This window comes from Streptomyces sp. NPDC001980 (assembly GCF_040296885.1).
In the GTDB taxonomy this organism is placed as follows: domain Bacteria; phylum Actinomycetota; class Actinomycetes; order Streptomycetales; family Streptomycetaceae; genus Streptomyces.
Genome location: NZ_JBEOYD010000012.1, coordinates 1 through 230,686, shown reverse-complemented (window position 1 = coordinate 230,686; position 230,686 = coordinate 1). Strand labels below are relative to the sequence as shown.

Annotated in this window: 188 protein-coding genes, 4 tRNA genes, 3 pseudogenes and 1 riboswitch (1 of these 196 cut by a window edge); of the genes and pseudogenes, 118 read left to right on the top strand and 77 right to left on the bottom strand. The window is 70.8% G+C overall.

The window, feature by feature from the left end:
- Together ABT137_RS20890 and ABT137_RS20885 are read right to left on the bottom strand one after the other, a co-directional pair.
- On the bottom strand, positions 1 to 593 hold the 5' portion of the coding sequence (locus ABT137_RS20890; protein WP_351710911.1) for a tetratricopeptide repeat-containing protein. The gene continues 397 nt to the left of window position 1, outside the view; only the first 593 of its 990 coding nucleotides appear in the window; the start codon lies at positions 591 to 593; its stop codon lies beyond the left edge, outside the window.
- 350 nt (positions 594 to 943) lie between these two features.
- Positions 944 to 1,258 carry a S1 domain-containing protein gene (locus tag ABT137_RS20885; RefSeq protein WP_351710909.1) on the bottom strand — a complete coding sequence of 105 codons (315 nt, stop codon included), beginning with the start codon at positions 1,256 to 1,258 and terminating at the stop codon, positions 944 to 946.
- 302 nt (positions 1,259 to 1,560) lie between these two features.
- Between ABT137_RS20885 and ABT137_RS20880 the strand changes: the two genes are divergently transcribed.
- Both ABT137_RS20880 and ABT137_RS20875 read left to right on the top strand, forming a co-directional pair.
- A complete protein-coding gene (locus tag ABT137_RS20880) occupies positions 1,561 to 2,283 on the top strand; it encodes a hypothetical protein (RefSeq protein ID WP_351710907.1) in 723 nt (240 codons plus the stop codon).
- A gap of 121 nt (positions 2,284 to 2,404) precedes the next feature.
- Entirely contained in the window at positions 2,405 to 2,875 is a 471-nt protein-coding gene (locus tag ABT137_RS20875) for a hypothetical protein (RefSeq protein ID WP_351710905.1), read from the top strand.
- A gap of 307 nt (positions 2,876 to 3,182) precedes the next feature.
- Here the strand turns inward: ABT137_RS20875 and ABT137_RS20870 are convergent, their stop codons facing one another.
- Together ABT137_RS20870 and ABT137_RS20865 are read right to left on the bottom strand one after the other, a co-directional pair.
- Entirely contained in the window at positions 3,183 to 3,635 is a 453-nt protein-coding gene (locus ABT137_RS20870; protein WP_351710968.1) for a nuclear transport factor 2 family protein, read from the bottom strand.
- A 2-nt stretch (positions 3,636 to 3,637) separates the two neighbouring features.
- A complete protein-coding gene (locus tag ABT137_RS20865) occupies positions 3,638 to 4,492 on the bottom strand; it encodes an NmrA family NAD(P)-binding protein (RefSeq protein ID WP_351710903.1) in 855 nt (284 codons plus the stop codon).
- 112 nt (positions 4,493 to 4,604) lie between these two features.
- Between ABT137_RS20865 and ABT137_RS20860 the strand changes: the two genes are divergently transcribed.
- The 4 genes and pseudogenes from ABT137_RS20860 (at position 4,605) to ABT137_RS20845 (ending at position 7,334) form a co-directional block, all read left to right on the top strand.
- Entirely contained in the window at positions 4,605 to 5,549 is a 945-nt protein-coding gene (locus ABT137_RS20860; protein WP_351710901.1) for an AraC family transcriptional regulator, read from the top strand.
- A 240-nt stretch (positions 5,550 to 5,789) separates the two neighbouring features.
- Positions 5,790 to 5,996 (top strand): annotated as a pseudogene (locus ABT137_RS51050) (transposase); the annotation flags it as partial.
- A 108-nt stretch (positions 5,997 to 6,104) separates the two neighbouring features.
- Positions 6,105 to 6,728, top strand: coding sequence for a hypothetical protein (locus ABT137_RS20850; RefSeq protein WP_351710897.1), 624 nt, complete (start codon positions 6,105 to 6,107; stop codon positions 6,726 to 6,728).
- Between the two features lie 60 nt (positions 6,729 to 6,788).
- Positions 6,789 to 7,334, top strand: a complete 546-nt coding sequence (locus ABT137_RS20845) for a hypothetical protein (RefSeq protein ID WP_351710895.1) — start codon at positions 6,789 to 6,791, stop codon at positions 7,332 to 7,334.
- Positions 7,335 to 7,563: 229 nt separating this feature from the next.
- Here ABT137_RS20845 and ABT137_RS20840 read toward each other — a convergent pair whose 3' ends face one another.
- The 3 genes from ABT137_RS20840 to ABT137_RS20830 are packed head-to-tail and all read right to left on the bottom strand — an operon-like array spanning position 7,564 to position 10,837.
- Positions 7,564 to 8,355: an ABC transporter permease gene (locus tag ABT137_RS20840; protein ID WP_351710893.1), complete on the bottom strand. Its 792-nt coding sequence runs from the start codon at positions 8,353 to 8,355 to the stop codon at positions 7,564 to 7,566.
- The gene (locus ABT137_RS20835; protein ID WP_351710891.1) at positions 8,352 to 9,902 is read right to left on the bottom strand and encodes an ABC transporter permease subunit; all 1,551 of its coding nucleotides are present in this window, start codon (positions 9,900 to 9,902) and stop codon (positions 8,352 to 8,354) included. The genes ABT137_RS20840 and ABT137_RS20835 overlap by 4 nt, the downstream gene beginning before the upstream one ends.
- Positions 9,899 to 10,837, bottom strand: coding sequence for an ABC transporter ATP-binding protein (locus tag ABT137_RS20830; protein ID WP_351710889.1), 939 nt, complete (start codon positions 10,835 to 10,837; stop codon positions 9,899 to 9,901). The genes ABT137_RS20835 and ABT137_RS20830 overlap by 4 nt, the downstream gene beginning before the upstream one ends.
- Before the next feature lie 146 nt (positions 10,838 to 10,983).
- Here ABT137_RS20830 and ABT137_RS20825 point away from each other — a divergent pair, with 146 nt between their 5' ends.
- From ABT137_RS20825 to ABT137_RS20815, 3 genes are all read left to right on the top strand, one after another.
- Entirely contained in the window at positions 10,984 to 12,186 is a 1,203-nt protein-coding gene (locus tag ABT137_RS20825) for a sensor histidine kinase (protein ID WP_351710887.1), read from the top strand.
- Positions 12,183 to 12,851: a response regulator transcription factor gene (locus ABT137_RS20820; protein ID WP_351710885.1), complete on the top strand. Its 669-nt coding sequence runs from the start codon at positions 12,183 to 12,185 to the stop codon at positions 12,849 to 12,851. Before ABT137_RS20825 ends, ABT137_RS20820 begins: the two co-directional genes overlap by 4 nt.
- 359 nt (positions 12,852 to 13,210) lie before the next feature.
- Complete coding sequence (locus tag ABT137_RS20815; RefSeq protein ID WP_351710883.1) at positions 13,211 to 14,419, top strand: PucR family transcriptional regulator; 1,209 nt, start codon at positions 13,211 to 13,213, stop codon at positions 14,417 to 14,419.
- A 167-nt stretch (positions 14,420 to 14,586) separates the two neighbouring features.
- Here the strand turns inward: ABT137_RS20815 and ABT137_RS20810 are convergent, their stop codons facing one another.
- Entirely contained in the window at positions 14,587 to 15,138 is a 552-nt protein-coding gene (locus ABT137_RS20810) for an HdeD family acid-resistance protein (protein WP_351710881.1), read from the bottom strand.
- A 266-nt stretch (positions 15,139 to 15,404) separates the two neighbouring features.
- Between ABT137_RS20810 and ABT137_RS20805 the strand changes: the two genes are divergently transcribed.
- The 5 genes from ABT137_RS20805 (at position 15,405) to ABT137_RS20785 (ending at position 21,383) form a co-directional block, all read left to right on the top strand.
- On the top strand, positions 15,405 to 15,905 hold the full coding sequence (locus ABT137_RS20805) for a hypothetical protein (protein WP_351710879.1): 501 nt from the start codon (positions 15,405 to 15,407) through the stop codon (positions 15,903 to 15,905).
- 250 nt (positions 15,906 to 16,155) lie between these two features.
- On the top strand, positions 16,156 to 17,349 hold the full coding sequence (locus tag ABT137_RS20800) for a PucR family transcriptional regulator (RefSeq protein ID WP_351710877.1): 1,194 nt from the start codon (positions 16,156 to 16,158) through the stop codon (positions 17,347 to 17,349).
- Positions 17,350 to 17,614: 265 nt separating this feature from the next.
- A complete protein-coding gene (locus ABT137_RS20795; protein ID WP_351710875.1) occupies positions 17,615 to 18,460 on the top strand; it encodes an alpha/beta hydrolase in 846 nt (281 codons plus the stop codon).
- Positions 18,461 to 18,546: 86 nt separating this feature from the next.
- Complete coding sequence (locus ABT137_RS20790; RefSeq protein WP_351710873.1) at positions 18,547 to 20,280, top strand: thiamine pyrophosphate-dependent enzyme; 1,734 nt, start codon at positions 18,547 to 18,549, stop codon at positions 20,278 to 20,280.
- 32 nt (positions 20,281 to 20,312) lie between these two features.
- Entirely contained in the window at positions 20,313 to 21,383 is a 1,071-nt protein-coding gene (locus tag ABT137_RS20785; protein ID WP_351710871.1) for a catalase family protein, read from the top strand.
- A gap of 303 nt (positions 21,384 to 21,686) precedes the next feature.
- Here ABT137_RS20785 and fmdA read toward each other — a convergent pair whose 3' ends face one another.
- The 5 genes from fmdA to ABT137_RS20755 form a co-directional block, all read right to left on the bottom strand.
- Positions 21,687 to 22,937, bottom strand: a complete 1,251-nt coding sequence (fmdA, locus tag ABT137_RS20780; RefSeq protein ID WP_351710869.1) for a formamidase — start codon at positions 22,935 to 22,937, stop codon at positions 21,687 to 21,689.
- Between the two features lie 24 nt (positions 22,938 to 22,961).
- Positions 22,962 to 23,600: an AmiS/UreI family transporter gene (locus ABT137_RS20770; RefSeq protein WP_502984554.1), complete on the bottom strand. Its 639-nt coding sequence runs from the start codon at positions 23,598 to 23,600 to the stop codon at positions 22,962 to 22,964.
- 189 nt (positions 23,601 to 23,789) lie between these two features.
- On the bottom strand, positions 23,790 to 24,062 hold the full coding sequence (locus tag ABT137_RS20765; protein ID WP_351710867.1) for an FmdB family zinc ribbon protein: 273 nt from the start codon (positions 24,060 to 24,062) through the stop codon (positions 23,790 to 23,792).
- Positions 24,063 to 24,235: 173 nt separating this feature from the next.
- Positions 24,236 to 24,604 (bottom strand): fluoride efflux transporter CrcB, encoded by a 369-nt coding sequence (gene crcB, locus ABT137_RS20760; protein ID WP_351710865.1) that lies wholly within the window; start codon positions 24,602 to 24,604, stop codon positions 24,236 to 24,238.
- The gene (locus ABT137_RS20755; RefSeq protein ID WP_351710863.1) at positions 24,601 to 25,077 is read right to left on the bottom strand and encodes a fluoride efflux transporter FluC; all 477 of its coding nucleotides are present in this window, start codon (positions 25,075 to 25,077) and stop codon (positions 24,601 to 24,603) included. Before ABT137_RS20755 ends, crcB begins: the two co-directional genes overlap by 4 nt.
- Before the next feature lie 126 nt (positions 25,078 to 25,203).
- Here ABT137_RS20755 and ABT137_RS20750 point away from each other — a divergent pair, with 126 nt between their 5' ends.
- Together ABT137_RS20750 and ABT137_RS20745 are read left to right on the top strand one after the other, a co-directional pair.
- Positions 25,204 to 26,367, top strand: coding sequence for an NAD-dependent formate dehydrogenase (locus ABT137_RS20750; protein ID WP_351710861.1), 1,164 nt, complete (start codon positions 25,204 to 25,206; stop codon positions 26,365 to 26,367).
- A 225-nt stretch (positions 26,368 to 26,592) separates the two neighbouring features.
- Positions 26,593 to 27,015: a hypothetical protein gene (locus ABT137_RS20745; RefSeq protein WP_351710966.1), complete on the top strand. Its 423-nt coding sequence runs from the start codon at positions 26,593 to 26,595 to the stop codon at positions 27,013 to 27,015.
- A 408-nt stretch (positions 27,016 to 27,423) separates the two neighbouring features.
- On the opposite strand, the gene ABT137_RS20740 is transcribed toward ABT137_RS20745, so the two are convergent.
- On the bottom strand, positions 27,424 to 27,990 hold the full coding sequence (locus ABT137_RS20740) for a Uma2 family endonuclease (RefSeq protein ID WP_217555001.1): 567 nt from the start codon (positions 27,988 to 27,990) through the stop codon (positions 27,424 to 27,426).
- A gap of 271 nt (positions 27,991 to 28,261) precedes the next feature.
- On the opposite strand from ABT137_RS20740, the gene ABT137_RS20735 reads away from it, so the two are divergent.
- Positions 28,262 to 28,459, top strand: a complete 198-nt coding sequence (locus ABT137_RS20735) for a hypothetical protein (RefSeq protein WP_351710859.1) — start codon at positions 28,262 to 28,264, stop codon at positions 28,457 to 28,459.
- 453 nt (positions 28,460 to 28,912) lie between these two features.
- Here ABT137_RS20735 and ABT137_RS20730 read toward each other — a convergent pair whose 3' ends face one another.
- The gene (locus ABT137_RS20730; RefSeq protein ID WP_351710857.1) at positions 28,913 to 34,951 is read right to left on the bottom strand and encodes a LamG-like jellyroll fold domain-containing protein; all 6,039 of its coding nucleotides are present in this window, start codon (positions 34,949 to 34,951) and stop codon (positions 28,913 to 28,915) included.
- A gap of 586 nt (positions 34,952 to 35,537) precedes the next feature.
- Between ABT137_RS20730 and ABT137_RS20725 the strand changes: the two genes are divergently transcribed.
- Together ABT137_RS20725 and ABT137_RS20720 are read left to right on the top strand one after the other, a co-directional pair.
- Complete coding sequence (locus tag ABT137_RS20725; RefSeq protein ID WP_351710855.1) at positions 35,538 to 42,152, top strand: RHS repeat-associated core domain-containing protein; 6,615 nt, start codon at positions 35,538 to 35,540, stop codon at positions 42,150 to 42,152.
- A 37-nt stretch (positions 42,153 to 42,189) separates the two neighbouring features.
- Positions 42,190 to 42,558 carry a hypothetical protein gene (locus ABT137_RS20720; protein WP_351710853.1) on the top strand — a complete coding sequence of 123 codons (369 nt, stop codon included), beginning with the start codon at positions 42,190 to 42,192 and terminating at the stop codon, positions 42,556 to 42,558.
- 726 nt (positions 42,559 to 43,284) lie between these two features.
- On the opposite strand, the pseudogene ABT137_RS20715 reads toward ABT137_RS20720, so the two are convergent.
- Positions 43,285 to 43,464: pseudogene (locus ABT137_RS20715) on the bottom strand (APC family permease); the annotation flags it as partial.
- Between the two features lie 293 nt (positions 43,465 to 43,757).
- Complete coding sequence (locus ABT137_RS20710; protein WP_351710851.1) at positions 43,758 to 46,646, bottom strand: AfsR/SARP family transcriptional regulator; 2,889 nt, start codon at positions 46,644 to 46,646, stop codon at positions 43,758 to 43,760.
- A 139-nt stretch (positions 46,647 to 46,785) separates the two neighbouring features.
- Here ABT137_RS20710 and ABT137_RS20705 point away from each other — a divergent pair, with 139 nt between their 5' ends.
- From ABT137_RS20705 to ABT137_RS20685, 5 genes are all read left to right on the top strand, one after another.
- The gene (locus ABT137_RS20705) at positions 46,786 to 50,379 is read left to right on the top strand and encodes a protein kinase domain-containing protein (RefSeq protein WP_351710849.1); all 3,594 of its coding nucleotides are present in this window, start codon (positions 46,786 to 46,788) and stop codon (positions 50,377 to 50,379) included.
- Between the two features lie 62 nt (positions 50,380 to 50,441).
- Positions 50,442 to 51,932 (top strand): hypothetical protein, encoded by a 1,491-nt coding sequence (locus ABT137_RS20700; RefSeq protein WP_351710847.1) that lies wholly within the window; start codon positions 50,442 to 50,444, stop codon positions 51,930 to 51,932.
- 40 nt (positions 51,933 to 51,972) lie between these two features.
- A complete protein-coding gene (locus tag ABT137_RS20695; RefSeq protein WP_351710845.1) occupies positions 51,973 to 53,337 on the top strand; it encodes a protein kinase domain-containing protein in 1,365 nt (454 codons plus the stop codon).
- 775 nt (positions 53,338 to 54,112) lie between these two features.
- A complete protein-coding gene (locus tag ABT137_RS20690) occupies positions 54,113 to 57,520 on the top strand; it encodes a CHAT domain-containing protein (RefSeq protein ID WP_351710843.1) in 3,408 nt (1,135 codons plus the stop codon).
- Positions 57,517 to 58,185 carry a hypothetical protein gene (locus ABT137_RS20685; protein WP_351710841.1) on the top strand — a complete coding sequence of 223 codons (669 nt, stop codon included), beginning with the start codon at positions 57,517 to 57,519 and terminating at the stop codon, positions 58,183 to 58,185. The genes ABT137_RS20690 and ABT137_RS20685 overlap by 4 nt, the downstream gene beginning before the upstream one ends.
- 14 nt (positions 58,186 to 58,199) lie before the next feature.
- On the opposite strand, the pseudogene ABT137_RS20680 reads toward ABT137_RS20685, so the two are convergent.
- A pseudogene (locus tag ABT137_RS20680) lies at positions 58,200 to 58,455 on the bottom strand (GNAT family N-acetyltransferase); the annotation flags it as partial.
- Between ABT137_RS20680 and ABT137_RS20675 the strand changes: the two are divergent.
- From ABT137_RS20675 to ABT137_RS20660, 4 genes are all read left to right on the top strand, one after another.
- Positions 58,372 to 58,584, top strand: coding sequence for a hypothetical protein (locus ABT137_RS20675; protein ID WP_351710972.1), 213 nt, complete (start codon positions 58,372 to 58,374; stop codon positions 58,582 to 58,584). The pseudogene ABT137_RS20680 and the gene ABT137_RS20675 overlap by 84 nt on opposite strands.
- 245 nt (positions 58,585 to 58,829) lie before the next feature.
- Positions 58,830 to 59,111 carry a type II toxin-antitoxin system Phd/YefM family antitoxin gene (locus tag ABT137_RS20670; protein WP_351710839.1) on the top strand — a complete coding sequence of 94 codons (282 nt, stop codon included), beginning with the start codon at positions 58,830 to 58,832 and terminating at the stop codon, positions 59,109 to 59,111.
- A gap of 3 nt (positions 59,112 to 59,114) precedes the next feature.
- Entirely contained in the window at positions 59,115 to 59,396 is a 282-nt protein-coding gene (locus ABT137_RS20665) for a type II toxin-antitoxin system RelE family toxin (RefSeq protein ID WP_351710837.1), read from the top strand.
- Positions 59,397 to 59,891: 495 nt separating this feature from the next.
- On the top strand, positions 59,892 to 60,398 hold the full coding sequence (locus ABT137_RS20660) for a DUF4240 domain-containing protein (protein WP_351710835.1): 507 nt from the start codon (positions 59,892 to 59,894) through the stop codon (positions 60,396 to 60,398).
- Positions 60,399 to 60,490: 92 nt separating this feature from the next.
- On the opposite strand, the gene ABT137_RS20655 is transcribed toward ABT137_RS20660, so the two are convergent.
- Positions 60,491 to 60,949, bottom strand: coding sequence for a hypothetical protein (locus ABT137_RS20655; RefSeq protein ID WP_351710833.1), 459 nt, complete (start codon positions 60,947 to 60,949; stop codon positions 60,491 to 60,493).
- Between the two features lie 247 nt (positions 60,950 to 61,196).
- Between ABT137_RS20655 and ABT137_RS20650 the strand changes: the two genes are divergently transcribed.
- Positions 61,197 to 61,583, top strand: a complete 387-nt coding sequence (locus ABT137_RS20650) for a type II toxin-antitoxin system RelE/ParE family toxin (RefSeq protein ID WP_351710831.1) — start codon at positions 61,197 to 61,199, stop codon at positions 61,581 to 61,583.
- Complete coding sequence (locus tag ABT137_RS20645; RefSeq protein ID WP_351710829.1) at positions 61,580 to 61,918, top strand: XRE family transcriptional regulator; 339 nt, start codon at positions 61,580 to 61,582, stop codon at positions 61,916 to 61,918. Before ABT137_RS20650 ends, ABT137_RS20645 begins: the two co-directional genes overlap by 4 nt.
- Positions 61,919 to 62,314: 396 nt before the next feature.
- On the opposite strand, the gene ABT137_RS20640 is transcribed toward ABT137_RS20645, so the two are convergent.
- From ABT137_RS20640 to ABT137_RS20630, 3 genes are all read right to left on the bottom strand, one after another.
- Positions 62,315 to 62,387: transfer RNA gene (locus ABT137_RS20640), tRNA-Arg, on the bottom strand.
- 145 nt (positions 62,388 to 62,532) lie between these two features.
- A complete protein-coding gene (locus tag ABT137_RS20635; protein WP_351710827.1) occupies positions 62,533 to 63,429 on the bottom strand; it encodes an LmeA family phospholipid-binding protein in 897 nt (298 codons plus the stop codon).
- 10 nt (positions 63,430 to 63,439) lie between these two features.
- Positions 63,440 to 64,063 (bottom strand): TetR/AcrR family transcriptional regulator, encoded by a 624-nt coding sequence (locus tag ABT137_RS20630; protein WP_351710825.1) that lies wholly within the window; start codon positions 64,061 to 64,063, stop codon positions 63,440 to 63,442.
- A 138-nt stretch (positions 64,064 to 64,201) separates the two neighbouring features.
- On the opposite strand from ABT137_RS20630, the gene ABT137_RS20625 reads away from it, so the two are divergent.
- A complete protein-coding gene (locus ABT137_RS20625; RefSeq protein ID WP_351710823.1) occupies positions 64,202 to 65,809 on the top strand; it encodes an MFS transporter in 1,608 nt (535 codons plus the stop codon).
- Positions 65,810 to 65,931: 122 nt separating this feature from the next.
- Here ABT137_RS20625 and ABT137_RS20620 read toward each other — a convergent pair whose 3' ends face one another.
- A complete protein-coding gene (locus tag ABT137_RS20620) occupies positions 65,932 to 67,515 on the bottom strand; it encodes an IclR family transcriptional regulator domain-containing protein (RefSeq protein WP_351710821.1) in 1,584 nt (527 codons plus the stop codon).
- A 197-nt stretch (positions 67,516 to 67,712) separates the two neighbouring features.
- Positions 67,713 to 69,221, bottom strand: coding sequence for a M6 family metalloprotease domain-containing protein (locus tag ABT137_RS20615; RefSeq protein WP_502984553.1), 1,509 nt, complete (start codon positions 69,219 to 69,221; stop codon positions 67,713 to 67,715).
- Between the two features lie 257 nt (positions 69,222 to 69,478).
- On the opposite strand from ABT137_RS20615, the gene ABT137_RS20610 reads away from it, so the two are divergent.
- Positions 69,479 to 70,129: a TetR/AcrR family transcriptional regulator gene (locus tag ABT137_RS20610; protein WP_351710819.1), complete on the top strand. Its 651-nt coding sequence runs from the start codon at positions 69,479 to 69,481 to the stop codon at positions 70,127 to 70,129.
- A gap of 231 nt (positions 70,130 to 70,360) precedes the next feature.
- Entirely contained in the window at positions 70,361 to 71,899 is a 1,539-nt protein-coding gene (locus ABT137_RS20605; protein WP_351710817.1) for an MFS transporter, read from the top strand.
- Positions 71,900 to 71,971: 72 nt separating this feature from the next.
- On the opposite strand, the gene ABT137_RS20600 is transcribed toward ABT137_RS20605, so the two are convergent.
- The gene (locus tag ABT137_RS20600; protein ID WP_351710815.1) at positions 71,972 to 72,484 is read right to left on the bottom strand and encodes a MarR family winged helix-turn-helix transcriptional regulator; all 513 of its coding nucleotides are present in this window, start codon (positions 72,482 to 72,484) and stop codon (positions 71,972 to 71,974) included.
- A gap of 175 nt (positions 72,485 to 72,659) precedes the next feature.
- On the opposite strand from ABT137_RS20600, the gene ABT137_RS20595 reads away from it, so the two are divergent.
- Positions 72,660 to 73,451, top strand: coding sequence for a dioxygenase family protein (locus ABT137_RS20595; protein ID WP_351710813.1), 792 nt, complete (start codon positions 72,660 to 72,662; stop codon positions 73,449 to 73,451).
- A 19-nt stretch (positions 73,452 to 73,470) separates the two neighbouring features.
- Here the strand turns inward: ABT137_RS20595 and ABT137_RS20590 are convergent, their stop codons facing one another.
- Complete coding sequence (locus ABT137_RS20590; protein WP_351710811.1) at positions 73,471 to 73,989, bottom strand: GNAT family N-acetyltransferase; 519 nt, start codon at positions 73,987 to 73,989, stop codon at positions 73,471 to 73,473.
- 240 nt (positions 73,990 to 74,229) lie between these two features.
- Here ABT137_RS20590 and ABT137_RS20585 point away from each other — a divergent pair, with 240 nt between their 5' ends.
- Positions 74,230 to 75,246 (top strand): sigma-70 family RNA polymerase sigma factor, encoded by a 1,017-nt coding sequence (locus tag ABT137_RS20585; protein WP_351710809.1) that lies wholly within the window; start codon positions 74,230 to 74,232, stop codon positions 75,244 to 75,246.
- A 677-nt stretch (positions 75,247 to 75,923) separates the two neighbouring features.
- Entirely contained in the window at positions 75,924 to 76,517 is a 594-nt protein-coding gene (locus tag ABT137_RS20580; RefSeq protein ID WP_502984556.1) for a TetR/AcrR family transcriptional regulator, read from the top strand.
- Between the two features lie 79 nt (positions 76,518 to 76,596).
- Here ABT137_RS20580 and ABT137_RS20575 read toward each other — a convergent pair whose 3' ends face one another.
- On the bottom strand, positions 76,597 to 77,580 hold the full coding sequence (locus ABT137_RS20575) for a helix-turn-helix transcriptional regulator (RefSeq protein ID WP_351710805.1): 984 nt from the start codon (positions 77,578 to 77,580) through the stop codon (positions 76,597 to 76,599).
- 62 nt (positions 77,581 to 77,642) lie between these two features.
- Between ABT137_RS20575 and ABT137_RS20570 the strand changes: the two genes are divergently transcribed.
- The 7 genes from ABT137_RS20570 (at position 77,643) to ABT137_RS20540 (ending at position 86,518) form a co-directional block, all read left to right on the top strand.
- Positions 77,643 to 79,217, top strand: coding sequence for an MFS transporter (locus ABT137_RS20570; RefSeq protein ID WP_351710803.1), 1,575 nt, complete (start codon positions 77,643 to 77,645; stop codon positions 79,215 to 79,217).
- 1,351 nt (positions 79,218 to 80,568) lie between these two features.
- Positions 80,569 to 81,300, top strand: a complete 732-nt coding sequence (locus tag ABT137_RS20565; protein ID WP_351710801.1) for a Crp/Fnr family transcriptional regulator — start codon at positions 80,569 to 80,571, stop codon at positions 81,298 to 81,300.
- A 115-nt stretch (positions 81,301 to 81,415) separates the two neighbouring features.
- Positions 81,416 to 81,934 (top strand): hypothetical protein, encoded by a 519-nt coding sequence (locus ABT137_RS20560; protein ID WP_351710799.1) that lies wholly within the window; start codon positions 81,416 to 81,418, stop codon positions 81,932 to 81,934.
- A 154-nt stretch (positions 81,935 to 82,088) separates the two neighbouring features.
- Positions 82,089 to 82,850, top strand: a complete 762-nt coding sequence (locus tag ABT137_RS20555; protein WP_351710797.1) for a DeoR/GlpR family DNA-binding transcription regulator — start codon at positions 82,089 to 82,091, stop codon at positions 82,848 to 82,850.
- A 29-nt stretch (positions 82,851 to 82,879) separates the two neighbouring features.
- Positions 82,880 to 83,827 carry a 1-phosphofructokinase gene (pfkB, locus tag ABT137_RS20550; protein ID WP_351710962.1) on the top strand — a complete coding sequence of 316 codons (948 nt, stop codon included), beginning with the start codon at positions 82,880 to 82,882 and terminating at the stop codon, positions 83,825 to 83,827.
- Between the two features lie 256 nt (positions 83,828 to 84,083).
- Positions 84,084 to 86,150, top strand: coding sequence for a PTS fructose transporter subunit IIABC (locus ABT137_RS20545; protein WP_351710795.1), 2,067 nt, complete (start codon positions 84,084 to 84,086; stop codon positions 86,148 to 86,150).
- Positions 86,151 to 86,266: 116 nt separating this feature from the next.
- Positions 86,267 to 86,518 carry a hypothetical protein gene (locus ABT137_RS20540; protein WP_351710793.1) on the top strand — a complete coding sequence of 84 codons (252 nt, stop codon included), beginning with the start codon at positions 86,267 to 86,269 and terminating at the stop codon, positions 86,516 to 86,518.
- Positions 86,519 to 86,538: 20 nt separating this feature from the next.
- Here ABT137_RS20540 and ABT137_RS20535 read toward each other — a convergent pair whose 3' ends face one another.
- From ABT137_RS20535 to ABT137_RS20520, 4 genes are all read right to left on the bottom strand, one after another.
- Positions 86,539 to 87,285, bottom strand: coding sequence for a DUF6227 family protein (locus ABT137_RS20535; protein ID WP_351710791.1), 747 nt, complete (start codon positions 87,283 to 87,285; stop codon positions 86,539 to 86,541).
- Positions 87,286 to 87,442: 157 nt separating this feature from the next.
- A complete protein-coding gene (locus ABT137_RS20530; protein ID WP_351710789.1) occupies positions 87,443 to 88,672 on the bottom strand; it encodes a L,D-transpeptidase in 1,230 nt (409 codons plus the stop codon).
- Positions 88,673 to 88,922: 250 nt separating this feature from the next.
- Positions 88,923 to 89,948: a P1 family peptidase gene (locus tag ABT137_RS20525; protein WP_351710787.1), complete on the bottom strand. Its 1,026-nt coding sequence runs from the start codon at positions 89,946 to 89,948 to the stop codon at positions 88,923 to 88,925.
- A 50-nt stretch (positions 89,949 to 89,998) separates the two neighbouring features.
- On the bottom strand, positions 89,999 to 91,237 hold the full coding sequence (locus tag ABT137_RS20520) for a low temperature requirement protein A (protein WP_351710785.1): 1,239 nt from the start codon (positions 91,235 to 91,237) through the stop codon (positions 89,999 to 90,001).
- 149 nt (positions 91,238 to 91,386) lie between these two features.
- On the opposite strand from ABT137_RS20520, the gene ABT137_RS20515 reads away from it, so the two are divergent.
- Positions 91,387 to 91,563, top strand: coding sequence for a hypothetical protein (locus ABT137_RS20515; RefSeq protein WP_351710783.1), 177 nt, complete (start codon positions 91,387 to 91,389; stop codon positions 91,561 to 91,563).
- A 28-nt stretch (positions 91,564 to 91,591) separates the two neighbouring features.
- Here ABT137_RS20515 and mscL read toward each other — a convergent pair whose 3' ends face one another.
- From mscL to ABT137_RS20485, 6 genes are all read right to left on the bottom strand, one after another.
- Positions 91,592 to 92,068 (bottom strand): large conductance mechanosensitive channel protein MscL, encoded by a 477-nt coding sequence (gene mscL / locus ABT137_RS20510; protein ID WP_351710781.1) that lies wholly within the window; start codon positions 92,066 to 92,068, stop codon positions 91,592 to 91,594.
- A 129-nt stretch (positions 92,069 to 92,197) separates the two neighbouring features.
- The gene (locus ABT137_RS20505) at positions 92,198 to 92,794 is read right to left on the bottom strand and encodes a CpaB family protein (protein ID WP_351710779.1); all 597 of its coding nucleotides are present in this window, start codon (positions 92,792 to 92,794) and stop codon (positions 92,198 to 92,200) included.
- A gap of 194 nt (positions 92,795 to 92,988) precedes the next feature.
- The gene (locus tag ABT137_RS20500; protein ID WP_351710777.1) at positions 92,989 to 93,822 is read right to left on the bottom strand and encodes an S-methyl-5'-thioadenosine phosphorylase; all 834 of its coding nucleotides are present in this window, start codon (positions 93,820 to 93,822) and stop codon (positions 92,989 to 92,991) included.
- Between the two features lie 113 nt (positions 93,823 to 93,935).
- A complete protein-coding gene (locus ABT137_RS20495; RefSeq protein ID WP_351710775.1) occupies positions 93,936 to 94,265 on the bottom strand; it encodes an FmdB family zinc ribbon protein in 330 nt (109 codons plus the stop codon).
- A 67-nt stretch (positions 94,266 to 94,332) separates the two neighbouring features.
- On the bottom strand, positions 94,333 to 95,625 hold the full coding sequence (locus ABT137_RS20490) for an MFS transporter (protein WP_351710773.1): 1,293 nt from the start codon (positions 95,623 to 95,625) through the stop codon (positions 94,333 to 94,335).
- 277 nt (positions 95,626 to 95,902) lie between these two features.
- A complete protein-coding gene (locus ABT137_RS20485; protein ID WP_351710771.1) occupies positions 95,903 to 97,480 on the bottom strand; it encodes a potassium/proton antiporter in 1,578 nt (525 codons plus the stop codon).
- A gap of 197 nt (positions 97,481 to 97,677) precedes the next feature.
- Here ABT137_RS20485 and ABT137_RS20480 point away from each other — a divergent pair, with 197 nt between their 5' ends.
- Positions 97,678 to 100,440, top strand: a complete 2,763-nt coding sequence (locus ABT137_RS20480; RefSeq protein WP_351710769.1) for a penicillin acylase family protein — start codon at positions 97,678 to 97,680, stop codon at positions 100,438 to 100,440.
- 80 nt (positions 100,441 to 100,520) lie between these two features.
- Here ABT137_RS20480 and ABT137_RS20475 read toward each other — a convergent pair whose 3' ends face one another.
- Positions 100,521 to 101,099, bottom strand: coding sequence for a 5-formyltetrahydrofolate cyclo-ligase (locus ABT137_RS20475; RefSeq protein ID WP_502984552.1), 579 nt, complete (start codon positions 101,097 to 101,099; stop codon positions 100,521 to 100,523).
- A gap of 137 nt (positions 101,100 to 101,236) precedes the next feature.
- On the opposite strand from ABT137_RS20475, the gene galU reads away from it, so the two are divergent.
- The 7 genes from galU to ABT137_RS20440 all read left to right on the top strand — a co-directional run bounded on the left by galU (position 101,237) and on the right by ABT137_RS20440 (position 107,064).
- Positions 101,237 to 102,148, top strand: a complete 912-nt coding sequence (gene galU, locus ABT137_RS20470) for a UTP--glucose-1-phosphate uridylyltransferase GalU (protein WP_351710765.1) — start codon at positions 101,237 to 101,239, stop codon at positions 102,146 to 102,148.
- Positions 102,145 to 103,467: a molybdotransferase-like divisome protein Glp gene (glp, locus tag ABT137_RS20465; protein ID WP_351710763.1), complete on the top strand. Its 1,323-nt coding sequence runs from the start codon at positions 102,145 to 102,147 to the stop codon at positions 103,465 to 103,467. The genes galU and glp overlap by 4 nt, the downstream gene beginning before the upstream one ends.
- A 221-nt stretch (positions 103,468 to 103,688) precedes the next feature.
- A complete protein-coding gene (gene moaC / locus ABT137_RS20460; protein WP_351710761.1) occupies positions 103,689 to 104,201 on the top strand; it encodes a cyclic pyranopterin monophosphate synthase MoaC in 513 nt (170 codons plus the stop codon).
- Complete coding sequence (locus ABT137_RS20455) at positions 104,198 to 104,734, top strand: MogA/MoaB family molybdenum cofactor biosynthesis protein (RefSeq protein ID WP_351710759.1); 537 nt, start codon at positions 104,198 to 104,200, stop codon at positions 104,732 to 104,734. The genes moaC and ABT137_RS20455 overlap by 4 nt, the downstream gene beginning before the upstream one ends.
- Positions 104,735 to 104,754: 20 nt before the next feature.
- Positions 104,755 to 105,426 carry a GNAT family N-acetyltransferase gene (locus ABT137_RS20450; protein WP_351710758.1) on the top strand — a complete coding sequence of 224 codons (672 nt, stop codon included), beginning with the start codon at positions 104,755 to 104,757 and terminating at the stop codon, positions 105,424 to 105,426.
- A 185-nt stretch (positions 105,427 to 105,611) separates the two neighbouring features.
- The gene (gene sepX, locus ABT137_RS20445; RefSeq protein WP_351710756.1) at positions 105,612 to 106,886 is read left to right on the top strand and encodes a divisome protein SepX/GlpR; all 1,275 of its coding nucleotides are present in this window, start codon (positions 105,612 to 105,614) and stop codon (positions 106,884 to 106,886) included.
- Between the two features lie 104 nt (positions 106,887 to 106,990).
- A tRNA-Ala gene (locus tag ABT137_RS20440) sits at positions 106,991 to 107,064 on the top strand.
- A gap of 87 nt (positions 107,065 to 107,151) precedes the next feature.
- Here the strand turns inward: ABT137_RS20440 and ABT137_RS20435 are convergent.
- Positions 107,152 to 108,150: a LysR family transcriptional regulator gene (locus ABT137_RS20435; protein WP_351710754.1), complete on the bottom strand. Its 999-nt coding sequence runs from the start codon at positions 108,148 to 108,150 to the stop codon at positions 107,152 to 107,154.
- Positions 108,151 to 108,243: 93 nt separating this feature from the next.
- Here ABT137_RS20435 and ABT137_RS20430 point away from each other — a divergent pair, with 93 nt between their 5' ends.
- Positions 108,244 to 109,401 carry a nuclear transport factor 2 family protein gene (locus ABT137_RS20430; protein WP_351710752.1) on the top strand — a complete coding sequence of 386 codons (1,158 nt, stop codon included), beginning with the start codon at positions 108,244 to 108,246 and terminating at the stop codon, positions 109,399 to 109,401.
- A gap of 14 nt (positions 109,402 to 109,415) precedes the next feature.
- Here the strand turns inward: ABT137_RS20430 and ABT137_RS20425 are convergent, their stop codons facing one another.
- Entirely contained in the window at positions 109,416 to 109,916 is a 501-nt protein-coding gene (locus ABT137_RS20425; protein WP_351710750.1) for a GNAT family N-acetyltransferase, read from the bottom strand.
- 79 nt (positions 109,917 to 109,995) lie between these two features.
- On the opposite strand from ABT137_RS20425, the gene ABT137_RS20420 reads away from it, so the two are divergent.
- Complete coding sequence (locus ABT137_RS20420; RefSeq protein WP_351710748.1) at positions 109,996 to 110,799, top strand: exodeoxyribonuclease III; 804 nt, start codon at positions 109,996 to 109,998, stop codon at positions 110,797 to 110,799.
- A 45-nt stretch (positions 110,800 to 110,844) separates the two neighbouring features.
- Here the strand turns inward: ABT137_RS20420 and ABT137_RS20415 are convergent, their stop codons facing one another.
- Positions 110,845 to 111,465 carry a MerR family transcriptional regulator gene (locus tag ABT137_RS20415; protein ID WP_351710960.1) on the bottom strand — a complete coding sequence of 207 codons (621 nt, stop codon included), beginning with the start codon at positions 111,463 to 111,465 and terminating at the stop codon, positions 110,845 to 110,847.
- A gap of 198 nt (positions 111,466 to 111,663) precedes the next feature.
- Between ABT137_RS20415 and ABT137_RS20410 the strand changes: the two genes are divergently transcribed.
- From ABT137_RS20410 to ABT137_RS20395, 4 genes are all read left to right on the top strand, one after another.
- A complete protein-coding gene (locus tag ABT137_RS20410) occupies positions 111,664 to 113,187 on the top strand; it encodes a flavin-containing monooxygenase (protein WP_351710746.1) in 1,524 nt (507 codons plus the stop codon).
- The gene (locus tag ABT137_RS20405; protein WP_351710744.1) at positions 113,184 to 114,140 is read left to right on the top strand and encodes an alpha/beta fold hydrolase; all 957 of its coding nucleotides are present in this window, start codon (positions 113,184 to 113,186) and stop codon (positions 114,138 to 114,140) included. Before ABT137_RS20410 ends, ABT137_RS20405 begins: the two co-directional genes overlap by 4 nt.
- Entirely contained in the window at positions 114,137 to 115,021 is an 885-nt protein-coding gene (locus ABT137_RS20400) for an SDR family oxidoreductase (RefSeq protein WP_351710742.1), read from the top strand. The genes ABT137_RS20405 and ABT137_RS20400 overlap by 4 nt, the downstream gene beginning before the upstream one ends.
- An 88-nt stretch (positions 115,022 to 115,109) precedes the next feature.
- Entirely contained in the window at positions 115,110 to 115,379 is a 270-nt protein-coding gene (locus ABT137_RS20395) for a hypothetical protein (protein ID WP_351710740.1), read from the top strand.
- Between the two features lie 166 nt (positions 115,380 to 115,545).
- Here ABT137_RS20395 and ABT137_RS20390 read toward each other — a convergent pair whose 3' ends face one another.
- Positions 115,546 to 118,947, bottom strand: a complete 3,402-nt coding sequence (locus ABT137_RS20390; RefSeq protein WP_351710738.1) for a S41 family peptidase — start codon at positions 118,945 to 118,947, stop codon at positions 115,546 to 115,548.
- A 167-nt stretch (positions 118,948 to 119,114) separates the two neighbouring features.
- Here ABT137_RS20390 and ABT137_RS20385 point away from each other — a divergent pair, with 167 nt between their 5' ends.
- The 3 genes from ABT137_RS20385 to ABT137_RS20375 all read left to right on the top strand — a co-directional run bounded on the left by ABT137_RS20385 (position 119,115) and on the right by ABT137_RS20375 (position 122,726).
- Positions 119,115 to 119,717 carry a TetR/AcrR family transcriptional regulator gene (locus ABT137_RS20385; RefSeq protein ID WP_351710736.1) on the top strand — a complete coding sequence of 201 codons (603 nt, stop codon included), beginning with the start codon at positions 119,115 to 119,117 and terminating at the stop codon, positions 119,715 to 119,717.
- Positions 119,718 to 119,841: 124 nt separating this feature from the next.
- Entirely contained in the window at positions 119,842 to 122,061 is a 2,220-nt protein-coding gene (locus tag ABT137_RS20380; protein ID WP_351710734.1) for an MMPL family transporter, read from the top strand.
- Between the two features lie 143 nt (positions 122,062 to 122,204).
- The gene (locus ABT137_RS20375) at positions 122,205 to 122,726 is read left to right on the top strand and encodes a YbaK/EbsC family protein (RefSeq protein ID WP_351710732.1); all 522 of its coding nucleotides are present in this window, start codon (positions 122,205 to 122,207) and stop codon (positions 122,724 to 122,726) included.
- A 23-nt stretch (positions 122,727 to 122,749) separates the two neighbouring features.
- Here the strand turns inward: ABT137_RS20375 and ABT137_RS20370 are convergent, their stop codons facing one another.
- Positions 122,750 to 123,016, bottom strand: a complete 267-nt coding sequence (locus tag ABT137_RS20370; RefSeq protein WP_351710730.1) for a hypothetical protein — start codon at positions 123,014 to 123,016, stop codon at positions 122,750 to 122,752.
- Positions 123,017 to 123,279: 263 nt separating this feature from the next.
- Between ABT137_RS20370 and ABT137_RS20365 the strand changes: the two genes are divergently transcribed.
- The 5 genes from ABT137_RS20365 to ABT137_RS20345 all read left to right on the top strand — a co-directional run bounded on the left by ABT137_RS20365 (position 123,280) and on the right by ABT137_RS20345 (position 129,809).
- Positions 123,280 to 124,263 carry an ABC transporter ATP-binding protein gene (locus ABT137_RS20365; RefSeq protein ID WP_351710728.1) on the top strand — a complete coding sequence of 328 codons (984 nt, stop codon included), beginning with the start codon at positions 123,280 to 123,282 and terminating at the stop codon, positions 124,261 to 124,263.
- Positions 124,260 to 125,630: an ABC-2 transporter permease family protein gene (locus ABT137_RS20360; RefSeq protein WP_351710726.1), complete on the top strand. Its 1,371-nt coding sequence runs from the start codon at positions 124,260 to 124,262 to the stop codon at positions 125,628 to 125,630. Before ABT137_RS20365 ends, ABT137_RS20360 begins: the two co-directional genes overlap by 4 nt.
- Positions 125,631 to 125,644: 14 nt before the next feature.
- Positions 125,645 to 128,398, top strand: a complete 2,754-nt coding sequence (locus tag ABT137_RS20355; RefSeq protein WP_351710724.1) for a bifunctional YncE/alkaline phosphatase family protein — start codon at positions 125,645 to 125,647, stop codon at positions 128,396 to 128,398.
- 149 nt (positions 128,399 to 128,547) lie between these two features.
- Positions 128,548 to 129,429 carry an NAD(P)-dependent oxidoreductase gene (locus tag ABT137_RS20350; protein ID WP_351710722.1) on the top strand — a complete coding sequence of 294 codons (882 nt, stop codon included), beginning with the start codon at positions 128,548 to 128,550 and terminating at the stop codon, positions 129,427 to 129,429.
- Between the two features lie 104 nt (positions 129,430 to 129,533).
- Positions 129,534 to 129,809, top strand: coding sequence for a DUF1876 domain-containing protein (locus ABT137_RS20345; RefSeq protein ID WP_351710958.1), 276 nt, complete (start codon positions 129,534 to 129,536; stop codon positions 129,807 to 129,809).
- 72 nt (positions 129,810 to 129,881) lie between these two features.
- Here ABT137_RS20345 and ABT137_RS20340 read toward each other — a convergent pair whose 3' ends face one another.
- The 6 genes from ABT137_RS20340 to ABT137_RS20315 all read right to left on the bottom strand — a co-directional run bounded on the left by ABT137_RS20340 (position 129,882) and on the right by ABT137_RS20315 (position 134,827).
- Positions 129,882 to 131,051, bottom strand: a complete 1,170-nt coding sequence (locus ABT137_RS20340) for a serine hydrolase domain-containing protein (protein ID WP_351710720.1) — start codon at positions 131,049 to 131,051, stop codon at positions 129,882 to 129,884.
- Between the two features lie 101 nt (positions 131,052 to 131,152).
- A complete protein-coding gene (locus tag ABT137_RS20335) occupies positions 131,153 to 131,557 on the bottom strand; it encodes an organic hydroperoxide resistance protein (RefSeq protein WP_351710956.1) in 405 nt (134 codons plus the stop codon).
- 200 nt (positions 131,558 to 131,757) lie between these two features.
- Positions 131,758 to 132,243: a MarR family winged helix-turn-helix transcriptional regulator gene (locus tag ABT137_RS20330; RefSeq protein ID WP_351710718.1), complete on the bottom strand. Its 486-nt coding sequence runs from the start codon at positions 132,241 to 132,243 to the stop codon at positions 131,758 to 131,760.
- A gap of 10 nt (positions 132,244 to 132,253) precedes the next feature.
- Positions 132,254 to 133,006 carry an energy-coupling factor ABC transporter ATP-binding protein gene (locus ABT137_RS20325; protein WP_351710716.1) on the bottom strand — a complete coding sequence of 251 codons (753 nt, stop codon included), beginning with the start codon at positions 133,004 to 133,006 and terminating at the stop codon, positions 132,254 to 132,256.
- Entirely contained in the window at positions 132,994 to 133,791 is a 798-nt protein-coding gene (gene cbiQ, locus ABT137_RS20320; RefSeq protein WP_351710714.1) for a cobalt ECF transporter T component CbiQ, read from the bottom strand. Before cbiQ ends, ABT137_RS20325 begins: the two co-directional genes overlap by 13 nt.
- A 1-nt stretch (position 133,792) precedes the next feature.
- A complete protein-coding gene (locus tag ABT137_RS20315) occupies positions 133,793 to 134,827 on the bottom strand; it encodes an energy-coupling factor ABC transporter permease (RefSeq protein ID WP_351710712.1) in 1,035 nt (344 codons plus the stop codon).
- A 178-nt stretch (positions 134,828 to 135,005) separates the two neighbouring features.
- Between ABT137_RS20315 and ABT137_RS20310 the strand changes: the two genes are divergently transcribed.
- Positions 135,006 to 135,353: an SsgA family sporulation/cell division regulator gene (locus ABT137_RS20310; RefSeq protein WP_351710710.1), complete on the top strand. Its 348-nt coding sequence runs from the start codon at positions 135,006 to 135,008 to the stop codon at positions 135,351 to 135,353.
- A 43-nt stretch (positions 135,354 to 135,396) separates the two neighbouring features.
- Here the strand turns inward: ABT137_RS20310 and ABT137_RS20305 are convergent, their stop codons facing one another.
- Both ABT137_RS20305 and ABT137_RS20300 read right to left on the bottom strand, forming a co-directional pair.
- Positions 135,397 to 137,070, bottom strand: coding sequence for a penicillin-binding transpeptidase domain-containing protein (locus ABT137_RS20305; protein ID WP_351710708.1), 1,674 nt, complete (start codon positions 137,068 to 137,070; stop codon positions 135,397 to 135,399).
- A gap of 102 nt (positions 137,071 to 137,172) precedes the next feature.
- A complete protein-coding gene (locus ABT137_RS20300) occupies positions 137,173 to 138,783 on the bottom strand; it encodes a penicillin-binding transpeptidase domain-containing protein (RefSeq protein ID WP_351710706.1) in 1,611 nt (536 codons plus the stop codon).
- Positions 138,784 to 139,561: 778 nt separating this feature from the next.
- On the opposite strand from ABT137_RS20300, the gene ABT137_RS20295 reads away from it, so the two are divergent.
- Positions 139,562 to 140,857: a hypothetical protein gene (locus ABT137_RS20295; protein ID WP_351710704.1), complete on the top strand. Its 1,296-nt coding sequence runs from the start codon at positions 139,562 to 139,564 to the stop codon at positions 140,855 to 140,857.
- Between the two features lie 16 nt (positions 140,858 to 140,873).
- On the opposite strand, the gene ABT137_RS20290 is transcribed toward ABT137_RS20295, so the two are convergent.
- Positions 140,874 to 142,664, bottom strand: coding sequence for a dolichyl-phosphate-mannose--protein mannosyltransferase (locus ABT137_RS20290; RefSeq protein ID WP_351710702.1), 1,791 nt, complete (start codon positions 142,662 to 142,664; stop codon positions 140,874 to 140,876).
- A gap of 129 nt (positions 142,665 to 142,793) precedes the next feature.
- Here ABT137_RS20290 and rsmI point away from each other — a divergent pair, with 129 nt between their 5' ends.
- The 11 genes from rsmI to ABT137_RS20235 all read left to right on the top strand — a co-directional run bounded on the left by rsmI (position 142,794) and on the right by ABT137_RS20235 (position 156,830).
- Positions 142,794 to 143,642: a 16S rRNA (cytidine(1402)-2'-O)-methyltransferase gene (gene rsmI, locus ABT137_RS20285; protein WP_351710700.1), complete on the top strand. Its 849-nt coding sequence runs from the start codon at positions 142,794 to 142,796 to the stop codon at positions 143,640 to 143,642.
- Positions 143,643 to 144,097: 455 nt separating this feature from the next.
- Complete coding sequence (locus ABT137_RS20280) at positions 144,098 to 144,532, top strand: hypothetical protein (protein WP_351710698.1); 435 nt, start codon at positions 144,098 to 144,100, stop codon at positions 144,530 to 144,532.
- A gap of 46 nt (positions 144,533 to 144,578) precedes the next feature.
- Positions 144,579 to 145,481: a TatD family hydrolase gene (locus tag ABT137_RS20275; protein ID WP_351710696.1), complete on the top strand. Its 903-nt coding sequence runs from the start codon at positions 144,579 to 144,581 to the stop codon at positions 145,479 to 145,481.
- A 157-nt stretch (positions 145,482 to 145,638) separates the two neighbouring features.
- The gene (locus ABT137_RS20270) at positions 145,639 to 147,084 is read left to right on the top strand and encodes a resuscitation-promoting factor (protein ID WP_351710694.1); all 1,446 of its coding nucleotides are present in this window, start codon (positions 145,639 to 145,641) and stop codon (positions 147,082 to 147,084) included.
- A gap of 64 nt (positions 147,085 to 147,148) precedes the next feature.
- Positions 147,149 to 148,018, top strand: a complete 870-nt coding sequence (gene rsmA, locus ABT137_RS20265) for a 16S rRNA (adenine(1518)-N(6)/adenine(1519)-N(6))-dimethyltransferase RsmA (RefSeq protein WP_351710692.1) — start codon at positions 147,149 to 147,151, stop codon at positions 148,016 to 148,018.
- Positions 148,015 to 148,926, top strand: a complete 912-nt coding sequence (locus ABT137_RS20260) for a 4-(cytidine 5'-diphospho)-2-C-methyl-D-erythritol kinase (protein ID WP_351710690.1) — start codon at positions 148,015 to 148,017, stop codon at positions 148,924 to 148,926. The genes rsmA and ABT137_RS20260 overlap by 4 nt, the downstream gene beginning before the upstream one ends.
- Positions 148,927 to 149,040: 114 nt before the next feature.
- On the top strand, positions 149,041 to 150,297 hold the full coding sequence (locus ABT137_RS20255) for an ankyrin repeat domain-containing protein (RefSeq protein ID WP_351710688.1): 1,257 nt from the start codon (positions 149,041 to 149,043) through the stop codon (positions 150,295 to 150,297).
- A gap of 49 nt (positions 150,298 to 150,346) precedes the next feature.
- Positions 150,347 to 152,161, top strand: coding sequence for an ABC-F family ATP-binding cassette domain-containing protein (locus tag ABT137_RS20250; RefSeq protein ID WP_351710686.1), 1,815 nt, complete (start codon positions 150,347 to 150,349; stop codon positions 152,159 to 152,161).
- 262 nt (positions 152,162 to 152,423) lie between these two features.
- Positions 152,424 to 154,163 carry an outer membrane protein assembly factor BamB family protein gene (locus tag ABT137_RS20245; RefSeq protein ID WP_351710684.1) on the top strand — a complete coding sequence of 580 codons (1,740 nt, stop codon included), beginning with the start codon at positions 152,424 to 152,426 and terminating at the stop codon, positions 154,161 to 154,163.
- A 79-nt stretch (positions 154,164 to 154,242) separates the two neighbouring features.
- Entirely contained in the window at positions 154,243 to 155,934 is a 1,692-nt protein-coding gene (locus tag ABT137_RS20240; RefSeq protein WP_351710682.1) for an outer membrane protein assembly factor BamB family protein, read from the top strand.
- A 203-nt stretch (positions 155,935 to 156,137) separates the two neighbouring features.
- On the top strand, positions 156,138 to 156,830 hold the full coding sequence (locus ABT137_RS20235) for a helix-turn-helix transcriptional regulator (protein ID WP_351488141.1): 693 nt from the start codon (positions 156,138 to 156,140) through the stop codon (positions 156,828 to 156,830).
- Between the two features lie 82 nt (positions 156,831 to 156,912).
- On the opposite strand, the gene ABT137_RS20230 is transcribed toward ABT137_RS20235, so the two are convergent.
- Both ABT137_RS20230 and ABT137_RS20225 read right to left on the bottom strand, forming a co-directional pair.
- On the bottom strand, positions 156,913 to 157,227 hold the full coding sequence (locus ABT137_RS20230) for a hypothetical protein (RefSeq protein WP_351710680.1): 315 nt from the start codon (positions 157,225 to 157,227) through the stop codon (positions 156,913 to 156,915).
- 27 nt (positions 157,228 to 157,254) lie between these two features.
- Positions 157,255 to 158,979, bottom strand: a complete 1,725-nt coding sequence (locus ABT137_RS20225; protein ID WP_502984551.1) for a sodium:solute symporter family protein — start codon at positions 158,977 to 158,979, stop codon at positions 157,255 to 157,257.
- Positions 158,980 to 159,104: 125 nt separating this feature from the next.
- Here ABT137_RS20225 and galT point away from each other — a divergent pair, with 125 nt between their 5' ends.
- Genes galT through galK form a run of 3 tightly spaced genes read left to right on the top strand, consistent with a single transcriptional unit; the run spans position 159,105 to position 162,289 of the window.
- On the top strand, positions 159,105 to 160,163 hold the full coding sequence (gene galT, locus ABT137_RS20220) for a galactose-1-phosphate uridylyltransferase (protein ID WP_351710678.1): 1,059 nt from the start codon (positions 159,105 to 159,107) through the stop codon (positions 160,161 to 160,163).
- Positions 160,163 to 161,131: a UDP-glucose 4-epimerase GalE gene (galE, locus tag ABT137_RS20215; RefSeq protein WP_351710676.1), complete on the top strand. Its 969-nt coding sequence runs from the start codon at positions 160,163 to 160,165 to the stop codon at positions 161,129 to 161,131. Before galT ends, galE begins: the two co-directional genes overlap by 1 nt.
- Positions 161,132 to 162,289 (top strand): galactokinase, encoded by a 1,158-nt coding sequence (gene galK / locus ABT137_RS20210; protein ID WP_351710674.1) that lies wholly within the window; start codon positions 161,132 to 161,134, stop codon positions 162,287 to 162,289. It abuts the gene before it with no gap.
- A gap of 3 nt (positions 162,290 to 162,292) precedes the next feature.
- Here the strand turns inward: galK and ABT137_RS20205 are convergent, their stop codons facing one another.
- The gene (locus ABT137_RS20205) at positions 162,293 to 162,751 is read right to left on the bottom strand and encodes a GNAT family N-acetyltransferase (protein ID WP_351710672.1); all 459 of its coding nucleotides are present in this window, start codon (positions 162,749 to 162,751) and stop codon (positions 162,293 to 162,295) included.
- 261 nt (positions 162,752 to 163,012) lie between these two features.
- On the opposite strand from ABT137_RS20205, the gene ABT137_RS20200 reads away from it, so the two are divergent.
- Complete coding sequence (locus ABT137_RS20200) at positions 163,013 to 163,780, top strand: LuxR C-terminal-related transcriptional regulator (protein ID WP_351710670.1); 768 nt, start codon at positions 163,013 to 163,015, stop codon at positions 163,778 to 163,780.
- On the opposite strand, the gene ABT137_RS20195 is transcribed toward ABT137_RS20200, so the two are convergent.
- Positions 163,739 to 164,236, bottom strand: coding sequence for a MarR family winged helix-turn-helix transcriptional regulator (locus ABT137_RS20195; protein WP_351710668.1), 498 nt, complete (start codon positions 164,234 to 164,236; stop codon positions 163,739 to 163,741). The two genes, ABT137_RS20200 and ABT137_RS20195, sit on opposite strands and share 42 nt — an antisense overlap.
- 89 nt (positions 164,237 to 164,325) lie before the next feature.
- Between ABT137_RS20195 and ABT137_RS20190 the strand changes: the two genes are divergently transcribed.
- The 3 genes from ABT137_RS20190 (at position 164,326) to ABT137_RS20180 (ending at position 165,754) form a co-directional block, all read left to right on the top strand.
- Complete coding sequence (locus ABT137_RS20190; RefSeq protein WP_351710666.1) at positions 164,326 to 165,141, top strand: trans-aconitate 2-methyltransferase; 816 nt, start codon at positions 164,326 to 164,328, stop codon at positions 165,139 to 165,141.
- A complete protein-coding gene (locus ABT137_RS20185) occupies positions 165,141 to 165,503 on the top strand; it encodes a VOC family protein (RefSeq protein ID WP_351710664.1) in 363 nt (120 codons plus the stop codon). Before ABT137_RS20190 ends, ABT137_RS20185 begins: the two co-directional genes overlap by 1 nt.
- A 77-nt stretch (positions 165,504 to 165,580) precedes the next feature.
- On the top strand, positions 165,581 to 165,754 hold the full coding sequence (locus tag ABT137_RS20180; protein ID WP_351710662.1) for a CsbD family protein: 174 nt from the start codon (positions 165,581 to 165,583) through the stop codon (positions 165,752 to 165,754).
- Between the two features lie 27 nt (positions 165,755 to 165,781).
- Here the strand turns inward: ABT137_RS20180 and ABT137_RS20175 are convergent, their stop codons facing one another.
- Entirely contained in the window at positions 165,782 to 166,456 is a 675-nt protein-coding gene (locus ABT137_RS20175) for a TetR family transcriptional regulator (RefSeq protein ID WP_351710660.1), read from the bottom strand.
- Positions 166,453 to 167,463, bottom strand: coding sequence for an acyl-CoA desaturase (locus ABT137_RS20170; protein WP_351710658.1), 1,011 nt, complete (start codon positions 167,461 to 167,463; stop codon positions 166,453 to 166,455). Before ABT137_RS20170 ends, ABT137_RS20175 begins: the two co-directional genes overlap by 4 nt.
- A 308-nt stretch (positions 167,464 to 167,771) precedes the next feature.
- Between ABT137_RS20170 and ppc the strand changes: the two genes are divergently transcribed.
- Positions 167,772 to 170,504 (top strand): phosphoenolpyruvate carboxylase, encoded by a 2,733-nt coding sequence (ppc, locus tag ABT137_RS20165; protein WP_351710656.1) that lies wholly within the window; start codon positions 167,772 to 167,774, stop codon positions 170,502 to 170,504.
- A gap of 66 nt (positions 170,505 to 170,570) precedes the next feature.
- Here ppc and ABT137_RS20160 read toward each other — a convergent pair whose 3' ends face one another.
- The 6 genes from ABT137_RS20160 to ABT137_RS20135 form a co-directional block, all read right to left on the bottom strand.
- Positions 170,571 to 171,059: a hypothetical protein gene (locus ABT137_RS20160; RefSeq protein WP_502984550.1), complete on the bottom strand. Its 489-nt coding sequence runs from the start codon at positions 171,057 to 171,059 to the stop codon at positions 170,571 to 170,573.
- Positions 171,060 to 171,113: 54 nt separating this feature from the next.
- Positions 171,114 to 171,716, bottom strand: coding sequence for an aminoacyl-tRNA hydrolase (gene pth, locus ABT137_RS20155; protein WP_351710652.1), 603 nt, complete (start codon positions 171,714 to 171,716; stop codon positions 171,114 to 171,116).
- A gap of 104 nt (positions 171,717 to 171,820) precedes the next feature.
- Positions 171,821 to 172,417: a 50S ribosomal protein L25/general stress protein Ctc gene (locus ABT137_RS20150; RefSeq protein ID WP_351710650.1), complete on the bottom strand. Its 597-nt coding sequence runs from the start codon at positions 172,415 to 172,417 to the stop codon at positions 171,821 to 171,823.
- A 222-nt stretch (positions 172,418 to 172,639) separates the two neighbouring features.
- The gene (locus tag ABT137_RS20145) at positions 172,640 to 173,620 is read right to left on the bottom strand and encodes a ribose-phosphate diphosphokinase (protein WP_351710648.1); all 981 of its coding nucleotides are present in this window, start codon (positions 173,618 to 173,620) and stop codon (positions 172,640 to 172,642) included.
- A gap of 141 nt (positions 173,621 to 173,761) precedes the next feature.
- Positions 173,762 to 175,210 carry a bifunctional UDP-N-acetylglucosamine diphosphorylase/glucosamine-1-phosphate N-acetyltransferase GlmU gene (gene glmU, locus ABT137_RS20140; RefSeq protein WP_351710647.1) on the bottom strand — a complete coding sequence of 483 codons (1,449 nt, stop codon included), beginning with the start codon at positions 175,208 to 175,210 and terminating at the stop codon, positions 173,762 to 173,764.
- 114 nt (positions 175,211 to 175,324) lie between these two features.
- Positions 175,325 to 175,399: transfer RNA gene (locus ABT137_RS20135), tRNA-Gln, on the bottom strand.
- Positions 175,400 to 175,920: 521 nt separating this feature from the next.
- Here ABT137_RS20135 and ABT137_RS20130 point away from each other — a divergent pair.
- The gene (locus ABT137_RS20130; protein WP_351710646.1) at positions 175,921 to 177,261 is read left to right on the top strand and encodes a sensor histidine kinase; all 1,341 of its coding nucleotides are present in this window, start codon (positions 175,921 to 175,923) and stop codon (positions 177,259 to 177,261) included.
- 10 nt (positions 177,262 to 177,271) lie between these two features.
- On the opposite strand, the gene ABT137_RS20125 is transcribed toward ABT137_RS20130, so the two are convergent.
- Together ABT137_RS20125 and ABT137_RS20120 are read right to left on the bottom strand one after the other, a co-directional pair.
- Positions 177,272 to 177,769 (bottom strand): SUKH-3 domain-containing protein, encoded by a 498-nt coding sequence (locus ABT137_RS20125; RefSeq protein WP_351710644.1) that lies wholly within the window; start codon positions 177,767 to 177,769, stop codon positions 177,272 to 177,274.
- 70 nt (positions 177,770 to 177,839) lie between these two features.
- Positions 177,840 to 178,379 carry a YwqJ-related putative deaminase gene (locus tag ABT137_RS20120; protein WP_351710642.1) on the bottom strand — a complete coding sequence of 180 codons (540 nt, stop codon included), beginning with the start codon at positions 178,377 to 178,379 and terminating at the stop codon, positions 177,840 to 177,842.
- 298 nt (positions 178,380 to 178,677) lie between these two features.
- Between ABT137_RS20120 and ABT137_RS20115 the strand changes: the two genes are divergently transcribed.
- The 5 genes from ABT137_RS20115 to ABT137_RS20095 all read left to right on the top strand — a co-directional run bounded on the left by ABT137_RS20115 (position 178,678) and on the right by ABT137_RS20095 (position 185,171).
- Complete coding sequence (locus tag ABT137_RS20115; protein WP_351710640.1) at positions 178,678 to 179,673, top strand: SMI1/KNR4 family protein; 996 nt, start codon at positions 178,678 to 178,680, stop codon at positions 179,671 to 179,673.
- A gap of 8 nt (positions 179,674 to 179,681) precedes the next feature.
- On the top strand, positions 179,682 to 182,435 hold the full coding sequence (locus tag ABT137_RS20110) for an SUKH-4 family immunity protein (RefSeq protein ID WP_351710638.1): 2,754 nt from the start codon (positions 179,682 to 179,684) through the stop codon (positions 182,433 to 182,435).
- 103 nt (positions 182,436 to 182,538) lie between these two features.
- A complete protein-coding gene (locus ABT137_RS20105) occupies positions 182,539 to 183,468 on the top strand; it encodes an RNA polymerase subunit sigma-70 (RefSeq protein WP_351710636.1) in 930 nt (309 codons plus the stop codon).
- Positions 183,469 to 183,559: 91 nt separating this feature from the next.
- Positions 183,560 to 184,126, top strand: a complete 567-nt coding sequence (locus ABT137_RS20100) for a dihydrofolate reductase family protein (protein ID WP_351710634.1) — start codon at positions 183,560 to 183,562, stop codon at positions 184,124 to 184,126.
- 157 nt (positions 184,127 to 184,283) lie between these two features.
- Positions 184,284 to 185,171 (top strand): cellulose-binding protein, encoded by an 888-nt coding sequence (locus ABT137_RS20095; RefSeq protein ID WP_502984549.1) that lies wholly within the window; start codon positions 184,284 to 184,286, stop codon positions 185,169 to 185,171.
- A 76-nt stretch (positions 185,172 to 185,247) separates the two neighbouring features.
- Here ABT137_RS20095 and ABT137_RS20090 read toward each other — a convergent pair whose 3' ends face one another.
- The 3 genes from ABT137_RS20090 to ABT137_RS20080 form a co-directional block, all read right to left on the bottom strand.
- Positions 185,248 to 186,828 carry a sodium/solute symporter gene (locus ABT137_RS20090; RefSeq protein WP_351710950.1) on the bottom strand — a complete coding sequence of 527 codons (1,581 nt, stop codon included), beginning with the start codon at positions 186,826 to 186,828 and terminating at the stop codon, positions 185,248 to 185,250.
- A 26-nt stretch (positions 186,829 to 186,854) separates the two neighbouring features.
- Positions 186,855 to 187,310: a DUF485 domain-containing protein gene (locus ABT137_RS20085; protein ID WP_351710632.1), complete on the bottom strand. Its 456-nt coding sequence runs from the start codon at positions 187,308 to 187,310 to the stop codon at positions 186,855 to 186,857.
- A 189-nt stretch (positions 187,311 to 187,499) separates the two neighbouring features.
- Positions 187,500 to 189,014 carry an MFS transporter gene (locus ABT137_RS20080; RefSeq protein ID WP_502984548.1) on the bottom strand — a complete coding sequence of 505 codons (1,515 nt, stop codon included), beginning with the start codon at positions 189,012 to 189,014 and terminating at the stop codon, positions 187,500 to 187,502.
- A 478-nt stretch (positions 189,015 to 189,492) separates the two neighbouring features.
- On the opposite strand from ABT137_RS20080, the gene ABT137_RS20075 reads away from it, so the two are divergent.
- Both ABT137_RS20075 and ABT137_RS20070 read left to right on the top strand, forming a co-directional pair.
- The gene (locus ABT137_RS20075) at positions 189,493 to 190,281 is read left to right on the top strand and encodes an ABC transporter ATP-binding protein (protein WP_351710630.1); all 789 of its coding nucleotides are present in this window, start codon (positions 189,493 to 189,495) and stop codon (positions 190,279 to 190,281) included.
- Positions 190,278 to 192,857 (top strand): ABC transporter permease, encoded by a 2,580-nt coding sequence (locus ABT137_RS20070; RefSeq protein WP_351710628.1) that lies wholly within the window; start codon positions 190,278 to 190,280, stop codon positions 192,855 to 192,857. The genes ABT137_RS20075 and ABT137_RS20070 overlap by 4 nt, the downstream gene beginning before the upstream one ends.
- A 433-nt stretch (positions 192,858 to 193,290) precedes the next feature.
- Here ABT137_RS20070 and ABT137_RS20065 read toward each other — a convergent pair whose 3' ends face one another.
- A complete protein-coding gene (locus ABT137_RS20065; RefSeq protein ID WP_351710626.1) occupies positions 193,291 to 194,502 on the bottom strand; it encodes an RNA-guided endonuclease InsQ/TnpB family protein in 1,212 nt (403 codons plus the stop codon).
- A 140-nt stretch (positions 194,503 to 194,642) separates the two neighbouring features.
- Between ABT137_RS20065 and mfd the strand changes: the two genes are divergently transcribed.
- From mfd to ABT137_RS20050, 3 genes are all read left to right on the top strand, one after another.
- Entirely contained in the window at positions 194,643 to 198,176 is a 3,534-nt protein-coding gene (gene mfd, locus ABT137_RS20060) for a transcription-repair coupling factor (protein ID WP_351710624.1), read from the top strand.
- A gap of 130 nt (positions 198,177 to 198,306) precedes the next feature.
- Positions 198,307 to 199,221 carry an SCO6745 family protein gene (locus ABT137_RS20055; protein WP_351710622.1) on the top strand — a complete coding sequence of 305 codons (915 nt, stop codon included), beginning with the start codon at positions 198,307 to 198,309 and terminating at the stop codon, positions 199,219 to 199,221.
- A 220-nt stretch (positions 199,222 to 199,441) separates the two neighbouring features.
- Positions 199,442 to 200,161, top strand: coding sequence for an HNH endonuclease family protein (locus ABT137_RS20050; protein WP_351710620.1), 720 nt, complete (start codon positions 199,442 to 199,444; stop codon positions 200,159 to 200,161).
- Between the two features lie 24 nt (positions 200,162 to 200,185).
- Here the strand turns inward: ABT137_RS20050 and ABT137_RS20045 are convergent, their stop codons facing one another.
- From ABT137_RS20045 to ABT137_RS20035, 3 genes are all read right to left on the bottom strand, one after another.
- Positions 200,186 to 201,310: a hypothetical protein gene (locus ABT137_RS20045; RefSeq protein ID WP_351710618.1), complete on the bottom strand. Its 1,125-nt coding sequence runs from the start codon at positions 201,308 to 201,310 to the stop codon at positions 200,186 to 200,188.
- Complete coding sequence (locus tag ABT137_RS20040) at positions 201,307 to 203,163, bottom strand: M48 family metalloprotease (protein WP_351710616.1); 1,857 nt, start codon at positions 203,161 to 203,163, stop codon at positions 201,307 to 201,309. Before ABT137_RS20040 ends, ABT137_RS20045 begins: the two co-directional genes overlap by 4 nt.
- A 107-nt stretch (positions 203,164 to 203,270) precedes the next feature.
- On the bottom strand, positions 203,271 to 203,987 hold the full coding sequence (locus ABT137_RS20035) for a hypothetical protein (protein ID WP_351710614.1): 717 nt from the start codon (positions 203,985 to 203,987) through the stop codon (positions 203,271 to 203,273).
- A gap of 186 nt (positions 203,988 to 204,173) precedes the next feature.
- Here ABT137_RS20035 and ABT137_RS20030 point away from each other — a divergent pair, with 186 nt between their 5' ends.
- The 15 genes from ABT137_RS20030 (at position 204,174) to ABT137_RS19960 (ending at position 222,342) form a co-directional block, all read left to right on the top strand.
- Positions 204,174 to 206,375, top strand: coding sequence for an N-6 DNA methylase (locus tag ABT137_RS20030; RefSeq protein WP_351710612.1), 2,202 nt, complete (start codon positions 204,174 to 204,176; stop codon positions 206,373 to 206,375).
- Between the two features lie 178 nt (positions 206,376 to 206,553).
- Entirely contained in the window at positions 206,554 to 207,198 is a 645-nt protein-coding gene (locus ABT137_RS20025) for a hypothetical protein (RefSeq protein WP_351710610.1), read from the top strand.
- A 38-nt stretch (positions 207,199 to 207,236) separates the two neighbouring features.
- Complete coding sequence (locus ABT137_RS20020) at positions 207,237 to 208,724, top strand: serine/threonine-protein kinase (protein ID WP_351710946.1); 1,488 nt, start codon at positions 207,237 to 207,239, stop codon at positions 208,722 to 208,724.
- Positions 208,725 to 208,801: 77 nt separating this feature from the next.
- Entirely contained in the window at positions 208,802 to 209,626 is an 825-nt protein-coding gene (locus tag ABT137_RS20015) for a glycoside hydrolase domain-containing protein (RefSeq protein ID WP_351710608.1), read from the top strand.
- A gap of 170 nt (positions 209,627 to 209,796) precedes the next feature.
- Entirely contained in the window at positions 209,797 to 210,444 is a 648-nt protein-coding gene (locus tag ABT137_RS20010) for a SurA N-terminal domain-containing protein (protein WP_351710606.1), read from the top strand.
- A gap of 109 nt (positions 210,445 to 210,553) precedes the next feature.
- On the top strand, positions 210,554 to 211,567 hold the full coding sequence (locus tag ABT137_RS20005; RefSeq protein ID WP_351710604.1) for a nucleoside triphosphate pyrophosphohydrolase: 1,014 nt from the start codon (positions 210,554 to 210,556) through the stop codon (positions 211,565 to 211,567).
- Entirely contained in the window at positions 211,564 to 212,820 is a 1,257-nt protein-coding gene (locus ABT137_RS20000; protein WP_351710602.1) for a cytochrome P450 family protein, read from the top strand. Before ABT137_RS20005 ends, ABT137_RS20000 begins: the two co-directional genes overlap by 4 nt.
- A 232-nt stretch (positions 212,821 to 213,052) precedes the next feature.
- Positions 213,053 to 214,066: a transglycosylase family protein gene (locus tag ABT137_RS19995; RefSeq protein ID WP_351710600.1), complete on the top strand. Its 1,014-nt coding sequence runs from the start codon at positions 213,053 to 213,055 to the stop codon at positions 214,064 to 214,066.
- Positions 214,067 to 214,260: 194 nt separating this feature from the next.
- Positions 214,261 to 214,434: riboswitch (cyclic di-AMP (ydaO/yuaA leader) on the top strand.
- Positions 214,435 to 214,438: 4 nt separating this feature from the next.
- Positions 214,439 to 215,131 (top strand): transglycosylase family protein, encoded by a 693-nt coding sequence (locus ABT137_RS19990; protein WP_351710598.1) that lies wholly within the window; start codon positions 214,439 to 214,441, stop codon positions 215,129 to 215,131.
- Between the two features lie 408 nt (positions 215,132 to 215,539).
- Complete coding sequence (gene eno, locus ABT137_RS19985) at positions 215,540 to 216,826, top strand: phosphopyruvate hydratase (RefSeq protein ID WP_351710944.1); 1,287 nt, start codon at positions 215,540 to 215,542, stop codon at positions 216,824 to 216,826.
- A 107-nt stretch (positions 216,827 to 216,933) separates the two neighbouring features.
- Positions 216,934 to 217,410, top strand: coding sequence for an FtsB family cell division protein (locus tag ABT137_RS19980; RefSeq protein WP_351710596.1), 477 nt, complete (start codon positions 216,934 to 216,936; stop codon positions 217,408 to 217,410).
- Positions 217,411 to 217,450: 40 nt separating this feature from the next.
- Complete coding sequence (locus ABT137_RS19975) at positions 217,451 to 217,975, top strand: DUF501 domain-containing protein (protein ID WP_089102264.1); 525 nt, start codon at positions 217,451 to 217,453, stop codon at positions 217,973 to 217,975.
- Positions 217,976 to 218,082: 107 nt separating this feature from the next.
- A complete protein-coding gene (locus ABT137_RS19970; RefSeq protein WP_351710594.1) occupies positions 218,083 to 219,024 on the top strand; it encodes a Ppx/GppA phosphatase family protein in 942 nt (313 codons plus the stop codon).
- A gap of 441 nt (positions 219,025 to 219,465) precedes the next feature.
- Entirely contained in the window at positions 219,466 to 220,845 is a 1,380-nt protein-coding gene (locus ABT137_RS19965) for an NAD(P)/FAD-dependent oxidoreductase (RefSeq protein ID WP_351710592.1), read from the top strand.
- 207 nt (positions 220,846 to 221,052) lie between these two features.
- Positions 221,053 to 222,342 carry a class I SAM-dependent methyltransferase gene (locus ABT137_RS19960; protein WP_351710590.1) on the top strand — a complete coding sequence of 430 codons (1,290 nt, stop codon included), beginning with the start codon at positions 221,053 to 221,055 and terminating at the stop codon, positions 222,340 to 222,342.
- Positions 222,343 to 222,431: 89 nt separating this feature from the next.
- Here ABT137_RS19960 and ABT137_RS19955 read toward each other — a convergent pair whose 3' ends face one another.
- On the bottom strand, positions 222,432 to 224,960 hold the full coding sequence (locus ABT137_RS19955) for an ABC transporter permease (RefSeq protein ID WP_351710588.1): 2,529 nt from the start codon (positions 224,958 to 224,960) through the stop codon (positions 222,432 to 222,434).
- Positions 224,960 to 225,733, bottom strand: a complete 774-nt coding sequence (locus ABT137_RS19950; RefSeq protein WP_351710586.1) for an ABC transporter ATP-binding protein — start codon at positions 225,731 to 225,733, stop codon at positions 224,960 to 224,962. The genes ABT137_RS19955 and ABT137_RS19950 overlap by 1 nt, the downstream gene beginning before the upstream one ends.
- Before the next feature lie 412 nt (positions 225,734 to 226,145).
- On the opposite strand from ABT137_RS19950, the gene ABT137_RS19945 reads away from it, so the two are divergent.
- Positions 226,146 to 226,228, top strand: a tRNA-Leu gene (locus tag ABT137_RS19945).
- Positions 226,229 to 226,311: 83 nt separating this feature from the next.
- Here the strand turns inward: ABT137_RS19945 and ABT137_RS19940 are convergent.
- On the bottom strand, positions 226,312 to 226,572 hold the full coding sequence (locus ABT137_RS19940; protein ID WP_351710584.1) for a hypothetical protein: 261 nt from the start codon (positions 226,570 to 226,572) through the stop codon (positions 226,312 to 226,314).
- A 146-nt stretch (positions 226,573 to 226,718) separates the two neighbouring features.
- A complete protein-coding gene (locus ABT137_RS19935; protein WP_351710582.1) occupies positions 226,719 to 227,114 on the bottom strand; it encodes a helix-turn-helix domain-containing protein in 396 nt (131 codons plus the stop codon).
- A 231-nt stretch (positions 227,115 to 227,345) separates the two neighbouring features.
- Between ABT137_RS19935 and ABT137_RS19930 the strand changes: the two genes are divergently transcribed.
- From ABT137_RS19930 to ABT137_RS19915, 4 genes are all read left to right on the top strand, one after another.
- Positions 227,346 to 227,561 (top strand): hypothetical protein, encoded by a 216-nt coding sequence (locus ABT137_RS19930; protein WP_293994153.1) that lies wholly within the window; start codon positions 227,346 to 227,348, stop codon positions 227,559 to 227,561.
- Between the two features lie 75 nt (positions 227,562 to 227,636).
- Positions 227,637 to 227,855 carry a hypothetical protein gene (locus tag ABT137_RS19925; protein ID WP_351710579.1) on the top strand — a complete coding sequence of 73 codons (219 nt, stop codon included), beginning with the start codon at positions 227,637 to 227,639 and terminating at the stop codon, positions 227,853 to 227,855.
- 88 nt (positions 227,856 to 227,943) lie between these two features.
- A complete protein-coding gene (locus ABT137_RS19920; protein ID WP_351710577.1) occupies positions 227,944 to 229,854 on the top strand; it encodes a zinc metalloprotease in 1,911 nt (636 codons plus the stop codon).
- A 44-nt stretch (positions 229,855 to 229,898) separates the two neighbouring features.
- Positions 229,899 to 230,573: a hypothetical protein gene (locus tag ABT137_RS19915; protein WP_351710575.1), complete on the top strand. Its 675-nt coding sequence runs from the start codon at positions 229,899 to 229,901 to the stop codon at positions 230,571 to 230,573.
- Positions 230,574 to 230,686 lie beyond the last annotated feature (113 nt).

The following is a 230,686-nucleotide window of genomic DNA, read 5'->3' as shown; positions in this document are numbered from 1 at the left end:
AGGGCGTAGGACAGTGCGTGTGTCGCGGTCCACCGCACGAAGAGGCCGATGGGCGCGCGTGTGAACACGCTCCGCTCGATGATGGCACGCGCATCGGCTTCGGCCTCTGCGAACCGGCGCAGGTGACACAGTTCGGGGGAGCGCAGGGCCCGCACGATGAGCCACGCCGAGCTGAGCTCATCGACGTGTTCCCCGAGCTGATCGCCGACGATTTCGTACTCGCGAGCGGCTTCCTCGTGACGGCCCAGACGGGACAGGCTGGCGGCGTGCAGTCGCAGCAGGCCCGGAGTGGCCCGGTCGGTCAGGGCCTGGCCCCGGATGGTCCGAAGTCGCCGGAAACCGGCCTCCGCCTCGGCTACGAGGCTGGTGTGGAGGATGAGTGCGACGCTCAGGTGGTGCAGGGCCAGCTGCGTCGCGCGATGCCCGTCACCGAGGCGGCTCTCGGCTTCGGCCAGGCACTCACGTAGCTCGGCCCGAGCCTCTTCCGCAGTCGCGTTCGCCCCGCCTTTGGAGACGGCCCGCTCGATGCGTCGTACGAGAGCCTCTGCCTCCAGGGCCGCCGTGTCCGCGCGCCGTCGCTTGAAGATCCCCACCCTGTCCTCCCCCTGACTCTCCGAGTCGGCCCTGATCCTGCCATGCAGCCTCCCGACGACGGCCCGGCGGGCCCACACCACACGGAGAGGGCTCGACGGCTGTTTCGCTCCGCGTCCGTCCGCCGGCTCGGGACAGCAGTCGGCTACCCCACATCGGTCGCTGAACGGTGAAGGGAGCTGATCCCGCGGTGCCCTTGCGATGGCAGCCCACCGGGAGAGGGCCTGCTCGAAAATCCTGCTCTCTGCCCGCAGGCGTGACGGGCGCCTACGCGGCATGGCCCTTTCGGCTGTGCGTCATGAACGGCAGTCAACGGCAGTCCGGCAGACAGAGCTGCGGCGACCAGGGGGGATCAGCCGGGCACGTGCCATTCATCGAGGCGGATCTTCACCTGACGGTTGTGGTCCACGTGCCAGATCACCTCACCGGCGACGGTGGCGCCGAGGACAGGCAACTCCATGCCGTGAGGCATGGCCGTGATCTCGGCAAGACCGATTGCATTCGGCACGCCATCGAGGAGGAGGAAGACCCCGAACGGCTGTCGGCCGATGACCCGTCCGCTGACGTGAGATCCAAGGGGTAGTGCGGAGACTGTTGCCGGCCAGCTCCGGTCTATGACATCCGAGGCCGGCACCAGGGAGCGGTCCGGCCAACTGAACTCGGGCATTGGCCAATCATGGTCAGAGCGAGGGGCGTTGTCGACACGAGGGCGCAACACCTCATCGCGCTGCCGCGCGGGACCACCACGCTTTCCAACTGTGTTGGCGGAGTGCCGGGCTACGTGCCGGTGCGTTCACCTGGGTTCACCTGGGTTCACCTGGGTTCACGGCTGGCCGGCCCGTGGCCGGCAGCGGTCTTCTGGTCTCGGCCGTACGCCGGCGAACGACGGTGAACGAGACGGAAACCGAGACGGGGCGGCCGCCCCTCGAACCCCGAGGCGATGTCCGACCCTCGTGCCATCATCCTCACGTGCTGAAGATCCCCGGTTACGAAGGTGGCCCTCTGGTGCGGGGCACTGCTTACCTGGACGATCCGTTGTTCTGGCCCGTGCACCTCGGCTCCTGCTTGCGCGACGAGGATGCACAGCGAGCCGCGTTCGGCGCCGACTGGGACGCGGCAATGGAGCTTTATCACGTGCTGTCGGCCGAGCGGGAGTGGCCGGTGTTCAGCGTGCCTCTGTCCTCGGGGCACACGATCCATGTCGTCTACCGCAACCTCGAGGGCGACCGCGGAGTGGATTACCTGATACATCACCCGGCGTGGCCCGCAGCGGAAACCCTCGCCGTGGACGACGGTCACTTCATGGGGCCCGGCATGGCCTGGCCGGAGTTGCTGTCCACTGCCCGACAGCCGGCCACGGAAGGCGTTGACGACCCCGACGCCCGTCTCCTGCTGCTCTTCCCGACACTCGGCGACGCACGACTTCCCGACGACGCAGCCGCTGCCCTCACCACCGCCCTCACGGCACTCACCGTGATCGAAGAGACCGCCGACGTGGCGAGCATGCTTCTGGAGAACCAGGGCCAGTGGTCTCCTGCTCACTGGCGGCTGGCGGACGGCATCTGCGTCAACGACGGTGGGCACTCGTATCGCAACCCCGGCAACCCCTTCGCTCTGCCCGAGGACCGCCTCTCGGAGATCAGCCGTGTTTTGAACGGCCCGGAAGCAACGGCTCAGCGGACATCCGGCTGAAACTCCGAGCTTGGGAAGCTTGGGTGATGCAGAGGCGGGGGTCTTGCTGCATCTGGCACGGTTCTGGCACGGCACGTAACTCTGTGGCCGTAGTGCGGTGTCCCGCCTGATGATTGGTCTCATGGATGCTGTCGTTCAGCGGGTACGCACATCGTGGACGAAGAAGTCGCGCGGCGGCCCTGGAGCGGCCCGCAGAAACGCCGCACCAACGGCCTTCTCGCTGCCTCCGGGCCTGAGTGCCGCCCTTCACGAGGTTGCCATGCAGGAGTCCGATTCCTTCGAGCCCCGCATGCAGGTGCGGGATCTGTCGGCACCCGGGACCATCCTTCGCGAGGCCGACGGGCTGCTGCGCGTGGACCCGCCGGAGGTGAGCCTGTTTGCCATGCCACGACGCAATCGGCGCCCGCCTGCGGTTCGTCTTGCTCCCGGCCAATGGCTGCAATGGCAGATCAACTATCGGTTCGTCGGCAGTTGTGGCGGGGCCTGGTCCTATCGACTGGAGACGTTCAACATCGTTTACGGCTCTGCGACACCCGATGTGTTTCTGGGCGTGCCGACGCGCCGTGTGGACGAGCGTCGGGCTCTGCGCTGAACTCCGCGGCGCCGAATCCCCTGTGGCCCGACAAGGCGATCACAGCAGCTACCGCACCCACGACTCCGGCCCCAGCCCCCGCAACCTCGCGGCAGGCGGCCGCCCGCACCAGGACGGGCAGAGGTGGCAGATTCACGGGTTTCGACAGCGCCTGTTCAGCGATTCCGGAGGCGTCCGCGGAGGGCGCTGTTCGATGTTCACGAGAAGGGACAGCAGTGCCGACCTGCGGCCGCCGTCCTCGCCAGGCCCATGCCGGGCCGAGGGCGGCGGTGCGCTTGGCCACTTCGGCAGGCCGTGGTTCGCCCCGTCAGTGTGGCTCTGCCGGCCAGCCGAGGGCTTGGAAGACGGCGATGGGGTCGAGGTAGTCGCGCCAGTGCGTCACCTGGCGGTCCTTGATGGTGATCACGGAGACGAAGTGGTTGTCGTAGGCGCGTTGGGTGCGGACGGCGCGCCCGTGGACGGCGTACTCCAGGACGACCACGGACTTGTCGGTGTCGTGGTGGACTGCCAGCTCGTCCGCGTCGGCCAGGACCATCGCGTCGCCGTAGTTGCGGTACAGGTCGGCGACCGCGCGCCGTCCCTCGACTCGGCGCGGGTAGCCGGGGACGGAGACCACGTACTCGGTCACGACGTCCTCGGCCAGGATGTCGAAGAAGTGCTCCCCGTCGACCAGACCCGCCAGGCCCTCCTGGATGATCCGGAAGAACGGGTCCAGGGCCGCGAAATCCTCAAGGTTCTCGATAGGGCTCTCGCCGGACATGGTCACGCGGCCGCCGTTGCGGTCCAGGCGCGGGCGTTGCGCTGCGCGAACTCGCGGAAGGTGGTCGCCTTCTGGCCGGTGACCTTCTCGATGTCGTCGTTGGGCGTGGAGCCGTGGCCGGTGATGATGGTGCCGGTCAGCCACCGGAGCATCACCGCGTAGTCGGCGGGCACGATTCCGGCGGCGACGGCGCCGCCGATCCATGCCTCGGGGTCGAGGTCCTGGTGCGTGACGGGCTGTCCGGTCACGGCGGTGATGATGCCGGCGACCTCACCGACCGTGAGTGCCTGCGGGCCGGTGGGCGCGTAGCAGGCCCCGGCGTGGGCTTCGGGGGCGAGTAGCGTCTCGGCCGCGACGGCGGCGATGTCGGCCGCGTCCACGAAGGCTTCCGTGCCGCTTCCGGTGGGGACCGTGATCGCCCCGTTGATGACGGGCAGGTGGTCGTCGGTGAAGTTCTGCATCACCCAGGCGGGCCGCACGACCGAGTGGGTGAGGGTCGAACGGGCGGCCAGGTCGGCTTCGACGGCCTTGAGATCGATCTGCGGCGGTACGTCTTCGGCGCCGTAGGTGCTCAGGTAGGTGACGTGGCGAACGCCGGCGGCTTCGGCGAGGTCGAGGAAGGCCGCGACCTGGTCGGCATATGTGACCCGCATGGTGGGCGTGACGAGGTAGAGGTTGTCGATGCCGCGCAGGGCGTCGGCGTGGGTGGCCGGGTTGTCCCAGTCGAACGACACGTCCGTGCCGTGACGGGCCGCGGTGCGGACGTTCCGTCCGCGCTCGATGAGTCTTTTCGCCAGGAGCGAGCCGGTGCGGCCGGTGCCGCCGAGAACGAGCGTGGTCTGCAGTGATTCCGTCATGGATCCATCGTGAGAGAGGCCACAGGAGCGGATCAATGCGCGAATCGCTCGCTCTTTTACGTCAAACGCTCTGATCATTGCCCACGGCGATCGCCCTGCTGATACTGGTCGTATGGACCTACTGCGTGATCACCTCGCGCGGGCTCGCGCCGGCGGCGCGGTGTTCGCCCGTACGGTCGCCGAGCCCCCGTGGGGTCTGCGGCTGGCCGGCACGATCCAGCTGTCCGTGCACACCGTCGTCCGGGGCCGGGGATGGCTGTGGTTCGACGCCGACGCCCCGGGGCGCGCGGTGGAACTCGTGCCCGGCGAGGTGACCCTCGTACGCGGCGGCACCGACCACTACATCGGCCACGAGCCCGGCACCGACTGCCTCGAACCGGAGGATTTCCGGGCCCGGCACGCTACCGACGGGGAGTCGGACAGCCCCGGGGCGACCGTGTTCCTCTGCGGCGCATACCGGTTCTCCGGGGACATCGGCAACGGGCTGCTCAAAGCCCTGCCGCAGGTCCTGACCCTGCAAGCAGCCGTCGGCGATCCGCTGAGGGACGTGATCGCCCTGCTCTCCCACGAGCTCGCCAACCCCGAACCGGGCCAGCCCACCGTGCTCGACCGGCTCCTCGACGTCCTCCTGGTACTCGCCATCCGCAGCGACTTCCGCCGCAGCCCGAACGCACCCCGCTGGTACCGCGCCTTGGCCGACCCCCGTCTGAGCGCCGCGCTCCAGGCCATGCACGAGGACGCAGGCCACCCCTGGTCCGTCCCCGAACTCGCAGCGATCAGCGGCCTGTCCCGGGCCGCCTTCGCACGCACCTTCCACGAGGCGCTCGGCCAGACCCCCATGCAGTACCTGACGGACTGGCGCATGGCCCTCGCCCGCGACCACCTGCGCACCGGCGAACTCGGCATGGCAGGCATCGCCCGGAGCGTCGGCTACAGCTCGCCCTACGCATTCGCCGCCGCCTTCCGCCGCCATCACGGCGAACCACCCGGTGCCTGGCGACAACGAGAGGTGGCGCGCGACAGGGAACTCCAGCCAAGCGGCCCCCACATCCACTGACACCCAGAAACCTCTCCCGCGACAGCCTGGGGGCCCGCATGCCAGGACCAGTTCACCCCCACAGTGCTGTCCAGACTCCTGAACTCGAGCGGTCACCGCGCTGGCACAGCTCGACGATCTCGGCCTTGCGCTCCGGCGAGGACGAACGGTAAGCCCGAGGCGCCTCCTTCCCCAGGCTCTCCACGATGGACAGCTCTTCGAGGCAGAAGCCCTGATCTCAAGTGTCCGCCAAAGCGGATCAAGCACACCGACAACTGGCGCCGCCGCTACGGACACCGCGCCCGCGTCGAGGGCACCGTCTCCCAAGCAGTCCACGCGTTCGGCCTGGGCGGATCCCGCTACCGCAGCATCGTCAAGACCCGCCTGCAGCACCGCCTCACCGGCGGCGCCATCAACCGGGCGCGACTCGACGCCCGGCTCACCGGCCACCCCCTCGCCCGTGCACGCCTGGCCGGTTTACCACGACTGGGTGAATCCCGCAGGTAAGCGGCAACCGAACGCCATCTTCACATGTCACACATCTTGCTTTCGACAGCAGACACCTCAGGGGGACCCATGAGTAACCAGCAGCCGCAGCATCCCGGATGGGCCGGCCCGCAGCAGCCCTACGGCCAGGCCCCCCAAGGCCAGCAGCCGTACGGGCAGCCGCCGTTCCAGCCGCAGCCGCCGAAAAAGGGACCCGGCGCAGGGAAGGTCATCGGTCTCGGCTGTCTCGGCCTCGTCGGCGTGGCCGTCGTCCTCGGCATTGCCGCCGCGGCCGTCGGCGGCAGCGGCTCGAACGACGCCAGCAGCATCGCCTCGAAGCCCACGTCCACCACCACGACCGGCAACAAGACGGCTGCCGGTGCCAAGGGCGACAGCAAGAAGGCGGGTGCCCCGAAGACCGTCGTCTTCAAAGTCTGGGGGACCGCCCCGGCCGGAGCGCTCGGCGGTCTCGACATCAACTACGGCTCCGACAGCGACACCCGCAAGGGGGTGTTCAAGGACGGCAGGTTCGAGGCCACCCTGCCCCTCAAGAAGGGGGCGATGTACTACACACTCAACGCCCAGCTGCAGGGTTCGGGGGACATCAACTGCAGCGTGACCGTGGACGGGCAAACGAAGTCCGGGCATGCGTCGGGCGGCTACAACATCTGCGACGCCCAGCTCAGCAGCGACTTCATCGGGGGCTGGCAGTAAGAGCGACGGCGGATTCCCGGCCGTCCGTCCTCGAACCGAACAACCACCCCTGGGGGAACCATGACCGACGCCGGCCCACCGCCGATGCCGTCGTACAGCCCGACACCACCGGTGAAGAAGTCCCGCACCAACCTGATCATCACGGCTTCAGCCGCCGCCGTCATCGCGGCGGTCGTCGGCACCGGAATGGCCGTCGTGCATTCCGGCTACGGCAGTAAGCCGGCCGTGGCCGCCGAGCCGACGGGCAGCGCCACGGAGGCGGCCGCCACGGAGACACCGTCCCCCACGCCGTCGTACGACGAGGTGACCGCCGACAGCTTCACCATCGAGCTGAAAACCACGAAGCGGCAGTGTTTCGGGACGGCCGGGTGCAATGTGACGGTCGAGCCGGAGCTCACTTACCTGGGGGACAGCGAGGCCATCGCCCCGGACGCCGTGTACGAGATCACTTATGAGATCCATGGTGACGAGTCCGGCCCGGTCATCGCGACAGCCGAGCTGCCGGACCGGACGAGCCTGAACTACACGCCGTCCATGATCAGCACTGCTTCTGCGGGCACGAACGTGTCCGTGGAGATCACCGACGTCACAGCTCAGGGAGGATGAGGCGTCGAAGGCCGGGTGCGCAGCGGCCTTGCTTCACGGCGTGCGAGCGTTGTTCGCGTCTGAAGTGACCTGCGGTTCCCCTCTGATTGTTTAGGCGATGCTCCGTAGGTCGGCACTCGTGGTGAGGGTGCATCAACCCGTAAAGAAGATGTAGTGAGAGTGGGGGCAGCGGCCCAAGAAAAAGGCCCCGAACCCTCCCTGACCTGGGAGTTCCGGGGCCGACAGCCCTTCAGGCATCGCGGAGTCGCAGCACCGTGCCGCCGATGAGGAGCGCGCCTGCCGCCCACAGGGCCAGTACGCCGAGGCCCGCCCACGGGCCGATGGGGAGATGGCGCAGGTCCGTCGTGGTCTGGACGGTCAGTCCCGCGGGCATCGGCCCGATCTGCGCGAGGTGCCGCCGGAGGTCGGGGTCGGTGACCACGTGGCTGAGGAGGGGGAAGAGGTACAGCAGCCCCAGCACGACGCCCATCGCCACCGCCGCGTCCCGAACCGCTGTGGCGATGCCGAGGGCGAGCAGCGCGACCAGGACCAGGTAGATCACCGAGCCTGCGACTGCCCGCAGGGTCGGCCCGTCCGTGAGGGAGAGGGCGGCGTAGCCGTGGGCGGGCGTGAAGCCGTTGCCCAGCAGCAGGCTGCGTCCGGCGAGCACGGACGCCAGGACTGCGACGGTTCCCGCGGCGAAGACCGTCCCGCTCACGACGGTGGCCTTGGCGGCCAGAACGGTGGTGCGCCGAGGTACCGCCGCGAGCGTGGTGTGGATCAGGCCGGTGCCGTACTCGTGTCCGATGACCAGTACGGCCATGATCGCGGCGATCGTCTGACCCAGCGTCACGCCCGTCAAACTGATCCTGACCGGGTCCTGGCCGCAGCCACCCGCGGGGCACCGGGCGGTCGCCGCCACTGCCGCGCTCACGGACGCCGTGACGGCGACGAGGCCCAGCAGCAGCCACGCGTGACCCGTGTCGGTTCGCAGTTTGGTCCATTCGGCGTGGACCGTTTGGCGCAGGCCGGTGGCACTCATACGTCCCTCCGGCGCAGCAGCAGGGTCGCGGCCGTCAGAGCGAGGACGGTCCAGCCGGCGAGGACGGCGTAGCCACCCCAGGGCGAGAGGGGAAAGTAGCCGGCGGATGGGGTGTAGACGCTCAGTACGTGGGCGTAGTGCGGAAGTGTCTGCTGGACGGCGAAGCCCGCCGCCGGGGTGAGCCGAAGCAGCCACTGCGCCGAAGAGGCCGGCAGCACGCCGCTGACCGCGAGCAGATAGGGAAGCACCGTTGTCACCATGACCGCGGTGATCGCTGTCGCGCTGCGCCGCAGTACCGCGCCGAGCGCCAGCGCGAGGGCGGCGGTGGCGGCCAGCAGGAGCCCGGTGCCGAGCACCGCGCGCAGTTCCACGGCGTGTGGCACGGTGAACACCACGAAGTGGGTGGCGTGCGCGCGGTGCCGTCCGAGCGGGATGCTGACGGCGGCGGTGACCACGCCGACCGTGAACGCGACCGCCATGACCACGGCGGCTTTGGCGGCCAGCAGCCGCCCGCGCCGAGGGGTCGCGGCGAGGGTGCTGCCGATCAGTCCGCGGCGGTACTCGGCGGTGACGAACTGGACAGCCACGACCGTCAGGACGATCAGCCCGGCGAACGTGCCGACGAGGAAGTTCTCGATGGTGTAGGCGGGGCCGAGCGAGGGGCCGCCGACCACAGGGGCGATGTCTCCGGCACCGGTGACGGAGAAGCCGCTGCCGGTCGGTGTGTAGCCGCCCGAGGTGTTCTCCGCGTAGCTGCCGGACGTGCCGGCGTCTCCGCCCACCTGCACGCCCCGCCAGCCGCCCCGCCAGCCGTCCTGCCGGTCGCCGCGGGCCCAGGAACCACCGAGTGCCACACGGCCGAAGGTTCCGGTGGCCACGGCAGGACTGCTACCCCCTTGCGAGCCGCTCGTCTGCACGGCCGCGGGGGAGGCGGTGAAGAGGCCCACCTGCACAGTGGCGGGCAGACCCGTCAGGCGTGCGCTGCCGACCTCGGCCCAGTGCACGCCGTCCGTCGAGTCGTAGCCGGTGACGGTCGACCCGGCGCGGACCAGGCGCAGCAGGCGCGGCGAAGCCGCGGAGGGGCGGCCGGGCAGGCCGGCCCGGTCGTGGGTGAAGTCGTCCTGCATCCGCACGCCGTGCGCTCCGGTGACCATCATCGCGGCGTACTGCGAGCCTTGGCCGAGGCTCTGCTTGACGAGGATTCCGGTCTTGGCCCACGGAGTGATGCCGGGCGAGGTCCGCCCCGGTTCCTGGGCCAGTACGCCGGTCAGCGCGGTCACGGGGACGGTGATGCTGCCGTTGCCGGTCAGGGCCTGGTGCACGAAGTAGAAGCTGTCGTTGACCGCCTCGCCGCCGGGGCCGACCGGCAATGCGGCGGCGTCCTGCCGGTGCTGGTTCGACGACTGGTTTGCCGACTGGTTTGTCGACGCCGTCCCGGCCAGCAGGAGCAGCACGGACGCCAGAGCCGCGCCGAGTGTGCCGAGGACCCAGCCCCGTACGGTGCGGAACTTGGTCCACTCCGCACGCAGGACTCGAAGCCCCCTCATCGAGCGGTCTCCCCGACGCCGGCGCCGCGGTACTGCACGGCGTCCCGGGTGAGTTCGAGGTACGCCTCCTCCAGAGTGGCGCGGTGCGTGGCCAGTTCCGCGAACGGCACCCCGTCCGCGTTCAGCACGGTCACGATGGCCTCGCCTGTCAGCCCGCTGACGCCGAGTGTGTCCGCCCCCTCGGTGTGGACGGTCGCGCCGGCGCGGGCCAGTGCCTCCGTCGCCGCGACAGGTGCGGAGGTGCGCAGCGTGACGCGGCCCGCGGAGAGTGTCGCGAGCAGCTCCGACACGCCCGTGTCGGCGACCACACGGCCGCGCCCTACGACGATGAGGTGATCCGCGACATCCTGCAGCTCGCTCATCAGATGGCTGGACACCAGCACCGTTCGTCCCTGTGCCGCCAGCGAGGTCAGCAGGCTGCGGATCCACAGGATCCCTTCGGGGTCCAGGCCGTTGAAGGGCTCGTCCAGCATGAGCGCGGGCGGGTCGCCGAGGAGCGCCGCGGCGATGCCGAGCCGCTGCCGCATGCCCAGCGAGAAGCCGCCCGCCCGGCGCCGCGCCGCCTCGGCGAGCCCGACCTGTTCGAGTACCTGGTCCGTCCGGCCGGCTGGGAGGCCCTGCGAGTGGGCCAGCCACAGCAGGTGGTTGCGGGCGGTCCGGCTGGGTTGCAGGGCGCCTGCGTCCAGCAGCGAGCCCAGGTGGCGCAGCGGGCTGTCCAGAGTCCGGTACGGCCGTCCGCCGACTCGCGCGCGCCCCTGGTCGGGAGCGTCCAGGCCCAGCACCACCCGCATGGTGGTGGACTTGCCGGCGCCGTTCGGGCCCGCGAATCCGGTCACTCGCCCCGGCCGGACGGTGAAGGTCATGCCGTCGAGCGCCTGCGTCGCCCCGAAGTGTTTGCGCAGGCCCTCAACCTCAATGCCGGGATCATCCGTCATCCTCGCTGCTCCGCCCCTCGCTCGTCTTGTCCTGGCGGCCCACCACGCTGCGCCCGGTGCCGTAACGCGGGCGGAACGGTCGCTGTCATGCCGCTGTTAGGCCGGTTCGCCTAGCCTGAGCGGGCAGTGAGAGACAAGGGGGACCGATGGCAGCGGAACTGGGGATTCCCGGACGGTCGGTGCACCGCCGCAGCGTCCGCTGGCGTTTCACCACCTTGTACGCCGGACTGTTCCTGGCCTCGGCCGTCACGATGCTGGCGGTGGTCGGTCTGGTGGCGGGCGGTACCTACCGGGCGGCCCCGGCGCCGAGCAACCAGCCCGGCACGCTCTCGTCCGCTGCTCAGGCGAGGATCGGCAGTCTGGAGCATCAGCTTGCCCAGGCCCACAGCCGGCAGGTGGACCAACTGCTGCTCGGTTCGGCGGCGGGGTTGGTGGTGATGGGGCTGCTGTCGGTCGCGACGGGCTGGTACGCCGCCGGACGCGTACTGCGGCCGCTTCGCGCGATGACCGTGGCGACTCGTCGCATCTCCGCCGACAGCCTGCACGAACGACTCGCCGTCCCGGGTCCGCACGACGAACTCAGGGACCTCGGCGAAACGATCGACGCGCTGCTGGAGCGCCTTGAGCAGGCGTTCGCCGCGCAGCGGCGGTTCGTTGCCGACGCCTCGCACGAACTGCGCACCCCCTTGGCCACCATGCGGGCCTCGGTGGACGTCGCGCTGGCCAAACCGGGCCCCGTCCAGGAGCAGACGCGCACCCTCGGGCGCCGCGTCAGGACCGAGCTGGATCAACTCGACCGGCTGCTGGACGGCTTCCTCACGCTGGCCCGCGCGCAGCACGGAGTGCCCCTCCTGGACACCGAGATGGTCTCCCTGGACGGGCTCGCTGCAGATGCCCTGGCCGAGCGTGCCGCCACGGCCTCCGCGAAGCACCTCGTGGTGGAAGCCGACCGCGCCGGCAGCGGTTCCGGCGCGTGGGTGTGCGGCAGCCGGACTCTGTTGCGCAGGATGGTGGACAACCTCATCGACAACGCGATCGGGCACAACCAGCCCGGCGGCTGGATCCGCGTCGCCACCAGCGCCGGGGGCACGGACGCGCGGCTGGTCGTGGAGAACGGAGGTCCGGTGCTGACAAAGGATCAAGTCGCGCAACTGGCACGGCCGTTCCGTCGGCTCGGCGCCGAGCGGACCGGCGGTGGCATCGGCGCGGGGTCGGGCCTCGGCCTGGCCATCGTCGCGGCGGTCGCCGACGCACACGGTGGCACCCTCGTCCTGCAGGCCCGTGCCGAGGGCGGCCTCAAGGCCACGGTCACCCTCTTCCGAGCGTCCGAGGCGGAGGCCGTGGCATGAGGGTGCTCGTGGTGGAAGACGCCAAGTCGCTCGCCGACGTCCTGGTCGAGGGCCTGCGGGACCAGGGCATGGCAGTGGATGTCGCCTACGACGGCCTGGAGGCCGCGGCCAAGCTGGACACCAACGCGTACGAGGCGGTCATCCTGGACCGGGACCTGCCAGGCATCCATGGCGACACGCTCTGCCAGATGGTCACCGACCGGGACGACCGGCCCATGGTGCTGATGCTGACCGCCGCAGACGCGCCGGCCGACCGTGTCGGCGGCCTGAGCCTGGGCGCCGACGACTACCTGGTCAAACCTTTCCACTTCCCCGAACTCGTACTCCGTCTGCGGGCCCTGACCCGTCGCCGCCCGTACGCCCGCGCCCGCATACTCCGAGCCGCGGGCATCGAACTCGACCCCGTGCACCGCACGGCCACTCGCGACGGACACCACCTCGACCTCTCGGTCAAGGAGTTCGAGGTCCTGGCGGCCCTCCTGCGGGCCAGCCCGGCCCCTCTCAGCGCGGAGACGCTGTTGGAACAGGTGTGGGACGAGAACGCCGACCCGTTCACGAACACCGTCGCAGTGACCATCGGCAGGCTCCGGCGCAAGCTCGGCAGCCCGCCGGTGATCGCCACGACGCCCACGGTCGGCTACCGGATCGCCGACCCGAAAGAGTGATTGACATCGAGGGCGCCGGGCCCTTTGGGCCCGCTGGAGCATTGATGGCGCCCCGTCCGCTCACGCAAACGGCCCCGGACGAGGAGTCCGAGGCCGAACAGAACGCCTCCCTGGGGAAACACTCCTCCGTAGTTCTCACGTGTTCACGGCGCTTCCCGGCCTCATGTGTGCTGAGTCCGTGCCGGCGGGCCCTTCCCCGGCAAGTGCTTCGCGGCCAGGTCGTCGGCAGGGGAGTCGATGGCATCGTGAACCACGAACTGGTGGGGGAGCCGTTCGAGGGCGTCAGGGGCTCGACGGGTCCCGGAGTGCTCAGGTATCGAGGGACCGGACGGGCACACGGATGTGGAAGGATCGGGTCCGTGAATGCGCTTCCCCCGTCCGGTGCGGGTGCGGCAGGCAGCGGTGAACTGCGGCGTGTTCTGGAGCGCTTCGACGTCGGCGTCGTGGTGCGCCGGATGGAGGCCGGGTTCGGCCGGTTGCCGGCCTACACCGGGTTCGAGTGGCCGGTGGACCGGACGGCCGTGGTGCGCTGGAACGTCGACCTCGTACTGCGCTGGATGGTCAACGGGATCCCGCCGGACAGTTACCTCCGTTCCGAACTGCACGAGTTCCTGCGCGCCCGAGCTGCCGCCGGCCAGCCGATCGAGGACAGCATCCTGGTCTACCGCCGTGGTGCGCGGATGTTCTGGGAGGCACTGCTCGACCTGGCGGGTGACGAGGACCGGGCGGTGCTCGTCGCGGAGTGGGACACGGTCTGGGGCTGTCTGGAGGACTACCTCGACCTGGTGGTGGACGTGTTCGCGCAGGCCTACGCCGACCAGCAGGACGCGCCGTCCACGGCCGGAGACCGGCGCGCCCGAGCCTTGTTCGACCGGTTGTGCGCGCGGCTGCCGGTCACGATCGAGGACCGGGACCGGGCCGCCCGGCTCGGGTTCGATCTGACGGAACCGTACCGTCCGTTCGCCGCCCGGCTGGCCGGGGCCACGGTCGCCTCGCACGCCGATCTCGCGTCGCGGCTGCGCACGGCAGGGGCGCTCGCGTTCACCGAGGGGGTCCGGGTGACCGGGCTGACACCGCCCGGGTTCGGCTGGGGGGCGTTTCTCGACGACCCGCGGCTGATCCTGGCCCAGGACCCGCCACTCGCCCGCGACCGGCTCGGCGCGGCGGTCGACGGCCTGCGCGCGTTGCTCGCGATCGCGGACCGGTCCGGACGCCGGGGCCGGGTACGCGCCGACGACTACCTGCCCGAACTGCTGCTGGCCGACTCCCCGGAAGCCTCCGACCGGATCGTCCGGCGGGTCTTCGGTCCGCTGGAGCGGGCCGAAGCCGTGGATCTGGCGGATACTCTGCGGTGCCTCGCCGTCCACGGCTTCGACAGCACTGCGGCAGCGGCCGCGCTGCCCGTGCACCGCAACACGCTGCTGTACCGGATGGGCCGGATCGAGAAGCTGACCGGTCTGTCACTCAAGGACCAGCGGGACCGCACCCTCGTGCTGCTCGCCGTCACCTGGGAGACCGTCGCCCCGGCCCTGCAGTCGGCCTCGGGGCGGCCGGACGCCTTCGACTAGGTCCCGTCTCTCCACGGGGGACCCGTCCGGGAAGGCCGACCGGTCGAAGTGAGCCGGCCGCTGATCAGTGCGGGTTCCGGGTCGCAGAACCTGCCGTGGCGCGACCGGTTCAGGACCGCGACCGAAGTCGGAGGCCGCGCGGAGGACTGACCCCGCGGAGGACGGAGTCAGGCCGGTCGGGCGATGCCCCGGATCCGGCGTGCCAGGCCGAGCTGCATGGCGCCGAGCATGATCAGCCACAGCCCGGCCAGGAAGGACAGCGTCAGCAGCGACAGCCCCGGCCAGACCAGCAGCGTCAGGCCGGCCAGGACACCGAGCAGCCCGATGAAGACGTTCCACGCTCGTCCGGGCAGGCCGGGATGGTCGACCGCCGCGAACACGGCGGTGAAACCGTCCACGATCCAGTAGACGCCGAACAGCAGCCCCAGCGCGAGCACCGTGATCAGAACGTGCCGGATCGCGTACAGCCCGAGCAGCAGGCTCACCACGCCGAGGACCGCGGTGAGGGTGCGGGCGGTACCGGTCTCCCCCAGGCTCGCCGATCCCACCAGCCGGAAGACCCCGGTGGCGATCAGCTGAGCACCGAGGACCACCGCGAGTACGACGAGGGTCGGACCGGGCCACGCCACGGATATGACGCCGATGACGATCGAGACCAGCCCGTAGAGCAGATGCCAGGTCCAGGAACCGCCCAGGCGGGCGACGGGGCTTTTGTTCATGCCGCGAAGCTATCGGCGCTCCCGTTGGGCGAACTCCCAAAACCCAGCCGGGTCTTCGTGCCCTCGCACAGGGCGGGAGCGCGTTGAATGGAGCGGACAGAACGCGCATGCGGAGGGGATCCTGTGCCGGTGTCCGTCACGCGCCGGACACCGGCCGCGGTCCCGGCGCGGCCCCCGCGGGAAGTGGCCGCCGGGGCAGTGCCCGAGCGTCGCGGAAGCTGTCCGGAAAGACCTGTTCCAGTTGCCTACGCGGGGAGTGCGAGGACATGGCCGGTCCCGTTGACTGGGAAAGCTTCGCCGTGATGACCGGAGGCGCCAGCGGTGCCCTCACCGGGCTGTTGTTCGTCGCGGTGTCCCTCAACGCCAACCGGATCGCCAGACACCCGGTGCTGCGCGCGATCGCGGCGCAGACCCTCGTGCTGTTCCTTGCGCCGCTGGTCATGGCGACGATTCTGCTGGTGCCCCGCCAGGCCGACCGGGCCCTGGGCGCCGAGCTCATGACCGCCGGGCTGGCCGGGGGCCTGAGCCTGCTGGCCATCGGGCGACGCAGGCGCGCTCCGGTCACCGCCGACAAGCGACTGACCGGCCTCTTCGACCGCCGTGACACCAGCATCGTCGTCATGCTGCTGTTCGTGGCCGGTGGAGCCGTCCTGGCGTCCGGCAGGCCCGCCGGGCTCTACCTGCTGCTGCCCGCCTCGCTCGTGGCGTTCGTCAGCGGGGTGCTGAGCGCATGGAACTTCCTGCTCCCGCCGCCGGACATGCTGTAGCGGTCTCGCGCCGACGGCCCGTGCCCGACGCGTGCCGACAGCACCGGGGCCGACGGTGACCACGGCAGCGGCCACCCCCGTCCACCGGTCGTCGTCGGCCACCCCCACGCACCGGCCGCACCGGCCATCCCTGTGCGCCGGCCGCCACCGGCTGCCCATGCGCCGGCTGCCCCCGCCTGCCATGCGTGGGCTGCCTCCCCCGTGTACCGGCGAGAACCGGTCCGCACCGAGCATCTGGAAGGTAACAGCCATGTACGCCACGCCCCGGGCCGGCGTCGGGCCCGCGGCGGCCGGGCGGCTGCGCAGCGTACTCCACGACCTGGACAGCGAGGCGCTGGCACGGCAGTTGGCCCGCGATCTGAGCGACACCCCGGCCGGACGAATACCTGGCCATGGCTCCCGGGCGGGAGCCATGGAGTACATCATCCGCCGCAGCCTGGAACTGGTCAGGAACTGGCTGCTGAGCGGACAGGAGCCCGGCGGGGACGTGCTGTCGGACCTGTACGAGGCGGCGCGCGAGGCGGCGCGGCGCGGCCTCGCCGCCGAGGACGCGATCCGTGCCTGCTGCGGTGCGGCGCGGGCGGTGCGGAGCAGCGTGACGGAGGCCGGCCCGCCCGAGGGCGGTGCCTGGCCGCCGCCTCACCTGGAGGTGCCGTGGGCGTTCCTCGACATCGCCTTGACGATCGTCACGCGGGCGTTCGCCGACCAGCGGGACCTGCCGTCCGCCGACGGCGACTCCCGGGCGGCGACGCTGTTCGCCCGGATCTGCGCCCGGTCGGCGACGACCATCGAGGACCTCGACCGGGCGGAGCGGCTGGGCTTCGAACTCGCCGGCCCCCACTGCCCGTTCGTCGCCGCGATCGACGGCGGCTCGGCCGCCGCGCACGCCGGTCTGGCGGCGCGTCTGCGGTCCGCGGGCGTACTCGCCTGCACACAGGGGCATCGCGTCGCCGGGCTGACCGGTCCGGGCTTCGACTGGGCGGGCTTCCTCGCCGACAGCGCGCTGATCCTCGCCGCCGAGTCGGCCACCGGCGCCGCCGGGCTTGCGGAAGCGGTCGGCAACCTGCACGACCTGGTCACCCTGGCGGGCCGGGCCGGACGCCGGGGACGGATCCGCCCGGACGACTTCCTGACGGAGCTCATGCTCGCGAACTCCCCCCGGCTGGCCGAGGACATCGTGCGGCGGGTCCTCGGCCGGCTGGACGCCGAGGACCCCTCCGGGACGTTGTCGCAGACGCTGCGGTGCCTGGCCGCGCACGGCTTCAACCGGACCGCGGCTGCGGCAGCGCTCCCGGCCCACCGCAACACCCTGCTCTACCGCATCAACCGGATCGAGAAGCTGACCGGCCTCGACCTCGACCGTCACGCACACCGGGAACTGGCCCGGCTGGCCGTCGTCTGGAGGGACACGACAGGCGGTGACACCCTGGCCCGGCCCGAGTGAGAGTCGGCGGGGGCCGCCGGGTGCGACGACGGGGCCTGGCCTCGGGAGGGGTTCCGGTCGGCCGGTGCCGGACGAGGACGCGCCCCGGCACCGCTCGCGGTCGGCATCTTCGACTTCGCTGCCGTCAGGGGTTGTTGCCGTGCACAACAGCCGGTCGAATCCTTGGCCCCGTGCACAGTGCGAGCGGTGCCACGCTGACGGCGGCAGGACAGAACCGGCCGGGCGTCCGCCCTGACGGCTGCCGTAGCGACGGAGGGATGCGGGCATGACTTCTGCACCGAACACGATCGTCCTGATCCACGGCCTGTGGATGACGCCGCTCGCCTGGGAGCACTGGGCGGCCCGGTACGAGGAGCGGGGCTTCACCGTGCTCACGCCCGGATACCCCGGGATCGAGCCGGGGGAGGCCGGGGTGGCGGCGCTCCGCGACGACGCCTCGGCGATCGCCGGTGTCGGGGTGCGCGAGGTGCTGGATCATCTCACCGCCGTCATCGGAAAACTCGACTCCCCGCCGATCATCATGGGGCACTCCTTCGGCGGGACGTTCGCCCAGCTCCTGGTGGGCGCCGGGCTCGGGGCGGCCGGAGTGTCGATCGACGGCGCCGCGGTCAAGGGCGTGAACGCGATGCCGCTCTCGGAGCTCCGCTCGGTCCTGCCGGTCCTGAAGGACCCGGCGAACGCACACCGGGCCGTCCCCCTGACGGCCGAGCAGTTCCACTACGCCTTCACCAACACCCTGGACGAGGACGCCTCCCGGCGGGCCTACGACCGTTACGCCGTGCCGACGCCGGCCCGCATCCTCTTCCAGGGCGGCCTCGCGGCCGTCACCCCGCACGCGGCCACGACCTTCGACTTCGCCGACGGTGACCGGGTGCCGCTGCTGTTCGTCTCCGGCGGCAGCGACCACATACTGCCCCCGGCCGTCCAGCGGCAGAACTACGAGAAGAACGCGAAGCACTCGACGGCGGTCACCGCCCACACCGTCTTCGACGGCCGCGACCACTTCACCTGCGGCGAGCCCGGCTGGGAGGCCGTCGCCGACTTCGCCCTCGACTGGGCACTGAGCCCGCGCGCCGGAGTCCTCGACGCCGCGCCCGGCGAAACCCGCTGACCGGACCCCGATCCGGGTCGGGGTCCGAACCCGAACCCGAACCTGACGAGAACGGCTGACACCGGCTGAGAACGGAGACACCCGCCATGTCGAAAACGGTGGCCGACGGCCTGTGGGAGATGCTGGTCAGCGCGGGCGTACGGCGCTGCTACGGCATCGTCGGCGACGCACTGAACCCGGTGGTCGACGCGATGCGCCGCAATGGCCAGGTTGACTTCGTGCACGTGCGCAACGAGGAGTTCGGCGTCTTCGCCGCGGTCGCGGAGGCGAAACTGACGGGGCATCCGGTAGCCGTGTGCGGGACGGCAGGCCCAGGAGTGGCACACCTGATCAACGGCATGCTGGACGCCCTGAAGGAGAAGGTGCCCGTCATCGTCCTGGCCGGCGACACCGAAACCGGACTGATGGACAGCGAGACCGTCGAGGAGCTGAACCCGTACCGGTTCTTCGCCTCCGCGGCGGTGTACGTGGGCCGGCTGGTCAATCCCGGCCAGCTCCGCACCGTCGTGACCTCCGCGGTGACGGCCGCGGTGACCCGGGGCGGCCCCGCCGTCGTCGCACTGCCCGGTGACGTCGCGGCGGCGCACGTGCCGAAGGACCGCTACGAGATCCGGCTGCCCCGACCGGTACGCGCGCCGGCCGGAGCGGAGGACCTCACCGCCATGGCCGGGCTGATCAACGAAGCGGGCACGGTGGCGGTCTTCGGCGGCCAGGGCTGCGCCGGGGCGCACGCGGAGGTGACGGCGCTGGCCGGAAAGCTGGGCGCACCGGTCGGCTACTCCCTCAAGGGCAAGCAGTTCCTCGAACACGACAACGCGAACGCGGTCGGGATGACCGGTCTCCTCGGCTACGGCGGCTGCCATCACGCGCTCCAGCACGCGGACGTGCTGCTGATGCTCGGCACCGACTTCCCGTTCAGCAGCTTCCTGCCGCACGGCGGGACCAGGATCATCCAGGTGGACCACGACCCGGAACGGCTCGGCCGGCGCGTACCGGTGGACCTGGCCGTCACCGGCGATGTAGGGGCCACTGTGGCCGCGCTGCTGCCACTGGTCGGGCCGAAGTCCGACGGCGGGTTCCTCGCCCGCTGTGTGGAGGAGACCGAGCGGTTCCACCGCAGGATGCGGCACTACGCGGAGAAGGGGCCGCGGATCAGGCCGATCAGGCCGGAGTACCTCGCCACGGTCCTCAGCGACCTCGCCGCCGACGACGCGCTGTTCTTCGCCGACACCGGCACCCCCGTCATCTGGGCGGCTCGGCACATCAGGTACGGGCCGAAGCGGCGGCTGTTCGGATCGTTCTCGTGGGCGTCGATGGCCACCGCCTCGCCCGGCGCGTTCGGGGCACAACTGGCCTTCCCCGGACGGCAGACGATCGCCTTGTGCGGCGACGGCGGGTTCACCATGCTCGCACTCGGCGACCTGCTCACGGAGGTACAGCGCCGACTGCCCGTCGTCCACATCGTGCTGAACAACAGCGGCCTGGACTTCGTCAAGATCGAGCAACAGGAAGCCGGCTTCGTCCCGTTCGGGACCGACTTCGCCAACCCGGACTTCGCCGCCGTCGCCGAGGCCATGGGCGCCAAAGGCATCCGCATCGAAGATCCCGGTGACGTGGCGGACGGCCTCGCGTCCGCGCTGGCCCACACCGGCGGCCCGGTCGTCGTCGACGTCCTCGTCGACCCCTACGCCCTCGCTGTCCCCGCCCACGTCCCCGCCGGCACAGCCGCCGGATTCACACTCAGCGCGGCACGGCAGATCCTCGCCGGCCGCCTCGACGACGTCATCGACACCGCCACGCACAACGCCCGGATCGTCTGAACGGCCGCCCAGCCGACGGAGGAAGACGCACCATGACAGACACCCACGACTCCCCGCCGGACGCACCGAACGCACCGGACGCACCGGACGCGACGCCCGGCGGCTGGCGCGAGATCTATCACGGCGGCTCACCGGAGGCCGAAGAGGCCCACTTCCGTGACCTGGCGGACGTCGTCGTCGCCGTCCAGCGGACGAACAAGCGGAAATCCGGCTCGCAGGTCTCCCGCCGCACGTTCCACGCCAAGATCGTCGTCGGAGTGGACAACGCCGAACTCGCCTTCCAGACCGATCTGCCCTCCGACCTCTGGGCCGGAGACTTCACCGCCGGAGCCCGGCTGCCGGCCGTCGTCCGGCTGTCCAACGCCAGCGGCACCGTCCGGCCCGACGGCAGCCCCGACCTCCGCGGCGCGGCACTGAAGCTGACCCTCCCCGATGGCGGCGAACACGACCTCCTCATGACCAGCTACCCGGTCTCCCACGCCCGCGACGCCACCCAGTTCGTGGAGATCGCCAGGATCGGCGCCGGTCCCAAACCCCTGGTCCTGCCCCGCATGCTGGCGAGACTCGGCCCTGCGGAGACCGCACGCGTCCTCCGCAATCTCAGGCAGGCCAACCGTCCCTCGCCCGGCCTGGCCCTGGAGTCCTACTGGAGCCGCGGGGCCGTCCTGTGGGGCGCCACCGGACCCGTCAGGTTCCGCCTCACTCCACTCGGCCCACTCAGTCCACTCGACGGTCCCGTCCCGGCGTCGACCCCGCCGCCGGACCCGGCCGACGCCCTCCAGGCCGACTTCGCCGCCCGGCTGAGCGACGCGTCGGTCCGGTTCGCCCTGCACATCCAGAAGTACGTCAGCGAGAGGCTGACCCCGATCGAGGACGGGGCGGTCGAATGGAAGGAAAGCGACTCGCCCTGGCTCGCCGTGGCCACCCTGACGATTCCCGCCCAGAACACCCTCGACCCGAACGGCCGGGCCACCCGCGAGCGCGTCGACACCCTCGCCTTCAACCCCTGGCACGCCCCGGCGGAGTTCCGCCCCCTCGGCAACCTCAACCGCGCCCGCCGCACGGTCTACGCGGCGAGCGCCAGGGAGTGGCACGCCCGGTAGCGGGTGCGCCGAGTCCCGACCCGCCCTCCTCCACACGCTGGTCGACGCCATGGGGCGGCCCGGATCACCCATGGGGGGCCGGCCCGGCCCGCCGACAAGCTGAAGAAGGCCGGCGCCCAGGTCGATCCACGGCACGAGAACTGGACCGGCTGCCCGACTGATCCTCCGCAGCGCACGGGTAGGGCTGCCCGCGGACAGCCCTACCCGTGCGCCGACGCCGCGGCCCGACGTCTCGGATCCGGCGATCGGCGCTGATGCGGGCCGAGTCGCGGCCGGGACCGCGGGGCTGCAGCCGGGATCAGGTCAGGCGGTGGCCACCGCGCACTGGCCTCGGTCGGCCTTCGTCGGTCCGACGGCGCTGGGACGGACCTCGAAGTCGAACATGGCGGTAGGCACGTACAACGAGCAGCAGGCGTTGGGGATGTCGACGATGCCGCTGATACGTCCCTCTATGGGAGAGGAGCCGAGCAGCAGGTAGGCCTGCTCTCCGCTGTAGCCGAACTTCTTGAAGTACTCGACGGCGTTGAGGCAGGCCCGGCGGTAGGCCAGCGTCGCGTCGAGGTAGTAGTTCGTGTCCGTGTCGTGGTCGACGGAGATTCCGATGAAGGTGAGGAACTCCGTGTACCTCGGCTCGACGTTGCCCGGAATGAACACGGGGTTGGTGGAAATGCCGTAGGTCTCCATGCCGCCCTTGATCAGGTCGACGTGGAAGTCGATGAATCCGCCCATCTCGATGGCGCCGCAGAAGGTGATCTCTCCGTCGCCCTGACTGAAGTGCAGGTCGCCTCCGGAGAGCTTGGCGTCCTTGACGTGTACGGGGTAGAAGACCCGCGAACCGCGCGTGAAGTTCTTGATGTCGTGGTTGCCTCCGTTCTCGCGGGCCGGCACCGTGCGCGCGCCTTCCGCGCCGATGCGCTTGGCGAGGTCGCCCGTGGCCGTACCGGCGAGTGCGTTGGTGCCGTCGGGAGGTACGGCGAGGGGCGGTACCCGGTTGGGGTCGGTGTCGATCAGCGCCTGCTCGCGAGCGTTCCAGCGGGCGAGCATCTCGGTGGACGGGGCGGTTCCGAACAGCCCGGGGTGGGTGATTCCGGTGAAGCGGATCCCGGGAAGGTGGCGGGAGACGGCCTGCTGTCCGTGGAAGTCCCATACCGCTTTGTAGGCGTCCGGGAAGTAGTCGGTCAGGAAGCCTCCGCCGTTGGCCTTGGCGAAGATGCCGGTGTAGCCCCAGCCCTGTCCCGCCGCGTCCCCGGTCTGCTGCGGCACGGGGCCGAGGTCGAGGATGTCGACGACGAGCAGGTCGCCGGGTTCGGCACCCTCCACGCCTATCGGGCCGCTGAGCATGTGAGGGATGGTCAGGTCGATGTCGCGTACGTCGTTGGCGGTGTCGTTGTTGCCGACCTGGCAGTCGGTCCAGTCGCGGCACTCCATGCGGAACTCCGCGCCCGGCTTCACCATGGCGACGGTGGGGATGTCCGGGTGCCACCTGTTGTGGCCGGGCACGGCCTGGTCACGCATCGACTTGCTGTGGTCCACGCTGAAGAGAATTTCAGGCATGACAACTCCTAGATTCTGATCCGGTCACGTTGGTGCGCCCGCACCTCCGACCCGCGGAGCGGCTGAGGTCGGCCGGGGCGTTCTGTGGGTGCGCGGCCACAGCCCCGCGAACACCACGACGCCGAAGACCGCCAGTGCGATGGCGATCTCGGTGGGGTGCTTCCAGTAGCCGGAAAGCAGCAGCCCGGCGGGAATCACACCGGTGACCCAGCCTTCGATCGCCGTGACCCAGCCGGTATAGATCTTGAGGTCGTCCTTCTTGAGACCGAGCAGCAGGAAGAACAGGAACCACAGGTAGGCCCAGTAGAGCCAGATGACTCCGAAGGGGTAATCCTTCAAGAGCCGGAAATTGACGAACGAATATCCCAGGGCGGCAATTGCCACGAACAGCGAGTAGTAGCCGACGCCGGTGCTGTCGAGATCGGCGAGCAGGCTGACACCTACATAGAGGTAGGTGAACCCGAAGAGGTAGATGCCGGATGCCGCCAGGATCTTCAAGGGGTCGTCGTTGGCGGTGAAGATAAGGTAAGTCGGCGTCAGTACCTGCAGTGCGCCTATGAAAAGGTTGAACACCGCACCGGCCCGGGTATCGACCTTCCCGAGCAGTAGCAGTCCGTTCATGAAGAGCACCGCACCGACAAAGAGCAGTCCCACGTTTCCCACGGGGACACACCTCCTCAGTCCGCGTGGGGAGTGGAATCGCGTGGCGCCGGAGCCGCCGATGAGCTGCCGAGGAGACGGCCCCTCCCGGCCCGCGTTGCGTGATTCCGCAATCCGCACACCGCTACGGGAACGACGTCGTGTTCCGGTGCCGAACCCGCATGAGACGTTCTGCCTTGCCGACCACCGCCTTCAGGGACGCGGCAGCCGCGAGAGTGCGGGGTGCGGTTGCACCCTTCTGCGTGGCGGCAGTTGGGAGACCACTGCCGGGGCCTCACGCGCCTGCTCCTCCCGGACATGGAGGGCGGCGACCGCTTTCGAGGTCAGCGTGATGCCGGGCGAGGAGTACACACGTCTCGCAGCGCCGGCACAGTCAGGACAGCCGTATGTCCTGGGTGCTGTCCCGATCGCCAACCTCACATCGAAAGGCCCACATCGGCTGCACAGATATTCGTAGGTTGCCATCAGCAGCCTCCGGATGCCGGTGGACGTCGGCAAACCCGAGTGCGCGTTCGCGCACCCGACCGACGCACACCACAGCACATTTCCTACCTTCAAGGAGACGTCTCGCAAATCCCGGTGTCAAGTACCGGACGACCGGGCGTGGACCTTCTCGTGCGGACCTTTTCGTGGCGACCTCACAGCGACCCGATGGCGAACGCCGACGCTGCCGCCGCAAGCCCCACCGCAATACTCGAAACGGCGTACAGCAGGGATTTGCCGACCAGCCCTTTGTCGCGCAGGTGGACCAACTCGTAACTGAATGTGGAGAACGTGGTGTAGCCGCCGCAGAAACCGACGCCGCCGATGGTCACGACCTGCTCCGGCAGTGCGTGCCGTGCGCCGAGGCCCACCAGCAGCCCCAGCACGAACGAGCCGGTCACGTTGATCAGCCAGGTGCCGCGCGGGAACGCGCCCGGTCTCCGGTACTGCACGTACTGGTCGAGTACGTAACGCGCAACCGCCCCGACGGCGGCCGCCGCTCCGACGGCCGGCAGGATGATCACCGTACCCACCGCCCGTACCGGCGGGCACGCCCTCGCCGCGCGTCGAGCCGACTGCGCCGGGCCGCTGTCAGCCTGCCGACGGCCAGGCCCAGAACGGTGGCGGCCAGGCCGGCGAAGAGGCTCCCGAAGATGTTCAATGCCGCGGCCGTGTAGTGGTCGTGGCCCAGCAGGCGATCGGTGTCGACCATCCAGGTCGAGAAGGTGGTGAAGGCGCCGAGGAAGCCGACGGCGGCGAACGGCCGCACGTACCGGGTCGGCGGCCAGATCTCCAACACGTACACGAGCAGCAGTGCCAGCAGGAACGACCCGGACACATTGACAGCGAACGTCGTCCACGGGAACGCCGCCCCGGGGGTGGGGAAGGCCAGCACCAGTGCGTAACGGGCCGTCCCGCCCAGCAGGCCGCCCAGCGCGACCGCCGCCAGGACGCCCCCGCGCAGACGTGCGCGGAACGGCTCCCGAACTTCCGTCACAGACTTCATCGAAATAGCCGCATCCCTGTCCGCCGGAACACCTCCCCATTATCTCAGGGCATTGCAGTGTCGACGCACACTCGACTAAAATTCAAGATCATCGGTGTTCCACCGATGGAGGACGTCATGGCAAAAATCCTTGCGGTGCTCTATCCGGACCCCGTGGGCGGTTATCCCCCCGACTACGCCCGCGACGAGATTCCCACCATCAGCGGCTATCCGGGCGGTCAGACCGCGCCGACCCCGCAGGCCGTCGATTTCACCCCGGGGCACCTCCTCGGCTGCGTCTCAGGAGAACTGGGGCTGCGCCGGTTCCTGGAGGACCGGGGTCACACCCTTGTCGTCACGAGCGACAAGGAAGGGGCGGACTCCACCCTGGACCGCGAGCTTCCCGACACCGACGTGGTCGTCTCGCAGCCGTTCTGGCCCGCCTATCTGACCGCCGAACGCATCGCCGCGTCCCCCCGGCTCAGACTCGCGATCACCGCGGGGATCGGGTCGGACCACGTCGACCTGCCGAGCGCCATCGCCCACGGCATGACCGTGGCCGAGGTGACGTTCAGCAACAGCATCAGTGTGTCGGAGCACGCCGTGATGCAGATTCTCACCCTGGTGCACAACTACATGCCGGCCCACGAGTGGGTGACCGCCAAGAAGGGCTGGAACATCGCCGACAGCGTCTCGCGCGCCTACGACCTCGAAGGCATGGACGTCGGCGTCCTCGGCTCCGGCCGCATCGGCCAGGCGGTGCTGCGCCGCCTCAAGCCGTTCGACGTCAGGCTGCACTACTGCGACGTGCGCCGGCTGGCCAGGGAGGTCGAGGAGGAGCTGGGGCTGACCTGGCATCCCGACGCCCGTTCGCTGGCCTCCTCGGTCGATGTGCTCTCGATCCACACTCCGCTGCATCCGCAGACGCAGAACCTCTTCGACGACGACCTGATCGGGGCCATGAGGCGCGGCTCGTACATCGTCAACACCGCACGGGCGCTCATCGTCGGCCGGGACGCCGTGGTGCGGGCTCTCGACAGCGGCCAGCTGGCCGGTTACGCCGGTGACGTCTGGTACCCGCAGCCGCCACCGCCCGACCATCCCTGGCGCACCATGCCCCACGAGGCGATGACGCCGCACGTGTCCGGGTCGACCCTCTCGGCGCAGGCGCGCTACGCGGCCGGTACGCGGGAGATCCTGGAGTGCTGGCTCGACGGACGCCCCATCCGCCCGGAGTACCTGATCGTCGAAGGAGGTGCGCTCGCCGGGACGGGAGCGAGTTCCTACACGGTCGCCGGATGACCGACACGGGCGGGGTGACGTCCGGCGGGCAAGAAATCAGCTGCAGATTGAATAGAAGATCCACCACCCGGCTGTGAGCCGATTCACCCACGATTTGCTGGACGGGCCCGGGTGAAACCCTTAGCGTCCATAAATATATTGTTTTTCGTTATGCAGAGATGCCGGCGCCGCGCCTAATCTCTCTTAAGAAAACCAGGCGAACGCCGGGAAGGTGGATCAGTGAGCATGGACGCAGTGTGGGTCCGGGGCGTGACCGGCATTCAGATGCACCACGTGACCGACCTTCAGGACGCCGGCAGGTTTCTGGGCAACGCAGCGATGGCACTGCGGGCCGCGCACGTAAGGACCGGCGCCGACCGGTACTCCGGGATCGCTGCCGAGCTCAAGGCTCTGGTGGAGCGAGTGCGTGAGCTGGAGGACGAGGCACGGTCGAGCATGCACGAGCTGCACTCCGCCGACCCCGAACGGTTCGTCCGCTGCCGGGACGGCCACGAGCCGTGGCCCGGCGAGATCCCGGCAGGATTCATCCCGCGCCACACCTGCAAGGACGAGTGTCTTTACCACGACCACCAGGTCCTCGACGCCATCATGCAGTGCACCTGCGGGCGACCGCCGTGCCGGGCCTGCGAGATCGGCGGGAAGCTCTGACGAGCCCCGGCGCTCCCATGACCGAGCCGGATCGAGACACCGTCTGATCACGTGCGGTCATGGCACCCCACGCGCGGTGCTCCGGACCGACCGCAACCACAACGCCGTCATCCGGCGCCCTCCGCCGGTCGATGCCGCCCCCCCCGCAGACGACGGTCGGCAGGGCGGCCAAGCCGCAGGCCCCGCTCGCACGTCGCTGAGCGCGGTTTCAAGCGGTTGATGTCGGATCTGGATGCCAGAAGGGGGGGGCGAGGCCTTGCCGGGTAGTGCCCGGCGCTGCCGCGCGATGCTGTTTTCCCTGGTCAGAACCGCACGGCGAGCCACTTGATTTCCGGCTCATGCCGCCCTGTACGGGGTTGTCCGCTCACGCATCACTCACGCGCTGTCGGCTGCTGAGCAGCGTGTGGGTCAGATCTGGCCGAGGTCGATCTCCACCGGGAAGGGGGCCGCTGCCTTGAGGACGCCGGTGAACACGTCTCCGTCCCGGTAGGTCTTCGTCGCGGGGTCGAGGATGTAGGTGTACACGAGAGGAACGCCCGTCGCGGCCTGCTCGATCCTCCAGTAGAAGCCGATGCCTGCCTTGGCGTACTGGTCGACCTTCACGATCCGGTCGGTGGTCTCCGAGCCCGGCGAGACCACCTCCGCGACCAGCAGCACGTGCTCAGGGCGGGTGGGGGTGACGTCGATCGTGTCTGCGCGGTACACGACAATGTCCGGTCGCCGATTGGTGAGCGGGACATCCTGAAGTCGGACGTCGAAGTCAGTGTCGGCGTTCCACTCCGGGCCCGCTGCGGCATCCAGGGCGTTCGCCACAATCCGGGCCAGCCGGTTGTGCCGCTTGGACGCACTCGGACTCACGACGACCATCCCGTCCACGATCTCGATACCGGCGCACTGCTCCTCGGACCAGGACTCGTACTCCTCCGCCGTGATCTGTTCATGCATCCACGCCGGGGCAACCATCTCGGCCGTCATGAAGCACCTCCCGGACACTGTGCTGCGGGCCTGATCCCGCTGGATTCAGCGTACTGTCCACCGCCCGTCCGGCACGCCGATCTCGCTCACGCCCCTCCCCGTCGGCTGGCATCCGACCAGCGAGCCCACGACAAGTGAGGAGGCGGCGCCGGGCTGCGGAACGTCTCGGTCGGCAGTCGCGCCTTCGCCAAGGGACCGTACGGAGCGTTCACCTCGCTGCTCCGGCCCGGCCCGGCACCCTGCTGATCGTCGGGGGTGTGCGATCACGCTGGTGCGGGTCATGCGGGAGGAGGCGCCCGGCGACGTCGTGGTGCTGTACGGGGTGGGCAGCGACACCGACGTCGTGCAACCGAACGAGGTGTGCCACCTGGTAGCGCTACGGGGCGGACGGCTGCACCTGCTCACCGGCAGAACCGGCGAGGGCGGCACTGCGTCACGTCATTCGGCCCGGGCGGCCTGCACCGGTTGATCCCCGACATCGCCGAACGCGACGGGTACGTCTGCGGCCCGCCCGCCATGGGAACGGGCGCGGGTGGTGGTCATCGGGATCGCGGATCACCGTGGAGTCCACTCTGTACCTTTGAAGCGGCTCGGCCATGGCCGCAGGTTCGAGTCCTGGGCGGGATCCCCAAGACATGGCTGGTCGCGCCGGGGGCGGGAAACGGGGAGAGAGCGGTAGACAGCGCGTAGCCCGCCGTCGGCGGCGACGACTGCGACAACACGGCCGCTGAACTCGGGCAACTGGCGAAGCAGCCACTGCTCGGCTCATCGATGCCATGTCGACCTCCACCCCAAAGGCATGTCGCCCGAGCCCGAGGTCGACACGGAACTCGCGCTGCGCAGCTGACCACAAGGGGGCGGACAGAGGCGTGCCCCGCCGCCCGGTGAGGGAGCGACGGGGCATACATAGGTCCGTTCGCGGTCAGTGCAGGGCGCTGACCTCCGTTGCCGAGAGCGTGCGGGGGTAGACGTGGACGTCCGCGACGGAGCCGGGGAAGGCCAGGTAGGGGGTCGTGGCGGAGGCGCTGTTGACGCAGCCGCCGATGGTGAGGGGCATGGAGGAGTCGTACTGGGGGCTGAGGTTGGTGGCGGTCCCGACCAGGGTGCCGTTCTGGTAGAGGGCCATGTTGCCGGTGGTGGACGCTCCCGGGACCGGTGCCCGGAAGGTGGCGACCAGGTGGGTCCAGGTGCCGACCGGGCCGGAGTTGTTGTCTCCTTCGGCGGTGGGGAAGTCGGAGTTTTCGTCGTTGGTGGTGGTGGTCTGGAACATCCAGGCGGCGCTGGGTTTGTCGTAGGAGAGGTAGAAGGACTGGTGCTGGGTGGTGCCCTGGCAGACGGCGGTGGTGCCGAGGGCCGAGTTGATCTTCACCCAGGCGGAGACGGTGTAGTCGCCGAGGGTGTTGACCGCGCTCTGCTTGCTCTTGAGGAAGCCGGTGCTGCCGTCGAAGGCAACACTGCCGGACAGTCCGCTCGGTGCGTCGCTGCCGTAGGTGGCGCCGCCGGTGGCGGTGACCGGGTTGAGGGAGGCGGTGTCGGTGCCGTTGGCGGCGAGCTTCCAGTCGTCCTCGGGCATGCCGTTCTGCCAGCCGCCGGGCACGATCACGCTGTCCGCGTCCGCGTCACTCGCCGGCATGGCGTAGGGGTAGACCTGGACGTCCGAGACGGAGCCCGGGAAGGCGTTGTACGGCGAGGTCGCGGCAGGGTCGTTGATGCAGCCGCCGACGGTCAGGGGCATCGACGAGTCGTACTGCGGGGTGAGGTTGGTGGCGGTCCCCATCAGGGTGCCGTTCTGGTAGATGGACATCACGCCGCTGTTGTCGTCGCCGTCCACGGGTGCGGTGTAGGTGACCAGGAGGTGGGTCCAGGTGCCCACGGCCCCGGTGTTGGTGTCTCCTTCCGCGGTGGGGAAGTCGGCGTTGTCGTCGTTGGTGGTCGTGGTCTGGAACATCCAGCCCTTGTTGCCCCGGTCGTAGCCGATGTAGAACGCCTGGTGCTGGCTGGTTCCCTCGCAGATGGCGGTGGCCGGGTTGTCCGTGGAGTCGAGCTTCACCCAGGCGGAGACGGTGTAGTCGGCGAGGGTGTTGACGGCGGTGTGGTCGCTCTCCAGGAAGCCGGTGCTGCCGTCGAAGGAGGTGGCGGTGTCCGGGGCGTTGACCGCGTCCGGTCCGGTCGAGCCGAAGGTCGCCCCGCCGACCGCGGTGAACGGGTTGTCCCCGCGTGCGTCGGTGCCGTCGGCGGCCAGCTCCCACTCGTTGTCGGGGGTGTCGCTGCCGGTGGCCTCCGGGACGATCAGGTTCGGCGCGATGCCGACGACCTGCGTGTTGGTGTCGTTGAGGTAGCGGGCGGCGAGGTCGTCGTAGTACGTGTTCGACGGGTTGCCGCTCGAGAGGTCCGCCGCCTTCACGGTCGAGGAGGTGGCCGTGCCGTCCGTGGAGACCGCCGCGGCGAAGTCGATGACCTGGGTGGGGAAGTTGTCGAGCAGGTACTGGTTCACCTGCTCGCGCGCGGACTCCTGGGTCGCCGTGCCCGGGTGTGCGGCGGTGAACGGCGGGATGGTGGTGAGGTAGACGGTGATGTTGGAGTTCTGCGTGACCGGCTGCCCGTTGACGTAGGCCTGTCCGTCGTCGGTGTAGTAGGAGCTCAACTCGCTGTTGAGCGCGGCCAGTCCGGTCTCGACGCCGTTGGCGCAGGCGTCGGCGGTGCCGGTGCAGTTGAGCAGGTCGGCGGCGCCGGTGGAGACGAGGACGGTTCGCACGTTGCCCTGAGCCAGGACGTTCCGGTCCAGGGGGTTGAGCGCGTTGACCGGTGAGTCGCTGTACGTTCCCTGCGGCAGCAGGTTGTTGCTCAGGCTGGTGCTGTTGGTGCCCGCGTTGAGCACGCCGTAGTCCACCGAGGAGTCCCCGTTGGCGTCGCCCACGATGGCGCCGGTGATGGCGTCGCTCAGGTGGTGCTGGCCGTCGCCGCTCGCGGTGTCGCCGTTGACGCTCTGGTCACCGTAGAGGACCAGGGAGCCGGTGGGGGCGGAGGTGGGCGTGGTGACGTCGATGCCGGCCAGGTACGGCAGACCGGTGTACGTGGTCTGCGTGAACTTGGTGGCCGCGGTGTCGCCGGTGCGGTTGGCCGCGTCGCTGACCCACACGGGTGTCTGGGCCGTGGCGTGGCCGGGCAGCGCGGACACCGAGCCGTGCACCTGGAGGCTGACCAGGACCGTCGCCTGCTGGTCGACGTGCAGGGTCACCGGGTCACTGGTGACGTCGCCGCCCGCGGGAATCGTGACCGTGGCGGCGCCGCCGAAGGCCAGCGCCACCGGTGCCGCGGCCGCCGTGGCCCCGCCCGCGGTGGTGTCCTGCAGAGCGACGGAGGCCGCGTCGAAGGTCACCGGGCCGCTGCCCATGGCGTTGGACAGGTGGATGCGGACGCCGTTGCCGTCGTCGGTGCCGATGCTGACGTGGGCCGGGATGCGCAGCGTCTGCCCGTTGACGGTGGCGGCGCTGCCACCGGACTGCGTCACCTTGGCGGTGTCCTGGACGGAGGACCAGGTGCCGACCCAGTGCTGGGCGCTGGTTCCGCTGCCGGTGACGGTCAGCGGCCGCAGGCCCATGCCCAGGATGTGCAGCGCCGGCTGGCCGGCCTGGACGCCGTTGGTGAACAGCGGCAGGGAGATGCTGCTGATGACCGAGCCGGGGCAGGCCAGCGGGACGCTGACGGCGTAGATCTTCGGGCCGGGGCTGGGGCTGGTCTGGGTGTTGTTGCTGTGGTTCTGGTGGACGAGGGTCAGCGTGGCCCCGGCGGCCGGGCCGCTCAGCCAGTCGGGCACGGTGTCCAGCGTGTACGACTGGTCGGCGGGGTCGCCGTTCGGGTCCAGGCAGTTGTTCTTGGCGTAGGTGATGGTGCCGGTGGCGCCCTTGGCCGCGCCGCCGGTGGCGAAGGCCAGGAAGACCACGGCGCCGCCGGTGTTCACCACGCCGCTGCCCGGCACGGTGACGGTCTGCCCGGAGGCCAGCATGTTGTCGTAGGTGCCGGTACCGAACTTCGGCAGCGCGATGCTCGTACCGTCGACGGTCACCGACTTGCCGCTCTGCCAGCCTGAAGTACCGGTCAGATCGGCGGAGTTGATGCTGTTGCCGGAGCCGTCGGCGTCGGCCGTGCTGGTCGTGGTGGTGAAGGTGCTGGTCGCGGTGTTGTTCAGGCAGCTGCTCGTGCTGTTGATCGCGCAGGTCAGCGCGGGCGCGAGGCGCAGCACGTCGAGGCCGGCCTGGTAGCCGCTGGAGCTGGGGTTCTTGCCGGTCAGGGTGAGGGTCAGGGTGTGCACGCCCTGCTTGAGGGTGAGCAGTTGGCCGTTCGAGTCCTTGGGGATGCCGAGGTTGACGAACCGGGTGGTGGTGTACGAGTTGTAGGCGTCGAGGCCGCTGAGCAGGGTGGCCTGGGTGGACTTGCCCGCGTCCAGGACCAGGTTGTAGATGCCGTAGTCCTTGGCCCTGGTCAGGTTGGCCCCGAAGCTCCAGGGACCGTCCTTGGGGATGTCGAAGCTGAACGTCGCGCTGTCACCGCTGACCACCTTCGAGGTGGTGCTCTTGTTGGCCAGCATGGCCTGGTAGCCGTCGGCGAACTCGTAGCCGCTGCCGGCGGCCTGGCTGATCAGCTGACCGCCCTTGGACGTGGTGGTCGCCTTGGGCACGACGGTGGTCGTGCCGTCGGTGTTGGTCGCCGTCCAGCCGGCGATCATCTTGTCGCCGTACGCGTACGTCGGGGTGCTGGTACCGGCGTAGAAGGCGTACTTCGTCTCGGAGATGGACGTCGAGCCCGCCTGGTCCACGGCCTTGGCGTACAGCGTGTGCGGTCCCGCCTTGGCAGGGGCGAAAGCGGGGGAGGCACTGCCGTTGAGGACCGCGGTGCCGGTGCCGGGACCGTTGTCCGACGTGGCGTAGTAGACGTGGCCCGGCACGATCGTCGTGCTCGTGGTCCAGTGGGTGACGCTGCTGCTGTAGACCGTGTTGCCGAGCGTGGCGTCCAGTGCGAACAGGTAACCGGTGATGTTGTTCGTGTGGTTGTTGCTGATCGTGAAGGTGCCCTTGTCGCCGAACGCGGCACCGATCTGCTTGGCCGGGAACTGACTCGAGGTCACCGTGGGCGCGGGAGGCGCGCTGGTGTCCACCGTGAACGTCTGCGTCTTGGTCCAGATGCCCGATCCGGTACCCGCCCAGTAGCCGGCCGCGTTCTGCGCGGTGGCCTTCCAGGTGTAGGTGCCGTCCGGCAGGCTCGGGGTGGTCCAGTCACTGCCGTTGGTGTTGTAGCGGGCGCGCTTCTTCGAGTCGGTACTGGGACCGAAGCCCTGATGGACCAGGGTGCCGGAGGAGTTGTACACGTTGTACTCGATGCGCACCAGTTCGCTTCCGCCGGCCAGGTCGGGGTCGACCGCGCGCGCGGACAGCGTCGGGGTGTGGGTGGTGGTCATCGTCTTGCCCAGGTTCACGCTGGACGGCTTGATGGCCGGGGTACCGGTACCGTTCTTCAGCTTGGGCCGGTAGCTGTACGTCACCGACATGGTGGCGCCGCCGCCATAAGCGAGCTGCTTCCACTGGGTCGCGTCGTTCATGTCCGGCGACTGGACCATCAGCGTCATGCTCTTCCAGCCGCCGGCCGCCGCGCTCTGCGCCCGGGAGGTCACGTCGAACTCCAGTGACGGCGGGCTGACCCAGGAGTTGGCACCGTCGGTGACCGGGCAGGTACCGGCCTCGTGGCTCTTGGGGTTGGTGCCCAGCGAGCCGGTGCGCCCGCCGGGCTCATGACCCCAGTACAGCGACGACGAACTCCACCCGGCGGGACGGTCGGTACCGTAGACGGCGGCCGGGGTGTCCGAGCAGGAAGCGGCGGAGAGCTGCTTCACGTACAGCGAGGCGTGCGTGACCACCGCGCCTTTGATGCCGCTCGTGTTCATCTGGTAGTACGTGCGGGCCCGCTCACCGTTGCCGGGGGAGGAGTTGTCCCATCCCTCGCGGGCGTTGGTGGAACCCGAGGTGGACGTCGAGTTGTAGACGTTCCACCCGTTGTCGGAGATCCGCGCCCAGTCCAGCTGGGAGGGCCTGCCGCTCCACTCGGGGTCGACGTAGACCGGGTAGGCGGTGCTCTTGGCGGTGAGCAGCTTCTGATCGAGGCCCAGCAGTTGCCTGCCGTGCCGGAGGCTCACCCGAACCCGGGCGCGGTGCCTGCCGACCTTGGCCGCTGCCGTGTGCTCGGCCCGAGCCGAGGCCAGTGCCGCACCGCCGGTCCTCTGACCGGCACTGTCCCACATCAGCGCGGTATCGCTGTGGAACACCGTCTCGCCGGTGCGCTTGTCCGTGGCCAGGGTGCCGCCGCCGCGCGTGGACGTCAGCTTCAGATGGCTTGAGGTGGTGTCGAGCGAGAGGTTCCGCAGCCGTGGATCGGCCGCCGCCTTGCGGGACTTGACCACGAGGATCGAGGAGTACCCGGAGGCGTCCGCGGTCAGCTGCAGGTCCACCTGGGGCAGTACGTCCGGGTAGGTGGCGGTGTCCTTGGAGATCACCGGCTCGGGCAGCTTGCCCGGCCAGGAGAAGCCCAGCCGGTCACTGCCGCTGCCCATCGTGACCAGCGCGTCCGAACCGCCACCGGAGAACCTCACGTCGGTGACGGTGGCCTTGGGTGCCCACGTCCCGTCGGCCTGCCGTACCAGCGTGGTGTCGATCGGCACCCACTTGCCGTGTTGCCGGGCGCGCTCGGGCATCGAGGAGTCGGTGCGGGTGAAGGTGCCGTTCGGGTTGGCCACCACCAGCGTTCCGGTGTCGGTGAGTTGGTCGATCGTCACCGGCTTGCCGGTCGCCTTGGCCCGGGCGGACGCGGACTCGGTGGCGTTGAGGCGCCGGGTGGCGGACCCCGAATGCTTGCTGTGCGACTTCGGGGCGGACGGCCGGGTGGAGGCGGCGGGCGCTGCCTGGGCCGTCACCGTGGCGGAAAGCGACCCTGCTGCGAGAGCCGCGACCACGGCTACGGCGACTGGTCTCGGCCCAGGGCGTCTGGACACACGTATGGAGCGAATGGCGGACATCGGCGTTGGGATCCCTCGCACGTCTCAGGCGGCCCCCCCGTGGGTCCGCGCCGCTGTGCATTCTCAGTGCCGAGGGGAGCGGGGTCCATCGCCGATGGGTCACCCGGTGCCCTTACGCCATCCGTTTTTGACGTATACAAGTCAACTTGGGTTTCCTTCTGGGTGATCTCTTTGCCTTCCATGTGAAGGTCCTTTGCTTGTCGTGTTCATCCCAGGCCCTAGCGTGAAGGTTCACGGGGGGCCGAATCGACTGTGCCTCCCTTCGGCGTGCGCTCAATCACCCGTGTTCCAGGGCGACTTGAATGCGCACCGTACGGGGAGGGGGACACGCACCATGGTGCGGAGAACGAGGTGGAGACGCGCGCGGTCGGCAGCACGCGATCGGGGGCTGCGCCGTACGGCAAGCGTCGCGATCGGCGCCCTGCTGGTGGCCGGTCTGTTGCCGGCGAGTTCCGCCACGGCGGCCTCACCGACGAGCCGTCATGTGTCCGCTCCGGCCGCGCCCCAGGACAAGCGCATCCCCTTCACCCGCGCCACTCCCCGGCACGTTTCCGGGCACAAGGGTTTCCAGCACTTCGATCCCACTACCCACGCCCGGCTTCCCCAGCAGGGCAGCGCCGTCGTCACCCTGCCCGTTGCGGCCACCACGACGCACCTGACCGGCAGAACGTCCGAAGTACGGGCCGGCCGTACACCCGTTCTGTTCGCTCCCGCCGCCGGTGCACACCCGCAGGCCGGTGCCGCCGCCGGATCCCAGCGCGTACGGGTCAGCGTGCTGGACCAGAAGACCGCACGCGCCGCCGGCGTCCACGGTGTCCTCTTTACCCTGCGGCGCAGCAGCCCGGGCACCGGACAGGTCGCCCTGCGCGTGGACGACTCGTCGTTCCGCTACGCCTTCGGCGGAGACTTCGCCTCCCGCCTGCACCTGGTTCAGTTGCCGCAGTGCGCGCTGACCACACCGAAGCTGGCCAAGTGCCAGACCCAGACCACTGTGCGCACCGCCCCCGCCACGCCGCTGTCCGCGCGGATCTCCCTGCCCGCGGCAGCACCCGCCACTCCGGGAGCCGGCCTCGCCGCCCGTTCGGCGACGGCGTCGTCCACCGCCATGGTGGTCATGGCGGCGACCTCTGGCACGTCGGGCTCCTCCGGCGACTACTCGGCGACCAGCCTGTCACCGGGCGGCTCCTGGTCGACCTCGGGGAACACGGGCGCGTTCACCTACAACTACCCCATCTCGGTGCCCCCGGCGATCGGCGGCGCGGCACCGAACGTGGGTCTCTCCTACAACTCCTCCGCCCAGGACGCGCGCACCGAGGGCACCAACAACCAGTCCTCCTGGCTGGGAGACGGCTGGAGCTCCACCGAGAACTACATCGAGCGCACCTACAAGTCCTGCAAGGACGACTCCTCCTCCGGAGCCCCGGACAACGACGGCGATTCCTGCTGGGCGGGACAGATCCTCACCCTCTCGCTCAACGGCAAGTCCACCGACATCGTCTACGACGACGCCACCAAGACCTTCCACCCCGCCGGCGACGACTCCACCACCAAGATCGAGGACCTGACCGGTGCCACGAACGGCACCGACAACAAGGAGTACTTCAAGGTCACCGAGGCCGGGGTGCAGTACTTCTTCGGCCTGAACCGGCTGCCGGGCTGGTCCAGCGGCAAGGACGAGACCAAGTCGGCGTGGACCCAGCCCGTTTACCACGCGCACAGCGGGGTGTCGGCGTGTCCGGACAGCACGACCTTCGCCGACACGGCCTGCACGCTGGGCTACCGTTTCAACCTGGACTACGTGGTGGACTCGCACGGCAACGCCACCGCCTGGTACTACAGCCCGGAGACCGGCTACTACGGCGCGGACACGAAGGACACCGCCGTCGCCTACACGCGCGGCGGCGCCCTGTCCCGGATCGACTACGGCATGACGTCCTCGACGGTCTACTCCGGCACCGCCCCGGAGCAGATCCTCTTCGACACCGCCGAGCGCTGCATCCCGGGTACCCCGGCCGGCAACACCTGCGCCGACAGTCAGTTCACCCCCGCCAACGCCGCGTACTGGCCGGACGTACCGGTGGACCTGAACTGCACGTCGAGCTCGACGAACTGCACCAACCACGGCCCGAGTTTCTGGTCGCGCAAGCGCCTGACCTCGATCACCACCCAGATCCAGACCGGCGGGACGACCAAGCAGGTCGACAAGTACACCTTCACCCAGTCCTTCCCCGACGGCGGCGACCACGCCCCCACCCTGTGGCTGGACTCCGTCCAGCACACGGGCCTGGACACCCTGGGCGGCGCGTCGGGCGGCACTTCGACGCCGGCGGTGAGTTTCGACCCGCCGCTCCAACTGCCCAACCGGGTCGGCACGATCCCGCAGATGCCGCTGATGTACCACAACCGGATCCAGACGGTCACCAGCGAGACCGGCGCGCAGACGACGGTCACCTACGACCGGCCGAACTGCTCCAGCGCCCCGGCCAGCGACCCGAACGACCCCACCGACGCGGCGGCCCGCACCTTCGCCTCCACCAACACCCTGTCCTGCTTCCCCGTCTACTGGACCCCCGACGGGCAGCCGGCGCCGTGGATGGACTGGTTCTACAAGTACAAGGTCACCTCGGTCGTCACCACCGACCCGCACAACTCCTACCAGGACGGCACCCAGCCGGAGCTGGAGACCGACTACGCCTACAAGGGCAACCCCGGCTGGCACTACGACGACAACGAGGTCGTCAAGGCCAAGAACCGCACCTGGGGCCAGTTCCGTGGCTACCCGGAGGTGGACGTCACCACCGGTGACCCGAACGTGTTCCACTACACCGACGGCACCAAGGTGCACGACCAGAAGACGCTCACGAAGTCGTACTACTTCCTGGGCATGAACGGCGACACGCTACCCGGCGGCAAGACCCGTTCGGTGCCGGATCTGACCAGCCAGGACGGCGCGACCTCGGTCGCGGACGACGACGCGCTGGCCGGCCAGGCCTTCGAGACCGACACCTACTCCGCCTCCGGCGGCAGTCTGGTCAAGGCCGTCGTCAACGTGCCCACGATCATCGGACCCACGGCCGGCCGCAACCGCAGCGGTCTGCCGGACCTGACGGCCCTGATGGTCCGCCCTGCCAAGACACTGACCCGCGAAGCGGTGTCGTACGGCTGGCGCAAGACCGAGACCGACACCTTCTACAACCGGACGCTGGGCAAGTCGACCACCGGCATGCCGGTGCAGGTCGACGACCGGGGCGAGCCCACCGACAGCGCCAACGTCTCCAAGTGCACCTTCACCCGCTACCTCACCGGCAGCCCGAGCACCCTGGTGGTGCCCGCAGAGGTCATCTCCACGTCCCAGGACTGCTCCAGTGCCGGCGCCACCCCGAGCGGCACCCTGCTCTCCGACGTCCGTACGTCCTACGACCACAACGCCTTCGCCTACGACGGCGACGGCCAGCAGAACCCGGCACTGCCCGCGCTCGGCGACGCCACGCTGGACCAGCAGGTGTCCGCCGCCAGCGGCGCCACCGCCACCGCGTTCGTGGACCAGGCCGCCACCACCTACGACTCCTACGGCCGCACCATCAAGGCCACCCGTACTCCCCACTCGGTCTCCCCCGACGGCAAGAGCCTCGCCCAGACCGTCTACACCTCCTACACCCCCACCACCGACGCGCTCCCCACGAGCAGCACGACCATCACCCAGGTCACACCCGGCACGGACTGCTCCACGGTGACCGTGTCGTCCAAGGACTGCCAGCTCACCGGCAGCACCCTGGACCCGGCACGAGGCCTGCCCACATCCAAGACGGACGCGGCAGGACTGCTCACCTCGCTCACCTATGACGCGCTCGGCCGCATGACCGGTGTATGGCTGCCCAACGAGAGCAAGGCCAACAGCGCACCGGCGAATACGACCTACACCTACGCCCTGTCCCAGTCGGCCCCCTCGGTCGTCTCCACCAACGCATTGCTGGACAGCGGTGGTTACGCGACCAGCACAACGCTGTACGACGCGATGCTGCGCCCGCTGCAGGTACAGGCGATTGCGGAGAACTCCACCACCACGGTCTCCGACACCGAATCCGACTCGCACGGCTGGACGGTCGCCACCAACAACGCCTACAACGTGGCCGGCAGCCCCGGCAGCAGCCTGATATCGGTCTCCCAGGTCTCCATCCCCAACACCACCGTCACGGACTACGACGGACAGGGCCGGGCCGACCTGGTCACCGAGGAACACGACGGGGTCAAGGCCTGGACGACGACCACCGCCTACACCGGGGACAAGACCACCGTCCTGCCGCCCAAGGGCGGGGTCGCCACCACCACGGTCGTCAACGCGCGCGGTCAGACCACCGAGCTCGACCAGTACACCGCCGCGCCCACACTGAGCGGGTCCGCCGCGGCAGGCTTCACCGCCTCCGGCGGCAGCACCTCACCCACCACCTACGGTTACGACGATGCCGGACGGCAGACCCGCGTCACGGGTCCCGACAAGGCCGTGTGGACCTTCGGCTACGACCTGCTGGGCCACAAGAAGTCCCAGACCGACCCCGACGCGGGCGGCAGCAGCTACGGCTACGACGACGCGGGCAACCTGACGTCCACCACGGACGCCAAGAAGGTCGAGCTCGACTACACCTACGACCTGCTGGGCCGCAAGCTCACGGCCACCGACAAGTCCAAGTCGAACTTCCAGTTCGCCTCCTGGACCTACGACACCCTCCGGATCGGCCTGCCGACCTCGTCGACCCGCTACGTCCAGGGCACGACCGGCGGGTACACCGTGGCCACCACCGGCTACACCACCCTCGGCAAGCCGACCGGCACCAAGATCACCCTGCCCGACTCCGAGGCCCCGCTGCCCTCGACCTACACCACGACCTACACCTATACGCCCCGCGACCAGTTGCTCGCCTCGCAGAGCGACCCGCGCACCCAGGGCCTGAACAGCGAGACCATCACCTACGGCCGGAACGCGCTGGGCAAGCCGACGACCACCGCCAGCAGCATCGGCACCTACGTCGGCGCCACCGTGTACACCGACTACGGTGAACTCTCCCGGGTCACGTTCGGCCCGTCGACGAACCCCGCCTGGGCGACCTACAGCTACGACGACCAGACCCGCCGACCGACCGAGCGTCTCGTGGAGCGGACCCAGGCGCCCGGTCCGACGGTGGACGACACCAAGTACACCTACGACGCCGCCGGCAACCCGACCTCCACCACCGACCAGCAGTCGGAAACCGGCAACACCGTCACCGACCAGCAGTGCTACTCCTACGACACGCTCGACCGGCTGACCGACGCCTGGACCGCCAAGGACAACTGCGCGGCCAACCCGCCGACGAGCAGCACGCTGTCCACCACGGCCGGCTCGTACTGGCAGTCCTTCAGTTACGACGCGGTCGGCGACCGCAAGCAGAGCGTCGACCACGCCATCGGCGGGTCGGGCACCACCAGCACCACGACCTACGCCGACGGCTGCACCACCGGCTGCAACTCCACCGGCGCCCAGCCGCACACCCTGACCGCCACCACCGGCGGCACCAACCCGACCAGGTTCGGCTACGACGAGACCGGTAACCTCCACACCCGCACCCCCACCACCGGTCCCGGCCAGACGTTGACCTGGGACGACGAGAACCGCCTCGTCCAGGTGGACACGGGAGGCGCCGGCCCCACCACCACCAAGTACCTCTACGACGCCGACGGCGGCCAGTTGATCCGCCGTGATCCCGGCCAGACCACGCTGTTCGCCGGCGACACCGAGATCATCGTCAACACCAGCGTGACGCCCAACGTGCTGCTCGGCGCCGTCCGTACCTACAGTCACGGGGGCGCGGGCGGTCCTGCGGCCATCCGCTCCAGCCTCGCGGGCGGTGGCACGAAGTACCTCTTCAGCGACCCGCACGGCACCGCTTCCCTGGCGATGGACACCACCACCCAGCAGGTCGCCCGTCAGCAGTACACCCCCTACGGTCAGCCACGCGGCAGCGCCAACACCACCACCTGGCCCGACCCCACCCACTCCTACCTGGGCATGCCCCAGGACACCTCCACCGGCTACACCGACGTCGGCGCCCGCAAGTACGACCCGGCGCTCGGCAGCTTCATCAGTCTCGACCCCGTCTTCGAAGCCGGCAGCCCCCAGGAACTCGGCGGATACGCCTACGCCGCCGACAACCCCGTCACCGGCAGCGACCCCACCGGCCTCGAATCCTGCTATCCGTCCAGCTACTGCTCCGGCAGCAACGGCACGTACGGCGACTACCACTCGGAGAACGACCCGGAATCCAGCAATTACCAGGGTTCCAGCCACTACTGCGACACGCACTCCTGCTCCGGTAACAGCACCGGCGGCCATTACTGCGACGGATGCCAAGGGGTCGGTTCCGCCCCTGTTCCGGTCCCGCCCCTGAAAACCGTCCAGATGTTTCAGCAGAAGTACCCGAGCGTGGCGCAGATGGCGAACCAGGGGGACTACAACCCGCTGTACACCTATGCGGTCAATGTCGAGCTCTACTTCCGTGGGAGGTGCAGCCAGGACATGACCCAGGGCGGATGCCTGGAACTCTCGCACTTCTACCACACCTGGGCGGATGTCGATGACATCCCGGAGAACCCCTGCGCGGCGGGCACGCTCTGCGACATGCTGCCGCTGGTCCTGGCCGGGGCGGGCGCCGCGGAGGAGGAGGGGGCTCCGGCGAGGGCCGAGCCGGAGCCGGGGCTGCTGTCCGGAAACGGCGGCCTGGGGACGCTGGTCAACTCGACCAAGAAATTCGATGCGAACGCGGAATTGCTGGCGAAAAAACTCGGCGGTCGGGCCCAGGTCGAGTTCCTGAACCTCAAGGATGTCGAATTCGATGCGGTCAGTGACGATTATGTCGCATCCGCGAAACCCGGAAATTTCCAGATCGACAGGCGCTTCCGGAAATCGGCAAAGCGGATGTATGAGGTGTCTGCGGCCTCGGGTAGAACGCCGTACTTCCAGTTCGACAGCGAGCCTTCCAGGGATGTGATGAACGCGATCAAACGGTACGATGCGCGATACGGAATGCAGGCGGTCATCGATATCGGTCCGCTGGCCGATCAGTGAGCGAATGGCGCCTGGAACGTAGGGGAGAGTGATCGTCGTGGGTGTCTTCGTCCGGATCAGGGGTTGGCTGGAGTGTGATGATCAGCAGCTTGCCCAGGTCAAGGAGATCGTTCAAGCGGACGATGCCGACCGGACGTACAGCGGTGGCTGGGCCTTTCCCCCAAGGCAGTACAACTTCGTCAGCTGGGCCTTCTTCGGGGCCGATATGCGTGCTCAGTCGGTCGACTGGTTCCTGGACCGACTGCGGCGCGTGGCGCGGATTCCGGCCTCCGATGACGACGATGATCGGATCATCGGCCTGTTCTTCGTCAGTCACGAGGTCGACGGCATGAGCGAGTGGCAGGTCCGCGACGGAACCGTCGTGATCCAGCCCGCGAGCGAGGGGTATCGGTTCCTCGACGAGTAGGGCGTTCGATCGGAGTGGGCCGGAATCCGAAGCGCGGCGGCGCGGCTGGCCAGGTCGGCGAGACCTTCCGGGCACCCGCGCCAAGAGGCTCCCGCGCCGCCGTGACGGCGGCGCGGGAGTCCACTCCTACGGCGTGGCCAAGGTCTCCGGGCGGCGGATCACCGCCGAGACGCCTCGGATGCCTGCTGCGAATCCGGTCTCGTGCAGGCATGTGCCGCCGGTCCGCAAGGCGTCGTCCTCAGAGCCCTGCGGACCCTGGGCGTGCTCGTCATCCACGATCGGCTCGGCGAGGACCAGGTCCTTCCGTAGCGGGCCTCCCCGAGCCGCGGAGACGGCCGTGTCGTCCTGGCAGCGGTTCGCGACGCGCCGCCAGCGCTCGACGCAATCGGGATCACCGCTCCACATCCACAGACCTGCGGCTGCCCGTGCCACCTGGGCCATGAACTCGGTTCCGCCCACGTGGACGGAGCTTGCCGGCTCTGAGCCTGGCGACCCCGCCCACGCGTAGTCGCCGATGACCGCTTCGAGCCCCTCCTCCCTCCCGTCGAAGATCAGGAGGGAGGCTCCGCTGCCCGTCGGCTCCTTCGCCGGCTTCAGGAGTTCCCGGCCCAGACGTTGAGCGCCGTCGTAGCCGAGCCGGTGCAGCGGGTCGACGACATCCTGCGGCGTGGTTCCCTCTTCCGTGGCGCCATAAAGGACGTCCACTCGCACTCCGCGTGTCACTGCCTGCGGACGGTACCTGCGGTAGTACAGGGGCAGGGCGATGTTGGACGCGAGGTAGACCAGCAGGATCAGGACGGCGCCCAGACTCGACGACTCGGCGAAGAAGACCACGGGGTTCATGGGGGTGTCGTCCGGACCGAGCAGATGTCCCAGGCCCCAGCCCCCGCTTGACAGGACGCCTGTACCGCATCGGTGTTCCTGGAGGCCGTCGCCCACTCCGCCGCAGGCCACGAACGCGCCGCGGACCGGGCTCTGCCCACCCGCGCTGCCGAGGTCGAGTAAACCCACACGAAGATCTGCCGGCTTGGCCAAGGGGCTTCGCCATCGACCAGCGCAAGGTCGCGGCCACCCGTGTCACAGCACATGACCAGCGACCGTGACCGGGCCATCGCGGATCGCCTTGGAGCGATGATCCGCAACGGTGGGGGAGACGCCCCCGGTCAAAGGATGCGGACTCCACATGGACTGCAGCGGCACTATCGGGGGGTGGGGCGCAAGCCCTGAGCCTTGCGGCGCTTGCGGGCTTCGTACACGTCGAGGACGCGCTGGAACTGATGGTGCGCCTCGTGGACCGAACCCGTTGCCAGGTGGGCGTGGGCCAAGCGGGTGCGGATGTCCATCTCCAGCCAGTCGTAGGCGGGTTCGGTGACGCGGGACAGTGACTCGTGCAGTTCCAGGGCCAGTCGGTGGAAGGCGAGGGCTGCTCGCGGGTCTCCTTCGCCCTGTTCCACCGTGCCCAGCCGGGTCAGGCTGCGCGCGCAGAAGAAGACGTCCCCGCACTGCCCGCCCAGGTGGACGGCCTGACGCAGGAGGTGCTGCGCCTCGCCGTGCCGGCCGAGGCGGAGGTGGGCGTCGGCAGCCAGGCTCAGCACCCGGCTGAGCACATGCTGTCGGCCGCCCGCCTCGGCATGGGTGCACGCGGCGGCGAAGCAGGCCAGCGCCTCCTCGTCCCGTCCCTCGATCTGGTGAGCGCGCCCCTGGACGAGGCGAGCCATCGCGGCGGCCCAGTCGTCGCCCAGGCGTCGGGACAGGACCACCCCCTCGGTGACATGGGAGATTGCCTGGTCGGCCTCGCCCAGACTCAGGGCGAGGGATCCCAGCCCGGAGAGGGCCCGGGCCTCGTCGATCCGGTGGCCGTGATACCGGCTCAGGCGCAGTCCCTCGGTGAACAGGGCGCGCGCCTGGCGGTATCGATGCTGGTAGACGCTGGTGTAGGCCAGGCAGACCCGCAGCCCGGTGGTCATGTGTTCGTCGTCGGCCTCGTCGACGCGCGCGAGCGCGGTCTCCAGGGCTGTCTGGGACTCGTGGTACCGGCCCTGCCGTACGAAGTAGTCGCACAACGCGTGGGCGATCCAGCAGGCGTGGTCGATCTCCCCGAAGGCCACGGCATACGCGACCACGTCCGGCAGCTCACCCCCCGCCGCGTCCAGCCACGTCTCCGCCTCGCGCCAGCCGCCGAAGCTCCCCGCCGTCGGCTGAGGCCCCGTCGGGAACGCCACCGCCCCCCAGTCACTGGCCAGCCTCCCCGCGTCCAGGAACAGCCGCAGCGCCGCCCTCCGCGCGGCCACCGCCTCCTCCGGCTCGGCCTCCGCCATCCGCCGCGCGTGCACCCGCACCAGGTCGTGCAGCCGATACCGCCCCGGCCGTGGCTCCTGCACCAGACTCGTGTCCACCAGGCTCTCCAGGAGACGCTCGGTGTCACGCGCCGGACGCCCCAGCATCGCCGCCGGCGTCAGCACGTCGAACTCGACCGTCGGCGCGAGCCCCAGCACCCGGAACGCCCGCTGCTGCTCGGAGGTCAGTTGGTCGTACGACAGCCGGAAGGCGGCCTCCACGCTGCGGTCCCCGACGCGCAGTTCGCCGAGCCGCCCCTCGTCGTCCGCCAACCGGCCCACCAGGTACTTCACCGTCCAGGCCCGCCGGCTCTGCAGCCGGGACCCGGCGATGCGCAGGGCCAGCGGCAGCCCGTCGCACAACTCCGCCAGCCGTCGAGCGGCCTCCGGCTCCCGGCTCGCGCGCTCCTCGCCGATGAGGTGGGTGAGCAGCGATACGGCGTCCCCGCTCGCCAGCGGTTCCAGGGTGACCCGTATGTCCGCGTCCAGCTCGGTCAGCCGACGCCGGCCCGCCACCAGGACCCTGCTGCCCGCCCCCGCGGGCAGCAGCGGCCGTATCTGATCGGCGTCCAGGGCGTCGTCCAGCACGAGCAGCAGCCGTAGCGAACTGGTCGCCGCCCGCCAGGCGGCGGTGAGTTCGTCGAGGTCGCTCGGCAACTCGCCCTTGGCCGCGCCGAGCGAGCGCAGCAGCCGTTGCAACGCCCGTGCCGGGGACTGGTGTTGCTGTGTGCTGTGGGCGCGCAGGTCCATGAAGAGGCAGCCATCGGGGTGGTCGGCGCTGAGTTCACGGGCCGCGCGGACGACGAGCGCGCTCTTGCCGACCCCGGCCGGACCGTCCACCGTCACGATCGACACGGAGCCGGAGCCGGGCGCGGCGGGCGCGATCAGCTGGGCCAGCTCGACCTCTCGTCCTGTCAACTGCCCTACGTCGCCCGGAAGTTCATTGACGACGCCGACTCTGAGCCAGGCCGGAGCCGCCCCGAGGAGGGAGGCGTCGTCCTGCTTCAGCACCGCCGTGTGCACCCGGCGCAACTCCTCACCGGGGGTGACGCCGAGCTCATCGCGCAGCCGGATCCGCATGTCCTCGTAGGTTTTCAGTGCCTCCGCCTGGCGTTCGTAGCCGTACAGGGCCCGGATCCGCAGGGCCAGCAGCGACTCGTCGTACAGGTCGGGCCCGGACGCGTCGGCCAGGTCGTCCAGCGCCTCCCGGAACCGGCCCAGCAGAACGAGGCACTCCAGCCGCTCGCGTCGGAGTGCCCGCCGCCGCTCGGCGAGCCGGTCCCGCTCGGCCCGCGCGAAGGGTCCCTCCAGGCCGGCGAGCGGTTCACCCCGGAACAGCCCGAGTGTTCCGGCCAACTGCTCGGTGGCCAGGGCAAGTCGGCCGGACTTCTTGATGCGCAGCGCCACCTCGCCCCGCTCGGCCAGGTCGGCCGTGTCGAGGCTGACGCCGTCGAGGACGAAGCGGTACCAGCCCTTACCGCTGCGGATCACCGACTCGGTGTGCGGGGTGCCTTCCGGATCGAGCGCCCTGCGCAGGGAGTTGACGTGCGTGGGCAGCACTTTGGAGGCGGGCGGCTCGTATCCCCAGACCCCGTCGAGCAACTGCTCGTGGCTGACCACGGCCCCCTGCCTCAGCAGCAGTGCGGCCAGCACGGCCTGCCGCTTCACCGGTCCCAGATCAAGGCGGGCTTCGCCCCGCCAGGCCCGTAACGGTCCGAGCACCTCGATCCGCAGCTGAGAAGTCCTGCCCACCCCGAGCCTCCGCTCCGCGTTTCATCGGAAATTCATCAGCATTGCAGCACCTCCGCCCAGGCTGACGGACGTGACATCGCACAACCCGCACAAGTGAAGGTGACCGAAGTGACCGATGTTCCGAGGGGGACCGCCTGACGTGTATGCGATAACACCCGATCCGACGTCCCGCGTCTCCTCGTCCTGGCGGGTCGGCACGATCATCGATGGTCGTTACCGGGTGGAGCAAGTGCACCATCAGGGCGGCATGGGCCTGGTGTACCGGGTGCGGCACCTGCTGTGGGACACCGACCTGGCGGTGAAGCGGCCCCGGCCGGAGTGGTTCAGGAACTCCGCGCACGAACAGAGGTTCACCGCCGAGGCGGAGACCTGGGTGTCGCTGGGACTGCATCCGCACGTGTGCACCTGCCACTACGTGCGCACGCTCGATGGTGTCCCCTGCGTGTTCGCCGAGTACGTGCCGGGAGGCAGCCTCGCGGACTGGATCGCGGACGGCAGGCTGTACGAGGGCGGACCCTCGGCGGCACTGGCCCGCGTCCTGGACCTGGCGATCCAGACGGCCTGGGGCCTGGCACACGCGCACGGCCGGAATCTCGTGCACCAGGACGTCAAGCCGGGCAACGTGCTCGTGACGGAGGACGGTACGGCCAAGGTCACGGACTTCGGGCTGGCCCGTGCCCGTTCCGCCGCCCCCGCTCCGGAGGGTGCCGCCCCTGTACCGGATCCGTCGCTTCCGCCCGGCGTCACGGTCCTGGTCCCCAACGGCGGGATGACCCCGGCGTACGCCTCGCCGGAGCAGGCGGACGGTCGGCCGCTCGGCCGGCGCAGCGACATCTACACCTTCGCGGTGTCGGTCTTCGAGATGTTCACCGGCGGCGTGAGCTGGCGTGTGGGACGCGGGGTGGGAATGGCCCTCGACGCGTACCTCGAAGCCGGCGGGACGGGCGAGCCGCATCTGCCGATCGTCCCTGCCGACCTCGCCGGCCTCCTCGCCCACTGCCTCGCCAGGGACCCGGCCGACCGGCCACGCTCGATGGCCGAGGTCGCGGCCCGTCTCAAGGACATCCACGGCGAGGTGACCGGCCGGGCCTACCCGCGCCCGGAGCCGGTCGAAGCCGACCTGCGCGCCGACGAGTTGAACAACCGCGGCGTTTCCCTGCTCGACCTGGACCGGACTTCCGAGGCGGAGAAGGCGTTCACGCAGGCCCTCGCGGCCGACCCGCGGCACCTGGGAGCGACGTACAACGGCGGATTGCTGCGGTGGCGGCGCGGCGACCTCACCGACGAGGACATGATCAGCTGGATCGAGGCGGTACGTCCCGACGCCGAGGACCCTTGGCAGGCACGGCAGTTGCTGGCCCAAGTGGCGGTGGAGCGGGGCGATCTGGCGTCGGCCCGCGAACTCCTGGAGGAGGTGGCCCAGGAGCGGTCCAGGGAGCCGGAGGTCCGGTTGGCGCTGCGCGCCATCCGCTCGGGGCGGGTCACCAGCACCCGGGAGATACCGCGGCACGCGGAACACAAGAGCCCGAGCCATCGACTGCTACCCGTCCGGCTCGCTCCCGCCGGGCGGCTGGCCCTGACCGGTGGCTCTGGCTGGATCGGGCTGTGGGACCTGGCCGACGGCCGGTGTCTGCTGGATCTCGACGGACACGGCCTCGACACAGACCGCGACGAAGGACGTTTCGCTCGCACGCACACCCTCGACCTCACCCCGGACGGCCGCTTCGCCGTCTCCGCCAGCGAAGGCGGTGAGAAACGCAGCGTACGGTTCTGGGACCTGACCACCGGACGATGCCTGCGCACCCTCACCGCCGAGGCCGACGGCATCCGCCTGACCCCTGACGGACGCCTCGCCGTGTGGGGATGGTCCCGCGACTCCATCCAGGTCTGGGACACCCACAGCGGGCAACTCCGGGAGCCGCTCGCCGGGCACACGGCCGGCGTGGAGCGCGTGGAGGTGAGTGCGGACGGCCGGCAGGTGCTGTCCAGCGGCTGGGACCGGCAGGGACAGTCCGTCAGGCTGTGGCACCTCGCCAGCGGCCGGTGCGAACAGGTCCTGACAGGTCACAAGGCGCCGGTGTTCGCCCTGGCCTTCCACCCTGACGGGCGTACGGCGGTCATCGCCTACCGGGACGACACGATCGGCCTGTGGGACCTGCGGGACGGCCGGTGCCGCCGTGTCCTGAGAGGCAGGCGGGCCAACCTCATGTCGTTCAGCGCCGACGGCCGTTTCCTGCTCGCGGGCGACGACACCAAGGGCACGGTGAGCTACTGGGACCTGGAGAGCGGCCAGTGTCTGCGCACCTACCAGGACATGCGGATCAACGCCCTCCTGCTCGACGCCACCGAGCCGGGGACCGGACACGCCGTCTGTGCCGAGAACCGCGAGGGTGTACGGACCTGGCCGCTGGATCTGCCGGGCGGCCACCCCGCCCCGCCGCAGCTGAGCCGCCCCCTCCCGCTCGCTGAACTGCGTGAGTTGGAGAACCGCGCGGGCGCGAAGGTCACCGAGGCGGAGCAGGCCATGGCCGGGGGCCGTTACGCCACGGCGCACGACCTGCTCCTCCAGGCCCGCAAGGTCGCCGGCCACGAACGCGCTCCGCGCGTGATGTCCGCCTGGTGGGAGCTGGGCCGGCACGCGGTGCGGGCGGGGCTGCGCACGGCCTGGCCCACCCGGACTCTGGATGCGTCCGACGAGTATGTGTACGCGGTCGACCTGACCGACGACGCGCGGCTGGCGGTGTCCGCCGGCGCCGACTGGACCGTACGGCTCTGGGACCTGCGCAACGGCACCTGCCTGCGCGAACTGGCGGGCCACCAGAGCCCGGTCAGGTCGGTCTGCCTGAGCGCGGACGGGCGTCGGATCCTGTCCGGCGGCCAGGACGGCACCGTACGGCTGTGGGACGTCGGCACCGGGACGTGCCGGCGCATCCTGCGGACGAACAGGTTTCCGCCCGCGCCGCCGGTACCGGTGCGGTTCGCCGCGGACGGGCGGCAGGCCGTCGTCGGCGGCGGTGACGGCGCGATCAGGCTCTGGGATGTGGAGACCGGCGACCTCACAGGGATGCTGACCGGCCACGAGGGGCCGGTCAACTGCCTCTGGGCCGGCACGGACGGCCGCCTTCTCGCGTCGGGCGGGTCCGACGGGACCGTACGGCTGTGGGATCTGGAGGAGAGCCGGTGTGTCCATGTCCTGGAGGGTCACAAGAGCGCTGTGACGGCCCTGTGCGTCGCCGCCGACGGCACCTTCGTCCTGTCCGCCGCGAGCGGATACGACCGGACCGTCCGCGTGTGGGACGTCGCCACCGGGACCGAGGTGCGGTCCTTCGACGAGGGTTCGGCCTCCGGTGGGCTGCGGATCACAGCGGACGGACGCTACGCGATGTCCGCCGGCGCGAGCGTGGGGGTGTGGGAGGTCGACAGCGGCCGCTGTGTGCGCACCCTCGACGGGCTCGACAAGGCGCCGGCCTGCCTCGCGATGACACCCGACGGGCGGGCGGTGCTCTCGGCGGACGGCGACGGCGACCTCCGGTCGTGGGCGCTCGACTGGGAGTGGCACACCCGCGAACCGGCCGACTGGGACGACGGCGCGCTGCCGCACCTGGAGGTGTTCCGGCGCCGGTTCGGTGCCCGGTGGACACCGGACGACTTCGACTGCCTGCTGCGACGGCTCCAGGACGCGGGCTACGGCTGGCTGCGGCCCGCGGGAGTGCGGGCACGGCTCACATCATGACGGACCACGAGCGACACAGACACGAGCGACCACTGGCAGCGAGGACTCACGAAGGAGTGTTCATGGGGGAGTTCCTGAAGGATTTCCGGGTGGACATCGGGCGGCCCGATGTGTGGGCCAAGAGCAAGGACCCGGACGCACCGCTGCCGGCCGGACTCGGAGTCCGGGCGCAGGCCGAGGAGTTGGCGCTCCGCGTCGCCGGCGCGCTCATCCGCGTCGGCCCGCCCGACTGGGAGTACCTGAAAGCCGAGTTCGCGCTCACGGTCGGGGCCGAGTTCGTGAACGTCTCCGTGTTCGACCACACCTGGACGACGATCGAGCCGCCGCGCTCCGTCCTCGGGCTCGTGCGCAAGCAGCGCGAGATCTCGGCCGAGCTCGGCGCGGGCCCCTGGTGGCGGCTGACGCTGAACCTCGACGACACCGGTGACCTCTCCGTCGTCTACGACTACGGCAGCGAACCCTTCCCCGACGGTCAGCTGTTCGAGCCCGAGGAGTACCGGATGGATCTCGAGGCGTACCCGCGAGGCGACGTGCCGCTGTGGTTGGCGGCCCACGTCTCCCACGACGCCCGGCAGGAGCGGACCCCGCAACAGGCAGCCACACAGGCTCGCGCCGACCGCAGGAAGAAGGTGTGGCCGACCCTCAGCGAGGACGACTTCCCGTACTTCCCGCAGATGTGGGCGCGCTGGGCGGTGATATCGGCGGCGTTCGTCGCCGCCCGGTCCGACTGGGGGCCGAGGATCCTGCCCGGCATGGGCTGGTTCGAGAGCTCCCGCCGCGGCGGCTCCACGCTCTACCGGCTGCCCGGTGGGCGGGCGGTGCTGTCGGGGGGAGTGTGGGACGACCCCAGGCTGGACGCCGCCTACAACGACGGCGATGACTTGCCGAACCTCTACGCGGGCGCGCCTGACTGGGTCGCGAACCAGGTGCTCAACCCGCGCGCCGCTACCGGCCTGCTGTCGTTCTGCTACTGGTGGGACGCCGGGCGTTGGTACCGGGGCGACTCGCCGTCGGCGGAAGCGGTGAGCACCGCTGTGCCGGGGCTGTGGACGGCCGACACCACCGCGGGCATCGTCGCGGGGCTGGTCACCGGCTCACGAGAGCCGGACACGGAGCGGCGGGCGTCGGCGACGGAGCTGGTGTCCGCCGCGGAGGAGGGCCATGTGACCCGCGAGACGCTGGTGAGCGTCTTCGGCGAAGACGGCCGCTACGACATCGACGGCGCCCTCTACCAGCTCTCGCTCGCCGGTCAGGTGGTCACGGTGCCGGCGCAGATGCACGAGGAGGACGCCATCGCCCGGGTGCGGGAGTACATCCTGGCCGTCGCCGGGAACGGCCCGGGCTATGCGGTCTCGGACCTGGTGGCCGACAGGTTCAGTATCGGATGGATGGTCTATGTGCCCGTGCCGAGCGGCCAGATCGCCATTGGCCGGACGATCTTCTACATCGCCGACGACGGCTTCCTGGTGCGCTCGTCCTCCTCCATCGCGCCGTCTACGTTCGTCGCCGACTTCGAGAAGCAGTTCCAGGAACGCCAGCAGGCGCAGTACTGACGCGCCGCCCACGGACACCCCTGCGCAGGAGCCGTCACCCATGTCCCGACCGCCCACCGTCACCCTCACCCTCGTCAGCGGCCACCTCGATCGCAGCGCCTACGTCTTCGAGGAGCGCGGCACCTCCATAGTCGGCCGCTCCGGGGACTGTTCACCGCAGCTGCCCAATGACGAACACCACCGCACCGTCTCCCGGCACCACTGCTTGCTGGACGTCAACCCACCCGCCATCCGCATCCGCGACTTCGGCAGCCTCAACGGCACGTACCTCAACGGCTGCAAGATCGGCCAGCGGGCAAAGGACGAGACCCCCGAGGAAGCCGCCGCCCAGACCCACCCCGAACACGACCTCACCGATGGTGACCGGATCAGGATCGGCGACACGGTCTTCCGCGTGGACATCCACGCCGAGGACACCGTCACCCGGGTCCGATGTGCCAGGTGCGGCCTCGACGTCGGCGACGAGGCGGGTTTTCTGCCGGGGGATTACCTCTGCGCCGCCTGCCAGGCCAGACCGGGCGCGATCCTCAGGATGCTTCTCGACCTGGCGCACCCCGGGCACACCGAACTCGACGTCATCGCCGGATACACCCTCCTCCAGGAACTCGGCCGCGGCGGCATGGGCGTCGTCCATCTGGCCCGCCACGAGTCGTCCGGGAAGGAGGTGGCCTTGAAGGTGATGCTGCCGAGGGTGGCGACGCGTCCCGAGGCGCGGGCGCGCTTCCTGCGCGAAGCGGCGCTCACCAAGGCGCTGCGGCATCCGAACATCGCCGCGCTGGAGGGCGCCGGATACTGCGACGGTGTCTTCTTCTTCACCACCGAGTACTGCTCCGTTGGCGGCCTGGACACCCTCCTGCGGCGCAGCGGGGGGCGGCTGCCCGTGGGCGAGGCCGTCGACTTCGCCGTTCAGGCTCTGCGGGGACTGGAGGCCGCGCACGGTCAGGGCGTCGTCCACCGTGACCTCAGCACGTCGAACATCCTGCTGCACAAGGCCCCGGACGGCTCCCTGACGGCGAAGATCAGCGACTTCGGTCTCGCCAAGGCCTTCGACCGGGCCGGCCTCAGCGGTCTCACGCGTACCGGGGACGCCATGGGCAAGCCCAGGTTCATGCCGGCCCGGCAGGTGACCAACTTCAAGGACGCCAAGCCCGGAGTGGATGTGTGGGCCCTCGCCGCCTGCCTGTACAACATGCTGACCGGGGTCTTCCCCCGGGACTTCCCGCGCGGCGAGGACCCCTGGCGGATCGTCCTGGAATCCCCCGCGGTGCCGGTGCGCGAGCGCGAGCCGGACGTGCCGCAGGCCCTCGCCGACGTGATCGACCAAGCGCTTTGGGAGGAACCGGAGTTCGGTTTTCACAGCGCGGCCGACCTGCGGCAGGCACTCCTCGAGGCGACCCACGGCTGACGAGCGGTGGGTACCGGATCCGTTCCGCGGGCGGCCTGCCGCGGAGCATCGTGAACGCACGCTGATGCGGTGGCGGGCGAGGTGGAGGAGGGCTTGGGTGTGGGTCTTTCCGCGGGTCCGGCATCGGTCGTAGTCGGTGCGGGAGTCGGGATCGGGCAGGGCAGCTGATGCGGTGGGGCGGCCCGTTGCATCTCCCTCGGACCAGCTTCAGCTGCGCGGTCGGTGGACTTCTCGCCAGGACCGGTCCATCGCAGCGGCGGCCGCATCCCCGCCAGTCGCTCGATCTCCTCGGGTTCCTCCCGTCCGCCGGACGGAAGGGCTCCTGAGCTGGTGTTTTACCGTGCCCCCGGCAGGATTCGAACCTGCGACACCCGCTTTAGGAGTGGGATCGAATCCTTGCCGGGGGGTATCGCGCTGTGTGGTGTGGTGCTGATCTTCCAGGTCGGAGCCATGCGACCTGGTCATCGGTCCAGTCAGTGACGGCGCGTCCTGCACCGTCCGCTCACGCATCGCTCACGCATCTTTTGACGCGGCACCGTTGCCGCCGAACTGCGGCTTCTCGGTGCTCACGGATCCGCGCGCCAAGGGTGAGCCGGACGCGCGGGCGGCACGCCGCCTGTTGGGCGAGCACACTGCCGCACTCGAGATCCTCACCGCGGGTCCGGGGAGCGAGCGGGTCCGACCAGGGGTCGTGCCATTGTTGATCCCGTTGATGACCGGTTGGCGCGAGGGGAACGGCGTGCGGCTGTCGCGGGACATCACTGGGTGGGCGTTCATGGTGGAGGTAGACGGTGTCCGGCATGCCGGACTGGCAGTAGGACTGGCGAGCATCAGCCCGTTCACCGCCGGTGACGGGGCCGGAGGCAGCCTGTTCACCCGCGCGAACGGCTGGTGGGGCCTCCCGGTGCTCCTCTCGCTGAACGAACTGCCCTTCGGCCACCCTGTCGATCACAGGTGGTGTGTTACGCAGGATGACGGAGGCGTGCTGTCCGTCCTCAGCCCAGACGGCGCGTCCTTTGTGCACGACCTCCGCCTGGAAGAGCCGCTGGGCTGGCGGGAGACGGCGATCGCCTCGAGTACGGTCATGCTGGTCGTCTCCCACGTGCTGCCTGCCATGGACGATCCGATCGGCTCGCTCGACTTCGAAACGCGGCAGGGGATGGTGTGTGCCGGCCCCGTGCGCTTCGGCGAGCCGGGCTACGAACCGCGTGATGAGGAGGATGGTGCGCCGACGGTCAGGTTCCCCATCGACCCCGTCGGCACGCTGATGGAGCTGGCGCATTACGCGTGCGACCGGATCCTGTCGTTGTCCCAGGCGAAGCAACAGGCGCGCGAACTGGAGCAGACGCGACAAGCCCTGGCGGAACACACGGACCAAGCGCTGCCCGCCGATGCGATGGTGAAGCTGCTGTTCCGGGACGAATTCCTCGACCACCGCGGTCTGGTCGAGCTCATGTACGTCTACTGGAGGCTGGTCGCAGAAGTCGCCGACGCCTGCGGTGCGGAGGCCGCCTGGCGAGACGCGGCGCTCAGTACCGTCGAGTTGGCCGTCCACTTGGTGGCGGACCGGTGCGATCGCGCGGTGTTCGAGGAAGCCGACGCGGTGGTGTCACGGCTGATCGACAAGCTGAGCGATCCCGCTGAACTGGAAGCCGGGTTGCTGGCCGCCGCCCGGTTGCGGATGGCCACCCGGGGAGCGGAGGACTTCGCCGCCGACCACTACGCCCGCGGGATGCGTACCGTCTGGTCCGCTCGGCTGGACGCGGACCTGTACCGCACGTGGTTCACCAACGAGGAGCCCTTCCAGGCCGAGTCCCACCGGCTGGTGGCGGAGGCGGGACACCTGGTGGTGCGCGCGCTGGAGCTGGACGGCGGGATGCGAAAGCCCAGGCTCCTGGCGTCGTTGGCGCAGATCCTCGCGGACGAGGAGGGAATTCACCGGGATGCCGCCGGCGCCGCGCTGTCGGCATGGCTCGACTCGTCCACCGCCGACGATCCGGATGTCGCCCTGTTCCTGCTCAGGGTGGTGGACGGGGTTCCCCCGGCCCTGGTCGACGGGTTGCCCAGGGCGGTGTTCGGGTCGCCCTTGGCCGATTTCGTCGCCGCCCATGGCAGCAATGTCACCGCGAAGGTGATCAGCCAGGGCGTCAACCTGGCCCGGGAACACGCCGACCGGCCGCTGCTGCGCACCGTGCTGGACTGGACAGAGCAACTCGGCGTCCGCTGGGACCCCGCCCACCGCAGGCAGTTGACCGAGGCACGGCTCCACGTGCTGCCCGACGACCCCACCGACTGCCCGGGTCCCGACCATCCGCTCGCGGCGTCGTTCCCGCAATCCTGGACTCCGGCGCAGCGGTCGGCGGCGCTGCTGCATAGGGCCGCACACGCCCGCGACCTGCAGCAGCCGGCGCTGGGGCTGACCCTCCTGAGGCAGGCGGGCGACGTACGGAGCGAAGAAGCCAGGCTGTTGACGGCGGACCTGTACTACCAGTCGGCCCAGGCGGGCGAGCCGGTCTCCAGCTCTGTCCCGTTCCCGTGGGGCTACTACGCGTACGCGGCACTCGGCTACGCCTCCCTCGGCTTCGAGGAACTGGCGCGGGCGAGCCTGGTGCCGTTCGTGCAGCAGATGGGCAACTTCCACGGCGAAGAACTCAAGGCAGCGCTGTCCGCGATCATTGTGGACGTGCCGAACTTCGACACGAGCCGCGCGCCCGAACTCGGCGGGGTACTGCGCGACCTTGTGCACTCGGCGGTCTGGCAGCTCACCGCAGAATCCGAGACGCTGCCGATGGGGCTGATGCTCGGTCTGCACCAGGCGGGCAAGGGACCGGAGCTGGGCGCATGGTGGCGGATCGACGGTCCACTCGCGCTGCCCGCGCACATCCAGCATCTTCTCGGCAAGCTGCGCGATCTGGAGGAGCCCGCCGCCTCCCCTGGTGCGTCTGGCGCGTCGCTGCACCTGCTGAACGTACTGGACTCCGACCGCCGTCCCGGCGGCCACGACACCCACCAGATCGCCCGGAACGTGCGGTGGCGCATCTCCTCGCTCATCGACGACGAGCTGAGCCGCCGCTCGGCACCGCTCATCGACGACCAGAGCCTCTGGGCGAAGACACACGAGCTGCTGGACGACCGGACCGTACTGCTGACCTGGTTCCTGCCTGCCGCTGTGAGTGGCGCGGCCGTGCTTCTCGCGGTCACCAGGCAGGGCCGGGAACTCGTCGTGCACCTGGGCGACGGCGCGGACGAGAACAACGACCGGCACCCGGTTGCGGACCGGGTGGAGGCGATCCGGACGGAGCTCGAACGCGATCCGCTGTTCGGCGACGTGACGCCGGAAGGCAGCCGACTGCTGCGGCAGCCGGGCGACATGCCGCTCGGCGGCAGCGAACTGTGGGACAAGTGGCGGGCCCAGGGCAAGGAGCGGATCCTGGCCTGGCCGCACGGCGCGCTGCACTACCTGCCGCTACCGCTGTGCCGCACCGGGGACCGGATGATCGCCGACGACTGGACGGTCACCACCATCGCCGGCCTCGAAGCCCTGACGCCTGCCGCAGGCCCCGTACGGCCGCGCCGCACCGCGGTGCTGGCCTCCGCCGACGGCGGCGTGCCCTACGGGCTGCACGCCGAACCGGCGCTGGAGGAGCACGCGCGGAGAGTCGCCGACGCGGTCGGCACGGACGCCGCCACCGGGCCCGCGGCCACGCGTGACAGGCTGCTCGCCGAACTGGCCACGGCGGACGTGGTCCACATCGCCGTACACGGGACGCTTGACCAGGACGCGCCGTGGATGCACTGCCTCTATCTCACCCCGGACCGTGATGACGACGGCCGGGTCTTCGCCTACGACTTCCTGGAGGCCGACCTGCGCGGTGTTCGCCTGGTCACTCTCGCCGCGTGCGAGTCCGCGCTGGGCCGATTCGATCGCGCGGACAACGTACGTGGCATCCCGTCGGCACTGATCACCGCCGGCGCGCAGGCCGTCGTCGGGTGTCTGTGGCCCGTACGCCCGGAGCCGGCCACGTACTTCTACCACCACATGCACCATCGGATCGCGCACAGCACGGACACGGAGCGCGCCTTCCGCGAGGCCCAGCTCGCCACCCGTGCCCGGCATCCCCACTACCGTGACTGGGGAGCGTTCACCTACCTGCATGGTCGGAGCAAGGGAGCCGTGGCATGACCGAGGTCCGGTTGCACGCTGTCGAGCTTGTGCCGGAGCGCACGCTCGGCAGCCCGGCCGACGACGAGCCGCTGCGCGGCAGGCTCACATTCGGCTGGGATGTGCTGCCCGTCGACCACGAGGGCGTGCCCGCCCAATGGGCGTCCTACGTCAAGGCAACGCCCGACCGCGAGTTCCGGCAACTGTTGATGGTGTGCTCGTTCCGTCCGGAGACACCGGCCGGCAAAGGTGAGTTCCGCCACGCCTCCCTGGGAGTGGCACTGTCCACACCGGACGGCCGAGCACGGCCCGTCGCGCGGCTGATCGACCCCGGCGAGCGCACCCGTCCGGTCGTCGGCTCAGGCATGGGCATGAGCTTCACGGTCAAGGCAGGTCTGCTGGACGTGGGCGTGGAGAAGCCGCCGGGTGCGGGGCCGGAGAGGGACGAGTGGATCGTCCGCGGCCACGGCGCGTCCCAGCCGAACCCGCAGTGGGAGTTCCGCCGGGTCAAAGACTTCCCGCTGGTCGGCGACCACCCGGTGGCAGCGCTGGTGGAACTCGTGCCCGACCGGCTGAACATGGCGGAGGTGCTGGTGGCGGCAGAACTGGAGCACCGCAGCTGGGGGATCCGCCGCTACCGGGCACGGCTCGCACCGTCGCCGCACGCCATCGTGCTGGCTGGGTGACCACGCCACATCCGTCAGCGGATTGCGCGGATCATCACGGTGAGGACCGGCGAGGCCGGTGCCGGCTGGCTCTGGCCGATGTCCTCGTACCCCCACGACTTGTAGCGCGTGGACCTTTCCGTCCAGAGCGGCTGGGTTGACCATGAGCGTGACGTACGGCTCGTCGCGAGTGGCGAGGAGGGCGTCATGGATACGCCGGGCGGTGCCGGTCTAGCGCCAGGCCCGCCGGACGCCGATCTCCTTCAGGGCCACGGCCGGTCGCGACGCATGCGGGCGCACATCGTCGAGGCGTACGGCGAGGACAACGGCAAGCTCTACCTCGACACCCCCAACAACCACGAGCGCCGCTCCGTACCCATCCCGAAGTTCCTCGACGAGGGAGCCCAAGTCATACGTTGAGGCACGGGGCGACGGCGCGCTGCTCTTCACTGCCGCAGGGCGGACGTCAACGTCGTACAGACGATGCTGGGCCACAAGTCCGCGACGCTGACCCTGGACATCTACGGTCACCTCTTCCCCGACCGCCTCGACGAGACGGGCCCCACCGTTGCAGGGCGGAAGTCCTCGGGGTTGCGCAGAAGCTAACGGGACCGTGTGTCAGCGGACGGATTTCCGACTTCATGTACATCTGCTACATTGATTACATGAGGGATCCGGTGGTTGAATCCATGGCCGAGGTCCGCAGCCACCTCGCCGACGTCATTGATCGCGCTCGCCGGGAGGAAACCCCGACGATCATCACCCGGCGCGGCAAACATGAAGCTGTCGTGATCGACATCCAGGAGTACCAGCGCCTGCGACAGATCGCCGAAGAGGCCGAAGAGGCGTGGCTCAACCGCCTGGCCGACGAAGCCGAGTCTGAGGGCACGGAAGGGTCGGTCTCGCTTGAAGAGATGGCCGCCATGCTCCGCGCCCATGAGGGCTGACCCATGGGGCACGTCACGCGCTTCACGGCGCATGCCCAGCGGGACATGCTGAAGATCTCGCGCCCGGATGCTCTGCGTATCCTGTATCGCCTCACTGAACTTCAGAAGGCAATGGACGCGGGCGATACGACCGCGTTCGACATCAAAGCCCTCCAAGGGCACAACGCTCGTTGGCGACTCAGGATCGCTGACTACCGCATCGTCTATACCGTCGAGAACGGCCAACTCATCGTGTGGGTCCTGGCCGTCGGCAACCGCCGCGACGTTTACCGCCAGGTTCCGTAGGACTCCGCCACGCAGTTGGTGTCGGCGGCCCGCCGTGGGATGCGGGAGCGTGCGCCCTTCGTTTCGTCTGCTCAGGCGGCTGCGGAGCACGCGAGACTCGCACTCGCGAGGGGTTGAGCCCCAACCCTCTTTCCAAATGTTCGGGTGGTTCGGCGTGTCCTGACCCGCGGTGGAGCGGGGGGCTGGACAGACGGTGGACGGCGCCGGGCGAGGTCCGGATGATGCTGACCTGTCGGGCGACGTTCGGCAGATCAACTCCTCGTCCGCTCACGCAAGCGGCCCCGGACGAGGGCGTCCGAGGCCGACCAAAGCGCCTCCCTGGAGTAGAAATCCCAGGTCAGTGGCGTAATGCGTTGTGCCCCCGGCAGGATTCGAACCTGCGACACCCGCTTTAGGAGTTCGATCGATGCCCGCCCCGGGTGCCGCCGACGCCTGGTCCGGCGGTCGTGCGGGGGCGCTGCCGTATGCCGCCGTCCGGCCTCGTTGATGTCAGCCGTGGATGTCAGACCGCTCTGCCATCCTGCGCCGGTGACCATGACATGGGCCGCCTTCTGGGCGCTGATAGCCACCCTGAACGGCGAAGCCACGGAGGCGAGCTGTCGGCGCCTGGCAGAGGAGCTGAGCCGGCGTTCCGTCCCCGACATCATCGGCTTCGCGGAACGCCATGCCGAGGCGCTCTACCGCTTGGACCAAGAGAAGTTCGGGATGCTTCCCGTTGCCGACATGACGGACCGGAACGGCGAGCCCTTCCCACAGTCTGCCGACGTGTTCCTGTACGCCCGTTGTGCTGTCGTCGCCGCGGGACGAGCCGTATGGGAAGGCGTCTTCTTCGACGTCGACAAGTTCGCCCCGTACACCTCCACCGAGTTCGACGGGGAGTGGCTGCTGTACGTGCCGGATCAGGCGTACGAACTTGCTACTGGGGAGGAGTGGGACCGCTCGACCCGGTACTGCTTCGAGAGCTACTCCAACAAGGATGGATTTCCGGACCTGGGGCGCTGAGGCTGCCCACCGCTCGGACCCTTGTATCCGGCGCGACTGTGGTACGCAGCGAGCAATCAGCCCGGAACCTGGCAGGCTCGGCCGCCCGGTGCTCAACCGCCGTAGCGGCTGTGCAGATCGTCGGTGATTCGTGACATCAGTCTGATCGAGTCCTCCATCGGCGCTTCCATCAGTGGACGTTCCGTCTGAGGGTCGTAGGCGGTCAGCCCGGTCTCCTTCTCGACGACGGCGGCGAGGGCGGAGACCAGGCTGAGCACGACCGAGGCCTCGTCTCCCGCGTGCCAGTAGGGCACGGTAATGCTCACCTCGTCACCGAAGACGGACAGGCCGATGCCTGTGCCCGAGTGGCTCAGGTCCCGTGACTCCTGCTCGTACTCCGTGATCTCCACCGGGCCCAGCAGCCTCCGGGCCTGCGGCACGATTCGGTCCCAAGCCTCAAGGAGCGGGACGGGTATCGGCTCGCTGTCCTCGGCCGTGTCCTCCATGGCTACCAGGACCTCGTCCCAGGACTGCCCGTCGCGTCGGTTCAAGAAGTAGATGTCGTAGCTCACCGCGTGATCGTAGGCACCCGCATACGGCGAGGGCGAGGCCGCTTGCCCACGCTGACTTCGTCGACGGCGTCAGCTCGGGAAGCTGTGATCATCCGGGGGTGGCTCGATCTCTGGCCCAGGCGAAAGACCGTGGCGCGACTTCGTCGGGAGCGGTCGCTTCCATCGTGGTTTCCTGATCGATCCGGTGGGCTCGTGGTGCGCTCCGGGCTCCTCGGATCAACGCGGCCATGTTAATGCTTGCATTAACATGGCGGTCGTGGCTCAATGGGAAGTGGTCCTTGTCGGGGAGGTCGCGGCGTGGTTCGAAGCGCTGGTCGACGAGGACTGGGACAGTGCTGAACAGGTAGAAGACGCTATCGACATGCTGGCGGCCACGGGGCCAACGCTCGGCCGTCCACTGGTCGACCGGATCAAGGGTGCTGAGAATCATCACCTGAAGGAGCTGAGGCCGGGATCGTCCGGGAGCAGCGAGATCCGCATCCTCTTCGCCTTCGATCCGGTGCGCCGGGCGGTACTGCTGGTGGCCGGTGACAAGGCCGGGAACTGGCAGAGCTGGTACGACATCAACATTCCGCTCGCTGAGGAGCGGTACCGGACGCATCTGGCCGATCTTGAAACCAGGGAGTACGAATGAGTGCCGTGAGTTGGGAGGAGACCAAGCGCAAGGCGCGCGAGCGGCGTGCGGCCGCTGGGCTGCCGGTGCGGTCGGCTCAGGAGAAGCAGGCTGCAATGGACCGGCTGACCGCTGAAGTGCGTGCTCACAAGCTCGCGGAGGTCAGGCGTGAACAGGCGCTGACTCAGCGCCAAGTGGCCGCGACGATGGGGGTCTCGGCACCTCGGGTCTCCGCGATCGAACATGGTGAGCTGGATCGCGCGGAGGTCGCGACCCTCCGGGCCTACGTGGAAGCGCTCGGTGGTCGGCTGCGCGTGGTCGCGGACTTCGGGGACGCCGAGTACACCGTCGCCTGAGACGCTTGCCGCCGGCGGCCGTGGAGTTGGGTCCAGCGGCGGCCGACGCTCTCGCTGAACAAGGAAGGCTTGGGCCTGTGACCTGGGCCTTTGCTGGCGACCCAGGTGTGGGAGCCCGGTGCGGCGTTGCCCGCCGCACGTGACCTCACCGGGCCCACCCGTCGACGCGCAACCAGATTGTTCTGCCGTCACGTCAGCTACAACTGATTACCGCGCGGCCGTGACCTGCGGCCGTCTTGTCGATGCTACGTCCTGCTCGGCCGGATCGAGGAAGCTGCCTGACGAAAAGTACGAGGCGTACGTCCGGGTCCACCTTGTGCCAGAAGTGGATGTCAAAGACCCCGGGCCATGATCGGTCCGGGGCCTTTCCATTGCATCGCGCCTGTTCAGGCACTGTGCCCCCGGCAGGATTCGAACCTGCGACACCCGCTTTAGGAGAGCGGTGCTCTATCCCCTGAGCTACGAAGGCGGGGTGTGACTGCCACCGAAGGCGGTCCCTGACAGCCTAGCGGATCAGCGAACGGCGGTGGGGTGAGGTGGGGGCCTCGGTGGGGGGTGGGAGGGCGGGGCGGGGGCTGGTGGGGGCGGCGGTATGGGTGAGGTGGGTGCTCGGGTCATGTGGTCAGGCGTGATGAGTTGTCCCCTGTTGTTGTGTTCTGCGTGGTGCCGGCGGCGTGGAAGGTGACCGATGTGCCCGAGAAGTGGGCGGTGAGGCCGGTCTCCGTGGTGGTGACCGAGCGCAGGTGCAGGCCGTCGGGGATGTTCTGAAGCTGGATGGGTTGTTCGAAGGCCTTGTCGAGGATGGTTTCCGCTGCTGCGGACAGCGGGCCGCCCGTGACCTTGAAGTTCTTGAAGGCGATGCGGTTGCCGGAGGCTGTGGAGAGGGTGGTCGTCGTGGTCACGCTGTTGCCGAAGGGGAGGGTGACCGTCGCCTTGAGTTGGTCGGGGCGGCTGCCCCGGGAGACCGACAGGCCGAGGGCGTGGGAGACGTCCGCGTAGGTGAGGTGGGCGGTTGCCCGGGCCGAGCGGGCCTGGGCCTGCTGGTCGTCGTCGGACTTCGTCAATCCCGTGAGGTGCAGGGAGAGTTCGCTCACGGGCAGGGGGCCGGTCGTCTCGTCGGCGGGGATGTCGTGGGCGGTGATGTCCACGTCCCGCAGGCTGCCGGCGGCGATCTGGGTCAGGACCGGGAAGCCGTGCACGTGGACCTCGGGCGGCAGGGAGGTGTGCATGCCCTGCTGGAACGCCTTCGCCGCGCGTGACTCCACCTGTACGGCCATGAAGCGGTCGACGGCGACGGGTAGCAGGACGAGGAGGAGCAGGAGGGTGACGGCGATGACGGCCGGGCGCCGGTTCTTCCGGGGGGCGGCGGGTGGCTCGTATGCGGTGTGGTGGGGGGAGTAGGGCGCATACGGCATATACGGGTCGTGGGGCTCGTACCGGTCGTGGGGCTCGTAGGGCTCGTGCGGCGGCTCGTACGGCTCGTGGGGTTCGTACGGGTGGGGCTGGTGCATCGGGGTTCCTTCACAGGGGGGAGTGGATCGGCCCGGTGCCGTGCAGGCGGTGGACCGTGGTGGTGGCGAGGTCGGTGTCGACGCCGACGGCGATCAGGGCGGTGGTGGCGGCGGTGGGGGCGTCGTCGGTCCAGGTGTTCGCGTTGGCGGTCTCCAGGAGGGACAGCAGGTAGGCCTCCAGGGCCCGGCCGAGCGGGCCGGGCGGGACGGTGGTGTGGAAGACGCCCTGCCGCTGGCCCTGGGCGAGGATCCCGGTGACCGCGGTGCGGGCCGGTGCGAGTACCTCGTCGGCGCGGTGGGCGCCCAGGTCCTGGCGGGCGAGGTTCACGAGCACGCGGTAGCGGTCGGCCGCCGGCCACAGCGTGAGGACGAAGCGGGCCAGGGCGGTCGCCGCGTCGGGGGACGGGGTGCGGGTGGCCTCGCTCGCGCGCCGGACCGCTTCGGCGGCGTCCGCGGTGAGCCCATCGACGAGTGCGGCCCGGCCCGTGAAGTGGACGTAGACGGTCCGTCGGGCCACCCCGGCGGCCGTTGCGATGTCGGCCAGGGTGCAGTCGGGATCGCGGCCGAGTTCGCGCCGGGCCGCTTCGAGGATGCGGGCGCGGGTGCGGGTTCGGATGTGCGTGCGGGTGGTCACGTCGGTCGGTACCTCGGAGCCGGGTGGCGGGCTCTCGATAGTTGCACACCAGCGAGCAATAAAATAGCGTGCACATCGATGGGTAATTAAGCGAGCCCCTCGTACCCCGTACCCCCCCACGTCCCCTGGGGGACTCCCGTGCCGTTTCTTGCCAACACCCCCGTCGAGAAGATGAGCGAGCCGTATCCACGGCGCTGGTGGGCCCTGATCGTGCTCTGCCTGAGCCTGCTGATCGTCGTCATGGCGAACACGTCGCTGATCGTGGCGGCGCCGGACATGACCACGGACCTGGGGCTGAGCAGCAGTGATCTGCAGTGGGTGATCGACGGGTACACCGTCCCCTACGCCGCGCTGATGCTGGTGCTCGGCTCGATCGGCGACAAGTACAGCCGTCGCGGCGCCCTGATCCTGGGTCTGCTGGTCTTCGCCGGTGGCTCGGTCATGGGCAGTCAGGTGCACCACACCGATCTGGTCATCACCGCCCGGGCGATCATGGGCGTGGGGGCTGCGGTCGTCATGCCGGCCACGCTGTCGCTGCTCGTGGCGATCTTCCCGAGGCGTGAGCGGGCCAAGGCCATCACCGCGTGGACCGCGACGTCCGGGCTGGCCATCGCGGTGGGCCCGCTGGTCGCCGGGTGGCTGCTGGAGGGGCACGCATGGGGATCGACGTTCCTCATCAACGTCCCGATCGCCGTCGTCGCCGTCTTCGGCGCCCTCGCGCTGGTGCCGCCGTCCAGGGCGGAGAAGCTCGGCCGCATCGACTACGTCGGCGGGCTGCTGTCGATCGTGTCGGTGGGCAGCCTGGTCTACGCGACCATCGAGGGGCCGCACTTCGGCTGGGGCAGGGGCCCGGTCACCGCGGCCGTCGTCGCCGGGGCCGGCCTGGTGGCGTTCGTCGCCTGGGAGCTGCGGCACCCGCACCCCATGCTGAACGTCCGCAAGTTCGCTCAGCGGCCGTTCTCGGGCTCGATGCTCGCGGTGCTGTTCTTCTTCTTCGGCACGTTCGGCGCGATCTACTACGCCACCCAGTTCCTGCAGTTCGTCCTCGGCTACACAGCGCTGGAGACCGGCGTACGGCTGCTGCCGCTGGCCGGGGCCGTCTTCGCCGGCGCCGCGATCACCGGGCGGCTCACCCCGAAGCTGGGCATGAAGCCGATGGTGGTGGCCGGCATGGCGATCGGCACCGTGGCCGTCTTCCTGCTCACCCGGATCGACAAGGGCTCGGTCTACACCGACTTCCTGCCGACGATGATGATGCTCGGCTTCGCGATCGGCCTCAGCGTCTCTCCGGCGACCGACACCATCATGGGCTCCTTCCCCGAGTCGGAGCTGGGGGTGGGCGGCGGCGCCAACGACACCGCCCTCGAACTCGGCGGCTCGCTCGGCATCGCGATCCTCGGCTCGCTGCTCGGTACCGCCTACCGCGACAAGCTGACCGGCCTGGTCGGCGGCCACCTCCCGGCCGCCGCGCTGGACACCGCCAAGGACTCGGTCGGCGGCGGGATCGCGGTCGCCGAGCAGGTCGCGAAGAACCCGACCGCCGGCGGGCCGCAGCAGGCCCAGGCGCTGCTCGACGCCGTCCACGAGGCCTTCGCCCACGGCGTCGCCCAGACCAGCCTGATCGGCGGGATCATCATGGCCGCCGGGACGATGGTCGTCCTTGCCGTGCTGCCCGGACTCCGGGGCGAGGCCGGGGCCGAGCAGAACGCCGAACCGCAGGAGAAGGAGCGGGCGGGCGTCGCCTGAGCCGCACACCCCCGGGCGGACCGGCGGACCGGCGGACCGGGCGGCGGAGCCTCAGGCCGCTCAGGCGCCAGGTGCCAGGCGGCTCAGGCCTCAGGCGGCTCAGGCGTCAGGTGCCAGGCGGCTCAGGAGAGCGGGACGTGCGTGAAGCGGGACGCGATGTGGAGGTCGTCCTGGACCTGGGCCGCCGTGGCGTGCAGGGCGGGCAGCACGTCACTCACGCATTCCGCCAGGGTGCGGCGGGCCGCGTGGGTGGCCACGTTCAGGGCCGCGACCGGGCGGCCCGCCCGGTCCCGTACCGGTACCGCGATCGAGCGCAGGCCCGACTCCAGCTCCTCGTCCGCCAGGGCGTACCCGCCCGGCCCGGCGAGACCCAGCAGGGCCCGGCCCAGCGCCGTACGGCTCGCCGGCAGGCGGGTGCCCACGGTGATGTCCACCGTCAGGACCCGGCTCGCGGCCGCCACCGCGACGTACTGGATCTCCGCCGGATCGGTCCCCGGGACCAGGACCGCCAGCGCCGTCGGCTCGTCGAGCCGGTCCGCGAGGGCGCGCAGCCGGGGGGCCGTGAGGCGGGAGAAGGTGGTGCGGGACAGCGGGGGGTAACCCAGGGACAGCACCCGGGGGGTGAGGGCGAACTCGCGGCCGACGGCGGTCACCAGGCCCAGGTGCTCGTACGTGATCAGGGCCCGCCGGGCCGTCGCCCGGGCCAGGCCCGTCGCCCTCGCCACGTCGGTCAGGGTCAGCGCCGAACGGCCCTCGCCGAAGGCGGTGAGCACCGTCAGGCCCCGGGCCAGTGATTCCACGAAGTCGCGGCCGAGTTCGTGCTTCGAGGCGGTGGTCCAGACGGCGAGGCCGGACGGCGGCGGTCCCGGCTCCGCGGGCCGGGCCCCGGCCTCGCGCAGCTCCGCCTCCATCGCCGTCACCGCCGTACGCAGCCGGGGGAGCAGGGTCTCGCGCAGGTCCGCCGCCGTGTGGCGGCTGGTGTGGCTGACGACGCTCGCCACGCACGCGACCCGTCCGGTGCCCGGGTCGCGCACCGGGACGGACACCGCGACCAGGCCCGGTTCGACCAGCTGGTCGTCCAGGGCCCAGCCGCTGTGCCGGGTCTCCGCGGTCCGCGCCTCGAAGTCGTCGGCGGCGGCCGGGCTCCGGGGCGGTACGGCGGGGAAGCCCGCGTCCGTCGGGTCCGCGGCGCGCCTCGCCCGCCAGGCCGCCCACTCCCGCTCCGTCCACTCGGCCGCGAACAGCGGGCCGGGGGCGGTGCGTTCGGCCGGCAGCAGGTCGCCGATGCGGAAGCTGACGGACATCGCGCGGCGCCGGGTCGCCTGGTGGATGAACCGGATGCCGTCCCGGTCGGCGACCGCGAGGGACACCGACTCGTCCAGTTCGTCGGCGAGGGCGTCCGCGTGTCCGTCCAGCAGCGCGGGCAGGCGCAGGGCGGCCAGGTAGGCGTTGCCCAGCTCCATCACCCGGGGGGTGAGCACCGCGTCCCGGCCGTCCGGGCGGACGTAACCCATGCGGGCGAGGGTCGCGGTGATCCGGTCCACCGTGGAGCGGGCGAGTCCGGTACGCCGTTCCAGCGCGCTCGCGCTCAACGTCCCGCCCGCCTCGGTCAGCGCCTCCAGCACTGCCACGCCCCGGATCAACGGCGTCACCGCCTCGGCGGGCGGCTCGTGCGCCACGGGGGAGGAGGGCAAGGGGGCGGTCATCTACTCTCCGGCTCCGATACGACGGTTTCCGCGATCTCGGCGATCTCTGCGATCCGAGCAGCGCACGCCTACCGTAAACCGTGCCCCACCTGGCCAGCGCCGGGTCCTGCAACCCCGCCCGAAGCCGCTGCCCCACCCCCATCACCCCACCCCGCATCACCCATCACCCCACCCCCCATCACCCCGCCACCGCCCCCCTACCCCCGCGTCACCCGCACCCGGTAGTTCCCGTCCCCGTCCACCCCCGTCACCAGCACCTCGATCCTGTGCGCGGGGTCCTTGAAGCTCTCGCCCGGCCCGAACGCGGCGTCGGAGAGTTCCGCCTGGACGTTGGGGCTGCGGGTGCAGCCGCCGGTGTCGCGGTGGGCGTCGTACACCTTGATCGGTCCGCGGCCGGTGTCGACGTTCGCGTCCACCTTGTAGATGAGGACCCCGGGGCGGCAGACCTCCTCGTCGTTGCCGCCCGTGGTGCGGACCTCCAGGGCGTAGCCGGTGCGGGCGTCCACGGGGACGAAGATCAGTTTCCGGCCGCCGGGGCGGGAGAGGGGGGTCAGCGTGTACTCGGTGCCGCCGCGGGCCGCCGCGCAGCTGACCTGGTCGGGGTCCAGCCAGCCCAGCTTCCACTTGTGCCAGGCGAGGAGGTCGTTGTCGGAGCCCCAGTCCTCGCTCATGATGTCCCAGTGCCCGACCGCGCCCCCGCCCTCCTGGGTGTAGAGGTCGGGCAGGCCGAAGACGTGGCCGTTCTCGTGGGGGAGGACCCGGTAGCCGGTGTGGGCGTAGGAGCCGGAGCCGTCGTCCTGGCGGGAGTAGACGAAGGAGGCGTTGGCGACCGGTGTGCCGTCGGCGACCGGGGCGTCGCCGTTGCCGGCGAACGTCACCGACAGCACGGTGTCCAGGGCGGAGGGGCCGGCGTTCGGGGTGACCAGGACGTTCAGGAGGTCGTACGACCGGAAGTCCACGTCCGGGTCGGCGGCGGCCACGATGTCCTGCACCAGTTGCCGGTAGCCGGGGTCGAAGGGAGCGCCGCGCTCTATGCCGTACGCGCTGAACGGCTTCGGCATCCTCAGCCAGTGGTCGATCGGGGCGGCGGGCCGGTAGTCGAGCTTGCCGTAGGAGGCGGTGCGGAACCAGTCCTGGGTCTGCGGGAAGAACTCGTGGTAGCGGTCGAGCGCGCTGCCCTGGCCGGGCGCGTCGGGGAAGTCGACCATCAGGGTGAGGGCGTGCACGGTGCCGGTGGAGCGGGAGTAGCCGCCGGGAGTGGGGACGCCCTCGGTCATCTGGATGTCGTGGCCGCCGCTGATCATGCAGGGGCCGTACACGGAGTTGCGGGCCAGCGCGATCGGGCCGGCGCCGGCCGGTGCGGGGGCCGGCGTGAGGTGCCCGGTGCCCGCCGAGGTGCCGACCGCGAGGATCAGCGCGGCCACGGCGGCGAGGCAGACCGCACGGCGGGGGCGTATGCGGCGGCCCGGCCGTATCGCGCGACCGCCACCGCGGGCCGGCGCCGAGCGGCGGGACGACGGCGTACGGCGGCGCGGCGAGGTACGGCGGGGCGGGGAGGTACGGCGGTTCGTGAGGTCGGTGCGGTCCGTGAGGCCTGTCTCTGTGAGGCTTGTGAGGTCTGTAGGGCTCGTGAGGTCCGTGGGTTTACGAAGGCGAGCGGGTATCCGCAGGCGGGCGGGTATACGGCGGCTGGGCTGCGGCTGCATGCACGGACCTTTCGCGCCACGGCAGCCGCCGGTCTCCGGCTGCACCCTTTGGATCACCCTGTGTCGGCGGGGCGGCGGGCGCGCGCTGGAGGGGCCGATCGTGGGATTCACCGAAGCGGGGCGGTGTGACTCAGGTCACGTGAAATTCGGAGAGGGTGTGGAAATAACCGGGGACCGTCTCCCCGTTTAGACCTGTGTCCGCGCGAAACGGGGAACGCCTCCCCGGATCGTGGAAACCAACAGACCAGGAGTACGCCGTGCAGACCGCGACCGCCTTCCCCGCCGTGCGCAAGGCACCCCGGCCCCGCGCCGACGCCCTGCGCAACCGGGAGCGGATCGTCACCGCCGCCCGCGAGATGTTCACCGAGTACGGCCCCGACGTGCCGCTCGACGACATCGCCCGCCGGGCCGGCGTCGGCAACGCCACGGTGTACCGCAACTTCCCCGACCGCGACGCGCTCGTCCGTGAGGTCGTCTGCTCCGTGATGGACCGGACGTCGGAGGCGGCCGAGCTGGCGCTCGCGGAGACGGGGGACGCCTTCGAGGCGCTGGAGCGCTTCGTGCACATCTCCGCCGACGAGCGGGTCAGCGCGCTGTGCCCGATGGTCTCCAGCACCTTCGACCAGAACCACCCCGACCTGGAAGCGGCGCGTCAGCGGTGCGAGCAGCTCATCGGGCAGCTCATGGACCGCGCCAAGGCGGCCGGGCAGCTCCGTCCGGACGTGGGCGTCGGCGATGTGATGATCGCCGTGGCCCAGCTCAGCCGGCCGCCGTTCGGTACCGACTGTCTGGTCGGCGACCGCTTCGTCCACCGTCATCTGCAGCTGTTCCTGGACGGGTTGCGGGCTCCGGCCCGCTCCGCCCTGCCGGGCACGGCCGTGACCATGGAGGACCTGCGCCAGGCCTGAACGACCGAGAGCGACAGCACAGTCCCGCAGGGGCCGATCAGTTACGGACCGGACAGCGGTCTCACCTCACACGGCCCTTGTTTCGCACCGATGTTCCGCACCGACCACAACACCGTCTGCGCTTCACCGATCCCTTTTTCCGTCACGCACCACTGACGTCCGTCACACAGAGCCGGACGTCGTGTCACGACCATCGACTTTCCGTCACGAAGTCACGAAGTGGGTACCCCCATGTCTGAAACAGCCGCCAAGGCTCCCGGCGCACCGGCGCAGTCCGGTGATGCCAACCGCTGGAAAGCGCTCGTCTTCATCGCGCTCGCCCAGCTGATGGTCGTCCTCGACGCCACCATCGTGAACATCGCGCTGCCCTCCGCCCAGGCCGACCTGGGCATCTCCGACGGCAACCGGCAGTGGGTCGTCACGGCCTACGCCCTCGCCTTCGGCGGTCTCCTCCTCTTCGGCGGCCGGATCGCCGACCTGTGGGGCCGCAAGCGGGCCTTCGTCATAGGCCTGACCGGCTTCGCCGCCGCCTCCGCGCTCGGCGGCGCCGCGACCAGCGGCGCGATGATGTTCGGCGCCCGTGCCCTCCAGGGCGTCTTCGGCGCCATGCTCGCCCCGGCCGCACTCTCCCTGCTCGCCGTGATGTTCACGGACGCCAAGGAGCGTGCCAAGGCCTTCGGCATCTACGGTGCGATCGCCGGTGGCGGCGGCGCCGTCGGCTTCATCCTCGGCGGTGTGCTCACCGAGTACCTGGACTGGCGCTGGACGTTCTTCGTGAACATCCCGTTCGCCATCGTCGCGGCGCTCGGCGCGTACTTCGTCATCCGTGAGCCGGAGGGCGGCCGCAACCGCAACCCGCTCGACATCCCCGGCGTGCTCCTGTCCACCCTGGGCCTGGTCTCGCTCGTGTACGGCTTCACCCGCGCCGAGTCCGACGGCTGGGGCGACGCCACCACCGTCGGCCTGTTCGTCGCCTCCGCGGTCCTGCTGATCGCGTTCGTCCTCACCGAGACCCGGGTCAAGGCCCCGCTGCTGCCGCTGCGCGTGGTCCTCGACCGCAACCGCGGCGGTATCTACCTCTCCCTCGGCGTCGCGATCATCGCGATGTTCGGCACCTTCCTCTTCCTGACCTACTACCTCCAGGTCATCAAGGGCTTCTCGCCGATCAAGACCGGCTTCGCCTTCCTGCCGATGATCGCGGGCATGATGGTCGGCTCCACCCAGATCGGCACCCGTCTGATGACCCGGGTCCCGGCCCGGGCGCTGATGGGCCCCGGCTTCCTGGTCGCCGCGGCCGGCATGCTGGTCATGACCCAGATCGAGATCGGCTCGTCGTACGCCTCGACGATCCTGCCCGCGATGGTGCTGCTCGGTCTCGGCATGGGTACGGCGTTCATGCCGGCCATGTCCCTGGCCACGCTCGGCGTCGAGCCCCGGGACGCCGGTGTCGCCTCCGCGATGGTCAACACCTCGCAGCAGGTGGGCGGCGCCATCGGTACGGCCCTGCTGAACACGATCGCCGCGTCCGCGACGACGTCGTACATCAAGGACCACATCGCGACCGCCACCTCCAAGTCCCAGCAGCAGCTGGTCCAGATGGAGGGCGCGGTGCACGGCTACGCCAACGCGATCTGGGTCGCCGTCGGCATGCTGGTGCTGGCCGCGGTGATCGTGGTGAGCCTCGTCAACGCCGGCAAGCCGGAAACCACGCCGGTGGTCTCCGGCGAGGGCGCGGAGGACGAGGTGGCGATCCCGGTGGTCGCCCACTGAGCCTCTGAGCGACCGGCACCGACCGGTCGGCCGACCTAGGGGTACCCGCACGCGGACCTGTCCCCGAGCTCCTCAGCGGAGCCAGGGCAGGTCCGCGCCCGCTTCGTTGGGCTGCAGGCCCTCGGCGACGATCTGCATGATCTCGCCGAGGGCCTGCTGCTGTTCCGGCGTCAGCCGCTCGAACAACGCCTGCCGTACGGCGGTCACATGGCCCGGCGCGGTGCGCCGCAGCACCTCGGTGCCCTCGTCGGTCAGGACGGCGAACTGGCCCCGCTTGTCGGAGGGACAGTCCTCCCGCCGTACCCAGCCGTTCTTCTCCAGGCGGGCGATGGCGTGCGAGAGCCGGGACCGGGTGATCTTGGCCTTCATCGCCAGCTCGGTCATCCGCAGCCGCCGCCCGGGCGCCTCGGCGAGCCCGACGAGCAGGCCGTAGTAGATGTGCGGCATCCCCGCGTCACGCTGGAGCTGACGGTCCAGATGGTCCTCCAGCAGGGTCGTGGCGTGCAGGTACGAGCGCCAGACGCGCTGTTCGTGGTCGGTGAGCCAGCGGCTCTGCGTGGTGGCGGATCCGGATGCCGTATTCATGTGTCCCACTGTACGAGCCCCCTCCTTGAAACTTAAACAAGTGGCGCGTAAGGTGATACACAGAAAGCTTGAGAGTTAAAACAGCAAGCTTGAGAGTCGAAACAGCAGTCGTAGCGTGGAGAGTCGAAGGATGGGGGCCGGGAAGGCAGCCCGGCACCCGGAGGGAGCCGCCGCCATGTCCGCCGCCGCACCGGAGCGCATGCCCGCCCTCTACCTGAGCCACGGCGCGCCGCCGCTCGCCGACGACCCCGTCTGGCCCGGCGAACTCGCCGCCTGGAGCGCCGGCCTCGCCCGCCCCAAGGCGATCCTGATGGTCTCCGCCCACTGGGAGGAGGCCCCGCTCGCCCTCGGTGCCGTGCGGACCGTCCCCCTCGTCTACGACTTCTGGGGCTTCCCGGAGCACTACTACCAGGTGCGGTACGCGGCCCCCGGCGCGCCCGAGCTCGCCGAGTCCGTACGCAAGCTGCTGCGCGCCCCCGGCACCCCCGTCCAGGACATCCCGGACCGCGGTCTCGACCACGGCGCCTACGTGCCCCTGGTGGAGATGTTCCCGGCCGCGGACATCCCCGTCCTGCAGATCTCCATGCCCACCCTCGACCCGGTCCGCCTGATGGAGATCGGCCGCCGGCTCGCCCCGCTGCGCGACGAGGGCGTGCTGATCGTCGGCTCCGGCTTCTTCACCCACAACCTGGCCGCGCTGCGGTACGCCGGCCAGGGGGTGCCGTCCTGGTCCTCCGAGTTCGACGACTGGGGACACCGGGCGCTGGAGGAGCGTGACTGGGACGCCCTCCTCGACTTCCTCGACAAGGCCCCGGCCGGCCGCTACGCCCATCCGCGCACCGAGCACTTCGCCCCGCTCTTCGTCACCATGGGCGCGGCGGAGGCGGGCGGCGAGCTGGACGCGCAGAAGTCGGTGATCGACGGGTTCTGGATGGGAATGGCGAAGCGGTCCGTGCAGTTCGGGTGACCGCAGCGGGAGGGCCCGGTCAGAGGTGCTTCTCGTACCAGGCCACGTCCCAGTAGCGGCCGAACTTGCGGCCCACCTCGCGGTGCGTGCCGACGTACCGGAAGCCGAAGCGCTCGTGCAGCCGGGTGGACGCCTCGTTCGGCTGCGCGATGCCCGCGTAGGCGCGGTGCAGGTCCTCGCCCGCGAGCGCCTCGAAGAGGGTCTTGTAGAGGAGTGTGCCGACACCGCGTCCGCCGGCGTCGGGCGCGACGTACACCGTGGTCTCCACGGAGGTCGCGTAGGCCGGTTTCGCTCGGTAGGGGCTGGATGTGGCGTACCCGAGAATCTCCTGTGAGTCCGCTGACGTGGCAACCATCAGGCGGTACGGGCCGTCTTCCGGGTGGGAGAGCAGCCACGGACGACGCTCTTCCGGCGTGAAGGCCACCGTGTCGAATGTGATGGACGTCTCACGAACGTAGTGATTGTAGATCTCCGTGAGGGCTTCGAGGTCCCCCTCGACTCCCGGTCTGACCTGCACCTCTGTACGTTCCGACGGCACCGGACCTCCCCACGTGGTCGCACAGGGTACTGCATGATCAGAAAGTTCGGGGGGTGGCATGGGAATTCTGTCCGGATTCCAGTCGTTGTTTCCACCAGATGCCGGGCACTCGACGACAGTCCGAGGAGTTCCAGAAGTGGAGTTCCGCAGCGCTGGAGTCCGAGCGCCGAGCATTTGCTGAAGGACCGAGAAGAACCGACAGGACCACCCCGCCCGCCCACCATCGCAAAGGGAGCACGCATGGCAACCCGTGCCGTCGCCCGTCGTCAGTCCGCCGCCACCGGCGAGACGGCCGACTCGGCAACCAGTGTTCGCGCCCGTGGCGTTCGCGGCCACGGCGCCGAGATCGCCGACCGCGATCTGGTCGGCATGTACCTCGACGAGATCGCGCGCACACCGCTCCTCGACGCCGCCAAGGAAGTCGAGCTGTCCCAGACCATAGAGGCGGGTGTGTTCGCGCAGCAGGTCCTCGACGGCGAGGAGGAGTCCGCGTCGGACGCCACCCGTGAGGAGCTGGAGGCGCTCGTCGCCGCCGGTGAGCGGGCGAAGGACGTCTTCATCCGCTCCAACCTCCGCCTGGTCGTGGCCGTCGCCCGGCGCTACCCGCGCAGCGGTCTGCCCCTCCTCGACCTGATCCAGGAGGGCAACGCCGGTCTGGTGCGCGCCGTCGAGAAGTTCGACTACCGCAAGGGCTTCAAGTTCTCGACGTACGCCACCTGGTGGATCCGCCAGGCGATCACTCGTTCCATCGCCGACCAGTCCCGGACCATCCGGCTCCCCGTCCACCTGGTGGAGGAGCTCGGCCGGATCCGCCGCGTCCAGCGCGAGTTCAACCGGGAGAACGGCCGCGAGCCGGAGCCCGCCGAGATCGCCGCCGAACTCGGCTCCACCCCGGAGCGTGTGGTGGACGTGCTGGACTGGGCCCGTGACCCGGTCTCGCTGAACATGTCGGTGGACGACGACGGCGACACCCAGTTCGGCGACCTCCTGGAGGACACGTCGGCGGTCAGCCCCGAGCAGTCCGTCCTGACCCTCCTGCGCAGCGAGGAACTGGACGACCTGATCGGCCGCCTGGACCAGCGCACGGCCTCGATCATCAAGATGCGGTACGGCATCGAGGACGGCCGCGAGCGCACGCTGACCGAGGTCGGCAAGGAACACGGCCTGACCCGTGAGCGCATCCGCCAGATCGAGAAGCACGCGCTGCTCGAACTGAAGAAGCTGGCCCGCTCCACCGGGTTCGAGCCGGCGGCGTAAGGGGGTTGCGCGGGAGCAGGGGGTTCGCACGAGTGGGGCTCGCGTGACCGGTGCGCGTGTGACCGGTGCGCGCGGGACTCCACTCACGCCGGGCGCGTGCGCCGGGTGGCGAAAGACGGCGCAAACATGGCGCGGTACCGCCGCTTCAGGGCTCCGCGTGTAGGGAACAACCATCCAGGGCCGGGGAGTTGAGGTCCAGGGCGGACCACTCCCCGCGGGGCCGACGGCTCCTGACGGGGCGCCGGCCGCCGGCGGGCCACGGCACCCCTGACGCCCACGGTGTCCACAAGCCACGTCCCGACGCACCATCCCCCCGGCGCCGGGACTCTCCCAGAGCCGGGCTCCGGCGCCCATCCCCCCCGGGTGCCGGAGCCCGGCTCACCTCTGCACGGGACTCCCCGCGGACTCCTCGCGGGCTCCCCGGGGTCTGTCCGTGCGGCTCCCCGCAGGGGCCGACCGCTGGAGCAGCCGGTCGCGTTTGCCCGGATCCGCTGCTGCCGGGCATGCTGAAACGGTGGTTCACCCCGTACCTGAACCACGGGGTGAACCACCGGATGGCAGATTCTGCCACATGGGCATAGCCTGCCGAGGTGAGCACCCCCAGCACCACCGGCGACACCCCCACGCAGGATCCCGCCCACCTCTCCCTCACGGAACGGCGCAAGGCGGAGACCCGCATGGAGATCGCCCGGGCGGCCGCGGGCCTCTTCGTACGGCGGGGCCTGCGGGCCACGCGCGCCGAGGACATCGCACAGGCCGCGGGCATCGCGCCCCGCACGTTCTACCGTTACTTCGCCACGAAGGAGGAGGCGGTAGCCCCGCTCTACGCGGCGGGTGCCCGCCGCTGGGCGGAGGCGGTTCGGTCGGCCCCCGCGGCCCTCTCCGTCCCCGAGGCCCTCGAACACGCCGTCCACCACACCCTGACCCCCGGCGTCGGGGTCTCCGCGGCCTCCTGGGAATGGGTCCGCACCCTGATCCACCTGGCCGACACGAGCCCGGCCCTGCGCAAGGTGTGGGCGGAGATGTGCCAGTCCTCGGACCGGCTCCTGGTGTCGATCCTGGCGGAACGCACGTCCGCCGCCGTCGACAACGTTGCTCCAGCCGCCCACCTCCGCTTCGCCGCGGCGGTGGCCGGCGCGGCGGTGAGAGTGGCGGTCGAGTCCTGGGCGGCGGGCACAGCCGCCCCCACGGGACCGGAGGGCCCGGCAGCCCTGGCCCTCCAGAACCTGGCGGCGCTACGGGGGTTCGCGTGGGAGGGACCGAGCGCGTAGTCGCTGCGCCGAGCTGGCACGGGTGGGCGCAGCGGCACCGTGCCGGCGCCGTAAGCGACCCCCCGCCCCCAGCCCCCACTCACCCGCACTCCTCACCCGCCCCAGCCCGACTCAACCGGCCCCCCAACTCCCGCGCACACGCCGCCAGTTCCGCAGGCTCCCGTACCTCGAACTCACACCCCACCATCGCCAACCGCACCGCCAGCCACTCCACCGGGTCCCCGGTGTCCCCCCGCACCACACACCAGCCGCCGCCCCCTTCCTCCTCCACCGGCGTCCCCAGCCACCTCGGCAGCCGGGCCCCCACCTCCGCCACCGACCCCGCGAAGGCGACAGCGAACCCGTACGTCTCCTGCTGCCGTTGGATGGACCGCCGCAGGTACTCCGCCGCACTCCCCGTCGGCATCTCCCGCGGCGCGAACCGCGCGCCGGTGGCGAACGGCTCGCTCACCCGGTCGACCCGGAACGTCCGCCAGTCGTCGCGATCGACGTCGTACGCCACGAGGTACCACCGCCGCCCCGTCGACACCAGCCGGTACGGCTCCGCCTGCCGCCGCGTCTCACTCCCGTCCGCCGCCCGGTACGCGAACCGCAACCGCTCCCGCCCGGCGACCGCCGACGCCATCACGGTCAGCGTCTCGGGCGCGATACTCGCCCCGTCCCCACTGGTCAGCGGTGTGGTCGCGGCCTGGAGCGTGGTCACCCGGTGCCGCAGCCGGGCCGGCAGCACCTGCTCCAGCTTCGCCAGCGCCCGCACCGACGCCTCGTCCACCCCTGCCACGGCATGCCCCGCCCCGGCCCGCAGCCCGACCGCGATGGCGACGGCCTCCTCGTCGTCGAGCAGCAACGGCGGCATCGCCTTCCCGGCGACCAGCCGGTACCCCCCGTCGGCCCCCTTGCTGGCCTCCACGGGATACCCCAGCTCCCGCAGCCGGTCGATGTCCCGCCGCACGGTACGCCGGGACACCCCGAGCCGGCCGGCGAGCTCACCGCCGGGCCACTCGCGGGGCGTCTGGAGAAGAGACAGCAACTGGAGGAGCCGGGCCGGAGTGTCTGTCGTCATGTGTCAGAGGATGCCGTAGAACTAGGACAAGATCCGGCCTAATGGGCTCCTAGATTGACGGCATGACTTCCACTGACGTCGACATCGACGCCCTGAAGGGGCGCGGGGAACTGCGCGACCAGCCACACACGACCGCCACCCGGCACACCACACCCACCCCCACGGCGCTCTCCGAACCAACACCCGACCGAACCCGCTGGCTGGCCCTGGCCATCGTCATGACCGCGGCCTTCATGGACCTCGTCGACGTCACGATCGTCAACATCGCCATCCCCTCCATCCAGCGGGACGCCGGTGCCTCCTTCAGCCAGATCCAGTGGATAACCGCCGGCTACGCGCTCGCCTTCGCCGCCGGCCTGATCACCGGCGGTCGTCTCGGCGACATACACGGTCGCAAACGGCTGTTCCTGGTCGGCGTCGCAGGATTCACCCTCGCCTCGGCCCTCTGCGGCTTCGCCGCGAACCCGGAGATGCTGGTCGCCTCCCGCATCCTGCAGGGCGGCATGGCCGCGATGATGGTCCCGCAGGTCCTGTCGATCGTGCACGCCACCTTCCCGGCCCACGAACGCGGCAAGGTCTTCGGCCTGTTCGGCGCGATCGTCGGCCTGGGCGCGGTCTCCGGCCCGCTGCTCGGCGCGCTCCTCACCGAGTGGAACATCCTCGGCCTCGAATGGCGCCCGATCTTCCTGATCAACCTCCCGGTCGGCATCGCCGCCCTCCTCCTCGGCCGCCGTTACATCAGCGAATCCAAGGCCCCGCGCGCGCTGCGGCTGGACCTCGTCGGCGTCGCCCTGGTCACCCTCGGCCTGTTGATGCTGCTCTACCCGCTGACCCGCGGCCGTGAGCTGGGCTGGCCGCTGTGGGGGTACGCGTCGATGGCCGGCGCGCTCGTCGTCTTCGCCGTGCTCGCCGCACACGAACGCCGCAAGGCGGCCCGCGACGGCTCCCCCCTCGTCGAACCGTCCCTCTTCACGGTGAAGAGCTTCGCCGCCGGCATCGCCGTGCAGACCGTCTTCGGCGTGGCGCTCGGCATCTTCTTCCTGGTCTGGACGCTGTACATGCAGGTCGGCCTCGGCTGGAGCCCGCTGCATGCCGGCCTGACGGGGGTGCCGTTCTCGATCTCCGTCTCGGTCGCGGCCGGCCTGTCCGTGCAGAAACTGGTCCCGCGCTTCGGCCGCAAGGTGCTCCAGGCCGGCGCCCTGCTGATGGGCCTCGGCGTCCTGCTCTACGTCTGGGAGTCGCACCGCTACGGCCTCGCCATCGCCTCCTGGCAGATGGCCCTGCCGCTGGTCGTGATGGGCGCGGGCATGGGCCTGATCGTCGCCCCGCTGACGGACGCGGTGCTCTCGGAGGTGCCGCGCGAGCACGCCGGTTCCGCCTCCGGTCTGATCAACACCGTGCAGCAGATGGGCAACGCGCTCGGCCTCGGCCTGGTCTCGGTGGTCTTCTACGGCGCCGTCGACGACCAGTCGGCGCCGGGGCGGGTGGGGCCGGCCTTCGTGAACGCCTTCCAGGGAGCACTGGGGTGGGTGGCCGCGGTGCTGGGCCTGATCTTCCTGCTGATGTTCGCGCTGCCGGGGCGGGCGGCGGCGGAGCAGGCTTCGGACGGACCGGAGCCGATGCCCTCGGGCGGCTGAGGGATCTTCGTCCCGGAACGACAACTTATGTACCGAACACTCCGGCTTCGAGCGCCTGACGTGCCCAACTGGCCTGCTCTGAAAGAAAACTGACAGGGTATAGAGGCGGGGCGAGACCGGACTGCAGTGTCCTTGTTCATTAGTCGACATTCGACGGTGTGTCGCCGTGTGCGGCGGCGTGTGGCGGCGGAGCGCGGATTCCCGCACGGGAATCCGCGCTCCGTGCGCACCCGCCGCATTTCCTGTCGACATGGATTGCCTCTCGGAAAAGAATTGCCGAACCCTTGGCCGGCGAATTCGAGGGGTGGGGGCGGCCTGTCGGGCGGATTTTCCCGGGCTCGCTTCCGTGCGATCGGCTCGCCGGCCGGGTGTGGACTGGTTGGCCGGATCTGTTTGCTCTTGATCGATGGCAATCGCTTGATAACGCTGTCATGTCTCGGCGCCGGCCGGGCCCCGCGCGGCTCGGTGCGCATAAAGAGGGCAAAACGTGCGGCCGACTGAAGTGTGCCGACGGGGCGTGCGGGGCGGGGTACTGTCCGTGAGACTCCCCGTTCCCGGGGATTTCGCCCGACAAGTCGAGTGGTGAGGACTCCTTGTCGGCTGGTGGGGAGTGACCTAAAGGCCGTCCGTGGTGTTTACTGGGCACCGGTCTGATCCCTGGTGGGTCCGGACCCTTTCCGGGAGGTCCTGGGGGTGGTGCCCCGGGGCCTCTCGTTTTTGCCTGCGGTATGAGTGGGCGTCATATGTCGCTCACCGGAAAGAACTCCGTCAGGCCTCTGCGGGGGTGTGCGGATAACCGGGATAACCGGGTCGGGAATTACGCCGGAACCAAGCAGATCTCTCGCTCGGACCGCACGTGATCTTCTGTAACAAAGCCCCGAAACCGGGGGGTTCCCGGCATGATCACTATTCCTCGTGGTGCCCTCCGAAACACAACTGGCTCTTCGCTTGCGGCGAGCGGTACGGTTTATCTCGCTCATCTGTCTCAACCCGCCCGGCCTCACCACCCGGGCGCTGACGTACCTCCCGGACCTCCCGGAGCGGGAGGCCGGAGCAAGTGCCGGACCCACCACCGGAACCCCGCAGGCCAGCGGGGTTTCAGAGCACCAACAGAAGAGAGATCAGAGCCAGTGCGTACCGTCAACGACGACGGCGTCCCTCCGCCGTCGCGCCGCGGCTCCCGCGGCACCCTCCCTGTGACACGCCGTCACCCTCGCGCGCCCAGGGGAGCCTGCGCCCGCGCGCGTCGGAGTGCCTGCGCCCGCGCGCGCCGGGGTGTCCACGTCCACGCGCCTCGTGGCGCCCGCGCCGGCACGCGCGCTGCCGCGGCCGCCGTCGCGGGGGAGTGACCATGCCTTCGACCGTCGACACCGCCCGGTCGATCGACCTTCTCCTCGGGCACGAGGACAAGCCCGAGGGCAGCTTCCTGCAGCGGCTGTCCGCCGCGGAGTGGCACGTCCTGCTGGAGGCGAAGCTGCGCAGCCGCACCTTCGCCCGGGACGAGCACCTGCGGACGGGACCGGACGACCGGAACGTGTACATCATCTGGGAAGGCGTCGTACGGCAGGATCGCTTCCCGCTGGGTACGGGGGAGAACCTGCCCAGCGTGACGCGGTTCCGGGGCGGCGGCCAGCTGGTCGGCGAGGCCAAGCTCATCGCCCCCCGCTCCACCGTCCTCACCACATGCCTGACCAGGACCGTGGTCATCCCCTGCGGTGCCCGCCACTTCAACATCCTGCTGCGCCGTCGGCCCGAGATACAGCTCGGCCTCCTGCGCAGCCTCGAGGACCGCAACCGCAGTGACGAACTCGTCTACACCATGACCACCAGGCCGCCCCTGGAGCGCGTCAGCGGACTGCTCGCGCACCTCGCCGACACCGCCGGTGTCGCCGGCCCCCGGACGGACTGCACCAACATCAGCGGCCCGAGCCAGAAGGACATCGCCGCCGCCCTCCAGCTCGCCACCTCCACCACGGAGAACGCGATCCGGACCCTGCGCTACCACGGGATCGTCGAGGCCCGGTACCGCCAGTTCGTCGTCCACGACATCGACGCGCTGCGTCACCTCGCCGCCCGGCACTGACCTCGCCCCGGTGTGCCGGCCCCCGGCCCGGCACTGAGCTCACCCCGGTGTGCCGGTCCCCGGCCCGGCGCACCGGCCTCCGCCGCTCACGCTCCGCCCCTGAACGGATCACCGCATGATGACCAGCACCACCACGCTGGCGATCGGCACCAGTGCCGGCACTCTCGTCCTCACCGCCGTCTCCGCTCTCGTCGCGGGTGTCCTCGGCACGTACACCCTCCGGCACCACAGGCAGGTCTTCGCCTGGATGCGGAAGGTCCGCGGCCGGGACGAGGCGAACGCCGAACTCGACAGGCCGGCCCAGTGGCTCGCCGACCTCTACCGGGCCCAGTGCGGCCTCGCCCAGAAGCCCTGCCGGGCCGACGACTTCGAGGACATCTCCCGGACCGGCAACATGATCAAGGGAATCGCCGACCACATGGGGCCCCTCCGCCCCGAACTGACGGAGGTCGTCGAACGGGTCGACGCCTACGTCGCGACCGCGCTGCCGGAGCCCGGCCCGGCCGCGCGGGTCACCGTCCCGGAGCATCGCGCCCAGCTTGTCGGCGCCATGCGGCAGGAGGCCGCACGGGGTGAACTGGCCCGCGCCGTCATCGCCGCCGAGCAGAAGATCACGGCTCAGAGGCACGGCTGACCTGGCGCCCACGCCCGTATGTGTCTGCCTCATGCCCGAACCTGTTTACTTTCTGGAAATCCCGGCGTAGCCTCCTCGCGAAACCACAAGTTCGGGCATAAGTCAGACGTGATCGGACATGGGTCGGACGTACGTTTGAGTGGAGGCGCAGGGCATGTACGCACCGGAGCGGCAGCAGGAGATCCTCCGGCTCGCCCGTGACGGCGGCCGGGTGGACGTCGTGTCGCTCGCCGAGGAGTTCCAGGTCACGCAGGAGACCATCCGCCGCGACCTGAAGGCCCTCGACCGCGCCGGCCTCGTCCGCCGGGTGCACGGCGGTGCCATCCCGGCCGGACGCCTCGACTTCGAGCCGGACCTCGCCGAACGCGAGTCCACCTCGGCCGACGAGAAGGACCGCATCGCCAAGGCCGCCGTCTCGGAACTGCCGAGCGAGGGCACCCTGATCCTCGACGCCGGTTCCACGGTCGCCCGCCTCGCCGCGGCCATCCCGCTGGATGCGTCCCTCACCGTCGTCACGCACAGCCTCCCCATCGCGGCCCGCCTCGCCGACCACCCGGGCATCCAGCTCCACCTGGTCGGCGGGCGCGTACGGCACAACACGCGTGCCGCCGTGGACGCCTGGGCGCTGCGCGCGTACAGCGAGATCCGGGCCGACGTCCTCTTCGTCGCCGCCAACGGCTTCTCCGCCGACCAGGGCCTGACCACCCCCGACCTCGCCGAGGCCGCGGTCAAGCGGGCGGCCGTCGCCGCGGCCCGCCGGGTGGTCCTGCTCGCCGACTCCGCCAAGCACGGCCAGGAGCACTTCGCCCGCTTCGGCGACATGGGCGACGTGGACCTGCTGATCACCGACAGCGGGCTGAGCCCCGAGGACGCCGCCGCCATCGAGCGCGGCGGCACGGAAGTAGTACGAGCATGAGCACCACGAGCGTCACGATCGGTACCGGCATGATCCTCACCGTCACCCCCAACCCCTCCCTCGACCGGACCTACGAGGTCCCCGCCCTGGAGCGCGGCGAGGTCATCCGCGCCTCCGGCGAGCGCATGGACCCCGGCGGCAAGGGCGTCAACGTCTCCCGCGCGGTCGCCGCCGCCGGCCGGCGCACGGTCGCCGTCCTGCCGCTGGGCGGCGCGCCGGGCGCGCTCGTCGCCGACCTGCTCGACGCCCAGGGCATCGAGGTCGCGCCGGTCCCGGTCGCCGGGGCCACCCGCTCCAACATCGCCCTCGCCGAGTCCGACGGGGTGCTCACCAAGATCAACGCGCCGGGCCCGGAACTCTCGGCCCAGGAGCAGGAACTGCTCCTGGAGACCGTGCGCGAGCAGTCCCGCGACGCCGACTGGATCGCCTGCTGCGGCAGCCTGCCGCGCGGGCTCGCGCCCTCCTGGTACGCCGATGTCGTCGCCCGGGCGCACGCCGGGGGCGCACGCATCGCGCTGGACACCTCGGGGCGCGCGCTGCTCGAAGCGGTGCGCGCGCAGCCCGACGTGGTGAAGCCGAACGCCGAGGAGCTCGCGGAGGCCGTCGGGCGCCCCCTGGCGACGGTGGGCGACGCGCTGAAGGCGGCCGAGGAACTGCGCGGCATGGGTGCCCGCGCCGTCCTCGCCAGCCTGGGCGCCGACGGGCAGCTGCTCGTGGAGGACGAGGGCGCCTGGTTCGCGAGCGCCCGCGTGGACACCGTCCGCAGCAACGTCGGCGCCGGCGACTCCTCCCTCGCCGGTTTCCTCATCGCCGGCGGCAGCGGCCCGAAGGCCCTCGCCTCCGCCGTCGCGCACGGCGCCGCCGCCGTCCAGCTGCCCGGCAGCGTGATGCCCACCCCGGCCGACCTGGACCCCACGGCGGTGACCGTCGCCGACGTCGTCCCCGTGGACCGCGAACTGACGGAGCCGGTGTCATGAAGACCCAGACCCGTACGACCGCTGACCCGGCCGCGCCCCTCCCCGGCGCCGCCCGTCGACAACCGGCCCAGGAGCGGCACGGCGTCTCGTTACTCGCCGCGCCGACGGGCCGTCGGGGCACCCTGAGCCGCCCCGCCGTGCCCGGGAGGCGGGGCTTCCCCGGCCCCGCCTCCCATCCCGCCCCCCACGGCACCCCCGTCCCCGAAGAACCCGCCCACCCCACACTCCGGGCGATACGCGTGCATAGGAGCCCGCGATGAGCGACATGATCACCGCGGACCTGGTCGATCTCGACCTGTCCGCCGATACCAAGGAAGCGGCGGCGCGCGCCCTCGCCGAGCGCATGGTGGCCCTGGGCCGGGTGACCGACCTGGAGGGCTTCCTCGCCGACGTGGCCGCCCGCGAGGCCCAGATGCCGACCGGCCTCGACGGCGGCATCGGCATCCCGCACTGCCGCAGCGCCCACGTCACCGAGCCGACGCTCGCCTTCGGGCGCAGCGCCGCCGGCGTCGACTTCGGCGCCCCCGACGGCCCGGCCGACCTGATCTTCCTGATCGCGGCCCCCGCCGGTGCCGACGACGCCCACCTCACGATCCTCTCCGCGCTGGCCCGCCAGCTGATGAACAGCGAGTTCACGGACGCGCTGCGGGCGGTCGGCGACGCGGCGACGGCGGCCGCGCTGATCCGCGGCGACGAGACGCCCGCGCCCACGACGGGCGCGGCGGCTGCGAGCGCCTCTCAGAACACCGCTGCGGCGCCGGCGGCGGCCTCCGCCGGCACCGCAGCGGCCGGCAAGGACGCGGGCTCGGAGGCCGGCGAGCGCCCGTTCCGTATCGTCGCCGTCACCTCCTGCCCCACCGGCATCGCCCACACCTACATGGCCGCCGAGTCGCTGGAGAACGCGGGCCGCGACGCGGGCGTCGAGCTCGTCGTCGAGACGCAGGGCTCGGCCGGCTTCACCCGGCTCGACCCCGAGGTCATCGCGGCGGCGGACGGCGTGATCTTCGCGCACGACGTGCCCGTCCGGGACAAGGACCGCTTCGCCGGCAAGCCGACCGTCGACGTCGGCGTGAAGGCGGGCATCAACCGCCCCGCCGACCTGATCGGCGAGGTCCGCGCCAAGGCGGCCCGCGGCGAGGTGACGTCCGGCTCCGCACCGGCCACGCCGGTGGAGCGGGCGGGCGAGGCCGGTGAGGGCTACGGCACCAAGCTGCGCAAGTGGCTGATGTCCGGCGTGAGCTACATGGTGCCGTTCGTCGCGGCCGGCGGTCTGCTGATCGCGCTCGGCTTCGCGATCGGCGGCTACGAGATCAAGTCGGCGCCGTCGGTGCTCAACCACTTCGTGTGGACGCAGTCCGACAGCTGGGCCGCCCTGATGTTCCAGATCGGCGCCGTCGCCTTCGGCTTCCTGGTGCCGGTCCTGGCGGGCTACATCGCCTACGGCATGGCCGACCGGCCCGGCCTGGTCCCCGGCTTCGTGGGCGGCATGATCGCCTCCCAGATCAACGCCGGCTTCCTCGGCGGCCTGGTCGCCGGTCTGCTGGCCGGTGGCGTGGTGATGGCGATCCAGAAGATCAACATCCCGAAGGTGCTGCGCGGCATCATGCCGGTGGTGGTGATCCCGCTGATCTCCACGGCGATCGTCGGGTTCCTGATGTTCGTCGTCGTCGGCAAGCCCATCGCCTCCGCCCAGAAGGGCATGACCGACTGGCTGAACGGCCTCTCCGGCTCCAACGCCGTCCTGCTCGGCGCCCTGCTCGGCCTGATGATGTGCTTCGACCTCGGCGGCCCCGTCAACAAGGTCGCGTACACCTTCGCCACCGCCGGTATCGCGGTCTCCAACCCCAGTGACTCCGCGATGAAGATCATGGCGGCGGTCATGGCGGCCGGCATGGTCCCGCCGCTGGCGATGGCTCTGGCGACCACCGTGCGCGGCAAGCTCTTCACCGAGACCGAGCGCGAGAACGGCAAGGCCGCCTGGGTGCTGGGCGCCTCCTTCATCTCCGAGGGCGCGATCCCGTTCGCGGCCGCCGACCCGCTGCGGGTCATCCCCTCCTCGATGGTGGGCGGCGCCATCACCGGCGCCCTGTCGATGGTCTTCGGGGCCACCCTGCGCGCCCCGCACGGCGGCATCTTCGTGGTCCCGCTGATCGGCAACCCGTTCCTCTACCTGATCGCCATCGCCGCCGGTGTCTGCGTCACCACGGCCCTGGTGGTCCTCCTCAAGGGCCTGCGCAAGCCGGCCCAGCAGGCCGCGGCGGGCGGCTCCGCCGCCGGGACGGCCGCCACCGCGAAGGAGGCCAAGCAGCCGGTCGCGGCCTGACCTCCGCACCGCCCGGCCGTCTTGTCCCTTTGATTCGCTGTGAGTTGTTCACGGCACCTGCGAGATACGTCACGGTCCGGGACCAAAGTCCCGGACCGTGGTGTGTACTGGGGCGTATGCCCGCGCACGTATCGACCCTCCAGCTGATCGGCATGGCCGCGCTCACCCTGGCGACCGTCGCCTGGGCGGCCGTCGTGACGCGCCTGCTGCGCCGCAACCGCCGCGAGGCCCTCGCCTGGCACGCCGCGCGCGCTCTTCCCGCCTTCCCGCACCAGTACGAGGCCGCTCCGCCCCGGGAAGCCGTCGAACTGACCCCCGCCGAGCAGGACGCCTTCGCCGGCCTGGTCCGCAGACTCGGCGGCCGCTGAGCCTTCCGGCAGGGGGCGGGCTACCCCCGCCGCGCCGCCCGCCGCTCCATCGCGTCCCTGGCCGCGTCCTCCGACGGGTACACCTCGCACATGTGCCGACCGTCCGGCGTCGCCGTGTGCTCGACCTCCCACAGGGACAGCTCCTGGCCGTCCCGCAGCAGGAACGCGTGCTCGTAGAGCGAGAAGGTCGCCCCCGGCCTGCCCGTCCGCCCCGGCCGTCCGAACGCCTGGGTGATCTGGTGCGCGAACGCCGCCGACAGCGCCTCGGCCGTCGCCGCGCCCGGCCGGTCGGGGTTCTCCGCACGGCGCAGCAGCCGGCGCGCGTGGTCCGCCGAGTCGTCCGGCACGTACACGTGCCGGGGCTCCGGGACCGGCACCAGCGTCACCAGCACCGGCAGCTCGAAGTCCGGGGTGTCCGGCGGCAACGGCAGCCGCGCGGTCGCGGCCCGCAACTCCTCCTCGTCGACGTACACCTCGTGCTGCGGGTCACCGCCCGGCACGGTGTTGTGCACCAGCTCCCACAGCGTGACCGCGGAGCCGTCGGCCAGCAGCCAGGTGTGCCGGTACGTCTCCCGGTGCAGCCCCGCACTGTGGTGCGCGGAGTGCAGCGAACTGTCGTGCGCCAGCGCGCAGTCCAGCTGCCTGATGGCCTCGTCGGGCAGTTCGAAGGAGTTCAGGGCACGGCCGAGGAGTCGCGCGAGGTGCTCCTCCGGAGACTCGGGCGACTCGGCTGGTTCGTACGCTGCCGTCTCGTACGGAACGCTCAAGGTTTCTCCCGGCGTTGCTGCATGTCACCTTGTGGGTGCATACCGTAGCCCCTCGGTCGGACATCATGTCCGGGAACCGAGAAAACGTACGCCGGGAAAACGCGCGGGCCGCGCGAAAAGTTCCCGCGCGACCCGACGATCAGTCAAAAGGTGCCGGTCAGACGGCACTTCCGGCGGTCCACTCGCTCCACGACAGGTTCCACCCGTTGAGCCCGTTGTCCGGCTGCACGGTCTTGTCGGGGGAGTTCTTCACGATCACGACGTCCCCGATGAGCGAGTTGTCGTAGAACCACTTGGCCGTCGTGTCACCCTGCGCGCCCTGCACGTCCGCCATCCCCACGCAGCCGTGACTGGTGCCCTCGCGCCCGAACGGCGGGTTGCCCTTGTTGTACCAGTAGTTGCCGTGGATGAACGTCCCCGACGTCGTCAGCCGCATCGCGTGCGGCACGTCCGGGATGTCGTACTCCCCGCCCAGACCGACCGTCTGGCTGTTCATCCGGGTCTGGGTGAACTTCTCGGAGATCACCATCTGCCCGTTGTACGTCGTGTGCTCGGGGCTGCCCGTGGACACCGGCACCGACTTGAGGAGCTTGCCGTCGCGCATCACCGTCATGGTCTGCGTGTTCGCGTCCACCGTGGAGACCTGCGAACGGCCGACGGTGAACGACACCGTCTTCTTCTGCACCCCGTAGACGCCGTTCGCGCCCTCGACCCCGTCCAGGTCGATCTTCATCGTGACCTTGGAGCCGGCCTTCCAGTAGTCCTGCGGCCGGAAGTCCAGCCGCTGCGCCCCGAACCAGTGCCCCACCACCTGCTGGCCGCTGCTGGACGTGACCGTGATGTGCGACTGCACGGCCTTCTTGTCGGTGATGACCTTGTCGAAGTTGAACGACACCGGCATCCCCACGCCGACCGTCGTCCCGTTGTCCGGCGTGTACGTGCCGATGTAGCTGTTCGCCGAGTTGACCGTGGTGAAGATGGAGTTGGCCGCCGCGGTGAGCCCCTTGGAGTCCTTGGCGGTCGCCGATATCTCGTACTTCGTGCCGCGCTCCAGCTGCTCCTTCGGCTTCCAGGTGCTGCCGTCCGCCGAGAGGGTGCCGTCCACGGCCTGCCCCGACCCCGCCACGGTCATCTTGACGTCGGTCAGCTTCCCTTCGCTGACCTGCACGCCGGTCGTGTTGATGGACGCGCCGGTCGAACCGTCCTTCGCCGAGATCACGATCTTCGCGACCGACGTCTTCGCGGCGGTGTCCTGCCCGCCCTTGCCGACGTCGCTCTTGTCGTTGGCGTTGGCGTTGCCGCCGCAGGCGGTGAGGGTGAGGGCGCCGACCATCAGGGCGGCACAGGCCCCCAGTGCGCGCCGCGCTGCAATGTCCGGCGATGTCACGGGCTGCTCCAGGTTCTTGTGAGTTCTTGCGATGTGCGTGATCCGCTCCAGTGCGTGGAGAAAGAGGCCGGAGGCCCCCCTCGGGGTTCCCTCCGGCGCCCGCGAACGCCATCACGTGACAGAACCAGGACAATCGACAGCTACGCGCAAGGTTCCGGGCGCGCCCCGGCCGACGTCAGCACGGTCCCGTACCGCCGTCGTCGGCGCGCCCCGTACAACGGTCCCTGCACCTTGCCCCTGCAACTTGCCCCTACGACTCCCCGTACAACTCGCTGTACGACGGCCACACCCCGCCCGGCCCGTCGACCGACCCGGCGGCCCGCACGGCCCGCACGATCGCGCGGGTCACCAGGTCCGCGCCGGCCGCGAGGATCTCGTTGAGCGCGAGCGGGCCCGCGTCGAGCGGGCGCGCGCCCGTCGCCAGCGCGAACACCGTGTCCCCGTCGTGCAGCAGGTGCACCGGCCGCACGGCGCGCGCGATCCCGTCGTGCGCCGTCCCGGCCAGCTTCTGCGCCTGCGCCTTGGAGAGTCCGGCATCGGTCGCGACCACCGCGAGCGTCGTGTTGAGCGGCGGCAGCCCGTTCCGGGCGGCGGTCTCGGCGAGCCGCCGGCGCGCGGCCTCGTGCACCCGCTCCTCGGGATACGCCACGCGCCCCTGGAACAACTCCCCGTACAGCACCCCCGTTTCCGGATCATGGACCGCGCCGGCCGCGTTGGCCACCACCAGCGCGGCCACCGTGATCCCCGAGTCCAGCACAGTGCTCGCGCTGCCCACCCCGCCCTTCACCGCCCCGGCCGCGGCGCCCGTACCCACGCCCACGCACCCCTCCGGCACCCGGGCGCCCGGCTCGCTCGCCGCGGCCGCCTCCACCGCGGCCCGCCCCGTCGCCGCGTCCGGCCGGGCCCGGAAGTCCCCGCCCCGCCCGAGATCGAAGACACAGGCGGCGGGCACCACCGGCACGACATGCGCCGGATCCGGCCCCACCCGCACCCCGCGCCCCCGCTCCTCCAGCCAGGCCATCACCCCGGACGCCGCGTCGAGCCCGTACGCGCTGCCGCCCGTGAGCACGACCGCCTCCACCCGCTGCACCAGGTTGCGCGGGTCGAGCGCGTCCGTCTCCTTGGTGCCCGGGCCCCCGCCCCGCACGTCCACGGCGGCCACCGCGCCGCCCTCGGGGGCGAGGACGACCGTGGTACCGGTGAGCCAGCCCTCGCCGGTGCGGGTGGCGTGCCCCACCCGCAGTCCGGCCACGTCCGTCAATGCGTCAACTGTCATGACGGCCAGTCTGGCCGAGCCCAGCCCGGCCCGGGGCGGTCCCGGACCGGTCAGGAGGCGGCCGAGGCCGCCTGTGCGGGGCGCTCGCGGCCGGCCGTGCGCGCCGTCAGAGTGGTGCCGGTCGCCACCGACAGCGCCGACACGACGCCCGCCGCCGGCACCGCCCAGTCGCCCAGGAACGTGCAGCAGACCACCAGCAGCGCCGTCACCGGCAGCACCAGCTGCTGGGCGAGACCCACCTTGAAGTGCCGCGAGTGCAGCGCCCACACGGTCAGCAGGTACAGCGCCGTCGGCACGGTCACCGCCGCCGCCGCGGCCGTCGTCGAGATGTGCGCCTTGCCGACCGCCTCCTCGACGGCCACCTCCAGCCCCGCGCCGATCGAGGCCGCCGACGCGAAGATCAGGTAGTGGCCGTACCCCCACAGGAACGACTCGCGGTTGGAGCGCAGGTGGCCGTGGATCGGCACCACGAAGTAGATCCACCACGCCGAGAAGACGATCAGCAGGCCGCCCGCCGCGATCGGCAGCAGCTCGCTCAGCGCGTCGTGCTCGGCCACGGCCGACTTCACGGCGACCGTCGCCGCCGCGATCGTCTCGCCGAGCACGATGATCGTGAACAGCCCGTACCGTTCGGCGATGTGGTGCGGGTGCCAGGAGGTCGTGGAGTCCTTCTCCGCGTACAGCGGTACGCACATCTCGGCGATCGCCATCACCAGGAACACCCAGGGGCGCGCGGGCACCGGCAGCACCACCAGGCCGGCCCAGCCGACCTGGCACAGCAGCACCCCGCCCGCGTACCGGAGCGCCATGGTCCGCTCCGCGCCCCGGGCCCCTCGCGCGGCTCTCAGCCACTGTGCGACCATCGCCAGCCGCATGATCACGTAGCCCAGCAGGACCGCCAGGTAGTCGTGGTCGGCGAAGCCCCGCGAGACACCGGCCGCCAGCACCAGGACACCGGCGATCTGGATCAGGGTGACGATCCGGTAGAGCACGTCGTCGTTGTCGTACGCGGAGGAGAACCAGGTGAAGTTCATCCACGCCCACCAGATGGCGAAGAACAGCATCGCGTAGTTCAGGACGCCCTCGCCCGCGTGCCCCGCCGCGACGGCGTGCACCAACTCCACGCCCGCCTGCGCGATGGCCACCACGAAACACAGGTCGAAGAAGAGCTCCAGAGGTGAGGCCACCCGGTGGCCCTCGTCGCGCCCGCGCGCGGTGAGCCGGCGCAGTGGCCGCAGGGGCTGGGGCGTGTGCTGAGGGGCGGGGGCGGGAGGAGAACTCGACGTCATGTGTCCAGCACAGCAGAAAAGAGGACCGGCCAGCGAACGGAGTCGCAGGACGGCGGGCGACACGACGGGCGACACGGCGGGCGGCGGGACCCGGGCCGTTGCCCGGCGGCTCGGGCGGGCCCGAACCGGGGGCGCCGTAGTCTTGAGACATGACCACCGCCCCCGAGCCCGCGCCGCGCGACCCGAAGCCCGCGCTGATCTTCGACGACCCCCTCGACCGGCAGTCGGCGGACGACACGGACCGGGGCTGGGGCGACCGCCCGGAGGGTGACTCCGCGGCCGACCTCAGGCGCTTCCTCGACGAGAAGCCGCCCCACCACCTCTGAGCCGCCCGCGCGACCGCCCGCAGCGTCGCTAACGCTGGATGTGACCGTTTCCGCGCTGCGCCACCAGGGCGTCGCGGATCTCCTTCAGCACCTCCAGCTCGGTCACCTCGACCACCTCGTGCGTGCCCTCCCGCGCCTTCCGGCGGGCCTCCACCCGGGACAGGTACTTCGCCATCGGCAGGACCATCAGGAAGTACACGACCGCCGCGGTGATCACGAAGGAGAGCGTGGCGCCCAGGACCGAGCCCCACATGATCGGGATGCCGCTCTTCACCGTGCCGTCCGCGTTGAGCAGGCACGGGTCCTTCAGGCACGAACTGTAGCTGTCGAGGTTCTTCGTGCCGATCGCGCCGACCAGCGGGTTGATGAGCCCCTTCACCACCGAGTTGACGATGTTGGTGAAGGCGGCGCCGATGACCACCGCGACTGCCAGATCGACGACGTTTCCGCGCATCAGGAAGGCCTTGAAGCCATGCCAGACGCTCGGTTCCTTCTTCGCGCTCACCTCGGGGACTCTCCTCACATGCACAGGGTGTGGAACAAAGCGCTCCGCAACCTACGGCACCGTGCGGCCATTGAGCCCAATCCGGCGGCTCGAACGAGCGACTTGACACAAAGCGTCCGGAAAATCGCCTCAGATTGTTTGGCACAGGGTCACCGCCAGCCGCGCCGTGGCGCTCGCGCCGACCAGTTGTGCCGCGGTGGCCCGCGGGACCGAGAGCACGACCAGCGCCCCGCTCTCCGCGGCCGCGTCGACCGGCTCCGGCAGCCTCGTCACGCGCACTCCGCGCGCGATCACCCGGGCCTCCCCGCCCGCCGCCGGATCCCCGGCGGCGATGACGTCCACCCGGTCGCCGGGGCGCAGCAGCCGGACGGTGGCCGCGTCGGCGATCCGCACCGGTGCCGTCACCATGTCCACGGGCGGGGCGTGCCGTCGTACCGGCTGGGTGGGCCGGGTGACGGCCGGGTGTCCCCGGGGCGGCTCGGCCCGCAGGGGGTCGAGGGCGGTACGCGGTCCCGCCGCGACGAGCGCCGCCGCCGTGACCGCGAGGCCGGCCGCCAGGGCCCGGCTGCGGTGGCGCAGCAGCCGGTCCAGCCGATACCGCCCGCCGCGTACCCGCACCGGTTCGAAGTGCGGGACCTCGCAGGTGGCGGGGGCGTCCGTGCCCAGCGGGCGCGGGACACGGAGGGGAGGGGGGAAGGCGGGGGACAGGGAGGGGGGAACGGACATGGGGATCACCACCTGCGACGAGGAATCGGCTTGCGAGACCACGATGAGGTCTCGCGCCGAAACCCGCCGGAGCCGGTGGGCTACCGGCCGGTTGTGGACAACTCGGCCACCCGAACGAGGAGTTCCGCCCGCATCCGCCCCGCGGAAAGCCCCTGTGGAAAGCCCCTGTGGAAAGCCCCGCGGTGCGGCACGCGCTACGGCAGCTCGAACCCCGGGTCCATGCCGCCGAGCGCGTTCGTGCACAGGCAGTCCCGTGCCGTGTTCTCCGGCAGGGCCGCCACCGCGTCGAACAGCACGCCCCGCAGCCGGTCCACGTTGGCCGCGAACACCTGCAGCACCTCGTCGTGCGAGACGCCCTCACCGGTCTCGGCGCCCGCGTCCAGGTCCGTGACCAGCGTCAGCGACGCGTAGCAGAGCTCCAGCTCACGGGCGAGCGCCGCCTCGGGGTGACCGGTCATGCCCACCACCGACCAGCCCTGTGCCTGGTGCCACAGCGATTCGGCGCGAGTCGAGAAGCGCGGCCCCTCGACCACCACCAGCGTGCCCCCGTCCACCGGCTCCCACTCCCGGCCGCGCGCCGCCTTCAGTGCCGCCGCCCGGCCGGTGGGGCAGTAGGGGTCGGCCAGCGAGACGTGCACCACGTTCGGCACGGCGCCGTCGGGCAGCGGCAGCCCGTCGAAGTACGACTGCGCCCGGGACTTCGTACGGTCCACCAGCTGGTCCGGTACGAGCAGCGTGCCCGGGCCGTACTCGGGGCGCAGGCCGCCCACCGCGCAGGGGCCGAGCACCTGGCGCACCCCGACGGAGCGCAGCGCCCAGAGGTTGGCGCGGTAGTTGATGCGGTGCGGCGGCAGATGGTGGCCGCGTCCGTGGCGGGGCAGGAAGGCGACCCGGCGGCCGGCGATCTCGCCGAGGAAGAGGGAGTCGCTGGGCGGCCCGTAGGGCGTGTCGACCTGGATCTCGGTCACGTCGTCGAGGAACGAGTAGAAGCCGGAACCGCCGATTACGCCGATCTCTGCGTTCACCATGCGCAGCACACTAGCTGGCTGCCCGGAGCGGGCGCCCGGGCGGGCAGGGGCCGGTGTCCGGGAACGCCTCGGACCCCGTTGTCGCTCGACAACGGGGTCCGAGGGGTGAGGTCTCAGGCGGCGGAGCTGCTGGCCGAGCCCGACGAGGACGACGTCGAGGACGACGACTTCGTGTCGGAGGCCTTCGAGTCGGACGACTTCGAGTCGGACGACGTGCTCGACGAGGTGGAGCCCGACTTGGACGCGGGGCTGCTGCTCGACGAGGAGCCGCGGCTGTCGTTGCGGTAGAAGCCCGAGCCCTTGAAGACAATGCCGACCGCGGAGAACACCTTCTTCAGGCGGCCACCGCAGTTGGGGCACTCGGTCAGGGCGTCATCGGTGAACTTCTGCACCGCCTCGAGGCCCTCGCCGCACTCGGTGCACTGGTACTGGTAGGTCGGCACTGTCTTCCTCCTGGCACTCTCACTCAGTGAGTGCTAACGACGGTCCATAGTGACGTATTCCTGAGGATCAGTCCACCGTCAGCGGTACGCGGTGACCGACGCCACGTGCGACCGTACGGTTCCGGGGCCGGGTGACGAGCCGCGAACGCAGCGCCAGGAGGGTCACCAGGGCGAGCAGGGTCCCCGCCATCGGCACCAGGAACCCGGCGCCGCCCCACAGCCGGTCCTCCAGCTGGCCGGCGACCGTGACCGCGGCCGCCTGGCCGAGCGCCACCGCGCCGGTCAGCCAGGTGAACGCCTCCGTGCGGGCGCCGGCCGGGACCAGGCCCTCGACCAGCGTGTAGCCGGTGATCAGGGCGGGCGCGATGGACATGCCGACCAGCAGGCCGAGACCGGCCAGGACGAGCACCGAGTGGGACGTCCACAGCGCCGACGCGGTCAGCGCGAGCGCCGCGTAGCCGACGACCAGGCGCCGGTGCGGGGCGGCCTTCCAGGCGAGCGCGCCGCAGACGATGCCGGAGAGCATGTTCCCCGCGGCGAAGGTGCCGTACAGGACGCCGTTCAGGCCGGGCTCGCCGATCGACTCGGTGAAGGCGGCGAGGGAGACCTGCATGCCGCCGAAGACGGAGCCGATGCCCAGGAAGGCGACGACCAGCACGCGTACGCCCGGGACACGGAGCGCGGAGGCGTGCCGCACGCGCGCGTGGCCGACGCCGGTCACCTGGGGCTGGGTGCTCTTCCGGGCGGCGAACAGCAGACCGCCGGCCAGGGTCAGCGCGGCCTCCGTGACCAGGCCGGCGGCCGGGGCCACGGTGGTGCACAGGGCGGTCGCGAGCAGCGGGCCGAACACGAAGGTGAGCTCGTCGGTGACGGATTCGAAGGCGGCCGCGGTGGACATCAGCGGGGAGTCCTGGAGCTGCACGCCCCAGCGGGCGCGCACCATGGGGCCGACCTGCGGCACCGAGGCGCCGGTCGGCACGGCCGCCGCGAACAGTGCCCACAGGGGCGCGTGCGCCAGCGCGAGCGCCGTCAGGGCGAGGCCCGACAGTGTGTGCACGAGGACGCCGGGGACCAGCACCGCGCGCTGCCCGTAGCGGTCGGCCAGGCGGCCGCTGTAGGGCGCGAACAGGGCCATGGAGACGCCGGTGACGGCCGCCGCGGCGCCCGCGGCGCCGTACGAGCCGGTGGTGTGCTGCACGAGCAGCACGATGGAGATGGTGAGCATCGCGAACGGCTGGCGCGCCGCGAAACCGGGGAGCAGGAACGTCCAGGCGCCGCGGGTGCGCAGCAGCTGTCCGTATCCCGGGCGGGACGGCGCCGCCGGGTTCTCCGACGGCTCGGTGGTGACCGTGGATGCCACGGCCCGTGCCTTTCTGCCGCCTGGTAGCGCGGCCCCTCCGGATGCGGGGGCGGTGCCGAGAGCTGTCCTCTTGCGCGGAACTGCGGTAGATACCGGCATTCACTGCGAAGAGCGTTCCGGCCGCCATACGGTCGCGCCAGCTCTGCGTCAGGCAGAGTTGGTTCGATCAGGTGCTTTCATCGTACAGGGGTGAAAGCCCGGTACACCTGTGAAAACCAGCACCGTGAGGGTCGTTCACCTGCGATTACCTGAGGTGTGAACTATCTGAAACGTGCCTTTAACGCACGCCCGCCGTCCCGTTCGTGCCCAGCCAGCCCGCCAGCTTGCCCCCGTGGCCGACCGCGCGCAGCCGCCGTTCCGCGGCGTCCCGCACCGGGTCGGTGGCGACCACGAGGAGTTCGTCGCCGCGCCGCAGCACCGTCGCGGGCAGCGGGACAAACGATTTTCCTTCGCGGACGACCAGGGTGACGGCGGCTCCGGCGGGCAGCCGCAGCTCGTTGATCTCCACGCCGTGCATCCGGGAGCCCTCGGGGATCGACACGGACAGCAGATGCCCGCGCAGCCGCTCCAGGGGCGCGGACTCGATGCCGAGGTCGGCGGCCTCCGGCCCCTCGCCGAGCCGCAGCTTGCGGGCCAGCCAGGGCAGCGTCGGCCCCTGGACGAGGGTGTAGACGACGACCAGGACGAAGACGATGTTGAAGATCCGGTGGCTGGTGTCGACGCCGTTCACCATGGGGATCGTCGCCAGGATGATGGGCACGGCGCCGCGCAGCCCGGCCCAGGACATCAGGGTCTGCTCCGGCCAGGGCACCCGGAACGGCGCGAGGCTGACGACCACGCTCACCGGACGCGCCACCATGGTGAGCGCCAGCCCGATGACGAGGGCGGGCACGATGTCGTCACCGAGCTCGTGCGGGGTGACCAGCAGGCCGAGCAGGACGAACATGCCGATCTGGGCGATCCAGCCGAGCCCCTCGGCGAAACCGCGGGTGGCCGGCCAGTGCGGCAGCTTGGCGTTGCCGAGCACCATGGAGGCCAGGTAGACCGCGAGGAAGCCGCTGCCGTGCGCCAGCGCGCCGGCGGCGTACGCGGTGACCGCGATGGCCATCACGGCGATCGGGTAGAGGCCGGAGGCGGGCAGCGCGACGTGCCTGAGGCCCCAGGAGCCGAGCCAGCCGACCGCGAGGCCTATGCCCGCGCCGATGGCCAGTTCCATGGCTATCTCGCCCACCAGGACGTACCAGTGCTCGACCGGGCCCGCGGTGGAGAGGGCGACGACCAGGATGACCACCGGGGCGTCGTTGAAGCCGGACTCCGCCTCCAGGGTGCCCGCCACGCGCGCGGGCAGCGGAATGCGCCGGAGCACCGAGAAGACCGCCGCCGCGTCCGTGGAGGACACCACCGCGCCGATGATGAGCGCCTGCCGCCACTCCAGTCCGACCAGGTAGTGCGCGCCCGCGGCGGTGACGCCGACGCTCACCCCGACCCCGACGAGGGCCAGCATGGAGGCGGACGCCAGGACGGGTTCGACCTCCTTCCACTTCGTGCCGAGACCGCCCTCGGCCAGGATCACGACCAGGGCCGCGTATCCGATGACCTGGGTCAGTTCGGCGTTGGCGAAGTGGATGTCGCCGATGCCGTCCTGGCCCATGAGGACGCCGATCCCCAGGTACACGAGCAGGCTGGGGAGCCCGCTGCGCGAGGAGATCCGGACGGCCGCGACGGCGACGAGCAGGACCACGGAGCAGACGAGCAGGAGCTGGTTGAGGTGGTGGACATTCAGCGGCGGTTCCCTTCCTTGGCTCGCGCGCGGGCGACGCGGAAGCTCACGTACACAGGACCGAGAGTGCGGCACTCCGCACCCAAGTACTTCGTTACCTTACCTAACTCTTGACGCTTTCTTGACGTTTCCCGCGGCAAGATCGAACGCCCGTGCTTGCCGGTTCCCCACTCCGGGTCAAGTGGCGTGAGGCCCTGCGCCTATGGTTGCTCCAGCGCTCAGTCAAATGCACATGCCCGTCTGCCGCTCGCGTTAGGACAGCAAGGACAGCGATGCCCCCCAACACCACCGCCACATCGGGTGACAAGCCTGGCAAGTCCGGCAGGAAGAAGGGGCGCAGAGCCCGACTGATCGTGCTGGTGCTCGTCCTGGCCGTAGTCGGTGGCGTCTTCTACGGGGCGTACTGGTCGGTCAGCACGGTCCGCGCGTCCTTCCCGCAGACCAAGGGTTCGATCACGCTCGAAGGTCTCTCCGGGCCCGTGACGGTGAAGCGGGACGGTTACGGCATCCCGCAGATCTACGCCTCGACCGACGAGGACCTGTTCATGGCGCAGGGCTACGTCCAGGCGCAGGACCGGTTCTACGAGATGGACGTGCGCCGCCACATGACCTCCGGGCGCCTGTCGGAGATGTTCGGCAAGGGCCAGGTGAAGAACGACGAGTTCCTGCGCACCATGGGCTGGGACCGGGTCGCGAAGGAGGAGTACGACACCAAACTGTCGGACTCCACGAAGAAGTACCTCCAGGCCTACTCCAAGGGGGTCAACGCCTACCTCCAGGGCAAGGACGGCAAGGACATCTCCCTGGAGTACGCGGCCCTCGGGTTCGTCAACGACTACAAGCCCGAACAGTGGACCCCCGTCGACTCGGTCTCCTGGCTGAAGGCGATGGCCTGGGACCTGCGCGGCAACATGGACGACGAGATCGACCGCGCCCTGATGACCAGCCGTCTCGGCCCGCAGCAGATCAAGGACCTGTACCCGGACTACCCGTACAGCCGCAACCAGCCGATCGTCCAGGAGGGCCAGTACGACGAGGTCACCAAGACGTTCGAGCAGAGCGACTCCACGAGCGGCTCCGGGACCTCGACGGACACGAGCGGCTCCTCGACCTCGTCGTCCACCGGTTCGGCGCTCACGAGCCAGCTGGAGAGCCTCTACAACGTCCTGGACGACGTCCCCACGGCCGTCGGCGTGAACGGTCAGGGCATCGGCTCCAACTCCTGGGTCGTCTCGGGCAAGTACACCATCACCAACAAGCCGCTGCTCGCCAACGACCCGCACCTGTCGGCGTCGCTGCCGTCCGTCTGGTACCAGATGGGCCTGCACTGCACCACGATCTCCAGCAAGTGCCAGTACGACGTCACCGGCTACACCTTCGCCGGCATGCCCGGCGTGGTCATCGGCCACAACGCGGACATCGCCTGGGGCATGACCAACTCCGGGGTCGACGTCACCGACCTCTACCTGGAGAAGCTCTCCGGCGACGGCTACCTGTACGACGGCAAGACCAAGCCCTTCACGACCCGGACGGAGACCATCAAGGTCGCCGGCGGCGCGTCCAAGAAGATCGTCGTACGCCAGACCGCCGACGGCATGCCGCTGCTGTCCGACCGCGACGACGAACTCGTCCAGGTCGGCAAGAAGGCGAGCGTCGACACCGCGGCGCCCGACCGCGGCGACGGCTACGGCATCGCCCTGAGATGGACCGCCCTGGACCCGGGCACCACCATGGACGCCGTCTTCGCCCTCGACAAGGCGTCCGACTGGAGCTCCTTCCGGGACGCGGCCGCCCAGTTCGACGTGCCCTCGCAGAACCTGATCTACGCCGACACCAAGAACAACATCGGCTACACCCTGCCCGGCAGGATCCCCACGCGCTCGTCGGTGGACGACGGCTCCATCCCGGCGCCGGGATGGGACTCCAAGTACAAGTGGACCGGCTTCATCAAGCAGGACGAGCTGCCCTACGAGTACAACCCGAAGCGCGGCTACATCGTCACCGCTAACCAGGCCGTGATCGACAAGGACAAGTACCCCTACACGCTCACCACGGACTGGGGCTACGGCACCCGCAGCCAGCGCATCACCGACCTGATCGAGTCGAAGATCAAGGACGGCGGCAAGATCTCCACCGACGACATGCGTCAGATGCAGACGGACAACAGCAGCGAGATCGCCAAGCTGCTGGTGCCCAAGCTGCTGAAGATCAACCTCGACGACAAGGACGTCCGCGAGGCACAGAAGCTCCTTGAGGGCTGGGACTACACCCAGGACGCCGACTCGGCGGCCGCGGCCTACTTCAACGCGGTCTGGCGCAACATCCTCAAGCTCGCCTTCGGCAACAAGCTGCCCAAGGAGCTGCGGGTCAAGGGTCAGTGCCTGTGGGTCGACAGGGTCGACAGCACCGGTCCGGTGGACGAGGACACCAAGGTGCGCGAGTGCGGCGAGCGCGACGCCGACCAGGCCCAGCCGGACGGCGGCGACCGCTGGTTCGAGGTGGTCCGCAACCTCATGGACAAGCCGAACAGCGACTGGTGGAAGACGCCCGCCGGCGCGGGTGACCGTCCTAAGGCCGACAACATGGACGAGCTGTTCAAGCGCGCCATGATCGACGCCCGCTGGGAGCTGACCGCCAAGCTCGGCAAGGACATCGACACCTGGAGCTGGGGCCGGCTGCACCGCCTGTTCCTGAAGAACCAGACCCTGGGCACCGACGGCCCGGCCGTCGTCCAGTACATCCTCAACCGCGGCCCCTGGAAGCTCAGCGGCGGCGAGGCCACGGTCGACGCGACCGGCTGGAACGCCGCCGGCGGCTACGGCGTCGTGTGGGTGCCGTCCATGCGGATGGTCGTCAACCTCGACGACCTGGACAAATCCAAGTGGATCAACCTCACCGGAGCCTCCGGCCACGCCTTCAGCTCCCACTACACCGACCAGACGAGCAAGTGGGCCGACGGCGAACTGCTCCCGTGGTCGTTCTCGGACAAGGCGGTCGACAAGAGCACCAGCGACACCCTCGTACTCAAACCCTGAGCCCGACGGTCACCCGCCGCCGAAACGGCCCTCCACGCGTGCGTGGAGGGCCGTTTCGCATGAGAGCGGCTGAGAGTGGCTCAGGGGCTTGCGAACCGGCGCACCCCCGACGGCGTCACCACCGCCTGCACCGGCCGGTCGTGCGCCTCGGCGGGCACCCGCTCGACGACCTCGGTGTCGTACAGCAGCACCACGAGCGCCGGGCGCGCGCCCGCGCGCTCCAGACGCGCCAGCACCCGGTCGTACGACCCTCCGCCGCGCCCCAGGCGCATCCCGCGCGCGTCCACCGCGAGCCCCGGCAGCAGCACGACGTCCGCGCGGAGCACGGCGTCCGGCCCGAGGCGTTCACCGGAGGGTTCGAACAGCGCCATCTTCCCGCCGTGTTGGACGCGGGCGAGGGAACCCTCCCCGGCGTACGCGCCCCAGTCCAGGTCGTGGTCCGGCAGCAGCGCGGGGAGCAGGACGCGCACCCCCCGCGTGACCAGCGCGTCCAGCAGCGCGAGCGTGCCGGGCTCGTTCTTGACCGAGACGTACGCCGCCACCGTGCGCGCACGCGCCAACTCGGGCAGTTCCAGTGCGTGCCCGGCCAGTGCGTCGGCCGCCTCCCTGACGACATCCGTCGTCAACCTGTTCCTCACCCCGAGGAATTCTCGGCGCAACGTTCGCTTGTCACTCTCAGCCCCAGGTCCATCGTGCTCCACAGGTCGTTCCCGCACCCTTCCCCAATCCGCTCATATGAGTGCCAATTGCCCGGAGCCTCAGATTCTCCACAAAGGCACCGGATAAGGTTGCGGACATGACTCAGTCGCACCCCAGGATCAGCAAGGCTGTCATTCCCGCGGCGGGCCTCGGCACCCGGTTCCTGCCGGCCACCAAGGCCACTCCCAAGGAGATGCTGCCGGTCGTCGACAAGCCGGCGATCCAGTACGTGGTCGAGGAGGCCGTGTCGGCGGGGCTCGATGACGTCCTCATGATCACCGGACGCAACAAGCGTCCCCTGGAAGACCACTTCGACCGCAACTACGAGCTGGAATCGGCGCTCCAGAAGAAGGGCGACGCCGGCCGGCTCGCCAAGGTGCAGGAGTCCAGCGACCTGGCCACCATGCACTACGTCCGCCAGGGCGACCCCAAGGGCCTCGGGCACGCCGTGCTCTGCGCCGCCCCGCACGTGGGCCACGAGCCCTTCGCCGTCCTGCTCGGCGACGACCTGATCGACCCCCGCGACCCCCTGCTCCAGCGCATGATCGAGGTCCAGGAGCAGCACGGCGGCAGCGTGATCGCGCTCATGGAGGTCGACCCCGAGCAGATCCACCTCTACGGCTCCGCGGCCGTGGAGACCACCGCCGACAGCGACGTCGTCAAGGTGACCGGCCTGGTCGAGAAGCCGGATCCGGCGGACGCCCCGTCCAGCTACGCGGTGATCGGCCGCTACGTCCTCGACCCGCACGTCTTCGACATACTGCGGCGCACCGAGCCGGGCCGGGGCGGCGAGATCCAGCTGACCGACGCCCTCCAGCAGCTCGCGCAGGACGAGAAGGTCGGCGGCCCCGTGCACGGCGTCGTCTTCAAGGGGCGCCGCTATGACACCGGCGACCGCGGCGACTATCTGCGTGCCATTGTCCGGCTCGCGTGCGAACGTGAAGACCTGGGCCCGGACTTCCGGACCTGGCTTCGCAGTTACGTAGCCGAGGAGATGCAACAGAGTTGAGCAGCACCGCGACCCGCCCCGCCGGTCCGGACCACCTGTGGTCGGTGGACGAGCACCTGGAGGACATCCTCGCCACCGTCCGCCCCCTGGAACCCATCGAGCTGCAACTCCTCGACGCCCAGGGCTGCGTCCTGGTCGACGACGTCACGGTGCCTCTGTCGCTGCCGCCGTTCGACAACAGCTCCATGGACGGGTACGCGGTACGGGTCGCGGACGTGGCGGGCGCGAGCGAGGAGTTCCCGGCCGTCCTGGAGGTCGTCGGGGACGTCGCGGCGGGCGCGGCCGAGCTGACCCCGGTGGGCCCCGGCCAGGCGGTCCGCATCATGACCGGCGCCCCGCTGCCGCCCGGCGCCGAGGCCGTCGTCCCCGTGGAGTGGACCGACGGCGGACTCGGCGAGGGGCCGGTCGCCGGGATGCGGGCGCGCAGCCTCGCGCCCGAGGGCGCCGAGGGGCACGTGCGGGTGCACCGGCCGGCCGAGGCACGCGCGCACGTACGCGCGCGGGGCAGCGACGTGAAGGCCGGCGACCTCGCCCTGGCGGCCGGCACCGTCCTCGGCCCGCCGCAGATCGCGCTGCTCGCCGCGATCGGCCGCGGCACGGCACGCGTGCGCCCGCGCCCGCGCGTGGTCGTCGTCTCCACCGGCAGCGAACTCGTCCAGCCCGACGAGGCGCTCGGCAGCGGCCAGATCTACGACTCGAACAGCTTCGCCCTCACCGCCGCCGCCCGGGACGCGGGTGCCATCGCCTACCGGGTGGGCGCCGTCGTCGACGACGCCGAGACCCTGCGCGCCACGATCGAGGACCAGCTCGTCCGCGCCGACCTGCTGGTCACCACCGGGGGTGTCAGCGTGGGGGCGTACGACGTCGTCAAGGAGGCCCTGGCGCACGTCGGCGACGAGGACGAGCCGGGCAGCGGCATCGACTTCCGCAAGCTCGCCATGCAGCCCGGCAAGCCCCAGGGCTTCGGCTCCATCGGCCCCGACCACACGCCCCTGCTCGCGCTGCCGGGCAATCCCGTGTCGTCGTACGTCTCCTTCGAGCTGTTCGTCCGCCCCGCCATCCGCACCCTGATGGGCCTCGGCGACGTCCACCGGCCCCGTACCACGGCGACCCTCAGGGCCGGCAAGGCGCTGAGCTCGCCCAAGGGGCGCAGGCAGTTCCTGCGCGGGGCGTACGCCGACGGCGAGGTGACCGCCGTGGGCGGCGCAGGCTCGCACCTGATCGCGGCCCTGGCCCACGCCGACGCGCTGATCGTCGTACCCGAGGACGTGGAGTCCGTCGAGCCCGGCACCGACGTCGAGGTCGTCCTGCTCGGCTGACGGGTGTCCTGTTCGGCTGACCGGTGTCCTGTCCGCCCGGCGGGTGTCCGCCGGACGTGCCCGCGCGCGTACCCGTCCGCAGGACGCCCCCTCAGACGCACGCGTACCCGTCCGCCGGGCGGTCCTGCCCGCAGGTGCGTGCCGTCTTGGCGGTACCGTGTCGCGCACAGCAGGCCCGACCGCCGCACCGCGACGGGCCAGGACCGGGAGCGCCACACAGCATGACTGAGCCCTTCCGGGGAGACACCCCCGGACCCTCTGTGCCAGACCGACTGACGCACCTCGACGACGCGGGTGCCGCCCGCATGGTCGACGTGTCGGACAAGGACGTGACCGCGCGCACCGCCCGCGCCAGCGGACGTGTCCTCGTCTCGCCCCGCGTGGTCGAGTTGCTGCGCGGCGACGGCGTTCCGAAGGGCGACGCCCTCGCCACCGCGCGCATCGCCGGGATCATGGGGGCCAAACGCACCCCGGACCTGATCCCGCTGTGTCACCCCTTGGCCCTCTCCGGTGTGAAACTGGATCTGGCGGTCGCGGACGACGCGGTGGAGATCCTGGCCACGGTGCGGACGACGGACCGCACGGGTGTCGAGATGGAGGCGCTCACGGCGGTCTCCGTCGCGGCGCTCACCGTGATCGACATGGTCAAGGCGGTCGACAAGGGAGCGGTCATCACGGACGTACGCGTGGAGGAGAAGACAGGCGGGAAGTCGGGCGACTGGAGCCGGGCGTGAACGCCGGGCCGTCCGCCGACGGTGCGCCGCGCGCGCCGTATCGCGCGCTGGTCGTGACCGCGTCCAACCGGGCCGCCGCCGGTGTCTACGAGGACAAGGGCGGACCGCTGGTCGCGGCGGGCCTGGCGGGCCTCGGGTTCAGCGTGGACGGGCCGCGGGTCGTGCCCGACGGGGAGCCCGTGGCGGCCGCGCTGCGCGCCGGGGTCGAGGCCGGGTACGACGTCGTGGTCACCACCGGCGGCACCGGTGTCTCGCCCACGGACCGCACGCCCGAGGCGACCCGCGCGGTGCTCGACTACGAGGTGCCGGGCATCGCCGAGGCCGTCCGGGCGTTCGGACGGGAGAAGGTGCCCACCGCCGCGCTCTCCCGGGGCCTGGCCGGAGTGGCGGGCCGCACACTGATCGTCAACCTTCCGGGGTCCACCGGCGGGGTGCGGGACGGCCTCGCCGTCCTGGAACCGCTGCTGGCGCACGCCGTCGACCAGATCCGCGGCGGCGACCACCCCAGACCGAGCAGTGGGGGTGCGAGCTGAACAGCCTGTCCTGGCCCGTCGTGCTGGTGGACGGCGACGTCGTCCTCCGGCCCATAAGGGTGCGTGACCAGCGGGCCTGGCGGGAGGTCAACCGGCGCAACCGGGACTGGCTGCGCCCCTGGGAGGCGACCATCCCGCCGCCCACGCCCAGCGGGCCGATCGCGCACCGGCCGACCTACCGGCAGATGGTCCGGCACCTGCGGTCCGAGGCGAACGGCGGCCGCATGCTGCCGTTCGTCATCGAGTACCAGGGGCGCCTGGTCGGGCAGTTGACCGTCGCCGGGATCACCTGGGGGTCGATGTGCTCGGGACACGTCGGCTACTGGGTGGACCAGTCGGTGGCCGGCCGCGGGGTGATGCCGACGGCCGTCGCGCTCGTGGTGGACCACTGTTTCCGCACCGTTGGTCTGCACCGCATCGAGGTCTGTATTCGCCCCGAGAACCGGCCCAGCCGCCGGGTCGTGGAGAAACTCGGATTCCGTGAGGAGGGGCTGCGGCCGCGTTATCTCCACATCGACGGCGCCTGGCGCGACCACCTCGTCTTCGCCCTCACCGCGGAAGAGGTGCCCGAGGGGTTGCTCGGCCGCTGGCAACGGGCACGCTCCCAGAGCGCGTCCGCGAAGGCACCGGGCCCGACCGGCACTCCGAACGGCCCGCGCAATCCGCAGAACACACCAGGGAATCCCGGCTAGCCGAACAAATTGAATACGTGTTCGAAATTGATCGGTTCTTGACCGTCTCGGGGCGTTGAATTCGCGGCTCCGACGGCCTACTGATCGCATCGGTCACAAAAAAAGCTCGAAATATCAGCCAGATCGTGCGACACACCGGCGCAATTGGCAGATGGCCCCACGCAAACCCCTCTACCGTGTGAGGCGTGAGCAGCAGCGGCCTCATCTACGCAGTCATTGTCGGGGCCTGGGCCGCCTACTTGGTGCCGATGTGGCTCCGTAGGCAGGACGAGCTGAACGAGGCCCGTCCGACGGAACGCTTCAGCACCGCCATCCGGCTGCTGTCCGGACGGGCGGGGATGGAGCGTCGGTACGCCAGGGACCTGCGGGCGCGCTCCGCCTCGGAGGGGGAGCAGGACGCCGGCGATCCGGACGCCGCCACCGACTCGGTGGACGTCCGGGCCTTCGCCATGCCTCCGACCCGCCGTCAGGTCCGGGCGGAGGTGGAACCGGAGGCGCCCGGACGTCAGGAACCGGCGCACGACCAGGCGGTCGCCCCGGCGGCCAAGTCCCCGTCCACGCCGCCCCGTCAGGCGGGCACCACACCCGCCTCGGCACCCGTGTCCGCCTCCACGCCCGCGCCCAAGTCGGGCTCCGCGCCCGCCCGCAAGCAGATTCCGGCCCCCCGGCGCGCACCCTCCGCGCAGGCGGCCGCGGAACGCGCCCGGCGCTCGAAGGCGCTCGCCCGCCGTCGGCGCACCACCGTCATGCTCTTCGTCGCCTTCACGCTGGGCGCGATCGTCGCCGCCGTCGGGGGGCTCGCGTTCCTGTGGGCACCGGGCGTGCCCGCCGTCATGCTCAGCGCCTACATCGCCTACCTGCGGGCACAGGAGCGCCGGCGCTTCGCCTACCAGATGGACCGGCGTCAGGCCGAGGCCGCCGCACAGCGGTTGCGGGAGCGCCAGCCGCGCCGGCGCGCGCCCCTCGACCCGGCGGGCGTCGGTGCGGACGAACCGGAGGAGGGACCAGAGACCGGAACCGATCCCGGCCTGTCCGCGCTCGCCGCCGACCGGCGCGCCCTGGTCGAGCAGACCGACCACGCCGAGTGGGTCGACCAGCAGCGCGAGCGGCAGCGGCGGCCCGGGCACGGGGACAGCTGGGACCCGGTGCCGGTGCCCCTGCCGACGTACGTGACCGCACCGGTCGCGCCGCGCGCCACCTCCGACGTGGACCTGGGAGCCCCGGACGCGTGGAGCTCGGCGCGGTCCAGTGCCGTCGCGCCGGAGCAGGAGTCCACGCCTGCGGCGCCTCAGGCCGAGGCGGAGGAGGCGGGGCCCGCCGACGACGACCAGACGGCACCGGCGGACGACCGGACCGACGCCCGCCGCGCGGCCTCCGCCCGCCGGGCACGCGAACGCGGCCGCACGCCCCTCTTCGACCAGTACGAGGACGGCGACCGCCCCCGCGCGGCCAACGAATGACCTGAGGAAGAGCGCGCGGGTCGCCTCACCACCCCGCGCCTGACCAGTCAGGGAACGGATTTCCAAGCACCCCGACGGGGATGCTAGAGTTTCATTCGTTGCAAGGGCCTGTGGCGCAGTCCGGTAGCGCACCTCGTTCGCATCGAGGGGGCCAGGGGTTCGAATCCCCTCAGGTCCACTGCACGGTGAGACCCCGCACGATCGTGAAGATCGTGCGGGGTCTTCGTCGTTCCCGGGGAGCTGTCGCGCTTCCGTATCGCACGCATCACAGTCGGCCCGGGGCACCGTGCCGGCTTCCCCGCTGGGCAGGATCGGCTGACGTTCCGTAGGGCACCGTCGCGTCCGACTCGACCGGCTGGTACGCGGCTTGGGCCGGACGGACCGAGGTGAAGGCAGCGGCGAGGTGCTCAAGGAGGGGCACTGCGCAGGGGTGGGGGTCGCGGCGCGGTGTGATCGCGTAGATCCCACGGGTCGGGGGATCGACGAGGGGCACGGTGGTGACATCGGTCCGCAGCGCGCACGTCAGCACACCGGGGATCAGCGCGATGGCGTGACCGGTTGCGACCAGGGCCAGCTTGCCGACCAGATCGGCCGCCGTGAGGTCGATGCGGGCGCTGACCCCGGCGCGGGCGGCGTGCTGGTGCAGGAGCGCCGCCGAGCCGTCGTTGTCCTCGACCCAGGTCTGGTCGGCCAGCGTCCGCATGTGCACGGGGCCGCGCCCGGCCTGGGGATGGCCGACGGGCAGTGCGACGACCATGTCGTCCAGTCCGAGGAACCGGCGTTCGACCCGCTGGTCATGGGGTAGCCCGGGCGGTGCATCGGTGACGACGGCGATGTCGAGATCGCCGGCGATCACGCGGTTGTGCAGCTGTGCGCTCAGGCCGGGGAGCAGGCTCCAGCGGATGGATCCGGTCTGCTTCAGCAAGGCCCGGACGGCCTCGGGGACGATTCCTGCGGCCAGAGAGGGCGTCGCACCGACCGCCAGCGGCCGATCGAACGTCCCGTCACGAACATCCCGTACGGCGCGAACCGCGCGGTCGGCCTCGCTGAGCGTGGCCAGAGCGTGCCGCCGGAACACCTCGCCTGCCGGTGTCGGACGCACGCCGCGCGCATGGCGCTCCATCAGCTCCACGCCGAGCTGCCGCTCCAGTCCGGCGATCTGCCGGGACACGGCCGACTGCGTGTGATTGAGCTCGGCGGCCGCCGCCGACAGCGACCCGAGCCGGCACACGGTCACGAAGGTCCGCCACACCGTCAGCTCCATGACACCAGTATCCAGCTGATATGCGAGCCGCGCAGAGAAACCTTGCGAGATCTGCGCTTGTCGCAACCATCGCCGGGCACCATCGTGGCCCGTATGACCGCACCACACACGATTGCCGTCCTCGGCCTGGGGCGCATGGGCGAGGCGATCGCGGCACGACTCGCCGCCCGGAACTGGGACGTCGTCGGCTGGACACGCTCCGGGCGCACCTCGGGCACCGTCACCACGACCCGCGACCCGAACGACGCCGTGACGAAGGCCGACCTCGTGCTCCTGGCGTTGTTCGACGGTCCGGCCTGCACGGAGGTCCTGGACGACGTCCGTGACTCGCTGCGAGCGGACACGATCGTGCTGAACACCAGCACCATCGCCCCTGCCGAGGCGTCCGGGCTGGCCCGGCGATTCGGCCCGTCCTACGTGCATGCTCCCGTGCTCGGCTCGGTGTCGGCTGCCGCCGTGGGTGCCCTGCAGATCCGCGCCGCGGCCGACCCGGACGCACTCGATCGAGTCCGGCCGGTTCTGGAGGCGCTGGGCACCGTGCGGCGCATGGACGACGCCGCCACCGCCGCCGCGCTCAAACTGATTGCCAACAACAGCCTTTCGGGCGCCGTCCTCGCACTCCGTGACTCACTGCGGCAGGCCGACGCCCTCGGCCTGCCCCGACCGCAGGTGCTGGACGTCCTCGAACTCGGCCAGCTCGGCGCTCTCGTGGCCCGCAAGCGCCCCTTCCTCGCCGGTGAGTCAGCCGCCGCCACGGCCGAGTTCACCATCGGTGCACTGGCCAAGGACATGGCACTGCTGGCCGCCGCGTCGCACATCCCCCTGCGCAGCGCGGCCGGCCTGGCCGGCACCCCTGCCGCCCCCGAGGCCGACATCGCCGTAGCCGCCACGGCACCCGCCGCTGACGGAGCCGTGCTCGAACCTCTCCACGCCTACATCCGCGGACACGCCACCGGCGACCCCACCCACTTCCGCGACGCGTTCCTGCCCACCGCCCACATCGAAGGGATCCGGGACGGCGCGTTCGTCTCGTGGCCCCTGGACCAGTACTGCGCGCTCTTCCCGGGCCGGCCGGCCCCGGACGAACCGACGCGCTCCCGCCGCATCGACGCCATCGACGTCCACGGCACCGTCGCCACCGCGACCATGACGCTCTTCCACGGCGCGGACACGTTCACCGACATCTTTCTGCTGGTCCGCGTCGACGACGGCTGGCGCATCGCCAACAAGGCCTATCACCGGCACCCTTGAGAGGGCGACGCGCCCTACAGATCGGCCGGCGGATCCGCCCGCAGGGCCTTCGCGAAGCAGCGGCTCGACTCGTAGCGGCGGTAGTAGCCGAACTTGACGCACGGTTCGTAGCCGCTGGAGGTGTACAGGGCGATGGCCTCCGGCTGCTTGGTGCCGGTCTCCAGGACCATGCGGAGGCGGCCGGCCGCGCGCGCGTCCTCCTCCAGGGCCGCGAGCATCCGGCGGGCGAGGCCGCGGCCGCGCATCGCCTCGATGACGAACATGCGCTTGAGCTCGGCGTCGCCGTCCTCGTTGCCCTCGCCGTTCGCGTCCTGGCTGCGCCAGCCGCCGGTGGCCACGGGACGGTCGGACTCGTCGTACGCGATCAGGTAGACGCCGTTCGGCGGTTCGAAGTCGGCCGTGTCGAGGACGGTGGCGTCGCCGCCGTCGCCGTAGCGCAGCTGGTACTCGGCCTGGACCTCGTCGTTCAGCTTCACGGCGTCGGGATGGGCGAAGGCAACCGGGCGTATATTCATGTGAGGCATCGTATATTCGTGCGGGCGGTGAACGCGGTGGGCATCGGGACTCCGTCCAGTGTGCCGGTATCGTGCCCTGGTGCTGACTGTGACCACGGTGAATGTGAACGGACTGCGGGCCGCCGCGAAGAAGGGCTTCGTGGAGTGGCTCGCGGAGACCTCCGCGGACGTGCTCTGCCTGCAGGAGGTGCGCGCGGAGCCGCAGCAGCTCCCGGAAGAGGTGCGCGCGCCCGGCGGGTGGCACGTGGTGCACGCCCCTGCGGCCGCCAAGGGGCGCGCGGGCGTCTCTCTGTACACCCGGCGTGAGCCGGATCGGGTGCGCGTCGGCTTCGGCTCGGACGAGTTCGACGCGAGCGGGCGCTACGTCGAGGCCGACCTGCCCGGTGTCACCGTCGCCTCCCTCTATCTCCCCTCCGGCGAGGTGGGCACCGAGCGGCAGGACGAGAAGTACCGGTTCATGGGCGAGTTCCTCGCCCACCTGAAGGATCTGCGCGAACGGGCCGCCGCCGACGGACGCGAGGTCGTCGTCTGCGGCGACTGGAACATCGCCCACCGGCAGGCCGACCTGAAGAACTGGCGCGGCAACACCAAGAACTCCGGCTTCCTCCCGGAGGAGCGGGAGTGGCTCGGCAACGTCCTGGACCCGGCCGACGGCGGGTACGTCGACGTCGTGCGTGCGCTGCATCCGGAGGTCGAGGGACCGTACACCTGGTGGTCGTACCGGGGGCGGGCTTTCGACAACGATTCGGGATGGCGCATCGACTACCAGGTGGCCACGCCCGGGCTCGCCGGCAAGGCGGTCAAGGGGCTCGTGGAGCGGGCGGCCACGCATGCCGAGCGGTGGTCCGACCATGCGCCGGTCACCGTCGTGTACGACCTCTGATCCGCTTTCTCTGATCCGCGGCCTCTGATCTACGGCCTCTGATCATCACGGCCCCTTGCGCAGCCTGCGGTCCAGCGCCAGTGACACCTCCGCCTCCACCACGCTGCGGGCCAGCGGTCGCAGGCGTTCCATGTCCTCCTCGGGGCCGTGGCGCAGGACGAGGACGGCGAAGAGTTCGGCGAGGGCGTCGGCGTGTTCGCGGACGCTGCGGCCGGCCGCGAGGACCTCGGCGAGCGGGAAGCCCTCGCGGACCAGGGCCTCGGAGGCGTCCAGCAGGCGGCGGCTGATGTGGACGATGTCGTCGCCGTCGGTGCCGAGGTAGCCGAGGTCCATGGCGGCGGCGAGGTTCTCCGGGGTGACCTCGCCCTCGAAGCGGGCGGCGAGCTCCTCGGGGGTCAGGCGGACCGGCTCCTCCTCGGTGGGGGTGTCGATGCCGAGGAGTTCGGCGACGTCCTTGCCGTGGTCGAGGGCCTCCGCCAGCTCGGCGATGCCGTTCAGGGTGTGGCCGCGTTCCAGGAGCGCCGAGATCGTGCGCAGCCGGGCCAGGTGGTGGTCGTCGTACCAGGCGATACGGCCCTCGCGGCGGGGTGGCCGGATCAGCTTGCGCTCGCGGTAGAAGCGCAGGGTGCGCACGGTGATGCCGGCCAGTGCGGCCAGTTCCTCCATGCGGTACTCGCGCCCGCCGCCCTGGGCGGAGGCCGTGGAGGTTGTTCGTCCGCCGTCGTCCGTCACGTGCGCAGCCTATGTTGTACCGCCGGTAACTTTCCTCCGTCCGGCCCCTACCCATCAGTACGGAGCTGCTCTACAGTCCAACCGTGCCAGTGTTCACTGGCGTAATCACGGGCGAGGTGTGGAGGCTCCGGGATGGCCCAGCACGAGCATGTACGGGTGGCGGTGATCGGGTCCGGGTTCGGCGGGCTGGGCGCGGCCGTGCGGTTGCGCAGGGAGGGGATCACCGACTTCGTGGTCCTGGAGCGGGCCGGCAGCGTCGGCGGTACCTGGCGGGACAACAGCTACCCGGGGTGCGCCTGCGACGTGCCCTCCCACCTGTACTCCTTCTCCTTCGCGCCCAACCCCGACTGGCCGCGCACCTTCTCCGGGCAGGAGCACATCCGCGCCTATCTGGAGCACGTCGCCGACGTGTTCGGGCTCCGGCCCCACCTCCGCTTCGACGCCGAGGTGAAGAGGATGGCCTGGGACGCGGAGGCGCTGCGCTGGGAGATCGAGACCGCCGCCGGCGCCTTCTCCGCCGACGTCGTCGTCTCCGCCACCGGACCGCTGTCCGACCCGAAGACCCCCGAGATCCCTGGGCTGGACTCGTTCCCGGGCAAGGTCTTCCACTCGGCCCGCTGGGACCACGACTACGACCTGCGCGGCAAGCGGGTCGCCATGGTCGGCACCGGTGCCTCCGCGATCCAGATCGTGCCCGCCGTCCAGCCCGAGGTCGCCCACCTCACCCTCTTCCAGCGCACCCCGCCGTGGGTGATGCCCCGCGTCGACCGGGCCATCAGCGCCGCCGAGCGCCGGCTGCACCGGGCGCTGCCCTTCACCACCCAGGCCCGGCGCGGCCTCCTGTGGGGCATCCGGGAACTGCAGGTCCAGGCGTTCACCAAGCGGCCCGACGAACTCGGCCTGGTGGAGAGCCTCGCCAAGCGCAACATGGCCCGCGCGATCAAGGACCCGGCGCTGCGCGCCAAGCTCACCCCGGACTACCGCATCGGCTGCAAGCGGATCCTGCTCTCCAGCACCTACTATCCGGCGCTGGCCCGGCGGAACGTGGACGTGGTGGCGAGCGGGCTCAGCGAGGTCCGCGGGTCGACGGTGGTCGCCGCCGACGGCAGCAGCGCCGAGGTCGACGCGATCATCTTCGGCACCGGCTTCCACGTCACCGACATGCCCATCGCCGAGCGGGTCGTCGGCGCCGACGGGCGGACCCTCGCGGAGGCCTGGAAGGGTGGCATGGAGGCGCTGCGCGGTGCCTCGGCCGCCGGGTTCCCCAACTGGATGACGATCATCGGGCCCAACACCGGTCTCGGGAACTCCTCCATGATCCTCATGATCGAGTCCCAGCTGAACTACATGGCCGACTATCTGCGCCAGCTCCGCGTCCTCGGCGGGCGCGCGGCCCTGGACGCGCGCCCCGGTGCCGTGGCCGCCTGGAACCACAAGGTCCAGGAGCGCATGAAGCGGACCGTCTGGAACACCGGCGGCTGCACCAGCTGGTACCTCGACGCGAGCGGCCGCAACACCACCATCTGGCCCGGTACGACCACCGAGTTCCGGCGCGCGACCCAGCGGGTGGACCTCGCGGAGTACGACGTGATCCGCGCGCCCCTGCCGAACGGCACCGGTGGCGAGAAGGTCGCGGACGCGGAGGTGAGCGCGTGAGCCGGCTCACCCACGTGATCACCGGGCCGTACGCGCCCCCCGCCCCGGCACGCGAACTCACCGTCGTCTCCGCCGACGGCGCCCGCCTGCACGTCGAGGTGCACGGCCCCGAGGACGCGCCCCCCGTCGTCCTCGCCCACGGCTGGACCTGCTCGACCGCCTTCTGGGCGGCGCAGACGCGGGAACTGGCCGTCGACCACCGGGTGATCGCGTACGACCAGAGGGGGCACGGACGCAGTCCCGCGAGCCCCGCGTGCACCACCCAGGCGCTGGCGGACGACCTCGAAGCGGTGCTCACGCAGACCCTTGCGCGCGGGGAACGTGCCGTGATCGTCGGGCATTCCATGGGCGGCATGACCGTCATGGCCGCCTCGGCGCGTCCCCGCTTCCGTGAGCACGCCGCCGCCGTCCTGCTGTGCAGCACGGGCAGTTCGCGGCTGGTCGCCGAGTCGCGCGTCCTGCCGTTGCGCGCCGGTAGCCTGCGCACCTGGCTGACGGCGCGGGTTCTCGCCTCGCGCGCCCCGCTCGGACCCGTCACGCTCCTCGCGCGGCGCATTCTCAAGTACGCGACCATGGGTCCGGGTTCCGCCCCGCACATGGTCGAGGCGTGCGCACGGATCGTGCACGCCTGCCCGCGCGCCGTGCGCCACACCTGGGCGCGCGTTCTCGCGCAGCTCGATCTCGACCACGGCGTACGGGAGTTGCGCGCGCCCACCGCGGTCGTCACCGGCACGGCCGACCGGCTCACGCCCCCGGTGCACGCCCGCGCGCTGATCGCCGCGCTGCCGCACCCCCTCGGCCTCACCGAACTGCCGGGCATGGGCCACATGACCCCGGTCGAGGCACCGGAACTGGTCAACGGAAAGATCCGGGAACTGGTCACCGCGTATGTGACCGGCGCCCCTGAGGAAGCCGGCGCCGACGGGCCCGAGCGGATCAAGGAGAGCTCATGAGCAGGGTCGGTCTCGAAGGACAGGTCGCCGTCGTCACCGGAGCGGCGCGCGGTGTCGGCGAGTTGCTCGCCCGCAAGCTCTCCGCGCGCGGGGCGACGGTCGCGCTGGTCGGGCTGGAGGAGGAGGCACTCAAGGAGGTCTCCGGCAGGCTGCACGGCGACAGCGCGTACTGGTACGCCGACGTCACCGACCACGAGGCGATGAGCCGGGTCGCGCGGGAGGTCAAGGAGCGGTTCGGGAAGGTCGACATCGTGGTGGCCAACGCCGGGGTGGCGAACGGCGGTCCGTTCGCCGACTCCGACCCCGGTGCCTGGCGGCGGGTGATAGAGGTCAACCTGATCGGCTCGGCGGTGACGGGGCGGGCGTTCCTGCCGGTCCTCACGGAGAGCCGCGGCTATCTGCTGCAGATCGCGTCGCTGGCCGCGATCACGCCGGCGCCGATGATGACGGCGTACTGCGCGTCCAAGGCGGGCGTCGAGGCGTATGCGCACAGTCTGCGCGCCGAGGTCGGCCACCAGGGTGTGCGGGTCGGGGTCGGGTACCTGTCCTGGACGGACACCGACATGGTGCGCGGCGCCGACCAGGACGAGGTGATGCGGGAGTTGCGGCAGCGGCTGCCGTGGCCGGCGAACAAGACGTACCCGCTGGGTCCGGCCGTGGACCGGATCGTGGCCGGCATCGAGCGGCGCTCGGCACACGTGTACGGACAGCGGTGGCTGCGGGGGATGCAGGGCGTGCGCGGGTACCTGCCGGCGCTGATCGGCACGGTCGGGCAGCGGGAGATGAAGCGGTTCGCGCCCCGGTTGCAGGGCATGCGTACGGGGCTCGTCGGTGCAGGTGGGGCGGCCGACGAGGAGGCGCGGGCTACGCACCGTAATTGATCGAAATGCGCGCGTAGTCGGCCCGTGTGAATCTGGTCGAGGCCCCACTGAGGGCCGATCCCCTCACCCTCCACGGGAGTGAACCCACATGGGTATGAAGGACAAGGCCGGCAAGACGCAGGGACAGGCCAAGCAGAAGATGCACGAAGGCCAGCAGCAGGCGCAGCAGCGCGGCCAGCAGGCGCAGGAGCGTGGCCAGCAGGCCCAGCAGCGTGGCCAGCAGGCCGCCCAGCACACCCAGCAGCGGGGCCAGCAGGCGCAGGAGCGCGGCCGGCAGACGACTGAGCGCGGTCGTCAGAACATGGACGACACCGAGCAGGAGATGCAGGACCGGTTCGACCAGGACTACGACGCGTAGTCGTTGCACTTGGCTTGGCCGATAAGCGTGGGGCGCCCTTCGTTTTGGAGGGCGCCCTGCGTTTTGTTTTTTTGGGGGGTGGCGGTTGGGGGACGGGTGCGGGGCGGTAGGGGCTTGTCGCGCAGTCCCCCGCGCCCCTGACGGGGCGCTCATGCTGACGGGGTGTTCAAGGGGCCGTCGGCCTCGGGGGAAGCTTCGGGCGGGATCTGTTCGGGACCTCGCTGTGGTCGGGCGGGACCGCTGCCGGGTGGTCGGTGAGAAGGTCCAGGGCGAGTTGGATCGCGTCGTCCATCTCGACGTGGCGGCCCTCCGCCCAGTCCATCGGGGTGCGCAGGACCTCCAGGTCGGGGGCGACGCCGTGGTTCTCGACGGACCAGCCGTAGTCCTCGAACCAGGCCGCGTTCATCGGAACCGTGATCACCGTGCCGTCGCCCAGGCGGTGCCGGCCGGTCATGCCGACAACTCCGCCCCAGGTACGCTGCCCGACGACCGGGCCGAGCTTCAGCAGCTTGATCGCGGCCGTGATCATGTCGCCGTCGGAGGAGGTGGCCTCGTCGGTGAGCGCGACGATCGGGCCGCGCGGGGCGTTGGAGGCGTACGACACCGGCTGGGCGTTCCTCGTCAGGTCCCAGCCGAGGATGGTCCGGGTGAGCTTCTCCACGACGAGTTCGCTGATGTGGCCGCCCGCGTTGCCGCGCACGTCGACGATGAGCGCCGGGCGGGAGACCTCCATCCGCAGATCGCGGTTGAACTGGGCCCAGCCCGAGCCGCCCATGTCGGGGATGTGCAGGTAGCCGCACTTGCCGCCGCTCATCTCCCGGACCACCTCACGGCGTTTGGCCACCCAGTCCTGGTAGCGCAGCGGCCGTTCGTCGATCAGCGGGAGGACGGCGACCCGCCGCGGCGGCCCCGACTCGCCCTCGCCCGGGGTGAACGTCAGCTCCACCGTCGTGGCCCCGGCTCCCGCGAGCAGCGGGAACGGCCCGGTCGCCGGGTCCACCGGTCTGCCGTCGATGTGGGTGAGGACCGCGCCCTCCCGGATGCCGGTGCCGGCCAGCGGGGAACGCGCCTTGGAGTCGGAGGAGTCGCCGGGCAGGATCCGCTTGACCGTCCAGCCGCCGTCCCGGCGTACGAGGTTGGCGCCGAGCAGGCCCTGGAAACGCTGGTAGTGCGGCGGGCCCTCGTTGCGGCGGGCCGGGGTGACGTAGGCGTGCGAGGTGCCCAGCTCGCCGAGGACCTCGCGGAGGAGGTCGGCGAAGTCGTCGGGGGACGCCACACGTTCGACCAGGGGCCGGTACTGGTCGAGCACCCCGTCCCAGTCGATGCCGCACATCCCGGGGTCCCAGAAGTAGTCCCGGATGAGGCGGCCGGCCTCGGCGTACGACTGGCGCCACTCGGCGGGCGGGTCGACCTCGTGCAGGATGCGGCGCAGGTCGATCCAGACGGTGGTGTCGCCGTCGCCGGACTCGGTCGACGGCACGGCCCGCAGCTCGCCCTCGTCGACCACGACCAGCCGGCTGCCGTCGCCGCTGACCGTGAACCAGTCGAGGTGGTCCACGAGTTCGGACTTCTTCGCCTTGCTGATGTTGAAGTACTCCAGGGTCGGCCGCCCGCTGGTGTCGGCCGGGTTGACGAAGGTCTCGCCCAGCGCGCCCGAGATCGGCCAGCGCAGCCAGACCAGACCGCCGCCCGCGACCGGGTACAGCGCCGAGTACTTGGAGGCGGTGACCGGGAACGGTGTCACACGGCTCTCCAGCCCCTCCACCTCGACCGTCACCGCGCTGCCGTCGCCGGGCTCTTCCTCGTCCTCGACGGGGTCCAGGCCTCCGGCGGCCGGCCGCCCGTCCGGGTTGAGGGCGAACGGGGAGGGGGTCGCCGAGGAGAGCGGGACCAGGTAGGGGCGGCAGCCGAGCGGGAACGACAGGTCGCCGGTGTGGACGTCGTACACCGGGTCGAAGCCGCGCCAGGAGAGGAAGGCGAGGTAGCGGCCGTCGCGGGTGAAGACCGGGTTCTCGTCCTCGAAGCGGCCGTTGGTGACGTCGATGACGAGCCGGTCGCTGATGCGGGCCATCTTGATCTGCCGCAGCGAACGGCCGATGCCCGGATGCGACCAGGTCAACCATGACCCGTCCGGTGAGAAAGCCAGATCACGGACCGGTCCATTGACCGACTGGATCAACTCGGTGACCACGTCGTCGGAGCCCGCACCGTCAACAGAATCAATGTCGGCAGGCTCGGCGCCATCAACCTGGTCAATGCCGTCAACGGAATCAACAGACTCAACGGAATCGGCAGAATCGGCAGAATCAACGGAGTCGACGGAATCCTCGACGACCTCGACCTCCTCGGTCACGTCGATGAGCAGCAGGCGGCCGTCGTGTGCCGCCACCGCCAGCCGCTCGCCCAGTGGGTCCGAGACCAGTTCGAGCACCCGGCCCAGCTTCCCGCAGGCAAGGCGGCGCGGTGGGCGGTCGCCGGTCGCCCGGGGCAGGTGGGCGATCTCGACGGCGTCCTCGCCGCCGGCGTCCGTGACGTACGCGATCTGCCCGGTCGAGCCGAGCATCTCCGGGAGCCGTACCCGTACCCCGGGGGTGTCGGCGATGGTGCGGGCCGGTCCGTCGCGGTGGGTGAGCCAGTACAGGCCGCCGCGTACGACGACGGCGCTGGCCCGGCCCGTCTCGTCGACCGAGACGCCGTCGACGTGCTGGGCAGCCGGCACCTGGTAGGGGCGGCGCCCCGCCCGGGGCCCGGAGAGGCGTACGTCGAGCCGGCGCGGTGCCGCGTCCGGGCCGAGGTCGTCGACGAGCCAGAGGTCACCCGCGCACTGGTACACGACCCTGGTTCCGTCGCTGGCGGCGTGCCGGGCGTAGAAGGCGTCGTGGTCGGTGTGCCGGCGCAGGTCGGTGCCGTCGTAGGCGCAGGAGTAGAGGTTGCCGACGCCCTCGTGGTCGGAGAGGAAGGCGATCCGGCCGCCGACGAACATCGGGGAGTCCAGGTGGCCGCCGATGCCGTCGAGCAACCGCTGCCCGTGCAGCCACAGCCGGCCCATGGCGCCGCCCCGGTAGCGCTTCCAGCCGGCCGGTTCGTGCGGCGGGGTGCCGGTGAGCAGCAGAGTCCTGCGTTCGTCGGCGATGTCGGCGACCTGGATGTCGGCGACCGGCCCCCAGGGCAGCTTGCGGCCCGGGTCGCCGTCGGGGGAGACCTTGTAGGCCCAGGTGAAATAGGAGAAGGGCTGGCCGTGCGAGGCGACCGCCAGGATGTCCGCCGTGCCCTCCCTGTCGGGGGGTGTCCAGCCGCACACCTGGGTGTCGGCGCTGCCCCAGTACGTCAGCTGCCGGCCGGGGCCGCCGTCGATGTCGACCAGGTGGATCTCGGGTACCAGGCTCCGCCAGCTCGTGTACGCGATCCGGCGGCCGTCAGGCGAGAAGCGCGGGTGGCCGATCTTGGTGCGGTCGACGGTGAGCCGCCAGGCGCGGCCCGGGGCGTCGAGCGAGGTCAGCCAGAGGTCGTCCTCGGCCACGAAGCACAACAGGTCGCCGCTGAGATGCGGCAGGCGCAGATAGCTCACCCCCCCATGCTTTTCCGGGGGCGGAGGGGCGGCAACTCGTGGGAATGCACGGATTTCTCACCCACGTGAGACAGCACACGTACGAAACGGTTTCGTTTCTGTAGATCGCAGGGTATCTTCGAGGTGTAAGCACGAAGGTGACGATGGAGCAGCGAAGGGTGAGTGGCATGACTGAGGTCGCAACGGCGCGTCGCAGTCGCATCACGCCCGAGCGTGAGGCCGAGCTGTACGAGGCCGTGCTCGACCTGCTCCGCGAGGTCGGTTACGACGCCCTCACCATGGACGCCGTCGCCGCCCGCACCAAGTCCAGCAAGGCCACCCTCTACCGCCAGTGGGGCGGGAAGGCCGAGTTGGTGGCCAGGGCGGTCCGGTACCAAAAGCCGGGGGCCGCGATCGACGAGATTGACACCGGGTCGCTCCGCGGCGACCTGCACGCCATGACGCTGCGCTCCGATGACTGCGAGATGGAACAGAGCTCCGCGCTGATGCGGGGGCTCGCCATGGCGATCCACGGCAACCCGGATCTCCTGCAGGCGTTCAAGGAGCACCTGATCGAGCCTGAGATGGCCGGTTTCCGGACCGTGCTGCAGCGAGCGATCGACCGCGGCGAGATCCGTGCGGACAACCCGGCGATCGATTTCCTGATGCACATGATGATCGGTGGATTCGCCGCCCGCTCGCTGATCGACGAGCAGCCGCCCACCCAGACCTTCCTGCTGTCGTACATCGACGCCGTGGTGCTTCCCGCCCTCGGCGCACCCACCTGCTGACCCATCCCCGCAGCCAGCCCACCTGACGTCTCCGCTCACGTCGTCGGGCCGATCACCCCTGCCACCCACCGGGTTGATCACCCCTGCCCCGAAAACCCCACGACCTGACCGGGAGTACGCCCTCGTGGCCACGTTCCTCTACAAACTGGGCCGGTTCGCCTTTCGGCGACGGCACTACGTCGCCCTCATATGGGTGGCGCTGCTGACCCTCGCCGGCGTCGCCGCCGCCTCCGCGCCCGCGGCCGGCTCCAGCTCGTTCTCGATCCCCGGCACCGAGGCCCAGAAGGCCTTCGACCTGCTGGACCAGCGCTTCCCCGGCTCCAGCTCCGACGGCGCCACCGCGCGCGTGGTCTTCAAGGCGCCGGCCGGCGAGAAGGTGACGGACAAGCTCAACAAGGCCACCGTCAAGAAGACCGTGAAGGAACTGGCCGACGGCTCGGAGGTCACCTCCGTCACCGACCCCTACAAGCAGCACGCCGTCAGCAAGGACGGCACGGTCGCCTACGCCTCGGTGCGCTACGACGTCTCCGGCACGGAGCTCAAGGACTCCTCCCGCGACGCGCTGGAGGCGGCCGGGCACGACGCCCAGAAGGCCGGGCTGACCGTCGAGGTCGGCGGTGACGCGCTCCAGGCCGGGGCCGAGGCGGGAGGCGCCGGTGAGGCCATCGGTCTCGCCATCGCCGCCGTCGTGCTCGTCATCACCCTGGGCTCACTGGTCGCGGCCGGACTGCCGCTGCTGACGGCGATCATCGGCGTCGGCATCGGCGTCTCCACCATCACCGCCCTCGCCAAGGCACTCGACCTCGGCGACACCACGTCCACACTGGCGCTGATGATCGGTCTCGCGGTCGGCATCGACTACGCACTGTTCATCGTCTCCCGCTACCGCGGCGAGCTGGCCGAGGGCCGCGACCGTGAGGAGGCGGTCGGCCGGGCCGTCGGTACGGCAGGCTCGGCGGTGGTCTTCGCGGGCCTCACGGTCGTGATCGCGCTCGCGGGTCTCTCGGTCGTCGGCGTGCCGATGCTGACGAAGATGGGCCTCGCGGCGGCGGGCACGGTCGTGGTCTCCGTCCTCATCGCGCTCACCATGATCCCGGCGATGCTCGGCTACGCGGGCCGGCGGGTCAGGGCCGTGGGCGAGAAGCGCCGGACGCACGCCCATGCCGGCCGGCAGGACAAGCCCGGCCTGGGCGCCCGCTGGGCGAGCTTCGTGGTCCGCCGCCCGGCGGCCGTGCTGCTGCTCGGCGTGGTCGGACTGGGCGCGATCGCCCTCCCGGCCACCCAGCTCGAACTGGGCCTGCCCGACGACGGCTCGCAGCCCACGTCCACGACCCAGCGCCGGGCGTACGACCTGCTGTCGGAGGGCTTCGGTCCCGGCTTCAACGGGCCCCTCATGATCGTGGTCGACGCCAAGGGAAGTGACGCCCCCAAGGCCGCGGCCACCAAGGTGGCCGACGACATCAAGGGCCTCAAGGACGTCGTGACGGTGACCCCGGCGGCGTTCAACAAGGCCGGCGACACCGCGACGATCACGGTGATCCCGGACTCCAAGCCGTCCTCGGTGCAGACCGAGGACCTGGTGCACGCCATCCGCGACCAGGGCGCCGACGTCAAGGCCGACACCGGCGCGCAGGTCCTGGTCACCGGCACCACCGCGATGAACATCGACTTCTCGCAGAAGCTCAACGACGCGCTGATCCCGTACCTGGCGCTGGTGGTCGGCCTGGCCTTCCTCCTCCTGATCGCGGTCTTCCGCTCCATCCTGGTCCCGCTGAAGGCGGCCCTCGGCTTCCTGCTCAGCGTGCTCGCCGCGCTCGGCGCCGTCGTCGCGGTCTTCCAGTGGGGCTGGCTCGGCGGTCTGCTCGGCGTCGAGCAGACCGGCCCGATCATGTCGATGATGCCGATCTTCATGGTGGGCGTGGTCTTCGGTCTCGCCATGGACTACGAGGTGTTCCTCGTGACCCGGATGCGGGAGGCGTACGTCCACGGCGAGACGCCCGGCCAGGCCGTGGTGACCGGCTTCCGGCACAGTGCGCGGGTCGTGGCCGCCGCCGCGATCATCATGATGTCCGTCTTCAGCGGCTTCATCACCTCCAGCGAGTCCATGATCAAGATGATCGGCTTCGGTCTCGCCATCGCCGTCTTCTTCGACGCGTTCATCGTCCGCATGGCGATCGTCCCGGCGGTGCTCGCCCTGCTCGGCAAGCGCGCCTGGTGGCTGCCGAAGTGGCTGGACCGGGCGCTGCCCAACGTCGACGTCGAGGGCGAGGGCCTGCGTGCCCTGTCCGACAAGGACGCCGGGACCGGCAAGGACGACGAGGACCGGGAGCTCGTACGCGCCTGACGTACGGCTCGTGACAGACCGCCGGTGAGGGTCCGTGGGGACGGGGCGCCCTCACCGGCTTCCTCGTGCCCGGGCCCCTCGACACACTGTCGACCACTCTTAACCACTCGCCGTCACTTCCCCGGCTTGGCTAGCGTGCCCCCATGACGACGACAGCCGCCACCGACGCCGATGCCCAGGGCTCCGGTGCCCATCCTCGTTTCGCCGCCGCCCTGGAGGAGCTGGGCCTCGGGGAGCTGACCTCGCGGGTCCGGCGGTTCCCGGACGCGACCCGTACCGCGGCCGAGGCCGCCGCCGCGGTCGGGTGCGAGCTCAGCGAGATCTGCAAGTCGCTGATCTTCGCGGCCGACGGGGTGCCGGTGCTGGTGCTGATGGACGGCGGCTCCCGGGTCGACGTGGAACTGGTCCGCAAGGAACTCGGCGCCGGGAAGGTGACCCGGGCCAAGGCGGACGTCGTACGCGAGACGACCGGGTACGCCATCGGCGGCGTGCCGCCCTTCGGGCACCGTACGCGCACGCGTGTGCTCGCCGACCGGGCGCTGCTGCGGCACGACGTGGTGTGGGCCGCCGCCGGCACCCCCCACGCCGTCTTCCCGATCGCGCCCGCCGCCCTGGTCGAACATGCCGGCGCCACCGTCGTGGACGTGCGCGAGCCCATCGGGTGACCCCGGCGGTCGCCGCGGCCTGCTCAGTCCCGCCGGGCGGAGAACAAGCGCGTCGCCACGGCCAGCACCAGCCCGGCCGCGACGAGGTACCAGCCAAGGCGTTCCTGGGGCACTGCCTGTGACCACACCCGCCAGGCCGACGGGGTGTAGGAGTCGGCTGCCAGGTAGTCCGCGTACCTCCTGGGGGGCGGGATGTCCCGGCCGCGCACCCAGAGCAGGACGCCTATGGCGACACAGGTCGCGGATATCGCATACAGGACCGGGGCGCGGTCCGGGACGGGTCTGTTCACGGGTTCTTCCTCGGTGTCGTCGTGGGGGTGCACGGCTCCTGCGGGTCTTGTCCGCAGGCTAGGCCACGCTCGACGGTGCCGACCTGATCGCCCGTGAAGCGCAAGGGCGTTGCGGAGCCGGAGCCCGGGCCGCCCGTCCATTCACCGGACTTGCCGTTGCCTTGACGAACCGTTCCCCGAGCGTTCAGCCGACCGCCTGTGCCTGGGATGTGTGTTCTCCATAAAGTCCCTGCGGATTGCGGAAGAAGGGACGCATGGGACTCATGGACACACCTCACGCAGTCCGGGCCCGCGGGATCACCAAGTGCTTCGGGGATGTCGTCGCGCTGGACGCCGTGGACCTGGACGTGACGCAAGGTCAGATCCACGGCCTGGTCGGGCCGAACGGCGCCGGCAAGACGACGCTGCTCGGCCTGCTGCTGGGGCTGGCCGTCGCCGACGGCGGCCGGCTGGAGATCCTCGGCACGCCGGTCGAGCGGGCGCTCGCCGCGCCCGACGGCATCGCCGGCTTCGTGGACGCGCCCGGTCTCTACCCCTCGCTCACGGCCCGGCAGAACCTCACCGCGCTGGCCACGCTGCGCGGTATCGACACGAAGACCACGAAGACCGTGGGGACCACGAAGACCGCGGGGACCACGGGTATCGACGAGGTGCTCGCCGAGGTCGGGCTCACCGACGTCGCCGACGACAAGACCCGCGGCTTCTCCCTCGGCATGCGCCAGCGGCTCGGGCTCGCCGCCGCCCTGCTCACCCGGCCCCGGCTGCTCGTGCTCGACGAGCCGTCCAACGGCCTCGACCCGGCCGGCAAGAGACATGTGCACGGCGTCCTCACCCGGCTCGCCGCCGACGGCACCGCCGTGGTGCTCTCCAGCCACCGGATGGACGACCTGGAGGCGCTGTGCTCCGAGGTCACCATCCTCGCCACCGGACGCGTCGTCTTCTCCGGCCCGCTGACCAAGCTGGCCACCGAGAACCGCGAACTCGACTACCGGCTGCGCACCTCCGACGCAGAGACCGCGCGCCGGCTCGCCGCGGACGTGGCCGGCGTCCGGATCGTCGACGACACCGGCCTCGGCCTGCGCAAGGACCCCGACGTGCTCGTCGTACGCGCCCTGGTGCCCGCCCTCGACGAACTCGTCACGGAGGTCGTGCGGTCGGGTGTCGCGGTGCGCGAACTCGCCCCCGTCGTATCCCCCCTCGAAGCCGCGTTCCTCGCCCTCACCGAGCACCAGGAGGCCGGACGATGACCGCGACCACCGCCACCGACCCCATCGCCCCTGTCGTCACCGAACCCGCCGGCGCCCGTCGTGTCCCGGTCTCGCGCGGTTACCGCTTCGAGCTGGTGAAGCTGGTCTCGCAGTGGCGGATCCGGTTGCTGGTGCTCGCCTGCTGGATCGCGCCGGGGCTGTTCGTCGCCGGGGTCAGCCAGCAGAGCACGTTGCCCGCCGACACACTCTTCGGGCGCTGGATGCACGCGACCGGGTGGGCCGGGCCGCTGGTGATGCTGGGTTTCGCGGGCACCTGGGCGCTCCCGCTGCTGACGTCGGTGGTCGCCGGTGACGTGTTCGCCGCCGAGGACCGGCTCGGCACCTGGCGCCACCTGCTGGTGGCGGTCCGCTCGCCCGCGCGGATCTTCGTGGCGAAGTCACTGGCCAGCCTCACCGTCATCCTGCTGCTGGTGGCCGGCCTGGCCGCTTCCAGCACGCTCGGCGGGCTGGCCTCGGTCGGCAACCAGCCGCTGGTCGGTCTCGACGGTCACCTGCTGTCGCCCGGCGACGCGGCCGGCCGGGTCCTGCTCGCCTGGCTCGCGGCCCTCGCCCCGACCCTCTCCCTCGCCGCGATCGGACTGCTCGGCTCGGTCGCCCTCGGCCGCTCCCCGATGGGCCTGCTGCTGCCCCCGATCGTCGCGCTCGCGATGTCGGTCGCCCAGATGCTGCCGCTGCCCGTCGCCGTCCGCCTCGCCCTGCCCGGCTACGCCTTCATCTCCTGGAACGGCCTGTTCACCAGCCCCGCGCAGCTCGCCCCGCTCCTCATCGCTGTCGCGGTGAGCCTGGCGTGGGCGGTGCTCGCGACGGTCCTCGCGTATGTGCTGTTCGTACGGCGGGACTTCACCAACCCGGCCTACGACGGTTCCGGGCGCCGCGCCCTCACCCTCGGCGTGCTGCCGATGGCCGCGCTGACCGCCGTCACCGTCGGCGCGGTCGCCGTGGCCACCCCGTCGACGGGCTCCGGGATCCAGCAGGACAAGGTGCAGAAGTCCCTCGCCACGGTCTTCGGCCACCTCTACCGGCTGCAGACGGAGCAACTGCACCGGCCCGCCGTCACCGAGGCGCAGTTGAAGACCACGGCGGCGTGCACCAAGAGCGACGGCCAGGCCGCGCAGGAGGGCGCGGGCAACGACTGGCGTTGCGTCGTGAGCTGGCACCTCCCCGGCGTCTCGGTCACCGGGACGGCGATCTACCAGCTCGACATCACCTCGGACGGGCGGTTCGTGGCCGACGGCGACGGTCCCAAGGAAGTCAACGGCTACTTCCTGGTGCGGACCTCGACCGGCGACGCCCCGAATCCGCTGTGGCAGTTCGACGGCAACGTCGACCTGCTCGACACTCAGTGAAGGGAAACAGTTCCGTGCAGGTAACACGCCAGCGTCGGATCAGCGAGAAGAAGCAGTTCAACCTCTTCGGCAGACGCGTCGGCCGCCGGGCCCTGCTGGTGACGTCGGGTATCGCGGTCGCCCTCGGTGTCACGGGCACCGCGGTCGCCTCGACCTACCAGTTCGGCACCCAGCAGGTCGGCCAGACCACCGCCAACGGCCAGGTCGTCTCCGCCGACCAGTACATCAACCCCTACGGCACCCGTAGCGTCATCAACGACGGCAAGATCATGTCGTCGGTCGTCAGCCCGGACGGCACCCACCTCGCGGCCTCGATCGCCGACGGCGACGCCTCCCTGGTCGTCGTGGACCTGGCGACCGGTCAGGTCACGCAGAAGATCGGCACCAACGCGGCCGACAACCTGCGCATCAGCAGCGGCGCGGTCGGCCAGGAGGGCCCGACCTACTCGCCCGACGGCAAGCAGCTGTGGCTCGGTCAGGCCAACGGCTACACGAAGTTCACCGTCAACGCCGACGGCACCCTCGCGAGCCCCACGGCCGTACCGATCGCGGCCGACGGCTCCAAGCAGGCGCTGGTGGGCGCGGCCGTGTTCTCGGCCGACGGCTCCACCGTGTACTCCGCGGTCAACGGCCAGAACAAGGTGGTCGCCATCGACGCGGCGACCGGCACGATCAAGCAGACCTGGGCGGTCGGCAACGCCCCGCGCGGCCTCGCCCTGGTCGACGGCAAGCTCTACGTCAGCAACGAGGGCGGGCGCCCGGCCAAGGCCGGCGACACCACCATCAACTCCTACGGCACCAACGTGGTCGCCAACCCGAAGACCGGCGCCAGCACCACCGGCACGGTCAGCGTCATCGACACCGCGGACCCGTCCGCCGCCGTCGGCACCGTCGACGTCGGCCTGCACCCGACCGCCGTGTACGCGAGCAAGGGCGCGGTGTTCGTCACCAACACCGCCGACAACAGCGTGTCGGTCATCGACAGCCGCAAGGACAAGGTCGTCCAGACGATCTCCACCCAGCCGTGGCCCGAGGCGTCCGTCGGCTACGAGCCGAACGCGGTCGCGCTCACCGACGACGGCCGCCTCCTGGTGACGCTCGGCCGCGCCAACGCCGTCGCCGTCTACCGCTACACCTCCGCACAGCAGCCGGCCCGCTACGTCGGCCTGGTCCCGACGGACTACTTCCCGTCGGGGATCACCGCCCTCGGCAAGAAGATCGTCGTCGCCAACACCCGCGGCATCGACGCGCTGCGCCCCGACGCCGCCGGCCACAACACGCACGACACCACGTCGAGCCTCACCCAGTTCACGATGCCCAGCGACCAGGTCGTCAGGTCCGAGACGAACAAGGTGTTCAAGCAGAACGGCTGGACGTCCAACTCGGTCAAGACCGCCAAGAACAACAGCCACAAGAAGGCCGTCCCGGTCCCGAAGCGGATCGGCGACCCGTCGACGATCAAGCACGTCTTCCTGCTCGTCAAGGAGAACCGCACCTACGACCAGGTCTTCGGCGACCTCCCGCAGGGCAACGGAAACTCCGCGCTCACCCAGTTCGGCGAGAACGTCACGCCGAACCAGCACGCGCTCGCCCAGCAGTTCGGCCTGTACGACAACTTCTACGACATCGGCACCAACTCCGCCGAGGGTCACAACTGGCTGATGCAGTCCGACAACCCGGAGTACACCGAGTCGTCGGCCGGCGAGTACACCCGCAGCTACGACACCGAGGACGACGTCCTCGGCCACCAGAAGACCGGGTTCATCTGGACCGGAGCGCAGGCTGCCGGGCAGACCGTCAAGGACTTCGGCGAGTTCCAGTCGTACGAGAGCAAGCCGGCCGGCGCGACCTGGCAGAACCTGTACTGCGACAGCAAGAACATGGCCGCGACCGGCGCGCAGACCGCCTACCCCATCAAGACGGGCTCGGCGATCCCCTCGCTCAACGACGTGTCGGTGCAGGGCTTCCCGCTGTTCGACCTCAACGTCCCGGACATCTACAAAGAGCAGATCTGGAAGCAGGACTTCGAGAAGAACGGCCCGGCGAACCTGAACATGTTCTGGTTCTCCAACGACCACACCGGCGGACCCGCCAACGCGTCCGCCGAGGTAGCCGACAACGACCTGGCCGTCGGCCGGATGGTCGACGAGATCACCCACAGCAAGTACTGGAAGGACTCGGCGATCTTCGTCGTCGAGGACGACTCCCAGGCCGGCCTCGACCACGTCGACGGCCACCGCGCCCCGGTCCAGGTCATCAGCCCGTACGCCCAGCACGGCAAGGTCGACGACCACTACTACTCGCAGATCACCATGGTCCGCACCATCGAGCAGATCCTCGGGGTGCACCCGATGAACCAGCTCGACAGCGCGGCCACCCCGATGTACGGGGCGTTCACGAGCAAGGCGGACGACACGCCGTTCACGGCGGTCCCGAACCGGACCTCGCTGACCCTCGGCGTGAACCCGCAGCCGACCTGCGGCTCGGACACCCCGGCGGCCCAGGACGCCCAGGCGGCGGCCGCGCCGACGTCGGTCTCCGTCCCGGCGGCCGAGGCCAAGGTCGCGGCGCAGTGGAAGACGTGGGCCTCGCACCAGCGGCTGACCGGCAAGAACGCCGTGCCGGACTATGCCAACCCCACCCAGATGAACCGTTACACCTGGTACCAGACCCACAACTGGACCAAGCCCTACCCCGGCGACAAGAAGATCTACTCGCCGAACGCCGTACCGGGCGCCTACCTCCCGTCCGCGGAGAACGACGGCTGACCCGGCCCGCTCACGCACAGGGGACCCCGGTCGGCGGACCGGGGTCCCCTGCGTTTTCCGGCGCGCCGCCCGGACACCCGGCTGCCGCGCGCCGGGCGGCCCGCGGTACGCCAAGCTGGCAGCGGAACGTACGAGGACAGGGAGACGTCATGACCGACAAGCCGACCGTGGGCATGCTGGGCACCGGCATCATGGGCGCCGCGATGGCCCGCAACCTCCTGAAGGCCGGGCACACCGTCCGCGCGTGGAACCGCACCCGCGCCAAGGCCGAACCGCTCGCCGCCGACGGCGCGCAGGTCACCGACACACCGGCCGAGGCCGTCGAGGGCGCCGACGTCGTCCTGACCATGCTGTACGACGGCGCCACCGCCCTGGAGACCCTGCGCGAGGCGGCCGGATCGCTGCGCCCCGGGGCCGTCTGGGTCCAGTCGACCACCGCGGGCCTCGACCAGATCGCCGCACTGGCCGCGTTCGCCGACGAGCACGGCCTGGTCTTCTACGACGCCCCGGTCCTCGGCACCCGCCAGCCCGCCGAGGCCGGACAGCTCACCGTCCTGGCCGCGGGGCCCGAGCAGGGCCGGGAGACGGTCACGCCCGTCTTCGACGCCGTCGGCGCCCGCACGGTGTGGACCGGCGACGACGGGTCCACGGCCGCCGCGACCCGGCTCAAGCTGGTCGCCAACAGCTGGGTCCTCGCGGCCACCGCGGCGACCGGCGAGGTCCTCGCCCTGGCCCAGGGCCTCGGCGTGGACCCGCAGCGCTTCTTCGACCTGATCGCGGGCGGCCCCCTCGACATGGGCTACCTGCGGGCCAAGGCCGGGCTGATCCTCGACGGCGGGCTGACCCCGCCCTCGTTCGCGGTGGACACCGCCGGGAAGGACGCCCGGCTGATCGTCGCGGCCGGCGCGAGCCACGGCGTGCGCCTGGACGTCGCCCAGGCGGCCGCCGAACGCTTCGCCCGCGCCGCCGCCCAGGGGCACGCCGACGAGGACATGGCCGCCGCGTACTTCGCCAGCTTCGAGGACAAGTAGGGGGCCGCGCGGGGAGAGCGGTGAAGCGGGCCCGGGCCGACGTGACGGGCAGGGCCCCGGAGGAGCACCCTGGAAGCAGCGATTCCGGAGGTGGTCCCATGAACATGATGAAAACCGCTGTGGGATGGCATGTCGAGATGGAGTTCCTGGAGGACGACACGCACACGCGCGCGGTGGCCCTGGTCCGCCTGCCCGACGGCACCGAGGTACGGGCGCACGGCCACGCGAGCCGGCACGAGTCCGACAGCAACCAGCCCAGAGTCGGCGAGGCGATCGCCGGCGCCCGCGCCCTGAACGAACTGGCCATGCAGTTGCTGTCCAAGGCGCACGGCGAGATCGACGCGCTGTCGGGGCGGCACTCGCACCCGATCAACGTGTGAGAAGCAACGGGTGAGAGGCAACGTCTGAGAGGCAACGCCTGAGAAGCGCGGGAACGAAGGCGCGCGCGGTGGTTACGACAGCGCCGTGCGCACCGCGCGCACCAGCGCCTGCGCCCGCGGGTCCGCCGTCACGCTCTTGCGGAAGCCGTTGGTGACATAGCCGAAGGCGATGCCCGACTCCGGGTCCGCGAAGGCGAGGGCGCCGCCGCGGCCCGGGTGGCCGAAGGAGGCGGGGGAGAGCAGCGGGGAGGCGCTCCCGTGCAGCATGTAGCCGAGCCCGAAGCGGGTGGAGACGACCAGCACCCGGTCGGGACCGGCCGACTGCTCGCCGCGGGCCAGCTCGACGGTCTCCGGCGTGAACAGCCGTCGGCCGCCGTCGACCTCGCCGATCAGGGAGGCGTAGAAGCGGGCCAGGCCGTCGGCGGTGGCGATGCCGTTGGAGGCGGGCAGGGCGGCCGCGCGGTAGGCGGGGTCGTTCTCGTCCGGGAGCGGGCTGATCGCGCCGAACGCCCGGCGGGTCAGCGAGCCGGGGTCGGCGTACGCCTCGGAGACGGCGCGCTTGGGCCGGGTCCGCAGCGCGCCCGCGCTCTCCGGCGCGGCCACGGGTCCGACGCGCCCCACGCGCGTCTGCTCCGCCTCCGGCAGCCCGAGCCACAGCTCGGCGCCGGCCGGCCCGGCGATCTCGTCCGCGATCCACTCGCCGATGCTCCGCCCGGTCATCCGCCGCACCAGCTCACCGGTCAGCCAGCTGTACGTCTGCGCGTGGTAGCCGTGGTCGCTGCCCGGCTCCCACACCGGCGCCTGTGCCGCCACGGCGGCCGCGCCGAGGTCGGGGTCGGCGGCCTCCGCGGGCGTGAGCGGCCGGTCCAGCACCGGCACGCCCGCGCGGTGCGCGAGCAGGTGCCGCACCAGCGTCCGCTCCTTGCCGGCCGCCTTGTATTCCGGCCAGTGGTCGCCCACCGGCGCGTCCAGGTCCAGCTCGCCGCGCTGGTGCAGGAGCAGCAGAGCGGCGGCGGCGACGCCCTTGGTGGCCGAGCGCACGACCTGGGCGGTGCCGTGCTCCCACGGCGCCTCGCCGGCGTCCCCGTCGAAGTCCAGGGCGCCGCCCCACAGGTCGACGACCCGGTGCCCGTCCCGGTACACGGCCACCGCCGCGCCCCGGTCCCCGAGCAGCTCGAAGTTGCTCGTGAACGCGTCCCTGACCGGCTCGAAGCCCTCCGCCACAGTGCCGTGCACGTCCACGTCCGGATCCCTCCACCCACTCGCTGGTGACAGTGAGTGGAACATGGCCGCCGGGCCCCGGATTCCTCGGTACGACGTGGTCTACGGCACGTGCCCGGGGGTCAGCCGAGCACGATGGTCACCTCGATGTTCCCGCGCGTGGCGTTCGAGTACGGGCAGACCTCGTGGGCGGCGTCCACCAGCTTCGCCGCGACGTCCGCGTCCAGCACCGGGAGCGAGACGCTGAGGGCGACCGCGAGGCCGTAGCCGCGCTGCTTGTTGGGGCCGATGCCGACCTTCGCGGCGACCGTGGAGCCGGTCAGGTCGTAGCCCGCGCGGTTGCCGACGAGGATCAGCGCGTTGTGGAAGCAGGCGCTGTACCCCGCCGCGAACAGCTGCTCCGGGTTGGTGCCGTTGCCGTCGCCGCCCAGTGCCGGAGGCATCGCCACCTTGAGCTCGATCTGGCCGTCCTGACTGCTGACATACCCGTCCCGGCCGCCGTGCGCGGTCGCCTCGGCGACATACATGATCTTCGTCGGACGAGAGTCGACGGTGGCGCCTTCGATCACGGCGGGACCTCCCCCAGGGCGGAAACAGTGGTGGGCAACACAGAAGTGTGCAAGCACATCGTGCACAAGGTACCGACCGGTAGGAAGCCCTGTGGCTACCAGGGGGTGGAAACCGTGGGTAATAGCTGTCGGCCGACAACGGCCGCAAGGCTGCCCGGCTACAACGGCCGCAAGGCCGCCCGGCCCGCCCGTTCCGCGAGCTCCCGCAACTCCTCGCGGAGCCGGGCCACGTCGACCCCGTCGAGCCCCGTTGCCGTGAGCAGGGCGCCGGGGACGCGCGCCGCGCGCTCCCGCAGTTCCTCCGCGCGCCCGGTGCATCCGACGAGCACCGAGCGCTCGTCCCGTTCCGAGCGCTCCCTGCGCACCAGCCCCGCCCCCTCCAGCCGCTTCAGCAGTGGTGACACCGTGCCGTAGTCGAGCCGGAGCGCCTCCGTCAGTTCCTTCACCGTGGTCTCGCCCCGCTCCCACAGGACGAGCAGCACGAGGTACTGCGGGTAGGTGAGCCCGAGTTCGTCGAGGAGCGGGCGGTAGGCGGCGGTCACGGCGCGCTGCGCGGCGTACAGCGCGAAGCACAGCTGGTCGTCCAGCCGCGGCGGCCCGGCGACCGGCCCGGCGACCGGTCCGGCGTCCTCTTGATGCGTCACGGGCCCATTGTCACGGACGCGGGTCGAATCCGAAGGGCAGTTCCAGCCGGTGGGCGCGCATCAGGGCGTCGTCACGGAGGAGTTCGGCGGTGGGCCCGTCGGCGGCGATCGTGCCGTCGCTGAGCACCAGGGAGCGCGGGCACAGCTCCAGGGCGTACGGCAGGTCGTGGGTGACCATCAGGACCGTCACGTCCAGGGAGCGCAGGATGTCGGCGAGTTCACGCCGGGAGGCCGGGTCGAGGTTGGAGGAGGGCTCGTCCAGGACGAGGATCTCCGGCTCCATGGCGAGGACGGTCGCCACCGCCACCCGGCGGCGCTGCCCGAAGGACAGGTGGTGCGGCGGGCGTTCGGCGAAGTCGCCCATGCCGACCTGTTCCAGTGCGGCACGCACGCGTGCCTCCAGCTCCGCGCCCTTCAGACCGGCCGCCGCCGGTCCGAACGCCACGTCCTCGCGGACCGTCGGCATGAACAGCTGGTCGTCCGGGTCCTGGAAGACGATGCCGACCCGGCGCCGGATCTCCGCCATGTGCCGCTTGCCGATGGGCAGTCCGGCCACCGTCACCGTGCCCGTGCCGCCGCCCAGGATGCCGTTGAGGTGCAGCACGAGGGTGGTCTTCCCGGCGCCGTTCGGCCCGAGCAGCGCGACCCGTTCGCCGCGCGCGACGGAGAAGTCCACGCCGAACAGGGCCTGGTGCCCGTCGGGGTAGGCGAAGGCGAGGCCGGAGACCTCAAGGGAAGCGGGAGCGGTGGTCACAGGGCCCATCCCAACAGGCAGACGACAAGGGCGGACAACGGCAGCGCGAGGGCGTACGACCACTGGGCCCGGGACGCGGTCACCTCGTGGACGACCGGCATCGAACCGGAGTACCCGCGGCTCACCATGGCCAGGTGGACGCGCTCCCCGCGTTCGTAGGAGCGGATGAACAGCGCGCCCGCGGACTTCGCGAGCACACCCCAGTGGCGCACGCCCCGCGCCTCGAAGCCGCGCGACCGACGGGCGATCCGCATCCGGCGCATCTCGTCGGTGATGACGTCGCCGTAGCGGATCATGAAGGAGGCGATCTGGACGAGCAGCGGCGGCAGCTTCAGCCGCTCCAGGCCGAGGAGCAGTGCGCGCAGCTCCGTGGTGGCCGCCAGGAGGACGGAGGTGGCGACGCCCAGGGTGCCTTTCACCAGAACGTTCCAGGCGCCCCACAGGCCGTTCACGCTGAGCGAGAGGCCCAGCACGTCGGTCCGCTCGCCCTCCGCGACGAACGGCATCAGCACCGCGAAGGCGACGAACGGCACCTCGATCAGCAGCCGCTTCAGGAGGAAACCGGCGGGCACGCGCGCGTGGTGCGCGACGACCGCGAGCAGCACGGCGTACAGCGCGAACGCCCACATCGCCGTGCGCGGGGTCGAGACCACGACGACCACGAAGGCGAGGGCGGCGGCGAGCTTGGTGTGCGGCGGGAGCGCGTGCACGCGCGAGTGCGCGTGCCGGTAGAGCCGGTGCGCTCCCCCACGCTCGAATTCGCTCGCGCGGGAGGTACCCCCATCGGCACCCACGTCAGTGCACCTCTGAAGGGGTGCCGGTACGGCGCCTGCGCACCGCCCAGAACACCGCGCTGCCCGCGACCACTGTCGTGCCGACCCCGATGACGCCCGCGAGGCCCCCGGAGAGCCGGGCGTCGGAGACGTCCTCGACGCCGTAGTCGGCGAGCGGGGAGCCGGCCGAGGCGTGCTCCTTCGTCTTCGTGTCGATGCCGTGGTCGTGGGCGACCTTCTCCAGGCCGTCGGGGCTGGCGGAGGCGTAGTAGCTGACGAACCCGGCGAGCAGAAGGGAGGTCGCCAGACCGCTGATCCACAGCGCGCGGCGAGAGGTGCGCGCCGCCACGGGCGCGGTCGGCTCCGGCGCGTCCACCAGTTCGCCGTTCACGCGCAGCTTCAGCCCCTGCCGCAGGCCGCGCGCCCCGTACACCAGGTCAGGGCGCACGGCGACGACCGTGCCGACCGTGAGCGCGGTGATCGCGGCCTCGCCGACACCGATGAGGACGTGCACGCCGATCATCGCGCCGGCCACCTTGCCGATGGCGACGTCGGTGGTGCCGCCGACCGCGTAGAGGAGGGTGAAGGCGACGGCCGCGGCGGGCACGGAGAGCAGGGCGGCGACGAAGGCGGCGCCGGTCACCGAGCGCCGGCTGCGGGGCAGGACCTTCAGCAGGCCGCGGAAGACGGCGTACGCCACCACCGTGGTCACGATCGCCATGTCGGTGATGTTGACGCCGAGCGCGGTCAGCCCGCCATCCGCGAACAGGATGCCCTGCATGAGGAGGACCACGGACACGCACAGGACGCCCGTGTAGGGGCCGACGAGTATCGCGGCGAGCGCTCCTCCCAGCAGATGGCCGCTTGTTCCGGCCGCGACGGGGAAGTTGAGCATCTGTACGGCGAAGATGAACGCCGCCACCAGTCCGGCCAGCGGCGCGGTGCGGTCGTCGAGTTCACGGCGGGCGCCGCGCAGGCCGACCGCGAGGGCGCCGGCGGCGACCACGGCGGTGACCGCGGAGGTGGGTGCGTCGATGAATCCGTCAGGTACATGCACGGGTTCGATTTTAGGGTCCTATTGCGAACCTTTTGCAAGAGCGAGAAGCTCGTCACATCCGGATTCACTGGTGGGCCCTGATGGTCCCCGCAAGCACATTAGGGAAAATGTGCGACATTAGATAAGAAAGCGGATGCCACAGCTTTCGCACGGATCACGGAGCGTAAAGGGCAGTCCGATGTCTGTAGTCGAGCAGTATGCGCGAGCCCACATCGTCACGGACGAGGACGCGCGGGACGATCCGGGCGCGGTGCCCGTCGTCCTGCGCTACGACTCCGACGCCGATCCCAGGACGGTACAGGTCGGCCTGCCCGGCACGGACGAGTGGACGTTCTCGCGCTCGCTGCTGGAACAGGGCCTCAGGGCGCCCGCGGAGAGCGGTGACGTACGGGTCTGGCCGCTGGGGCGGGTCCAGGCCGTGGTGGAGTTCCACTCCGACCACGGCACGTCGGTGGTCCAGTTCGAGTCGAAGGCGCTGCTGCGCTTCCTCAGGCGCACCTACATGACGACCCCCATCGCCGGCTGACGCGCTCCTTCGAGGCTTTCGGCGCCTTTCGGCGCCTTCGACGTCAGAGGGACGCGCCGAGCTTCAGCAGTGCCGCCACGATCGGTCCGGCCGTGTCGCCGCCGTGCCCGCCCGCCTGGACCACACCCGCGGCGGCGAAGTCGCCGCAGTACGCGGTGAACCAGCCGTTCGGCTTCTTCTGGCCGTCGACCTCGGCCGAGCCGGTCTTGGCGCCGCAGCTCGAACTCAGTCCCGACATCGCCTTGGCCGCCGTACCGTACGCCGCGGTGTACTGCATGACCTCCTTCAGCTGCGCCTGCGTCTTCGACGACATCGTGCGCGAGGCCTTCGCGATCGTCCGGTTGTCGACGCTCGGGGCGACCAGGTACGGCTGGTGGAAGGAGCCGGTGTCCACCGTGGCCGACACCGACGCCATGTTCAGCGGGTTCATGCGCACCCCGCCCTGTCCGATCAGCGAGGCGCCCATCTGCGCGCCGCTCTGCACCGGCACGGAACCGTCGAAGGTGGGGACGCCGATGGCCCAGTTGTTCATGCCGAGGCCGTAGACCTGCTGGGCCTCGGTGGTCAGGTCGCTGTTGGAGAGCTTGGGCGCGAAGTTGATGAAGGCGTTGTTGCAGGAGGCGCCGAAGCTCAGCTTGAACGTGCCCTGCTTGATCTCCGAGTCGTCGTCGTTGTGGAACGTCCACCCGGCGAGCTTGTACGTCTTCGGGCAGGGGTGCGACGCGTCCGGGGTGATGAGCCCCTTCTCGAACAGCATGGTCGACGTGATGATCTTCATCGTGGAGCCGGGCGCCAGCGAGCCCTGGAAGGCCACGTTGAAGCCGTGGCTGGAGTTGGCGACGGCGAGGACCTCGCCGGTCGACGGCCGCATCATCACGACCGAGGCGTTCTTCTGCGTGGTGACCTGCTTCTCGGCGGCCGCCTGCAGGGTCGGGCTGAGCGTGGTCTTCACGGTGCCCGGCGTGCCCTTGCTGAGCTCCAGGAGGGTCTTGTCGGACAGCTTCGCCTTCTCGGACGCCGCGCCGCGCACCACGCGCAGTTCGACGCCCGCCTTGCCGCCGGCCTTCTTGCCGAACTTCTCCCGCAGCCCGTCGAGGACCGAGCCCAGCGACGGGTACTTCGCGGTGGTGATCTCCCCGCCGTCGCGGTCCAGGGCCTTGATGGGCGGGGTCCCGGACGCGCCGGTGACCAGGGTGTCGCCGTCCGAGAGGTCCGGGTGGACGACCGCGGCGTGCCAGTTCACCACCGGCTTGCCGTCGCTGGTCCGGCGGATCACGGTGAACGCGGAGTCGTACGACAGCGGCTTGCTGACGCCCTTGTACGACACCGTCGCCTTGACGGAGAACGGGATCTTGTCGCCGGTGCGGGTGCCCTCGGTGAGGGTGACGCCCGTGACGTGGGCGTCCTTGGTGTAGCCGGTGAGGAGCTTGATGCAGGCCTTGCTGTCGTCCGTGACGGCGGCGGCCTGGGTGACCTTGCCGTGCTGCCAGGACGACAGGAAGGTGCGCGCCGTCGTCTGCACCTCGGTGGCGGACAGCGGACCGGTCTTGACGGGCTTGTGGCCGGCCGTCTGTGCCGTCGACGCCGCGTCGGCGGCACCGCCGCCGTACAGCGCGTAGAGGCCGAGGCCCGCTCCGCCGACGACGACGGCGATCACTCCGCCGACGACGGCGGGTCTGTGCTTCCGTCGCTCGACGACGCGCCTTCTCTTGCCCACTGGTCAGTTCCTCCGCGCATTCCCCAGGGTCCCCGCCGCCCCGTAGCCCTCACGCTCCCCAACGACGGCACCAGCCTAGAGTCCCGGCCTGTGGGAGTGACGTCAGCCACCGATCCGTAGCACGCTTGCGACAATCGGACCGGCCGCGTCAATGCCGTGGCCGCCGTCCTGGGTCATGGCCGCGGCCGCCACGTCGTTGCGGTAGCCGGCGAACCAGCTGTTCGACTTGGACTGGCCGTCGACCTCCGCCGAACCCGTCTTGGCGCCGATGCTGCCGCTCAGCCCGCGCATGACCCCGGCCGCGGTGCCGCTGGTCGCGGTGCGGTTCATCATGGCGCGCAGCTGGTCGGCCGTGGCGGGCGACAGGCCCTTCGCGGTGGCCAGCTCACGGCCGTCCAGCTTCTGCGGGACGAGCACCGGCTGCCGGAAGGTTCCGGTCGCCGCGGTCGCCGCCACCGACGCCATGTTCAGCGGGGACATCTGCACCTGGCCCTGGCCGATCAGGTTGGCCGCGGTGTCCGGGCCGCCGGAGGCGGGGACCCGGCCGTCGAAACTCGGGATGCCCACCTTCCAGTTGTTCTTCCCGAGCCCGAACCGGTCCTCGGCCTCCTTGGTGAGCGAGTCGACCTGGACCGAGTCCGCGTACTTCACGAACGCGGTGTTGCAGGAGCGCGCGAAGCTGTCCGAGAGGGTGGCCTTCTCGTCCGGCTGAAGTCCCTTGAGGTTGCTGAAGGTCTGGCTCTGCCAGGTCGCGGTCGGCGGGCAGGGGGCCGGGCCGTTCGCCGTCGTGAGGCCTGTGTCGATGAGGGTGGCCGCGCTGATGATCTTCATGGTGGAGCCGGGCGCCAGCTCGCCGAGGAAGGCCGCGTTGAAGCCGTCCTCGCGGTGGTTGGCGACCGCCAGCACCTCGCCGGTGCTGGGTTTGACGGCCACCACCGACGACTCGGCGTACTTCGTCACCGCGGTCTCGGCGGCGGCCTGCACGCGCGCGTCCAGCGTCGTACGCAGCTTGCCCGCCTTGCCCTCCGTGAGGGTCAGCAGCGTGGTGTCGGCGGACTCCTCGGACGCGTGCTGGATGACCAGCTCCACGCCGGGCGTGCCGCCCGCCTTGTCGCCGTAGCGGCTGCGCAGCTCGTCCAGGATCGGGCCCAGGGACGGGTACTTGTCCTTGGTGAGGACCTGGCCGTTGCGGTCCACGGCCTCGATCGGCGGGCTCGCCGCCTCGCCGGTGGACAGGGTGTCGCCGCGCTTCAGTTCCGGGTGGACCACGGACGGATCCCAGTCGACCAGCGCACGGTGCGTGGTCGCGCCGCGCACGATCGTCAGGCGGCTCTTGTAGGCGAGCGGCTTCGACTTCCCGCCGTAGGACACGGTCGCCTTCACGCTGTACGGCACGGTGGCGCCGGTGGCCTCGCCGGGCGTGATGTGCACGTCCTTGATGTGCGCCACGTCGCTGAAGGAGGTGAGCACCGGTTCGGCGTCGGCGGAGTCGTTCGTGAGCGACGCCGCGGTCGCCGCCCGGCCCTTCTCCCAGGCCGCGAAGAACTTCTGCGTGGTGTCCTTGATCTCGTCCTTCGTCGGCGGCCCGGTCCGCACGGCCGGTGTGCCGTCGCCGCGCACCGCGGACAGAACGTTGTAGGCGCCGTACCCGCCCCCGCCCAGCACGGCTGCGCAGACGCCGCCGATCAGGGCGCCCTTGACCCCCTTGCGCATGGTGCGAAATCCCTCCCCGTGAGCCTTTTCCGCATTTTGTGAACGCGTTCAAAAGCTGGTTGTGACTCGCACTGTAGGTCGTTGTGGGACCCCTGTGACAGGTGTTGACCGATTGTTGGCCGAACTGTTGGCCGAACGGAGATCAGGGATGTGGCTCACACCCAGCTGTCGAGCCACATACGTGAACGCCAGGGGTCCGGGGGGGGGAGTCGCCGTGCCCGTGTACAGCGGCCGGAAAACTTGAACCCTGATCGCTTGGGAATAAGCTGGAAGAAACTGCGGAACGCTGGTCTTGTGTCGGAAGGCGCACCTATGGGCGCCATATTATGCCACCTGCGACAAAAGTCGACAACCTGAGCGATACGGCAGAGAGCGAGGCTCTCATGTTTATTTCTCGAAATGGAATCGCGCACATGGCAGGGGTTTTCTGCGCTGCGGCGCTGCTCGCTGCGACAACCGGTTCGCTCGGCGCAGAGGCTGTGACCACAGCCCGGAACGACGCATTGGTGTCTTCGGCCGTCGAGCCGCACCCATCCAATACGCAAATTACGCCGAGTGCGGGGAGCGGCGGCGGGCACATTCCCAACACGCCCAACACGCCGACGCCGACTACGACGAACATCCCGGGGGGCGGGGGTGCCGGCATTCCCAACACGAACACGCACCACATCCTGGGATGACGTTCCGTGATGGACTGAGGGGTCGGACTTAGCTCTGCCATGTCACGGATGGCGTAATTCGGCGGGCTCCACCCGGCTGTTGCGCTCATGCTGGATTTATGGACGAACCGAATGTTGTTCGGCCGCACGAAGACAGAACCGGAAGGCTCCGAGACCTTTACGTGGCGATCGTGATGGCTGCAGGTCTGGTGGCCGGCGGCGGCATACTCGCCTGGTTCGGGTTGAACGATGTCAGCGAAGCCCTGTCGTTTGCGGGACGGATAACCGGCTTCTCCGCATTGGCCGCCGCCCTGGTGATGTTCGTTGCCGCGGTTGCCGCTTGTGACTACTTCGGCAAGCGGGGTTTCAGGGCGTCCGGAATTTTTGTTCTGGCTGCCGTCCTGCTTGTTCTGGTCGTCAACGCCGGACTTCTGGCGATGCAAATAGAGGGGCGCGAACTCACGAACTGGCTGATCGTGTGGGCTGCTCTTCTAATCTGGTCAGGCTGGGCACTGTGGAAGCTCCTGCGACACGAAAAAGTCTGGAAAGACATTCCGGCGCCCCGCGCGTTCGCCGTCGGAGCCCTGGCGACGACGTTTTTGGCGTTCAGTAACTTTGCATACTCGCAGATTTACCTGCCCTATTCCACCCCCATGCTCGTCTCGGTCACTGTGGATTTGGAAAAGCCTGTGGCGAACCATGCCACTGGTGGCACTGCTGTGCCGCTGCGTCTGACCTTGAAGAATGGCGGGAAGGTCTCCGCATACATCCCCCAGAGTATTTACGTGGTCCAGGGGCAGTACGAGGACACGAGTCAGGTGGCGAAATCCCGTAAGAGCTGGCTGTACGGCGCATCGAACGGTGTCCTCCGGGAGAACTTCCAGATCAGGGGTTCGACCGTGATCGAGAATGGCATGATCTTCTATCCCGGCACGGACACATGGTTGGACCCCGGAGAAACCCGGACGGTGGATCGCGTCATCCAGCTGCCAAAGGGCATCAAGTACCAGACCCTCATTGCTTATTCCGAAGCCATTCTGGTCAGAAAGGATCGAGTCTCTCTCGACACGCCAGACGTGCAAAAGTCCTGGGATGAATCATCACTCAAACACATCAGTGATGCCCCGGAATGGGTGAGGGGTGGCGCACCGCGTAGCGTCGATTTTCTGAAGTGGACCTTCCCGCTGCGTGAGGGAAGTTATCTGACTGCGGCGACAAGAAGGCGAAAACATCTCACCACGTGGTGGCTGCTGCAGTATCCGAACATTGCGGTGACCGTCTCCTCTTCAGAAGGAGGGGAGAATGTCAGGCCGAGTGCGGAGGATATGGGCACCCTTCTTGCGCGGTACGGGCTTGAAGCGATCGACAGCGGGTTCGCCGAGATGCCGATAGAGGCACTGACGAAGGGCCGGTGAGGCGCGGCGGGTCCCGTTAGACCCAGGTATCGAGCCACATACGTGAACGCCAGGAGTCGATGGGAATCGCCGTGCCCGTGTACAGCGGCCAGAAGTAGATGAAGTTCCAGACGATCAGCAGCACCAGGACGCCCGCACTCGACGCGCCGACCAGCCGTCGGGTGTCGCTGGAACCCGGCGGGCCGATGATCGCGCCGATCATCATCGCCACCGCGAGACAGAGGAACGGCACGAAGACGACGGCGTAGAAGAGGAAGATCGTGCGCTCCTGGTACATGAACCAGGGCAGGTAGCCGGCCGCGATGCCGCACGCGATGGCGCCGGCCCGCCAGTCGCGGCGGAACGCCCACCGCCACAGGATGTAGGCGATCGCGAAGCAGGCCGCCCACCACAGCAGCGGGGTGCCGATCGCGAGCACCTCGCGGGCGCACTTCTGGCCGGCGTCCGACGGGCAGCCGTCCACGCCCGGGGACGGCGACTCGTAGTAGTACGACACCGGGCGGCCCAGCACCAGCCACGACCACGGGTTCGACATGTACGTGTGCGGCGACGACAGGCCGACGTGGAACAGGTACACCTCGTGCTCGTAGTGCCACAGACTGCGCAGCCAGTCCGGCAGGAACGTCCAGTCGCCGCCCTTGCCGTCGGTGGCCGCCCAGTTGCGGAAGTAGCCGCCGGTGCCGTCGGTGGGGGACAGGATCCAGCCGATCCAGGACGTCAGGTAGACGGCGACGGCGATGGTGGACATGACCACCCATGAGGTGAGCGACTCGGCCACGAACATGCCGGAGAGACGGCGGTCGGCACCCGCCACCTTGCGAGCGCCGACGTCCCACAGGATGGTCATCACGATGAACGCGGCCAGGATGTACATGCCGTTCCACTTCGTGCCGATCGCCAGCCCCATCAGCACGGCCGCCGCCCAGCGCCAGGGGCGCAACCCCAGATGAGTGGTCCTCGCGATGTGCGCGTTCGGGCGGACCCGGCCGTCCGCGTCGACCGGGAGCGCGGCGGCCAGGCGCGCCCGCGCCCTGTCCCGGTCGATGACCAGGCAGCCGAACGCGGCCAGCACGAAGAACATCAGCACCCCGTCGAGCAGCGCGGTTCGGCTCATCACGAAGTGCAGTCCGTCCACCGCCATCAGCGCGCCCGCCAGGCAGCCCAGGAAGGTGGACCGGAACATCCGGCGCCCGATCCGGCACAGCAGCAGCACGCTCAGCGTGCCGAGCAGCGCCGTCATGAACCGCCAGCCGAACGGGTTGAAGCCGAAGACCAGCTCCCCGAGCCCGATGACGTACTTGCCGACCGGCGGGTGCACGACGTACGCCGCGTCCACCGGGATGCCGACGTGACCGGCCTTCTGCAGGATCAGGTCGTTGGCGTTCTTGTCCCAGTTGACCTCGAAACCGCGGTGGACGAGCGCCCACGCGTCCTTCGCGTAGTACGTCTCGTCGAATATCACCGCCTTGGGGCTGCCCAGGTTCCAGAACCGCAGCAGGCCCGCCATCAGCGTCACCAGGAGCGGACCGCCCCAGCCCGACCAGCGCGTGATCCGCTCCGCGAGTACCGGAGGCACCCCCAGGGCGAGCCACAGCCGGGAGCTGGGCTCCGTGTACGGCGGCACCAGGCGGTCGATGACATCGGCGCGCGCGCCGGATCCGGCGGCGCCTCTGTCGCCGGGGGTGTGCGCCGTGTGCGCCGGGCTTGCCGGGTAGCCGAACCGGCGCAGCCGCTGCTGCCACGTCGGCCGCTCGTCGAGCGCTGCCTGGCCCTGCCGGGTGTCCGTGGAGGACGCGGTACTGGTCACCGCGCCATCGTAGGGAACCGTTCTGTGTGAGTCCCGTGCAATGGGGCTTCGCGGTGGGTTCCTTTGCGTTCACCGCCCCGGGCGTCTGCCGTGGACGGTGCTGTCGGTGGCGGCTGGGAGGATGGAGGCGTGACTGGAACCCTTGTCCTCGCAGGCACCCCCATCGGCGACGTCGCGGACGCGCCGCCCCGGCTCGCCGCGGAGCTGACCGGCGCCGACGTGATCGCGGCCGAGGACACGCGGCGGCTGCGGTGGCTCACCCAGGCGCTGGGGGTGACGCCCAAGGGGCGCGTGGTGTCGTACTTCGAGGGCAACGAGGCCGCCCGCACACCGGAGCTGGTCGAGGAACTCGTCGGCGGCGCGCGCGTGCTGCTCGTGACCGACGCCGGGATGCCGTCCGTCTCCGACCCCGGCTACCGGCTGGTCGCGGCCGCCGTGGAGAAGGAGATCCGGGTCACGGCCGTGCCGGGGCCGTCCGCCGTGCTCACCGCGCTCGCGCTGTCCGGGCTGCCCGTCGACCGGTTCTGCTTCGAGGGGTTCCTGCCGCGCAAGGCGGGCGAGCGCCGCTCGCGCCTGGCGGAGGTCGCCGAGGAGCGCCGCACCCTCGTCTACTTCGAGGCCCCGCACCGCCTCGACGACACCCTCGCCGCCATGGCCGAGGTGTTCGGCGCCGAGCGGCGGGCCGCCGTCTGCCGTGAGCTGACCAAGACGTACGAGGAGGTGCGGCGCGGGCCGCTGGCCGAGCTGGCGGTGTGGGCCGCCGACGGGGTGCGCGGCGAGATCACCGTCGTCGTCGAGGGCGCGCCGGAGCGGGGGCCGGAGGAACTCGACGCGGCGGAACTGGTGCGGCGTGTGCGGGTGCGGGAGGAGGCCGGTGAGCGTCGCAAGGAGGCGATCGCGGCGGTGGCGGTGGAGGCGGGGATTCCCAAGCGGATCGTTTTCGACGCCGTGGTCGCAGCGAAGCGTGCTGATGGGTGAGGGCGGTCCGGGTAGCGCCGGGGTGGTTGCTCTTGTGTAGTCGTGTGCGGACCGGTGGGGGCTGGCCGCGCCGTTCCCCGCGCCCCTGACGGGGCGCCTCGGGGCCGGAGTTCCGAAGGGGCGCTCCTCGATCTCCGAGCGAGTCGCATCTCTCGCGAGCGTGCGCCCCTGACCTGCGGCGATGTGTCCTCTGAGCGGGGTGCTACTCCTCTGAGCGCGCGCCCCACGGGACGGTAAAGCAAGGGCGGGAAACGCAAAGCCCAGCCCTGTGCGGCGAGGCCGATTTGGCAAGCAGAATCCAAATCGCCTCCAACACTCGGCAGGCCTGTCGCATTCGCGTGGGTGAAGGCGTCCACTGGTCAGCAGGGACGCACCCGTCCCTCACCCTCATGGGATTCCGGGGGGAATCCCCGCGCCGGGGTGCGTGCTTGTCCAAGCGGACAAGAGGAGCTGGCATGAGTGAGTTCGCAGGGCAGACCGGCCTCCGCGGTACGGCCACAGCCGTCGTCCACGAGTCGTATTCCTTCGCCTGCATGCGATGCGGGCACGGCTGGGAGCAGTCGTACGAGATACAGCACCACACCGACGCCGACAACCACGAGTTCGTCAAGTACGTGGCGAACGGCCGGGTCGTCCCGTCACCGCTGAGCCGGCCCTCGTGCCAGAACTGCGACGGCCAGGTCCTGCGGATCATGCGCGCGGGGCAGGTCTCGTCGGTGCGGAACGCCGCGCAGCGGTCGCATCAGCCGTCGGCGCAGGACCGTTCTGGCGGGCAGGCCGGTGCGGAGACCGGGCCGGCCGAGGCGACGGAGACCTCCGCGGAGGTCAAGCAGCCGCACCACTGGCATCTGTCGGATCTCCTGCATCCCTTTCAGCGCAAGGCGAGCTGACCCGGGGGCGGGCACGGCCGGCATGCCCCTTTCGTAGGATCGGGGCATGCCTTCGAACGCCCCCGGTACGGCCTCCCGTACAGCCGACAAGAACGCGGCGCCGCCGCTCCCGGAGCCCCTCCGGGTGCCCGTCGCCGACTCCCACACCCACCTCGACATGCAGTCCGGCACGGTCGAGGAGGGCCTCGCGAAGGCCGCGTCGGTGGGGGTGACGACCGTCGTCCAGGTCGGCTGCGACATCAAGGGCTCGCGCTGGGCGGCCGACACCGCCGCCGCGCACGCGAACGTCCATGCGACCGTCGCGCTGCATCCCAACGAGGCGCCGCGCATCGTGCACGGCGACCCCGACGGCTGGTCCCGGCAAGGGGCCCGCGCGGGGGGCGGCGACGCCGCGCTCGACGAGGCGCTCGCCGAGATCGACTGGCTGGCCGGGCTGCCCCAGGTGAAGGGCGTCGGCGAGACCGGGCTCGACTACTTCCGGACCGGGCCCGAGGGCAAGGCCGCCCAGGAGCGCTCCTTCCGCGCCCACATCGAGATCGCCAAGCGGCACGGCAAGGCCCTCGTCATCCACGACCGCGACGCCCACGCCGACGTCCTGCGCGTCCTCAAGGAGGAGGGCGCCCCCGAGCGGACCGTGTTCCACTGCTACTCCGGGGATGCCGGGATGGCTGAGGAGTGCGCCCGCGAGGGCTACTTCATGTCCTTCGCCGGCAACGTCACCTTCAAGAACGCCCAGAACTTGCGGGACGCGGTGCTGGTGGCTCCCCTGGAACTGCTCCTCGTGGAGACCGACGCACCCTTCCTGACCCCGGCGCCGTACCGCGGACGGCCCAACGCCCCGTATCTCATTCCGGTCACGGTGCGCGCGATGGCCGCCGTGCGCGGCATCGACGAGGACGCGCTGGCGACAGCCCTGGGCGCGAACACGGCCCGCGCCTTCGACTACTGAGGGTATATCGATCATAACTGGCGCATAACGTTCGCGAGGGCGCACCTTCGATCTGCTCGCGACCGTGCGTAGTCGTGCCGCTTTGGAGAGTGACGACCGCTCCGCTAGGTTCTGGGGGCCCGATCCGGACCCCTCTGGCCCTCTGGAGCGTGTCGGCGTGAGCACATCGCAGTACGAGACGTCTGGGGCGTACGACCCCTACGGCGCGCCCGGAGTGCACGGCGCGCAGGAGGTGTACGGCGCGCACGACGCCGAGACGCTGGCATACGGGACGGCGTACGGGGGTGACACGTACCAGCCGGCGTACGAGATCTCGGCCCAGACGGCCCAGACGGCCCAGACGGCCCAGACGGCCCAGACGGCCGAGGCGACGCAGACGCATGTCGCTGAGCAGGAGTTGCCGCGGCAGGAGGAGCGCGGGGTCGAGGAGGAGGCGCGAGAGGTGGGTGCGCGTGCCGTGGCGGGGCGCCGCGCCGCGCGCCGGCGCAAGGCGCGGTACTCCCGGCGCCCCGAGTCCGCCGTACGCCGGCTGCTGCCGCAGGCGCTCGTCGTCGCGTTCCTCGCGGGCGGCACCACCGCGTTCCTCGCCAAGGACAAGGCGATCGAGCTGACCGTGGACGGCAGGCCGCGCACCCTGCACACGTTCGCGGACGACGTGACCGGCCTGCTGGCCGAGGAGGGCGTACCGGTCGGGGCGCACGACGTGGTCGCGCCCGCCCCCGGCACGGCCCTGGCCAGCGGCGACGAGGTCGCGGTGCGCTACGGCCGCCCCGTACGGCTCACGCTGGACGGCGAGCCGCGCGAGGTGTGGACGACGGCGCGCACGGTGGACGGGGCGCTCAGGCAGCTCGGGGTGCGTGCCGAGGGCGCTTACCTGTCCGCCTCGCGCTCCCAGAACATCGGACGCGCCGGGCTCGCGCTCGACGTCCGCACCGAGCGCACGGTCACGATCCTGGCGGACGGCCGGACCCGGACCATCCGCACCAACGCCGCGACCGTCGGCGAGGCCGTCGAGGAGGCCGGGATCACCCTGCACGGCCAGGACACCACCTCCGTGTCCCAGGCCGGCTTCCCGCGCGACGGGCAGACGGTGACCGTGCTGCGCGTCACGGGCAGCAAGGAGGTGCGCGAGGAGACCATCCCGTTCCAGGTGCGGCGGACGGCGGACCCGACGCTGTTCAAGGGCACCGAGGTGGTGGAGCGGGCCGGGCGGCCGGGGCTGCGCCGTGTGACATTTTACTTGCGCTCCGTCAACGGAGTCCGGCAGAAGCCGCGCCGCGAGACGTCCGAGGTGGTCCGGGAGGCGCGCACCCAGCTGGTCAAGGTGGGGACCAAGCCGCACCCCGACTCCGTGGCGGGCACCGAGGGCCTGAACTGGCACGGTCTCGCCGCCTGCGAGTCCGGCGGCCGCGCGCACGCGGTGGACCCTTCCGGGACGTACGGCGGGCTGTACCAGTTCGACACCCACACCTGGCACAGCCTCGGCGGCAACGGGCGCCCGCAGGACGCCTCGGCCGAGGAGCAGACGTTCCGCGCGAAGAAGCTCTACGTGAGCCGCGGCTCCACGCCCTGGCCGCACTGCGGGGCGCGGCTGCACAAGTGACCGGCGGAAGCGGCCGCACGGGCGACCGGCCGGAGGCGTCCCCGGTGGCCCGTACCCTTGTCCCGTGAGCAGCCCCAACCCCGACGCCCTCCTCGGCCCCGCCGACATCCGTGAGCTGGCGGCAGCGCTCGGTGTCCGCCCCACCAAGCAGCGCGGCCAGAACTTCGTGATCGACGCCAACACGGTCCGCCGTATCGTCCGCACCGCCGAGGTCCGCCCGGACGACGTCGTTGTGGAGGTCGGCCCGGGGCTCGGGTCCCTCACGCTCGCGCTCCTGGAGGTCGCCGACCGGGTCACCGCCGTCGAGATCGACGACGTCCTCGCCGGCGCCCTGCCCGCGACGATCACGGCGCGCATGCCGGGGCGCGCGGACCGCTTCGCGCTGGTCCACTCCGACGCGATGCACGTCACCGAGCTGCCAGGACCGCCGCCGACCGCACTCGTCGCGAACCTCCCCTACAACGTCGCCGTCCCCGTCCTCCTGCACATGCTCGAGACCTTCCCGAGCATCGAGCGGACGCTGGTGATGGTGCAGTCCGAGGTCGCCGACCGGCTCGCCGCCGGACCCGGCAACAAGGTGTACGGCGTGCCGTCCGTCAAGGCCAACTGGTACGCCGAGGTGAGGCGCGCCGGTGCCATCGGGCGCAACGTCTTCTGGCCCGCCCCGAACGTCGACAGCGGGCTCGTCTCCCTCGTCCGGCGCGCGGAACCGCTGAAGACGACGGCCTCCAGGCGCGAGGTCTTCGCGGTCGTCGACGCGGCGTTCGCGCAGCGGCGCAAGACCCTGCGGGCGGCGCTCGCGGGGTGGGCCGGGTCCGCGGCGGCCGCCGAGGCGGCGCTGGTCGCCGCCGGGGTCTCGCCGCAGGCCCGCGGCGAGGCGCTGACCGTGGAAGAGTTCGCGAGGATCGCCGAACACAAGGAGTCCGGTAAGTGAGCGTCACGGTACGCGTCCCCGCCAAGGTCAACGTCCAGCTCGCGGTGGGCGCCGCGCGCCCCGACGGCTTCCACGACCTGGCCAACGTCTTCCTCGCCGTCGGCCTCTACGACGAGGTCACGGTCACGCCCGCCGACGAGCTGACCGTCACCTGCGAGGGCCCGGACGCCGCCGAGGTCCCCCTCGACCGCACCAACCTCGCGGCCCGCGCCGCGCTCGCGCTCGCCGAGCGCCGGGGCATCGAACCGGCCGTGCACATCCACATCGCCAAGGACATCCCGGTCGCCGGCGGCATGGCCGGGGGGAGCGCGGACGGGGCGGGCGCGCTGCTCGCCTGCAACGAGCTCTGGCGCACGGGCGCCTCCCGCGCCGAACTCCTCGCCATCTGCGCCGACCTGGGCAGCGACGTGCCCTTCAGCCTGGTCGGCGGGGCGGCTCTCGGTATCGGGCGGGGCGAGCAGCTGACCGTGCTGGAGACCGGCGGCACCTTCCACTGGGTGTTCGCGATGGCCGAGCGGGGGCTGTCGACGCCGGCGGTCTTCCGCGAGTTCGACCGGCTGGCGCAGGGGCGGGACATCCCGGAGCCGGTGGCTTCGGCGGAGCTGCTGCAGGCGCTGGCGAAGGGGGACGCGGACGCGCTGGCCGCCGCCGTCTCCAACGACCTCCAGCCCGCGGCCCTGTCGCTCTTCCCGGAGCTCGCCGACACGCTGGACGCGGGGCGCGGGGCCGGAGCGCTCGCCGCGCTCGTCTCGGGCTCGGGGCCCACGACGGCCTTCCTCGCGCGCGATCCGCAGGCGGCCACGAAGATCGCCGACGCCCTGCGGGCCTCCGGCACCTGCCGTACGGTGCGCACGGCGACGGCCCCCGCGCCGGGCGCCACGGTGACCCGTCCCGCCACCGCGCGGTAATACCGTGCCCCGTCCCGCCACCGCACCGTAATAGGGCTGCGCCGCCGGCGAGGTCGCTCTAGGCTCCGCTCCCTCGGCCGCTTCGGACGCGGGCGGGGGAGGGGGAACGCAGGCATGGGCACGGGGGACGCGGACCGGCTCGTCGCGGCCGTACGGCGCGGGGACGCCGCACAGGTCGGGGAACTTCTGGACGCCGGCGCCGATCCGGACGCCCCCGACGGGAGCAGCGGTCTGCCGGTGCTGTGCCGGGCGATCTCGGCCAACGACCAGCCGGTCGCCGAGGCCCTGGTGCAGGCCGGAGCCGACCCGCTGCGGAGGCTGCCCGACGGCACCACCCCGCTGCTGCGGGCGATGGACCACGGATCACCAGGCCTGGCCTGGGCCGTCTTCCCCGAGGTGGCCCTCTACCCCGGGCCGGTGCGCGAGGAACTGCTGGACCGCGCCCGCCGTCTGGCGGTGATCGACCCGGAGGCCGAACTGCGGCGCCGTACCGGCCTGCCGGGCCCGGTCGGCCGGGCCCGGCAGCAGGACGAGAGCGGCTGCTGGCACGAACGGCTCACCCTCGGCGGGCTGACGCTGGGCGACGGGCACGCGGCCTTCCTCACCGCCCTGGAGGCGAGGCTCCGGCTGCGCACGCCCTTCGCCGAACTGCTCGCGCGCGCCCTGACCCGCCCGGACCGCGACCACGAGGTGTGGGCGGCATCGATGCTGGCGCTGGGCGCGCGGCTGGACGACGAGACCTGGGCCGAGGCCACCCGGCTCGGCCGCGACCCCGATCCGCTGCTCCGGCTCTTCGCCGCGGACGTGCTGCTGAGCACGATCATCGCGGACGCCCAGCGCCGCGAGCCCACCCTTCAGGACCGGGCCCTCGCCTTCCTTCCCTGGGCCGAGGGGGAGCGGGACACGGACGTGCTCGCCGTCCTGCTCAACGGGTTGACGTGGCGCAGCGGCCCCGGGACCGACGCGCTCGGCCAGGCGTGCCTCGCGCACTCCGATCCCCGGATCCGCGGCCTGGTGCCCGAGCTGCTGGACTGCGACGAGGACGGGCTGCGCCCGGAGGGCCTGGCCGCCGTTCTCGCCCTGGCCCGCGATCCGGACCCCGGCGTACGCGAGCAGACCTGCTTCTGGCTGTGGCACTACAAAGGCCCCGGGCCGGCGATCGGGGACGTGCTGGTGGAACTCACGCACGACGAGCGGCAGCGCACGCGCGCGTACGCGGTCGCGGCGCTCGCTCTCCGCGACGACCCGCGCTGCGTGGCGGCCGAGCACCGTATCGGACCCCTGGAGCCCGGCATGGACGCCGACTCGTTGCCGCTGACCGCGGTCTGGTGGTACCAGCGGCGCCAGAAGGAGCAGAAGGACCAGGGCTGACCTCCGACTACCCTGGATGGGCGATCCATCCCCCGTGCGCAGGAGTGAAATGGCCGTCAACCTGGTCAATGTCGAGAACGTCAGCAAGGTCTACGGCACCCGTGCCCTGCTGGACGGCGTCTCGCTCGGCGTGTCGGAGGGCGACCGCATCGGCGTGGTGGGCCGCAACGGCGACGGCAAGACCACTCTCATCCGGATGCTCGCCAAACTGGAGGAGGCCGACACCGGGCGCGTCACGCACTCCGGCGGACTGCGCATCGGCGTCCTCACCCAGCACGACTCCCTCGACCCGGCGGCCACCGTCCGGCACGAGGTCATCGGCGACATGGCCGACCACGAGTGGGCCGGCAACGCCAAGGTCCGCGACGTCCTCACCGGCCTCTTCGGCGGCCTGGACCTGCCCGGCTTCCCCAAGGGCCTGGACACCGTCATCGGGCCGCTGTCCGGTGGCGAGCGGCGTCGTATCGCGCTCGCCAAGCTGCTCATCGAGGAGCAGGACCTCCTCGTCCTCGACGAGCCGACCAACCACCTCGACGTCGAGGGCATCGCCTGGCTCGCCCGGCACCTGCGCGAGCGCCGCTCGGCGCTCGTCTGCGTCACCCACGACCGGTGGTTCCTCGACCAGGTCTGCACCCGCATGTGGGACGTGCAGCGCGGCGCCGTCTACGAGTACGAGGGCGGCTACTCCGACTACGTCTTCGCCCGTGCGGAGCGCGAGCGGATCGCGGCCACCGAGGAGACCAAGCGGCAGAACCTGGTCCGCAAGGAGCTCGCCTGGCTGCGCCGCGGCGCGCCCGCCCGTACCTCCAAGCCGCGCTTCCGGGTCGAGGCCGCCAACGAGCTGATCGCCGACGTGCCGCCGCCGCGCGACAGCTCCGAGCTGATGAAGTTCGCCTCCACCCGGCTCGGCAAGACCGTGTTCGACCTGGAGGACGTGACCGTCCAGGCCGGCCCCAAGGTGCTGCTCAAGCACGTCACCTGGCAGCTCGGCCCCGGCGACCGCATCGGCCTGGTCGGCGTCAACGGCGCCGGCAAGACCTCGCTGCTGCGCGCCATGGCCGAGGCCGCGCGCACGGAGGGCGAGGCGCAGCCGGCGGGCGGCCGGGTCGCCGTCGGCAGGACCGTGAAGCTCGCCTACCTCTCCCAGGAGGTCGCCGAACTGAACCCGAACACGCGGGTCCTGGAGGCGGTCCAGCAGGTACGCGAGCGCGTCGACCTCGGCAAGGGGCGGGAGATGACCGCCGGGCAGCTGTGCGAGACGTTCGGCTTCAACAAGGAGAAGCAGTGGACACCGGTCGGCGACCTGTCCGGCGGTGAGCGCCGCCGCCTCCAGCTCCTCCGCCTCCTCATGGACGAGCCGAACGTCCTCTTCCTCGACGAGCCCACCAACGACCTCGACATCGAGACCCTCACCCAGCTGGAGGACGTCCTCGACGGCTGGCCCGGCTCGATGATCGTGATCTCCCACGACCGGTTCTTCGTCGAGCGGACCACCGACCGGGTCTTCGCCCTCCTCGGCGACGCCACGCTGCGGATGCTGCCGCGCGGCATCGACGAGTACCTGGAGCGCCGGCAGCGCATGGAGGAGGCGGTCGCCGCCACGGCCACCGCCACCGCCGCGGCCGCCAAGCCCGCCACGGCCGAGCGCAGCGCCGCCGACCAGCGCGCCGCCAAGAAGGAACTCCAGAAGATCGAACGGCAGTTGGACCGCATCTCCGAGAAGGAGACCAAGCTGCACGACCAGATCGCCGCGAACGCCACGGACTTCGCGAAGGTCGCCGAACTCGACGCGCAGCTCCGGGACCTGTCCGGAGAGCGGGAGGAACTGGAGATGCGCTGGCTGGAGTTGGCGGAGGACGCGTAACGGGCGCACCCACCGGCGTGAATCAGCCCTCTTCGGGCCCGCGCGCAACCCCCTTGCGCGGGCCCGGTGAAGGGGGCGTGAAGGCGCGTAACGGTGGCATCACGGGGCGGTTCTCCCTTGGGAACAGCGGCAGATGCGCGCCCGTGGGCTGTCGGTGCCGGGTGGTAGAAAGGTCAGTCTGAGAACTGCCTGAGTGCGACCGCGGGTCCGTCACCCGGCTCAGGCGTGGCTCAAAATCAGTGAACGAGGGGGAAGAACGCTGATGACCCAGCCGCCCGGCCAGCCGCCGCAGGGCGCTTTCGGAGCGCCGCAGGACCAGCCGTCGCCGGGCGGCGGATTCGGCGCCCCGCAACAGCCGCCCGCGCAGGGCGGTTTCGGTGCGCCCCAGGGCATGCCCCCGCTCCCTCCCCAGCCGCCCCACCAGCCCCAGCCCGGCTACGGCTACCCGCAGCAGCCCGCCCCCGGCCCCTACGGCGCGCCGGGCCCGTACGGGCCGCAGCCCGGGTACGGCTACCCCCAGCAGCAGCCGCAGTACCCCGGCGGGCCGGGGATGCCCCCGCCTCCCGGCGGCGGAGGCGGCGGCCCGTTCAAGGGCAGGCCCGCGTTGATCGTCGCGGCCGCGGTGGCGGGGCTGCTGGTCGTCGGCGGCACGGTGTACGCCCTGACCGGCAGCGGGGACGACGGCAGGAAGCCGGTCGCTCAGCAGTCCGACGATCCGAAGTCCTCGGGCACCCCGGTCGACCCCGGTGACGGCAGCGGCGCCGGCGGTGCGGACCCGGAGAACCTCAACGCGGGCCGCAAGTCCGGTGAGGCCAAGGTGCTCTGGTACAAGTCGGCACCCGACGCGCCCGCCTCCGGCGCCGACGCGCCCGGCATGTGGATCACCGGGAAGACGGCGGTGAAGGCGGCGTACAAGCAGGTCTTCGCCTACCGGGTGGGCAACGGCGACCCGGCCTGGGCCCCGATCACGTTCCCGCAGAAGATCTGCGCGGTCACCTCGCAGAAGTCCGCGGACGACAAGGTCGTCGTGGCCTACATGAACGGCACCAGCGACCGCGCCAAGTGCAACCAGCTGCAGGAGATCGACCTCGACACGGGCAAGAAGGGCTGGACCGCGGCCGTCGCCGACGGCGGGCTGTTCGACAGCGCACTCAGCATCGAGCTGACGATCAGCGGAAAGACGCTGATGGTGGGCCGTTCCCAGTCCGGCACGGCGTACGACCTCGGCAGTGGCGACAAGTTGTACGACAAGAAGGAGTACGGCGCGTCCTGCTTCCCGACGGCGTTCGCGGGCGGCACGGACCGGCTGGTCGAGGTCGCGTCCTGCGGCGCCGGCGGCAGCGCCGAGCACGACGAGATCTCGCAGCTCGACCCGGCCACCGGCCGGGTCGAGTGGACGCAGCCGGTGAAGAAGGGCTGGTCGGTCGAGCGGACCTACTCCGTCGACCCGCTCGTGGTCTACATGACCAACGAGGAGAAGAAGGCCTGGAACATCTCGGTCCTGGACGGCAAGGGCGCGTTCCGTTCCGAGGTCAAGGTCGACGAGAAGTTCGCGCCCCAGTGCGGCTGGGCGCTCCTCGCCCGTGACCTGCAGGGCTGCCAGGGCGTGGCCGCCGACGCGAACACCCTCTACCTGCCGACGGACGTGAGCGGCAGCGCCAACGAGATCGTCGCGATCAGCCTCACCGACGGCACGGCGAAGTGGCGGGTGAAGTCCCCGACGGACGAGTCGATGTACCCGGTCGAGGTCGAGGGCGGCAAACTCGTCGCCTACGTACGGCCGTCGTACGACGCGGGCGGCCAGGTCGTGTCGATCCCGACCACCGGCTCCGCCCACCCCACCACCAGACTGCTGCAGAACCCGCAGCACACCGCCGACATCGAGGGCGGCTTCTACGACGGTGCGGTCGACTGGGTCGACGGCCGCTTCTACCTCTCCTCCACGCGGCTGACCGGCAGCGACGACGCGAAGGAGAAGCTGATGATGGCCTTCGGCAACTGAGCGGGGCCCCGCCCCGAGCCGTCCCGCAGTCCACGCCGTCCCAGCCGTCTCACGCGCCGTCCCCCGAGGTATTTCCGCCATGACCCAGCCGCCCCCGCCGCCCAACCAGCCTCCGCAGCAGCCCGGTTACGGCGCCCCTCAGCCCCAGCCGGGTTACGGCTACCCGCAGCAGCCGCCGGCTCCCCAGCCGGGCTACGGCTACCCGCAGCAGCCCCCGAACCCGTACGCCCAGCAGCCCGGCTACGGCTACCCGAACCAGCCGCCCCAGCCCGGCTACGGCTACCCGGGCGGCCAGCCGGGCCAACCGGGCGGCCCCGCTCCCGGCCCAGGCCGCAACAACGCCGCGCTGCTCATCGTCGTCGCCGCGGTCGTCGCCATCGCACTGATCGTCGGCGGCGGCATCTGGTACGCCAAGTCCTCCGGCGGAGACGGCAAGAAGGACGACACGGCGCACTCCAGCGGCGGCGGCACCGGCGGCCAGGACGCGAACGGCGGCAAGAACGGCAAGGGGACCGAGAAGGTGCCCGCGGACACCACCTCCAAGGTCCTCTTCCAGGTCCCGCTGCCCACGGCGAAGGACACCACCGTCACCGCCGGCTCCTGGCTCACCGACAAGGTGTACGCGAAGAGCGGCATCGCCCAGATCACCGGCTACGACCCCGACTCGGGCGCGAAGCTGTGGACGGTCCCGCTCTCCGGCCCGGTCTGCCGCGCCACCGGGCACGTCAGCGCCGACGGCCGGACCGCGGTCGTCTTCCAGCCGAAGATGCCGGCAAAGGGCTCCACGGCCGGCTGCACCCGGGTCGCCGCGATCGACCTGAACACCGGTAAGAAGCTCTGGACCCAGACGATCAAGTCCGGTGATGTCCCGGTCAACTTCGACAACGTGACGGTCGCTCAGCAGACGGTCGCGGTCGGCGGCTCCAGCGGTGGCGCCGCCTTCGACCTCGCCTCCGGCAAGGTCCGCTGGCAGCCGAAGGCGGGCGACAGCTGCTACGACGCCGGCTACGGCGGCGGCGCCAAGCTGGTCGCGGTCCGCAGGTGCGGCAGCGGTGACGCCGGCCAGCTGCACATCCAGACCCTCGACCCGGCCTCCGGCAAGGTGCTCTCCGAGTACAGGATGACCTCGGGCATCGACTACGCCAGCGTCGTGTCGACCGATCCGCTGGTGGTGGCCGCCGACGTCAACGACAGCGCCGGCGACGGCAGCGGCTTCTCGGACGTCTTCTCCATCGACAACAGGACCGGCGCACTGCGCACTCGTATCTCCACGCCGGGCAGCTCCTACGCGGCCCGCTGCGACGGCATCTACGAACTGGAGAAGTGCACGGGAGTGGTGGTCGGCAACGACAGGCTGTACCTGGCGACCGAGCGGCACGACGGCGACGGGGACTACACGAAGACCAACGAGATCGTCGCCTTCGACCTGGGCACCGGCAAGCAGACCGGCCAGCGCGCCGACGCCGGGGACAACTACACGATCACGCCCCTGCGCATGGACGGCCCCGATGTGATCGCGTACAAGAACGCGCCGTACGACAAGGGCGCTCAGGTCGTCAGCATCGACGGCGGTTCGTTCAAGGAGACCAGGCTGCTGGAGAACCCGGTGACCACGGCGGTCAAGGCCGTGGAGACCACCATGTCGCCCGACTACGCCGAGGTCCGCTACTCCCAGGGGCACCTCTACCTGTCCGCCGCGTACGCCCACGCCCCCACGTCCTCGTCGTCGGCCAAGGAGTACCTGGTCACCGCGTTCGGTGCGGGTGGCTGATACGCGCTCTTCACCCGCGAATACGAGAAAACCCAGAGATTCCTCCGATCCGGGGCACTTCTCATCAGTAGGGGCAGCGCAACGTCGAACAAGCGTGTAGCTTCCGGGGGCATGAAGGACGGGGTGCCGGGGGGCCCTCTGTCCATGCGGACCAGTGGGCATCCATAGTGGGGCATCCATTGGGGGGACTGGGGGGTTGCTCTATGGGAGTGCGGCTCATGGTGGTCGACGACCACCGGTTGCTCGCGGAGGCGCTGGCCTCGGCGCTGAAACTGCGCGGCCACCGGGTGCTCGCGGCGGCGGCACCGGCGGCGGGCGCGGCCGAGCTGGTGATCACACGGGCACCCGAGGTGTGCCTGCTCGGTACCGCGACACCGGCCGAGCCGGGGATCTTCGACCCGGTGGTGAAGATCAAGCGGGAGCGTCCGCAGGTCGCCGTCCTGGTCCTGGGCCCGGTGCCCTCTCCGCGGGGCATCGCGGCGGCCTTCGCCGCGGGCGCCTCCGGGTACGTACGGCACGACGAGCGGATAGAGGGCGTCGAGCGGGCGATCATGAAGGCGCGGGCCGGGGAGGCCGCCGTGGCACCCGCCCTGCTCCAGGGCGCCTTCGGCGAACTCCTCAACCCGGCGGCCCAGCCCGACGACGAGGGCCAGCGCCTCCTCCAGATGCTCACCCCGAGGGAGGTGGAGGTCCTGGTACGGGTGGCGGACGGCGAGGACACCCGCCTGATCGCCGCGGGTATGGGCATCGCCCCGAGCACGGCCCGGACGCATGTGCAGAGGGTGCTCATGAAGCTGGGGGTGGGGTCGCGCTTGGAGGCGGCGGCCTTGGCCGCGCGTACCGGGCTACTGGATCGAGCGGGACCTCTGAACGGCGGCACAGAAGCGCCCCTTTAGGGGCGCGGGGCTGTATCAATTTGCGGCTCCGCCGCGCGGGCGCGACCAGCCCCCACGCCCCTGCGGCCAAAACACAACCGAATCAGTCATCGGCCTCTTCCGCCGGAGGCACCGGCCGCAGCCACAGCCACACCAGAAAGAACACCCCCAGCAACAACATCCCGATCCCGGTCCACAGGTTGATGTTGATCCCCTGTGCCCTGTCGATCTCGGCCTGCGAGTCCGTGATCCCGGTGATCGTGACGATGATCCCGTACAGCACGAACAGCCCCCCGATGATCCGCCGCAGATCGAAGATCCGCGCGGCGGTCGTGGACCGCCCCTCCAGCTCGGTGACTTCGCGCTGGACGTCCTGCTCGGAGTAGTGGAATCCGGACTGCCCGGAGTCGTCGGTCATGGTCTCTCCATCCTCCCGCGACCGGGACTAGAACGAGAACGGGATGTAGCAGGCGGCGGCCAGGATCACCGCACCCCAGCCCAGCAGCGCCGGCCGCCGGTACCAGGCCTCGTCGCCCGGCGCGGGCGCCTCCGTCATGCCGGGGGAGCGCGTGCCGTAGACGAGGCCCGCGAGCTCCGCCTCCGGCTTGGGTGCGGTGAACAGGGACACGATCACCATCACGACCGCGCCGGCGACGAACCCGGCGATCGCGGAGACGAAGTTGGCGCCCTGGTCGGTGGGGATGCCGATGATGCCCCTCTTGTAGAGGACGAAGTAGTTGACCATCGCGGTCACGGTGCCCGCGAGCAGCCCCCAGAAGCCGGATTTCGCCGAGGCCCGCTTCCAGAACATGCCGACGATGAAGACGACGAACATCGGCACGTTGAAGAAGGAGAACAGCGTCTGGAGGTAGCTCATGATGTTCGAGAACGACGACGCCAGGAACGCCGTACCGATGGACGCGCAGACGCCGATCGCCGTGATGAGCCGCCCGAAGCGCACGTAGTAGCCGTCCTCCCGGCCTCTCACCACGTACTTCGCCCAGATGTCCGTCGTGAACACGGTGTTGAAGGACGACACGTTGGCCGCCATACCGGCCATGAAGGCGGCCAGCAGCCCGGTCACCGCGATGCCGAGCACGCCGTTGGGCAGCAGCTGTGACATCAGGTACGGGATCGCGTCGTTGTACTGGAGGTCGGAGCCGGACGTGCCGATGTCCGGCACCAGCGCGGCGGCGACCAGGCCCGGGATCATCACCAGGAAGACGATGAAGATCTTCGGGTAGGCGGCGATCAGCGGGGTGCGCTGGGCGGCGGACAGGTTCTTCGCCGACAGGGCCCGCTGCACCTCGGCGAAGTTCGTCGTCCAGTAGCCGAAGGAGAGCACGAAGCCGAGGCCGAGGACGATGGTCAGCCAGTTCGCGCCGAGCGGGTTGACGGAGCCGATGCCGGTGCCGCCCCAGGCGGTCGTGAAGTTGCGGCCGTGGGTGGCGGTGAGCTTGTCGACCAGGCCGTCCCAGCCGCCGACCTTCTTCAGGCCCAGCACGGACAGCGGGATGAGGGCGGCCAGGATCACGAAGAACTGCAGCACCTCGTTGTAGATGGCCGAGGAGAGACCGCCGAGGGTGATGTACGCCAGCACGAACGCGCCGGCCACCACGATCGCCACCCACTGCGGCCAGCCCAGCAGCGCCTCCACCACGATCGCCAGGGCGTACAGGTTCACACCGGCGATCAGAATGGCCGCGAAGGCGAACAGGATCGAACTGAGCAGGTGTGCGGCTCTGTCGAAGCGGAGCAGCAGCATCTCGGGGACCGAGCGGACCTTGCTGCCGTAGTAGAAGGGCATCATCACCAGGCCCAGGAAGACCATGGCCGGAATGGCGCCGATCCAGTACCAGTGCACGGTGTACGCGCCGTACTGCGCGCTGTTGGCGGCCATGCCGAGGATCTCGGTGGCGGCCAGGTTCGCCGAGATGAACGCGAGACCGGTGATCCAGGCGGGCAGCGACCGTCCGGAGAGGAAGAAGTCGAGGCTGGTCTTCACCGAGCGGCGGGCCGCGAAGCCGATGCCCAGGACGACGACGAAGTAGATCGCCAGGATCGTGTAGTCCAGGCCGTTGGTCGGGAGCCGCAGCCCCGCCGCGAGGTCCGTGGTGAGGTCTGTCGCGAGGTATGTGGGGGATACGGGCGCATCTGTGGGGTTCTGCACCCAGTAATTCAACACTTTCGTTGTCTCACCTTGATTGATTGCGATGTTGACTGGGGTGGTGAGTTGTGTTTTGGTGTGTTCGGTTCTGTTTGATGGTTGGCTGGCTCGATCAATGGGAGTCCGCAGTGAAGAAGACCTCGACCCGGCTGGCCGACGGTCGCGAACTCATCTACTACGACCTGCGCGACGACACCGTGCGGGACGCGGTGGACCGCCGCCCGCTGGAGCGGACGCACACCACCTCGGAGATCCGCCGGGACGCGCTGCTCGGCGACCAGGTCGCGATCGCCTCGCACCGGCAGGGCCGCACCTACCACCCGCCGGCCGACCAGTGCCCGCTGTGCCCGACCAAGGGCGACCGGCTGAGCGAGATCCCGGACTCGTCGTACGACGTCGTGGTCTTCGAGAACCGTTTCCCCTCGCTGGCCGGCGACTCCGGGCGCTGCGAGGTGGTCTGCTTCACCTCGGACCACGACGCGTCCTTCGCGAGCCTCACCGAGGAGCAGGCGCGTCTCGTCCTCGACGCGTGGACCGACCGGACCTCGGAGCTGTCGCATCTCCCCTCCGTCGAGCAGGTGTTCTGCTTCGAGAACCGCGGCGAGGAGATCGGCGTGACGCTCGGTCACCCGCACGGCCAGATCTACGCCTACCCCTTCACCACCCCCCGCACCGCCCTGATGCTGCGTTCACTCGCAACGCACAAGGAAGCCACCGGCGGGGAGAACCTCTTCGACGCCGTGCTGGCGCGTGAACTCGCCGACGAGCGGGTCGTCCTTGAGAGTGAACACTGGGTCGCCTTCGTGCCGTACGCCGCACACTGGCCCTACGAGGTCCACCTGTACCCGAAGCGCCGGGTCCCCGACCTGCTCGGCCTCGACGAGGCGGCACGCTCAGAGTTCCCCCAGGTTTATCTGGAACTCTTGAGGCGCTTCGACCGTATCTTCGGTGAGGGTGAGCCTCCCACGCCCTACATCGCCGCCTGGCACCAGGCGCCGTTCGGGACGCTGGAGGAGTTCGACGGTGTCACGCGCGACGACTTCGCGCTGCACCTGGAGCTTTTCACCATCCGCCGAACGTCCGGCAAGCTGAAGTTTCTCGCGGGTTCCGAGTCAGGCATGAGCGTGTTCATCAACGACGTGCCGCCGGAGCGCGCGGCCGAGCGACTGCGAGAGGTAGCGAGTTGATGAAGTACCTGGTGACGGGCGGGGCAGGATACGTCGGCAGCGTGGTTGCCCAGCACCTGCTGGAGGCGGGCCACGAGGTCACCGTCCTCGACAACCTGTCCACGGGCTTCCGCGAGGGCGTCCCGGCGGGCGCCGCCTTCGTCGAGGGCGACATCCGCGACGCCGCCAAGTGGCTGGACCCCTCCTACGACGCGGTGCTGCATTTCGCCGCGTTCTCCCAGGTCGGCGAGTCGGTCGTGAAGCCCGAGAAGTACTGGGACAACAACGTCGGCGGCACCATGGCGCTGCTCGCCGCGATGCGCGAGGCCGGCGTCCGCAAGCTCGTCTTCTCCTCCACGGCGGCCACCTACGGCGAGCCCGTCCACACCCCGATCACCGAGACCGACCCGACCGCCCCCACCTCCCCCTACGGCGCCACCAAGCTCGCCGTGGACCACATGATCACCGGTGAGGCCGCCGCGCACGGCCTGGGCGCGGTCTCCCTGCGCTACTTCAACGTGGCCGGGGCGTACGGCGCGCAGGGCGAGCGCCACGACCCCGAGTCGCACCTGATCCCGCTGGTCCTCCAGGTCGCCCAGGGCAGGCGCGAGGCCATCTCCGTCTTCGGCGACGACTACCCGACGCCCGACGGCACCTGCATCCGCGACTACATCCACGTCGCCGACCTGGCCGACGCCCACCTGCTGGCCCTGACGGCCGCGCAGCCCGGCGAGCACCTGATCTGCAACCTCGGCAACGGCGAGGGCTTCTCGGTCCGCCAGGTCATCGAGACCGTCCGGCAGGTCACCGGCCACCCGATCCCCGAGGTCGTGGCCCCGCGCCGGGGCGGCGACCCGGCCGTCCTGGTCGCCTCGGCGGCCACCGCCCGCGAGAAGCTGGGCTGGAACCCGACCCGCGCGGACCTCGCGGGGATCGTCGCGGACGCCTGGGAGTTCGCGCAGCGCATCAGCACAGCAAGGGAGCGGTAAGTGGGGGCAGCACAGCAGGTCGCAGGCGCCTTCGAGGAGCTGTACGGCACGGCTCCCGACGGTGTCTGGGCGGCGCCCGGCCGGGTCAACCTGATCGGCGAGCACACCGACTACAACGACGGCTTCGTGATGCCGTTCGCGCTGCCGCACGCGGCGACGGCCGCCGTCGCCCGCCGCACCGACGGCGTGCTGCGGCTGCACTCCTCCGACGTCGAGGGCGGGGTCGTCGAGCTCTCCCTCGACGCCCTGGAACCCGGCACCGACCAGGAGTGGACGGCGTACCCGGCGGGCGTGGTCTGGGCGCTGCGGGAGGCCGGCCACCCGGTCACCGGCGCCGACGTGCACCTCGCCTCCACCGTCCCGACCGGCGCGGGCCTGTCCTCCTCCGCGGCCCTGGAGGTGGTGATCGCCCTCGCCCTCAACGACCTCTTCGAACTGGGCCTGCAGCGCTGGCAGCTGGCCCGCCTCTGTCAGCGTGCGGAGAACGTCTACGTCGGGGCGCCGACCGGCATCATGGACCAGACGGCGTCGGCCTGCTGCGAGCAGGGCCACGCCCTGTTCCTGGACACCCGCGACCTCTCGCAGAAGCAGATCCCCTTCGACCTCGCGGCCGAGGGCATGCGCCTGCTGGTCGTCGACACCCAGGTCAAGCACGCCCACAGCGGCGGCGAGTACGGCAAGCGCCGCGCCGGCTGCGAGAAGGGCGCGGCCCTGCTGGGCGTGGACGCGCTGCGGGACATCGCCTACGACGACCTGGAGTCCGCGCTGGAACGCCTCGGCGACGAGGCGGAGGTACGGCGCCTGGTCCGGCACGTCGTCACCGAGGACCACCGCGTCGAGCGCGTCGTGGCCCTCCTCGAAGCGGGCGACACCCGTGCCATCGGGCCCGTCCTCACCGAGGGGCACGCCTCCCTCCGCGACGACTTCCGGGTCTCCTGCCCCGAGCTGGACCTGGTCGTGGAGGCGGCGAACGCGGCCGGCGCGCTGGGCGCCCGGATGACCGGCGGCGGCTTCGGCGGCTCGGCGATCGTCCTCGCGGAGGCCGCCGACGTCGACACGATCGCGAAGGCGGTCGAGGAGGCCTTCGCGGCGGCCGGCTTCAAGGCCCCGCGGGTCTTCGAGGCGGTGCCGTCGGCGGGCGCCCGCCGGGAGAGCTGAGGCTCAGCCCAGCCGCTTCGTCAGCGTGTACTCCGTGATCCCCGGCGGATAGTCGGGGATCACGCACACCACCTCGTACCCCTGCTTCTTGTAGAACTCCGGGGCCTGGAAGTCCCAGGTCTCCAGGCGGGCCGCGGTGCAGCCGCGGTCGGTGCGGGCGATGCGCTCGGCCGCCGCGAGGAGGCTCCCGCCGAGGCCCGTGTCGCGGTGGCGGGCGTCCACCCAGAGGTAGGTGACGTGCAGCCAGGACGCCCAGCTGTGCCCGACCAGACCGCCGGCCATGTCACCCGAACTCTCGTCCATCGCCCAGAGGTGCAGCGGCACTTCGCGTTCGGCCGGGGTGCCGCGCAGCGCGGCCAGGACCGGAGATGCTGCCGTGTTGGTGGCCAGCAGCCGCGCGCGGAGCAGATCGCGTCGTTCCTTGTCGACTTCCGCCTCAATACGAAACATGCGGCACACCATAAACGCGTCGGCCGGGCAGTTCTGCAAATTGCCTTCCGCTCACGGCGACCGGTCGTACTCTGATGAGCAGTGCCGGTGGGGGCCGGCACCGATCAGGGGGCGAGACAAGTCGGATACGACGCCCGCGGTGGGGGTAGCAGTTCAGGCACGGCGGCGGTCGTGCGGTTCCGTCCTCTCGCGGGTGTCGTGTCCGCACGGTTCGTCGTTCTCCGGACCTTGGGGTATCCCCGGCTCGTGAAGAGCACTGGGGAAGGGGGTTTCGTGGTTCGCATCCGAGTCCTGGTCGTCGACGACCACCGCATCTTCGCCGAGTCGCTGGCGGCCGCACTGGCCGCCGAGCCCGACGTCGACGTGTCCGCGGCCGGCAGCGGTCCGGCCGCGCTGCGCTGCCTGGAGCGCGCGGTCGCCGAGGGCCGCCGCTACGACGTGCTGCTCGTCGACGCCGACCTGGGCGGTCAACTGCCGGGCGGCCGGGCGGCCGTGCCGGTGCAGGAGGCCAACGCGGAGGGGCTGGTCGACGGCATATCGCTGGTCGCCGGTGTCCGCTCGGCCCATCCGGCCGTCCGGGTCGTCGTCCTCGCCGAGAAGGACGACCCGCGGCGCGCGGCCCTGGCCCTGCAGGCCGGCGCCTGCGGCTGGGTCGCCAAAGACTGCTCGCTCTCCCGGCTGCTCAACGTCATCCGGGGCGTGCTGCGCGACGAGACGCATCTGCCGCCCGCCCTGCTCACGGGCGTCCTGCGGGAGTTGACGGCGGCCCGCAAGCACCGCACCGAGAGCGAACGGCTCGTGGAGTCCCTCACGCCGAGGGAGCGGGAAGTGCTCCGGTGCATGGTGGCGGGCCTGGGGCGCAAGGCGGTCGCCGAGCGCCTCTTCCTGTCCCCGCACACCGTCCGCACCCACATGCAGAACGTCCTCGGCAAGCTGGGCGTCCACTCCACCCTGGCCGCGGTCGCGCTGGCGCGGCGGGCCGGGGTGGGGCCGGCGGACCTAGCCGGGGATGTTGTCGAACGGGGCGGTCAACTGGCGTAGCAGTCCGGCGAGTTCGGCCCGCTGGGCGGGGGAGAGCTCGCCGAGGATCGCCCGCTCCTGGTCGAGGAGGCCTGCCAGGGCCTGGTCCGCGCGGTCCTGGCCCTCGGTGGTCAGGCGTACCAGTACGCCCCGCCGGTCGCTCGGGTCCGGCAGGCGCTCGACCAGGCTCTTCTTGGCCAGCCGGTCGATGCGGTTGGTCATCGTCCCCGAGGTGACCAGGGTCTGGGTCAGCAGCTGCCCGGGGGAGAGCTGGTACGGCGTGCCCGCGCGCCTGAGCGCGGTCAGCACGTCGAACTCCCAGGGCTCCAGGCTGTGCTCGGCGAAGGCCAGCCGACGTGCCCGGTCCAGGTGCCGCGCCAGCCGGCTCACCCGGCTGAGCACCTCTAGCGGTTCCACGTCGAGGTCCGGGCGCTCCCGGCGCCACGCAGCGACCAGCCGATCGACCTCGTCCTCCATGGCGATCAGTGTAGTGGTTGTGTCGACATGAAGTCTCTTGATATCGAGTCTCTTGACATCGAGATATCTGGGCGGGGAAGGTGGAGGACATGACGACTCCTGCCTGGGACCCCGCCCAGTACCTCCGTCACTCCGGTCACCGCGCCCGCGCCTTCACCGACCTCCTCGCCCACGTCCCGGCCCTCCCCGGCGACCCCCCGGCCATCGCCGACCTCGGCTGCGGCCCCGGCAACGTCACCGCCGTCCTCGCCGACCGCTGGCCCACCGCGCGGATCACCGGCTACGACAACTCGACCGCGATGCTCGACAAGGCCGAGGTCGACCACGCAGGACCCACCCCCGGCGGCGGCCGCCTCGACTTCGCCCACGCCGACCTGCGCACCTGGGCGCCCGAACGGCCGTACGACCTGATCGTGTCCAACGCGGCGCTCCAGTGGGTCCCCGGCCACCTCGACCGCTTCGCCGACTGGCTCGACGCGCTCGCTCCCGGCGGCACCTTCGCCTTCCAGGTGCCGAACAACATCGACGCGCCCCTGCACGCCCTGATGCGCGAGCTCGCCGCCACACCCCGCTGGAAGGCCCGGCTCGCCGACGTGCTGCGCCACGAGGACTCCGTCCACCCGCCCGCCGCCTACCTCGACCGGCTCGCCCGCCTCGGCTGCGCCACCGACGTCTGGGAGACCACCTACCTGCACGTCCTGACGGGCGAGGACCCCGTCCTGGACTGGGTCAAGGGCACCGGGCTGCGCCCCGCCCTCACCGCCCTCGGCGACGATCCCGAGGCCCGGGACGCCTTCGTCGCCGACTACCGCGACCTGCTGCGCGAGGCCTACCCGAGCGCCCCCTACGGCACGGTCCTGCCCTTCCGCCGCCTGTTCGCCGTCGCCCGCAAGGAGGACGTCTGATGCTCACCGCCCTCGACCACGTCCAGCTCGCCGTACCGCCGGGCTCGGAGGACCTGCTGCGTGCCTACTACGTCGATCTCCTCGGCATGACCGAGATCCCCAAGCCGCCCGTGCTCGCGGCCCGCGGCGGCTGCTGGTTCCGGGCCGGGACCGTGCACCTGCACCTCGGGGTCGAGGCGGCCTTCCGCCCCGCCCTGCAGGCCCACCCGGGACTGCGGGTCACGGACATCGAGGCCTGTGCCGAACGGCTCGAAGCCGGCGGCGCCCCCGTCACCTGGGACCACGACCTCCCCGGACACCGCCGCTTCTACTCCCAGGACCCCGTCGGCAACCGCCTGGAGTTCCTGGAACCCGTGCGCTGAGCCGCCGTTTGCCCCGGCCCGGTCACGGTTACCCGGAGTACCGAGATCCGAGTACGACCGGTGAGGAGTGATCGGCTGTGGCACGAGAGCAGAAGGCCAAGGCCAAGAAGGAACAGATCAAGGGCAAGGCCAAGGAGGTCGGCGGACGCGTCACGCGCGACCTGCCGATGGAGGCCGAAGGACGCCTGGAGCAGTCGAAGGGCGACGCCCGCCAGGCCAAGGAGAAGGCGAAGGACACCTTCAAGCACTGAGCGCACCGAGCGCACCGCGCACCGGGCTCACGCCTTGCGGTGCCCTATCAGCCGCGGCTTCTGCTCCAGGCCGTCCAGGCCGTGCCAGGCCAGGTTCACCAGGTGGGCGGCGACCTCCGCCTTCTTCGGGCGGCGCACGTCCAGCCACCACTGGCCGGTCAGCGCGACCATCCCCACCAGCGCCTGCGCGTACAGCGGGGCCAGCTTGGGGTCGAAGCCGCGGCTCTTGAACTCCCGGCCCAGGATGTCCTCCACCTGGGTCGCGATGTCCGAGATGAGGGACGCGAAGGAACCCGTCGACTGCGGGATGGGGGAGTCCCGGACCAGGATCCGGAACCCGTCCGTGTACTCCTCGATGTAGTCGAGGAGCGCGAACGCGGCCTGCTCGCACAGCTCCCGCGGATGCCCGGCCGTGAGGGAACCGGTCACCATGTCCAGCAGGCGCCGCATCTCCCGGTCGACCACCACCGCGTACAGCCCCTCCTTGCCGCCGAAGTGCTCGTACACCACCGGCTTGGAGACCCCGGCCTTCGCCGCGATCTCCTCCACCGACGTGCCCTCGAAACCCTTCGCCGCGAAGAGGGTGCGACCGATCTCCAACAGCTGCTGGCGGCGCTCCGCACCGGTCATACGGGTACGACGCGCCCGCCGCTGCTTGTCGGTACTGGGGGTGCTGGAGTCGGTCGCCACGCCGTCAATCATGCCGCCTTCGCGGCCTCCGCCCCCTGCGGGGAGCCGCCTTCCCCGGTGTTACGGCGCGAATCGATACGTGAGCGTGACGGCCAGCGCACGTCGTACGCCCAGCCCAGCTGCTCGCACCAACGGATGATCCGCGCCGACGAGTCGATCTGGCCGCGCTCCACCCCGTGCCGCGCGGAGGTCGGGTCGGCGTGGTGCAGGTTGTGCCAGGACTCGCCGCAGGACAGGACCGCCAGCCACCACACGTTGCCCGACCGGTCCCGCGACTTGAACGGCCGCTTGCCCACCGCGTGGCAGATCGAGTTGATCGACCACGTCACGTGGTGGAGCAGCGCCACCCGGACGAGTGAACCCCAGAAGAAGGCGGTGAACGCGCCCCACCAGGACATCGTCACCAGGCCGCCGATCAGCGGCGGCAGCGCCAGGGAGACGACGGTCCAGTAGATGAACTGGCGGGAGATCGTCCGGATCGCCGGGTCCTTGACCAGATCCGGCGCGTACTTGTCCTGCGGGGTCCGCTCCTCATCGAACATCCAGGCGATATGCGCCCACCACAGGCCCTTGATCAGCGCCGGCACGGTCTCGCCGTACCGCCACGGCGAATGCGGGTCGCCCTCCGCGTCGGAGAACTTGTGGTGCTTGCGGTGGTCGGCCACCCAGCGCACCAGCGGCCCCTCCACCGCCATCGACCCCGCGACCGCCAGCGCGATCCGCAGCGGCCGCTTCGCCTTGAAGGAACCGTGGGTGAAGTAACGGTGGTAACCGATCGTCACACCGTGACAGCCCAGGTAGTAGAAGAACACCATCAGGCCCAGGTCGAGCCAGCTCACGCCCCATCCCCACGCCAGTGGCACCGCCGCCAGCAGCGCGAGGAACGGCACGACGATGAACAGCAGCAGGGTGATCTGCTCCAGCGAACCCTTCCGCTCACCCCCCAGGGTGGCGGACGGGGTCGCGGTGTCGGCCGCCTTCCGGGGGTCTTCGATCACATCGGAACTAGACGAGGTCATGCGCGTCCCCTGTGGGGTCGAGGGTTGAGAGAGGCGCCGATCCGCGGTGACCGAACGGGACGGCAAAGGAGCTTCCCTACGGTTCCGTAACCTACGGCGACGTAAGTATGGCAGCGGGGCGTCTCACGGCAAGAGCCCCAGCACCTGCGCGTCCTCATGGACACCTATCCTTGGAGTCGGTCGGACAGCGCGGTCCGCTCTGTTTCCTTCCCTGATGTCCGGCCGCTATGCGGACAGGCTCCACCTGCCGCCCGGCCGACGGACGGGTTCCCTCCAGACGAGCTTCAACACTGCAAGGAGCCGCACCTGTGAGCAGTGCCGACGACCAGACCACCACGACCAGCAGTGAGCTGCGCGCCGACATCCGCCGACTGGGCGACCTCCTCGGCGAGACCCTCGTCCGCCAGGAGGGCCCCGAGCTGCTGGAGCTCGTCGAGAAGGTCCGCCGCCTCACCCGCGAGGATGGCGAAGCCGCCGCCGAACTGCTGCGCGGCACCGAACTGGAGACCGCCGCCAAGCTGGTCCGCGCCTTCTCCACCTACTTCCATCTTGCCAACGTCACCGAGCAGGTGCACCGCGGCCGCGAGCTGCGCGCCCGCCGCGCCGCCGAGGGCGGCCTGCTCGCCCGCACCGCCGACCGGCTCAAGGACGCCGACCCCGAGCACCTGCGCGAGACCGTGCAGAACCTCAACGTCCGCCCGGTGTTCACGGCCCACCCCACCGAGGCCGCGCGCCGTTCGGTCCTCAACAAGCTCCGGCGCATCGCCGCGCTCCTGGACACGCCGGTCATCGAGTCCGACCGCCGCCGCACCGACATCCGCCTCGCCGAGAACATCGACCTCGTCTGGCAGACCGACGAGCTGCGCGTCGTCCGCCCGGAGCCCGCCGACGAGGCCCGCAACGCCATCTACTACCTGGACGAGCTGCACGCCGACGCGGTGGGAGACGTGCTGGAGGACCTCACTGCGGAACTGGAGCGGGTCGGCGTCAAGCTCCCCGACGACACGCGGCCGCTGACCTTCGGCACCTGGATCGGCGGCGACCGCGACGGCAACCCCAACGTCACCCCCCAGGTCACCTGGGACGTCCTGATCCTCCAGCACGAGCACGGCATCAACGACGCCGTGGAGATGATCGACGAACTCCGCGGCTTCCTGTCCAACTCCATCCGCTACACGGGTGCCACCGAGGAGCTGCTGGAGTCCCTGCGGGCCGATCTGGAGCGGCTGCCCGGGATCAGCCCCCGCTACAAGCGCCTCAACGCCGAGGAGCCCTACCGCCTCAAGGCCACCTGCATCCGGCAGAAGCTGACCAACACCAAGCAGCGCCTGGCCACCGGCACCCCGCACGAACCCGGCCGCGACTACCTCGGCACCGCCGAGCTCCTCGGCGACCTGCGCCTGATCCAGGCCTCCCTGCGCGAACACCGCGGCGGCCTGTTCGCCGACGGCCGCCTGGCCCGGACGATCCGCACCCTCGCCGCGTTCGGCCTCCAGCTCGCCACCATGGACGTCCGCGAGCACGCCGACGCCCACCACCACGCCCTCGGCCAGCTCTTCGACCGCCTCGGCGAGGAGTCCTGGCGCTACGCCGACATGCCCCGCGAGTACCGCGCCAAGCTCCTCGCCAAGGAGCTCAGGTCGCGTCGGCCGCTGGCCCCGACCCCGGCACCCGTCGACGCGGCCGGCGCCAAGACCCTCGGCGTCTTCGAGACCGTGAAGAAGGCCCTGGAGATCTTCGGCCCCGAGGTCGTCGAGTCGTACATCATCTCCATGTGCCAGGGCGCCGACGACGTCTTCGCCGCCGCCGTCCTCGCTCGCGAGGCCGGCCTGGTCGACCTGCACGCCGGCTGGGCCAAGGTCGGCATCGTGCCGCTCCTGGAGACCACCGACGAGCTCAAGGCCGCCGACACCATCCTGGAGGACATGCTCTCCGACCCGTCGTACCGCCGCCTGGTGGCACTGCGCGGAGACGTCCAGGAGGTCATGCTCGGCTACTCCGACTCCTCCAAGTTCGGCGGCATCACCACCAGCCAGTGGGAGATCCACCGCGCCCAGCGCCGGCTGCGCGACGTCGCCCACCGCTACGGCGTCCGGCTGCGCCTCTTCCACGGCCGCGGCGGCACCGTCGGCCGCGGCGGCGGCCCCTCCCACGACGCGATCCTCGCCCAGCCCTGGGGCACCCTGGAGGGCGAGATCAAGGTGACCGAGCAGGGCGAGGTCATCTCCGACAAGTACCTGATCCCGTCCCTGGCCCGGGAGAACCTCGAACTGACGGTCGCGGCGACCCTCCAGGCCTCCGCCCTGCACACGGCCCCCCGCCAGTCGGGGGAGGCCCTGGCCCGCTGGGACGCCGCCATGGACGTCGTCAGCGACGCCGCCCACGCGGCCTACCGCCGCCTGGTGGAGGACCCCGACCTGCCGACGTACTTCCTCGCGTCGACGCCGGTGGACCAGCTCGCCGACCTGCACCTGGGCTCCCGGCCCTCCCGCCGCCCCGGCTCCGGCGTCTCGCTCGACGGCCTGCGCGCCATCCCCTGGGTGTTCGGCTGGACCCAGTCCCGGCAGATCGTCCCCGGCTGGTTCGGCGTCGGCTCCGGCCTCAAGGCACTGCGCGAGGCGGGCCTGGACACCGTCCTGGACGAGATGCACGAACAGTGGCACTTCTTCCGGAACTTCGTCTCCAACGTCGAGATGACCCTCGCCAAGACGGACCTGCGGATCGCCCAGCACTACGTGGACACCCTCGTCCCGGACGAGCTCAAGCACGTCTTCGACACGATCCGCGAAGAGCACGCCCTGACCGTCGCCGAGGTCCTGAAGATCACCGGCGAGGCCGAACTCCTCGACGCCACCCCGGTCCTCAAGCAGACCTTCACCATCCGCGACGCCTACCTGGACCCGATCTCCTACCTCCAGGTCACCCTGCTCAAGCGCCAGCGCGACGCGGCGGCAGCGAGCGAGCCGGCCGACCCGCTGCTCGCCCGCGCCCTGCTCCTCACGGTCAACGGCGTGGCGGCGGGCCTGCGCAACACCGGCTGACGGCTGTCGGACATGACGGTGCCCCGGGGTCGTACACCCCGGGGCACCGGTCGTTTCCGGCACAGCTCACTGCAACGCGGCGAACGCCGCCGTGAGCAGCGCGATCCCCGAACCCCCCAGCACCCACGCCACCCGCCTCAGCCGCAGCCCCCCGGCCACCACCACCGACGCCAGCAGCAGCGCACCGCCGAGCGGCACCCAGGCGTACAGGACCCCGGCCGGGCCCGACCGGACCACATCCCCGGTACCGGGCTTCACGATCACGTCGTACGTCTGCCCCTTGCGCACCCCGACCGACTTGTCGAGGACGACACTCGCGCGCTTCGACGCGCCGGTCGAGGCGGGCGCGAACGGCCCCGTGCAGGTGTCGGCACCGCACGCCGCAACCGTCACCGTGCCCCGCTCCTTGCCCTTCGTCAGCATCACGTCCTGCGCGGTGCCCCACGACCCCCACACCCCGGCGACCAGGATCAGCACGGCGACCGCACCCATCGACACGACACGCAACGCGTTGACCGAGGCCGTACGGGAGGAGGCGGCGGAGGCAGCAGGCATGGCCGGGATCATTGGCCATGTCCCTACGGCCGGTCAACTGCCCTGGGGGACAAGTCAGGAGTTGTACGAGCTTTGCGCCCGCTCCAGCCCCTCGGTGACCAGCGCCTCCACCGCGTCGGCGGCCCGGTCCGCGAAGTAGTCCAGCTCCTTGCGCTCGGTCGAGGAGAAGTCCTTCAGCACGAAGTCGGCGACCTGCATACGCCCCGGAGGCCGCCCGATCCCGAACCGCACCCGGTGATAGTCCGCGCCCATCGCCTTCGTCATCGACTTCAGCCCGTTGTGCCCGTTGTCGCCGCCGCCCAGCTTCAGGCGGAGCACGCCGTAGTCGATGTCCAGCTCGTCGTGGACCGCGACGATGTTGGCGACCGGCACCTTGTAGAAGTCGCGCAGCGCGTTCACCGGGCCGCCGGAGAGATTCATGAACGACATCGGCTTCGCCAGGATCACCCGCCGGCTGCCCGGCCCCGGCGCCCCGAGCCGCCCCTCCACCACCTGCGCCTGAGCCTTCCCGGCCCGCTTGAACTTCCCGCCGATCCGGTCGGCGAGCAGGTCCGCGACCATGAACCCGACGTTGTGCCGGTTCATCGCGTACTCGGGCCCGGGATTACCGAGCCCGACGATCAGCCAGGGGGCGCCTGCGGGGGTCGTCACGTCCATCTCTCCTTGATACGCGCCAGCCGCCGCTCCCGGGGGAACGGCGGCTGACCGTTGCTTGACTGCTCGCCGGCGCCTATTCAGCAGACGGCACCTGAACCGACGGCTCAGGCCTCAGCCGCTTCCGCGGCCTCGCCCTCGGCGCCCTCAGCCGCCTCCTCCGCCTGCGCGGCCAAGACCTGGAGGACGACCGCGTCCTCGTCGACGGCCAGCGTCACACCGGACGGCAGCGTGATGTCCTTGGCGAGGACGGACGCACCGGCCTCCAGGCCCTCGACGGAGACGGTGACGGCCTCGGGGATGTGGGTGGCCTCGGCCTCGACCGGCAGCGCGTTGAGCACGTGCTCCAGCAGGTTGCCGCCCGCGGCCAGCTCGCCCTCGGTGTGCACGGGGATCTCGACGTTGACCTTCTCGCCGCGCTTGACCAGCAGCAGGTCGACGTGCTCCAGGAAGCCCTTGATCGGGTCACGCACGACGGACTTCGGGATCGCCAGCTCGTTCGACTTGCCGTCGATGTCGAGGGAGATCAGGACGTTCGGCGTACGCAGCGCGAGCAGCAGCTCGTGGCCCGGCAGGGTCAGGTGGATCGGGTCCGAACCGTGGCCGTACAGGACACCGGGGACCTTGCTGTCACGACGGATACGGCGCGCGGCACCCTTGCCGAACTCGGTGCGCGACTCGGCGGCGATCTTCACCTCGGACATGGTGATCACTCCTCGTAGAGGTAGATACGGACGTGGTCACCCGGCCACGAACGGCCTGCTACGAAGAGCGCGTCGATAACGGACCGCCGACACCTGTACGGAACAGGTACGGCCTCCCTCGCCGAGCAACTGCAGCAGTCTACTCGGAGGGGGAGGCCGTACCCAAAACGATCACCGCGGGCTGTGCAGAAACCTCACTGCACGGTGCTTACGGTGCAAAACTCACTGCTCGTCGAAGAGGCTCGTCACCGAACCGTCCTCGAACACCTCACGCACCGCACTCGCGATCGTCGGCGCGATCGACAGCACCGTGATCTTGTCCAGATCCCGGCTCAGCTCACCCGGCGTCGGCAGCGTGTTCGTCAGCACGAACTCACTCACCCGCGAGTTCTTCAGCCGGTCCGCCGCCGGACCCGACAGCACACCGTGCGTCGCCGTCACGATGACGTCCTCCGCACCGTGCGCGAACAGCGCGTCCGCCGCCGCACAGATCGTGCCACCCGTGTCGATCATGTCGTCGACCAGGACACAGACCCGGCCCTTGACCTCGCCCACGACCTCGTGGACGGTCACCTGGTTCGCCACGTCCTTGTCACGGCGCTTGTGCACGATGGCCAGCGGCGCACCGAGCCGGTCGCACCAGCGGTCCGCGACCCGGACCCGGCCGGCGTCCGGGGACACGATCGTCAGCTTGCCCTTGTCCACCTTCGCGCCCACGTAGTCCGCCAGCAGCGGAAGCGCGAACAGGTGGTCCACCGGCCCGTCGAAGAACCCCTGGATCTGGTCCGTGTGCAGGTCCACGGTCAGGATCCGGTCCGCACCCGCCGTCTTCATCAGATCGGCGATCAGCCGCGCCGAGATCGGTTCACGGCCCCGGTGCTTCTTGTCCTGCCGGGCGTAACCGTAGAAGGGCACGATCACCGTGATGGAACGCGCCGACGCGCGCTTCAGCGCGTCGATCATGATCAACTGTTCCATGATCCACTGGTTGATCGGAGCCGTGTGGCTCTGGATCACGAAGCAGTCGGCACCGCGCGCCGACTCCTGGTAGCGGACGTAGATCTCGCCGTTCGCGAAGTCGAAGGCCTTCGTCGGGACGACCCCGACACCCAGCTGGTGGGCGACCTCCTCGGCAAGCTCGGGGTGGGCGCGGCCGGAGAAGAACATCATCTTCTTCTCGCCGGTCGTCTTGAACCCGGTCACAGCACTGTCTCCTCAGAGGTGTCTCAGCCGTACAGCTGGATCTTCCGCGCCCCGAATGCCCGGCGTGGAAGGGCGAAACAGCTGGTTAGGTGCGGGTGTGCACTTATCACGGTACGACGTCTTCGGCGCACCTGTTTCCGGTCAGTCCTCGCTCACGCCCCGCCGGGAAGCCGCCTCGGCAGCCTTCGCCGCCGCACTCCCCGGACGCTTCCGGGCCACCCAACCCTCGATATTCCGCTGCTGACCGCGGGCCACGGCCAGTGAACCGGGCGGCACATCCTTCGTGATCACAGACCCGGCAGCGGTGTACGCACCGTCCCCGATCGTGACAGGCGCCACAAACATGTTGTCCGAACCCGTCTTGCAGTGCGACCCGACAGTGGTGTGGTGCTTGCTCTCACCGTCGTAGTTAACGAACACACTGGCCGCACCGATGTTCGAGTACTCGCCGATCGTCGCATCACCGACATACGAGAGATGCGGAACCTTCGTCCCCTCCCCGATCGACGCGTTCTTCGTCTCCACGTACGTACCGATCTTGCCCTTGGCCCCCAGCCGCGTCCCCGGCCGCAGATAGGCATACGGTCCCACGCTCGCGTCCGCACCGATATGAGCGGAATCGGACACCGTGTTGATCACCCGCGCCCCGGCGCCGACCCGGGTGTCCTTCAGCCGGCTGTTCGGCCCGACCTCCGCACCCTCCGCCAGATGCGTCGAACCCAGCAGCTGCGTCCCCGGATGCACGACGGCATCCTGCTCGAACGTCACCGTCACATCCACCCACGTCGTCGCCGGATCCACGACCGTCACGCCGTCCAGCATCGCCCGCTCCAGCAACCGGTCGTTCAGGATCCGCCGCGCCTCCGCCAGCTGCACCCGGTTGTTGATCCCGGCGATCTCCCGGTGGTCCCCCGCCACCGACGCACCCACCCGGTGCCCGGCCTCCCGCAGGATCCCCAGCACGTCCGTCAGGTACTCCTCACCCTGACTGTTGTCCGTCCGCACCTTCCCCAGCGCGTCCGCCAGCAGCTGCCCGTCGAACGCGAACACCCCGGAATTGATCTCCCGGATCGCCCGCTGTTCGTCCGAGGCGTCCTTGTGCTCCACGATGGCCGTCACGGCCCCCGAAGCGGCGTCCCGCACGATACGGCCGTAACCGGTCGCGTCCGGCACCTCCGCCGTCAGCACGGTCACCGCGTTGCCGTCACCGTGATGCGCCTGGGCGAGCCGCCGCAGCGTCTCCCCGGTCAGCAGCGGAGTGTCCCCGCACACCACGACCACGGTCCCCTCGACCGCCCCGCCCAGCTCCTCCAGCGCCATCCGCACGGCGTGCCCGGTGCCGTTCTGCTGCTCCTGCACGGCGGTACGGACGCCGGCGTCGACCTCACCGAGATGCGCGGCGACCTGCTCGCGCGCGTGCCCGACGACGACGACCAGGTTCTCGGGGTCCAACTCGCGGGAGGCGGCGAGCACATGACCCACCAGGGAACGGCCACAGATGTCGTGCAGGACCTTGGGTGTGGCCGACTTCATACGGGTGCCCTCACCCGCTGCGAGAACGACGACGGCTGCCGGGCGAATGGCGCTCACGGGGTTGCCCTTCGGCTTTTTGGATGGTGGGGGTGACATCCGCAGGATACCGGGGCGTTTCGTGGGGGACATGGGAGCGGGCCCTGACGGAGCTGTCAGGGCCCGAACCGAGCATGGCTCCCCCGCCAGGACTCGAACCCGGACAGATGGCACCAAAAGCCACAGTGCTGCCAATTACACCACGGGGGAATATTCCCGACTGAACCGGACATTTAGTCGGGCCGTCGAGTGGCGCCTCCTACTATGCCGTACCAGGCGCCTTCCATGCGACGGTACAAGTCGGCGCTCTGCCGGACGTGGATCACGAGGCATCCGCGGTAGGAGTCACCGGTGTTCCCCTGAACTGTCCTGGGGCTGCGCGATGAACGGCTCCCGGTCCGACAACTCCCCGAAAGCGGCTGCGGCTTCCTGCTTCGTCGTCGTACGTTCGAGGTCCCGGGAGGCGGTCGCGGATCTGGCGGCGGCCGAGTCCGGCCCGTCGGAGGGCGACCGCCTGCTCGCGTAGCCCCTCGAAGTCACGGTATTTGCTGTGTGGATGTGTCATGGGCGTACCGTCCGGGCGGAATGGTCGATTCCGGGGTCGAACGTGCGTGGTTCAGTAGTTCGAGGGATTCCAGTGGGTTTCGGTGTTGTTCGGTTACGGAGTGTGGTGTAGGCGAGTAGACGAAACTCACCGGAAAAGCCCACCCTCGCGCCCGTAGGCTGGAGGCATGACCACGACGGGGGCAGACCACGCGACGGCCTTGAGAGGGCCGTGGTGGTGGTCACGGTGGCGTAGTGCGGTGCTGGACGTGGGGCTCGCGCTGGTGTCGGCGCTGGAGTGCGCCGCGGAGGGGATTCCGTTCGCGCGGGACGCGGGGATCCCGGTGTCGGCGGGGATCGTGTTCGGTCTGCTGGCCGGTTCCGTGCTGGTGCTGCGCCGGAAGTGGCCGATAGCCGTGGTGCTGGTCGCGATCGCGATCACGCCGGCCCAGATGGGTTTCCTGATGGGCATCGTCGGCCTGTACACGCTGGCCGCGGCGGAGCTGCCGCGGCGGATCATCGTGGCGCTGGCGGGGATGACGTTCCTGGGGACGTTGATCGTGACGTTCGTGCGGGTGCGGCAGAGCATGGCGCGGGGGGATCTGACGCTGGGGGACTGGTTCGTTCCGTTCGCGTCGCTGGCGACCTCGCTGGGGTTGACGGCGCCTCCGGTGCTGCTGGGGTTGTACGTGGGTGCGCGGCGGCGGTTGATGGAGAGTCTGCGGGAGCGGGCGGACAGTCTGGAGCGGGAGCTTCAGTTGCTCGCGGAGCGGGCGGAGGAGCGTGCGGAGTGGGCGCGGGGCGAGGAGCGGACGCGGATCGCGCGGGAGATGCATGACGTGGTGGCGCACCGGGTGTCGTTGATGGTGGTGCACGCGGCGGCGTTGCAGGCGGTGGCGCGGAAGGATCCGGAGAAGGCGGTGCGGAACGCGGCGCTGGTGGGGGACATGGGGCGTCAGGCGTTGACGGAGTTGCGGGAGATGTTGGGGGTGTTGCGTTCGGGGGAGGCGGCTCAGCGGCGTTCGGCTGCCGCTTCGGCGTCGGCGTCGGTGTCGGTGTCGGTTTCGGTGCCGTTGGCGGCGGTGGGGGTGGCGGCCGCGGCGGCGGCTTCGCGGGTGGCGGCGGAGGAGGAGGGGCCGTGGCTGTCGGAGTTGGAGGTGCTGGTGGGGCAGTCGGCGGCGGCGGGGATGGTGGTGGATCTGTCGGTCGAGGGGGATGCGCGGTCGTATGCGGCGGTGATCGAGCAGACGGCGTTCCGGGTGGTGCAGGAGGCGCTGACGAACGTGCACAAGCATGCGGCGGGTGCGAAGACGCATGTGCGGTTGGCGCACCGGGTGGCGGAGATCGCGATGCAGGTGGAGAACGAGCCGCCGCCGGAGCCGGCGTCGGCGGCGTCGGCGGGGTTGCCGTCGGGTGGGAACGGTCTGGTGGGGATGCGTGAGCGGGTGCTGGGGCTGGGTGGGGTGTTCGTGTCGGGTCCGACGGACGCCGGGGGCTTCCGGGTGTCGGCGGTGATTCCGGCGGCCTGACCGGCAGTCCCTAGGGCTGGGTGGTGAGGCGTCGGGGTTCGACGCCTGCGATGAGGGTGGTCAGGGCGTGGTCGATGTCGGTGCCGACGTACCAGTCGCCGGTGTGGTCGAGGGTGTAGATGCGGCCTTCGGCGTCGATGGCGAGGAGGGAGTGGGTGTCGGTCTCCGCGCCGAGGGGGCAGATCTCGGTGTCGAGGGCGCGGCCGAGGTCGCCGAGGGTGCGGGCGAGGTGGAGGCCGTGCAGGGGGTCGAGGTGGAGGGTGGCGGGGGCGATCTGGCGGCCGGTGCCGCCGGGGCTGATGTGCAGGCCGCCGAATTCGGCCCAGGCCTCCACCGCGGCGGGGAAGACGGCGTGCCGGTGTCCGGCGGGTGAGGTGTGGTCGCGCAGGGTGTCGGCCCAGACCTCGGCCTGTTTTATGTCCCAGCGTCCGGGTTGCCAGCCGGCGGAGCGCAGGGCTGCGTCGACGGGCACGGAGAAGCGCGTGGAGGAGGTGCGGTCGGCGTGCATCTGCCCTTCGATCGTCCTGGTTGGTGTGCGGGTGCGCGTGTGTGGTCCGTGGTGCGTGGGGGTGTGTGCGTCAGGCGTCGGTGGTGGTGGGGTCGACGACGCGGACGCCGAAGTGGGCGGTGAGGGCGGCGCAGGCCCGGCAGGGGGCGGCGAAGCTGCCGTGCAGGGGGTCGCCGTCCTCGCGTATGCGGCGGGCGGTGAGTTTGGCCTGCTTGAGGGATTTGCGGGCTTCGCCGTTGGTCATGGGTTTGCGGGCGGCGCGTTTGCTGCGGGCGCTGTCGGCGGTGCTGATGTGCCGGGAGATGAGGATGGCCTCGGCGCAGCGGCCGGTGAAGCGGTCGCGCTGTCCGCTGGGGAGGGTGTCGAGGAACTCCTGGACCAGCGGGTGCAGCGGGGGCGGCTGGTCGCCGCGGGCGGCGGTGCCGGTGAGGGTGGCGCCGCGGACGGAGAGGGCGGCGGCGACGGTGGGCAGGATGCCGTCGCGGCGGTGCTGGAGGGTGGGCGCGGGAGGTATTTCGCTGCTGCTCCAGCCGATGCGGGGGTCGCCGTTGGTGGCGCCGTGGGCGGCGCCGGACATGGCGGTGTGCGGTCCTGTCTGTGTGGTGTTCATGATCGTCTTCCCCTCCCGGGCATCCCCCCGAAAGTCACAGACTGCCAAATCCCGTGGCGGGTGCGGTAGCTGGGGCGGTGCGACACGCCCGGGTTTGGGCAGGCTGTCACGGCGGGGTGACGGCTGGTCACGGAACCGGAGGGCCGGTGACCGGGGTTCGTGTACCGCATAGGCTGTCGGCAACCGCGAGGGCGCGGTCGACGCGTCTGGGACGTGGGAGAGACAGCCGGATACGGGCCGTGGCGCGCCGCAGGGGTGTGATACCGGTTCGTACAGAGTGCCGCAGGGGGCAACCGTCATGACGACAGGTCGGCTCGGGCAGCAGGCCGCGCCGCCGAACGCGGCCTATGCCGGGCAGGTCGTGCATTTCCCGGATCCGGTTCGGGCGGCACGTCACCCGAGAGGGGTACGGATCGACGAGCGTGGTTACCCCGACTTCTCGCCCTACGCGCGTGCGGCGGCGGAGATCGCCGATCCGCCGGAGGGTTTCGGCGTCGACGAGTTGCGGCTGACGGACTTCGTGTCCGCGAACGCGGTGCTGGCGGCTTCGGGGCATGAGCTGTGGGACACGGTGCCGGCGGTGGCGACGCCGCACGGCTGGACGTGGCACCACGTGGCGGGGTCGCGGCGGCTGGAGCTGGTCCCGGTCGAGGTGAAGGCGTTGCTGCGGCATCACGGTGGGGTGGCGACGGCACGGGTGGACCACGACAAGCGGGGGACGCGGCCGTTGCAGGAGACGCGTCCGGCGCACTTCGGGCTGCCGAAGTCGGGTGTGGCGGTGTCGGAGTCGCAGGTGCAGGGGGTCGAGGAGGATCTCGGGTACCGGTTGCCGGGTGCGTACCGTTCGTTCCTGAAGGCGGCCGGCGGCTGCGCGCCGGTGGGCACGGCCCTGGACGCCGGCCTCGGACTGCTGGTGGACCAGCCGTTCTTCACGGTCCGCGACGAGGCGGCGGTGAACGACCTCGTGTACGTCAACAAGTGCCTGCGCGACCATCTCACCAAGGACTACCTGGGCGTCGGCTTCGTGCAAGGCGGTCTGCTGGCGGTGAAGGTCAAGGGCGACCGGCTGGGTTCGGTGTGGTTCTGCGCGTACGACGACGCGCGTGACGTGGATCCGGGGTGGCCGCCGGCGGAGCGGGTGGAGCGTCTGCTGCTGCCGTGCGGTGAGGACTTCGACGTGTTCCTGTCGCGGCTGGCGGGGTCCCCGCCGGAGTTGGAGACGGTGGCGAACCTGATGGTCGACGGTGGTTTCGCGCGTGCCGTGCCGGTGTCCTCGGCCGGCTCGGGGGAGTGAGGTCCGGCATGGTGACGTTCGCGCAGGCGCAGGAGCGCGCGGAAGAGTGGATCAACGGTGACGTCCCGGCGTACCAGCATCGTGAGGTACGGGTGCGGGAGTTCGGTCTCGGGTTCGTGGTGTGGGGCGAGGACCGTGCGGAGGGTCCGCGGTCGGACGCGGGCGGGCAGCGGCTGGTGATCGCCCGTGACAGCGGTGAGGCCACGCTGTGGCCGGCGCTGCCGGTGGGCGAGGTGATCCGCCGGTACGAGGAGGAGTACGGCCGTGCGGCGGAGGTCGCCGACGCGGCGCCGGCGCCCGCGGCCCGGGTGGACCTGAACCAGACGTCGTTCCTGTTGAGCCCGCCGGAGTGGCTCCAGGAGGCGGCGGACAAGCTGGGTATTCCGGATCGGCGGTCGGGGGGTGACGGGGCGTCGGCCGGTGCGGGCCCGGGTTCCGTTGCCGGTTCCGGCTCCGGCTTCGATGGGCTTGCCGAGACGCAGGCCGGGGTGCCGGCGGCTTCCGGCGGGGCCGGTGGTGCTTCTTGGCCGGCGGCCGGTGCGGGTGCGGGTGCGGGTGCGGGCGCCGGAGTTGGGGCAGGGGTGCAGGGTGCGTCGGGTGCGCCGGGCGCACACAACGTGCCCGCCGGTGCGACTCCTTGGGCCGGCACCGACACCAACGCCGATGCCGGTGAAGACCGTTCCGTCCCGTTGCCCGCGACGGTGTTCGCGCCGCCGTTGAGCGATGCCGGCGACGGTGCGCTGGGAGAGGCCGAGACCTCGCTGATGGCGGGGGGAAGCCAGCTGCCGCGCACGGCGGTGTCTCCGGCGCTCGACGAGGCGAGTGCGCAGGGTGGCCCGCCCCCGCCGCCTCCGCAGGACGCCCGGTCCTACGGCTACCCACAGGGACCGGCGGCTCCCGGCACGCCCGCGCCGGGTGCGCCCGGCCGTCCGCAGGCGCCCGCGACGCCGCCCGCGTCCTCTTACGGCTACCCGCAGGCGCCGGCCGCCCCGAGCTACGGCTATCCGCAGGCGCCGGCCGGTGCTCCGGGCGTGCCCCCGTCTCCGGCGGGTCCGGCGGGTCCGGCCGCTCCGGGGCGGCCTCTCGCGCCGAACGCCGGTGACATCGCGGACGCCGCGACGAGCAGGGCCGCGCCTCCGCCGCGCAGGGCGCGTGGCGGGGCCGGTGCGCCGCCTCCGCCACCGGGCGCCCCAGGAGCGCCGGGAGTTCCAGGAGTTCCAGGAGCGCCGGGAGTTCCGGGTGCCCAGCCCGGGGGTGCGCCTCAGCCGCCCGCGGGTGGGTATGCGCCGACGCAGATGGTGTCGGCGCCGGGTCCCAAGGGGCCGGAGGGTCCGGCGCAGGTGCCGGGCGCACAGATCCCGCCGGGCGCCCCCGCCTCGCCCGGCGCGCCGGGCGGTCCGGGTGGTCCGCCTCCGGGCGATGTTCATCGTGCGGCCACGATGCTGGCCGACCCGAGCGGGATGGGTGGCGGCGCGCAGCAGCCTCCGGGCGCCCCTGGCATGCCTCCAGCGCCTTCCGCGCAGGGCTCTGCCGGTGGTGCGGGCGGCGCGGCGGTTCACCACGCGGAGACCGTGCTGGCGGCGCCTCCGGTGGGCGCTCCGCCCGCCCCCGGCAGGCCGCCGGGTGCCCCGCAGATGCCGCCGCCGATGCCGGCCGGTGCGATGCCGCCGCCCGCTCGGCCCGTGCCGGGTCAGCCCGTGCCCGGTCAGCCTGTGCCGGGTCAGCCTGTGCCCGGTCAGCCTGTGCCGGGTCAGCAGCCGCCCGCGTACGGCTACCCGCAGCAGGGGCAGCCGACGGTCGGGCCGGGTTACCAGGCGGTGTTGCGCTACCGGGCGCAGGACGGTTCGGAGCAGCAGCTGATCCGGCGTTCGGCGCCGGGCACGCCGCACCCGGAGTGGCAGATCTTCCACGAGCTGCGGGCCATGAACGTGCCGCCGGACCAGGTGCTTGAGCTGCACACGGAGCTGGAGTCGTGCGAGCTGCCGGGTGCGTACTGTGCGCGGATGATCCGGGAGCAGTGGCCGCAGGCGCGGCTGGCGAGCATCGCGCCGTACGGCACGGATCACGCGAGCCGGCAGCAGGGGATGCGGCAGTTGCTGGCGCATCAGGGCGAGTTGCACCAGGTGGCGGCGGGTCCCGCGCGGCCCGCGCCGGTGCGGGCGCCGTTGCCGCAGGTGCAGGCGGCGCCGCCGATCCCGCCGGAGGCGATCGCGCAGGAGCTGGCGGCGGCGTTCGGTCCCGGCGTGTTCCGGTTCGAGCAGGCGGCGGTGTCGCGGCAGGGTGTGCCGCCGATCGTGGCGCACACGCTGGTGGCGGCGGGGCTGCCGCTGGACATGGGGCCGTTCTTCTGGGCGCAGGCGCAGCCGGGCCGGCCGGTGCCGACGCTGGCGGAGCTGGCGCAGGAGCGCGGGTTGCAGCCGGCGTCGGACGCGGCGTCGTACCTCGTGATGGGGACCGACTTCGGCAAGGCGGTCTGTGTGCAGTACGGCACCGCGAACATCGTGGCCGTGCCCATGGAGGCGGGGCCGGGCGGGGCGTCGGTGCCGCCGCAGTTCGTGAACACGGGGCTGCCGGAGTTCGCCCGCTGTCTGGCGCTGCTGGGCCGGATGTGGCGGCTCAGGTTCGGCCTGAACCAGGAGCAGGCGGGCCGCTGGACCGTCGACTTCCAGGCCCAGCTGGCCTCCCTGGACCCGGCGGCGCTCGGTTCGCCGGAGAGCTGGTGGTCGGTGCTGCTGGAGCAGATGTGGGACGGGCTGTTGTAGCGCGGGGGTAGGACGGCCGTACGGGGGCCGGTCGGGTCGGGAGACCGGACCGGCCCCCACGCGCGCGTGCCCGACTGTCGTACCGCGCGGGCATGATGGGCGGATGGACTTCGAGCCGTACCGGGGCGAGTTGGTGGCGTACTGCTATCGGATGCTGGGCTCGTTCCACGAGGCCGAGGACCTGGTGCAGGAGACCATGCTGCGGGCCTGGAAGGCCCGTGAGCGCTACGACCCCGCGCGGGCGTCGGTGCGCACCTGGCTGTACCGGATCGCGACGAACGTGTGCCTGACGGCGCTCCAGGGGCGCGGGCGGCGGCCGTTGCCGTCGGGGCTCGGGGCGCCCGGTACGGACCCGGAGGCGCCGCTCACACCCGCGCCGGACGTGCCGTGGCTGGAGCCGTTCCCCGACGCGCGCTTCGACGTGGAGGCGCGTGCGGATCTGCGGCTCGCGCTGGTGGCGGCGCTGCAGCTGCTGCCCGCGCGACAGCGGGCGGTGCTGGTGCTGCGCGAGGTGCTGGAGTTCAGTGCCGCCGAGGTCGCCGACCAGCTGGAGACCTCGGTGCCGGCCGTGAACAGCGCGCTGCAGCGGGCGCGTGCCGCGCTCGCGGGGGCGGCCGGGGCGGACGAGGTGAGCGAGCCGGACGATCCCGGGGTGCGGGCGGCGGTCCTGAGGTATCAGCAGGCGTTCGAGGCGGCCGATGTGCCGGCGCTGGTGCGGCTGCTCACGGACGACGCGGTGCTGGAGATGCCGCCGGTGCCGCTGTGGTACCGGGGCCGCGGCGACTACGGCCTGTTCATGGAGCGGGTGTTCCGGCTCCGTGGCACCGGCTGGCGCGTGCGCTCCCTCACCGCGGGCGGACAGCCCGCGCTCGCCGCGTACGCCCCCGAGCCGGGCGGTGCGCACCGGCTGCACTCCGTGCAGGTCCTCACGGTCACGGGCGGCGGCCGGATCGCGCGCAACGTGGTGTTCACGGACCCGCGCGTGCTGACAGCGTGCGCGCCGGCGCAGCCGCCTGTGCCTCCCGCCGGCTGAGACGGTCGGGAAAGAAGTTCCCGGGACGGCGATGAGTCCGCCCGGTGCCGCCGGTATGTACCGGTGACCATCGAGCGAAGGGACAACCGTCATGAGCGTTGTCGTCATCCAATTCACCACCCTGGACGGGATCGTGTCCGACCCGGACGGCACCGAGGGCACGCCGTACGGCGGCTGGCTCTTCCGGTTCGGCCGGGAGGAGATCGCCGGGGACAGGTTCGGCCTGGGCCGCACCCTGGACGAGGGGGTCGTCCTGCTGGGGCGGTCCACCTGGGAGGCCTTCTCGCGCCTGTGGCCGGGCCGCGACGACCCGTTCTCCGCGCGCCTGAACGCCGCACCGAAGCTGGTCGCCTCCCGCACCCTGTCCGACGCGTCCGACGTGTCCGCGTGGGCGAACTCCCGTCTCCTCGACGGGGATCTCCTGGACGCCGTCAAGACCGAGCGGCGGGACGTGGTCGTCATGGGCAGCATCGGGGTCGTCCATGCCCTGGCGGACGCGGACCTGGTCGACGAGTACCGGCTGCTGACCTTCCCCACCGTCCTCGGCACCGGCCGGCCGCTCTTCCCGGCCGGCGGCCCGCCCGCCGAGCTGGAGTGCCTGTCCGCGGAACGCGTGGGCGCGACGGTGCTGACCCGCTACCGAAGGGCGCGCGGCTGAGCTTTCACGCCCCCTGACGCGCTTCCCACCTCCGGGTGAGGCGTGCGGTGTTTCCAGCGCGACATGCGGAGTGTCGCGTTATGAACACTTACGTCCGATCCATCAAGATATCCGCGAAATCATCATTTCGTGCGGGTCCGGCGGAGAGGGGTTCCAGGTGAGCAGCGCATCGATGTCGCCGTACGAGTTCGTGACCGTCCGGGGGCGTGGCTACAGCCCCGATCAGGTCGACACGTTCATGGTGGAGCTCGGTGAGGACCGGGACGCGGCGTGGGAGCGTGCCGCACGGCTCACCGTGCTCGCCAAGGAGATGGAGGCGGAGGCCGAGCGGATGCGCGCTGTGGTCGAGCAGCTCCCTCCGCAGACGTACGAGGCGCTCGGGGACCGCGCGCACCGGATCTTCCGGCTCGTGGTGGAGGAGGCGAAGACCCTGCGCGAGGGCGCCCTGCGCGAGCTGACGGAGGGGGTCGCGGAGGCCGCGGCGCGCGCCGACAGCGAGTGCGATGCGGTGCGGGAGCGGGCCGACGCGCTCCGCACGGACACCGAGGAACGCGCCCGCCAGGTGCTCCTCGCGGCGAGCGCCGAGGCGGACGACATCCGCATCGGCGCCCGTCTGGAGGTCAAGGAGCAGCGGGGCGAGGCGCTTTCGGCGCTGCGCGAGGTGCGGCAGCGCACCACCGGGATGCTCACCGAACAGGCCAAGGAACACGCCGAACGCTGGGCCGAGGAAGAACGCGAGGAGGCCGCGCGCGCCGCCGCGGTCGACGCGCACAACGCCGAACGCATCGCGCGCGCCGAGGCCGCCCTGGCGGAGGCGGAACGGGCCCTGGAGGAGGCCGGGGAGTCGGCGCGCCGCTCCGAGGAGGAGGCGCACGAGCGTGCCGGCGAGGTCCTCGCGGAGGCCAAGGTCCGCGAGGAGCGCATCGCGCGGGAGACCGAGCGGGTGCTGCGCGAGCACGGTGAGACCTGGGACGACGTGCAGGCGCACATGGACCACATGCGGGACAGCCTCGTGACCCTGACGGGGCGCGCGGCGGCGGAATAGCGCCCCGCGCCTCCTCGGCCTCTCCTGGCTTCCCCTCCGTCTCGGCTCCTCCTGGCCCCCTCCGTCTCGGCTCCTCCTAGCTCCCCCTCCGTACCGCCCCCGCCAGGATCCACCCCTCCACCGCCTCGTACTGCCGGCGCTGTTCCGCGGCCCCGCGCCGGCCGGAGGCCACCGTCCCCAGCCAGCCCAGGAAGAAGCCGGCCGGGATGGAGACGAGGCCGGTGGTGGTGAAGGGGAACCAGTTGAAGTCGGCGTGCGGGAAGGCGGCGCCCGGCGAGCCCGAGACCAGGTTCGTGCCGGGCATCAGGAGCAGGACGCTGAGGGTGCCGCCGAGCAGGGTGCAGAGCAGGCCGGTGCGGGTGTAACGGCGCCAGAAGAGGCCGTACACCAGGGCGGGGGCGAGGGCGGACGCGCCGAGGCAGAAGGAGAGGGTGATCAGGGGCTGCAGGCTGTGGTGCTGGACCAGGGTCGCCAGCAGGATCGTGGGGACTCCTATGGCGAGCGCGGAGACGCGGGCCAGGGTCATCTCGCGGCGGGCCGGCATCTCCCGGACGCGGGTCGCGAAGACGTCGTGGGCGAGGGAGTTGGCGCAGGCGAGGATCATGCCGGCGACGGAGGCGAGCAGGGTCAGGAAGACCGCCGTGGTGACGGTGGTGAAGAGCAGGGTCTCCGCCGTCGACACGTCGGCTCCGAAGGCCGCGCGGGAGCCCAGCAGGTAGGCGGTGTTGCCCTGCGGGTCGGCGGCGGCGACGGCGGCGCGGCCGACCAGGGCGGTGGCGCCGAAGCCGACGACGCCGACGATCGGCACGAACAGGGCCACGCACGACACCGCCCAGGACATCGAGCGGCGGACCTGGCGGGCGCTGGAGGCGGTGTACATGCGCATGGTGATGTGCGGCAGGCAGGCGCCGCCGAGGACGACGGTCAGCTCCGAGCTGATCATGTCGAGGCGGGGGGCGGGACCGCCGGTGAACTGGAGGCCGGAGTGCAGGTACGCGGCTCCGGCGCCGCTGCCCCGGGCCGCCGCGGCGAGCAGGGCGCCCGGGTCCCAGTCGAAGCGGTGCAGGACCAGCAGGGCGACCACGGTGCCGGAACCGAGCAGCATCACGATCTTCAGCATCTGGATGAGCGCGGTGCCCTTCATGCCGCCGATGGCCGCGTAGCTGATCATCAGGGCGCCCAGGCCGACGACGCAGCCGGTCTGCACGGTCTCGTTGGAGAAGCCGAGGAGGAAGGCCATCAGCTGCCCGGCGCCGGCGAGTTGGACCAGCATCAGCGGCAGCAGGGCGGCGACGGTCACCGCGCAGGCCGCGATCCGTACGCTGCGGCCGGGCATCCGGCGGGCCAGCGCGTCGCCCATGGTGAACCGGCCCGCGTTGCGCAGCGGTTCGGCCAGCAGGAACATCAGCAGCATCAGCGACAGGGCGGTGCTGAGGGCGAGGACGACGCCGTCGTAGCCGCACAGGGCGATCACGCCGCCGGTGGCGAGGACGCCGGCCCCGGAGATGTAGTCACCGGCGATCGCCAGGCCGTTGCGGAGCGGGGAGAGGGAGCCGTAGCCGGTGTAGAACTCGTCGAGGTCGTCGCGGTCCGGGCCGGTCATCACGCACAGCAGGAGGGTGAGCGTGGCGACGACGGTGAAGGCGACCAGCGACATGGACTGCGCGGAGCCGCTGAGGCCGGTCACCGTACGGTCCTGCGCCTGGCGTCCAGTTCCGCGGTCCGGCGGATGCGGTCGGCGAGCGGGTCGACGTGGCGGCGCGCGGTGTGCTCGTAGAGGGCGATGGCCAGCCAGGTGACGGGGAGTTGGAGGAGTGCGAGGAGCAGTCCCGCGGGTACGCCGTCGGCGACCGTGCTCGTCATCACGCCCGGGGCGAACGCCGACAGCACCAGGAACACGGTGAAGTAGCCGAGCGCGGTGAGGGTCGCGGTGCGCCGCTGGAGGCGGTAGGCGCCGCGCAGCACCCGCAGGTCGCTGTGGTGGCCGACCGGCTCCCGGTGCGGCACGTGGCGGGGTCTCGGCGGCTCGGGCGGCAGCGGCTGCCAGGGGTAGGTGAGGTGCGACGGATCGCGCGGGGACAGGCCGGAAGGGTCGGAAGAGGCGGCGGAGTCGGCTGGGCCGGAAAGGTCGTGGGACATCCCGGTGCTCCTTGCGTGGCTCGGGTCCGTGGCGGCGGACCGCAGGGAGAGGAGGGAGCGGGGGACGCACGTTACTCGCAGGTATCCGGGCCGTGCGGCCATTTTCGGCAACTGGCCGGCCGGTATGCGCTTACTTCACGCGAACGTGTCTGACCTCGGGTGTTACCCGCGTTAACTACGTGACGGGAGTCAGTCCTTGAGGACCGGGAAGCGTCGCGGTGCCACCGACAGGAGCATCAGGAACGCCAGTGCGGCCGCGCACGCCGCCCCGAAGTACACCGCGTGGACCGCGTCCGCGATGGCGTGCCGGGTGGCCTCGGGAGCCGTTCCGTCGTCCAGCGTGCGCGTGACGGAGTCGAGGTCGCCCGCGCCGCCCAGCCGGGCGGCCAGCACCCCGTTGGCGACCGCGCCGAACACCGACGCCCCGATCGTCTGGCCGGTCTGCCGGCAGAACAGCACCGACGCGGTCGTCGTGCCGCGCTCCGCCCAGCCCACCGTCGACTGCACGCCCACGATCAGCGGCAGCTGGAACAGGCCCAGCGCGGCGCCGAGCAGGAGCATGAGCAGGGTCGGCTGCCAGGCCGACCCCGGGTAGGGCAGGAACGGGAACGCGAACAGGATCAGGGCGGCCGCGCCGATGCCGAGCAGCGCGGTGTCGCGGAAGCCGATCCGCCGGTACACGTGCTGGCTGAGGGCCGCCGAGACCGGCCAGCTCAGCGTCCACACCGACAGCACGAACCCGGCGGCCACCGGCGCGAGCCCGAGCACCGACTGCGCGTACGTCGGCAGGAACACCGTCGGCGCCACCATCAGCAGACCGAGCGCGCCGAGCGCGAGGTTGACGGCCGCGATCGTACGGCGCCGCCACACCCACCCCGGGATGATCGGCTCGGCCGCCCGGCGCTCGATCCACACCACGAGCCCCACCAGCGCGAGCCCGGTGGTGAACAGCGCGCACGACGGCGCGGACCACCACGCCCACGCCACCCCGCCCTGCACGAGCGCCGTCAGCAGCACGCCACCGCAGGCGAAGACCGCCAGCGCACCCGCCCAGTCCACCCGCGGGGGCGTGCGCGGCGCGCGCTTCGGCTCGTGGAGGTGACGCACTATCAGCCAGAGCGCCGCAGCGCCGATCGGCAGGTTGATGAGGAAGATCCACCGCCAGTCCGCGTACGCGGCCAGCACCCCGCCGAGCCCCGGCCCGGCGACCGCCGACACCGCCCACACCGTGGACAGCTTCGACTGGATCTTCGGGCGGTCCTTGAGCGGGTAGAGGTCGGCCGCGAGGGTCTGCACGGTGCCCTGCAGTGCCCCGCCGCCGAGGCCCTGCACGATCCGGAACGCGATCAGCGCGGCCATGTTCCAGGCGGCCGCGCACAGCAGCGACCCCAGCAGGAACACCGCGGCGCCCGCGACCAGCACCGGTTTGCGGCCGAAGGTGTCGGAGAGCTTGCCGTACACCGGCAGCGTCACGGTGACGGCGAGCAGGTAGCCGGAGAAGAGCCAGGAGAAGACCGAGAAGCCGCCGAGGTCGCCGACGATCTGGGGTACGGCGGTGGAGACGACGGTGGAGTCGAGCGCCGCCAGCGCCATGGCGAGCATCAGGGCGGCCACCACGGCCCCCCGCCGGCCCGTCCCGGCCTCCCGCCCCGCCGCGCGTATCGCGGGTTCCGTGTTCTCCTTCTCCGCGTTCTCCTTCGCCACGCCGGATCCCCTCCCCATGTGTTCCTCATGTATCTATGTCGCGTACGACAGCTTCCCATCCGCCCCGGCACGGCGGGAGAGCGTGTCCACCTGGTGGGAACGCGTCGGAACGCGCAGCCACTTGACCCTCACGCGGCGGGAGGGTGGACGCTTCCTGGGGCGGTGGGTGGAGGCCGACCCCGAGAAGGACTCCACCCGGCGGTGGACGTCCCCTAGGGGGTTCTCCGTACTACGGCTCGGGGAGGGTTCGTACCGCCGGAGGACGAGACGGCACCCCGCCCGTCCTTAACCTGGCTTTACGCCGCCGGGGGGCGGTTGACCGAACCGGCGGGGGTGGGGTTTTCCCCCGGGGCAAGACGGGGCTTCGCACCAGCGCGGAGCAACCCCGCCGACCGCGAGACTCATCGTCGTACCGACCACCGCGCAGCAACGCACAGCACAGCGCTGTTCCTTCGCTGACCGACTTAGGAGACATACCGTGACATCGGCTGTGACCATTCCCAGGCACGGGGGTACTGGAGGGCGTACGGCCGTTGCCGCGCGGGCGCGGCAGGTCGTCAAGGCGTACGGGGCCGGGGAGACCCGGGTCGTCGCCCTGGACCACGTCGACGTGGACATCGCGCGGGGGCAGTTCACCGCGATCATGGGCCCCTCGGGGTCCGGCAAGTCCACCCTGATGCACTGCCTCGCCGGGCTCGACACCGTGACCAGCGGTCAGATCTACCTGGACGAGACCGAGATCACCGGCCTGAAGGACAAGAAGCTCACCAAGCTGCGCCGGGACCGGATCGGCTTCATCTTCCAGGCGTTCAACCTGCTGCCGACGCTGAACGCGCTGGAGAACATCACGCTCCCCATGGACATCGCCGGGCGCAAGCCCGACAAGGAGTGGCTGCGGCGCGTGGTCGACACCGTGGGGCTCGCGGACCGGCTCAAGCACCGCCCCACCCAGCTCTCGGGAGGCCAGCAGCAGCGCGTGGCCGTGGCGCGCGCCCTCGCCGCCCGCCCCGAGATCATCTTCGGTGACGAGCCGACCGGAAACCTCGACTCCCGCGCGGGCGCTGAGGTCCTCGGCTTCCTGCGCAGCTCCGTCGACGACCTGGGCCAGACCATCGTGATGGTCACGCACGACCCGGTCGCCGCCTCCTACGCGGACCGCGTGCTCTACCTCGCCGACGGCCGGATCGTCGACGAGATGTTCAAGCCGACCGCGGACACCGTCCTGGACCGCATGAAGGACTTCGACGCGCGGGGGCGTACGTCATGACCGTCATGAAGACCTCGATGCGCAACTTCTTCGCGCACAAGGGGCGCATGGCCCTCTCCGCGGTCGCCGTCCTGCTGTCGGTGGCGTTCGTGTGCGGCACGCTGGTGTTCACCGACACCATGAACACGACGTTCGACAAGCTGTTCGCGGCGACCTCGTCCGACGTGACGGTCAGCGCCAAGGGCGCCTCCGACACCGGCCAGACCACCTCCGACAACGGCAGGCCCCCGGTCATGCCGGCCGCGGTGGTCGGCAAGGTCCGCGCCGCGACCGGCGTCAAGGCGGCGGAGGGCACGGTCTTCTCGACGTCCGTGACCGTCGTGGACGCCGAGAAGGACAGCCTGTCGCCGTCCAGCGGCGCACCGACCATCGTCGGCAGCTGGAACTCCAACGACGCCCGCACCATGAAGATCACCTCCGGTACGGCGCCGAAGAACTCCGGCCAGGTCATGGTGGACGCCGACACCGTCGACAAGCACCACCTGAAGCTGGGTGACGAGATCGGCGTGATCAGCGCGGTCGGCACGCACACCGCGAAGATCTCCGGCATCGCCGACTTCACCGTCACCAACCCCGGTGCCGCGATCTTCTACCTGGACACGAAGACCGCCCAGCGCACGCTCGTCGGGCAGACCGGCGTCTTCACGAACATCAACGTGACGGCCGCGCCGGGTGTGACGGACGCGCAGCTGAAGAAGAACGTCGTCGGCGAACTCGGCACCGCCTACAAGGTGCAGACCGCCAAGGAGACCGCCGACGCCAACCAGAAGGACGTCGAGAGCTTCCTGAGCGTCATGAAGTACGCGATGCTCGGCTTCGCCGGGATCGCCTTCCTGGTCGGCATCTTCCTGATCATCAACACCTTCTCGATGCTGGTCGCCCAGCGCACCCGTGAGATCGGCCTGATGCGGGCCATCGGCGCCGGCCGCGGCCAGGTCAACCGGTCCGTGCTCGTCGAGGCCCTGCTGCTCGGCGTGGTCGGCTCCATCCTGGGGGTCGGCGCGGGCGTCGGCATCGCGGTCGGCCTGATGAAGCTCATGGGCTCCATGGGCATGCACCTGTCGACCAGTGACCTGACGGTCGCCTGGACGACCCCGGTGTTCGGCCTGCTCCTCGGCGTCGTCGTCACCGTCCTCGCCGCCTACCTCCCCGCGCGCCGCGCCGGCAAGGTCTCCCCGATGGCCGCGCTGCGTGACGCGGGCGCCCCCGCCGACGCCCGGGCGGGCCGCATACGCGCCCTGGTCGGCCTCGTGCTGACCGGTGCGGGCGGCTACGGCCTCTACCTGGCCTCGGCCACCGAGAAGGCCAAGGAGGGCTCGGCCTGGCTCGGCCTCGGCATCGTCCTCTCCCTCATCGGGTTCGTCGTCATCGGCCCGCTGCTCGCCGGCGGTGTCGTACGGGTCCTGGGCGCCGTCCTGCTGCGGATGTTCGGCCCGGTCGGGCGCATGGCCGAACGCAACGCGCTGCGCAACCCGCGCCGCACCGGCGCCACCGGCGCCGCCCTGATGATCGGACTGGCGCTGGTCGCCTGCCTCTCGGTGGTCGGCTCCTCCATGGTCGCCTCCGCGTCCGACCAGCTCGACAAGACCGTCGGCACGGACTTCATCATCCAGTCCGACAGCGGCCAGCGGATCACCCCGCAGGCGGTCAAGGCCGTCAAGGACGTGCCGGGACTCGCGAGGGTCACCGAGTACCGCACGACCACCGCCGACTACACCACGCCCGACGGCAAGACGCTCAAGGACACCGACATCACGGCCGCCGACCCGACCTACGCGACCGACCTGCGCACCAAGACCGTCGCCGGCGACCTCAAGGACGCCTACCTGCCCGACTCGATGTCCGTGCACGACAAGTTCGCCAAGGCGCACGGCATCCACCTCGGCTCGAAGATCGCCGTGAAGTTCAAGGACGGCCGCACGGCCCACCTCACGGTCCGCGCGATCACCAGCAGTGACGGCCTCATCGACGCCGGCTCCAAGTACACCAACATCAGCACGCTCGCCAAGTACGTGCCGGCCGCCAAGATGCCGCTCGACGACCTGGTCTTCGCCACCGCCAAGGACGGACAGCAGGACGCCGCGTACAAGGCGCTCAAGTCCGCGCTGCACGACTACCCGCAGTACACCGTGCGCGACCAGACCGACTACAAGAAGGCGCTCAAGGACCAGATCGGCCAGCTGCTGAACCTGATCTACGGCCTGCTCGCCCTCGCGATCATCGTCGCGGTCCTCGGTGTCGTGAACACCCTGGCGCTGTCGGTGGTCGAGCGGACCCGCGAGATCGGCCTCATGCGGGCCATCGGCCTCTCCCGCCGCCAGCTGCGCCGCATGATCCGCATGGAGTCCGTGGTGATCGCCCTCTTCGGCGCCCTGCTGGGCCTCGGCCTGGGCATGGGCTGGGGCGCGACGGCCCAGAAGCTGCTCGCCCTGCAGGGCCTGAAGGTCCTGGAGATCCCCTGGCCGACGATCATCGGGGTCTTCGTCGGCTCGGCCTTCGTGGGCCTGTTCGCCGCCCTGATCCCGGCGTTCCGCGCGGGCCGCATGAACGTCCTGAACGCGATCGCGACGGACTGAACCAACCGAGGAGACCACCGCATACGGGGGTTGCGGGGGAACGCCCGGCGCCGGAAGTCCTGAGAGACTCCCCGGCGCCGGGCGTGTCTTTTTGTTTTTCGAGTCCCGCTTCTCGATCCACCGAGTCGGGTGGTGCGCGTCTTTGTCTTTCGAGTCCAGCTTCTCTGCAGGCCGAGTCGGGTGGCGGGCGGGCATAGGCTTCGGGGGTCCAGGGGGCGGAGCCCCTGGTACGGCCACCGCGACGCACGGCGCCTCACAGGGCGACGGGGTTATCCACAGCCCCGGCGGCACACGTCGAGGCGTCGTCGTAGGCTGGAGACCCCCGGTCGCAGCCCGCACCGGGCACTTCGCGTTGCCCACCTCCGGCTGGCCACCACACACACGACACGAAGAAGAAGAGAACGAAAGCCGCCCTGATTGACTTCCTCCCCCGCTAGAGGCGGGGGATTCCAGCGGTCGCCCGCTGGGGTTCCTGCTTCACCGACGACCGCCCCGTCCGGGAGGACTCCCGTTGAGGTCTTACACCGTCTCCACAGGCAGACGCCGCCAGCCCGGCGGTCAGGATGTTGCGTGCCGCGTTCCCGTCGCGGTCGTGGACCGTGCCGCAGTACTCGCAGGTCCACTCACGGACGGTCAACGGCAGCTTCTCGCGGACCGTGCCGCACTTCCCGCACAGCTTGCTGCTGGGAAAGAAGCGGTCGATCACGACGAGTTCGCGCCCGTACCAGGCGCACTTGTACTCCAGCATGGAGCGAAGTTCCGTCCATGCCGCGTCCGAGATGGCGCGCGCGAGCTTGCCGTTCTTCAGCAGGTTTCGGACGGTGAGGTCCTCGATCACGACCGTTTGGTTCTCGCGGACGAGTCGAGTCGACAGCTTGTGCAGGAAGTCCCGGCGCCGGTCGGTGATCCGTGCGTGGACGCGGGCTGCCTTACGGCGGGCCTTCTCCCGGTTCGCCGAGCCTTTCGCCTTGCGGGACAGTTCCCGCTGGGCGTTCGCGAGGCGGGCACGGTCGCGGCGCTCGTGCTTCGGGTTGGCGACCTTCTCCCCGGTGGACAGTGTCACCAGGGACGTGATACCCGCGTCGATACCGACCGCGTTCGCCGTGGCCGGAGCCGGGGCAACGCGGTCGTCGCACAACAAGGATGCGAACCAGCGCCCCACGCTGTCGCGGGACACCGTCACCGTGGTGGGCTGCGCACCCTCGGGCAGTGGGCGCGACCAGCGGATGTCCAGAGGCTCCGCCATCTTCGCCAAGGTCAGCTTCCCGTCACGCCACTTGAAGCCGGAACGGGTGTACTCGGCCGACGACCGGGACTTCTTCCGGCTCTTGAAGCGCGGGTACTTGGCACGCTTGGAGAAGAAGTTCCCGAACGCAGTCTGAAGATGGCGCAGCGTCTGTTGGAGCGGAACGGAGGACACCTCCGAGAGGAAGGCGAGTTCCTCGGTCCTCTTCCATTCCGTCAGCGCGGCGGACGACTGCACGTAGGAGATGCGGCGCTGCTCGCCATACCAGGCCCGTGTGCGCTCCTCCAGCGCCTTGTTGTAGACGAGGCGGACGCAGCCGAACGTGCGGGACAGCTCAGCCGCCTGCTCGTCCGTGGGGTAAAAGCGGTACTTGAAAGCCCGCTTGACCTGCTGCGTCATAGCTCACATTCTATCAGATTCCGTGTTAGCGGGGTGGGTTGTGCGGTCGGCGGAGCGTGCTCTGCCACTGCGCGGCTCCGTGACCGGGATGCGTTTCCTTACCCGGCTGAAGCCGAGGGTTTCCACGCAAGGAGTTCCCGATGAGCCTGCACGGTCTGCTCGACGCCGTCGTCAAGGACCCCGCCCTCGCGGAAGCCATCAAGGCGGCCGCAGACGGCAACCGCATGCACGTCGACCTGGTCGGCCCCCCCGCGGCCCGCCCCCTCGCGGTCGCCGCCCTGGCCCGCGAGGCCGGCCGCCCCGTCCTCGCCGTCACCGCCACCGGCCGGGAGGCCGAGGACCTGGCGTCGGCGCTGCGCACCCTGCTGCCGTCCGAGGGCGTCGCGGAGTACCCCTCCTGGGAGACGCTCCCGCACGAGCGCCTCAGCCCCCGCAGCGACACCGTCGGCCGCCGCCTCGCCGTCCTGCGCCGCCTCGCCCACCCCAGCCCCGACGACCCCGAGACCGGCCCGGTCTCGGTCGTCGTCGCGCCCGTGCGGTCCGTGCTCCAGCCGCAGGTCAAGGGCCTCGGCGACCTGGAGCCGGTGGCGCTGCGCACCGGGCAGACCGCCGACCTGAACGAGGTGGTGGAAGCCCTCGCGGCCGCCGCCTACGCGCGCGTGGAACTCGTCGAGAAGCGCGGCGAGTTCGCCGTACGCGGCGGCATCCTGGACGTCTTCCCGCCCACCGAGGAACACCCCCTGCGCGTCGAGTTCTGGGGCGACGACGTCGAGGAGATCCGCTACTTCAAGGTCGCCGACCAGCGCTCCCTGGAGGTCGCCGAGCACGGCCTGTGGGCGCCGCCCTGCCGCGAGCTGCTGCTCACCGAGGACGTCCGCGCACGCGCGCGTGCCCTCGCCGAGGAGCACCCGGAGCTCGGCGAACTGCTCAACAAGATCGCCGAGGGGATCGCGGTCGAGGGCATGGAGTCCCTCGCCCCGGTCCTGGTCGACGACATGGAACTGCTGCTCGACGTGCTGCCCAAGGGCGCGATGGCCGTCGTGTGCGACCCGGAGCGGGTGCGGACGCGTGCCGCCGATCTCGTGGCCACGTCGCAGGAGTTCCTGCAGGCGTCCTGGGCGGCCACCGCGGGCGGCGGCGAGGCGCCCATCGACGTCGGCGCGGCCTCCCTGTGGTCGATCGCGGACGTCCGCGACCGCGCGCGCGAGCGGGACATGATGTGGTGGTCGGTGTCGCCGTTCGCCGCCGACGAGGAGCTTGCGGCCGACACCCTCAAGCTGGGCATGCACGCCACGGAGACCTACCGCGGCGACACCGCGAAGGCCCTCGCCGACACCAAGGGCTGGCTGGCCGACGGCTGGCGCACGGTGTACGTCACCGAGGGCCACGGCACCGCCTCCCGCACGGTCGAGGTGCTCGGTGGCGAGGGCATCGCCGCCCGTCTCGACGTCGACCTGGGCGAGCTGAGCCCCTCGGTCGTGCACGTGTCGTGCGGCTCGATCGACTACGGCTTCGTCGACCCGGAACTCCGGCTCGCCGTCCTCACCGAGACCGACCTGTCCGGCCAGAAGGCGGCCGGCAAGGACGGCGCCCGGATGCCGGCCCGCCGCCGCAAGACCATCGACCCGCTCACCCTGGAGCCGGGCGACTACATCGTCCACGAGCAGCACGGCGTCGGCCGCTACATCGAGATGGTGCAGCGCACCGTGCAGGGCGCCACCCGCGAGTACCTGGTCGTGGAGTACGCCCCCGCCAAGCGCGGCCAGCCCGGCGACCGGCTGTACATCCCCACCGACCAGCTGGAGCAGATCACCAAGTACGTCGGCGGTGAGGCCCCCACCCTGCACCGCCTCGGCGGCGCGGACTGGACGAAGACCAAGGCGCGTGCCAAGAAGGCCGTCAAGGAGATCGCCGCCGACCTGATCAGGCTCTACAGCGCGCGCATGGCCGCGCCGGGGCACGCGTTCGGCGGCGACACGCCCTGGCAGCGCGAGCTGGAGGACGCGTTCCCGTACGCGGAGACCCCCGACCAGCTGACCACCATCGCCGAGGTCAAGGACGACATGGAGAAGTCGGTCCCGATGGACCGCCTGATCTGCGGCGACGTCGGCTACGGCAAGACCGAGATCGCGGTCCGGGCCGCCTTCAAGGCGGTCCAGGACGGCAAGCAGGTCGCCGTCCTCGTGCCCACCACCCTGCTGGTGCAGCAGCACTTCGGGACGTTCTCCGAGCGGTACTCGCAGTTCCCGGTGAGCGTGAAGGCCCTCTCCCGCTTCCAGTCCGACACCGAGGCGAAGGGAACCCTGGAGGGCCTGCGCGAGGGCGCCGTCGACGTCGTCATCGGCACCCATCGCCTGTTCTCCTCGGAGACCAAGTTCAAGGACCTCGGCCTGGTCATCGTCGACGAGGAGCAGCGCTTCGGCGTCGAGCACAAGGAGCAGCTGAAGAAGCTGCGCGCCAACGTCGACGTGCTCACCATGTCGGCCACGCCCATCCCGCGCACCCTGGAGATGGCGGTCACCGGCATCCGCGAGATGTCCACGATCACCACGCCCCCGGAGGAGCGGCACCCGGTGCTCACCTTCGTCGGGCCGTACGAGGAGAAGCAGATCGGCGCCGCCATCCGCCGTGAACTGCTGCGCGAGGGCCAGGTCTTCTACATCCACAACCGGGTCGAGTCGATCGACCGCGCGGCGGCCAGGCTCCGTGAGATCGTCCCCGAGGCCCGCATCGCGACCGCCCACGGCCAGATGTCCGAGTCGGCCCTCGAACAGGTCGTCGTCGACTTCTGGGAGAAGAAGTTCGACGTCCTCGTCTCGACCACGATCGTCGAGTCCGGCATCGACATCTCCAACGCCAACACGCTCATCGTCGAACGCGGCGACACCTTCGGCCTGTCCCAGCTGCACCAGCTGCGCGGCCGCGTCGGCCGAGGGCGCGAGCGCGGATACGCGTACTTCCTCTACCCGCCGGAGAAGCCGCTGACGGAGACGGCCCACGAGCGCCTCGCGACCATCGCCCAGCACACCGAGATGGGCGCCGGCATGTACGTCGCGATGAAGGACCTGGAGATCCGCGGCGCGGGCAACCTGCTCGGCGGCGAGCAGTCCGGGCACATCGCGGGCGTCGGCTTCGACCTGTACGTCCGCATGGTCGGCGAGGCGGTCGCGGACTACCGGCGGCAGCTGGAGACCGGGGAGATCGAGGAGGAGCCGCCGCTGGAGGTCAAGATCGAGCTGCCCGTCGACGCGCACGTCCCGCACGACTACGCGCCCGGCGAGCGGCTGCGCCTCCAGGCGTACCGTTCCATCGCCTCCGCCAACTCGGAGGACGACATCAGGGCGGTCCGCGAGGAACTCAGCGACCGCTACGGCAAGTTGCCCGAGCCGGTGGAGAACCTGCTGCTCGTCGCGGGGCTGCGGATGCTCGCCCGCGCGTGCGGGGTCGGCGAGATCGTCCTCCAGGGCACCAACATCCGGTTCGCGCCGGTGGAGTTGCGCGAGTCGCAGGAGCTGCGCGTCAAGCGCCTCTACCCGGGGACCGTCATCAAGCCGGCCGTCCACCAGCTGCTGGTGCCCCGCCCCAAGACCGCGAAGGTGGGCGGCAAGCCGCTCGTCGGACGGGAACTGCTGAGCTGGGTCGGGGAGTTCCTGGCGTCGATCCTGGGGTCGTAGCACTGGCGGGCGCGGCCCGGTCCCTTGACACGGGCCGGGCCCCTCCCCATGGTGGGCGCCTGCCGTCAAGTCCGCCCGGTCCGGGCGGACTTGACGTTCGGGGCAGTCGTTCGCGTGGGGGAGTCGCGTCATGGGCGAGTACGTCGGAGAGCCGGCCGGGGACGGGGCGGCGCGGGTCGGGGAGGTGCCGCCCCTGCGGGCCCGCCAGCTCTGGCACCTGCTGGAACCGCTGCACGCGGTGCTGTACTACGCGCCGGAGACCCTTGAGGAGGCGGCCGCCCTCGGCTACCCCGTGCAGGACCGCTGGCCGAGCTACTTCCCGTTCCGTGCCGCGCCGCTGGGCCGGGCCGGCGCCGAGCGGGTCGCCTCGGCCTTCTACAGCTTCAGTCCGCGCATGGTCGCCGAGCACGTCGATCCGGCCTGGACCGTCGCGAGCCCGGAGCGGGTACTCGCGGCGCGCGAGCGCGCGATCGACCGCGCCTACCGCGCGCTGTTCGGCGACCGCGTCGCGAGCCCCGAGCTGGCCGAGGCCGCGGCCCTGGCCCGGCGCGCGGCCGAGGCGGCGGACACCGCGGGCCGCCCGCTGGCCGCGGCCAACGCCGAACTGCCCTGGCCCGACGCCCCGCACCTGCAGCTGTGGCAGGCGGCGACGATCCTGCGCGAACACCGCGGCGACGGCCACCTCGCCGCCCTCCTGGTCACGCGCCTCGACCCGGTCGAGACCCTGGTGTCCTTCGCCGCGATCGGGGCCGCCTCCGTCGAGCGCTTCGAGAGTCGCGGCTGGAGCCCCGGGGAGTGGGCGGCGGCCCGCGAGCGCCTGACCGCGCGCGATCTGGTCGACGCGGACGGTACGGCCACGGAGGCGGGCCGTGGGCTGCGCCGCGGCATCGAACAACGTACCGACCTGCTCGCCGTCGCCCCTTGGCAGGCCCTCGGCCCCGCCGGGACCGACCGGCTCGCCGAACTCCTCGGCGACTACTGGGTCGCGGTGCTGTCCTCCGGGCTGCTGCCCACGGAGTCGACGTTGGGCATCGGCAAGGTGTGAGGTGCGCCATCGGGGGCATTCGGTCGCGGCGGGGAGTGAGCGGGCGCGAGGACGTACGGCCCGAGCTTCGCCCCGGGTGTCAATCGGCTGCCGATAAGGGCGAGTTATGGGTATACATCCTTTTGCGACCTATCTGGCCCGAACCGTGCGGCAGTTACCGTGGGACCAGCAGAAATCCGCCCGTGCGGAGGCGGACAGGGGCAGGAAAGAGGGGGCGCACGTGGCGCGTCTGAGGGACGGGGCGGTCCTGGCCGTCGTCGTGATCTTCGCGGTGGCCGGCTGCAAGGACTTGCAGGACAAGGGGAGTTCGGGGGCCCAGGGCACGGGAGGCGGCGGCGGAGCGGCCCTGACGGCCGCCGAATCGCTGACCGTCAAGGGCAGGGCGCCGAAGACCGGTTACTCCCGCGAGAAGTTCGGCTCCGCCTGGGCGGACACCGACTCCAATTCCTGTGACACCCGGGACGACATACTCAAGCGCGACCTCAAGGAGGTGAAGTTCACCGACGGCGACTGCAAGGTCTCCTCCGGCGTGCTGGAGCCGGATCCCTACTCCGGCAAGGAGATCACCTACAAGCGCGGTCGCAGCCTGGTCGACATAGACCACCTCGTCGCGCTCTCGGACGCCTGGCAGACGGGCGCCAAGTACTGGGACGCCAGCAAGCGCATAGCCCTGGCCAACGACCCGCTGAACCTTCTCGCCGTCGACGCGAGCGCCAACCGCGGCAAGGGTGACGGCGACACCGCCACCTGGCTGCCGCCCGACAAGTCCTACCGCTGCACGTACGTCGCCGCGCAGGTCGCCGTGAAGAAGAAGTACGGCCTGTGGGTCACCGCCGCCGAGAAGGCCGCGATGAAGAAGGTCCTCACCACCTGCTCGGGCCAGAAACTCCCCGCCGGCGGCAACCCGACCAAGGCGCCGTCCCGCTTCAAGGCGCGCTGAACCGGCCCGCCCCCGCCGCGTGCGTCAGTACCCCAGGGCGCGACCGCGCGGCGGAGGGGCGGGGCAGCCCGCCTTCTCCCAGGCGACGAAGGTGTTGGTGCGGGCGAAGACGAACGCCTTGACCGGGTTGGCGGAGTACGACCACGGCGGGCTGCCGACGTATCCGCCGACCGCCCGGAACTGCTCGACGGCCTCCGCGTACCGATCCGTCTGGAACAAGGCCTCCGCCAGCAGGTGCCGCACCATCGGCAGCCGGTGATGCCCGGCCGGTGCCCACTCCACGGCGTCCAGGGTGGCGTCCACCGCCGCCTGCACGAACGGCTGGCGGTACACCGGCTCCTTGGGCTCCCGGGACGCGTGCTCCATCAGCGCGTAGAGGCGCAGTACGGACAGCAGGCTGCCCTGCGGCGCGGAGGCCGCGGCCTGCTCGGCGAACGCGTACATCAGCTCGTGCGAACCCCGCCACTTGGCGCACCAGTACTGCAGGGCGCTGACATGGGCCCCGAAGTGGTGAGGGTCGCGCGCGGCGATCTCTGCCCACAGCGCCCGGAAGTCGTCGTGCGACCAGCCGAGCCCCAGCGCGATGGAGATCTGTGCGATCCAGGGGCAGGGGTCCTCGGGTGCCATCCAGGCGGCCTCCTGGCAGGCGGGCAGCGCCTCGGCCAGCAGCCGGTGGAAGCCCTCGAACTGCTCCGCCGTGGTGTGCTTCGCCAGATTCGCGCCGCGGACCTTGCCCGCGAGGTCCACGAGCGCGTCAGCGTGCACCAGGGCGGCGGCCGGATCGCCGGGGTACTCGGTCCGCCACGCCTTGAGCCAGGTGTCGTCCTCGGCGGCGGCGTGGGTGAGAATGCCGAGCCGGTACCACCGCAGGTCCCAGTCCCGGCCCGCCCCGGCCAGGTAGGCGGCGGCCCGCCGCCAGTCACCGGCGAGGGCGGCCTGCGCGACCGCGTCGGCCTCGGGATCGGGGCCCGCGAAACGGCTGTCGAGCTGAGCGGCGGGCACCAGCCCGTACTTGGCGGGGTCGATGTTGACCGGCGCCTTGGCCTTCGCCTCCGCCCGGCGCGCCCGCGCCTTGCGGGCGTTGCGCGGGACGGTGACGGCGGAGTAGGCGAGGACGCCGGCGCCGGCTATGTCGATGAGGACGTTCATACCGGGTCTTTCGGGTAGGGGCCGCCGGAAGAGGCGGGCGGACAGGCGGCTTGAGGGACGGTGGAGGGGGCGGTCCAAGAGGCCGTCGGAGCACGGCCGCCGCCGGACAGCAGGGCCCGCAGGGGACCCGTACCGGGCGGATCGGCGACCGCCTGGCGCACGGCCTCCTCCAGCGCCTCGGCGAACTGTACGGGCGCCACCGTCCGTACCGGGGGCCCGGACCAGCACAGCTCCCACCGGCACAGCCCGGTGTCCATTGCGGTGAGCAGGGCCAGTTGGCGCAGGGCCGAGCGGAAGGCCGTCCGGGCGAACTCGCGTGCGGCGCGGCCACTGCTCCGGCCGGCCCGCTCCGACCTGGGCAGCCGGGCGGCGATGTCGTCCAGCAGGCCGTGGTCGACCAGGTCCAGAAGGCGGCCGAGGTGGTCGTGGTGGTTGAGGCGGCCGAGGTGGTCGTGGTGGTCCAGGTGTGTCGCTCCGGATACGGCGGCGCCTCTCGCGCCGGCCACCTCGGCCATGGCCCCCAGCAGCGGCTCCGCTTCCCGCGCCCAGCTCTCGCGCCGGATCAGCGCGGGCAGTTCCGCCCAGGGCACCCGCCGCCAGGACAGCGTCTCCCGGCTCAGTACGGCTCGTTCCAGTCCGGCGAGGAGGCGGTCCGGTTCCCGGAGCAGCGCGAGGGCGGGGCGCCGGGGGAGCGTGGCGGTGCGTCCGTCGTCGGGGAGTGCCTCCAGCACCGCGATGCGGTCGGCCGTAGGCGGGTGGCTGTCGTACGGGGACCGCTCCTCGGGAACCACCTCCGGGAGCGGCCTGCGGGCCCACGCGTCCAGCTCCGCCCGGCGGGCGGGGTCCGCGAGCAGGAGGGCGAGCCCGCCGTGGAACTGCCCTTCCGGCGGCAGCAGGCCGGCGCCCCGGCCCATCAGGGCGTACTCGCGCAGGTAGAGATCGTCGGCGGCGTCGAGCACGGGGATGCGGCGCAGCGCGGCGGCCGTGGTGTCCCGTCCGGCGATCCGGGCGGCCACCAGGTCGGCCGCGTACTCCTGCCGGCGGCTCACGGCCTCGGTCAGGCGCAGACACAGCATTGCGTACGCGGAGAAGACGAGGGCCAGATAGTGGTCCGGGCCCCGCGTCGGCTTCCGCTTCACCGGTGGAGGCTTGCCGGCCGCCCGGCGCCGTGCGGCCCGTGCGGCGGCCCTCGCCTGCTCCTCGGCCTCCTCACGCGCGGCCCGCTGCCGCAACGTGTGCACGGTGTGCAGCACCCTGCCGTGCAGCGCCCAGAGCAGGCCGCCCAGCCGGGTGTCGTCGTGCGCGTAGTGGCCCAGTTCGTGCCCGAGCACGGCGTCCAGTTCGTCGTCCGGCAGACCGATCAGCAGGGCGACGCCGAGGAAGAGCCGCCGTTCGCCCGCGACCAGCCCGAGCCACCGGGCGTCCTCCCGCACCATGGCATTGGCCCCCGGGATCACCCGGATCTCCGTGGGCGGCCGGGTGCCCACCCGCTCGGCCAGGTCCCGCACGCGCCGCCACAACTCCGGCTGCTCCCGAGGCGCCAGTGACACACCGGGCACCTCGTCCTGCCCGTCCCCGGGGCCGCGGCTGAGCAGGACGACCCGCACCACGCACCAGGCGATCGCCAGCGAGCCGAGGTAGCCCTCGACGGCCATGACCGTGAAGCTCCCGTCTCGCGCCAGGAAGACGTCCAGGGCCGCCAGCGCGACGAGGAGGAGCAGGGCCAGCACATAGAACCCGAGCAGCAGGCCGAGAACGAGCCCGGCACGCAGCGGTGTTCCGGGCACGCCCCGTTCTCGTACGGCGGTATCCCCGGCGGCCGCCCGGCCGGCGGGGCGGGACGTCAGGCGCATCGGCATCCTTCACGGGAACGGAACGGTGGTGGGGCGTCGATGCCGGGCTCGGACCGGGCCGCCCGAGCCGCCTGCTTCTTCGGCTGTTTCCTCGGCTGTTTCCTCGACTACTTCTTCAGCGCCGAAAGGATCGTCGTCGTCACCTTCTTCGCGGACGCGGCGCCGTTGTCGCCGCCGGCCGTGGACAGCACGGTGACCACGGAGGAGCCGGAACGGGCCGCGATCAGGGTGGTGCCGTTCTCCCAGTAGCCGCTCGTCAGCGTCATCGTGTAGGCCTCGTCGCCGAGTCCGGCCGTGGCGCTGCCGGTCAGCTTCACCTTGGCGTGCGCGTCGGTGTCCGTGTACGTGGCGCACTCGGCGGCCACCGTCCGCAGGGCCTTCATCACGTCGGCCGCCGTGGTGCCCTGGAAGGCGTCGATCTCCTGGTCCACTTCCTCGGTCTTGCTCGCGTAGCCGTTCTGCGCGAACGACACCCCGCCCTTGTAGCCGGAGACCTGGATCCAGGACGTGGTCTCCAGTCTGGTGCAGTCCGGCTTCCCCGCCTTCCGGGCGGCGGGGGAGAGGAACCGGCCGCCGCTGTCCGCGGAACCGTCGGATTCGAGGGTGAGCCCGGACGGGAAGGCCGAGGCGGGCGCCAGCGCCTTCTTCAGCTGCGTGCCCGTGAGCAGGCCGGAGTCGGGGTCCTTCGCCTTGGCCGGCTTGGCGTTCGTGCCGGTACCGGAGTCGGTGGTGGAACCGGTGGATGCGGAGGAGCAGGCGGTCAGGGCCAGCGGAAGGGTCGCGGCAGCGGCTACGAGCATCACGGCACGGGACGGGAGGCGCATCAGGAGTCCTTCTCGGGTGAGCGGTCTGGAGTGACGAGTCAATGAGAGCAGAGCCTGTGAACCGAGTCAACATGACTTACGTTGTGCATAGTGTGCACGCCCGTGAAGGGGTAGATCTTGTGTACATCGGTATGCTCGGTGCACAGATGGGCACCTGGGTGCCTGGGACGAGGGGAGCGAGGCCGGGTGCAGGACAACGCCACAGAGGTGACCGCGGCCGGCATCGCACGGCTCGCCGGGGTGGGACGCGCCGCCGTCAGCAACTGGCGCCGTCGGCACGCCGACTTCCCCAAGCCGGTCGGCGGCACCGAGACCAGCCCGTCCTTCGCGCTCGCCGCGGTCGAGTCCTGGCTGCGCAAGCAGGGCAAACTCGCCGAGGTACCGCTGCGCGAGCGGGTCTGGCAGCAACTCGCCGGGCACCCCGACGGCGCGCTGACGGCGCTGGTGCACGCCGGCTGCGCGCTGCTGCTGATCCACGAGCGCCCCACCGTCTGGCTGCACGTGAGCGCCGGCTCGGACGAGCGCCTGGCCGCGATGCTGCCGGCCGCGCTGGAGGAGGTGCTGACCGCGCGCCTCGGCGGGGCGGCGGAGCCCACGGTTCACAGGAGCCGGTCCGCAGGTTCGGCCGAGCCTGTGAACAGGCCAGGCAGTGCAGGGAGTGTGAACACCGCACCGACCGCCCGCCCTGTGAACGCCGAGCCGGCGACGGCACTCGGCGCGACCGCACCCCCCGCCCCCGCGCCTCCCGGCGCCCCCGCACCCCCCGCCGTCCGCACCCCCACGGGCCCGCAACTCCTCCCGTCCGCCCCACTCCTGCGCGGCGCGGCCGAACTGGCCGCCGAGGTCGGGGCCCGGCAGGCCTTCGAGTTCCTGCTGGGCCGGCACCTGGACGCCAACCCCCGCCAGTACACGCTCACCCCGTCCGACCTCGCCGGTCTCATGGCCGACCTGGCCGGCCCCGCCCGCACCGTGCTGGACCCGGCCTGCGGAACCGGCGCCCTGCTGCGGGCCGTCGACGTCCGCCCCGGCCAGGAGCTGTACGCCCAGGACAGCGCCCCCGATCTCGCGGCGCTCACCGCGCTGCGGCTCGCGCTGCACTCCCGGGCCGGGGTGCACGGCGCCGCCGGCGACACCCTGCGCGCCGACGCCTACCCGGAGCTGCGCGCCGACGCGGTGCTGTGCCACCCGCCGTTCAACGAGCGCAACTGGGGCCACGACGAGCTGGCGTACGACGCACGCTGGGAGTACGGCTTCCCCGCGCGCACCGAGTCCGAACTGGCCTGGGTGCAGCACGCCCTGGCCCGGCTCGCCGACGGCGGCACCGCGGTCCTGCTGATGCCGCCGGCCGTCGCGTCCCGCCGTTCCGGCCGCCGGATCCGCGCCGACCTGCTGCGCCGGGGTGCGCTCAGAGCGCTCGTCGCACTGCCGGTCGGGGCGGCGCCGCCGCACAGCATCCCGCTGCACCTGTGGGTGCTGCGCCGGCCCGACCGGACGCCGGCCACGCCCGAGGTGCTGCTCGTGGACACCGGGAGGTTCGCCGGGGAGGGGCGGGGCGGTCCGGACTGGGCGGCGGTACAGGATGCCGTCCTGGACGCCTGGCGTGCCTTCGAGCGCGCCGGGGGACCGGTGGAACGGCCGGGGCTGGCCCGGTCGGTGCCGGTCATCGAACTCCTCGACGACGACGTGGACCTCGCCCCCGCCCGCCACCTGCCCCCGGCCGCCGCGGCCGACGGCGCGGAAGAGCTCACGGCGGTCCGCGAACGGCTCGGCGCGACCCTGCGCCTGACCGTCGACCTCACCCCGCCGCCGGCCGACCAGGCGCCGCCCGCGCGGTGGCCGCTCACCACCGTCGGTGAACTCGCGCGCGGCAGCGCGCTGGTGCTGCGCACCGGCGGGCACGGCGGCCGCGCGCGCGTGCCCGTGCTCACCGACCACGACGTCCTCACCGCGGCGGCACCCTCGGGCACGCTTCCGGAGAGCGACGAGGAGGCCGTGCTGACCGAGCCGGGCGACGTCGTCGTACCGGTCCTCGGCGGCGGCTCGGTGGCGCGCGTGATCGACGATGCGACGGCGGGTGCCGCCCTGGGGCGCAACCTGGTGCTGTTGCGCCCCGATCGCACGGCCCTCGACCCGTGGTTCCTCGCCGGCTTCCTGCGCGGCACCGCCAACAACCGTCAGGCCAGCAGCTATGCCTCCACCGCGACCCGGCTGGACGTGCGCCGGCTGCAGCTGCCCCGGCTCCCGCTGGAGGAACAGCGGCGCTACGGCGCGCGGTTCCGCGCACTGGACGAGTTCGAGCGGACGCTGCGCCACGCGAGCCGGCTCGGGGAGCACCTCGTGCGTGGGATGTACGACGGCCTCACCGACGGGACCGTCGCGCCCGACTGATCCCTGATCGGTGTGTGCCGGCAGTCGGTCCGACAACGGTTCGGTACAACCCGAACCGGTTGTCCGTGCCGGGCCATATGCTCGATCCGACCATCGCACGACCGGTGTCGTCCGCGGGCGGACGGCGCCGGACGGGCACGTACGCCCTTTTTCAGGCACCAGGCACACAGGAGCGACCATGCAAGGCCAGGGCCATGCGCAGCCGGTGCAGCGGCCGCCGCACGACGCGGTACTGGTCCTGCTGCGTGTGGTGTTCGTGACGATGGCGGTGTGCAGCGCCGGCTTCCTGACGTGGGCGCTGCTGCTGCGGCTGGCCGTCGTGACCCGCAGATCGGTGGACTTCGGACTGCTGGTGGCGGTGGCGGCGGCCGACGTCCTCAGCCTCGTGCTGCTGGGCACCGAACCCGGCGACGACGTGCACACCGCCGGCGGCTACCTGGGGATCACCCTGCTGTTCGGCACGCTCCTGGGCGGCGTCGTGTACTACCTCGTGGCCGACGTGCGCCACTTCCAGCGGCAGCGCGAGGCGTACGCGGCGCAGGCGTACGGCTACCCGCCCGCCGCCTCGCCGTACGCCACGGGGACGACACCCCTGGGCTCGCAGCCCCCGCACACGCCGCCCCCGCACTCCGTTCCCCCGATGTCCGGACCGCCGCTCTCGCAGGCCCCGACACCCGCGCCGCCGCAACCCCCGATACCCGCGCCGCCGCAGCGCCCGGCGCCCGCCCGGATCGACCAGGTGCGCGCCGAACTCGACGAGCTCAGCGACTATCTGCGCAAGCACGACGGGCACCGCGAGGGCGACCACGAGGGCGGACGGTGACCGTGGCGACAGGACGGGTCGTCGCCGGCCGCTACGAGCTGTCCACGCTCATCGGGCAGGGCGGCATGGGCCAGGTGTGGACGGCGTACGACCGGCGGCTCGACCGGCGGGTGGCGGTGAAGCTGCTGCGCCCCGACAAGGTGGCGGGCGCGGAGGCGGAGGAGCTGCGCCGGCGGTTCCTGCGGGAGTGCCGGGTGACCGCGCAGGTCGACCACCCCGGCCTGGTCACCGTGCACGACGCGGGCAGCGAGGGCGAGGAGCTCTTCCTCGTCATGCAGTACGTGGACGGCGCCGACCTCTCCGACCACCTGGCGGAGCACGACCCGTACCCGTGGCAGTGGGCGGTGGCGGTGGCCGCGCAGCTGTGCGCCGTGCTGAGCGCCGTGCACGCCGTGCCGATCGTCCACCGCGACCTCAAGCCGCGCAACGTGATGGTGAAGCAGGACGGCACGGTCACCGTCCTCGACCTGGGTGTCGCCTCCGTCATGGACACGGACACCACCCGCCTCACGCACACCGGCTCCCCGATCGGCTCGCCCGCCTACATGGCGCCCGAGCAGGCGATGGGCGGCGCGGTCGGCCCGTACACCGACCTGTACGCGCTCGGCGTGCTGCTGCACGAACTGCTCAGCGGAGAGGTCCCGTTCGCGGGTTCCACGGCGCTCGGCGTGCTGCACCGGCACCTGTACGAGCCGCCGGTGCCCGTGCGCCGGATCCGCGCCGAGGTCCCGGAGCCGCTGGAGAGCCTCGTGCTGCGCCTGCTCGCCAAGGACCCGCAGCACCGCCCGGCGTCCGCGCAGGAGGTCTACGAGAACCTGGCGTCGCTCCTGCCGGCGCGCGGGATGCCGTCCGGGGCGCCCCTGGACCCCACCCGCCCCTTCCTGCGCCCGCACGCCCCCTGGCCGGACCGGGCGCTGACGCCCGCGCCGCAGCCCGCCGCCCCCGTGGCCGCCGTACCGGACAGACCGGATGTCGCCGCCGCCGTCGACGAGGTCAAGCGGCTGCTCGGGGAGGGGCGCATCACCCAGGCCGTGGACATCCTGGGCGCGATCCTGCCCGTCGCCGCCGACCAGCACGGTGAGCGCTCCACGGTCGTACGCACCCTGCGCAAGCAGTACGCGGCCACGCTGATGGACGACGGGCAGTACCGGCGCGCGCTGCCCGAACTGCGCCGGCTCGCAGACGAGCGCGCCGCCGAGGCGGGCCAGGCCGACCCGCAGGCCCTGCGCTTCCGTTACGAGACCGCCCAGTGCCTGGAACAGCTCGGCGAACCGGCGGCGGCGCTCGCGGAGTACCGCGCGCTGCTGCCGTACTACGAGAACCAGTACGTGGCCGGCGATCCGCAGCTCGCGCACGACGTGCGCCGCCGGATCGGGCATCTGCTGCTCGCGCTCGGCGACCGGTCGGCCGCCCACGACACCTTCACCCGGCTGCTGTTCGACGTGGAACGGCTGCACGGGCCCGGCCACCCCCTGGCGGGCGAGGTGCGGCGGACGCTGCACTGGCTGGGGCAGATGCGCGGCTAGTTCCCGCGCAGTGCATACTGCACCTACTTTTCGCACAACTTGCCGCACAGCAAAGACAACAGGGGTGGGGTTCCGGCATGTCCAGCCATCGGCAGTCGAAGAAGCGCAGATACATCACCTGGGGCGTCGCGGGCGCCGCGGTGGTCGCCGGCGCCGGGATCGCCGCGCAGACCTCCATGGCGGCCACCACCTGGCCCGCCCAGAAGACGTTCACCGGCCGCGCCTTCGACACCTGCGCCGCACCCTCCCTCGCCGCGATGCAGGCCTGGCACGGCGGCCTCTACGGCGCCGCCGCCGTCTACATCGGCGGCAAGAACCGCGGCTGCGCCCAGCCCAACCTCACCGCCTCGTGGGTCAAGTCCGTCTCCTCGGTCGGCTGGAAGCTCATCCCGCTGTACGTCGGCGCCCAGCCGTCCTGCGGATCCGGCGGCTCCGTGAAGATCAGCGCGGCCACCGCGGCCTCCGTCGGCAAGTCCGAGGCGGACGACGCCGTCTCCAAGGCCGCCGCGCTCGGTATGAAGGCCGGCAGCCCGATCTACCTCGACATGGAGGCGTACGACACGACGAACACGTCGTGCAACAACGCCGTGCTGACCTATGTGCGCGCCTTCGACAAGGAGCTGCGCGCGAAGACGTACCGCGCGGGCTACTACGGCTTCACCAGCTCCAGCGCCAAGGCGATCGCGAACGCCACCGACAAGACGGACCTGCCGGGCAACCTCTGGTACGCGCTGTGGGACAAGCAGAACACCACGACCACGGACTGGCCGTTCGGCTCGACCCAGTACACCGGGCACAGCCGGGCCCACCAGTACATGGTGAACAGCAAGGAGACGCGCGGCGGTTACACGATCACCGTGGACCGCGACGCGTGGGACGCCCCGGTGGCGATCACGGGCTGAGCGGGATCCGCACGGGATCAGTACCGCAAACCCTTCCGGAGGGTGGTGCGGCGGTGCCGGACGCGCGTGTGAATCGTTGGTCGAATGGGTTGGCCAGAGCTTGCCCACTGCCTACCATCGATCACCGCAAGACTTTGTGCACCGCCGCACAATCTCCTCGGGAGGCACCCTTGCACCGCCGCCGTCGCACCGCGCTCCTCCTCTCCGCCGCGATCGCCGCCGCGGCCCCCTTCCTGACCGCCTGCGGAAGCGACGCGCACCCGGGCGCGGCGGCCGTCGTGGGCGGCCAGCGGATCACCGTCTCGCAGCTGGAGAACCGCGTGAACGAGGTGCGCCGGGCGCAGCGCGCCGCGGTGCCGGACGAGACGCAGTACCAGCAGGTCCTCGCCTCCACCAGCAGCCTCACCCGCGACACGCTGTACAACATGGTCCTCGACAAGGTGCTGCACCGGGCCGCCCAGACCGCGGGCGTCAGCGTCACCCGCGCGGAGGTCGAGCAGATGCGCTCCGGCCTCGAACAGCAGGCCGGCGGCTCCGCGGCGCTGCAGACGGCCTGGCTGCAGAAGTACGGCATCGCCCCCGACCGGCTGGACGACAACCTCCGCTTCCAGGTGGAGGCCAAGAAGCTCGCCGAGGTGCTCGGCACCGACACCTCGCAGCCCGCCTTCTGGAAGGCGCTGGCCAACGCCTCCAAGGAACTCCACGTCGACCTCAACCCCCGCTACGGCGCCTGGGACGTCCAGAAGAGCAGCCGGGTCGACGCCAAGACGCCATGGGTCCGGGAGGTCACCTCGGCGGGGACGCAGGTGTCGGCGTAGGGCAGGACACCGGGGTGGTCACCTCCGCTGCGGTCGTACGATCACTTGATCGCCCCCACCCTGTGGACAAACCGCGAGGTGGGCGGCGGCGGTGCGTTACGTTCGGAGCGTGAACACCACCAGGCCCGAACCCACCACCCCGGACCCCTCTCCTGCGCCTGCGGCCGCCGACGCCGGCCGGGTCGTCCTGCTCACCACCAGCCACCGGGTCGCCCCCGGCCTGCTGTCCTGGCCCGCCTGGCAGGCGCTGCGCGCGGCGGACCGCGTGCTGTGCGCGGACGGCGCGCATCCGCAGCTGCCGTATCTGCGGGAGGCCGGGACGGCCGTGGACGAGGCCGCCCCCACCGCCGAGGAGCTGGTCGACGCCTGTGCCGGCGGCCGGACGGTGGTGGTCGTGGCGACGGGCGAGGGCGAGCCCGCCCTCACCGACGGCCTGGCCCGCCTGGCCGGCTCCGGCCGGGTCCGGATGCCCGAGCTGGAGCTGCTCCCCGCCTCCTACGACCTGCCCGGCGCCCGCCTCCTCGACCTCGTCCAGGTCATGGACCGGATCCGCGCGGAGTGCCCCTGGTCGTCCCGGCAGACCCACCAGGGCCTCGCGAAGTACGGCATCGAGGAGGCGTACGAACTCGTCGAGGCGATCGAGGAGGGCGACCGCGACGAACTGCGGGAGGAACTGGGCGACGTGCTCCTCCAGGTCGTCTTCCACGCGCGGATCGCGGAGGAGGACCAGGACGCCCCCTTCTCGATCGACGACGTGGCGGGAGGCATCGTCGCGAAACTCATCCACCGCCACCCGCACGTCTTCGGCGACGAGACCGCGTCGACGCCGGAGGAGGTCAAGGAGCACTGGCTGCGGACGAAGGCGGTGGAGAAGCGGCGCGCGTCCGTGACCGACGGGATACCTCTCGCACAGCCGGGTCTCGCGCTGGCGGCGAAGCTGGCCTCCCGGGTACGCACGGCCGGTCTCGAGGTGCCGCTGCCGCAGGCGCCGGGCATCGGCTACGAACTGCTCGCGCTGGCGGCCCGCGCGGAGGCGGAGGGAGTCGACCCGGAGGCGGCCCTGCGGGCGGCGGCCCGGGCCTACCGGGACGCGGTGCGGGCGACGGAGGGAGTGGAGAAGTGACCGCGGCCGCCCCCGACCTGTTCACCTGGGAGTTCGCCGCCGACCCCTACCCCGCCTACGCCTGGCTGCGGGAGCACGAGCCCGTGCGGCGGACCCGGCTGCCCAGCGGGGTGGAGGCCTGGCTGGTCACGCGGTACGCCGATGCCAAGCAGGCCCTCGCCGACCCCCGACTGTCCAAGAACCCGGCGCATCACGACGAGCCCGCGCACGCCAAGGGGAAGACCGGCATCCCCGGTGAGCGCAAGGCCGAGTTGATGACGCATCTGCTGAACATCGACCCGCCGGACCACACCCGGCTGCGGCGGCTGGTGAGCAAGGCGTTCACCCCGCGCCGGGTGGCCGAGTTCGCGCCGCGGGTGCGGGAGCTGACCGACCGGCTCATCGACGGGTTCGCGGAGCGGGGCGAGGCCGACCTCATCCACGAGTTCGCCTTTCCGCTCCCCATCTACGCCATCTGCGACCTGCTCGGCGTCCCGCCCGAGGACCAGGACGACTTCCGGGACTGGGCGGGGATGATGATCCGGCACGGGGGAGGGCCGCGGGGCGGGGTCGCGCGGTCCGTGAAGAAGATGCGCGGGTATCTGGCCGAGCTGATCCACCGCAAACGGGAGGCGCTGCCCGCCGAGGCCGGTCCCGGCGAGGACCTCATCTCCGGGCTCATCCGGGCCTCGGACCACGGGGAGCACCTCACCGAGAACGAGGCCGCGGCCATGGCGTTCATCCTGCTGTTCGCCGGGTTCGAGACCACCGTCAACCTGATCGGAAACGGGACGTACGCACTGCTCACCCACCCCGGGCAGCGGGCACGCCTCCAGGAGTCCCTGGCCGCCGGCGAGCGCGGGCTGCTGGAGACAGGTGTCGAGGAACTCCTCCGCTACGACGGGCCGGTGGAGCTGGCCACCTGGCGGTTCGCCACCGAGCCGGTCGCGATCGGCGGGCAGCACATCGCGCCCGGCGACCCGGTCCTGGTCGTCCTGGCCGCGGCGGACCGGGACCCGGAGCGGTTCGCCGAGCCGGACACCCTCGACCTCGCCCGGCGGGACAACCAGCACCTCGGCTACGGCCACGGCATCCACTACTGCCTGGGCGCCCCGCTCGCCCGCCTGGAGGGGCAGACCGCGCTCGCCGGTCTCCTCACCCGCCTTCCCGACCTGCGACTCGCGGTGGACGAGAGCGAGTTGCGGTGGCGCGGCGGGCTCATCATGCGCGGACTGCGCACGCTCCCCGTGGAGTTCACGCCCACCGGTCCCTGAAGCCCCTGGCAGGCCCTCGCAGGCCCTTGCCGAGCCCTCGCCGCGCCCCGGCCGAAGCCCGTACCGGCCTGTACGGGCCAAAGGTGACCAGTGTTCAAGTCTGTGATCTTCACGTGATCTACGCGGCATTAACTTGTGACAAGTGATCGTCTGCCGATACGTTCACCCATCAGCGCGGCGCCCCTGCGGGACCCGTCGTGCCGGTCACCGCTGTCGCTCGAAAGGTTTCCGCATGCTCTCCGGGAACGGTCGTCACCGTCGCCCCCGCCAGGCTCCGGCGCTCCTCGTCGCGGCCGGGGTGACCGGCTCCGCCATCGCCATCCCGCTCCTCGGTGCGGTGAACGCCAGCGCGGCCGACGGCTCCACCTGGGACCAGGTGGCCGAGTGCGAGAGCGGCGGGTCCTGGAGCGCCGACCACGGCACCGGCTACTACGGCGGCCTCCAGATCTCCCTGGACGACTGGAGCAAGTACGGAGGCCTGGAGTACGCGAGTACGCCCGACCAGGCGAGCCGTTCGCAGCAGATCGCGGTCGCCGAGAAGATACTCGCCGACCAGGGGACCAAGCCCTGGCGGACCTGTGCCCTGCTCGCCGGACTCTCCTCCGACGACGCCTCGGTGAACGTCGACACGGGCCTCGGCGACTCGGGTGATTCATCCGGTTCCTCCGGCTCGTCGGACTCGTCCTCCGGGTTGTCGGACTCGTCCTCCGGGTTGTCGGACTCGTCCTCCTCTTCCGGTTCCGACTCCTCTTCGGGCGCCACGGACTCCGGGAACGAGTCCGCCACCCCCTCGCCGAGCGCGAGTGCCGACAGTGGCTCCAAGGCGGACACTCCTAGCAAATCCAGCAAGACGGACAAGTCGGAATCCTCCGGATCTGACTCCGACGCTTCGAAGGTGAGTGGGAGTCCTGCTGCTTCCGAGGCTGACGACTCGGACAATTCGTGGCAGACCGGGGGCTCTTGGAGTCTGGTGGACACGGGGGCCGTCAGCAGTGGCGGCAAGCATCGTGGCGGCTCGGCGGACGAAAGCGTGACAAACGGTCAAAGTGCCACCTCCTCGGGTCGGCACGCCTCCCGTGACAGCGGCACCTACACCGTCCGCGACGGCGACACCCTCGCCTCCATCGCCGACTCCCTTGACCTCGACGGCGGATGGCGCGCGCTCTACGACGCGAACAAGGCCGACATCGGTACCGACCCGAACGCCATCGCCCCCGGTCAGACCCTGAAACTCGGCAGCGAATAGGACGAAAAGCGGCGGGAGTTGGCGCCCCGCTTCGAGCTGAATGTCCGTTTTGGTGAAAGTGTGGGATGAGTCTCAGAAGCCCTGATCATCTTTGAAATTCACCTGATGGCCTGTTTACGGTCGAGGCCGCTCGTCACCACGAGCCCCGGCCGTCGCAACGCCGAGTCCTGCCAGCGGCCACCCGGGAACAGTCGTCGCGTCATGCGCCGTAGGCAGGAGCGGGGGACCCAAGGTAAGTGCCGGGACCGGTGGTTGACGCCGCCGATCCGGCTCGGGGTGAAGCCGCGCACCGACACACGGTGTGCGGCCGGGCAACTCAACCGGCCCGAACCCGACAGCTCACCTCGCAGGCGTCGGTGAGGGGATCGATCCATGCTGTTCTCCGGCAAGGGCAAGCACCGTCGTCCGTCCAAGGCCGTCCGCGCCATCGCTGTCGCCGGTGTCACCGGTGTCGCCGTCGCCGCTCCGCTGATGGCGGCCGGCAGCGCCTCCGCCGCCACCGCCTCCGAGTGGGACGCGGTCGCCCAGTGCGAGTCCGGCGGCAACTGGGCCATCAACACCGGCAACGGCTACTACGGCGGTCTGCAGTTCTCGGCCTCCACCTGGGCCGCGTACGGCGGCACGCAGTACGCCGGGCAGGCCAACCAGGCCACCAAGGCGCAGCAGATCGAGATCGCCGAGAAGGTCCTCGCCGCCCAGGGCAAGGGCGCCTGGCCGGTCTGCGGCACGGGCCTGTCCGGTGCCGCCTACACCGGCAGCTCCGCCGGCTCCTCCGCCAGCTCCTCGTCGAGCAGCAGCGCCGGCACCAGCACCCGGTCGACCGACACCCAGGCTGCCTCCCGCTCCGCCGAGCGTCCGGCCGCCAAGAAGACCGTCACCACCCCGACCGGCAAGAAGGTCAAGAAGGGCGACGGCGAGTACAAGGTCGTCAAGGGTGACACCCTCAGCTCGATCGCCGAGAAGCACAAGGTCAAGGGCGGCTGGCAGGCGCTGTTCAAGCTGAACAAGAACATCGTCGAGGACGCCGACTTCATCTACCCGGGCCAGCAGTTGCACCTGAAGTAAGGCGAAGCGAGGCGCGGGGCGGCCGCCCTGAGTATTAAGCGGCGCCCAGCTGAACCACAGCTCCCACACAACCGTGGTCCCCATAGTGGAGACCACGTGAGGGTCACCCCCGTCCCCCACGGGCCCCCGCTCCGGTGCGTTTTCCCCCGAACGCACCGGGGCGGGGTTTCTCTTTGCCGTCCCCCTGGCCTCTCTCCTGGCCTGCTTCTTGGCCCGCTCTTCTCCCGTTCTTCATCGGGACCCCCTTTGTTCCGCACGTGAACAATGAGTACCGTCTGTGTGTCCACGGGCCGGTCGGTCGTGCCGGCCGACGGCCCCGGGACGGTTAGGCTCTAGTCGCAAGGCTGAGCAAGGGCCGGCCAGGCCCGCGTGCGCCCCGCACAACCAGCGTCACATCCCATGAAGGAGATGCTCGTGCCGTCCATCGACGTCGTCGTAGCCCGGGAAATCCTGGACTCCCGAGGCAACCCCACGGTCGAGGTCGAGGTCGGCCTCGACGACGGCAGCACGGGTCGTGCCGCCGTCCCGTCCGGCGCCTCCACCGGTGCCTTCGAGGCCATCGAGCTCCGTGACGGCGACCCCAACCGCTACCTGGGCAAGGGTGTCGAGAAGGCCGTCCTCGCCGTCATCGAGCAGATCGGCCCGGAGCTCGTCGGCTACGACGCCACCGAGCAGCGCCTGATCGACCAGGCCATGTTCGACCTGGACGCGACCGACAACAAGGGCTCGCTCGGCGCCAACGCCATCCTCGGCGTCTCCCTCGCCGTCGCGCACGCCGCCTCCGAGGCGTCCGACCTGCCGCTGTTCCGCTACCTCGGTGGCCCGAACGCGCACCTGCTGCCCGTCCCGATGATGAACATCCTCAACGGCGGCTCGCACGCGGACTCCAACGTCGACATCCAGGAGTTCATGATCGCCCCGATCGGCGCGGAGTCCTTCTCCGAGGCGCTGCGCTGGGGTGCCGAGGTCTACCACACCCTGAAGAAGGTCCTGAAGGGCAAGGGTCTGGCCACCGGCCTCGGCGACGAGGGCGGCTTCGCCCCGAACCTGGAGTCGAACCGCGCCGCGCTCGACCTCATCCTGGAGGCCATCAAGCAGGCCGGTTACGTCCCCGGCGAGCAGATCGCGCTCGCCCTCGACGTCGCCGCGTCCGAGTTCTACAAGGACGGCAAGTACGAGTTCGAGGGCAAGTCCCGCTCGGCCGCCGAGATGACCGAGTACTACGAGGAGCTCGTCGCCTCCTACCCGCTGGTCTCCATCGAGGACCCGCTGTTCGAGGACGACTGGGCGGGCTGGAAGGTCCTCACCGACAAGCTCGGCGACAAGGTGCAGATCGTCGGCGACGACCTGTTCGTCACCAACCCGGAGCGCCTCGCCCGCGGCATCGAGGAGGGCACCGCCAACGCCCTGCTGGTGAAGGTGAACCAGATCGGTTCGCTGACCGAGACCCTGGACGCCGTCGAGCTCGCCCAGCGCAACGGCTTCAAGTGCATGATGTCGCACCGCTCCGGCGAGACCGAGGACGTCACCATCGCCGACCTCGCCGTCGCCACCAACTGCGGCCAGATCAAGACCGGCGCCCCGGCCCGCTCCGAGCGCGTCGCCAAGTACAACCAGCTGCTGCGCATCGAGGAGATCCTCGACGACGCGGCGGTGTACGCGGGCCGCAGCGCCTTCCCGCGCTTCAAGGGCTGAGCCTCACAGGGTTAAGGCTTAGCCAGTCGTACGTACGTCCCCGTACCCGGTCCCGTACCGTGTCCGGGGACGTACGCACGTACCAGGGCGACCAGGGAGGCGGGGACATGGCCGTGAAGGACCGGGACCGGTTCTCCACCGCGACCAGGCTCAAGCTGCTCGGCGAGCAGACCGCGGCCCGGGTCTACCGCTCCCAGACCAGGCGCCAGGCCCGCCGCTCCCGGCTCACCGGCCGCGCCGCGCTGCTCGCGATCGTGCTGTGCACGATGGTCGTCGCGCTCGCCTATCCGATGCGGCAGTACGTCTCCCAGCGCGCCGAGATCTCCGACCTCGAACGGCAGCAGGAGCAGGCCCGGCAGCGGGTCGAGCAGCTGCGGGACCTCAAGGCGCGGTGGCAGGACGACGCGTACGCCGAGCAGCAGATCCGGCAGCGGCTGCACTACGTGATGCCGGGGGAGACCGGGTTCGTCGTGATCGACCCCGGTGCCGCCAAGCAGGCGCACGCCTACCTCGGGGCGGCCGACCGGCCCTGGTACGCGAACGTCTGGGACGGCGTCGACAAGTCCGACGCGTCCGACCAGTGAGCAGGAGCGCGCAGTAGCGCGGCAGAACAGAAAGACAGGCATGGAAACGGCTCCTCCCTCCACTCCGCGCACCGAGCCGACCGACGCGGACGTCGAGGCCTTCAAGCAGCAGCTCGGGCGGCCGCCGCGCGGGCTGCGGGCGATCGCGCACCGGTGCCCGTGCGGGCAGCCGGACGTCGTGGAGACCGCGCCGCGGCTGCCGGACGGGACGCCGTTCCCGACGCTGTACTACCTGACGTGCCCCAAGGCCGCGTCCGCCATCGGGACCCTTGAGGCCAACGGCGTGATGAAGGAGATGACGGCGCGGCTGGAGAGCGATCCGGAGCTGGCGGCGGCGTACCGGGCCGCGCACGAGGACTACATCCGGCGCCGGGACGAGATCGAGGAGCTGACGGGCTTTCCCAGCGCCGGGGGGATGCCGGACCGGGTGAAGTGCCTGCACGTCCTGGTGGCCCACTCGCTGGCCGCCGGGCCCGGCGTGAACCCGCTCGGCGACGAGGCGATCGCCATGTTGCCTCAGTGGTGGGCCAAGGGGGCGTGTGTGGTGCCCTCTGCTGGAGACTGAGCGTCGGACAGCTCACCGTCCCAGGGGGCTCCGCCCCCTGGACCCCCGAGACCTTCGCCCACCCACCACCCGACTCGGTCGGTTGAATGAGTAAGGAACCCACCGCCATGACCCGCGTCGCCGCCATCGATTGCGGAACCAACTCCATCCGGCTGCTCGTCGCCGACGCGAACCCCGAGACGGGGGAGCTCGTCGATCTGGACCGGCGGATGGTGATCGTGCGGCTCGGGCAGGGCGTCGACCGGACCGGGCGGCTGGCGCCTGAGGCGCTGCAGCGGACGTTCGCGGCCTGCCGGGAGTACGCGGCGGTCATCAAGGAGTACGGCGCCGAGCGGCTGCGGTTCGTGGCCACCTCCGCCTCCCGGGACGCCGAGAACCGGGACGAGTTCGTGCGCGGTGTGATGGACATCCTCGGCGTCGAGCCGGAGGTCATCACCGGCGACCAGGAGGCCGAGTTCTCCTTCACGGGGGCGACGAAGGAGCTGACCGGGCGCGGCGACCTCGCCAGGCCGTTCCTCGTCGTGGACATCGGCGGCGGGTCGACGGAGTTCGTCGTGGGCGACGCGCACGTGCGGGCCGCGCGGTCCGTGGACGTCGGGTGCGTGCGGATGACCGAGCGGCATCTCGTGCACGAGGGGCACGTCAGCGATCCGCCCACCGAGGCCGAGATCGCCTCCATGTGGGCCGACATCGAGCGGGCCCTCGATCTCGCCGAGGAGACCGTGCCGTTGCGCGAGGCGCACACCCTGGTCGGCCTCGCCGGCTCGGTCACCACCCTCTCCGCCATCCACCAGGACCTGCCGGAGTACGACTCCGCCGCCATCCACCACTCCCGCATCCCCTACGCCCGGGTCCGGGAGATCACCGAGTGGCTGCTGCGCTCGACCCACGCCGAGCGGGCGGCCGTGCCCGCCATGCACCCCGGACGCGTCGACGTCATCGGGGCCGGCGCCCTCGTCCTTCAGTCGATCATGGAACGGGTGGGTGCCGAGGAGGTCGTGGTGAGCGAGCACGACATTCTGGACGGCATCGCCTGGTCCGTCGCCTGACCCACAGGTCGGCGTGATCGATCCTCGGATGAGCATGCGAATCGACGGCTGAGCGCCCCGAACGGCTCGCGACACGCCGTGCCACGACACCCCGTCGGAAAACTTCGTGAAGTTCTTCACAAGGAATTCGGTGCAGGTGAGGGGTCCGGCGGGGGCTCTTGGGCCGTTCGGGGGCTCAGCAGGCCCGAGCGCGTGCTCAGCAGAGCGTTGCGAGGGTGTTCGGGGAGGTGCTCGTGAGGGTGACATCGAGTGCCCTCACAGTGCCCCCGGAAGCCTGGAGAGGCAGCTCACGCGGCATTGACAACGGGTCGTATCGGAAGTGGGTTCCCGCCGATGACCATGACCTGTGTCACGTGGGCGGCGGAGTGTAGCACGACCCCTGTGGAAGCTTGTGAAGGGGCGCACGAGCGGCCCCCCTGGGGCGGGTGGATACTCGATGCCATGAGCACCACGGAGCGTCCCAGGATCCTCGTAGTAGGCGGTGGGTACGTAGGCCTGTACGCAGCTCGGCGCATTCTCAAGAAGATGCGCTACGGCGAGGCGACCGTCACGGTCGTCGACCCCCGGTCGTACATGACCTACCAGCCCTTCCTCCCCGAAGCCGCCGCCGGCAGCATCTCCCCTCGGCACGTCGTCGTCCCGCTGCGACGCGTGCTTCCGAAGGCGGAGGTCCTCACCGGCCGGGTCACCACCATCGACCAGGACCGCAAGGTCGCCACGATCGCGCCGCTCGTCGGCGAGTCGTACGAGCTGCCTTTCGACTACCTGGTGATCGCGCTCGGCGCGGTCTCCCGCACCTTCCCGATCCCCGGCCTCGCCGAGCAGGGCATCGGCATGAAGGGCATCGAGGAGTCCATCGGCCTGCGCAACCACGTGCTGGAGCAGCTGGACAAGGCCGACTCCACGACCGACGAGGAGATCCGCCGCAAGGCGCTCACCTTCGTCTTCATCGGCGGTGGCTTCGCGGGCGCGGAGACCATCGGCGAGGTCGAGGACATGGCCCGCGACGCCGCCAAGTACTACAAGAACGTGTCCCGTGAGGACATGCGCTTCGTCCTCGTCGATGCCGCGGACAAGATCCTGCCCGAGGTCGGCCCCAAGCTCGGCCTGTACGGCAAGGAGCACCTGGAGGGCCGCGGTGTGGAGATCTACCTCTCCACCTCGATGGACTCCTGCGTCGGCGGTCACGTGGTGCTGAAGAACGGCCTCGAGGTCGACTCCAACACGATCGTGTGGACGGCGGGCGTCAAGCCGAACCCGGCGCTGTCCCGCTTCGGCCTGCCGCTCGGTCCCCGCGGTCACGTCGACACCGCGCCGACCCTCCAGGTGCAGGGCACCGACTACATCTGGGCCGCGGGCGACAACGCCCAGGTGCCGGACGTCGCCGCCCGCAAGGCCGGCGTCGAGAACGCCTGGTGCCCGCCGAACGCGCAGCACGCGCTGCGTCAGGCCAAGGTCCTCGGCGACAACGTGGTCTCCGGCATGCGGGGCTTCCCGCAGAAGGAGTACAGCCACGCCAACAAGGGCGCGGTCGCCGGTCTGGGTCTGCACAAGGGCGTCGCGATGATCGTCCTGGGCAAGACGAAGATCAAGGTCAAGGGCCGTCTCGCCTGGTACATGCACCGTGGCTACCACGGTCTGGCGATGCCGACCTGGAACCGCAAGATCCGCATCTTCGCCGACTGGACGCTCGGCATGTTCCTCAAGCGCGAGGTCGTGTCCCTGGGTGCCATGGAGAACCCCCGCGAGGAGTTCTACGAGGCAGCCAAGCCCGCGCCGGTCGCCGCCCCGAAGACCGAGGAGAAGGCCAAGGCCTCCTGACCCCGGTCACCGGTCGCTGAACCATCCGAAGGGCCTCCCGCCATCCGTGGTGCGGGAGGCCCTTCGGCGTTCCCGGAAGCCGGCGCAATTACATGCTGGCTACATCTTTTTTGCCCAGCCGTAACTCCTTTGCGGGACTGCGCTGCTGCCCTCACGGTGTTTACGTGGTAACCGGCATCCGGGATCGCTGTCTTGGAGGTGTGCGCCATGGCCGACGCCGCGTCGCGGCTGAGGAGTGTTGCCGAGCAGGTGCTGGGAGCCCCGCTCCCGGTACGCCTGCGGGCCTGGGACGGATCGGAGGCCGGGCCGCCGGGCGCGCCGACGCTCGTCGTGCGCAACCGCCGCGCCCTGCGCCGCATGTTGTTCAAGCCGGGCGAACTGGGCCTGGCCCGCGCCTGGGTCGCCGGCGACCTGGACATCGAGGACGACCTCTACGGCGTCCTCGCGGTGATGTCCGGGCTGATCTGGGAGCGCGGCGAGGACGGCCGTACCCTCGCGCAGGCGCTGCGCGACCCCGCCGTGCGGGCCGCCGTCCGGGAGCTGGTGAAGCTCGCCGGGCCGCCCGTCCCGCCCGCCCCGCCCCGCGAGGAGGTGCGCAGACGGGGCCATCTGCACACCCGCCGCAGCGACAGACAGGCCATCAGCCACCACTACGACGTGGGGAACGACTTCTACGGAATCGTCCTCGGGCCGTCGATGGTGTACTCGTGCGCCTACTGGGAGGACGACAGCACCCTGGAGACCGCCCAGCGCGACAAGCTCGAACTCGTCTGCGCCAAGCTCGGCCTGAGACCCGGTCAGCGGCTGCTCGACGTCGGCTGCGGCTGGGGCTCCATGGCGATCCACGCGGCCCGCGAGCACGGCGTCAGCGTCGTCGGGGTCACCCTCTCCCAGGAGCAGGCCGCGTTCGCCCGTAAACGGGTCGCGGACGAGGGTCTGACGGACCGGGTGGAGATCAGGGTCCAGGACTACCGGGACGTCAGGGACGGGCCGTACGACGCGATCTCGTCGATCGGGATGGCGGAGCACGTGGGGGCCGAACGGTACCTGGAGTACGCGCGGGAACTGTACGGGCTCCTCAAGCCCGGCGGGCGGCTGCTCAACCACCAGATCGCGCGGCGGCCGCAGCGCGACGAGTCGGCCTACAGCGTCGACGAGTTCATCGACGCCTACGTCTTCCCGGACGGCGAGCTCGCCCCGATCGGCACCACCGTCACCCAGCTGGAGCTGGCCGGGTTCGAGGTGCGGGACGTGGAGTCGATCCGCGAGCACTACGCCCAGACGCTGCGCCGGTGGGTGGCCAACCTGGAGGCCGAGTGGCCGCGCGCCATACGGCTGACCAGCCCCGGCCGGGCCCGCGTCTGGCGGCTCTACATGGCCGCCTCCGCCCTCGCCTTCGAGCGCAACCGCATCGGCGTCAACCAGGTGCTGGCCGTCCGGACCCCGGAGTCCGGTGCCTCCGGGCTGCCCCTGCGCACCCGCGTCTGGCAGAACTGAGCCGACGCAGGGACGAGCCCACGCCCGTACGAAAGGGGCCCCGCGTCACCCGCGGGGCCCCTTCGCCGTAGGTACCTGCCTGCCGGCCGCTACTCGGCCTTGATCGCCGCCAGCACGTTCAGCTTCGCCGCGCGGCGAGCCGGCCACAGGGCCGCCAGGACGCCGACCGTGCCGGCCAGGAGCAGGAAGACCGCCATCCTGGCCCAGGGCAGCACCAGTTCGTACGTCGGCATCCGCGAGCCGACCAGCTGACCGGCCGCCCAGCCGAAGAACACGCCCAGGCCGAGGCCCAGCACGCCGCCGAAGAGCGAGATGACCAGGGACTCCAGGCGGACCATCCGCTTGACTGCCTTGCGGTCCAGGCCGATCGCGCGGAGCATGCCGATCTCCTGGGAGCGTTCGAACACCGACATGGCCAGGGTGTTGATGACCCCGAGGACCGCGACGATCACCGCCATCGCGAGCAGGCCGTAGACCATGTTCAGGATCAGCGTGAACGCCTGTGCGATGGAGTCGGACAGGTCCTGCTTGTCCTGGACCTTGATCGCCGGGTTCGAGCCGAGGGCCTTCTCCAGCCTGTCCTTGGTCGCGCTCGACGCGCCGTCCGCCGTCTTGACCATGACCTGCATGTCGGCGGGGTCGGTCTCGTGCGGGGTGAGGGTGGTGTTGTCGAGCATGATCCCGCGGATCACCTCGTTGCCCTCGTAGACCCCGGCGACCGTCAGCCGCTGCGACTTCCCGTCCTCGTAGTGGACGGTGAAGACGGAACCGGCCTTCCAGCCGTGCGACTTGGCGGTGTCGTCGTCCACGGCGACGTCCGAGCCGCCGACCCGGAAGGTGCCGCTGTCCGTCGTGAGGTCGGTCAGCTTGCCGATCGACGAGCCGTCGACGCCGGTCAGGAGCTCGGTCTCGCCGTCGATCCGGGAGGCCGCGTTGCTGAGCGGGCTGGAGGCGGTCACACCGTCGGTGGCCGCGACCTTCTTCGCGACGTCGGGGGAGAGCGCGTTGCCGTTGGCCATCGAGACGATGTAGTCCGCCCGGATCGCCGAGCTCGCCATCTTGTCGATGGACTTCTGCAGGCTGCCCGCCATCACCGTCATGCCGGTGATCAGGGTCAGGCCGATCATCAGCGCGGAGGCGGTGGCGGCGGTACGGCGCGGGTTGCGCACCGAGTTCTGGCGCGCGAGCTTGCCGGAGACGCCGAACCCGCGCAGCAGCGGGGCCGCGGCCGCGATCAGCGGACGGGACAGCAGCGGGGTCAGGACGAAGACGCCGATGATGAGCAGGACCGCGCCGAGGCCCATCGGGGCCTGGCCGTCGCTGCCGCTCATCGTGGTCGCCGCCAGGATCACCACCACGCCCGCCGCCGAGAACAGGGCGCCGATCGTGTTGCGCAGCACCAGCGACTTGGTGGTCGGGGCGGCGTGCAGGGCGCTCATCGCGGCCACCGGCGGGATCTTCGCGGCGCGGCGGCCGGGCAGCCACGCGGCCAGCATGGTGATGACGATGCCGACCGCGAGGGCGGCGGCCACCGTGCCGGGGCTGACGACCAGCGGGCCGTCCGGGACGGTCGCGCCGAACGAGCCCAGCAGCGAGCGCAGTCCGGCGCCGATGCCGATACCGGCGACCAGACCGGTCACGCCGGCCACCACGCCGACCACGAACGCCTCGATCAGCACCGACCGGGTCACCTGGCGGCGGGAGGCGCCCACCGCGCGCAGCAGGGCCAGCTCCTTGGTGCGCTGGGCGACCAGCATGGTGAAGGTGTTGGCGATGATGAACGTGCCGACGAACAGGGCGATGCCGGCGAAGACCAGCAGGCCCGAGCGCAGACCGCTCATGCTGCTGGAGATGGCCTCGGCCTGGTCGTCGGCGAGCTTCTTGCCGGTGGTGGTCTCCACGAGCTTCTTCGGCAGCGCCCGGTCCAGCTGGGACTTGAGGGCGGCCTGCCCGGTGCCGGACTTCGCGGTCACGTCGATCTCGTCGTACGCGCCCTTCTTGCCGAACAGCTGCTGCGCGGTCGTCGTGTCGAACAGGGCGAGGCTGCCGCCGGCCGCGACGTTGCCGTCGTCGGTGGTGAAGATGCCGGCGACGGTGGGGGTGAGGACCGGGCCGTCGACGGAGAGGCGTACGGTGTCGCCGACCTTGTAACCGGCCCGCTCGGCGGTCCTGGAGTCGATCAGGACCTCGTCCTTGCCGCTGGGGGCGTGGCCGCTGACGAGCGGGTAGCGAGAGTCCTTCGTGCCCCAGTAGTTGCCGCCCTCGGACTGCCAGCCGCCGCCGATCAGCTTGCCGTCCTTGTCGGCGATCGCGGTGAAGCCGGAGACGACCCCGGTGGCGGAGGCGGCCCCGGGGACCTTCGCCGCCTTGTCGAGCACGGCCTGGGTGAGGTCGGGCGTCTTGCCGACCTTGTCGCCCTCGGAGTCCTGGTGCCTGGCCTGGACGGCCACGTCGACGCCCTCGAAGCCCTTGGCGGAGCTGTTCTGGTAGGCGTCCGAGATGGTGTTGGTGAAGACCAGGGTGCCGGAGACGAACGCGACGCCGAGCATGACGGCGAGCACGGTCATCAGCAGCCGGGCCTTGTGCGCGAGGACGTTGCGCAGCGCGGTGCGGAACATCAGCTGGTACGGCCCTTCGCGTCGAACTGCTTCATGAAGTCGAGGACGCCCTCGGCCGTCGGCCGGTACATCTCGTCGACGATCCGACCGTCGGCCAGGAAGACCACGCGGTCGGCGTACGACGCCGCCACCGGGTCGTGGGTGACCATGACGACGGTCTGGCCCAGCTCCCGCACCGAGTTGCGCAGGAAGCCCAGTACCTCGGCGCCGGAGCGGGAGTCGAGGTTTCCGGTCGGCTCGTCGCCGAAGATGATCTCCGGCCGGGAGGCGAGGGCACGGGCCACGGCGACGCGCTGCTGCTGGCCGCCGGAGAGCTGCGAGGGGCGGTGGCCGAGCCGGTCCCGGAGGCCGACCATCTCGATCACGCTGTCCAGCCACTGCTTGTCCGGTTTCCGACCCGCGATGTCCATCGGGAGGGTGATGTTCTCCAGCGCGGTCAGCGTCGGCAGCAGGTTGAACGCCTGGAAGATGAACCCGATCTTGTCCCGGCGCAGCTTGGTCAGCTGCTTGTCCTTCAGGGAGCCCAGCTCGGTGTCGCCGATCCGCACAGAACCGGAGGAGAAGGTGTCGAGGCCGGCCACGCAGTGCATCAGCGTGGACTTGCCGGAGCCGGACGGCCCCATGATCGCGGTGAACTCGGCCTGCCGGAACTCGACGGTGACCCGGTCCAGGGCGACCACCTGGGTCTCACCCTGGCCGTAGATCTTCGAGAGGTCCGTGGCACGTGCGGCCACGGAAGTGGTCCGCCGGTCGGCGATGGGTGTGGTGGACACGGAAGGGCGCTCCTGTCGGGACGACGGCTTTCATGGGGACCGCACCATCGTCTCGGCCGAACCGGCCCGTGTAGTCAGCCGCAGTTCCGGTTCCGGGGGGCGACCAAGGGGGGACCGGCGGGGTGCCGGGTCATACCTGGGGATGACACCGAACCCCGAGACCCGGATCCGGAACCGGGCGCTCCCGGTCGTCGAGAACAGGTGGAGCCCCCTTGTTCGGACGGTGAAATTCCGTCATTCCGTGTACGCGTGCACCCACCGCGCGTAACGCTATTGGCAAGTGCGGATGGCTCGTTCCGGGTGCTGATGCTCCCTCAGACGTCAATAAAATAAGACAACATCGGGTCGCCCGTCCGCTGTTCGGGGGACACCTCCCGATAGGGTCGGAACCTCGTAGCGGAGCCCATGGCCTGCCCGGATGGTGGAATGCAGACACGGCGAGCTTAAACCTCGCTGCCCCTCGCGGGCGTACCGGTTCAAGTCCGGTTCCGGGCACTTCCCGCACCTCTCGTGAGTGGCGCCGGCTCACCTTCGGCGCCTGCTCACCCTTCGGCGCCGGTTCACCCTTGGGTGCCGGTTCACCCTTCGTAGACGGTCAGAACGGCGCCGTCGACCTCGACGCGGCGGCCCGCGCGCATGCCGTTGTGGCGCAGGGTGTGCAGGCACTCCTCGAAGAGGGCGAGTTCGCCTGGGTCCAGGATGGCGGCGGCCAGGTCCAGGAGCTCGGTGACGGAGGCGTCGGTCAGCACCTCGGGCAGTTCCCCGGACAGCAGGACGACGGACTCGCCGTCGGGTTTGCGGACCACGGCCGTCGCCGGTCCGCCGTGCACGAACAACACATGTCCCCCTGAGAGCCCGTGGTCGTGCGGCTCTCGCGTTTCCCGGGCAGTGAGGCAGAGACTAGCGGCGGATCTTGACGCTTTCGTGCGGAGTTGGATTCTTTTTCCGACTTGACGAAGAGTGTCCGGGAGCGGTCCGGCGGCGCTCACTTCTCCCGGGGGGCGCGGTCCAGCAGCGACTCGACAAGCGCGGTGACATGCCGGCGGTCGTCGGCCGACAGTTTCTGGACGCTGGCGATGAGCAGCGCGACCTCGGGGTCGGCGGGGCCGGTGGCTCCGTTCGGGTCCGCGGCCGGCGAGGTGTCGTACACGTGGATGCCGCAGGCCTCGGCGGCGGCGCGGCGCACCGCCTCCAGCGGGAGCTCCAGCCCCTTGGCCAGGCCCTCCAGGGTGGTCGCCTGGGGCATGCGGACCACGCGGTCGGTGGTGGCCAGGTGGTGCACGGTGGAGCGGGGGATGCCGCCGCGCCGTGCCACGTCGCCGTAGGACCAGCCCTTGCGGTCGAGGTGCTCACGGATCAACTGCTGCAGTGCGTTGGCCACTGACCGTCACTTCCTGCTCGCCGCCTGCGGGGTCCTGCCATGTCGGGGCCGATTCTACGGGCGGGTAGGCGATCGGCCGAGAGGGTGATTTTCCGAAGGGGTTGCGCGGCGGGTTCCCGAGCCCGTAGTGTCCAATCTCGTTGGACAGCACGTCCGACCAGATTGGACAGAGTCCGGGGGGAACCTGACTCGATCCGATCGGAAATGTCTATCCCTGAGGGGGAAAAGATCATGATGGATGCCCATGAGCTCGAGGCCGAGTCCGCGGAGCTGCTGCCGGGCCGTGAGGCCCTGGGCCGGCTGAAGTTCGGCTTCGGCAAGACGGTCAACGTCACCAAGCACATCGCGAACATCGACGCGTCCAACCAGTCCGCCGCGCTGAACGACCACTCGTCGTGGTCGGTGGCCGACTCCGGCGCCGGTCAGACCATCAGCGTCCACCAGTAGTACCGCCCTGGCGCACGGCGCCGGCACCGAGATCGACCTCAACCTCACCGCACACGAAACGAAGGGACATCCGTCATGAGCATGGACATGAACGAGCTGGAGAACGAGTCCGCCGAGCTGCTCCCGGGCCGTGAGGCCCTCGGCCGCCTGAAGTTCAGCTTCGGCAAGACGGTCAACGTCACCAAGCACGTCGCGAACATCGAGGCGTCCAACCAGTCCGCCGCGCTGAACGACCACTCCGCCTGGTCGTCCGCCGAGTCGTCGGCCGCGCAGACGATCAGCGTCACCCAGTAGTCCCCAGGAGCGCCACCGCCGTCGCCCCGGCGGTGGCGCTCCCGGCCATTCGGGGGGAACACCATGGGGATCCGGGGGGAGACCACACATGACGGTGCTCGGGGACGGAGCCGCCGCACTCTACGACACGGGCCCGGTGCCCGGACCCGGCGGCTGGCCGGTGACCTACGAGCAGGTGGCGACGGGCAACCTGCCGGTGGTCGACCCGCCGTCGCCGGTCCCGAGGCTCAGCGCGGGGCTGCGGCTGCACGGTGAGTACCAGGGGTCGGGATTCACCGAGCCCAAGTACATCGCCCGTCGGGGGGACGGGCAGGTCGTGCAGCTGTCCAGGCTGCTGTACCTGGTGGCGTCGTCGGTCGACGGCGTCCGCGATGCCGAGGCCATCGCCCACCGGGTCAGCGCCCGCTTCGGACGCGAGGTCAGCGGGGAGAACATCCGCTACCTCGTCGAGAAGAAGCTGGAACCGCTGGGGGTGACGGTCCCGGAGGGCCAGGAGGACGACGAGGTCGACGCCCCGCGCTCCGACCTGCTGCTCGCCCTCAAGGGCCACCGGGTGATCTTCAACGAGCGGCGTACGGCGCGGATCGCCCGCTCGCTGGCGTGGCTGCACCGGCCGGCCGTGGTCGCGCTGGTGCTGGGCTCGGCCGTCGCCATGGACGTCTGGCTGTTCGGGTTCTTCGGGGCGATCGAGCCCGTCCTGGAGGTGCTCGACCAGCCGGTCCTGATCCTCGTCGTCTTCGTGCTCACCGTGGCCTCCCTCGTCTTCCACGAGTTCGGACACGCCTCCGCGTGCAGATACGGAGGAGCCCGGCCCGGCTGCATCGGGTGCGGGCTCTTCCTCATCTGGCCCTCGATGTACACCGACGTCACCGACGTCTACCGGATCGGGCGGGCCGGCCGGCTCCGCACCGACCTGGGCGGCGTCTACTTCAACGTCGTCTTCATGCTGGCCATGGCCGGCGCCTACTTCGCCACCGGGGCCCAGTTCTTCCTGGCCACGGTGTATCTCGGGCACTTCGAGATCATGGAACAGCTGATGCCGGCCGTACGGCTGGACGGCTACTACATCCTCGGCGACCTGGCCGGGGTCCCGGACCTGTACGGCAAGATCAAGCCGATCCTGCTGGGCCTGGTACCGGGGCCGAGGGGGGACCGGGCCCGTCAGGAGGTCGCCGGGCTGAAGAAGTCGGCGCGAGCCATCGTCGCCACCTGGGTGCTGACGATGGTCCCGCTGATCATCGGCGAACTCGGGTACGCGCTGTGGAACCTGCCGCGCATCCTCACCACGATGACCCGCTCGCTGACCGAGCAACTCCTCGGCACCGGCGGCGCGTTCGTGCACGGCCAGGTGGTCGAGGGGCTGGTCGGGACGATCGGCTGCGTGATGCTGCTGTGCCCGATGGCCGGTGTCGTCTACCTGTCCGTGAAGATCGGCGGCCGGATCTTCCGGGCCGCGCAGCGCTCCACGGCGGGCCGGCCGAAGCTCCGGCTGGCGATCTGCGCCCTCGCCCTCGCCGGGCTCACCGGACTCAGCTACGCCTGGATGTCCGGGGTGACCCCGAAGCCGCTGCCCAAGCAGCCGCCGATCGCACCGATCCTCCAGCCGGGGGTGCCGACCGAGCTACCGCCGCCGGCCCGGCAGGCCTCGACCCCGGACCGGCCGGAGGACTCCGGGGCCCCTTCGGACACGGTGTCCGGCGGACCGGCCGGCCCGGCCGGAGCGAGCGCCGGGCCCTCGGCCGCGGAGACCTCGCGCGGCGCGTCCGCCTCGGCGTCGCCCTCCGCCTCGGTGCCGGGCGGCCCCGGGCAGGGCGGCCCCACCAAGTCGCAGGCGCCGGCCAGTGGGGGACCGGTCACCGAGCCGGTGTCGTCGCCGCCGGAGAGCGTGCCGGCGTCCCCGACGCCCACTCCGTCGGAGAGCGTCCCGGTGTCCCCGACCCCCAGCCCGTCCCCGCCGCCGGCCAGCGACTCGCCGAGCCCGGCCCCGGCCACGTCCTGACGCGCGGCCCCGAACCATCTTCCGCAGGAGCACAGGAGCACTCCATGAGCAGTCACCGAAAAACCCGCACCACCGCAGGTCCACTCACCCGGCGGGCCGTCCGGATCGGCCTGTTCGCCGCCGGGGTCGCCGGGGCGGCCACCGCCGTACCCGCGCAGGCGGCCACCGCGGCCCCGCACGCCGCGGTCGTCTCCGACCACGTCTTCAGCCACGCCGACCGCGGGCACCACACCCAGATCCGGGACTCCTTCACGATCCGCCAGTTCGGCACGGTGAACGCCGCCGCCGTCCGCAACCAGGCCAACGCCGTCTCGGCCGGCTGTTCGGCGGACGACCACTGCCGCTCGGTGGCCCTCTCCTTCCAGATCGTCACGATCGGCGGGGAGCACACCCACCTGAACGCCGTGAACCTCAGCGACGCCGCCAACAAGGAGTGCACGGGCTGTCAGACCCTCGCCGGGGCCTACCAGTTCGTGGTCTCCACGCCGACCGCGCTGCGCTTCGACAAGGCCACCCAGGACAAGCTCGCCGACATCCACCACCGGCTCGACGCGCTGACCCGCTCCACCCTGCCCGCCGGCGAACTGCGCTCGAAGGCCGACGGGCTCGCCGCCGAGGTCACCGCCGTCCTGCACGACGCGGTCGCGAACGCCCCGAAGGGCGACCCGCAGAAGGACGTCACCCTCCACCGCCACCTGGACGGCTGGCCGGGCCGCTGACCCGTCCCGCCGTCCCGCACCCCGGCCGCCGGGCCCGCGACCACCATTCGCGGTCATGGGTCGGTCGCAGTTCCGCTCGCTCCGGCCATCAGTGACGGGGAGAGTCTCCGGGG

What these genes read in the sequence shown, in the direction of transcription:
- ABT137_RS20885 (WP_351710909.1), bottom strand. Translation starts at nt 1,258, where the DNA reads ATGCCCGAGTTCAGTTGGCCGGACCGCTCCCTGGTGCCGGCCTCGGAT.
- ABT137_RS20875 (WP_351710905.1), top strand. Translation starts at nt 2,405, where the DNA reads ATGGATGCTGTCGTTCAGCGGGTACGCACATCGTGGACGAAGAAGTCG.
- ABT137_RS20870 (WP_351710968.1), bottom strand. Translation starts at nt 3,635, where the DNA reads ATGTCCGGCGAGAGCCCTATCGAGAACCTTGAGGATTTCGCGGCCCTG.
- ABT137_RS20865 (WP_351710903.1), bottom strand. Translation starts at nt 4,492, where the DNA reads ATGACGGAATCACTGCAGACCACGCTCGTTCTCGGCGGCACCGGCCGC.
- ABT137_RS20860 (WP_351710901.1), top strand. Translation starts at nt 4,605, where the DNA reads ATGGACCTACTGCGTGATCACCTCGCGCGGGCTCGCGCCGGCGGCGCG.
- ABT137_RS20850 (WP_351710897.1), top strand. Translation starts at nt 6,105, where the DNA reads ATGAGTAACCAGCAGCCGCAGCATCCCGGATGGGCCGGCCCGCAGCAG.
- ABT137_RS20845 (WP_351710895.1), top strand. Translation starts at nt 6,789, where the DNA reads ATGACCGACGCCGGCCCACCGCCGATGCCGTCGTACAGCCCGACACCA.
- ABT137_RS20840 (WP_351710893.1), bottom strand. Translation starts at nt 8,355, where the DNA reads ATGAGTGCCACCGGCCTGCGCCAAACGGTCCACGCCGAATGGACCAAA.
- ABT137_RS20835 (WP_351710891.1), bottom strand. Translation starts at nt 9,902, where the DNA reads ATGAGGGGGCTTCGAGTCCTGCGTGCGGAGTGGACCAAGTTCCGCACC.
- ABT137_RS20830 (WP_351710889.1), bottom strand. Translation starts at nt 10,837, where the DNA reads ATGACGGATGATCCCGGCATTGAGGTTGAGGGCCTGCGCAAACACTTC.
- ABT137_RS20825 (WP_351710887.1), top strand. Translation starts at nt 10,984, where the DNA reads ATGGCAGCGGAACTGGGGATTCCCGGACGGTCGGTGCACCGCCGCAGC.
- ABT137_RS20820 (WP_351710885.1), top strand. Translation starts at nt 12,183, where the DNA reads ATGAGGGTGCTCGTGGTGGAAGACGCCAAGTCGCTCGCCGACGTCCTG.
- ABT137_RS20810 (WP_351710881.1), bottom strand. Translation starts at nt 15,138, where the DNA reads ATGAACAAAAGCCCCGTCGCCCGCCTGGGCGGTTCCTGGACCTGGCAT.
- ABT137_RS20805 (WP_351710879.1), top strand. Translation starts at nt 15,405, where the DNA reads ATGGCCGGTCCCGTTGACTGGGAAAGCTTCGCCGTGATGACCGGAGGC.
- ABT137_RS20800 (WP_351710877.1), top strand. Translation starts at nt 16,156, where the DNA reads ATGTACGCCACGCCCCGGGCCGGCGTCGGGCCCGCGGCGGCCGGGCGG.
- ABT137_RS20795 (WP_351710875.1), top strand. Translation starts at nt 17,615, where the DNA reads ATGACTTCTGCACCGAACACGATCGTCCTGATCCACGGCCTGTGGATG.
- ABT137_RS20790 (WP_351710873.1), top strand. Translation starts at nt 18,547, where the DNA reads ATGTCGAAAACGGTGGCCGACGGCCTGTGGGAGATGCTGGTCAGCGCG.
- ABT137_RS20785 (WP_351710871.1), top strand. Translation starts at nt 20,313, where the DNA reads ATGACAGACACCCACGACTCCCCGCCGGACGCACCGAACGCACCGGAC.
- fmdA (WP_351710869.1), bottom strand. Translation starts at nt 22,937, where the DNA reads ATGCCTGAAATTCTCTTCAGCGTGGACCACAGCAAGTCGATGCGTGAC.
- ABT137_RS20765 (WP_351710867.1), bottom strand. Translation starts at nt 24,062, where the DNA reads ATGGCAACCTACGAATATCTGTGCAGCCGATGTGGGCCTTTCGATGTG.
- ABT137_RS20750 (WP_351710861.1), top strand. Translation starts at nt 25,204, where the DNA reads ATGGCAAAAATCCTTGCGGTGCTCTATCCGGACCCCGTGGGCGGTTAT.
- ABT137_RS20745 (WP_351710966.1), top strand. Translation starts at nt 26,593, where the DNA reads ATGGACGCAGTGTGGGTCCGGGGCGTGACCGGCATTCAGATGCACCAC.
- ABT137_RS20740 (WP_217555001.1), bottom strand. Translation starts at nt 27,990, where the DNA reads ATGACGGCCGAGATGGTTGCCCCGGCGTGGATGCATGAACAGATCACG.
- ABT137_RS20700 (WP_351710847.1), top strand. Translation starts at nt 50,442, where the DNA reads ATGGGGGAGTTCCTGAAGGATTTCCGGGTGGACATCGGGCGGCCCGAT.
- ABT137_RS20695 (WP_351710845.1), top strand. Translation starts at nt 51,973, where the DNA reads ATGTCCCGACCGCCCACCGTCACCCTCACCCTCGTCAGCGGCCACCTC.
- ABT137_RS20690 (WP_351710843.1), top strand. Translation starts at nt 54,113, where the DNA reads ATGGTGGAGGTAGACGGTGTCCGGCATGCCGGACTGGCAGTAGGACTG.
- ABT137_RS20685 (WP_351710841.1), top strand. Translation starts at nt 57,517, where the DNA reads ATGACCGAGGTCCGGTTGCACGCTGTCGAGCTTGTGCCGGAGCGCACG.
- ABT137_RS20675 (WP_351710972.1), top strand. Translation starts at nt 58,372, where the DNA reads ATGGATACGCCGGGCGGTGCCGGTCTAGCGCCAGGCCCGCCGGACGCC.
- ABT137_RS20670 (WP_351710839.1), top strand. Translation starts at nt 58,830, where the DNA reads ATGAGGGATCCGGTGGTTGAATCCATGGCCGAGGTCCGCAGCCACCTC.
- ABT137_RS20665 (WP_351710837.1), top strand. Translation starts at nt 59,115, where the DNA reads ATGGGGCACGTCACGCGCTTCACGGCGCATGCCCAGCGGGACATGCTG.
- ABT137_RS20650 (WP_351710831.1), top strand. Translation starts at nt 61,197, where the DNA reads ATGGCGGTCGTGGCTCAATGGGAAGTGGTCCTTGTCGGGGAGGTCGCG.
- ABT137_RS20645 (WP_351710829.1), top strand. Translation starts at nt 61,580, where the DNA reads ATGAGTGCCGTGAGTTGGGAGGAGACCAAGCGCAAGGCGCGCGAGCGG.
- ABT137_RS20635 (WP_351710827.1), bottom strand. Translation starts at nt 63,429, where the DNA reads ATGCACCAGCCCCACCCGTACGAACCCCACGAGCCGTACGAGCCGCCG.
- ABT137_RS20620 (WP_351710821.1), bottom strand. Translation starts at nt 67,515, where the DNA reads ATGACCGCCCCCTTGCCCTCCTCCCCCGTGGCGCACGAGCCGCCCGCC.
- ABT137_RS20615 (WP_502984553.1), bottom strand. Translation starts at nt 69,221, where the DNA reads ATGCAGCCGCAGCCCAGCCGCCGTATACCCGCCCGCCTGCGGATACCC.
- ABT137_RS20605 (WP_351710817.1), top strand. Translation starts at nt 70,361, where the DNA reads ATGTCTGAAACAGCCGCCAAGGCTCCCGGCGCACCGGCGCAGTCCGGT.
- ABT137_RS20600 (WP_351710815.1), bottom strand. Translation starts at nt 72,484, where the DNA reads ATGAATACGGCATCCGGATCCGCCACCACGCAGAGCCGCTGGCTCACC.
- ABT137_RS20595 (WP_351710813.1), top strand. Translation starts at nt 72,660, where the DNA reads ATGTCCGCCGCCGCACCGGAGCGCATGCCCGCCCTCTACCTGAGCCAC.
- ABT137_RS20585 (WP_351710809.1), top strand. Translation starts at nt 74,230, where the DNA reads ATGGCAACCCGTGCCGTCGCCCGTCGTCAGTCCGCCGCCACCGGCGAG.
- ABT137_RS20580 (WP_502984556.1), top strand. Translation starts at nt 75,924, where the DNA reads ATGGAGATCGCCCGGGCGGCCGCGGGCCTCTTCGTACGGCGGGGCCTG.
- ABT137_RS20575 (WP_351710805.1), bottom strand. Translation starts at nt 77,580, where the DNA reads ATGACGACAGACACTCCGGCCCGGCTCCTCCAGTTGCTGTCTCTTCTC.
- ABT137_RS20570 (WP_351710803.1), top strand. Translation starts at nt 77,643, where the DNA reads ATGACTTCCACTGACGTCGACATCGACGCCCTGAAGGGGCGCGGGGAA.
- ABT137_RS20565 (WP_351710801.1), top strand. Translation starts at nt 80,569, where the DNA reads ATGCCTTCGACCGTCGACACCGCCCGGTCGATCGACCTTCTCCTCGGG.
- ABT137_RS20560 (WP_351710799.1), top strand. Translation starts at nt 81,416, where the DNA reads ATGATGACCAGCACCACCACGCTGGCGATCGGCACCAGTGCCGGCACT.
- ABT137_RS20555 (WP_351710797.1), top strand. Translation starts at nt 82,089, where the DNA reads ATGTACGCACCGGAGCGGCAGCAGGAGATCCTCCGGCTCGCCCGTGAC.
- pfkB (WP_351710962.1), top strand. Translation starts at nt 82,880, where the DNA reads ATGATCCTCACCGTCACCCCCAACCCCTCCCTCGACCGGACCTACGAG.
- ABT137_RS20545 (WP_351710795.1), top strand. Translation starts at nt 84,084, where the DNA reads ATGAGCGACATGATCACCGCGGACCTGGTCGATCTCGACCTGTCCGCC.
- ABT137_RS20540 (WP_351710793.1), top strand. Translation starts at nt 86,267, where the DNA reads ATGCCCGCGCACGTATCGACCCTCCAGCTGATCGGCATGGCCGCGCTC.
- ABT137_RS20525 (WP_351710787.1), bottom strand. Translation starts at nt 89,948, where the DNA reads ATGACAGTTGACGCATTGACGGACGTGGCCGGACTGCGGGTGGGGCAC.
- ABT137_RS20520 (WP_351710785.1), bottom strand. Translation starts at nt 91,237, where the DNA reads ATGACGTCGAGTTCTCCTCCCGCCCCCGCCCCTCAGCACACGCCCCAG.
- ABT137_RS20515 (WP_351710783.1), top strand. Translation starts at nt 91,387, where the DNA reads ATGACCACCGCCCCCGAGCCCGCGCCGCGCGACCCGAAGCCCGCGCTG.
- ABT137_RS20505 (WP_351710779.1), bottom strand. Translation starts at nt 92,794, where the DNA reads ATGTCCGTTCCCCCCTCCCTGTCCCCCGCCTTCCCCCCTCCCCTCCGT.
- ABT137_RS20500 (WP_351710777.1), bottom strand. Translation starts at nt 93,822, where the DNA reads ATGGTGAACGCAGAGATCGGCGTAATCGGCGGTTCCGGCTTCTACTCG.
- ABT137_RS20480 (WP_351710769.1), top strand. Translation starts at nt 97,678, where the DNA reads ATGCCCCCCAACACCACCGCCACATCGGGTGACAAGCCTGGCAAGTCC.
- galU (WP_351710765.1), top strand. Translation starts at nt 101,237, where the DNA reads ATGACTCAGTCGCACCCCAGGATCAGCAAGGCTGTCATTCCCGCGGCG.
- moaC (WP_351710761.1), top strand. Translation starts at nt 103,689, where the DNA reads ATGACTGAGCCCTTCCGGGGAGACACCCCCGGACCCTCTGTGCCAGAC.
- ABT137_RS20435 (WP_351710754.1), bottom strand. Translation starts at nt 108,150, where the DNA reads ATGGAGCTGACGGTGTGGCGGACCTTCGTGACCGTGTGCCGGCTCGGG.
- ABT137_RS20430 (WP_351710752.1), top strand. Translation starts at nt 108,244, where the DNA reads ATGACCGCACCACACACGATTGCCGTCCTCGGCCTGGGGCGCATGGGC.
- ABT137_RS20425 (WP_351710750.1), bottom strand. Translation starts at nt 109,916, where the DNA reads ATGAATATACGCCCGGTTGCCTTCGCCCATCCCGACGCCGTGAAGCTG.
- ABT137_RS20415 (WP_351710960.1), bottom strand. Translation starts at nt 111,465, where the DNA reads ATGGAGGAACTGGCCGCACTGGCCGGCATCACCGTGCGCACCCTGCGC.
- ABT137_RS20410 (WP_351710746.1), top strand. Translation starts at nt 111,664, where the DNA reads ATGGCCCAGCACGAGCATGTACGGGTGGCGGTGATCGGGTCCGGGTTC.
- ABT137_RS20400 (WP_351710742.1), top strand. Translation starts at nt 114,137, where the DNA reads ATGAGCAGGGTCGGTCTCGAAGGACAGGTCGCCGTCGTCACCGGAGCG.
- ABT137_RS20395 (WP_351710740.1), top strand. Translation starts at nt 115,110, where the DNA reads ATGGGTATGAAGGACAAGGCCGGCAAGACGCAGGGACAGGCCAAGCAG.
- ABT137_RS20385 (WP_351710736.1), top strand. Translation starts at nt 119,115, where the DNA reads ATGACTGAGGTCGCAACGGCGCGTCGCAGTCGCATCACGCCCGAGCGT.
- ABT137_RS20375 (WP_351710732.1), top strand. Translation starts at nt 122,205, where the DNA reads ATGACGACGACAGCCGCCACCGACGCCGATGCCCAGGGCTCCGGTGCC.
- ABT137_RS20365 (WP_351710728.1), top strand. Translation starts at nt 123,280, where the DNA reads ATGGACACACCTCACGCAGTCCGGGCCCGCGGGATCACCAAGTGCTTC.
- ABT137_RS20360 (WP_351710726.1), top strand. Translation starts at nt 124,260, where the DNA reads ATGACCGCGACCACCGCCACCGACCCCATCGCCCCTGTCGTCACCGAA.
- ABT137_RS20350 (WP_351710722.1), top strand. Translation starts at nt 128,548, where the DNA reads ATGACCGACAAGCCGACCGTGGGCATGCTGGGCACCGGCATCATGGGC.
- ABT137_RS20345 (WP_351710958.1), top strand. Translation starts at nt 129,534, where the DNA reads ATGATGAAAACCGCTGTGGGATGGCATGTCGAGATGGAGTTCCTGGAG.
- ABT137_RS20335 (WP_351710956.1), bottom strand. Translation starts at nt 131,557, where the DNA reads ATGTATGTCGCCGAGGCGACCGCGCACGGCGGCCGGGACGGGTATGTC.
- ABT137_RS20325 (WP_351710716.1), bottom strand. Translation starts at nt 133,006, where the DNA reads ATGGGCCCTGTGACCACCGCTCCCGCTTCCCTTGAGGTCTCCGGCCTC.
- ABT137_RS20310 (WP_351710710.1), top strand. Translation starts at nt 135,006, where the DNA reads ATGTCTGTAGTCGAGCAGTATGCGCGAGCCCACATCGTCACGGACGAG.
- ABT137_RS20300 (WP_351710706.1), bottom strand. Translation starts at nt 138,783, where the DNA reads ATGCGCAAGGGGGTCAAGGGCGCCCTGATCGGCGGCGTCTGCGCAGCC.
- ABT137_RS20295 (WP_351710704.1), top strand. Translation starts at nt 139,562, where the DNA reads ATGGACGAACCGAATGTTGTTCGGCCGCACGAAGACAGAACCGGAAGG.
- ABT137_RS20280 (WP_351710698.1), top strand. Translation starts at nt 144,098, where the DNA reads ATGAGTGAGTTCGCAGGGCAGACCGGCCTCCGCGGTACGGCCACAGCC.
- ABT137_RS20275 (WP_351710696.1), top strand. Translation starts at nt 144,579, where the DNA reads ATGCCTTCGAACGCCCCCGGTACGGCCTCCCGTACAGCCGACAAGAAC.
- ABT137_RS20255 (WP_351710688.1), top strand. Translation starts at nt 149,041, where the DNA reads ATGGGCACGGGGGACGCGGACCGGCTCGTCGCGGCCGTACGGCGCGGG.
- ABT137_RS20250 (WP_351710686.1), top strand. Translation starts at nt 150,347, where the DNA reads ATGGCCGTCAACCTGGTCAATGTCGAGAACGTCAGCAAGGTCTACGGC.
- ABT137_RS20245 (WP_351710684.1), top strand. Translation starts at nt 152,424, where the DNA reads ATGACCCAGCCGCCCGGCCAGCCGCCGCAGGGCGCTTTCGGAGCGCCG.
- ABT137_RS20240 (WP_351710682.1), top strand. Translation starts at nt 154,243, where the DNA reads ATGACCCAGCCGCCCCCGCCGCCCAACCAGCCTCCGCAGCAGCCCGGT.
- ABT137_RS20235 (WP_351488141.1), top strand. Translation starts at nt 156,138, where the DNA reads ATGGGAGTGCGGCTCATGGTGGTCGACGACCACCGGTTGCTCGCGGAG.
- ABT137_RS20230 (WP_351710680.1), bottom strand. Translation starts at nt 157,227, where the DNA reads ATGACCGACGACTCCGGGCAGTCCGGATTCCACTACTCCGAGCAGGAC.
- galE (WP_351710676.1), top strand. Translation starts at nt 160,163, where the DNA reads ATGAAGTACCTGGTGACGGGCGGGGCAGGATACGTCGGCAGCGTGGTT.
- ABT137_RS20205 (WP_351710672.1), bottom strand. Translation starts at nt 162,751, where the DNA reads ATGGTGTGCCGCATGTTTCGTATTGAGGCGGAAGTCGACAAGGAACGA.
- ABT137_RS20195 (WP_351710668.1), bottom strand. Translation starts at nt 164,236, where the DNA reads ATGGAGGACGAGGTCGATCGGCTGGTCGCTGCGTGGCGCCGGGAGCGC.
- ABT137_RS20190 (WP_351710666.1), top strand. Translation starts at nt 164,326, where the DNA reads ATGACGACTCCTGCCTGGGACCCCGCCCAGTACCTCCGTCACTCCGGT.
- ABT137_RS20185 (WP_351710664.1), top strand. Translation starts at nt 165,141, where the DNA reads ATGCTCACCGCCCTCGACCACGTCCAGCTCGCCGTACCGCCGGGCTCG.
- ABT137_RS20175 (WP_351710660.1), bottom strand. Translation starts at nt 166,456, where the DNA reads ATGATTGACGGCGTGGCGACCGACTCCAGCACCCCCAGTACCGACAAG.
- ABT137_RS20170 (WP_351710658.1), bottom strand. Translation starts at nt 167,463, where the DNA reads ATGACCTCGTCTAGTTCCGATGTGATCGAAGACCCCCGGAAGGCGGCC.
- ABT137_RS20160 (WP_502984550.1), bottom strand. Translation starts at nt 171,059, where the DNA reads ATGCCTGCTGCCTCCGCCGCCTCCTCCCGTACGGCCTCGGTCAACGCG.
- pth (WP_351710652.1), bottom strand. Translation starts at nt 171,716, where the DNA reads ATGGACGTGACGACCCCCGCAGGCGCCCCCTGGCTGATCGTCGGGCTC.
- ABT137_RS20150 (WP_351710650.1), bottom strand. Translation starts at nt 172,417, where the DNA reads ATGTCCGAGGTGAAGATCGCCGCCGAGTCGCGCACCGAGTTCGGCAAG.
- ABT137_RS20130 (WP_351710646.1), top strand. Translation starts at nt 175,921, where the DNA reads ATGACCACGACGGGGGCAGACCACGCGACGGCCTTGAGAGGGCCGTGG.
- ABT137_RS20125 (WP_351710644.1), bottom strand. Translation starts at nt 177,769, where the DNA reads ATGCACGCCGACCGCACCTCCTCCACGCGCTTCTCCGTGCCCGTCGAC.
- ABT137_RS20120 (WP_351710642.1), bottom strand. Translation starts at nt 178,379, where the DNA reads ATGAACACCACACAGACAGGACCGCACACCGCCATGTCCGGCGCCGCC.
- ABT137_RS20115 (WP_351710640.1), top strand. Translation starts at nt 178,678, where the DNA reads ATGACGACAGGTCGGCTCGGGCAGCAGGCCGCGCCGCCGAACGCGGCC.
- ABT137_RS20110 (WP_351710638.1), top strand. Translation starts at nt 179,682, where the DNA reads ATGGTGACGTTCGCGCAGGCGCAGGAGCGCGCGGAAGAGTGGATCAAC.
- ABT137_RS20105 (WP_351710636.1), top strand. Translation starts at nt 182,539, where the DNA reads ATGGACTTCGAGCCGTACCGGGGCGAGTTGGTGGCGTACTGCTATCGG.
- ABT137_RS20100 (WP_351710634.1), top strand. Translation starts at nt 183,560, where the DNA reads ATGAGCGTTGTCGTCATCCAATTCACCACCCTGGACGGGATCGTGTCC.
- ABT137_RS20090 (WP_351710950.1), bottom strand. Translation starts at nt 186,828, where the DNA reads ATGTCGCTGGTCGCCTTCACCGTCGTCGCCACGCTCACCCTCCTGCTG.
- ABT137_RS20085 (WP_351710632.1), bottom strand. Translation starts at nt 187,310, where the DNA reads ATGTCCCACGACCTTTCCGGCCCAGCCGACTCCGCCGCCTCTTCCGAC.
- ABT137_RS20070 (WP_351710628.1), top strand. Translation starts at nt 190,278, where the DNA reads ATGACCGTCATGAAGACCTCGATGCGCAACTTCTTCGCGCACAAGGGG.
- ABT137_RS20065 (WP_351710626.1), bottom strand. Translation starts at nt 194,502, where the DNA reads ATGACGCAGCAGGTCAAGCGGGCTTTCAAGTACCGCTTTTACCCCACG.
- mfd (WP_351710624.1), top strand. Translation starts at nt 194,643, where the DNA reads ATGAGCCTGCACGGTCTGCTCGACGCCGTCGTCAAGGACCCCGCCCTC.
- ABT137_RS20055 (WP_351710622.1), top strand. Translation starts at nt 198,307, where the DNA reads ATGGGCGAGTACGTCGGAGAGCCGGCCGGGGACGGGGCGGCGCGGGTC.
- ABT137_RS20045 (WP_351710618.1), bottom strand. Translation starts at nt 201,310, where the DNA reads ATGAACGTCCTCATCGACATAGCCGGCGCCGGCGTCCTCGCCTACTCC.
- ABT137_RS20040 (WP_351710616.1), bottom strand. Translation starts at nt 203,163, where the DNA reads ATGCGCCTGACGTCCCGCCCCGCCGGCCGGGCGGCCGCCGGGGATACC.
- ABT137_RS20035 (WP_351710614.1), bottom strand. Translation starts at nt 203,987, where the DNA reads ATGCGCCTCCCGTCCCGTGCCGTGATGCTCGTAGCCGCTGCCGCGACC.
- ABT137_RS20025 (WP_351710610.1), top strand. Translation starts at nt 206,554, where the DNA reads ATGCAAGGCCAGGGCCATGCGCAGCCGGTGCAGCGGCCGCCGCACGAC.
- ABT137_RS20015 (WP_351710608.1), top strand. Translation starts at nt 208,802, where the DNA reads ATGTCCAGCCATCGGCAGTCGAAGAAGCGCAGATACATCACCTGGGGC.
- ABT137_RS19995 (WP_351710600.1), top strand. Translation starts at nt 213,053, where the DNA reads ATGCTCTCCGGGAACGGTCGTCACCGTCGCCCCCGCCAGGCTCCGGCG.
- ABT137_RS19990 (WP_351710598.1), top strand. Translation starts at nt 214,439, where the DNA reads ATGCTGTTCTCCGGCAAGGGCAAGCACCGTCGTCCGTCCAAGGCCGTC.
- eno (WP_351710944.1), top strand. Translation starts at nt 215,540, where the DNA reads ATGCTCGTGCCGTCCATCGACGTCGTCGTAGCCCGGGAAATCCTGGAC.
- ABT137_RS19980 (WP_351710596.1), top strand. Translation starts at nt 216,934, where the DNA reads ATGGCCGTGAAGGACCGGGACCGGTTCTCCACCGCGACCAGGCTCAAG.
- ABT137_RS19975 (WP_089102264.1), top strand. Translation starts at nt 217,451, where the DNA reads ATGGAAACGGCTCCTCCCTCCACTCCGCGCACCGAGCCGACCGACGCG.
- ABT137_RS19970 (WP_351710594.1), top strand. Translation starts at nt 218,083, where the DNA reads ATGACCCGCGTCGCCGCCATCGATTGCGGAACCAACTCCATCCGGCTG.
- ABT137_RS19965 (WP_351710592.1), top strand. Translation starts at nt 219,466, where the DNA reads ATGAGCACCACGGAGCGTCCCAGGATCCTCGTAGTAGGCGGTGGGTAC.
- ABT137_RS19960 (WP_351710590.1), top strand. Translation starts at nt 221,053, where the DNA reads ATGGCCGACGCCGCGTCGCGGCTGAGGAGTGTTGCCGAGCAGGTGCTG.
- ABT137_RS19955 (WP_351710588.1), bottom strand. Translation starts at nt 224,960, where the DNA reads ATGTTCCGCACCGCGCTGCGCAACGTCCTCGCGCACAAGGCCCGGCTG.
- ABT137_RS19930 (WP_293994153.1), top strand. Translation starts at nt 227,346, where the DNA reads ATGATGGATGCCCATGAGCTCGAGGCCGAGTCCGCGGAGCTGCTGCCG.
- ABT137_RS19925 (WP_351710579.1), top strand. Translation starts at nt 227,637, where the DNA reads ATGAGCATGGACATGAACGAGCTGGAGAACGAGTCCGCCGAGCTGCTC.
- ABT137_RS19920 (WP_351710577.1), top strand. Translation starts at nt 227,944, where the DNA reads ATGACGGTGCTCGGGGACGGAGCCGCCGCACTCTACGACACGGGCCCG.
- ABT137_RS19915 (WP_351710575.1), top strand. Translation starts at nt 229,899, where the DNA reads ATGAGCAGTCACCGAAAAACCCGCACCACCGCAGGTCCACTCACCCGG.